The sequence below is a fragment of the Rhodoferax sp. AJA081-3 genome (assembly GCF_017798165.1).
Taxonomy (GTDB): domain Bacteria; phylum Pseudomonadota; class Gammaproteobacteria; order Burkholderiales; family Burkholderiaceae_C; genus Allorhodoferax.
Genome location: NZ_CP059068.1, coordinates 1949341 through 2180026 on the forward strand (window position 1 = coordinate 1949341; position 230686 = coordinate 2180026).

Sequence of the window (230686 nt, forward strand, 5' to 3'; positions counted from 1 at the left end):
CCTACACGGGATACGGCTTGCAAACCTGGCTGATGCCAGGCAACTACCGCCGCTTTGCGCTGTTGGGCATTTATGGCCAAGCGATTTTTGTGGACCCGGAACTCAAACTGGTTATGGTGCACATGGCCGTGGCAAAAGATGCCTCGGGTGACGCCAGCGGCAAGCGCTTGGGCCAAGAACGCGATGCGCTGTTCCGCGGAATAGTTGCGGCCTACGGCAACTGGTAGACAAGGCTTAGGCAGCGCCCTCGCCAGCCAAGTGCTGGTAGGCCTGCGCCGCACTCAAGAAAACCTGCCCCGTCAAATCCTTGCCCAGCAACTTGCTGAGCTTGAGCCGGTCCATGACCGGGCCTTTGACTTCGCACAGGTGCAGCCGGCGTTTTTGCTCGCCCATGTGTTTGTTCAACTCGTTGAGGGCCAGCAGCGCAGTGGTGTCCACCATGTTGACGGCCGACAACACCAGCACCACATCGCGCACACCGGGGCGCACCTGCAGCTCGTGTTCTATGCGCTCGATCACGCCGTCCATGTTGTTGAAGATCAGGTCGGAGTCGATGCGCAGCATCAAGGTGTGCGGCAGGGTCTCCACCGAGTAGCGCTCCTGGTTGCGAAAGTGCTCGGTGCCTGGCATGCGCCCGACGATGGCAATGTGCGGCCGGCTGCTGCGCCAGATCAGCGACGCAAACGACAGCACCACACCCATCAACACACCCTCCTCCACCCCCACTAGCAGCACACCCACCAGGGTGGCCACCAGCGTGGCCGCATCGCTGCGGTCATGGCGCCAGGACTCCACCAGGGTGGACATGTCCATCATGCCCACCACCGCAATCACGATAGTGGCGGCCATGGCCGGCAAGGGAATCAGCGACAACCAGGCATTGGGCACACACAGGGCCATGGCAATCAGCCCGGCCGATACCAGTGTGGCCAACGGTGTATTGGCACCCGCCGCATAGTTGACGGCCGAGCGCGAGATGCTGCCGGTCACCGCAAAACCACCACTGACCGCGCTAGCCAGGTTGGCCGCGCCCAGGCCCAGCAGTTCGCGGTTGGTGTTGATGCGTTCGTTGCGCTTTTGGGCCAGCGCCTGCGCGGCAGACTGCCCGGCCAAGAAAGCCATAAAACCAATCACCAACGACGGCAACAGCAGGCTGCGCCAATGTTCGTGTGACAGGGTCAGCCCCAGTGGCGGCAGGCCAGACGGAATCGCCCCAACCGTTTTCACACCCGTGTGCTCCAGCCCCAGCACCGCCACGGCAACTGTTGCACCCACAATCACAAAAATAGGAACCAGCTTGGGCAACATGTCCGCCATCCAGCCGCCCAGTGGCTTGAGCAGGGGTGGCAAGGCATAACGCCCCAACACCAAGAGCAGCAAGGCCACCAGACCCACCGCTGCGCTGGGCACATGGAGGGTGCCAAACGCCCAGTGGTGTGACAGACCCAACAAGGGCCGCAGCTGCTCCAGCGCAATTACCACGGCCGCCCCGCTGGTGAAACCACTCATGACCGGGCGGCTGAAAAAGCTGGACAAAAAGCCCAGGCGAAACACGCCGCACAAAAACAGAATCAGCCCGACCATCAACGCCAGTTGCTGAGACAACTGCATGTACAGCGCACTGCCCGCGGGCGCCAGGGCCGCAATGGACGTGCCCAACATCAGGGATGTGATGGCCATGGGCCCCACAGACTGCACCATGCTGCTGCCAAACACGGCATAGGCCACTGCCGGCAACAGGCTGGCATACAAACCCGTGACCGGTGGCAAGCCGGCCACCAGTGCATAGGCCATGCCCTGTGGCACCAGCATCAATGCAACGATGACCCCGGCACCGATGTCGCCTGCCAGTAGTTCCTTGCGGTAGTCTTTAAGCCAGTGCATGGGTGCCTGCAACCCTAGGCCTGTGCAGCCGCAGCGGCCAGCCATTTGGCCAGCGCTGTTTTCAGAATCTCCAAGGCCAGGGGTTTGGTCAAGAAGTCATCCATACCCGCGGCGAAACAGCGCTGGCGGTCTTCTTCAAAGGCGTCGGCCGTCAGCGCAATGATGGGGATGCGGCAGCGCCCCTGTGGAGCCTGTAATGCCTCCCATTGGCGTATGCGCTCGGTGGCGGTGTAGCCATCCATCACCGGCATGTGCACATCCATCAACACCAGGTCGGGCTGCGGCATACCCGCTGCGCGCTGGGTGATGGTATCCACCGCCCTTTGCCCATCTCCCACCAGGGTCATCGTCAAACCCAGGCGTGCTGCAAATGTCTGCATCACCATCGCGTTGATGGGGTTGTCTTCGGCCACCAGCAAGTGACCCTGCAGGCTGCCGCCTGTGGTAGGGCCGGCTGCCTTGGGTGGCACAGATTCGCGCGCAGGGCTTGCTGCCATCTGCTGCACCGCCAGCACCTCCATCGGCACACTGAACCAGAAACGTGTGCCCCGACCGGGCTCGCTGGCCACCCCCACCTCGCCACCCATGGCCTGTGCCAAAGTGCGCACCAGCGACAGCCCCAAACCCGTGCCACCAAACTCCCGCGTGACCGAGCTATCGGTCTGTGAAAACGGTTTGAACAACAAGGCCATGTCTTCCTGCGCAATACCAATACCGGTGTCGGTGACCGAAAACTCCAGCCGCGCGCGGCCGTCCACACGGCTGTGCTCTGCACAGGCCATGCGCACACTGCCGCTGGCGGTGAACTTGATGGCATTGCCCACCAGGTTGGACAACATCTGTGCCAGGCGGTGGGCGTCGCCCCGGTAGTGCTGGCCTGCAGGGCCCTGCCAATCACAGTCCAGTTGCAGCCCTTTGGCCTGTGCCGCACCGGAAAACAGATTGCGGGTGTTGCCCAGCAGGGCCGCCACATCAAAGGCCTTGGCCTCCAGCTGCAGCTTGCCAGCCTCTATCTTGGAGAGATCGAGTATGTCGTTCAGCAACTCCAACAGCGTGTGCCCACTCGTCAATATGGTTTGCGCATACTGTATGCGTGCACTCTGCGCCAGGTCTGGCGCCAGCAGCATCTGCGCCATGCCCAGCACCCCATTCATGGGGGTGCGGATCTCATGGCTCATCGTGGCCAGGAAACGGCTTTTGGCGATGTTGGCGGCCTGTGCACTGTCGCGTGCTTCTTTCAGGCTGCGTTCACCGGCGGCCAACTCGGCGGCATGTTTTTGCATGGCCCGAATGGCGCGCCGGCCCTCCAACGCGTGGGCGGCTGCCATGGCCAGGTTGCGGACGATCTCGCGTTGTGTGGCGTTGAGCTGGTGCGGCTGGCGGTCTATCACACACAGGGTGCCCACCCGGCTGCCATCCCCCATCACGATAGGCGCACCGGCGTAGAAGCGGATGTCTGGCACATCCTTCACCAGCGGGTTGTCTGCAAAACGTGCGTCCAGCGTGGCGTCGGGCACCTCAAACAGCTGGTCGTCCAGAATGGCGTGGGAACAAAAGGCGATATCACGCGGTGTTTCAGACACACCGGGCAGGCCCAGGTTGGCCTTGAACCACTGGCGTTCGCTGTCTACCAGGCTGATCAGCGAGATGGGTACTCCGCACACCAGCGATGCCACCTTGATCAGGGCATCGAACTCTTCCTCAGGCCCGGTGTCCAGCACGTCCAAGGCGTGCAGGGTGGCCAGGCGTTCGTGTTCTGTCGCCGGCAGTGCTGCAGATTGCATGGCATAACCATTTCTTATCGGTATACGGAGGCGCGGACAATGTTTGTCACTGTACTCCTTCCATACTCCGGGCGGCAACAGCCTCTTGCAGTATGGCCAGTGCCTGTTCGCTATCAAAGGCGTTCACTGCCGCTTGTAGGGCCACAAAGTGGGACACAAATGCAGCGCGGAACAGCCCAGCGTGCTCTGCCAACAAGCGTTCGGCGTTGCCGTCATCGTTGCTGAGCAAGGTCTCCAGCTGCCGGCACAACTCACCCAACCGCTGGGCATCTGCCGCTGGTGCATCGGCTGCAGTCTCCGCGTCTTGTGGCAAGGCCCGGTTTATGGCTGCAATCTGCACGCCAAGTGCATCTGCCAGGGCGGCCAATAGCGTTGCACGCACCTCGGCACTCGCGCGGCTGCGCAGGGCCTGCTCCATGGCCGCAGCGGCGCGCACCACTTCGGCAGACCCAATATTGCCAGCCAGCCCCTTGAGCGTATGCGCCAGCCGCAATGCCGTGGCCAGGTCTTGCGCCGCCAGGGCCTGGGCGATGGCCTGCGGCACATCGGCCTGTGCATCGGCAAAACCCCGGAGCATGGCCAGGTAACGGTGCTGCTTGCCCATGACGCGGCGCAAACCCGCCGCCTGGTCCAGCCCCTCCACAAATGCGGGCAAGGTTTCTGCTGGAAGGGCTGGCGTGCTGGGCAACAAGGCCGGTCTGTCGGGCACCATCGTGTCAACCCCATTGCGCGGCGCCACCCAGCACAACAATACGCGGAACAGCTCGTCCGGGTCTATGGGCTTGGTCACAAAGTCCACCATGCCAGCGGCCAGGCACTTCTCTTTATCCGAGGCCATGGCGTTGGCAGTCATGGCCACAATGGGCATGGCCGCAACCTGCGGGTTGGCGCGTATGCGGCGCGTGGCCTCCAGGCCATCCATGCCGGGCATCTGCATGTCCATCAACACCACATCGTAGGCCTGGCCTGCGGCACCGGCCGCCAGGGCCATGTCGCAGGCAATGCGGCCATCGTCTGCAATGTCCACCACAAAACCTGCATCGCGCAGCAGCTCGCTGGCCACCTGTTGGTTCAGGGCGTTGTCTTCGGCCAGCAAAATGCGCGCGCCGCGCACCGCCTGCAAAGCCAGGGGCACCAGACTGCCCAGGCTTTCCACATGGGCACCACCCAGCCGGTGCAGGCTGCCGGCCAACAACTCCATCAGGGCATCAAACAGTTTGGATGGGGCCACGGGCTTGCTCAGGGTGGCGCCTATCTGCAGCGCATCTCCCGCGGCCACCACTGCATCCACCTCGTCACCATGGTGGTGGGTCAGCGCCACCAGCTTGGGGGCACGCGCCAGTGGCATGGACCGCAGGCGCCGTGCTGTGGTGGCCCCATCCATGCCAGGCATATGCCAGTCGAGCAACACCACGTCATACGGCTGGCCCGCGGCGTCGGCCCGGGTTATCTCCTGCAAGGCGGCCTCGCCGGTGTCGGCCGTGCTGGCCACAAAACTCATCCAGCTCAGCATTTCAGACAACACCTGGCGGGTGTTCTCCACATCGTCTACCACCAGCACACGGCGCCCGCGCATATCGCTTTGCAGCTCCAGTTGGCGTGTATTGCGGTTGCCCAGCTCCAGGTTCACGGTGAACCAGAAGGTGGAGCCCTTGCCCGGCACACTGGTCACCCCCACCTCGCCACCCATCTGTTGGGCCAGCACCTTGGTGATGGACAGGCCCAGGCCCGTGCCACCATATTTGCGCGTGGTGGACACATCGGCCTGCTGGAAGCTGTGGAACAGGTTGCCAATCTGCTCTTCGGTCAGGCCAATGCCCGTGTCCCGCACCTCAAACCGCAAGACCACGCGCTGCCCGGTCTGCTCTTGCAGGCGCACCAGGATATCGATCTCACCCGCATCGGTGAACTTGAGCGCGTTGCTGGCGTAGTTGATCAGCATCTGGCTCAGGCGCAGTGCGTCGCCCTTGAGCGCATCGGGCACATCGTGGGCCACATCAAACAGCAGCTCCAGGCCCTTGCTCTCGGCCTTGTCGCCCAACAGGTCGGCCACCTTGATCAGCAAGCGCTCCAGGCTGAACTCACCAATCTCCAGCTCCAGCTTGCCCGCCTCTACCTTGGACAGCTCCAGTATGTCGTTGATGATGGCCAGCAGGTGCTGGCTGGATTGTTGGGCCTTGTGCAGGTAGTCGCGCTGGCGCGGTGTCATGTCGGTCTTGAGCGCCAGGTGGCACATGCCGATGATGGCGTTCATGGGGGTGCGGATCTCGTGGCTCATGTTGGCCAGAAAGGCCGACTTGGTGGCCGTGGCCGCCTCGGCCTTTTGCCGGGCCTGGGCCGTGTCGCGCAGGGCGGTGTGCAGCTCCACGTTTTTGGTCTCCACCTCGCCCAGCGCACGGTTCTTTTCTGAGTCAAAAATCCGTGTGTGGATCAGCAGCGTAAACACCAGCCCAATCTGGCAGGCCGCAAAGAAGAAACCCGAATACTGCTTGTTGAACTGCATGGGCAGCTCTATGCCCATCATGCCCACCACACCAAAGACCAGCACACAGGCCGAGTTGACAAACAGCCACCACAGCGTGTTGCGGTTGAAGCCCAGCATCAGGGTGGCCGTAACCGGCCCAAAGGCAAACCAGGGGATGACCGGCGAATACAAGCCGCCCGAAAAGTAGGTGCAGCCCGCCACCGCCACCAGCGTGTTGGTGCACAGGTACACATTGGCCGCCACCGTGTAGTTGCCGCCCTTGGCGATGTAGACCAGGTTGGCCAGCAACAGCAGGCCATTGAGCGACATGATGTACATGCCCGGCCCAAAATCAATCGCCCAGCTGACAAACACATAAAAGGCCGAAAAAAACACCACCGCCCAGTTGAACTGGACCAGCAGCGCCACCTTTTTGTCCGCAGCCAGCAGGCGCTGCGCCTCGGGGTCGGGTCTGGGTGTGCCACGCCGCTCGGGCACACTGGGTTGGTCAGTCATGCAGGTGAACTCCCTTGTGAATTCGCGTTCTTCTTTTATCTGTGTTTTTATCTGTCGCGTGCTGCCGCCTCCCTAGCCTGCAGCACAGGGCGCCATCATCGCCAAATTTGGGGGATTGGGCAATGCGTTTTGCGGGGCCCACCGATGCGGGAATTCGGGCAGGTTAGAATACGCGCCTCTGGAAGCTTGGCCGAGCGGTTTAAGGCACCGGTCTTGAAAACCGGCGAGGATGTGAGTCCTCCGTGAGTTCTTATCTGAACCGAGAATTTGTGCAACTAGTCGGCGAGTCTGAAGCCGCGCGCACATTGGGCCGAGCGCCCTGCATTCCAGTTGCATCTAATGCATTGCCTTTTGGGCGAGTAGCCTGTACCAAGTTGCCGCGGTACAACACATTCAAACTTTTCCGAGACCCAGTTTTTGCTGAGTGTGCCTTTAGCCTTATGCAATATTCGCGCTCAAAAAATCCAAACGGACAGCTCTAAAGTATTTTAGGGTGACCTCGATAAATCAACCGCAGCCATCGCGGTTGTACTGCACCGCTTTTGCGAATCGATGTTCCTGTCACTCTTGAACGCGAAGGCGGGCTTCGCCATCCTTCACGTTTGAAAAGCGTCGCTCCTTGCATCATCTAAATACGCAGGATTTGGCGACATTACTGAGTGACTCTTTGAACGAAACAACCAGTGTTGCCATCCGGAAAGATGTAGAGCTCGGCGACGGTAAAGTCGAATGCCGCGAGGATGAAGTCGGCGCCAAGGCGGTTCTTGATTAGGTTGCGCTTTCCCAGAAATTTGGAGAATGAGGACGCGGCCGTTTTGCCGACGCTCGATGTGGCAAGCTGCTCAACAAGGATTCGGCCGTAAGTTCAGGCTCCTTCGCCCATGGAGACGCAACTACAGTTGGGCGGTTTGGGTTTTGCGCATTCATTTCAGAGCCCGCTTGACGCCAGGAATTGCACTGCAGTTTTGAAGTCGAGGTTCTTCAGATGCATCACCATGTCAATGGCTCCTCCTCCTCCCTTCAGTGCTCTTGTGTCCCAGAACTTGCACCTGTCCGTCAATAGTTCATAGTCAATGCCATCCACAGACGCATGCCATCGAACCGTTTTGTAACTGTCTCTTGGGTGAAATGACAGGTCCACCTTTGCATGTTGTGCGACCACCTGAAGCACTTCACTTGCTTCAAGCCTCCGCCAGTGTCTCAGTTCATCTTCAGCAATAGACCTTGCGCTTTGCATGCCAAACTCCTTTCCTTCGACCAACTATTCAACCTTCATCTCATCGCCTACCCGTGATAGTTTGCCTAGCTATTTTTGGTTTGTGCAAAGCTTCTGCAGAAAGAGATATGAGGGCATTCAGTGCTTGGGAGGACTCCCGCGGGAGCAACGGGGTAGACGGACTACTGCCATTTATAAATGCCAGAACTGTTGATGCAACCGGACTCAAGATTCTGACCCGTGGAATCAAACTGATGCTAGTTGAGCTCTGGCACAAAAAGGCTGTCCTGTTGCCGACCATTTTTCTTCCTCGGTCCAATTTTCAGTATCAACATTTTGAACATGAGATTCTCGATTGGTTGATATCTTTCGACCCTAAGGAACAGGGTGTTGGGAGGCACAGAATGGACACAAAAAGATTGCACTCCCACGGGCCAAGACTACTCTTAACAACTGATTGGACACGCGTTGAGGATGTATCACTCACCGAACTCGCGCAGCTGCACCGCGCCAGCCTTCTTTCCAACAGAGGAGACTATCCCCACGCAATTGCGTGCGCCCAGTTCCCCTGGTCTCTGCTTGCCACTAGCCTTGTAAATTCCTTTCCGGACAGGGTTTCATTTAACCAACGCGACGTTTTGAACTACACCAACTGGATTGCGGTGGCACTGTCACGAAAAAGGGATATCGAAGGAATAGTGTTTTCAGATACGCCACCAAAGCGAATTCAGATTCGTAAGAAAAATCCTAAAGCAGTCGCAAAGGAGAACACGTTTTCGACTGCGGGGCAGAGGCGAAGCCAAGAGCTCAACGACCTGGCCGCTGCTGCCAAGACCCACGCGGCGATGGTACGGTTCCAGCAGCTTTGCGAGCAAATCGGCATGCTGGAAAAGCCGATAGCGCTCGGGCGCCTGCAGGAACGGTCCCTCTTTGTTGGAGACCCTAACGTTTTCATGGTGGAGCACGCCGTCGTAGTCGAGGTACAGAACCAGGCCGCCACGCCCGCGTGAAGTCGCTCTTGCTATGGTGGTGTTGTACATTCAATGTGTCTCTAGCGTGCTTCCATCATCAACAGCAGTTCCCATGTGCGGTCGAAAAAGTCCTGGCAATACACGTTCTCAGGCGGAATCTGCCAAACAACCCCGGCATCGCATACACCACGGTGAGTATTGCTGTCAAAGTACTCAATCCGACCGGACCAAATGCGCTCTAGGCTGTCCAGGCAGCCTTCAAAAAATACAGCGTTTCCAATCCCAATTGCCCGCCATCCGCGGAGCACATGGACAGGGAGAGCGGTTACTGGGGCTTCTTTCACTGCCTGTATTCCATTGAGAGTTTTTTGAGTTCAACTTAGTCGACTGATGGCATCGCGTAATTCCCAAGAACTGAGTGACGTGCATGGCAATCGACGCCCATGGACACGGAACTTACCGGTAAATATGCGTAATGATAGTGTTACTGGAATTACTAGTACTATAGTACCAGTTTAGCAGACGCACAAGCTAAAGAATGGGGGCCAACCAAAACCCCATTTATGACGATAGAAAGCGCATTCGCAAAGCTCTTAGTTGAGCAACGAGCAGTAAGTCAATTTACGCAAGGCGACCTCGCTTTACGGGCTGGGATTGCAGCCAGTTACGTAAGTTTGATGGAGCGCGGAAAACGAAGTCCGACTATTGAGACCATCTTTAAAATCGCGCTCGCCTTTGAATTACAACCAGAAGATTTGGTCAAACGCCTTCGGCTTTATACGAACGAGCAGCCCGCGACCTTAGTCGTAGGCGAGCGGGAACCTTGCGAGCCGGAACGGGTGCCAAATGCACGGACTTTGTTGGCAATTAATGTCCTTCAAAGAAGAAAGAAAATGGGCCTAACTCAGAAGGAATTGGCCGAACTTGCGGGAGTTCAGAGAGCCACGGTGGGCCAGGTTGAACATTCGGTGTACAACGCACCCACTGACCTCATCCAGAAGCTTGCTGAGGCTCTCTCGGTACCAGTTGCACGTCTGTTTGAACCTGCCTGCAAAGGATAGAGCGGAACTCCGACGCGACAGACTGACTTAGTCAGATTCGTCCAACATTAACAATGCCACAGAGTCGCTATGGCGCTTTGTGATGGGGAAAGTGCCCTCGGCGTGGGCTAAAATATAGGTTGGAAGCTTGGCCGAGCGGTTTAAGGCACCGGTCTTGAAAACCGGCGAGGATGTGAGTCCTCCGTGAGTTCGAATCTCACAGCTTCCGAATTAGATGCACAAATGAGCATCTAATATTCCCGTTGGTTTTGCCTGGTAGACACTCAGTCACATCGAACTTGAACTGGATTTCGGTTTAGATAAGGGTTCGAATCTCACAGCTTCCGCCACCGGGGCTTGTTCCTCAAGGGTTTCCGGCCAGTTGGGACCTTCTCCCCACTGTTTTGCTTGACGCGTTGTGACACTCAGTACCACAGCCGTGTCCGCTGAGCCAAATCACGATTACCGTGTTTACACAGGATGGACTGTCACACCAGGCCGCTCAGATTTCGGTGGAAGTCAACACACTACACGAGCCACGCGCCATGCATAAGGCCAACGTAACGGCGATCGCTGAAGTCTATTGAAACATCTAAACGAAAGTCTGCTTCCGCCCCAACCCGAGGTCGCGTCCAGACCCATCGCTGTCCCACACTCTTTGTCAGCACAAAGTGCTCACGATAAGGATATGGCGACAACAAACCTATCGTTTGATGACCATTCCCTGTCCAGTCGGCAATGGCACAACGCGATAGCCCCGTTTATCAAACCATTCATCTTCCGCCAGCTTCTGCGGGCGGTAGACCATAGCCCATTCGTAATCGTCCAGGATAACAATGCCCCCAGGCACCACTCGATCAAACAAGTAATCGAGTGCAGCAACTTCCGCAGGTGCCTGATTTAGGTCTATGTGCAAGTATGCGATACGGTCTGGGCAGTTGCCTTCGAAGGAGTCGGGGATGAGACCCTTGACTATGCGCACTTGCGGGTAGCCCTCGAACTTTCGCTGAACACGTTCATGGAGCTGGTGGCCAACTTCCGGCAATGGAATATTCTCCATTCCTTCCTGGTGTTCAAAGACGTCATAGGCCCAAAATTGCTTGGGAAAGTTCTTTCCTCCAAGATAGTCAACAACTGTCTTCACACCAACGCCCGTGTAGGTACCGCACTCCACAAAATCACCGTCGAGTTGAACACAATGAAAGGCCGACGTTGCCAAGATGTATCGGCGCCACACAATGCCCTTGTCTACGAACGATTCAGCATTTGACTCCCAGGCTTGTACGAACTTCTGGTCATCGAACATCGAATTGTTTCGCCCCCACGTGATGAAGTTATCAGAGGCGTGATAACCGTCGGGCATCATTTCCGTCAAATCCTTCACCGCTTTGGAAAACTCCGTGTACTTCTCTACGCCCCAAAAAACCGGGGAAAAGAAACTCGCGATTCGGTCCAACTGTGGAATAGAGCGCTTAGGCAAGGCTGGGCTGGAGGTTTTACGCCCCTTCTTGTCGGCGTTGAAAAACTTTTTCAGTGAACTAATCATCATTGACTCCGCCGATCAAGGCGCCTGAATTTTTTAGCAAGGACAGCACCACCGTCATTTGCGGTGGCGCTCATGAGAAGGCACTGAGCAAACAGCGCGATGCTGAAACTAAACCCCTTGCGGCTGTGAACAATCAATACTGTATCCGCACTCCAGATTGCTGACCCCCCATCGGGAGCGGTCGGTTGCAAGTAATGAGAATATGCCAACCATCCATTAGTTAGTCGAAGCGATTTCCGACACGAGTGACCGCATGTAGTGTTGTTCGAAAGTAACAACATCGCGCTCCTGCTGCTATCCCAATGATCTACTGCTGGTTGTTCTGCCGCAACCCATGGCTAGTCCGGCGGTCATATTCCGCATCCCGCGCCTGCAGGTTTGAATAGAGCGTGTTGTGGGTCTGGTTGGCCCTGGCGTCCAACTCTGCACACGGCACCACGCCCAGCCCCAGCAAACGCTCTTTGAGCAAGATGGCAAATTCCTTGCCATGCTGGATGTGCCCGTCTTCGTGCAGTTTGAGGCCTTTGTACGATTCGTTCCAGTAGGCCTGGTCTGCAGAGGGTGCGCTGGATTTTTCGGCCCACTCGGGCATCAGAATTTCGCCGCGGATGGTGATGACCAGGTTTTCCAGCGTGCAGCCCTTTCCAGCGGGTTTGGTGTCATACGTCTTGAGCACCTGCCACCGCGCAAAGCCCTGGAACGGGCCTGCCTGCATCATGTTGGCGAATACCTGGTGGTAGCTGTTGCCATGCACGGTGTAGTGCTTCAGGTGCATCTGGAAGTCGAGCTTGCCGCCCGCCCACTTGGCGTCTTTGGTGGCGGCAACTTTTGCACCGCCTTCACACGGTTTGTCGGTGTAGACGCCGGGGCTGCACTGGAAGATTTGCGCATGGCTGGGCAGGCTCAGAAGCGTGAACAACACAAAGGCGAGGAGATGGTGCATAGGGATATAGGGAGAAGTGCAATGTAGGCTTGCAGCACAATCATTTTAGCGAAATTGGCCTCTAGCCCCCGAAGAATATCACTGTATAGCTATCGTTTTCATAGCAAATGTGTTCCGGTAAATTTTCTACCCAAGCCCCGCCCGGCTTTCTATACTGTCTCCATCTAGACACTAACAAGCCCCGCCGCGGTGTGCAGGGGCTGTGAAAGGACTCTTGGCATGGCCTATCCGAATGTTGGCGGCGTCACACGGTGGCAGCGCAGCGCTGTGGCGCTGTTGTGTATGGCGCTGTTCACGCCGCTAGCCTGGGCCAATGTGGACCAGGGCCTGTTGGAAAAGGCCGAGGCACTGCTCAAGGCCAGCCAGTACGAAGAGGCTTATGCCCTGCTGGAGCCGTGGGAGGTAGCCGGTGCCGGTGACCCGGTGTATGACTACCTGCTGGGCACCGCCGCGCTGGAGAGCAACCGCCCCAGCAAGGCCAGCTTTGTCTACGAGCGCATTTTGGCGGTCACGCCAGACTACATCGGTGTGCGGGCCGACATGGGCCGCGCCTACCTGGCGCTGGGCGACTATGGCCGCGCCCGGATCGAGTTTGAATCGGTGTTGTCCATCCAAAACCTGCCGCCCGACCTGCGCAGCGCGGTAGAGCAATATGCCAAGGCGGCCGAGGCGCGTGCGAAAAACAAGCGCACCGTGGCCAGCGCCTATGCCGAAGTGGGTGTGGGTGCCGATAGCAACATTGGCAGCGCAACCGCGTTGACCCAGGTCAACCTGCCATCGGTGGGCCTGTATGTACCCGCACCGCCCACCGGCCAGAAAACACAGGACAACTACAGCACGCTGGGCCTGGGTGGTGAGATCAACCACCAGCTGACCGACCAGTGGGGCCTGTACGCGGGTGCCGACTACCGGGGCCGGGCCTACCAGCAGTTTGCAGATTCTGACTACGCCACGCTGGACGGCAGCCTGGGCCTGAGCTACACCGGCGGAAGTTGGCTGCTGCGCGGTGGCTTGGCGGCCGGGCAATACGTGTTGAACCGGTCACGCCTGCGTGACACGCTGGGTGCCACCCTGGACTGGCGCATGGCGCTGAACAGCCGCAGCCAGTTTTCACTGGGCGCATCGTATGGCGATGCCAAATACCAGTTGCCTATCTACAGCAGCCAGGACACACAAACCACCACGCTGTCTGCGGGCTGGTTGACATCGTTGGGTGACGGCAGCGCGGTGTTCAGCCTGACCGGGGCCTACGGCATGGAGCGCGCGGTGGGCGGGCGTGACGATGGTGACCGCCGCTTTTACGGCCCGCGGCTGACGCTGCAAAAGAGCTTTGCAGAAAAGCTGGGGGCTTATGCATCGCTGGGGGCCATGTATTCCAGATACGCCGGCACCAACAGCCTGTACCTGGTCAGCCGCGAGGAGTCTTTGTATGACATCTCGCTGGGCATGAGCATGACCGTGGGCAAGGGCCTGTCGGTGCGGCCGCAATTCAGCGCCACGCGCAACACCAGCAATGCGGAGCTGTACACCTATGACAAGAACGATTTCTCGGTCAACATCCGCTTGGATTACTGATATGGCCCAACGCCCCATTGCCATGCTCAAGCCCACAAGCTCTGTCCCTTTTGCTGCCGCGCGCCATACCCTGCGGTCCTGGCGCGCCCGCTTTCTGCTGATCGTGGTGTGCCTGCTGGCGCTGGACGCGGCATGGGCGCAAAACAGTGCGGGCGTCGTGATGTCGGTCGCCGGCCAGGCCAAGGCCATTGACCTGCAGGCGCGGGAGCGTGTGCTGGTCAAAGGCGCTGAACTGTTTGCCGGCGACAAGGTGCAGACCGCGGACGCCTCGCTGGTGCAAATGCGCCTGCATGACGGGGGCTACATCTCAGTGCGCCCCAACACGGTCATGGTGCTGGACCGCTTTGAGCATGACCAAAAGGAGCCGGCCAAATCCAACTTCCTGGTGTCGTTGCTGCAGGGCGGGTTTCGCTCCATCACCGGGCTGATAGGGCGCAGCAACCCCAATGGTTACCAAATCCGCACCAGCACGGCCACCATTGGCATCCGCGGGACCGACCACGAGCCAGTGCTGGTGCTGGACACGCCCGAGGCACAGTTGCAGACCCAGGCCCCACCCGGCCTGTACGACAAGGTAAACGATGGGGAGACCTTTATATCCAGCCAAGGCAGCGTGCTGGCGCTGCGGCGCGGTGATGTGGGATTTGTACCGTTGGCGGCCAACGTGCCGCCCCAGGTCTTGCTGAAAATCCCCGAGTTTTACAAGTTGGACCTGAAGACCGACGCCCGCGATGCCAAAGATGGAGCGGGCGCAGACGGCAACCGACGCGCAGGCGCGGGCACGCTGATGCGGCCGTCGGTCGCGGCGCGGCGCGAAGCGCAGGCGGCCGGTGGCGGCAGCGGTACAGCGCCTACCAACCCAAATACTGCCCCCCCAGCGGCTGCGCCCAACACCCCGATCAACCCAACATCACCCATAGCCGCTCCCACCCGACCCGCGCCTGCCGCAACAGGCACAGCTACCGGAACCAATACGGTGTTGACGCCCGAGCAAAAGCGCGCAGTGGTGCAAGCCATCACCCCAACGGCGCCCAGGACCACCACACCAACCCCTGTTGCACCCATTGCGCCAACTGCGCCCACTGCACCGACCGCGCCGCCACCCGCCCCCACGCAGAGATAGTTTCAACCGATTGCTGGAGCCATGCCATGAACCACTTCCTACAGCTCACGGGTTGCACACTTGCGGCCCTTGTACTTGCGAACGGTGTTGCCGCAGAGACCGCGGGCACTGTGTTGTTTGCGCAGCCCGGCACCCAGATCGTGGGCGAAACCGGTGTGGCCCGCGCGGCGGTGAAAGGGGATGTATTGCAAACGGGTGAGCGTTTGGTAACGCCGGCCGGGTCCATCTCCCAGGTGGTGCTGCCCGACGGCAGCCTGATCGGCATGCGCCCGGAATCCGAGCTCAAGATCACACCCGCGCTGGCCGGGTCTGGCAGCAAGGCACCGGTGGTGGGGCTGATCAGCGGCACCGCGCGGGTGATAGGCGCAGAGCTGATGGACAACAAGAAGATATCCAACTTCACACTGCAATCCGGCGCGGCCACGGTCAGCCTCAAGGGGGCAGACCTGGAGTCCGCCGTGGTCAAACCCGATGGCAAGCCCACAGGCCCCGCCGGTGCTCCGGGTGGTGCCGCCGCGCCCGGCAGTTACCAGCGTTTGCTGGTGGGCACGGCCAGTGTGGCGAACGGAAACCAGGTGGCGGCATTGGCACCCCAGCAGGTGAATTTTGTAGGGGGTGCAAACGCCGGGTCGGTGACGCTGGCCACCCCTGCGCAAAACGTGTTCGGCGGCAACCGCAGCAATCCGGCGCCGCAGTCTGGTGCCGGTGCGACGCACGGTGCAACTCCTGGTGGCAGAGGCGCTGCGAATATCAGCCCGGTCAATTCGCTGAACGTTGGCACCCCACCCGGCTTGGCCAGACCCGCTACGGCCATGCCACCGCTGTCTCCGATGGCGCCCAATGTCACCAACACCAGGGTTCCCGTGACAGTGCCAGCCGTCAGGCCCTGCACCCGTTTTATTGGCAAGACCTGCGTGCAGTAGGCTCCGGGCGCACCAAGCGGGGCTAGGTCCAGAGATCCAGCGGTGGGTCGGCCACCACGGCGCGCAGGATGTCGGATCGCGATACAAAACCAATGACACGGCCGTCATCGTCGGCCACCGGCAAACCGGGCAGACCCGAATCCAGCAGCACACGGGCCACACGGCGGATGTCGGCGTCGCTGGAGACGCTGGGCACGGGGGTCCACATCACGTCCACCACGCTTTGCGCCAGCATCTCGGCCCAGGCTTCGGAATGATCATTCGGCCCGGGCAGCCGCTCGGGCCGCAACAGCTCGGCGCGGGTGAAGAGGCCAATCAACAGACCCTGGGCATCCACCACAGGCGCCTGGCCCAGGTTGCCCTGCGCCAGCACCTGCCAGGCCTGCTCTACGGTAGACGTGTCGGCAATGGTGACCACGGCACTGCTCATGACCGCGTCGACACGGGTGAGCGGGTGGCGTGGCAGGCCGGGATTGCGGGTCTGCTCGTAGGCGGCCAGGGCGGTGCGGTGGGCCACGTCCACCGGTGCGGGTGGCGTCTGGGCGGGTAAGAGGTCGGCAAACCGGCTGGGGTTCTGGTCCTGCGGGTCCATGCCAATGGGCGCCACCACAGCGGTGCGGGTGGCCCGGGTGATGGGGCCCACCTGGCGCAGCTCTTCCAGCGTGCCCCTGAAGGTGCGACCAGCTTTGCCGTAGACCGAAAACATGGGCTATTTTTGCAGGAAAAGCGCCTGCAAGTCACTCAGAAAATCGTAACCTTTTACCGTGGGCCGCACGCGGGCAAAGTCCCGTTCGATCAGGCCCTTGCGCTCGGCCTCTTCCAGCGCACTGGCGATGGCGGTCACCGCCAGGCCGGTGCGCTCGGTGAAATCGCGCAGGCCAAAACCGTTGCGCAGACGCAGTGCGTTGAGCATGTATTCAAACGGCAGGTCGGCGCGCGCCACCTCATCGTCTTGTGCCACCGCATTGCCGGCCAGCGCGTGGTCCATGTACAGCCGTGGCTCCCTGAAGCGCACCTGGCGCACCACGCGGTGGGCAAAGCTGAGCTTGGTGTGCGCACCCGCGCCAATGCCCAGGTAATCACCAAACTGCCAGTAGTTGAGGTTGTGTTTGCAACGGTGGCCTTGTTTGGCATAGGCCGACACCTCATACCGCTCCAGCCCCGCCGCGCCGGTCAGGTCGGTGATGTGGTCCAGCATGGCGTAGGCCGTGTCGTCTTCCGGTATCACCGGCGGGAACTTGGCGAAGTAGGTGTTGGGCTCAATCGTCAGGTGGTAGATGGAGATATGGGGCGGCGCGAACGTCAGTGCCAGGGCCATGTCCTCCCCCGCCTGCTCCAGCGTCTGGCCGGGCAGCGCGTACATGATGTCCAGGTTGAAGGTGTCAAACGACTGCGCGGCCTCTTCCACCGCCGCCAGCGCCTGCGCGCGGTCGTGCACACGGCCCAGGGCTTTCAGGTGTGCATCGTTAAAACTCTGCACACCGATGGACAGACGCGTGACACCCGCCTGGCGGAAGGCTCGGAAGCGGTCCTTCTCAAACGTGCCGGGGTTGGCCTCCATCGTGATCTCGCAGTTGGCCTCCAGCTTGAGCCGCGCACGGATGTCGCCCAGCAGCCGGTCAATCGTGGCCGGCGCAAACAGGCTTGGCGTGCCGCCGCCGATAAAGATGCTGTGGATGCTGCGGCCCCAGATCAGCGGCAAGGCGGCTTCCAGGTCGGCAATCACCGCGTCCACATACCGCTGCTCGGGCAGTTCACCACTGCCGGGTTGTTCGTGCGAGTTGAAATCGCAGTAGGGGCACTTCTTCAGGCACCAGGGCAGGTGCACGTACAACGACAGCGGCGGCAGCGCGGCCAGCTGCAGCGTGCCGGGGCGCATGTAGTGCTGGATGTCGTGCACCACAGCCGCATCCTGCGTGGTATTCGCGAGCTTGATCGGAATCACGCCCACACCCCAGGAGCCTGGGCGGCAGAGCGTTTTGCGCAGGTAAAAGGAGGAGACCGCAACGCGGGCGGGGGACACGGAGCAAAACGCTCTGCCGCCCAGGCTCCTGGCGAGCGCAAAGCTGCCGGCATAGTGCTGCTCTTCATGACGCCAGCCAGTGCTCACGAATCAGCGCCGACATGGCTTTGGCCGAACGCCCCCGGTGGCTATGAGCATTCTTCACCTCATTCGGCAACTGCGCAAAGGTCTGCCCAAATTCGGGTATCCACATTACCGGGTCAAAGCCAAAACCATTGCTGCCCAGCCGCTCCCGCGCAATCTCGCCCACCACCCGGCCCACGGCAATCAGCGGCTCAGGGTCGTCCGCACTGCGCACGGCCACCAGCGTGCTGACCATGGCAGCGCGGCGGTTGTCGATGTGGCGCATCTGCTCCAACAGGGCCAGCACATTGTTGTCGTCACTTTTTTCATAGCCGTACTGCGTGGCGTAGTAGGCCGTATCCACCCCCGGCAGTCCACCAAAGGCGTCTACGCACAGGCCAGCGTCATCGGCCAGCGCGGGCAGACCGGTGTGGCGCGCGGCATTGCGCGCCTTGGTCAGCGCGTTCTCCACAAACGTGCGGTAGGGCTCGGGCGCCTCGGGCACACCCAGCTCGCCCTGGGGCACCAGCGTGCAGCCCAGCGGTGTCAGCATGGCCTGCAACTCGGCCAGTTTGCCCTTGTTGTTGGATGCGAGAACGATTTTCATAAAAGTCTTCTAAGCATTTTGAGGCTGTAGCCCCCGATAAATATGACGATATCGCTATTAAATTGATAGTGAACGCTGCTGTAGGTCCATCAGCTCGGTGATGCCCTTTTCGGCTAGGCTCAGCAGTTTGTCCATCTCGGCGCGGGTAAAGGCTACGCCTTCCGCGGTGCCCTGCACTTCGACAAAATGGCCGGCGCCGGTCATCACCACATTCATGTCGGTGTCGCACGCGGAGTCTTCGGTGTATTCCAGGTCCAGCAGCGGTGTGCCCTGCACAATGCCCACGCTGATGGCGGCCACTGCTGCGGTGATGGGTGACTCGGTGATCTTGCCGGCCTTCAGCAAACCATTCACGGCGTCTTGCGCCGCGACAAAGGCGCCGGTGATGGCAGCGGTGCGCGTGCCACCGTCGGCCTGGATCACATCGCAGTCCAACTGGATGGTGCGTTCGCCCAGCTTCTTCAGATCAAACACGGCGCGCATGGAGCGGCCGATCAGGCGTTGGATCTCCTGCGTGCGGCCGCTTTGTTTGCCGCGCGCGGCTTCGCGGTCGCTGCGGGTATGGGTGGCGCGGGGCAACATGCCGTATTCAGCCGTCACCCAACCCTCGCCGCTGCCGCGCTTGTGCGGCGGTACACGTTCTTCGACCGACGCGGTGCACAAGACCTTGGTGTTGCCAAACTCGATCAGCACCGAACCTTCGGCGTGGATGGTGAAGCTGCGGGTGATACGCACGGGGCGCAATTGGTCGGCTGCGCGGGCGCTGGAGCGGGCAAATTCGGTCATAGATATCCCAAAAGAAAACTGTAAAAGCAAAAAACGGCGCAGCAGCTATGCCCGCGCCGTTTGTGGTGGTGAGCGCGGCGGCGGCTACTACGCCTTGCGGGCAGCAGAGCGGCGGATGGCCTCGTTGATCTCGGCGATGGAGCGTTCAATGGCTTCATCGTCCAGATCGTCCACCGTGGAGTCCAGCCAACCGGCCTGCACGGTAGAGGCAAACACGCCGTCGTCAATGGAATCGGTGGAGATGCTGCCGCGGGTGGATTCAAACGAATCGGGCGTCTCCCACTCCATGGCGATCACGGTTACGTTGTCACTGTTGGCGCCGGCCTTGAGCAGTGCGCGCTCCACCAGCTCGGGTGCGGCGGTGCCAACGGGTTTTTGGCCCAATTGGTAGACGATGTCAGCATCTTCCAGGCTGCCCCACAGGCCATCCGAACAGAGAAGGATGCGGTCGCCCTGCTGCAGCTGCACCGGGCCGGTCACATCAAACACGGGTTTGGTCGGCGAGCCCAGGCAGGTGTACAACACGTTGCGGTTGAACTTGTCGGGCAGCGGCACGTCGGGCTTGGCGTCTTGGTGCTGCTCTATATAAGAGTGGTCACGCGTGCGGGCCAGCAGTTCACCATGGCGCACAAAATACAGGCGCGAATCGCCACAGTGCACCCAGTGGGCTGCGCTGCCTTGCACAATACACGCCACCAGTGTGGTGCGGGGCGTGTCCATCAAATGCTTCTCCGCGGCGTAGCGCAGGATCTGGCGGTGGGCGGCCATGATGGCCATGTTGAAGAAGGCCTTGGGGTCCTCGATCTCGGGCTTGGCCTCTTTCTGGTACAGCGCGGAGATGGTTTGCAGCACCATCTGGGCCGCTACTTCACCCTCAGGGTGGCCACCCATGCCGTCGGCCAGCAAAAACAAGCCAGACGCCTTGGTATAGCAATACCCCATGCGGTCTTCGTTCTTCTCGCGGCCGCCCTTGCGGCTGATCTGGAATACAGAGAATTTCATATTGACCTTCGCAGAGCCGCCTCAAGGAGGTCAACGCCCCCGCGGGGGGCAGGGAACGTAGTGAGCGTGGGGGCTGTCATTTCGGTTTGACACCCACGTTAGAGACACCCAACACACTGCGTTTGGTGTCGGTCACCATGGTGTCAAACTGCATGCGCACTTTTTCACCCACGCTCAACTTGGTGTAACGGCGCTCGCCCTCACGGCTCAACTCTTTTTGCAAGGCAAAGACGGATTGCGGCCGGGACAGCGGGTCCAGCGACATGCACCACTCCACCACCTCGATGAGGTTGTCGGAATAGACGCCGCGCAGGCGGGCCAGTGCGACGGCAATGCGGTCCTTCTCCAGGCGCTGCGGTGCTTCGTTGGGCGGAAAGCCCTGCATGCAGGCATAAATACAGGCGCCAATGGCGTAAATGTCGGTCCACGGGCCCATGGAGGCGTCGCGGCGGTACATCTCGGGCGCGGCGAAGCCGGGTGTGTACATGGGGCGGATGAAGTTGCCTTCTTTGCTCAGCACTTCGCGCGCGGCGCCAAAGTCGATCAGCACGGACTTGTTGTCGTCGGTGATGAAGATATTGGCCGGCTTGATGTCCAGGTGCAGCATCTTGTGCTGGTGCACGATGCGCAGACCGCGCAGGATTTCGTCAAACAGGGAGCGGATGGTGGACTCGCGGAACACCTTGCTTTGCTTGAGGTCGCGCGCAGTGACGATGAAGTCCTGCAGGGCGGCGCCCTCCAGGTAGTTCATGACCATATAAACCGTTTCGTTCTCGCGGAAGAAGTTCAGCACACTGACCACCGACGGGTGGGAGATTTGCGCCAGCGAGCGGCCTTCTTCAAAAAAGCTCTTCAAACCCAGGCGGTACAACGACAGTTTTTCGGGCTGGACCTGGGGCAGCAGTTCGCCGGGTGCTCGGGTAGCCAGCGACGAGGGCAGGTATTCCTTGACGGCCACACGCTGGCCATCGGCGTCCAGCGCCAGGTACACCAATCCGAAGCCGCCCGCTGCCACTTTGCGAATGACGCGGTAGCCGCCAATGGTGGTGTCGGGGGGTAGGGGTGCTGGTTTGACCTTCGACATAAATTAAGAGTTACACGCCTGTCTGATCCGTCTGAACCGGGTTATTCTCAGGGCCGTTTCATGAACCGAGAATAAGCAATGCCAGTTTATAGCATGACAGGTTACGCCAGTGCACAGCACAGCACAGGCGCCACCACACCCGACGGCGAGGCCAAAGCCCCTGCCGGACAACTGGGTCTGGAGATACGCTCGGTCAACAGCCGTTTCCTTGACCTGTCGTTCCGCCTGCCCGAAGATTTGCGCCAGTTTGAGCCAGCCTTGCGTGACCTGCTGGTAGGCGCCCTGAAGCGCGGCAAGGTCGAGGTGCGCGCCTCCATCGAGATGCAGGCCGCCAGCACCATAGCCGAACCTTCGCCCCGCATGCTGCAACGCCTGAATGCCGTGCAAGACAACGTCAAGGCCTGGCTGCCCACCGCCACGCCGCTGAGCGTGGCCGATGTGATACGCCTCTCCAGCGCCGAGCAAACCGGCTCATATGACTGGGCCGCTGTGGTGGTGCCCCTGGCCGACAAGGCACTGAAAGCCCTGCTGGATTCACGCAAGCGTGAAGGCGCCCGCCTGTCCACCATGCTGCTGGACCACTTGAGCCAGTTGCGCGCCCTGGCACAACAGGCCGTTCCGCTGATCCCCCAACTTGTGGAGCAAAACCGGCAGAAATTCCTGGCCCGCTGGAAAGAGGCCATGGCGCTGACGGACGGCGCCACCCTGCCCGAGGCGGCGCAGGACCGGGCACTGACCGAGGCCACGGCCTTTGCCATCCGCATCGACGTGGCGGAAGAGATCACGCGGCTGAGCTCTCACCTGGACGAAATCGAACGCCTGATCAACAAAGGCGGCGAGATCGGCAAACGGCTGGACTTTTTGATTCAGGAGCTGCACCGCGAGGCCAACACCATGGGTTCCAAGTCTGCCGCGCTGGAGTTGACCCATATCTCGGTAGATATGAAGGTGCTGATCGAGCAGATGCGCGAGCAGGTTCAGAACATAGAATAGGGCGATCTTCAAACCGCCGCTGCGCCCGTTATGGACTACCCCGGTAATCTTTTTGTCGTCGCCGCCCCCAGTGGGGCTGGAAAATCGAGTCTGGTCAAGGCCCTGCTGGAGCTGGATTCCCACTTGCAGCTGTCGGTGTCGCACACAACGCGGCAGCCACGGGGCCAGGAAAAGCACGGGCGTGACTACTTTTTTGTCTCCGAGCAGGAATTTGACGCCATGGTCGCCGCCAACAGTTTCGTGGAATGGGCCAAGGTCCACGACAACCGCTACGGCACCTCCAAGCGCGCCATCGAAGACCGCATAGCCCAGGGCGCCGACGTGATACTGGAAATCGACTACCAGGGCGCCATCCAGATCAAAAGCATCTTCGCCAATGCCATCTCCATTTTCATCCTGCCACCCAGCTGGGAAGAGCTGCGCTCCCGGCTGGAACGCCGGGGCGAGGATGCGCCCGAAGTGATAGACGTGCGCATGAAAAACGCCGCAATCGAGGTCGCCCAGGCCGGGAAATTCGACTTCGTTATAATCAACGAGCTGTTTGACCGTGCGCTTTTCGATTTGAAGGCCATTGTTCACTCCCAGCGGCTCAAATTTGCAGCGCAGCGTCGTGCCCGAGCCGAAACATTCAAAGCGTTGCTTATCCCCTAGTCTTTCGGAGAACTCCATGGCCCGTATTACTGTAGAAGACTGCCTGGTGCAGATTCCCAACCGTTTCCAATTGGTGCTGGCGGCCACTTACCGCGCCCGCATGCTGAACCAGGGCCACACGCCCAAGATCGAGAGCAAGAACAAGGCTGGTGTGACCGCCCTGCGCGAAATCGCTGCAGGCAAGATCGGCATTGAAATGCTGAAAAAAGTCCCCCTCTGAGCCTTGGCGCTCCCCAAAAAGCACCGCATGCGGTGCTTTTTTTTGGCCTATTGGCGGGTTGGGCCGCCAATGTTTTTAGGGCACGCTACATTTACACCATGGGTACCCCTGTCAAACCACCACCGCGCAAAGACGTTTCCACCGCGGGCGCCAGTGCCGAGTCCGTGCTGGACCCGGCCGTTGCCAACGCTGCAGCCAATGCCGCAGCCGCCAGTTTTGCCGGGCTGGTGTCCAAGCTGGACTACCTATCGCCCGAAGACCTGGAGAAGGTGCGCCAAGCCTACCGTTTTGCCGACGAGGCCCACCTGGGCCAGTTGCGCAACAACGGCGAGCCCTATATCACCCACCCGATTGCCGTGGCCGCCCAGTGCGCAGAGTGGAAGATCGACGCCCAGGCGCTGATGGCGGCCCTGCTGCACGATTCACTGGAAGACTGCGGCGTCACCAAGATCGAGTTGATCGAACGTTTTGGCTCGCCGGTGGCGGAGCTGGTGGATGGCCTAACCAAGCTGGACAAGCTGCAGTTCAACACCCGCGAAGAAAACCAGGCCGAATCTTTCCGCAAGATGCTGCTGGCCATGGCGCGCGATGTACGCGTGATCCTGATCAAGCTGGCCGACCGCTCCCACAATATGCGCACCTTGGGCGACGTGCCGCGCAGCAAGTGGGGTCGCATCGCATCCGAAACGCTGGAAATCTACGCCCCCATCGCCCACCGCCTGGGCCTGAACCAGACCTACCGCGAGCTACAGGACCTGTCGTTCCGTTACCTGAAACCCTGGCGCTACACCACGCTGTCCAAGGCCGTCACCAAGGCCCGCAGCCGCCGACGCGACCTGATCCAGAAGGTGGACAAGGAAGTGGAAGCCGCCTTTGCCGCCGCTGGCATCCAGGTGCGTATTGCGGGACGCGAGAAAACGCTGTACTCCATCTACAAAAAAATGGACAGCAAACACCTGAGCTTTGCCCAGGTGACCGACATCTACGGTTTTAGGGTGATTGTGCCAACCGTTATCGACTGTTACACGGCGTTAGGCGTATTGCACCAGTTGTACAAGCCATTGCCCGGCAAGTTCAAAGACCATATTGCCATTGCCAAGCTCAACGGTTACCAGTCCCTTCACACCACGTTGGTGGGTCCGTCCGGCGTGAATGTGGAGTTCCAGATGCGCACCGAGGCCATGCATGTGGTGGCCGAATCTGGTGTGGCGGCGCATTGGTTGTACAAGGTAAACAACCCGGAAGACGCGCCATCCGACCGACTGGGCACCAAATGGCTGCAATCCCTGCTCGATATTCAGGACGAAACCCGGGACGCTGGCGAGTTCTGGGACCATGTGAAGGTGGACCTTTTCCCCGACGCGGTGTATGTGTTCACACCCAAGAGCCAGATCATGGCCATGCCACGCGGCGCAACCATTGTGGATTTCGCCTACGCCATCCATAGCAACGTCGGTGATCGCACCGTATCTGCACGCATCAATGGCGAACAGGTTCCGTTACGCACCGAACTCAAAAATGGCGACGTTGTCGAAGTATTGACCGAGCCCATGGCCACGCCCAACCCGGCCTGGCTGGGTTTTGTGCGCACGGGGCGTGCCCGCTCCAAGATTCGCCACCACCTGAAGACCATGGCGCACACCGAGTCCGAAGAACTGGGCGAAAAGTTGCTGGTGCAGGCCCTGCGGGCAGAGGGCATAGACCTGTTCCCGGATGCAGAGCTGGACCCCATTTACGAACCGATTTGGGAGAAATTGCTGCGTTTTACCGGCAGCAAGAATCGCCAAGAGTTGTTGACCGATATTGGCCTGGGCAAACGCATCGCCCATATCGTCGCCAAACGCCTGGTGCATTTGCTGGCCGACAGCGGACAAAAACCCGACGCGCTGTTGCTGACACGCGAACGTTTTACCGCCCACGAGTCCACTTCCCAGGGCTCCATCACTCTGGATGGCAGCGAAAACGCTTCCGTGCAATTTGCCACCTGTTGCCGGCCGATACCGGGCGACAGCATCGTCGGTTACCTGGGCCGCGGCGAAGGCCTGGTGGTGCATGTGCACGATTGCCCGGTGGCCAAAAAGCTGTTGTACAAAGACAGCGAGCGGTTTATCAACGTGGACTGGTCCGACGAGCCGGTGCGCTCGTTCGAAACCGGCGTCATGGTCACCGCCAAAAATGGAAAAGGTGTGCTGGCCAAGGTGGCGGCGGCGCTGGCCGCTGCGGAGGCCGACATCGTGCACATCGACATGGGCAGCGAAGGCGCGCAGGAAGATGTGGATTTCCGTTTTGTAATTGGCGTGCGCGACACGGCGCATCTTGCAGTCGTGCTGCGCAACCTGAGCCGCACGGCGTCGGTGATGCGGGCGGAGCGCCGCAAGGTGGCGGTGCCCAATTACGGGGGCTGAGGATCTTTTAACTAACTTCGGGCGCCGGGTAGCTGACCTTCAGGACCTCAATCTCTTCCACCTTGCCAGGCATCACCAGCTTGAGCACGTCACCCGTCTGGGCCTTGAGCAGGGTGCGGGCGATGGGCGAAATCCAACTCACCTCGCCCTGCGCGCTATTGGCCTCGTCAATGCCCATGATGGTCACGGTGCGCTCCTCACCCGATTCGTCCGCATAGGTCACGGTGGCGCCAAAAAAAATCTGGTCGTTGCCGTGGTGGACGGATGGGTTGGTGACTTCGGCAATTTCCAGGCGTTTGGTCAGAAAACGAATACGGCGGTCGATCTCGCGCAGGCGTTTTTTGCCGTACAGGTAGTCGCCATTCTCGGAGCGGTCGCCATTGCTGGCAGCCCAGAACACGGCCTCGACGATTTTGGGACGCTCGTTGTCCATCAGGTCCAGCCACTCGTTGCGCAGCGCGGCGTAGCCTTTGGGGGTGATGTAGTTCTTGCCGCCACCGGGAATGGGGGGCAGTTGCAGATCGTCGTCATCGCCGTCTGCGTTGTTGTCGGACTCTTTGGTGAAAGCCTTGCTCATGGGCAACCCGGTCTGGATATGAAAAAGCCCTAGAACATTGCTGTTCTAGGGCAATCCATTTGGTGCGGCTGGCAGGAATTGAACCCACGACCCCTTGGTTCGTAGCCAAGTACTCTATCCAACTGAGCTACAGCCGCTAAGCAAAAAATTATAGCACAGGTTTTTGGGACCGCTTTTAGGTTTTCAAACCCAACATGGCGCGGGCCTCCTGCGGGCTGGCAATGGCACGGCCTGCGCGCTGGGCGCATTGGGCCAATTCGGCAATCAGGGCGCCATTGCCACTGGCCCGTTCACCATTGGGTAGATAGAAAGTATCTTCCAGGCCGGTGCGTAACATGCCACCCAAGTCTGCCGTCTTCTGGTGCACGGGCCAGATCTCGGACCGGCCTATCAGCGTGGCCTGCCAGACGCTGTTGGGCGCCATCCATTGGGGCAACAGGGCCAGCAGGTCGGCGTCGCAGGGCATGCCAGAGGCCACGCCCATGACAAGGTTGTATTCGGCGCGGCCCATCTCGGGCTTGAGCATGCCGGCCTTGATGTACATGCCCACCGAGCGCACGATGCCCACGTCAAAACATTCGAACTCCGGGTGGGTGCCGCACTCGGCCATCACGTCCAGAAACTGCTGGACCTTGGCGACAGGATTGTCAAACACCATAGGCGGCCAGGCCCACTGGCCATCTTCCTTGATCTTCAAATAATTCAGGCTGCCGGCATTACATGCGGCGATCTCGGGTTTGACGCGACGTATACAGGCCAGAGGACCAGATATGTCCTTGCCAACAACACCCGTCGTCAGGTTGATGATGACGCCGGGGCAGGCTTCGCGGATGGCGCCTGTGACCGAAGCCATGACCTCCGGGTCCCACGACGGCAGATGGCCCATGCCCTCCTCCTGGTTGCGCACATGCACATGCATTACCGAAGCACCGGCGTTGAAGGCGTCGCGCGCTTCGGCCGCCATTTGTGCGGGGGTGACTGGCACCGGGTGCTGCTTGGGGTTGGTCAGCACGCCGGTCAGCGCGCAGGTCAGTATGGCTTTTTCCATTTTTATGTTTCCTTCTTTTGTGTTGGAGCGATGTCCAGTTCCACCAGCAGCGCGCCCGATTCCACCTGCTCACCAGCCTTGGCGTGCACGGCCTGCACCACGCCAGCAGCTTCGGCGCAGAGCCACATTTCCATCTTCATGGCTTCCACACACAGCAGTTGCTGGCCGGCCTGCACCGCGGCGCCCGGCGACACCAGCACCTGGGTAACCTTGCCGGCCACCGGTGAACGGGCCTTGCTGGCGTCCTTGCGTGTATCGGCATCCGGGAAGGGTGAGACCTCGGCGAATACATACGTGTGCCCGTCCAGCGCCAGGTGCAGCGTGGTGCCGGCAAACACGGCAATGGCATTGCGGGTGACGCCGTCCACTGCATAGCGCAACCGGCCCTGCGCAAACTCCAGCCCCTGGGCGTCCTGGGTCGCGCCATCCAAGGTGAGCGCCACGCCACCCTGGCGGTCCGGGCGCACACGGATGCTGCGCACCGGCTCACCGCATTGCAGCTTCAGATCAAAAGCGGCCACGCTGTTGGCGCGCCAACTGTTTCCGGCACGCATCGCCATGGCCATCGCGGCGACGCGCCACACCTCGTCGCCTGGCACCGGCGCCTGCAACAGCGCCTCGCCCTTATCCAACCATTGGTCGATCAATGTGGTTGTCATCTCCGCCTTGCGGAAGGCCGGGTGGTCCACCAGGTCGCTCAGGAAGCGGCCGTTGTTTTTCAAGCCCAGCAAGGGCGTGTTGGCCAGGGCCGCGCGCAGGCGGCGGATGGCATCGTCGCGGTCACGGCCATGGACAATGATCTTGGCAACCATGGGGTCGTAATACGGCGAGACCACACTACCCTGGGCAATGCCGTCATCCACGCGTACACCAGCATGCAGGGCGTTCGCGGGCTGCCACCACAACACGGTGCCGGTTTGCGGCGCAAAGCCGGTGTAGGGGTCTTCTACATACAGGCGGGCCTCGATGGCGTGGCCGGTCAATGTGATGTCGGCCTGCTGGGCGGGTAAGGGTTCTCCCGCCGCCACACGCAATTGCCATTCCACCAGGTCGTAGCCCGTCACCATTTCCGTCACCGGGTGCTCCACCTGCAAGCGGGTGTTCATCTCCAGAAAGTAGTGGTTCAGCTTGTCATCTACGATGAACTCCACCGTGCCCGCACCGCGGTAGCCAACGGCCAGCGCGGCGGCCACGGCATCCTGGCCCATGGCGGCGCGCATGGCGGGTGTGACCACCGGCGACGGCGCTTCTTCAATGACCTTCTGGCGACGGCGCTGGGCCGTGCAGTCGCGCTCGCCCAGGTAAACCGCGTTGCCATGGGCGTCGGCGAAGACCTGAATCTCGATATGGCGGCCGTTGTCGATGAGACGCTCCAGCATCAGCGTGCCGTCGCCAAAGGCGCTGGAGGCTTCGCGGCGTGCGCCTTCAATACCTTGCTGCAATTCAGCTTGGGCGCGCACCAGGCGCATGCCGCGCCCGCCGCCACCGGCCACAGCCTTGACCAGCAACGGGTAACCCAACTTCTCGGCCTCGGCGGTCAACACCGCGTCGCCCTGATCCGCTCCGAGGTAACCCGGTGCGCAGGGCACACCGGCGTCCAACATGCGACGCTTGGCCAGTGCCTTGTCGCCCATGGCTTGAATGGCGCTGGCGGGCGGGCCGATAAAGACCAGATCTGCATCGACGCAGGCCTGTGCAAAGCCCGCGTTTTCGCTCAGGAAGCCATAACCCGGATGCACGGCGTCCGCACCGGTCTTGCGTGCGGCCTCCAGGAGGGTGTCGATACGCAGATAGGACTCGGCCGCCGGCGACGCGCCAATATGTACGGCCTCATCTGCCAGCGCCACATGGGGGGCATTGCGGTCCGCATCGCTGAACACGGCCACCGTGCGATAACCTAGCTTGCGCGCGGTGCGGATGACGCGGCAAGCGATCTCCCCGCGGTTTGCGATCAAAATCTTGCTAAACATCGAACACCTTCCTAAGAGTCTGGGTGGTAGAGCGCTTTGCGTAGGTAAAGGAGGAGCCCGCGCAGCGGGCCGGGGACACGCAGCAAAGCGCTCCGCCGCCCAGACTCCACGCGCAACTCTGTGTGTTGAAACGTCTCATGCTGGTACCCAACTCGGTTTGCGCTTTTGCATAAAGGCGGCGATGCCCTCCAACCCCTCGGGGCCTTTGGCAGCGCGGGAAAAGATGGCTGCGGCAGCTTGGACCAGATCCTGCGGTTCGCGCAGCCGGGCCTGGGCCATCAGCGCCTTGGTGTCAGCCAGTGCGCCGGGTGCGCAGGCCAGGATGTCGGCCAACACTTTGTCCAGCTCCGTTTGCAGATCGGCCGTATCGACCACAGCATGCACCAGCCCCAGGCGCAAGGCAGCGGCCGCATCCAGCCGGCCACCGGTTACCGCAAGGCGTTTGGCCTGCGAATAACCCAGGCGCTCGACCAGAAAAGGCGCGATCTGCGCCGGCACCACGCCCAGCGAGGTCTCGGGCAGCCGGAACTGCGCTGTCTCGCTGGCGATGGCTACATCGGCCACACAGGCCAGGCCAAAACCGCCGCCCATCACCGTGCCTTCCAGCACTGCCACCACGGCCAGTGGTGTCCGCGCATAGGCCACGCAGAGTTCGCCGAATGCGGCGTTGACTTCTGCAATGGGGTCCATTCCATCGGTGGGCGCCTGCAGGGCACGCATGCGGGCACCCGCCATGTCCTTCAAATCGGCCCCGGCGCAGAAATGGCCACCAGCACCGCGCAGCACCACCACACGCACCGCATCGGGCGTGCCGCTGGTGGCTTCCGCGTCGCGCAGCACCTGGCGCAGCTCGGCCACCATCTGCAGCGACATCGCATTGCGTGCGTCTGGGCGGTTTAAGCGAATATGCAGGGTAGCCCCCGTCCGTTCTGATTGAACAGCTACCAAATTCATAGCATTTGTCGCAACTTGCATATTCACGCTTTACCGGGCAGGGTGCCTTCAAACTTGCAGATGATGCCCAGCATGATCTCGTCCGCACCGCCGCCAATCGAGATCAAGCGGCCATCGCGGTAGGACTGGGCGATAGGGTTGTCGGCGGTGAAGCCCATGCCACCCCAATACTGCAAGCAGCTGTCGGCCACCTCGCGGCTCAAACGCCCGGCCTTGAGCTTGGCCATGGAGGCCAGTCGGGTCACATCCTTGCCACCCACGTACTGCTCCACCGCACGGTAGGTCAAGGCGCGTAGGGCTTCCACCTCGGTGCGCAGCTCGGCCAAGCGGAAGTGCACGACCTGGTTGTGCAGGATGGGTTTGCCAAACGTCTGGCGTTGGCGCGTGTATTCAATGGTCTGGTCAATGAGCCGATCCAGCGAACGCAGACAACCGGCCGCGCCATACAGGCGCTCTTCCTGGAACTGCAGCATCTGCAGCATGAAACCCATGCCCTCCTGGCCGATCAGGTTCTTCTGCGGCACACGCACGTTGTCAAAGAAGAGTTGTGCCGTATCGCTGGAGTGCATGCCGATCTTCTCGATCTTCTGGCGCGTCACGCCAGGGCTGTCCAGGCGCACCACGATCATCGATTTATTCTTGTGCGCAGCACCTTCTGACGTGTTGGCCAGCAGGCAGCACCAGTCAGCCTGCATGCCATTGGTAATCCACATCTTGGAGCCGTTGATGATGTAGTCGTCACCATCCTTGCGGGCCGTGGTCTTCAGCGCTGCCACGTCCGAGCCACCACCTGCCTCGCTGACTCCCACACAACCCACCATGTCGCCGGCAATGCTGGGTGCCAGAAACTCATGGCGCAACGCGTCGCTGCCAAAACGAGCCAGTGCGGGTGTGCACATATCCGTCTGCACACCAATGGCCATGGGCACACCGCCGGCACTGCATTCACCCAGCGCCTCGGCCATGACCATGGAGTAGCTGAAGTCCAGCCCCAGGCCACCGAACTCGGTGGGGTATTTGATGCCCAACAGGCCCAGGTCACCCATCTTCTTGAACAACGCGTGGGCGGGGAAGATGCCTGCTGCTTCCCATGCGGGCAGGTTGGGGTTGATTTCTTTCGCAACAAATTTGCGGACCGTGTCGGCGATTTGTTCGTGCTCGGGGGTGAATTTCATGGTGGTGTTCTGGTGTGGGTTTGGGTTTACATGCGGGCAACGCCGAAGGTATTGGGATGCAGCTTGCGCTGCTCGGCCTCGGCCGCCAGCGCCAAACCCAGCCCGAGAATGCGGCGCGTATCACGCGGGTCGATGATGCCGTCGTCCCACAGGCGGGCCGTGCCAAACAGCGCGGCCGACTCCTTGTCCAGCCGCAGGCGCAGGCCGTCGGACATGGCAGCCAGGGCCTCTTCATTGGCCTCCATACCGCTGCGCTCGATCTTGGCGCGGTTGACGATATCCATGACCTTGGCCGCCTGCGCCCCACCCATGACCGCCGTGCGCGCCGTGGGCCAGGCAAATATGAAACGCGGGTCGAATCCGCGACCGCACATGCCGTAGTTGCCAGCGCCGTAAGAGCCACCCAGTACAAAGGTGAACTTGGGCACCCGCGCATTGGCAACCGCCTGGATCATCTTGCTGCCGTGTTTGATGGCGCCGCCCCTCTCCGCCGCCGAACCCACCATATAACCCGTGGTGTTCTGCAAAAAGACCAGCGGTGTGCCACTCTGGTCACACAGCTGGATGAACTGCGCGGCCTTGGTCGAACCCGTGGGTTGTATCGGTCCGTTGTTGCCCAGTATGCCGACCAGGTGGCCCTGCACACGGGCGTGGCCACACACCGTCTCGGCACCGTATTCGGCCTTGAATTCCAGAAAGTCCGAGCCATCGACCAGGCGGGCGATGACTTCGCGCACGTCGTAGGGTTCGCGCTCGTCGGCGGGCACTATGCCCATCAACTCCTGTTCATCAAACAGTGGCTCGGCGAACGCGGCTGCCGCTGGCACCGTGTCCCACCGCAGCTTGTCCATCACTTCGCGTGCCATGGCGATGGCGTGGGCATCGTCTTCACACAGGTATTCACCCAGGCCGGTGACCTGGGCATGGGTTTCGGCGCCGCCCAGTTCGTCTTCCGTGCAGTCTTCGCCAATGGCAGCCTTGACCAGCGGTGGCCCGGCCAGAAAGATATTGGAGCGACCGCGCACCAGAATCACATAGTCCGACAGACCTGGCAAATACGCGCCACCTGCCGTGGACGAACCATGCACCACCGCAATCTGCGGCAGGCCCATGGCCGACATACGCGCCTGGTTGGCAAAGGTGCGTCCACCGTCAATAAAGATCTCGGCTTGGTACATCAGGTTGGCACCACCGCTCTCTACCAGCGAGATCAGGGGCAGTTTGTTCTCTTGTGCAATCTGCTGCACGCGCAGTCCTTTTTTCAGACCCATGGGCGCCACGGTGCCGCCTTTGACGGCGCTGTCGCTGGCGGAAATGATGCAGCGCTTGCCGGCCACCACACCAATACCAACAATGGAGCCACCGCCCATCACCGACTTCTTGCCGTCGTCATCGTGCATGTTCAGCCCGGCCAGGCGGCTGATCTCCAGAAACGGCGTGCCGCGGTCCAGCAGGCGGGCGACCCGCTCCCGTGGCAGCAACTGCCTGCGCTTCTCAAACTTGTCGCGTTTGGATTCGGATTCGGCAATCACCAGCCCCTCCAGGCGCTGGACTTCGGCCAGCAGACCCAACATGCGTTTGGCATTGGCAGCGAAGGCGTCGGAGGTGGGCTTTATCTTGGAACGGATGGCAGGCATTGGCAAAAGTCCTTGCGGTGGTGTCTGGCATTAGACGGCATGGTTACGTTAACGTCAACATAGTGCCGCATAGGTGTTTTCACTGATGTTTAGGTGATACTAGCCAGATACGATGCGATTCCATCACCCTGACCACACAAGGAATCTCTTTTATGAACCTCGAAGCCTGCACCCAAGCCATCCGCACCAAGGTCGGCGCCGACAGCGGCCTGAACGCCACACTCAAGTTTGATTGCGGCGCCGATGGCGTCATTCGTATCGACGGTGCCTCCACCCCCAACACCGTGACCAATGACAACGTGGACAGCGACTGCACCGTGGGCATCACGTTGGAGAACCTGAACGCCCTGCTCAGCGGCGACCTGGAGCCCACCACCGGCTTTATGGCCGGCAAGCTCAAGGTCAGTGGCGACATGGGTGTGGCCATGCGCCTGCAACGCGTGATCTGACCGATGTCCGCAAAGGACGCGCGGGCCTTTGTCGACTCGCACCGCGACGAGGCCACCACCGAACTTTTTGGTATCACCGAGTTGTGCCGCGAGTTCGGCATCACGCTGCGCGCGCTGCGTTTTTACGAAGACAAGGGCCTGCTCGCACCCCGGCGCATCAATGGTGCACGCGTCTACACGCGGCGTGACCGCGCCCGTCTGGCGCTGATCCTGCGGGCCAAGGCGATTGGCTCACCACTCTCCGAGATCAAGCGTTACCTCGACCTGTATGGCCACCAGGGTGAGGGGCGCACCCAGCAGCTGAACTACGTCATCGAGCGCACCGACGCCGAGATTGCCGAGCTAGAGAAGAAACGCGCCCAGATCGACGAGACCCTGGCCGAGCTGCGCGTCATCAACCATTACTCCCGCACCCAGCTGGAAGCCCGCCAGCGCGCCGACGCCAAAAACGGATAGCGCCAAAGCGTTTGGCTGCGGCCGGAAACTGGCTATGATGCCTTGGTGCCGTCCCTGCGCAAAGCCACCCTTCTCTACGCGAGTCAATGAACACCTGGTCCGCCCTTGCCGCTGCCAGCCTGCTCATTGCTTTGGCCATGGCTGCGCTGTATTGGCGTGAACGCCGCACCCGGCAACGCCTGACCGAGGAACGGGACGAACTTGAAAAGCAGCTGCTGACCAAAGGCGGCGGCGATGCACTCACCGGGCTGATGGCCCGTGGCATGTTTGACGCCGCCATGGTCAAAAAAGCACAAGAAGTCGACCGCGGTGGCGGCACCTTCTGCGTGTTGTACGTGGCCCTGGACAATTTTGTGATGCTCAACGATGCCTTCGGCAGTGAGACCGGTGATCGCATGCTCAAAGAAGTGGCGCGACGGCTGACCTTGGCTGACGGTAAAAAGACACGCGCCTGTTACGTGTCGGTTGGCGAGTTTGCGCTTTTTGTTGACGGCGACCACCGCAGTGCCCGCAAGTCTGCGCAGCGTGTCTCCGACGCCTTGACCATACCCTTCACCTTTGATGCCATACGCGCCCAGCTCACCTGCTCCATTGGCGTGGCGGTGTACCCCGAGCATGGCGCCATTGGCAAGCTGCTGGGCAATGCAGCGCTAGCCATGCGCAGTGTCAAGTTCAACGGCGGCAGCGATTTCTGCCTGTACGACCCCAAGATGGGCGTGGAGGTGCGGGAACAGGCCCTGCTGTTCAACGACTTGCGCAGTGCGCTGGAGAAAGGCGAGTTCGAGCTGTACTTCCAGCCCAAGATCGACGCCATCAGCTTGCAGGTTACGGGGGCGGAGGCGCTTCTCCGCTGGCACCACTCCGAACGCGGCCTGATCAGCCCCGTGGTCTTCATCCCCCTGGCCGAGCAGTATGGATTGATTGGCCCCATTGGCGGCTGGGTGATAGAAGAAGCCTGCCGCAAGGCCGCCCGCTGGCGCGAACACGGCCTGCGCATGCGGGTGGCGGTCAATATCTCGGGTTACCAAATGCGCGAAGACGACCTGGTGGAACGCATCACGGCGGCTCTGCAACGCCATGGCATCCAGCCGGACCGGTTCACCTGCGAGATCACCGAATCCGTCGCAATGGAAGACACCAAGGTCACACAGCAGACCTTTGAGAAGATGCGCAACGCTGGCTTCCATGTGTCCATCGACGACTTTGGCACCGGTTACTCCAGCCTGGCCGCGCTGCGCAAGCTGCCCGCCGCCGAGTTAAAAATCGACCGAGCCTTTGTGTCCGACCTGGAAGAAAGCGAAGACGCCCGCTCCATCGCCCAATCCATCGTCAACATGGCCACCGCCCTGAACCTGCGCGTGGTCGCCGAAGGGGTAGAAACGCCCGGGCAGCGCGACCTGCTGGTGGCCATGGGTTGCAACGAGCTCCAGGGCTTCCTGTTTTCCCTGCCCATGCCCGCCTATGAGCTGGAGCGCCTGGCGCTGGACGTGGACAACAAGCCGGACGAGATGGAGTTCCGCAAATCACTTTTCTCCGAAACTTATCTGGGAAAATTACACTGACACCCCCTCCTCCCGTTCGAACCATAAGGCAGTGCCATGAGTTTTTTTGACCGCTTCAGAACCCTGACCAAAAAAGAAGATCCCAGACCCGACTCTGCGTTAGCCAGCCCCATACAAGCCGCCATAGAACGGCGACTGCGCAAACGCAAGAACGCGCGCCAAGGGGCCACGGCTTTGATCATCGACGACTCGCCCACCGTGGTGGCCGCCTTGCGCAAAATCCTGCGTTCTGCGGGTTACATCACCCAGGATGCGGGTGACGCCGAGCAGGGCCTGGCCCTGCTGACCCAGACCAAAGTCGACATCATTTTTCTGGACATTGTGTTGCCCGGCATGAACGGTTTCAGCGCCCTGCGCGCCATCCGCAAAGACCCCGCCACCCAGCAGATCCCCGTCATCATGATCAGCGGCAACGAACACGCCACCGAGCAGTTTTATGCCAACCGCATCGGTGCCGATCTGTTCATGAAGAAACCCTTCTCGCGCTACGAGGTTTTCGCCCATATCGAGATGCTGCTGGATGCCAACCGCGAACTGCGCCGCAAGCCTGTGGGCGCGCCAAGCGCTGCACCAGCCGCTGCTGCGGCAGACGTGCAGGAAGAAATGATCCAGACACTGCCCAGCCCGCGGTCGGCCACATCGTTGGTTATGCCCTCGGGTGGCAACAGCCTGCCCGTGCTGGACGCCCAGACGCAGTGGCCCGAACTGGAAGCCCGCAAACAACTCACCGCCATGGGGCTGCAGTACTTTGACCAGGCCCAGTTTGTGTCCGCCATCCAGCGGGGTGACCAGTTGGCGGTTGCGCTGTTTGTAGCGGGCCAGGGTGTGTCAAAGGATACGGTGGTGGATGGCAAAACGCCGCTGGCGCTGGCACAAGAGTTGGGCAAAGCAGAGGTGATCGATTTGTTGCGCTGACGACCATGCCGTCGTACGATGGCTCGTCCACGACGGGGGGCTTACATGCGACACTTTTACTGGGCACGCGCCATGGCGCTGGCGTGCGGCATCGTCAGTAGCTACAGCCCTGCGCAGGCGGCTGACCCGGGCTTCACCTTCACCACCCTGGCCGGTGCGGCCGGTACCGTCATCAACAGCGTGGATGGCACCGGCAGCACCGCCCAGTTGTACGCCCCGCGCGGCCTGGCAGTTGGCAGCGACGGCACCCTGTACGTGGCCGATAGCGCCAACCACAGCATTCGCAAGGTGACTGCGGCGGGTGTGGTCACCACCTGGTCCGGCACAGCTGGCACCGCAGGCCCTGCAGCTGCAAGCCCGGCACAATTCAACGAACCTTTTGCGGTGGCCCTGGACAGCAGCGGCACGCTGTACGTGGCCGACACCAACAACCACGCCATCCGCAAGATCAGCAGCGCCGGGGTGGTCAGCACCCTGGCTGGGGGCAACGGACCGGGCAGTGCCGACGGCACCGGCAGCGCCGCCAAATTTACCGAGCCCCATGGCGTGGCGCTGGACGCAGCGGGCAGTGTGTACGTAACCGACTACATGAACCACACCGTGCGCAAAGTCACACCGGCAGGTGTAGTCACCACGCTGGCCGGTAGTGCGGGTCAGATCGGCTTTACCAATGGCCAGGGCAGCGCCGCGCGCTTTAAATCCTTGCAAGGCATTGCGGTGGATGGCAGCGGCAATGTGGTGGTGGTGGACGCGGGCAACCGCGCGCTGCGCAAGATCACGCCCGGCGGGCTGGTGAGCACATTAATCGACGGTAGCGGCAGCAGCCTGGTGGGCGAGCCCCGTGGCCTGGCCATAGACGCCGCTGGCAGCCTGTATGTGACCGACTACCGCACCCATGCCGTTTTCAAACTGACAGCGGCCGGCGTGGGGTCCATCCTGGCCGGCACCATTGCCACACCCGGCAGTGGCGACGGCACCACCACCAGCGCGCAGTTCAACGCGCCCAATGGCGTGGCCGTGGACGGCGCTGGCAACGTCTACATCGCCGACACGGCCAACAACACGCTGCGCAAGATCACGGGCGGCAGTGTGGGCACACTCGCAGGCCTGGCCGGGCGCAGCAGCAGCCGCGATGGCGCGGGCGCGGCTGCCCGCTTTGAAGACCCCTATGCCGTTGCCACCGACGGCGCGGGCAATGTGTATGTGGCCGATGCCACCGACCACTCCATCCGCAAGATCGCGCCCGATGGCACCGTGACTACGCTGGCTGGCAAGGCCGGCACGCTGGGCAGTGCCGACGGCGCGGGCGCCGCGGCCCGCTTCCAGAACCCGCAGGGCATTGCGGCAGACAGCGCAGGCAATGTGTTTGTGGCCGACACCGGCAACCGCACCATCCGCAAGATTTCCAGCACCGGCGTGGTCAGCACATTGGCAGGCTCTGCCGGGCAAGGTGGCAGCGCGGACGGCACCGGTGCGTCAGCCCGCTTCAACAGCCCCTTGGGCGTGGCGGTGGACAGTGGTGGCACGGTTTACGTCATCGACTCCGCCGACAACACCGTGCGCAAGATCACGCCGGGCGGGGTGGTCACCACGCTAGCGGGCTCGCCGGGCGGCATAGGTCTGGTCGACGGCACCGGCTCCGCCGCCCGCTTCACCGTGCCCTTTGACTTAACGGTAGATGCCGCAGGCAACCTGTACATCTGCGACCACGGCAACCACGCCATCCGCAAGGTCACGCCTGCCGGAGTTGTGACCACACTCGCGGGCTCGGGCACGGCGGGCAACACCAATAGCAACGGCCGTGCAGCGGCGTTCAAATTTCCATCCGGCATAACGGTGGATAACAGCACGGGCGCCGTGTTTGTGGCCGACACCGACAACCAGGTCATCCGCAAGATTTCTGCCACCGGAGACGTCACCACCGTTGGCGGCGCCGGGACTATTGGCTCTGCCGACGGCGCAGGCACGGCGGCCAGCTTCTACAACCCCAAGGACGTGGCCACCGACCGCAACGGCAACCTGTACGTAGCCGACCGCGCCAACCACACCGTGCGCAAAGGCAGCACGGCGCAGGCCGCTGTCTCCACCGCCACATCCGACTGCCTGTTCAACTGGGCCGAACGCACCTACCCACAATACTTTCCAGCGCCCAGCGCCGCCACGGCCAGCTTCCCGCCCTACTACTACCGCTACTACCCCGGCACCGCCAACTACCTGGCCACCTCTTCCGCCCAGGGACATGTATGGGTGCAGGGGCCGGTGTCGGGCAATACCCTGATGGATGTGGGGGCGGCCAGCAGTTTTGTGGCCCAGGCGGGGTGCCAGTAGGCAGGTCAACCCCTCAAAAAGGCCTGCGGTTCCCGCAATAGCTGCAGACTTCTCTCTAGCGGTACGCGGCGCAGCGTGCGTTGGCCGTGCTCTCGGAATTGCGGTCCAGCGCGGTGTTCATGCAGGCCCAATACCGTTTCTCGCGCTCAGCCCTGCGGTCATCCATCTGGCGTTTGGCCTCGCGCGTGCGCTGCTCCTGCATGGCCAACTGGCGGTCTTGCGCCTCGCGCTGCATTTCCAGCCTTTGGGCATTGTTGATGGCGCGTTGTTCCGATTCGATGCGCTGGCGGTTTTCGGCTTCTAACTGCCTGTCCAGCGCCCGGTTGCCCATCTGAGACGTGCGGTCAATCACATTCGCCGTGTTGTTCACCATGCCCGCCGCCAGCGCCTTTTCGGCTTCGGCGCGAATGGCATCGTTTTCTGCATTCTTCTGGGTCTGCAGAATCTGCGCCTCTATCTCTTTCTTGCGCATGGCACTGGCTTCACGCTCTTTGTAGAAGCCCAGCAGCATGTAACCCACGATACACAGGCAAACTGCCCCCACGATCACCGAGGCCTTGCGCGACTCCCACAGCTGCACGAGAACGGGCTCGCCGACGGACGACAACTCATGACCCCGCGACGGATAACGCGATGTTGGTCCGCCCGCGGTGGCCGCGCTGGAGAAAATCCTGCGGTCATAGGCCTCCCGCGACCTGGAATTGCCCAGACTCTCTCTGGCATATTTGAACTCGGGGGTGGCGAAGGCATCGCCAGACGCTACGCGGGCTTCGTAGCTGGCAATGGCATCGGCCACCTCAGCATCCGTGGCTTCCGGGGTCAGGTCGAGAACGGTGTAGAAGCTTGACTTGCCGCTCTCGCGCAGCATTTTGGACAGATCGCTGCGCAGGCGTATCAGGGCACTGCTGGGCGGCTGGGTGTTGTGGCCACCACGATTGTTGTTGCTGGTTTCGTCACCCGGTACAGGCTCCAGGGCCAGAGTGCCGGCCCCAACATCTGCTCTCTTCAGCTGTGCCAGGCGCAGGCGGATGTACAGGGCTGTCGTTTTGTCCACATCCCCACCGGCTTCGGCCAGCGCACGCGTCCACAAGGCGCGGTCGGTTTTCTTGTGCTCCAACTCATCCGCGATGGCGCTATAGAATTTTTCGTCTGCCATGGCCGCTACCGTGTCTTACTGCCGTTGATGATGAAGAGTGCTCTGGAACACCGACGCGGTACAAACATGCGTGGCCACCAAATGAAATGGTAGGGCGTGAGTGACTTGAACACTCGACCAAAGGATTATGAGTCCTCTGCTCTAACCAACTGAGCTAACGCCCCAAACCAGCGGGTGATTGTAATGGGGTTGCTGGAGGTCAATTTGTGGCGGTGCAACAGTTTGCCCAGCTACCTCAGCAGTATCTCGAATTTGGGGCGTTTGGAAGCAATTGGCCCAGTTCGGCTAGTTCGGTGCGTCGGAGACACCTTCCCCAGCAGCTTGGACTGTTCCCGCTCATGACTGCGGCGGATAAACGCGAGTTGACTCTGATCAAATGTTAAATGCTGTTTTCACATGTGATAGCAGTGACTTCAGAGAACGTTCATTTCCAATAGTGTTATTTTTCGCATCTCTTTGGGAAAGAAATGCTTCGCGTATTCTTTTGAGAAGTGCGAGCTCTTCTGAAGGACTCCAAGACGGCAGGGCCCGCCAATCCTTTGCCCATCGGGTGACAAGGGCTTCAAAAAGTTCATTATTTGCAGCTTGCACCAATGCCGTGCAAACACTGCCTGCCGCTTGCAACTCAGCGTACTGGAGTCTTACTTTTAATGGGTCCTTTGTCCTACTCAGACCCAGCTTGATGGCATTTTTCCCCGCTACGATGTGTCCAGAATGAACAACTGCGTGTCTAAGTTCGCAAAGCTTGTCATATTCTCTGAGCATTAAATCAAGTGTCCCATTGGATCGAATTTGATAATTCACAAAGTTTTTGATTGCCTTGTTAATATTGTCGGCGCTCGAAAATGCGAAAAACTCAAATGCTGACCGGTTCTGCAAATTACCCTCCGACCACAAGAGGGAACCCAACTGAACTTTTTCGTCTGCAGAATGTGCTTGAGCAATCGGACATAAGGTGAGAGTCAATCCCAGAATATCTCGAAAATAGTTCTCAGTCGACGAGATCAAACCGACAAAGAGTAAACCAGCAATTTCTTCACCGTAATTCACGAAGAAGGCTGGATCAATTTTAGTTAACGTCGTACTTGTCGAGCTGTAAAAGTTGTCGATAGCAGACGTCTTTTTGCTCGGAACTCCGACTACCAGCTTGTTGACATCCGGGCACGAGACTCGCCCGACGGACATGCAAACAGAGTTCTGCCAAGTCATTCTACAAATTCCTCAGCTAGCCCGACTATTCGAGCGGCCCAGTATTTCCCTATTCGATCAATGCTTAGCAGTTCGCTATGCTCATGGTCATATAGTATGTCCTTGATTTTTCGAATCGACGATTGCTCCTTTATTTTTTGAAGCCGAATCTTGGTAAGCGGGAGTTCATCGATATCCGCATTCATCAAGGAAAGGTAAGTTGATGGAATAGTGAGCGGCGTACCACATTTGGCACAAAATTTCGCATCTTCGAAAAGACGGGGTGTTTGGCAAACACTGCATGGTGGTAATGACAGTGCAAATGCATGATCAGGTTTAGCCTTTCCAATCAAATTGATCGAGCGTGTTCTCGTAAATTCATGGGCATTTCGCTTTGAAAAAGCTGTGACATAGTCTTGGATGCTAAGCGACTTAGCACCGATTAGCGCATTTGAGTCAATCAATCCAGCATAGTGAAGGGTGTAGATTTGAAATCGCCCCTTTTCACCGCGGCTCACCAACTCATCTTTTGGAATGCAAAGGCCAGCATATTGAAAGAGAGCAAAAACCTTAGACATTTCGTGTGACAAGTCTTCGCTGGATATTGCAATCGAAACGCTCTGCTTATCAGTGCCCTTCTCTTTGTTATATGCCTTCACTAGCCCAATGGCGTTGCTTAGGATCACCTCTCCTGTGGAAATAAAGCTTTTATATACCGGAAGTTTTGCTGACAACGAGGTGAATAGTTTCTTTGTATTTGTGAAATGCTGTTTGATTGCACGAAGAACATCCGTTCTGCTCAGATTAATTTTTTCGAGCTCGCCATTTTTTTCTATCGAAAGCTCCTGAAGCATATTTAGCAGAGTTCGGGGAATACCAAATGATGCGTAACTCAGAAGATCAATGGCTTCTGAATTTGTCAGCGTATTGGCAATTGCTTCAGGAAAGCGCGTCTGTATGAAGGCGTGCATAAAACGGAGATAGGCTTCGCGATCTGGTTTTATCCAAACATCGATCTGTTCTGCGTCATGACCAACATGGAATGAAGACGAGTAATTGGTGACTCCCGGATAGACCGCTGCCTTTGGCGATATGGCTTGAGATTTAATCTGTCGAAAAAAGTCAAAAAAGTCGCGCTGCTGATCGACGGAAAATGCATGTGCTGCATCGTCTAGCAGCAAAACGCATCTATTGCGGTTCAGGCGCTCAATTACTCGATGGATATCCGCCTCAAGCACTGGTACCGATAAAGTTTGCAGATTGACCTTAGAGGCATTTGACATCTCTAACAAAGAGGCGGCCTTGGTAGCATCCTCCCTAGAAATAGACATCTCCAAGTTACTATTCAATCGATCCAGGGTGGCATATATGCCTAGATATAGCTTTAGTATGACCCATTGATTGAACCAATAAGTGCCGTCTGTCCCAGTCTTGTAAATTGGTTCAATTGATAGCGATCTTTTGTAATTTACGTAGACTGGAAATGCTGCATCGGGGTTATGCACCATCGTGTGAAAACCCTTAAGCATTAGCGTTGTTTTGCCACACCCTCTCGGTCCAGATATGAGCTTTGCACCACCCTGTGTCAATTTTTTAATGATGATTTTTTCATCCGGATGTTCCGCATGCCACTGCGTGAAAGAATCATCTGCGAGATACTCCGCTTGTTCTACAAAAACTTGTTCGAATGACATCTTTAGATGGCGGACACGGCCGCAGTGTTTGAGTTGATTTGAGGATATGCCATATGACCGAACATAGTCTCCATGTCCACGATGTAAATTTTTAGGCAACTATACCTGTCGCTAGATGATCTGGGTAGGTTTAGGTTTTCACAGCGCATTAAGTTTATATTGCTCATTCACTTTTTAACCAAAGCAGTTGTCTTTTCAATTCTTACCAGCTTCACAGTCACTACCTATCACTTTTGAGCAGACTAATTCAGAAATACCATGCTTCGCCGATTGCTAGAATCTTCGTGATTCTTTTGAAGCTTGAGCTTTTTCCTTGTACATATTCATGTAGCTCTTTGAGGTCAATATTAAAGCTCCGCGACCCACCTTATTTGCTACTGAAACCACATTTAACTCATTCCCAAACTTGTCTGTCCAAAGAGTGTCAACCGATTCGATTTTGACTCCAAATTTCGTCTCCAGTTTCTCAGCGGAAGTTTTCGGCTTACCCAGCTTTTTAGTAAATCCCTTTACGAAAACCTGAAAAACCTCACTATTTGAGACCAACGATCCTTCACCGCTAGCGAGATCTGTAGTCAGATCATCTTTTCCAAACAAGCAGACTAACTTGACGAGAATATTCTTCTCGTTATATTCATCAGCACACATAACACCATATCCACCAATATCAATCAAACCGAACTTTGTCTTTAGGTCGGAAACTTCTTCCTTTGAAGAGTAGCCTGGATAAATTCCTACGACATCGATCCACCCTGCAGGGGCTTTTTGCGTAGGGATTTGAAATGCCTTTAAATAGGAATTTAAATATTGTCTACTTATCTTGATGACTTCCGCAGTTACACCGCCCCCTAGCAAAATGGCCTTCATTTCCTCAGAGGCTTTTCTATTCGCGCGCCATTCATTGGATCGACTGAATTGTGGTAACTCTGAGATGTAGTCATTGAGGGTGTATACAAGTAATAGCGACTTCAAGCCTTCCGTTTTCTTTCCTTGCAGTATTTTTTCTGCAGAGTCATTTGACACTTTGATTGATACATCTACAAGGGCCTTCGCTCGAAAGGTACTTCTTTGCTCTCCAAATAGAGCAATCCAATCCTCAAGAGATATGCCAACTTCACCCTGCGTGCGCCCCAAACTATTAGATTTTGCCGTTTGTGTGTCTCCAGTAGCTTGCAGTGAGTCCACTCTGTTGTCTGTGGACTTCACAGACTTCACGGGAGATCTCGTCCGACTGTGCGAGCCGGCTTCATCGGCAGAAATCAAACCCAGATTTTCGGCATGTTGGCAAACCGCCCGCAATTCATCGCCTGCTATTGTGTTGGGATATGTTGAGTAAAGACTCATATCCGACCACTGTCCACGCATGGATGTCAGGCAGTTAACTACCAGACTTTCAAGTGGCCCATAAGTCAAAGGCCCCCATCTCGAATCGAAGGCCCTTCCCGTGAATTTGAGGTTTAAACCAACCCGTTCAATAGATTCGATGTCTACTTCGCGATGGTGTAAGAATTTGCGCCCCGTTGTCAGGTTAGTTGACTCGTCGCTATGGACAAGCAACCATGTCGATGCAAATATATTTCCCGAAAATGTCAATATGCAGAAAAGTATCATTGTCCGCACAAATTTCATTAACATCTCAACTCCTTATAACGCACCGACCCTTATGAGAAAGGAGCGCCCCATATACATTATTCGAGTTTCGCACCGCATATGGTGCTGAGTAGCGCCGACCGCTGTTGAAAGAAGACTAAGGTCTATTGGTTCGCGCAACCCTTAATCGCGTAGTTATAACACCCGACTCTGCAAAGCGGGATCAGTTTGCCGTCGACTGAGCTTCGTGTGCCAGCTACTGTGAGCCGATTGCAACGGGTCACACTTATTCATCGCATAAATCATCTAATAAATTATCAAACGAAAGAAGCAATGAATTCAGAAAAATCCAACCGTATCAGCCGTGGCCTCAAAGCAGGCGTGGCAGGCCTCGTGCTGCTATGGCTATCCGGCTGCGCCTCCAGCGTCCAAATGCTCAATGGTGCAAAACTTGACGCCTCCGCCAAAGCTTGCAATGTGACTGTCTATCAAACGCTAAAACTTGCTGAGAAAAATGGGCCTATTGAAGAGGTTTGCATCATCACAGACGACTTGGGTCTACAGTCGATCGACCGTTCGATTCAAGCTAACAAGGCTAACGTCTGCAAGTGTGGTGTAAAACATGCATACGTCCAGTCCGCCAGCGGGAGCGTTCTCACGCAGGTGGTAGTGACCTTGGTAGGTTTCAAATACTTGGAACAAAACACTTCCAAGCCAGCGATTGCAGCCGAGAAGTGAAACCCAACTCCCCCACAGTAAAACTCCCGAATGACATACAGCCCAAATAGCTAAAGACACACGCCCGACTGCAATTTCACCGAAAGCCTGCTCCCATATTTTTTGGGACAGGTTTTTTTTCGTCCATACAAATCAATGCCCTGAAAGAAAACCAATGCCACTACTGACCTTCTTCGTTCTCACCATCGCAGCTATCGCGCTGATCAAACTCGGCGCGCTTGCTGTATGGGCGGGCTTGCTTGCCTTTGCCCTGAAAGTGTCCATCGCAGTCGCCCTGCTTATCGCCGGATGGCTGGGTTGGAAACACTACAAATCCGCTCGGTAGCAGACCGTTGAATTAATGAAACCGACGCCCCCAGCTTTGAAAGCTAGGGGCTTTTTTTTGCTCAATCACAACCAAGGACTCAACATGACCATTTCCCATACTCTCACCAGCGCACATCTCCCACGCGACGTCTACCAACGCCATGACAGGTTTTGGCCCTTGCCCCGCCAGTACCCCACGCTGGAGGTACCGCGTGCTCACCATTAAATCTCTCCTACACGCATCAGCCATCGTCGACGCGGAGATCCGCCGCTTGGTCGAACAGCGACTAACTGACCTCGGAGGCTTGGCCTTCGATGCGAGCGAGCTGGGCTACTTTTTGGTTCTCGAACCGGGAGACACGATGGAGTCAGTGAATGCACAGCTGGGCTTCGATATCTTGGCTAATAGATTCACCGGCACCCGCTTTGATGCTCCTGGCTTCACTCCGTCCTTCGAATTCATCGAAGCTTTTCCGGTTTCTTATGACCTAGTGTTCATTTTGGACGACTCTGGTTTTGGCGTAGAAATTTTCGTGCCCATCACGATTGATCTACCGCACCTGCTGCAGATGTGCAGCCTCCATGCCAGCTTCGCGCCAACTTAGGCCGAGTCGACCCCAGCCCCTTTGTACGCCCCTCTTACCCGGGCCTGCCATTCGCTCCAGGCTTCCCATGGTGGAGCTAGTATTAGAGTATCTTATATGAAGATTACTTATATAAGTTATATTGATTTCATCTTTAACAACATATAAAACAAGGAATTTCCATGTCTGAAAATATTTCTGAGGTTGCGTCAGAGGTTGATCCCATTGAGCCAATCTTTCAAGGCCAATGTCTGTCACTGTCCGAAAGGTCAACGCTGACATTTGCAATTGGCCGCCACGTTAAGGATGCAACCTTACATATACGGCTTCTGAAGAATAGCGGTGGCGGGCGTTTTTTTGACGGTTGGGCGGCGGGCACCGTCATTCAAGATGTCGTGCTGGGGGAGACTGGTCTTACAGCCAAATCCTTTCACATCGTCCAGCCTCAGAGGTCGGTGAACAACTCCTGCTTCCTTATGGCCGTGATTAAAGACCTCGGCCTCATACGCGCCAACGAGCAAAACAGCCGCGTCCACGACCACGTACCAGGCACCACGATGGAGCAACTTGTGTCGGCACTTCTCTCCGAGTCCAAGAACGCTGAGTCAAAGGCTGCGCGCCGCAAAGCAAAGGAGACCTGATTGGTGGCAAGCATTACCGCTGCCCTGATTGCCACCGCTGTGCTTGGAGTCTGTTTCGCCAACACCCGCATTTTCTCCGTGGCGGCAGTAGGTATCCTGACTTTTGTGCACCCCTGGTTAGTCGTCTTGATCTTGGCAGTGACTGCCGCCGCCTTCTATTTCCGTTTCAAAAACCGCAAGTAACTCTTAACCCTAAAGGACTCATCATGTATCTTTTCGACAGCATCAGTTTGGCAGCCCGCAATGCCTTTGAAAACGCCAACGAACTCCCGAGCAGCATGCTTGGCAATATTGTGATCAACGAGGCCTCAAACCGCGCTGGCCTAGATAGCGACCAGATAGGCGTTTGGTTCTGCGACTGAGCGGCCCGCAACTGCCAACGGCCCGTGGCGTCACCATGGGCCGATCTGATACCACCAACGGACCCTGCCCCGCAGCCTCACTACAAGTCGCCGTACTCCGCCGTTGCACAACCGCAACGGCGCTTCAAATAACTTTTTTTGGCCCCATGAGAGGAATGCGAAAGACATCTCGGAAAAAAGTATCACTGGCATATGAATGAAAACTTTGTGGGGATTGAGCGCAATAAGCTCAACAGAAAAGGTTCATTCATATTGAGACTTTCGTAAAGCAAGTAAGTCGATACCTTACGCAGAATACCGTTCCGTCACACGCAGGAAGTGTGTGTCACTGCACCTGAGGACGGACCCAAAACTCCCGTACGTTTCAGTACTCTTGACGAATCGTTTCCGGGTCATGCAAGATGCTTTTGTCGCTGGGCATATACGCCCAGAAGGTTGGATCACCACCTACGGCAGCTCTTTAACAATTTACTGACTTATCAATAAGTGACGAAGTGACGGTTCGAAACTTCTATGGTCTTTTTTCGTCCTGACCAAACGAATCCTAATGAGCGAGCTGCAGCCAATGCCGTTGGCGCAGTCGCAAAACAATGTAGAAACGATTAACAGAAATGACAGCAAGCAATGTGCCTTACATCTCCACCTCTCTCAACAGGGCCTATGTAGAAAATCTGCGCGCCGAGGGCAACGCGAATGGCTATAAGACTCCCGACGACAAATTGCTGAGCTACACCTTGATGGGTGACAGCCTTGTTCCGGAATCCTTCATCCAAAAGGTGAAATCGTATGTTGACGGCGCGGTGTTCACCTTCGGCGAAGTGATTGGCATTGATGACATCTTCGATCCGGAATTTCTGGAATCACTGAATGATTCAGAACGGCGCGTACTGACGCCCGTGATATTGCAATTGGTCGCGCGTGGAGACTTTGGAGTCTGCATCTGGACTGAGCGACTGACCAGGGCAGCGGCAGAAACATTTTCTGAGCGTCAACACAGCTAGCCGAATTCCGAGCGATGCGTGGTGCGCTGAATTGTCTGGCCTTGTTGATCAGTCGATAGTGACAGTACGGTTATTCTGAAAGAGCGCACCGCATCGCCGGGATATTTTTTCATCCAAACGAGAAAAATCAATGGAGATTAACCCCATTGCCCCCGATATGCCTGGCGATTTAGATGGTCGGAAAAGTGAGAATCAGAGTGTAAGTTCAGCGGTTACTAGGGCGGTGCACGATGTGCCGCCGTTTAGGGCCATTTCGGCCAATGAAAGAGAGTTTGATAGTGATAGCCCGGCGGACGTGCGGGAAATTGATGGTGATAGTGCCGCTGCCGGGAAGATGGAAGAGAAAACCGTTTTAGATAGGGCCGTTGCAGATGGCAGCGTGCCGATGGTGGCCAGCGCAACAGGTCCTCCAGATTTGAATGTGCTCGATGCAGTTCCTGAATCTGAACCACAGGTGCTTATCGATGCGAGAAAGTTGAATTGGGATGATGATGGTAGCAAGAACCAGCTATTGAACAAAGGCCTGGATGCTGCCAAAGCAATAGAGTCACCGCCGTTTCCAAATCAACCGAGATATGCGAGCGACGGTCTACCGCCGACCATTGCCAATGTCCAGCACATGCTCGATCAGTATGGAATATCAGCTCGATATAACGTCATAAAGAAAAAACTGGAGATTCGACTGCCGGACAAGGGCGGGACTGCGGACAACGCCGACAACACGGCCATGACCACGATAATGAGTTTGGCAACCCTCAACAGGATGCAGGCAGCTCCGGTACCTGCGATCGTTGAAGTCATAGGTGACCGAAACCCCTACAACCCTGTTGCAAGATGGATCTTGAAGACACCCTGGGATGGCATCAAACGTGTGCAGGCTATCTGCGACACGCTGAGGACGCGTGAGGGGTTCCCAGCGCATTTGAAGATAGTGTTGGTCTACAAGTGGCTGCTGAGTACAGTTGCCGCCGCGCTCCAGCCATCCGGTTTCAAGGGTCGCGGAGTGCTGGTCCTTCAGGGGCCTCAGGGGATTGGCAAAACCTCTTGGGTGATGTCGCTTGTACCCGTACCCAGCCTGCGTGACAAGGTGGTCAAGGTCGATCACCATTTAGACGCAAATAGTAAGGACTCCATCCTGGGGGCCATTACCCACTGGCTCGTTGAAATTGGTGAGCTTGACAGTTCTTTCCGTAAAGACTTTGCGCGTCTTAAAGGTGTTTTGACAAGTGACTCTGACAAGGTGCGCCGACCATATGCGCGAACTGAGTCGGAATATCAGCGGCGTACGGTCTTTGCGGCCACGGTGAATGACGAAAACTTTCTGGTGGATCACACGGGCAATACGCGATGGTGGACCCTCCCGCTGGTGTCGATTGACTTCAATCACGGCATCGACATGCAACAGCTTCTTGCTGAACTGGCTTGGGACTGGGCCAACGGCAAGCAGTGGTGGCTGACCAAGGAAGAGGAAGCCCTACTTGAGTCTTGCAATAGTGACCACCGTACCAACAGCGTCATACGCGACCTCTTGCTGGGCATCATTGACCTGGACAAGAAAAATGCGCCCGGCAACCCCTACAAATCGACCAGCGAATTGTTCGTGATGTTGGGCATTACCAACCCCAAAAACGGGGATTCGAAGGAACTGACTGGAATCCTGCGTGAGCTGCTGGGTGATTCAAAGAAGGTCAAAGGCATACAAAAATGGCGTATCCCCATGCGCAAGGGTGATAAGTTAGGTCGAGACCTGTTAGGGCACAGGGTCGTTCGATAAGCCCGGGTGTTGGTTTCAAGCGCCTGGCTCCTGATGCGCCACCACCTGCCGCCCCCCCGTCTGACGTGGGCCTGCGAAAACGCGTTGGGTTTCATGGGCTTGCGGGAGGGGGTGGGAAGTGGAGGCGGTTATCACCACTCTCTACCTGGGTTTTCAAAATGGATTGCCTTTCATTTTGCGCCCCCCTCCCCCCATCTACGCGGCCAAAACCCACTGCAAGACCGCGTGGTACTCAAACCTATATCCAGCCAAGTGGCTATCTGCAAGGGCATCTCATCAAGTCGATATGCGGCGGGGCCGCTTCATCTTGTTCGTCTAGCTGCACTTCGAAGTGAAACGCAACTTGACGCGCATGTACGTCTACCCCGGTAAGCAATGAAAGCATAAATGACAAGTATCAATACGACAAACCCTGGCGCTGCCCGCTTGACTTCGGCAGCCATGGACAACGACATCACGACCCCACCGACTGGCATGCATCCAGGCATTCGGCTGGACCTTTATAGCAACATCCGATACAGCACGGTTACAGGACCGAAAGGTACAACTCGCGGAATCAGTTACTCACACGGTTTCATGCCAGAGTGGGCTTTTGACCTAGTGTGGAAAAACTGCACCGCGAGTCTTTCCGCCCTCGACCCATACGATTTCCACTCAACGGAGGCCTTGTTCAACAACCCAGCGGTGTGGGACCGCTATTCGAAGAAGACACATAGGCTCTTTGGGCGATGCATGCGCGTCTTTGCGGAGGCCAAGATGCTGCCAATTAGTTGCGTCAATCCTGATATGGCCGGCCGCAGGCTGTACCTAATCCTGTAATTTTTCACCTTGCAGTCACTGACCCGAAAGGGTTGGTGATTGCATTCAAGGAGATACAAAATTCCCGTAATACAAAACTTCCAGGCCTTCATGGCCAATGGCCTTGTGTGCCCGCCCGGCAAGGTCAAAATCGAGTACAGCGTCGCAGACGAGCCCGGTCTGTTTGTGGAATGTCGCGCTTCGTCCACGGCTGTTCCGATGTGGTACCTGCGTTTAAAGAACTCCAGCGGCACCAATGTTTATCGAAAGCTAGGGGCAGTGCGCGAACTGTCTTTGGCGCAGGCTCGCAAACTTGCAAAGCAAACGCGCACTGAGCATCTTGCGGCGCGTTCGCAGGCACCCAAAGCCGATGCGCCAAAATCCGAAATCACCTTGCAGAAGTTCATGACCGACTTCTACATGCCCCATGCACTAACGCACAAGCGTACGGCAGGCAAGGACCTGGGTATGTTTAATCACCGCATTGCGTCGCGCTTCGGGCACGTTGCTATGCATGCGATTTCGCGCCTGGACGTACAGCTTTTCCACAGTGAACTAGTGCAAAAGGTTGGCGTCAGCAAAGCGACGGCGGACCATCACCTAAAGCTCATGCGGCGCATGCTGAATCTAGCAGTACAGTGGGAATTTCTCGAAAAAAATCAGTTGGCACGTATAGCGTGCTTCAACCAAGATACCCAGCTTGAAAACTACCTCGATGCAGATTCAGTTCAGCGTCTGGTCACGGTGTGTAAGTCACACCCGAAAAGAGTGATAGGGTTGCTGTTGATGTTCTTGCTTAGCACTGGCGCGCGCAAAGCCTCAGCCATGCACGCGAAGTGGGAAGACATCGATATTGCCAACCGGGTTTGGCGCATTCCCGCGTCCGACAGCAAATCTAAAAAAGTCGCTACCGTGTTCCTCAATGAAAGCGCAATTTGGGTCCTAAACCAGCTGCAGGTTGAAGGGGTCAAAGGCTATGTCTTTGTTCACGAACGCACCAAAAAACCATACTCGGGGATTGAGAAGACCTGGTACGCCATTCGCAAGTTGGCGTCGATAAGTGAAAAAGTTCGTGTGCATGATTTGCGCCACACGTACGCAAGTATGTTGGTGACGAGCGGGCGCAGCCTGTACGAGGTGCAGAAACTGCTTTCGCACAGTGACCCAAAGGTCACTATGCGCTATGCCCATCTGTCGCCGAAGACCTTGCACGAGGCGGCCAGTGCTGCTTCCGTTTTGGTAGCGTCGAATACCACTCCGGCATTGGCGCCATAGAGGGAAACTTGGGCCGGGTGGGAGTACACCACTTGGCCCACTTTTGCGCTGCCCATAGGTTCGTCACATAGTTCGACACCCTCTATCGCCAATGCGTTGATTCCATTGGGAAAAAGCTATGACGATGGTCACCGAACGGTCGGAAAGGTTCGGAGTTGGGTTCGGTTGGGAAGAGAAAAGCAGCGCCAGAAAACGAAAATTTGTTACGTTTCTTCGGCTTACGACAGGGTGAAAAAGCGTTCGAGAGGTCTTATGAGTCCTCTGCTCTAACCAACTGAGCTAACGCCCCAAACCAGCGGGTGATTGTAGTGGCCCAAAATCGCGGATTCCGTGCCAAAGTGGGTCGAATGCCACATGCTATGTATTTGATAGCTTATCAGGCATATTTGACGGGGGCTAAGGGTCAATTTTGTCCATAAGCATTGCACAATCACTGCTACCCCACCAGGAGTGCCCATGCCAACCTTGCGCGAATCCAGCAGGCCGTACTTCAACGCAAAGCTCGTCTCCCGGCTCGCTACCGTCGCGCTGGTTCTGCTGTTTGTGGTGTTGAGTTGGTCCAAAGATATCAGTGCCATGGCCAATGCGCAGGTGGACGCCGGGCTCAAACGGTCGCTGGTCAGCTTTGCTTCGGCACGGGCGCTCAACGCCATCATCTCCGTCGTACAGGGGACCGAGGTCGTGGTGCAACCCCTGGGTGTGGGCATCACCTTGGCACTGGGGCAGGTGCTGGACCCTATCAATAACCTGGTGGAGCAGTTCTCATCCATCATGCTGACGGCCAGCGTGGCGTTTGGCATCCAAAAGCTGCTGTTGGCCGTCGCGTCCAGCTGGGCGGTGTCTGCTGGGGTGACGATACTGGCCTTGGCGTGGGCCAGCCTTTTCTGGATCAATCGGGCACCCGAATGGCTGTCGCGTCTGCTTGTGGTGGTGGTTTTTCTGCGGCTGGTGATGCCGGTCACCTTGATTGGAAGCGCCTTTATCTTTGAGAAATTTTTGGCATCGGATTACGAGAGCAGTCTGCTGGTGATTGACCAGACGGGCGCGGCGTTGAAAAAACTCAACGGCGGCGCATCAACACCCACACGCCCTGGCCATCCACCCGCCTCGGCCGAGCCAAGTGCCCCTGCCTCCACGGCCAGCAAACCCGCGGCATCGCCTGAAAGGAAGGGGCTGTTCTCGGGCGCCATGGACGCCCTGGGCGGTGCAAAAGATGCGGTAGTAGCAGCCAAAGACAAGCTGTCTGATGCGCTAGATGTATCGGCAGATCGGGCACAGGCCCGGTTCGAGAACATTCAAGCCATGGCCGAGCGAACCGCGGAGCGGATGGTCACCTTGATGGTGGTGTTTCTGATGCAAACCATCGTTGTGCCATGCCTGTTGCTGTTTGGCCTGTACCGATTACTCGGCGGCTTGGTGGGGCCTGCCACTAGCAAAATAATAGCGGCATAGCCTTATTTCACGGGGGCTATAGGCCGATTTGACTCGCAACCACTCCGCCGAGCGGCGGCAGCTGCGTTCTACTTGTTGTGGCTCAGTGCATTGCTGACCAGCTTGGAGGTGATGTCCACAATCTGGATCATGCGGTCGTACGCCATGCGAGTGGGGCCGATGACGCCCAGCGTGCCGACAATCTTGCCGTCCACCTCATACGGGCTAGTGACGATGGACAGGTCTTCAAACGGCACGACCTGGCTTTCACCACCAATAAAGATGCGCACACCTTCGGCCTGGCCGGCCACGTCCATCAGGCGCATCAACTGGGCCTTTTGCTCAAACAGCTCAAAGGCGCGGCGCAGGTTGCCCATGTCGCTGGAGAAGTCGGACACCGACAGCAGGTTGCGTTCGCCGCTGATGATGACCTCGTCCTGCGTCTCACTAATGGCTTCCGAGCTGACAGTGACGGCCGCCTGCATCAGCGTGGCAATCTCGGTGCGCAGCGACTCGACCTCGCCCTTCAGGCGTTCGCGCACGTGCTCCATGTCCAGGCCCACGTAGTGGCTGTTCAGGAAATTGGCAGCCTCCACCAGTTGCGCCTGGGAATAGTCCTGCTCGGTGAAGATGACGCGGTTTTGCACATCGCCGTCGGGCGACACGATGATCACCAGCAGGCGCCGCTCCGACAGGCGCAAAAATTCGATGTGTCGGAAGACCGAGGTGCGCTTGGGCGCAATCACCACCCCCACAAACTGCGATAGATTGGACAACAGGTTGGCCGCGTTGGAGATCACCTTCTGCGGCTGGTCGGGCGCCAGGATGTGGGATCCATACTGGCCGGGCTGCACGGTGAGCATGGTGTCCACAAACATGCGGTAACCGCGCGCCGTGGGGATGCGACCGGCGGATGTGTGCGGGCTGACGATCAGGCCCAGCTCCTCCAGGTCCGACATCACATTGCGTATGGTCGCCGGCGACAGCTCCAGGCCCGAGGCCCGGGACAAGGTGCGGCTGCCAACGGGTTGCCCGTCGGCTATGTAGCGCTCAACCAGAGCTTTCAGCAACAACTTGGAACGATCATCGAGCATTGAGTCATTTTAATGATGTAATTTGCGAATGAAGTCCCAATTCCGCCAGGTCGCCTTGATTGGCAAATTCCAAGCTGTGTCGTCTGGCGCGACGGGCGCGTCCTCGCGGCTGGCGCTGGAGCGTATTGCAGACTTTTTGATGGCCCAGGGCTGCGAGGTGGTGGTGGAGGCCGACACAGCGGCCAATATGGGGCTGAACAACTACACCACGATGGATGTGGCGGCCATCGGCACCTCCTGCGATCTGTGTGTGGTGGTGGGGGGTGACGGCACCATGCTGGGCATTGGCCGCAAGATGGCGCAGTACGGTGTGCCGCTGATCGGCATCAACCAGGGCCGCTTAGGCTTCATTACCGACATTCCGCTGGACAACTTTGACGCCACGCTGCAACCCATGCTGGCAGGCCTGTATGTGGAAGACCACCGCAGCCTGATGCAGGCGCGTGTGATGCGCGGCGGGCAGTGTGTGTTCTCGGCGCTGGCCATGAACGATGTGGTGGTCAACCGCGGAGCTACTGCTGGCATGGTCGAGCTGCGGGTGGAGGTGGACGGCAACTTTGTCGCCAACCAGCGGGCCGACGGCCTGATCATCGCCACGCCCACGGGCTGCACGGCCTATGCGCTGTCGGCCGGTGGGCCTTTGATCCACCCGTCCATCCCCGGCTGGGTGCTGGTGCCTATTGCGCCACACACCTTGTCGAACCGGCCCATCGTGCTGCCCAATGTGTCGGAAGTGGTGATAGAGCTGGTGGCCGGGCGCGATGCCAGTGCCAACTTTGACATGCAGTCGCTGGCCACGCTGATGCACGGCGACCGCATTGTGGTGACACGGTCGCAGTACCAAGTGCGCTTTTTGCACCCCAAGGGCTGGACCTACTTTGACACCCTAAGGCAAAAATTACATTGGAATGAAGGAGTTGCCTGATGAACGCAGCGCAGAACCGCTTCAAGCAAGTGCACGCCCCCTTGGGGGGCAGCGAGGACACAACGTGCCGAGCGTGGGGGCCGTATGGCACTTAAACGCATCGTGCTGCGCGATTTCGTCATCGTCAGCGAGCTGGAATTGGATCTAGAGAGCGGCTTTACGGTGCTGACCGGTGAGACTGGCGCTGGCAAATCCATCCTGATCGACGCCTTGCAATTGGTCACCGGTGCCCGGGCCGACACCGGCGTGATCCGCGAAGGCGCCAGCCGCACCGACGTGAGCGCCGAATTCGACACCCCCGCCAGCGTGCGCGACACGCTGCAAGAGGCCGGGTTTGACAATGACGGCGACACACTGTTGCTGCGCCGCACCGTGGACACGGCGGGCAAAAGCCGCGCATGGATCAATGGCAGCCCGGCCACGGCCCAACAGTTGCGCACGGTGGGTGAGCAGTTGCTCGATATCCATGGCCAACACGCCTGGCAAAGCCTGACCCGCCCGGACGCAGTACGTGGCCTGCTGGATGCCTATGCCAAGCTATCGACCGCCACGCTGACAACACTGTGGCAAGACTGGCGCCAAGCCCAGGCCGCGCTGACCCAGGCCATGGCGGCACAAGACTCCTTGCAGCGTGAACGTGAACGCCTGGCCTGGCAAATTGGCGAGGTTGAAAAACTCAACCCACTACCCGACGAATGGGACGAATTGCAAAGCAGCCACAGCCGCCTAGCCAACGGACAGGCCCTGATGGATGCCGCGCAGACGGCCCTGCAGTTGCTGGAAGACGATGACAACAATGCCATCAGTCTGCTGAACAATGCCCTGCAACAGTTGCAGAGCCAGGCGCATCTGGAAAAGCAATTCACCGATCCGGTGGATGTGCTGGCTTCCAGCCTGGCCCAGGTGGAGGATACAGTGCGCACGCTGCGTGGCTACCTGCGCCACACCGAGCTGGATCCGCAAGGGCTGGCCGAACTGGACGAACGCATGTCGCTGTGGGTGTCTCTGGCGCGGCGCTACAAACGTGCGCCCGAAGAGCTACCCGCACTGCTGGCGACGTGGCGCACCGAGCTGGCACAACTGGATGCCGCCTCTGATCTGGAGGGTTTGCAAAACGCCGAGAAGAAGGCCCATGCCGCCTATCTGACCGAGGCCAAACTGCTCTCAAAGGCGCGGGCCAAAGCGGCACCGCTGCTGGCGCAGTCCATCACCCAGGCCATGCAGGGCCTGGGCATGCAAGGCGGCCAGTTCCAGGTGGTGCTGGAGGCCAGTGCCCAACCCATGCAGAGTGGTCTTGAAGAAGTGGGATTTCTGGCCGCAGGCCATGCGGGCAGCACACCAAGACCGGTGGGCAAGGTAGCGTCCGGTGGCGAGTTGTCGCGTATGGCGCTGGCCATTGCGGTGACCACCAGCCAGCTGGGTACCGCGCAAACGCTGATCTTTGACGAGGTGGATTCCGGCGTGGGCGGTGCGGTGGCCGAGACCGTGGGCCGCCTGATGCGCCAACTGGGCGCAGACCGCCAGGTGCTGGCCGTGACCCACCTGCCCCAGGTGGCGTCCACTGCGGACCACCATTTGGTGGTGGCCAAACAGATGAGCGGCAAGGTGACCTTGAGCACCGTGGCCGCCGTATTGGGCGAGCAGCGTGTCGCAGAAATCGCGCGCATGCTGGGCGGCGAAAAACTCTCCAGCACCACCCTGGCACACGCCAAGGAAATGCTGCAGTCGGGGGCCTGACCCTATGCAGGACGGCGCCCAAGCCATGGAGATGGTGCTGATCACCGGCATGTCGGGCTCCGGCAAATCAGTGGCTCTGCACGCGCTGGAAGACGCTGGTTTTTACTGCGTGGACAACCTGCCGCCGGAGCTGCTGTTGCCCTTTGTAGAACTGGAGCAGCAACACCAGGCGCGGCGCATTGCCATTGCCATGGATGTGCGCAGCGCCACGTCCCTGCCGCTGGTTCCCCATCACCTGGACACCTTGCGCAGCCGTGGCATGCACATCAAGTCCCTGTTTCTGGACTCCGACACCGAAACCCTGGTGCGCCGCTACTCCGAGACGCGTCGCAAGCACCCCCTGTCACAACCCGACCCCGGCAACCGTGCGCAGGATGCCCGCCGCGCTTTGGTGGAGGCCATTGAGCTGGAGCGCACGCTGCTGGCCACCCTGCGCGAGCAGGCCCATGTCATCGACTCCAGCATCATCCGCGCGGCCCAGTTGCAGGGTTATGTCAAAGCGTTGATCTCTGCGCCCACCGGGCAACTGACACTGGTGTTTGAGTCGTTTGCGTTCAAGCGGGGGGTCCCCACCGACGCCGACTATGTATTTGATGTGCGCATGTTGCCCAACCCGCATTACGAAGCCGACCTGCGCGCCTTGACCGGGCGGGACCAACCGGTTGCCGACTTCTTACAGGCACAGGCCGAAGTGCAGCTGATGCTGAACCACATCGCCCACTTTTTGGAAAGCTGGCTGGACGCCCTCGCACGCGACCACCGCAGTTATGTGACGGTGGCCATTGGCTGCACCGGCGGACAGCACCGCTCGGTCTATCTGGTAGAGCGATTGAGCCAGCGCTTCACGCCACAGTGGGTCACTCTGACACGCCACCGGGAACTCGACGCGCGCTAAAACCGGGCCGGGTGATCAGACGCAACGCCCTGCTGCAAAAGCTTGCGAATGGGAGCGGGCAAACCTACATCCGGCCAGGCGTCCGCGCTGACCCAGCGCCCTTCTCCCCAATCCGTCGATCGGTCTGGCACACGCAGTTGCCAGGTGTGCAGGTACAAATCTTTGTGGGTCAACACATGGGTGAAGACGGGCAGCGCTTGCACGCGGTCTTTCAGCGCGGCGGGGACCTGGCTCACCAAGGCATCTTCACTGTCAAACAGTGGCAGGCAGTGCAGCCCCGCCCAGACGCCCGGTGTGGGGCGTTTGTCCAGCCACACGGCACCGTCTTTACTCTGCACCCATAACAACCAGATGGACTGGGAGCTGCGCTTGAGGGTGCGGGTACGCACCGGGTAGCGCTGCGGGTCACCCGCAGCGGCGGCCACACAGTCCTGGTGCACCGGGCACACCAAACAGGCCGGCTTCTTGGGCAGGCAAACGGTGGCACCCACATCCATCATGCCTTGGGTGTAACGCGGCATGGCGGATGTCGCGTCTTTGCCCACGGGCAGCAACTGTGTGGCTGCATCCCATAACGCGCGCACATTCGCGCCCTGTGCCAGATCAGCATCAAAACCCAGCACACGGGTGACAACACGTTTGACGTTTGCATCCAGTATGGCGACCTGCTCACCAAAACACAGCGATGCTATCGCCGCAGCGGTGGACCGGCCTATGCCGGGCAGGGTTTCCAAAACTTCGGCCGTGGACGGGAAGGCACCGCCGTGCAATTCCATAACCTGCTGCGCGCAGCGGTGCAGGTTGCGCGCGCGGCTGTAGTAACCCAGGCCGCTCCACAGGCCCAGTACATCGTCCAGGCTGGCCTGGGCCAGCGAAGCCACATCTGGAAACCGCGCCAGGAAGCGGGCAAAGTAGTCCCGCACGGTGACCACCTGCGTCTGCTGCAGCATGATTTCGGACAGCCAGACGCGGTAGGGGTCTTGTGTGTTTTGCCACGGCAGGTCATTGCGACCATGCGTGGCCTGCCACGCCACCACCCGCCCGGCGAAGGCGCCTTGTGCCACTGCCATCAACTCAGGCCAGGGCGACGTCGACTTCGGTACCGGCGGGCCGGTTGGCGGCAATCAGGTAGTCGGTCAGCTCGATCAGCTTGAGTTCAATCTGGCTCAGCGCGGCTTCCTGCTGGTCCACATCCTGGATGCGGTCCTCCAGACCACCGGCGGCTTGCTGAATACGGTCTATAGCCTCAATGCGGCGGCTGAAGTTGCGGCGGCGCTCGCGCAGTTGTGCGTCCAGTTGGGCCGCGGCCGACTTGCTCCACAGCTCCACATCGCCCAGCGCGGCTTCATGGATGCCACGCAAACGGGTGGAAAGTGCCCGCACCAGGCGGTCGGCAAACTCAGGTTGCGCCAGCTTGAAGGCATTGCCGATACCCAGGTACTGCACGTGGCTGCGTTCCACCATGTTCAGGTCAGTCAGGTACTGCGCCATTTGCGGCTCGGTCGGTGCCTGCAGGGAGAAACCGTGTTCGCCATTGAGCTGGCGGAAGGTGGCGGCCAGCATGGACTGGATCTCGGCACACAGGGCTTGCACCCGTTCCAGATTGGCACGCAGGCGGTCAAAGGTTTCGCCGTAGGCGCGCTTCACGCCCAGCTTGAGACCCTTTTGCAGCAGCGTGGAAGTGAGATTCGCCATCTCCTTTTTCAGCGCAGTGGAGCCCAAAATGCCAAACACTTCGCGCAGCAGCTTCAGGTGCACCGAACGCACCGCATGGATCTTGGCACCACCCAGGTCGAACTCGGCCTGTTCCTGCGAAATACGGGAGCGCATGTGTTTGATGACGGCCGCATTTTTGCCTTGCAGACCCTTGAGTTCCATCATCTGCTCGGTCATGTCGCGCTTGCGGATATTGATGACTCGGGCTGTTTCGGCCCGCAGATCGGTGATACCCGCGGCCATGGCCTCGCCCAGAATACGCTGGCGTTTGCCCATCATGCCGCGGCCCAGTGCGTCTTCCAGCACGGGCAGGCAGCTGCGTTGCAGCAATTCGTCATCCTCGGTGACCTTGGCCACCAGACCCTTTTGGGCCGACACGGCAATCACACGGTCACGGGGTATGTTCAATATTTCAGCAGTGCTGGCTTTTTGCCGTTCAATCTGGGCCTGAATCTGGGCGGGGGTGCTCAGCTTGTCGTCCCACAGCGTGTCGATCTTGTTCAGGACTACCAGCCGCGCATCGGTGTCGCCGGATTCGGCAATCAGGTGCTCACGCCAGATTGAAAGATCAGATTTGGTAACGCCGGTATCAGCACCCAAAATGAACACCACGGCATGGGCCTGCGGGATCAGGCTGACCGTCAGCTCCGGCTCGGCGCCGATGGCGTTCAAGCCCGGTGTGTCCAGAATGACCAGCCCTTGTTTGAGCAAAGGATGGGCGATATTGATCAGGGCATGGCGCCACTTGGGCACTTCGACCATGCCTTGGGCGTCGACCATGGGGTTGTCTTCGGGGGCCTGGTTGTGCCAGAAACCCAGGGCGCGTGCCTCGTCTTGTGTAACCTTACGGGTCTCGGCCACTTTTTCCAAAGCGCCGGCCAACTGTTGCGGATTGTTGACATCCAGGTCGATTCGGGTCCATTTTTCGGGGACCATGCGCCACTCCATCAGCGCCTGGGGCTGCAAACGGGTCTCGATGGGGAGCAGACGCAGGCAGGGCGGCACGTCGGCGTCGTAGCCCATTTCCGTGGGGCACATGGTGGTGCGCCCGGCACTGGCGGGCATGATGCGCCGGCCATACCCGGCGAAAAACACCGCATTGATCATCTCGGATTTGCCGCGCGAAAACTCCGCAACAAAGGCCACCATCACCTTGTCGGAGCGCACCTGTGTGCCCAAGCGGCGCAGGCGTTCTTCAACCGCGGCGTCCAGCAGTTCGTTGTCCTTCATCCACTCGCCAAGCAGCTTCAGGCGCAGCGCAAATTCGCGCCGCCACGTGCCCAGTTGGTCAAATTGATCGTTAAATGAAGTAGTCAAGAGTCCCCCCGTCTAACTGTTCAATATAGCACTGCGCCCCGGCCTGTACCTCAGGGTTTTTGGCACTGGGCGCAGAAAAAGGTGGAGCGCTGGCCCTGGCGCATGGCACGTATGGGGTTTGCGCAGACCTTGCAGGCCAGTCCGGCCCGTGCGTACACCATGGCGTCGAGCTGGAAGTGACCGGCTTCGCCCTGGGCGTTGGAGAAGTCGCGCAGCGTGCTACCCCCCCGCTCCACCGCCCGCGCCAGCACATCGCGTATGGCCTGGTGCAGGCGCGCTGCACGGGGGCGGCTCAGCCGGGAAGCCGGGGTGCTGGGCCGAATGCCCGACAAGAACAGCACCTCCGACGCATAAATATTGCCAACCCCCACCACCACCTCTCCGGCCAGCAGTACCTGTTTGATGGGTGACTTGCGTTTGGCCAGCCCCAGGTGAAAGCGTTTGGCGTCAAAGTCAGCACCCAGCGGCTCCATGCCCAGTTTGCCCAGCAGCTTCTGGGCCACCGGGTCGGCTTCATGGGTGGCGAACACCACGGCACCAAAACGGCGCGGATCGTGCAACCGCAGCACACCCTGGGCGGTGCGCAGCTCAAAATGGTCGTGTTTACCCGCCTCGGGCGGGTTCAGCGTGAACGACAGGCTGCCCGACATGCCCAGGTGCACCAGCAACAAGCCGCGCTCCAGATCCAACAGCAAGTATTTGCCGCGGCGCCGCACGGCCAGCACATGTTGCCCCACCAGGCTGTCGGGGCTGCAGCCCAGGGGCCAGCGCAGGGGTTTTCCCAGTCGCACGCCCTCAATGGCTGCACCAGCGATGCGGTCGGCAAAACTGAGGCGTGTCACTTCGACTTCGGGCAATTCAGGCATGGTGCGTAGGGCTCTATGGGTTGGATTATTATGGTCCGATGTCACGTATCCATCGCCTTTGCGCCCTAGCCCTGGTTGCAACCAGCATCTGCGGCACCGCCCTGGGTGCGCCACCCAAGACCGACGCGCCCAATAACTCCAGCCTGGACGGAGAACTGTTCTACGAATTGCTGGTGAGCGAAATGACGGCGCAGGCGGGTGACCCCGGCTCGGCCTACGCGCTGATGCTGGATGCGGCGCGCAAGTCCAATTCTGCCCGTCTGTACGAGCGCGCCATCGAAATCGCGTACCGCGCCCGCAGTGGTGATGCCGCATTACAGGCCGCCCAGGCCTGGGCGCGCGCACAGCCCTCGTCCAAAGAGGCCAACCGCTACCAGTTCCAGATCCTCCTGGGTCTGAACAAGATCGCAGAAACACAAGAACCCCTCAAGCGTGAGCTGGCGGGTATGACGGCAGCGGAGCGTGCACTGGCCATCAACCTGGTGCCACGGTACTACGCCCGCACCACGGACAAGAAACTGGCCGCCACCGTGGTTGAAAAGGCCCTGGCAGCAGACCTGGGCAACCGCACTACCGGCCCTGCCGCCTGGGCGGCGATTGGCACCATGCGCCTGCAGGCCGACGATGCCGATGGTGCCTTGGATGCAGCCAAAAAGGGCACGGCACTCGACCCCGAATCTGAAGACGTGGTGTTGTTGGCGGTTGCACTGATGGGTGCCAAAGTGCCCGCTGCACAAGCCCTGGTGCGCAAATACCTGGACGGCAAGCCCTCTGCTGAAGTGCGCATGGCCTATGCACGGCATGCCATCAACACCCAGCGCTACGACGAGGCCTACACACAAATGCAGCTGCTGACAGCAGAAAAGCACGACTACGCAGAGGCCTGGCTGCTGCGGGGTTCACTGGAGTTGCAAGACGCAAAACTCTCCCTGGCTGAGTCCTCGCTCAAAACCTATGTGGCACTGAATCCACCCCCCAAGGACACAACCAGCCAAACTGCAACCATGGGTCGCGGCTTGGTGCAGGCCTACCTTCTGCTCTCACAAGCAGCGGAACAGGGCAAACGGCTGGACGAGGCCAAGTCCTATCTGGACCAGATCATTAGCCCCAAGGACGCGCTGCGCATACAGCGGCGCCATGCCGCCATCCTGGTTCGCCAGGGCAAGCTGGACCAGGCCCGCGAAGCCATCCGCAGTGTGCCGGAGCAGCAGGCATCGGATGCACTGGAAAAGATCAACGCCGAAGTGCAACTGCTACGTGACGCACAGCAATACGCCGCTGCCTACGAACTCTTGCGGCAAGCCAGTGCCCAGTACCCGGACGACACCGAACTGGTCTACGACCTGGCCATGATGGCGGAAAAGCTGGGCAAACTCGATGAGATGGAACAGCTGCTGCGCAAGGTGATTGCAAGCAAACCCGACTACCACCACGCTTACAACGCTCTCGGCTACTCGCTGGCAGATCGCAACATCCGGCTGAACGAGGCCCGTCAACTCATCACCCAGGCGCTGACCTTTGCGCCCAACGACCCCTTTATTGTGGACAGCCTGGCCTGGGTGGAATACCGCCTGGGCAACACGGCTGAAGCCATACGCCTGCTGCAAGAAGCTTTTAAGGCGCGGCCCGACGCGGAGATTGCTGCCCACCTGGGCGAGGTCTTGTGGAGCGTGGGCCAGAAGGACCAGGCCAGTGCCATCTGGAAAGAGGGCATCACGCTGAACCCCCAGAACGAGACGCTGCGCGAGACCATGCGGCGCCTGGGCGGTGCACCGTGAGTGCTGGCCTGCGCGGGAGCGCACGCAGCGCTTGGGTGATGGCACTGCTAATAGCTATATTTTTTATAGCAGGTTGTGCAAGTACTACGGGGGCTAGAGGCCAAAATGGTCCAAACGATTCCCTCTGGCAGGGTCGCCTGGCACTCAAGGTGCATAGCACGCCGGTGCAGGCTTTCACGGCAGATTTTGAACTGCAGGGCAATGCCGAAGCCGGCACGTTATCGTTTTTTACGCCCCTGGGAAGCACGGCCGCACGCCTGCAATGGAGCACCGCTGGCGCCCAGCTGCAAACCAGCGGCGAGCCCCAGCACTTTGAATCGCTGGACGCGCTGACGCTACACACCACCGGCGCCACATTGCCCATCCACAGTTTGTTTGCCTGGCTCAAGGGCAATGAGCCCACAACCCCAGGGTGGCAGGTTGACCTGCGCGCATTGGCTGATGGCCGACTCACCGCCCAGCGCCTGGCACCCGAGGTTCCGGCCGATCTGAAAATCATTCTGCAGCGCTGAGCGCCGGATAATCACCGTATGCAGTCGCTCTACGACATACCCGCCCCCGCCAAACTCAACCTGTTCCTGCACATCACGGGTCGCCGTGCAGACGGCTACCACCTGCTGCAATCCGTCTTCATGCTGATTGATTGGTGCGACACCCTGCACTTCGATATCCGTGCCGATGGACAGATCAGCCGCGAGGACCTGACCTGGGCCCTGCCCGCCGACGACCTGGTCGTGCGCGCCGCCAAAGCCTTGCAGCTGGCCACCGGCTGCACGCTGGGCGCACACATTGGCATCGCCAAATCGGTCCCCGCGCAGGCTGGCATGGGCGGTGGCTCTTCGGATGCGGCCTCCACGCTGCTGGCGTTGAACCGTTTGTGGAAGCTCCATCTGTCTGTGGAAACTCTGTCAACGATAGGATTGGCCCTGGGCGCAGATGTGCCGTTTTTCCTCTGCGGCCAACACGCGTGGGTCGAAGGCATCGGTGAAAAAATCACGCCGCTAGAATTGCCGTCCGCGCGTTTTGTGGTGGTCAAACCAGACGCCGGGTTGCAGACCCAGTTAATTTTTTCTGACCCAACGTTGAAGCGCGATTCGGAAACTGCTATAATTTCAGGCTTCGCTGCAAACAGCATTGAGCGTATTTACAAATACGGTCGAAACGACTTGCAGGCCGTTGCCCAGAAGCTGTGCCCCGGTGTGAACCAAGCCCTAGAATGGCTGGAATCGCAGGGTTTGAGTGGTCGGATGACAGGCTCTGGAAGCGCGGTGTTTGCGCAACTGCTGCATGGTATTGACGAGGGTAGCGCGCCGGCCGCGCTGCAAGTCAGGGTCTGCAGCAACATGGATGTTCATCCCCTGGTGGGTTGGGCAACCAGCGATGGGATAAAGAAGGTTTGAATGAAGGTTAAGGGTGGGCAGCTTTTAGCTGTCAACCGGTGTAGGGGAGTCGCCAAGTTGGTTAAGGCACTGGATTTTGATTCCAGCATGCGAAGGTTCGAATCCTTCTTCCCCTGCCAAATCTGTTGCCCGGTACTGATCCGGTCACAGCACGCGCAACGTACAGGCATAAACCCAATTTAATCGCTGGAATCCGTATGCAGGCCTCACCACCCCCAGATTTCATGGTTTTCACCGGCAATGCCAATCCCGGCATGGCTGCTGACATTGCAAAGCACCTAGGCATTTCGCTGGGTGCAGCCACCGTAGGCCGTTTTTCCGATGGTGAAGTCACCGTCGAAATCAACCAGAACGTGCGTGCACGTGATGTGTTTGTGGTGCAGAGCACCTGCGCACCCACCAATGAAAATTTGATGGAACTGCTGATCATGGTGGATGCGCTCAAGCGTGCATCGGCCGAACGCATCAGCGCGGTGATTCCGTATTTCGGTTATGCGCGGCAAGACCGCCGCCCCCGCTCCAGCCGCGTGCCTATCACGGCCAAGGTGGTAGCCAATATGCTGCAGACCGTGGGTGTGGCCCGCGTGTTGACCATGGACTTGCACGCCGACCAGATCCAGGGTTTCTTTGATATCCCGGTGGACAATATTTATGCGTCACCCGTGTTACTGGGGGACCTGCGCCAGAAGAATTACGAAGACCTGATTGTGGTCTCGCCGGACGTTGGTGGTGTGGTGCGTGCCCGTGCGCTGGCCAAGCAGCTGAACTGCGACCTGGCCATCATCGACAAGCGCCGCCCCAAGGCCAATGTGTCTGAAGTGATGCATGTCATCGGCGAGATCGATGGCCGCAACTGCGTCATCATGGACGACATGATTGACACGGCCGGCACACTGGTCAAGGCTGCCGAAGTGCTCAAGGAGCGCGGCGCCAAAAAGGTGTATGCCTATTGCACACACCCCATTTTCTCGGGTCCCGCCATCGAGCGTATTGCCAACGGCAACGCACTCGATGAAGTTGTGGTGACCAACACCATCCCCCTGAGCGCTGCGGCTTCGCAGTGCCAGAAGATTCGCCAGCTCACCGTGGCACCGCTGATCGCCGAAACGATTCAGCGCATTGCCAAGGGTGAGTCGGTCATGAGTTTGTTCTCGGATCAGGAAAATCTTTTTTAGATTTCTACAAAACCTTTTCTAACCGGGACAAAAAGCAGACGCCGCTGCATAGGGCAGCGATCCAGCGTTTTTGTTAAACCGGAGCCCACTGGTCGCGGTGGATTCCTTCAGGAGTAAGTTATGAAATTTGTCGCTTTTGAGCGCGCTAAGCAGGGCACGGGTGCGAGCCGCCGTCTCCGCAATTCGGGTCGCACCCCTGGCATCGTTTACGGTGGAGCCGGTGAGCCGCTGTTGGTCGAACTGGACCACAACGCACTGTGGCACGCAATCAAAAAGGAAGCCTTCCACGCATCCGTGCTCGACATGGAACTGGCTGGCAAGGAAAGCAAGGTTTTGCTGCGTGACGTGCAAATGCACCCCTACAAGCAATTGATCCTGCACATCGACTTCCAGCGCGTCGATGCCAACACCAAGATGCACATGAAGGTGCCATTGCACTTCAAGGGCCAGGAAGAATCCGCTGCTTTCAAGATCGACCATTGCCTGATCACCCACGTGGTCAACGAAGTCAACATCACCTGCTTGCCCGCCGACCTGCCCGAGTTCATCGAAGTGGACCTGAGCGGCTTGAAGAAGGGCACTTCCTTCCACCTGAGCGACGTCAAGTTGCCCAATGGCGTGAAGGCTGTGGTCAAGGGTCGTGAGAATCCCGTCCTGGTGTCCGTGGTGGCGCCTGCGGTTGAAGTTGCTGCCGATCCCGCTGCCGAGGCTCCTGCCGCTGGCAAGGGTGGCAAGGCCGGTGCCAAGGCTCCTGCTGCAAAAGCTCCCGCTGCCAAGAAATAATCGGTTGCCCACGCACTGATTCACAGCGCAAGCTGTTGACGGCCCACTTCGGTGGGCCGTTTTCGTTTGGGTTGGAATCGCCATCGATTTGCCCTACCATCCACGCCAGCTTCCAACACATCTCACGACTCCCGCTCTTCATGATCAAACTGTTTGTCGGCCTTGGCAACCCTGGCCCTGAATACGAAGCCACCCGCCACAATGCCGGATTCTGGTGGATCGATGCCCTGGCACGCGAGCTCAAGGTGAACCTGAGCATGGACAAGTCTTACCACGGCATGCTGGCCCGTACCACCGTGCATGGACAAACGGTGTGGCTGCTGCAACCCCAGACCTTCATGAACCTGTCAGGCAAGTCGGTGGGTGCACTGGCGCGCTTTTTCAAGATCGCGTCCGACGAAATATTGGTCGCCCATGACGAGCTGGACATCGCCCCTGGCCAGGTCAAACTGAAGTTTGGTGGCAGCCACGCCGGGCACAACGGCTTGCGCGATATCCACGCGCAAGTGGGCAGCGGCGACTACTGGCGACTGCGCCTGGGTGTGGGCCACCCCGGGGACAAGGCTGAAGTTGTCAACTGGGTGCTGAAGAAACCGTCGTTGGACCACCGCATTGCCATTGACCAATGTATTGACCGCTCACTCAAGGCCCTGCCGGCGTTTCTGGCCGGTGATATGGGAAAGGCCACCCTGCTGGTCCACACCAGTAAACCACCCCGCGCCCACACACCCCCGGCACCACGCCCCGCGGTCGCGGGCGCCACCGCAAGCCCTGCCGCGCCAACCCCCACCACACCCCTGCCCATCACAGCACAACCGACGCCAGGCACCCCATGAACCGAAGCCTCTCAATTGCTATTATTGTTATAGCTATCTATTCAATATCGACAGGGGCTAGCGGCCAGAATGGCGTATACCGTTGTGGCAACAGCTACAGCCAGAAGCCGTGCACCGATGCCGTGGTGGTTGACGTGCAGGACGCCCGCACCGCGGAGCAAAAGATCCAGGCCGACGCCACGATACGCCGGGACACTGCGACCGCTAACGCCATCGAAAAGGAGCGGCTGGCGCAAGAGGCCCGCCAACGTGCAGCCCAAGCCAAACTGACTGCTGCCGAGAAAAAGCAATCTGCACCTAAACCCCAGAAAACAGCAGACGCATTGGACACAGCAGACACCACGGCCGCCAAAAGCAAGCGCAAGAAAAGCACGTCTGCAAAGCAAAAAGCCACACCAGAAGTCTTCATTGCCAGCGCCCCAACCGACAAAAACAAGCCAGGCGCCCGCCCCGCCAAGCGCCCTTAGCCACTGCAAACAGGCAAGCCAAGCGCAGACGCTTGGTTTATAGTGGTCCGCGTACCAAGCCGCAATGCCGCATCAACTGGCACCCTGCGCTGGCCAACCTCATGACTTGGGTGCATCAATGACAGACGCATTTGACCGGGAAGTATTCGAAGGCCAGGAACTGGTTTTCCAGTGGGGAGACCCCGGCGACTCGGCCTACGTCATCGAAGAAGGCTGTGTGGAGGTATTAACCGGTGTGGGCACGGAGCAAAGGCGCATCGCCATCCTGACCGAAGGCGCCATGTTTGGCGAGGTGGCCCTGCTGGACCGCCAACCCCGCACCGCATCGGTCCGCGCCCTGGTACCTACGCGCCTGATCCGCATCGACCGCAGCCACGTCGAAGAACTGCTGCTGCGTTCGGACTCCGTTATCCAGTACCTGTTGCACCTGCTGCTGGCACGCTTTCGCAGCACCCATGATGCCGCCGGCCTGCAGCAACGGCTGGGCAACCCGGATGCAAACCCTGCAGATGCCGCGACTGCGGCCCTGGACCTGCACAAGGCGGCTGTGCGCACCTTATCGCTGGCGCAGGACCTGTCCGACGCCATCGACCGCCAGCAGCTCGAACTGTTTTACCAGCCCCTGATTGCGTTCGACGGCTTGGCGGTGGTCGGCTTTGAGGCGCTGATACGCTGGCACCACCCCAGCCTGGGTTTGGTCAGCCCGGCCGAATTCATACCCCTGGCCGAGAAAACCGGCCTGATACACCGCATCGGCCAGTGGGTGCTGCAACGCGCCGTGGCCGACTGGTCCGAACTGCGCCCGTTCTGTGTGGACAGTGCACGCCACCAACCCTTCATGAGCATCAATCTGTCGGCCCCCGAACTGGGTGGCGGTGACATTGTGGCTGCGGTGCAAACCTGCCTGAGCGAACATGGTATGGCCCCCCATGAGCTGCGCATCGAGTTGACCGAAACCATCATCATCCAGAACATGGACGATGTGGCGCGGTCCCTGCACCGCCTGCGGGCATTGGGCATAGGCATTGCGCTGGATGATTTTGGGACCGGTTACGCTGGTCTGGACTACCTGCAGTCCCTGCCCTTCACCTGCCTGAAAATTGACAAAACCTTTGTGCAACAGGTCAACCAGTCGGAACGCAGCCTGCACATCATCAAAGCGGCGCTGGAGCTGGCCCGCTCCATTGGCATGAGCACCATTGCCGAAGGTATAGAAGATGCCGAGATCGCCGATCAGTTAAGAGCTCTGGGTTGCAGCCATGCACAGGGCTACCACTATGGCAAACCCATGCCCAAGGACCAAATGGCGGCCTGGACCCTCAAACACCGGGCCGCGCAAATGGCCCATACTGCGGCACTTAAACCTTAGTGCTCAGAGCGGCGTCCTGCTGCAGGCGCCGGTACTTCTGCCACAGGGTTTCTTTGTCTTCTACAAACTCCGGGTTGACCGGGATACAAGACACGGGGCACACCTGCACACACTGCGGCTCTTCGAAGTGCCCTACACATTCGGTGCATTTGTGGGGGTCAATCTCGTAGATCGCGACACCCATGTAGATGGCATCGTTGGGGCATTCGGGTTCGCAGACGTCGCAGTTGATGCATTCGTCGGTAATGAGCAGGGCCATGGTGTGGGTTCAGACCTCGTCCGGCTTGGCAATCAGCACCGGTACCGGGCTGGCGTGCAACACTTCGTTGGACACCGAGCCCAGCATGGCACTGCGCAGTGCACTGTTGCCGCGCGCACCCATCACGATCAAGTCGCAGGCAAATCGCTCGGCAATGTCCACAATGGTGTGGGCCGGGTCACCCTTGGCCACCTCGCACTCATAGACCACACCTGCGGCGTCCAGCAGAGCCTGCGCAGACAGCAGCGTATGCCGACCGGCCTCTTCGCTGACCTTGTTTATCACCTCCGGATCGTGTGCCACCAGCAACTCGTACAAATTGGCGGGCTCCTGCACATTGGCCAACACCGCGTCGGCACGCAGGCCCGCCAAAATCATGCGGATCGCAAAACGCACGGCCTCCAGCGACAACTCCGAACCATCCACAGGCAGCAAGATTTTCATGGGGTTTCCTTGGTGGTTTTCAGGCGTGCTTCAATTTCTGCATCAGGCGGGCAAACACGGTCGGGGCCACAAACTGCGCCACATCACCCTTGAGTGCGGCGATCTCCCGCACCAGCGTACTGGAAATGTACTGGTAACGTGCGTCCGGCGTCAGAAACACCGTTTCCACGTCAGGGGCTAAGGCGCGGTTCATGCCGGCGAGCTGGTTCTCAAAATCAAAGTCCGTCACCGAGCGCACACCCCGCAACATGGCTTTGGCGCCATGGTCCACCGCAAAATCCCGCACCAGGCCGGTAAACGACTCCACCTGCACATTGGGATAGGCCTGCACCACTTCGCGCACCGTGTCCAGCCGCTCTTCCAGGCTGAACAGGGTTTTCTTGTGGTGCGCGGCGGCCACCGCAACGATAACGGTGTCAAACAGGTTGGCGGCGCGGCGGATGAGGTCTTGGTGGCCCAGGGTGATGGGGTCAAAGGTGCCGGGGTAGACGGCGATCACGGGGTTTTGCATCGAAAGCTCCCGGGCCACAGGGCCCAGCTATGGTTGCGATTATGCAGCGGGGGTATCAGCCGGTGCGGCGGTATCCACTGTTGCTGCAGCGGCGCGCAGCACGTGGGCATGCACCGCACCCGCTTTCAGGTGGCGGTACACCACCAGGCCAAAGGGCTCCAGCAGGGCATCGGTCCAGGCCTTGGGGCCTTCCAGGTAGATGGACCCATTCACCGCCAATGCACGGGCTGCGGCGGCCAGGGCGGGCTCATACAGCTCGCCATCAAACGGTGGGTCCAAGAAGATCACGTGGTAACTGGCGGGTGCCAGCTGGCGTAGCGTGGCCACCCCCTCGCCTCGCAGGATGTGCAGCTTTTGCGGGGCGGCGGCTTCAGGCAACTCCAGGGCCAGCAATTGGGCCTGTACACGCTGCAACTGCACCACCAAAGCGCCATCGTGCTCCACCAGCAGCACTTCGGCGGCACCACGCGACGCAGCCTCAAAACCCAGGGCGCCGGTGCCGGCAAAGGCATCCACACAGCGCAGGCCGTGCAGGTCCTGGCCCAGCCAGTTGAACAGGGTTTCGCGCACACGGTCCGGCGTGGGGCGCAGGCCGGGGCGGTCGGCCACCTTGAGTTTGATGCGTTTCCAATGGCCGCCAATCAGGCGGATCTCGCCGGAGGGGCCTTTGTGTACGGGTACGCGGGCGGGCTTTTTGCCGGGCGCTTTGGCACCACCGCTGGCGTTTTTGGAGGGGGACTTGCTGGGTTTCTTCATGTGCCAAGCTTAACCGCCGCCGGGCCGCCCCAAGACGGTTCGGGCCCCCTCGGGGGGCAGCGCAGTACGCGAAGCGACAAACGTGGGGGCTACATTCACGGACTGCAGGGGCAATGCCGCAGTGTCGACCTGGTGCTCCAGGGCGCGCCGCGTCAACCACATGGCAACGTCCTGGGCCGGCAGGGGCTTGGAATACAAATAACCCTGCAACTCGCCACAGCCTGCATCACGCGCCGCCGTGGCCTGGGCCTGGGTCTCCACACCTTCGGCGACCACGTGCAGGTGCAGGGCATCGGCCAGTTGGCAGATGGCACGCACCACGGCTACCGCATCGGGGGACGGCAACGGGTCTATCAGGCCACGGTCTATCTTGACCGTGTGCAGGCGCAGGCTGCGCAACATGTTCAGCGATGAAAAGCCGGTCCCAAAATCGTCCATGGCCACATGCACACCCATGGCGCGCAGTTGCTCCACCTGGGCGGTGGTCTGCTCCAGGTTTTGCACGGCCGAGCTTTCGGTGATTTCCAGCGTCAGCCATTGCGCGGCCACGCCATAGGACTGCAGCGTTTGTGCTACCAGCTGCGGAAAACGGGGGTCCAGCATCTGCAAAGGCGACACATTCACCGCCACCGGCACGCAGTGGCTGAACTGGGCACGCCACCGTGCAATCTGTTCACACGCCTGTTTCAACAGTGCCGTTCCCAAAGCACCGATCAAACCGGTGCGCTCAGCCGCTGCAATGAACTCTACTGGGCTCACCTGGCCCACACCGGGCCGGTTCCAGCGTGCCAGGGCCTCCAGGCTGGTCAGGCGGCCCGTGCGCGCGTCCACCTTGGGTTGGTACATCAGCTGGAATTCGGCACGCTCTATGCCGGCGCGCATGGCCTGCTCCTGCTCCAGTGCATTGCTGGAGCCACGTTCAAACGCCTTTTCAGCCAACTGGTGGGATGTGCCCGGTGTGCGCTTGGCAACATGCATAGCAGCATTGGCCGCGCGCAACAGGGAATCCGCATCCCGCGCGCTGTTGGGGTACAGGGCAATGCCCAGGGAGGCATCCAGAAAAAACTCCTGGCCCGCCACCTGCAGGGGCTTGGCCAGCAGCTGCCGCACCCGTGTCACCAATTCCACGGCCGTATCACTGCTGCCATGCGGTGCGGAGACCAGCGCAAACTCGTCACCCGCCGAACGCATGACCTCACAGTCGGCATCCATGGCCGCGCGCAGTGCCAGTCCCATGGCGCGCAAAACTTCGTCCCCCATGGAATGGCCGTGGGCCTCGTTGAACAGCTTGAAGCGGTCGATGTTCATCAGCACCAGCACAAAACGCGGCAGCGGCTCCTGCGCGGTGCAGCGCTTGCGCAGGCTGGCGATCAGGGAGGCCCGGTTGGGCAGGCCAGTCAGCTCGTCGTGCAGTGCCTGGTGGATCAGCGCTTGGTTGGCCTCGTGGCGGCGCGTCTCGTCCGAAATCAACACCTGCACCGCGGGCGCGCCGTCCCACTCGGTCGGAAAATAATGGAAATTCAGCCATAGAGGCGTACCGTCGGCGCGGTGGCGCAGCGCCTCGTAACCCGCGTCCTGCAATTGGCCGTTTTGCATGTCGGCCAGGATTTTTCCGACCTTGGCCCGTTCGGCCTTGGGTATGGTGCGCGCCACCGTCACCACCCGCAGCTCGGCCAGGCTCTGCACGCCATATATGGCCAGGCAGGCCGGGTTGGCGTAGACGATGCTGCTCTCGCCCAAGCTGATCATGATGCCCTGGTGGGAGCGCTCTGCCAGCCGCTCAAACCGCATCTGCAACTTGCGCGCGGCCAGCGCCCCGCGGTCCAATGCCGCGTAGACCAGCACCAGGCCCAGGATGATGCGCAGCAGTGAACCCAGCGTGGCCAGCAGCTCGGCACCGGCATCCTGGTAGGCCACGTAGATGAACTGGATCAGCCCCAGCATGACCAGCAAGGGCCCCACCAGCTTCTCCGAACTGAACCGGGTGGCACCGGCATTCCACAACCAGTAGCAGCACACTAGACCTAACAGTGTGTTGATGGTCCCCATACTGGCCTGCCCCACCCGCGGACCGCCAAAACCCACGGCAGAGGCAACGATGATGGACAGCACCACCAGAATCAGCCAGGCCGATTGACGCGGCAACGGCCGGTTCGCCAGATGCGCCGTACCCACCAGCAGCAGTGTGGAGTAGGCACCCGCCACGGCGGCCAGCGCAAAATTGCCGACCACCTCGCCGGTGGCCCCACCCTGTACCTTGGCCCAGTAGACCATGGGCACCAGCAGTTGGACCAGGTTGGCCCAGCCGATGTAGCTGGTAAAGGCCTGGGTAGGGTCCCGCCGCCACACCATCACCAAGGCGCAGCCCATGATGAGGCTGACAGCGGCATTGGTGATCAGGGCGTATTGCATCAAAAAGACACGGAAGACAAGTTGTTACATTGTGCAACCAGGCTTGGCGCTTATACCGACACAAACGGGCGGGATTACCCTAGTGTGAAAGCGCTCCCAGGGGGCCTTTGAGCCCGTTTCATAGAATGCAGGCACTCCAAGAAACCAGCACATGTTCAGTTTTTTCAAAAAGAAGCCTCCTCCCGCTCCCCCGGTACCTGCTACACCCGCCCTGGAAGAGCCGTCTGCGCCACCCGCGCCGCCCCCGACTCGCCCATCGTTCACCGCTCCTGCCACCGGTGGTTCGCTGATCGGCAGCGCCCTGGTCACGCCCATCGACATTCCCGAACCCGGCGCCACACCGCCCGAGCGCCAGAAATGGGTGGACAAGCTCAAGTCCAGCCTGGGCAAGACGGCCGGCAGCATCTCCACCGTGTTTGGCGGCTCGCTGATCGACGAGGCCCTGTACGAAAAGCTGGAAGACGCGCTACTGATGGCCGATGCCGGTGTGCCCGCCACGCAGTACCTGTTGACCGAGCTGCGCCGCAAGGTCAACGACAGCGGCGTGACCCACCCGGTGGCGCTGAAAAACATCCTGGTCGCCCTGCTGACCGACCTGCTGCAACCCTTGCAAAAACCACTGGTCATTGGTGAACACAAACCCACCGTCATCATGGTGGCGGGTGTCAATGGGGCCGGCAAGACCACCTCCATCGGCAAACTGACCAAACACCTGTGTGACCACAACGCCAGCGTGTTGCTGGCCGCGGCCGACACCTTCCGCGCCGCGGCACGTGAACAGCTCGGCATATGGGCGGACCGCAACCTGGTGGAGATCGTCAGCCAGGAGGGCGGCGACCCTGCTGCGGTCAGTTTTGATGCCGTCAGCGCTGGTAAGGCCCGTGGCAAGGATGTGGTGCTGATTGACACCGCCGGGCGCCTGCCGACCCAGTTGCACCTGATGGAAGAGCTGAAAAAGATCAAACGGGTGATCCAGAAGGCCGATGGCACAGCACCCCACGAAGTGCTGCTGGTCATCGACGGCAACACGGGCCAGAACGCCTTGACCCAGGTGCGTGCCTTTGACGATGCCCTGAAGCTGACCGGCCTGATCATCACCAAGCTGGACGGCACGGCCAAAGGTGGTGTCATCGCCGCCATTGCGCGCGAACGGCCCATCCCGGTGTACTTCATCGGAGTCGGTGAAAAACTGGAAGAGCTGGAGACCTTCAACGCGCGGGAATTTGCGCAGGCTTTATTGGGGTAGGCCCCAGCCTGGTCTGCCACCGTTGCGGCTATCCTTGGCACACAAAAAAAGGAGCCCTGCGGTGAAAAAAATTCTGGCTGTTGTGTTGGCCTTGGTGGTGGTAGCAGTTGCCTACCTTTTGTTGTGGCCCGTGCCCATCACACCGGCCGCTTTCAATCTGCCCAAGGCACCCGGTTATGTGGGGCCCCATGCCGTCAACACCAAGCTGGCGAATCTGAAGATCATTGACCTCAAGGGCGAGGTGGGCCCCGAGCACATTGCGATTGCCCCCGACGGCAAGCTCTACACCACGGTAGCCAGTGGCAACATCCTGCGCATTAACCCTGACGGTACGGCCCAGGAGGTGTTTGCCAACACCGGCGGCCGTGTGCTGGGTTTTGATTTTGATGCCCAGGGCAACCTGATCGCCGCAGACGCCGTCAAAGGCCTGCTGTCCATCGCGCCCGACCGCAAAATCACGGTGTTGACGGACACTGTTAACGGCGACCCGATACGGTATGCCGACGCGGTGGTGGTGGCCAAGAGTGGCCGCATGTATTTCAGCGACGCATCCAGCCGTTTTGCACCCAAAGACTGGGGCGGCACCTTCGAGGCCAGTGTGCTGGACATCATTGAAGGCGCGTCCACCGGCCGCCTGCTGGAATACGACCCCGCCACCCAGGCCACCCGCGTACTGGCCTACGGCCTGAGTTTTGCCAACGGCGTGGCCTTGAGTACCGACGAACAATCGCTCTTTGTGACCGAGACCGGCAAGTTCCGCCTGTGGAAAATTGCCACCAGCGCCAGCGGCCTCAACGTGGCCCAGCCCAGCCCGCAGGCCACCGTGCTGCTGGACAACCTGCCGGGCTACCCCGACAACCTGATGCGTGGCCTGGACGGCAAGATCTGGATGGGTTTTGCCAAACCCCGCAACCCCACGGCTGACAACATGGCCGACAAGCCGTGGCTGCGCCGCCTGACGCTGCGCCTGCCCCGCGCCTTCTGGCCGGTGCCCAAGTCCTACGGACATGTGGTGGCCTTCACCGAAGACGGCAAGATCGTGGCCGACCTGCAGGACCCGACCGGCGCCTACCCCGAGACCACCGCCATCACCGAAACCAAAGACCGCCTCTACGTCCAGAGCTTGCATGCACATGGACTGGGCTGGTTGCCCAAGCAGTAGGAACACTCCCACCATGCACACCCATCCACACCTTTCCCGCCGGACCTTTATCACCACCACAGCGGTTGGCGTGGCCGCGGCCTCCACAACGGCTTGCCAGAAAGCCAACGCGGGCGACCGCCAACTGGTATTTGCGTCCTTGAAAGACGCCCAACGCGAAATCGACCGCTTGGCCAAAGCAGCGAACCTGCGGTCTGCCACACAATGGTCCTGGCCCCAGACACTGACCCACTGCGCCCAGAGCATCGAATACTCGTTGACGGGGTTCCCCGAATCCAAATCAGCCCTGTTCCAGAACACCGCAGGCACCCTGGCGTTTCAGTTCTTCTACTGGCGTGGTCGCATGAACCATGACCTGGCTGAGCCCATCCCCGGCGCACCCGCGCTGGACACCAGCAACGATGCCGGCTTGGCGATGGCGCGGCTGCAAACCGCCATCGCGGATTTTCACAAACGCAGCACCGCGCTACAGCCCCACTTCGCCTACGGCAGCTTGAACAAGCCCGCCTACGAACACGCCCACGCCATGCACCTGGCCAATCACCTGTCAGCCTTTGACGTGGCGTCATAACTGCCCCTTTAGTCTTTTGCAGGACTGCCGATAGATACAGGGAGTCCTCCCAATAGAAAAAAGGCTTAGTGGTATGACAACATCCCTACTCCAACGACCGACGCCGCAGCTGGAACTCCTGCTGTGGAGCCGTCAATTGCAAAAAGCACGTTTTGACGAGGTGGCCGCCCTGCGCTTCCTCTCCAACGCCATGGTTTCCACGCGAGATGCCAAAACGCGTGAGCTAAGTCCTGTTGGCCGTTACCTGATGGCCCATGAAGGCATTTATGCCCTTTGCCTGGGCACCATCTACCTGCACGGCCTGCTGCCGCGTGAGCAAGAGGGCAGCCGTGCCATGGCCCTGCAGCTGGCGTTTGAACTGCTGGACATGACGGTGGATGACCTGCACAACATGCTGCTGGCCAACCGCCACCTGGAAGCAATCGCCGGCCTGGCAAAGGCCCACGTGGCTGAACACAGCGTACAAGACCTGGTGGCGCTGGGCGACCGCGCACTGGACCAAGCCAGGCTGGTTTACCCAGACTGCTTTTATTAGCCTGACCGGCACCCCGGCCGTGCGCTGCGCGGCCGGGTCCGCCTTCATGGACAATCGAGGGTTTCGCAATTGCCACCGAGCCCTTCGCCATGACCGCACCCACATCTCCGCTCCTGCCCCGCATCGAGCTCGAATCCGCCCCCAACCCCACCGCCGCCGTCATCTGGATGCACGGCCTGGGCGCCGACGGCAATGACTTTGCCAGCCTGGTGCCACAGTTGGATTTGCGCGGCTGCCCACCCATCCGTTTTGTCTTCCCCCACGCGCCCAGCATCCCGGTCACACTGAACGGCGGTTATGTGATGCCTGCCTGGTACGACATCATGGGCCTGGGCCTGGTGGACCGCCAGGACAGCGCCGGTATCGAAAAATCCGAGAAAGACATCACCGCGCTGATCGAAAACGAAGTAGCTCGCGGCATTCCGTACGAGCGCATCGTGCTGGCCGGCTTCAGCCAGGGCTGTGCCATGGCCCTGCACACGGGCCTGCGCCTGCCGCACCGCATTGCCGGCATCATGGCCCTGTCGGGCTACTTGCCGCTGGCCGATCGTTTTGCCAGCGAACGCACGCAGGCCAACGCCAGCACCCCGGTCTTTATGGCCCACGGCACACAGGACCCGGTGGTGGTGCTGGCCCGCGGCGAGGACTCGCGCAACGCCCTAGCTGCCCTGGGCCACCCGGTGCAATGGCACACCTACCCCATGCCGCACAGCGTGCACCCACGCGAGGTGGCCGACATTTCCGCTTTTCTGAAGCAGGTGCTGGGAGCGTCTGCCAGTGCCCAGTAAACCCCTGACGCTGGGCATTGACTTTGGCACTTCGAACTCCGCCGCTGCGCTGATTGGCGCCGATGGGCAGATGCACACGATCGCGCTGGACGGCGCGCGCGCCGAGATGCCCACGGCCCTGTTCTTTGCCAGCGAAACCCATACCGTGCTGTATGGGTCGGACGCCATGCAGGCCTACCTGGCCGGCACCGAAGGCCGCCTGCTGCGCTCGCTGAAAAGCCTGCTGGGCAGCCGCCTGATGGACGAGTACACGGCGGTCAATGGCCAGAGCATGCGTTTCTTTGACATCGTCGTGTTGTTCTTCAAGGAGCTCAAAGCGCCGCTGCGAGGCCAGGTCGGCCAGCCCCTGACCCGCGCCATGCTGGGCCGCCCGGTGCATTTTGTGGATGACGATGCCGACCGCGACGCACTGGCGCAGGAGACCCTCGGCCGCGCGGCCATGGAGGCCGGCTTTACCGACATCGCCTTCCAGCTGGAGCCGATTGCCGCCGCGCTGGACTACGAACAACGTGTGGACCGCGAAACCACGGCCCTGGTGGTGGACATTGGCGGCGGCACGTCCGACTTCACCGTCATCCGCCTGAACCCGACACGCAGCCAGATGCGCGACCGCACGGCCGACATCCTGGCCACCACGGGTGTGCACATCGGCGGCACCGACTTCGACCGCCTACTGGACCTGTCCACCGTGATGCCGCTGCTGGGCTACCGCCACATCGGCACCGGCGGGCGCCCGGTACCCAACAGCGTGTTTTTTGATCTGACCACCTGGCACCTGATCCACCAGGCCTACAGCCGCAAGGCCATGCACTTCGCCAAGGAGCTGTGGACCGATTACACCGACCAGACCCTGCATACCCGCCTGATGGACGCGCTGGAGGGCCAGCACGGCCACCGCATGCTGGCCGGCGTGGAGGCGGCCAAGATCGCATGCTCCATTTCGGGCGAGGACGCCCTGGTCGACCTGGATTTTCTGGGCCACGGCCCCAGCGAACACCTGGGTGCAACGGTCAGTGCGCCGGGCATGGCCGACACGCTGCAACAGGCGCTGACCCAGGTCGTGGAGTGTGCGCAGCTCTGCGTGCAGCGCTCCGGCCTGGCCAGCGTGGACGCCGTCTACCTGACCGGCGGCTCCTCCGCATTGCGTCCGCTGGTGGAGGCGCTGCGGGCCGCCATGCCCAGCGCCACATTGGTAGAAGGCAACCGTTTTGGCGGGGTGGCGGCGGGATTGGGGTATGCCGGGGCGGCTGTAGGTATTTGAGTGCAGCCAAATACTATGAAATATATAGTGGGCCAGCCATATTCCACGGGGGCTAGTGGCCGATTTAGTGTGACAACTCTTCGCGGATCACGCGGCGCAGGTCGGCTTCCAGGTGGCCGGTTTCAATCACCCGGCGCAGCGAGTCGTTGATAAGCGTCTGGTAGCCCCGGTTGCCCGCCAGTGCCTTGAAGTGTTCGATGATGGGTGCGTCCAGCATGATGTTGATGCGCTGCTTGCCAACCCTGGCACGAACTGCCGTTTGCCACTCGGCGCGGTTGACATCGCGGCCCGCCACCCGCAGCTTGGCATTGTCAAAATTCGCCTGCGTCAGTTTGGGTGCGTCGTCGCTCATGTCGTTAGAAGTAACCGGCGTTTTTGTAGAAGAGGTCTGTTTCATCGCTGTCTGCCTTTCGCATGGAAATGATGCGGATGCTGTCGTCCGATTCAACATGAACGATCAGGACGACCAGGTAGTCGAGTAGCCCAATGCCAATCATGCGCTGTTCGCCATAGTTTTCGCGTTGGTCCTCAAATAGAACCAATGGACCACTGAAAACCTTGACGGCATCCGCAAAGTCCAGGCCGTGCTTTTTCAGGTTCGACTGGCGTTTGGGTTCATCCCAGATGAAGTTCATGGCTCAAAATTATACACATGGTAATGTGTATTTCCGGGGTTGTCACCTGTAGTCGTTTGTGCTTCGATTGAAGCGTTTTTGGCTACGTGAACTGGTTCAGTGGCACGTTGTCTTTGACGTACTCGGGAATGCGGGTGCGCCATACCTGGGGTAGTGCAAGTTGTCGTTAGAGAGGATGACACAGCGGCAGTTTTGCGATTTGGCGTATCTGCGGGCCTACTCCTTGCCGATAAGCGGGTTCTTGCTCGCGGCCTTGGCCTCAAAAACCACCAGTGGAAAGCCCCCTTCTTTGCGGGTGAATGCGCATGTTTTGGCTGGGCTAGGCTCATGGCGCCCAGCTGGGACTGGCCATGATGTGCTGGCGCTGTACAGTAAAGCCATCGCCACCATGCCCCAGAACCCTGGCGCGCCTGAGCTGTTTCGCGACATCTTCAAAAATGCTTAGCCGTCCCAGGGATGCTCAGTGGAGCGAATGTGACTCAAATTACTACGTATTTGATAGCTATACATTCATATTACACGGGGGCTAGAGGCCAGTTTGGCTTAAACGTCCTCCGTAAATCACCCCACCCGGCCCATGGATGCAATACATTGCACCCATGCCCACCCCGCCCGCCCCACCCCACTGGTCCGCCCTGCCCAACGCCCCCGCACCCGGAACCGCGTTGTTGTGCCAGCGGGACGCCCTGCCGGACGGCCAGGCCACGCTGTGGGAGTTGGACACGGGTGGTGGGCCGGGCGCGGCCTTCAAGCTGCTTTTGTTGCGCGATGGTCTGGTAGTCACGGCCTTTGTCAACCGCTGTGCCCACTTTGGCGTGCCGCTGGCGGCCAAACAATCTCAGTTGATCTTCACGCCCCGGGTCAGCATCACCTGCAACGTCCACTACATGCGCTACCGCTGGTCTGATGGAGTGTGTGAGGCCGGGGAATGTGCGGGTGAGTCGCTGGTGCCGGTTCCCCTGCACATCGCCGAGGACGGCGCACTCCGTATTGCCACATCCGGCGGGTAATATCGGGGCTCCTGGCGGCTAGCGGTACGCTGGCGGTTCTGTTTTTGCCTGTGCTGGCTGGTCATGCCAGACCAAGACCATACCAGCGCCTCTTGCCAGTGCCACGCACCACCCAGCTTGGAGAAACGGTGCCAAGGCCGGCCCCTGCCCAGCCCCGTGGCTGGCAATTATTTCAAGCCCACGTAGAAAAAACCCTAATACTGGTATTAAATTGGTATGTTAAGATATTCCCACATTCAATCGACACCCCGCCTTGGGGCGTCAAAACAAGTCAAAAGCAGCAATGGTTAAGTATTTGTTGGGTGTAGACGGTGGAGGCACCGGTACCCGCGTTGTGTTAGCCACCCGTAGTGGGACCGTCCTGGCACTGGCCAGTGCGGGGCCGTCTGCGCTGGGGCAAGGCGTGGCCGCGGCCTGGCGCAACATCCTGGCGGCTGTGCACCAGGCGTTCGCGCTGGCCGAGCTGGCGGTACCGGATTGGTCTCAGTGCGCCCTGGGCGCAGGCCTGTCGGGCGTGCACCACCAGCCCTGGTGCGACGCGTTTGTAGCCACCAACCCTGGTTTTGCCCACCTTGCTGTCGAAAACGATGCCTACATCGCCCTGCTGGCCGCCCATAAAGGCTTGCCCGGCGCCATGGTGGCGGCGGGCACCGGCAGCGTAGGCGAGGCCTTGTATGCCGATGGCACACGCCACCAGGTCAGCGGCTGGGGCTTCCCGGTGGGTGACGAGGGCAGCGGCGCCTGGCTGGGCCTGCGCGCCATGTCCCACGCCCAGGAGGTGATGGACCGCCGCCTGCCCGCAGGCCCGCTGGCTACCCAGATCCACCAGTTGTGCGGTAGCCACCGCGATGCCCTGCAGGCCTGGTGTGCCACGGCCGGCCAAAACGAATACGCCCAACTGGCGCCTACGGTGTTTGCATCCGCCGCCAGTGACACCGCTGCCGAAGCCCTGCTGGCGGAGGCCGCCGCCGCCATAGAACGCATGGCCGCCGCGCTGGACCCCCAGGCAGTAATGCCCCTGGCCGTGTGTGGCAGTGTGGGCCGCCAACTTTTGCCGCGACTGGCGGGCGCTACCCGCGCACGCGCCATCGCTTCACCCCAGGACGCCGTACACGGCGCCCTGACGCTTGTCCACCAATCATTGGAATAGTCACCATGACACCAGGCGAAATGCTCACCTTCGACCCAGATCCCCGCGACAGCTCGCCCATCTACATGCAGCTGGCCCGCAAGCTGGCCCAGCTGATACGCGAAGGCCACTACAAGCCCGACGAGGCCTTGCCTTCTGAGCGCCTGTTGGCTGAGACACTGAATGTGTCCCGCGTGACCGCCCGCTCGGCGATTGACCAACTGGTATCACAGGGCCTGATCGTGCGCAGGCGCGGTTCGGGCAACTACATCGCCCCCATGCTGGAGCAGCCGCTGTCGCAGCTGACCAGCTTCTCCGAAGAATTGCTGCGCAGGGGCTACACACCCTCGTCCCGCTGGCTGGAGCGCAAGATCGATGTGGCCATGACGGACGAACAGTTATCGCTGGGCCTGTCCACCGGTGAAAAGGTGGTGCGGCTGGAGCGCCTGCGCCTGGCCGACAACGTGGTCATGGCTTATGAGGTTAGTGTGCTGCCGCAAACCATCATTGCCGACCCCATGCTGGTGGGCAACTCGCTGTACGAATACCTGGACAGCATCCAGCGTACGCCGGTGCGGGCCCTGCAGCACATCCGTGCGCTCAACGCCCAGCCCCGGCTGGCCGAACAGTTAGGCATACCCGATCGCCAGGCCGTGTTGTTCATCACACGTATTGGTTACCTGGAATCGGGCCAGGCGGTGGAGTTGACCCACTCCTACTGTCGCAGCGACTACTACGACTTCGTCGCGGAAATGAGGCGCGAGTGATGCGTTCCGTCGTCGGCAATATCCTGACGCCCTCCGGTTTTGTGCATGGGTCCATCGCCTTCACAGCCGAGGGGCGCATAGACCACATCCACGGCAAGGCGATCAGCGAAGAAGCGGCGCGTGCGTCCGGCGATCCGCTGGTGCTGCCCGGCTTTATCGACCTGCACGTGCACGGCGCCGGTGGCCGCGACATCATGGAAGGTGGCGACGCCGCGGTACGCATCAGCCAGGTGCATGCACAACACGGGACCACGTCCATCCTGGCCACCACCATGACGGCCCCCATGGAAGACCTGGTGTCTGCCATGGGCGCGCTAAGTGGCATTTGCCGTCAGCGCGCACCGGGTGGTGCACGGGTATTGGGTGTGCACCTGGAGGGCCCCTACATCAACGACGGCAAGCTGGGTGCGCAACCCGCGTTTGCGCGGCCGGTGCAGACTGCAGAGCTGAGCCAGCTCAACGCCCTGGCGCCCATACGTGTCATCACCATGGCGCCCGAGGTGCCGGGCAATATGGAGCTGATCGAATCGCTGTGTGATGCCGGCTACCGCGTGCAAATCGGCCACAGCCTGGGCACCTACGATGACGGTGTGCAGGCACTGGCCCGGGGCGCGCGCAGCTTTACGCATTTGTTCAACGCCATGACCGGCCTGCACCACCGCGAGCCCGGCATGGTGGGTGCGGCCCTGGCCCATGCGCAGTATGCGGAGTTCATCCCCGACCTGATCCACGTGCACCCCGGTGCCATCCGCGTGGCCATCCGCTCCATACCCTGCCTGTACTGCGTGACCGACTCCACGGCCGCCACCGGCATGCCCGATGGGGAATACCGCCTGGGCAGCCACCAGGTGTTCAAGTGCCTGGGTGGTGTGCGCCTGGCCGATGGCACGCTGGCCGGTTCCACGCTGACACTGGACCAGGCCCTGCGCAACCTGGTGAACACGCTGGGCCTGTCGATTCTGGACGCATCCAAACGCGTCTCCACCCACGCTGCCGACTACCTGGGTGTGGTCGACCGTGGCCGCCTGGCCGTGGGCGCCTGGGCCGACGTGGTCGTGCTGGACCGCGACCTCGCATTGCAATCCATCTACATTGAAGGGAATCCCGTTGAACACACTGATGCTCTCTGAGGCGCGCGAAGCCGCCCAGGCCGTGGCCCACCAGCTGGCCCACAACGACAAGGAATACTGCGACTTTGGCGCGTTGTTGCGCACACAAAACCCGACCGCTGTGTTGACCGTGGCGCGCGGCAGCTCGGACCATGCGGCGCACTTTTTGGCCTATCTGGTGATGGCCCGCATGGGGCGTCTGGTCACATCCCTGCCCATGTCGCTGGTCACGCTGTACCAGTCGCAAATTGCCTGCAAGGGTCTGGTCTCTCTGGCGTTTTCACAATCCGGCCAAAGCCCGGATCTGGTAGCACCCACACGTTACTTCACCGAAGGCGGCGCCATCACCGCTGCGTTTGTGAACAAGGAAGACTCCCCACTCGCCCAGGCCGCGCAGTGGGTGTTCCCCTTGCACGCCGGCACCGAGGCCAGTGTGGCGGCCACCAAGAGTTACATCGCCCAGTTGGTAGCAGGTGCCCGAATCGTCGCGGCGTGGCAAGACGACTTGGTGCTGCAGTCCGCCCTGTCCGCACTGCCGGGTGTTTTGTCCCGCGCGGCGCACGTGGACTGGTCGGTCGGTGTGGAGGTGCTGCACCACGTGGACCGCCTGTTTGTGATCGGCCGCGGCACCGGTATGCCGGTGGCACTGGAGGCCGCACTCAAATTCAAGGAGACCTGCGGCATACAGGCCGAGGCCTTCTCCAGCGCCGAGGTCAAACACGGCCCCATGGCCTTGATCGAAGAGGGTTATCCACTCCTGGTGTTCGCCCCGCGCGGCCCGGCCCAGGCCGGTTTGCTGGCCCTGGCCGAAGAGATGCGCCTGCGCGGCGCCAAGGTGCTGCTGGCAGCACCCGCAGGCACGCCGGGCGCCAACCTGCCCATCGTGGAAACCGATTCGATTGACCTGGACCCGATCTCGCTGATCCAGAGCTTCTACCCCATGGTGGAACAACTGGCACGCGCCCGCGGCCGCAACCCCGACGAGCCACGTTTCCTGGCCAAGGTCACCAAAACACACTGAGCGCAGAAGCCCACAATCATGCAACACACAAACCTGTACCCCGGGCAACTGGTGATGGTGGACATCGAGGGCACAAGCCTCGATGTATCCACCGCCCACTTCTTGCGCGAGCACCATATCCGCGCGGTATGCCTGTTCCGCAAAAACCTGGGCACGGCGGCCGAGGTGCGCAAGCTCACCGCCGACCTGCGTGAAGTCATGGGCCCACTGGCCCTGATCGGCATTGACCAGGAGGGTGGCTCCGTCATACGTGCCACCTTTTTGCCGCAGGCACCGGCAGCCATGGCGTTGGGCGCCAGTGGTGATCTGGTGCAGGCCCAACACGTGGGCGCGGCCGTGTCGCGCGGCCTGCGCAGCCTGGGCATCAACTGGAATTTTGCGCCGGTGGTGGACGTCAACAACAACCCCGCCAACCCGGTGATTGCCGAACGCAGCTTTTCTGCCGACCCGGTGGCGGTGGCCCGCCTGGCAGGAGCCTGGATGGAAGGCGCCATGTCCGAGGGTGTGGCCTGTTGCATCAAACACTTCCCCGGCCACGGTGACACCCATACCGATTCACACCGCGCCCTGCCCACGGTGGACAAGTCCCTGGCCCAACTGGAAGAGCTGGAGCTGGTGCCGTTTCGTGCGCTGGCCGGCACGGCCCCCGCGGTCATGACAGCCCACATCGTCTATCCCCAGATCGACCCCGAACACCCCGCTACGCTGTCGCGCAAGCTGTTGACCGGTGTGTTGCGCGAGTCCATTGGGTACAGCGGCGTGGTCATCACCGACGCCCTGATGATGAAGGCCGTATACGACCGTTACGGCCATGCCCGCGCCTCGGTACTGACCCTGCAGGCGGGTGCCGACCTGGTGCTGGCACAGGGCGAGCGCGCCGAACAGCTTGCTGCCCTGCAAGCCATAGGTGCTGCTCTGGACAGCGGCGACCTGGACCACACCGCCATGCGCAGTGCTCGCGACAGTGTGGACGCATTGGCCCGGCGCTTCCCGCTGCATACCCGCCCGTACGGCGAGGCACAGCAGGCACAAGACGATGCACTGATGACCACCGCCTGGGCCCGAGGGCTCACCGCGGTGGGCCAGCCCGTAGCACCAGCACGCGCACAGCCGCTGCGGGTGATCGCACAGGCATCAGTAGCCAGCGACGGCGTGTCCGAAGCCGGCCTGCCGCTGGAGCAAGTGCAAGCGTTGTTCTCCGGTTTTGCCAACGTGCAGTACCTACCCGTGGCCACACTGCACGACCTGGATGTGGCCACCCTGCCGCGTGACGGGCGTTGCAATGTGCTGGTCTCCAACCACCACGGCCGTTACGGGGCCTCCAGCACCGCAGCCGGGGTGGACCTGCACCTGGCGATCTGGAACCCCTTCCAGGTGATGGACATCCGCGCACCCGCCATCGTCACCTGGGGTTACGCCGACGGTGCCATGCGCGCGCTCAAGGCCTGGCTGCAGGGCGAGGCCCAAGCGACTGGCACCGCACCGGTTGCACTCACACACGCCTGACTTCCTTCCTTTCCAGACGGGACTTTCCATGACCACAGCCTCCACCGCCCCTGCGCGTTCGCCCATCACCTGGGTTGCCAGCCTGTACTTTGTGCAGGGCATGCAGTTTTTTGTGGTCATGCTGATTGCCGGCCTGATGTTCAAGAACATGGGCGTGGCCAACGACCAGATCGCACGCTGGACCGGCCTCTTGGGCCTGGCCTGGGCCTTCAAGCCGCTGTGGAGTCCGTTTTTGGAAATGGCGCGCAGCAAGAAGCTGATTGTGGTGGCCATGCAGTTCACCGGCGCGGCCGGCCTGGCGCTGATGGCACTGGCCTTGCAGTTGCCCATGTATTTTGCGGCCAGCATCGCGGTGTTTTTTGTGTTGGCCTATGCCTCGGCCACACACGACATTGCGTGCGACGGCCTGTACATGGCCAGCCTGAACGACAAACAACAGGCGGCCTATGCCGGTTGGCAAGGCGCTTTTTTTAATGCGTCCAAGTTTTTGACACTGGGTGGCCTGCTGGTTCTGGCGGGGCATCTGGAAACCCGATTCGGGGTTTTTAACGCCTGGTCTGCGATCTTTGTGCTACTGGCGGTGGTGCTGGCCGCACTGGCCAGCTACAACGCCTGGGCCCTGCCCGGCACCCTGAATACCGACCACGCGGATCTGACGGCAGCCAGCGTGTTGCGCACGCTGTTGGAGGTGGTGAAAGACTTCCTGCAAAAGCCGGGCATCTGGCTGGCCATTCTGTTCATCGTGTTGTTTCGTTTTGCCGAAGGCCAGGTGCAGACCATTGGCCCGCTGTTCCTGATTGAAGCGCGCGACAAGGGAGGCCTGGGGTTGAGCACCGAACAAGTGGGTGGAATCTACGGCACGGTGGGCACGGCCGCCTTCCTGATTGGCAGTATCTTGGGCGGTTACTTCACATCTTGGCTGAGCCTGCGCCGCGCCATGCCCGTGCTGATAGTGGCCATGGCCGTGCCCAATGCCGTGTTTTATTACCTGGCCAGCACCCTGCCCACCGATGTTGTCCACATAGGCGCAGCCGTGGCCATTGAGATGTTTGGCTATGGTTTTGGATTTGTCGGCATGATTTTGTTCATCATGCAGGCCGTGGCGCCCGGTCGCTTCCAGACCGCACATTACGCACTGGGCTCGGGTGTGATGCAACTGGGCTTCATCATCTCCAAGACCATCAGCGGCGATATCCAGATCAGCATGGGTTATGAACACTTTTTCCTGTGGACCATTGCCTGCGGTGTACCGGCACTGGCCTTGATGTTTTTTGTCAAGTTCCCCGCGCCTGAAGCCAAGAGCGATTGAGCCCCGGCATGCACGCCAAGCATTATTTCCGTCTGACAGCATTCGCCGCCTGTGTAGCCACGGCTGCTGCCAGCAGTTCGGCACTGGCGGCGAATGCCCCGGGTTTGTTTTTTGACGATTTCAGCCAAGCCCATGTACAAGCCCTGGGCGCGCAGGGTTGGACGCTGCGGCATGCGGCTGGCCACCCCGGCATTTCGGGTGCCCAGTGGGGCCCAGCCACGGTGGCGCTGGTACCAGACCCCCAGCAAGCGGGCAACCAGTTCCTGCGCCTGCGTGCCAGTACCGACGGCACCCCCCAGGGCACCACCCAGGCCCAGATCTGCCATGCGCGCAAGTATTTTGAAGGCACCTATGCGGCCCGCATCCGCTTTTCAGACGAACCGGTGAGCGGCGAAGACGGTGATGTTGTGGTGCAGACCTTCTACGTGGTCAGCCCGCTGAAACATGACTTCGACCCGGAGTTCAGCGAGGTGGATTGGGAATACCTGCCCAACGGCGGCTGGGGCGACCCCACCACCCGGCTGTACGGCATCACCTGGCAAACCGTGCGCATAGACCCCTGGCAGGCCCACAACCAGGCACACCAGGAAAAACGCTCGGTGGCGGGTTGGCACACCCTGGTCCTGCAGATCCAGGGTGGCAAAACGCGCCACTACCTGGATGGCGTTTTGCTGGCCGAACACGGTGGCAGAAACTACCCCGTGGTGCCCATGTCGATCAATTTCAACCTGTGGTTTTCGCCGGGTGGTCTTTTACCGGTATCAAAATCACCGCGGGTGTATGAACAAGATGTGGACTGGGTTTTACATGCCAAAGACCAGCTGCTGACGCCGTTGCAAGTGGACGCGCAAGTGCAAGCGCTGCGTGCCGGTGGCCACACTGCTATTGACAAAATTGCACCAGGAACACCCGCGCTGGCCAGCACCTGCGACTTCTGACTAACGATGGTTTCAGGGTTTTCACCGAGCGGTCGTATCGCAATTTTTCTTGCAAAAAATCATAATTGGTAGCATAGTGGCATCTTCAATATGTGACATGGTATTGATTTCCTGAGCGATGGGGGCTGCCTGAATCGGGGGCGAACGCAGTCTGTTTGGTGGGCAGGAGGATTGGTTTCTCCTGCCCCCTTTTTTGCCCACCCCGATTCCGTAACACCCCACTCCGACATGGTCACACCACCCCTCTTCCATCATCCCGTCGCCAGACTGTTCCGCACGCTGGCCATCACCGTTCCCTGCTGCATCCTGCTGGCCTGCACATCCGCGCCGCAGCCGCCCGCAGCACAGGCCGCCGCACCCCACAGCCGTTTTGTGTACGGCCCCTACAAACACTTGAACATGGCGGTTGATTCACACCACCCGGCGGCCACCACCCAGGTGCTGGGAACACCCCAGGTAGTGGCCACCACGCCGCAGTCGGTGCTGCTGCCGGGTGTCACGGCACTGACCCTGGCCTTTGCGTCGGGTGAGTGTGGCCAGGAAAAATGGGGCGATCTGGCGGCCCAGGCGGTTGCACAGGCCAATGTCGCCGCGCTCAACCGTGCAGGCCTGCCCTACATCATCTCCACGGGCGGCGAAGGCAACATCTTCACCTGTGGCAGTGATGCGGGCATGGAGCAATTCGTTGCTCGCTACGCATCGCCCATGTTGCTGGGATTCGACTTCGACATCGAGGCCGGCCAGACACCCGCGATGGTCAACAGCCTGCTACAGCGCATCAAGGTGGCCCAACAGCGCCGGCCCCATTTACGCATGAGCTTCACGGTGGCCACCCACGCCGCCAGCGATGCTGGCCAGGCCAGCCTGAACGCCCAGGGCCATCAGGTGCTGGCCGCCATTCGCGCCGTGCAACTCGACCACTACGTCATCAACCTGATGGTGATGAACTACGGCCCGGCCAAACCCGCCAATTGCGTGGTGCGCGAGGGCCGTTGCGACATGGCGGCCTCCGCCGCGCAGGCGGTACAGAACCTGCACAGCCGCTATGGCATACCCAAGGCACAGATTGCAATCACCGCCATGTTGGGCATCAACGACGTGGTGGAGAACGTATTCACCCCGGCCGACGCCATGGCCCTGGCACGTCTGGCCCGGCAAGAACAACTGGGCGGCCTGCATTTCTGGTCACTGGACCGCGATACACCTTGCGCAGGTGGTGCAACCGCCGTATCCCCCACCTGCAGCAGCCTCAATACCCACAGCGCGCTGGCCTTTTCACGGGCGTTTGCCGAGGGGCTGCGCTAAGCTTGGGCACATGCCAGCGCACTCCAACCTACAAACCGTAACGCAGGCAGGCCACACCAGCCTGCAGCTCAACACCCGGCACGGCACCGCCACCGTGGCATTACACGGCGCCCACCTGTTGTCATGGATCCCGACCGGACAACGGGAGGTGTTCTGGTTATCACCAACATCACGCCCGGCGCCTGCGGCCATACGCGGTGGTGTACCCATTTGTTGGCCCTGGTTTGGCAAACAGGGCATGCCGCCGGGGGCCATGCAACACGGGCCGCTGCGCAACCTGCCATGGGAGATCAGCGCCGTACACGCCGACAGTGCCGAGCGGGTCAGCCTCACGCTCACCCCCTGCCGCACTGCGCAAACTGCCGATGCCCTGCTGCAGTTTGCACCCCACCTGCGCGTGGCCCTGCACATCACACTGGGCGAAAACCTGGAGCAGACACTGGAGACCCACAACCACGGCACGCAAGCCTTTGTATTGACACAGGCCCTGCACAGCTATTTCGCGGTGCAGGACGTGACACAGGTGCGCCTGACCGGGCTGGAAGATCTGTGTTTTGAGGACAAGCTGCGGGGCACCACTGGCACGGTGCAACACAGCCCCTTCCAGCTCGACACCGCCTGTGATCGCATCTACCAGCACGCCACAACCAAGCCGTCGCACCACTACACACTGCATGACGACCTGTGGGCGCGGCGCATACACATCCACACCCAGGGCAGCCAGTCGGTGGTGGTATGGAACCCCGGCGCAGACACAGCGCGCAGCATGGTGGATGTGCCCGATGCAGCCTGGAAAGACTTTTTGTGCGTGGAAGCCACCAATGCCGGACAGGACGATGGTGTCACCCTGGCGCCGGGTGGTCTACACCGCCTGACACAAACCCTGTCTGTAGAGCACCGCCCGACGTAGCACGGCTATCATCCCGGCGGTAGTCACCCGCATCCTGTGGGAACGGAAGGCAGCGCATTGAAAGCATCCAAATTTCTCCTTCTGGCGGGCCTGGCTGCAGGGGTTGCCCTTTATTTTGCGTTCGACCTGGGCCGCTACCTGAGCCTGGACTACCTCAAGCGCAGCCAAACCACCCTTGCGCAACTCTATGCCGATGCACCCACAGCGGTGCGCGGCGCCTACTTTGTGCTGTACCTGGGCGTGGCTGCTTTTTCTCTGCCCGGCGCTGCCATTCTGACGCTGGCCGGTGGCGCACTCTTCGGCCTGGGCTGGGGCGTATTGCTCGCCTCGTTTGCCGCCAGCCTGGGGGCCACACTGGCGTTCCTGATGGCACGGTACGTTTTGCGTGACAGCGTACAGGCACGTTTTGGCACCCGCCTGGCCGACATCAACCGCGGCATGGAGCGCGACGGGGCGCTGTACCTGCTGGGTTTGCGCCTGGTGCCGCTGGTACCCTTTTTTGTGATCAATCTGGCCATGGGTCTCACCAACCTGCGGGTCTGGACCTACTACTGGGTCAGCCAGTTGGGCATGCTGGCGGGCACTGTGGTGTATGTACATGCCGGCACCCAACTGGCCCACATCGCGGCGCCCCGGGATGTACTGAGCCCCGGCTTGTTGGGCGCCTTTGTACTGCTGGGCCTCTTTCCCCTGTTGGCACGCCGGCTGCTCGACGCGGTGCAACGCCGCAAGGTCTACGCCCGCTGGAAGGGCCAACGCCCCAAGACGTTTGACCGCAACCTGGTGGTGGTGGGCGCTGGTGCCGCCGGGCTGGTGTCGGCCTATATTGCCGCAGCCACCAAGGCCAAGGTCACCCTGGTAGAGGCGCACAAGATGGGCGGCGACTGCCTGAACTACGGCTGTGTGCCCAGCAAAACCCTGATCCAAAGCGCCCGGCTCGCCCACCAGATGCGCCACGCCGAACACTATGGCCTGCACAACACCACGCCGGCTTTCAGCTTCAAGGCGGTGATGCAGCGCATCCAGCAGGTGGTAGCGGCCATTCAGCCCCACGACAGTGTGGAGCGTTACACCGCGCTGGGTGTGGATGTGGTGCAGGGCCATGCCACCATCACCAGCCCCTGGACCGTGGAAATTGCGCTGGCCCATGGTGGCACGCAAATACTGACCACCCGGAGCATTGTGATTGCCGCGGGTGCCAAGCCCCTGTTGCCGCAACTGCCGGGATTGGAGACCGTGGGTTACGTCACCAGCGATACCCTGTGGGAACGTTTTGCCGAACGGGACGCCCCGCCCCAACGCCTGGTGGTGCTGGGTGGTGGCCCCATCGGTTGTGAGCTGGCACAGGCCTTTGCGCGCCTGGGCTCCGAGGTGACCCAGGTGGAAATGGCAGACCGGGTACTGGTGCGCGAAGACGAGGAGGTGTCGGCCCTGGTTGCGGCTGCGCTGCGTGCCGACGGCGTTCAACTGCTGACGGGGCACAAGGCCCTGCGTTGTGTGCAGACCGATGGCGCCGACGGACCGGTCAAGACGCTGGTCGTAGCGCATGCGGGCACCGAAATACACCTGGCCTTTGACGAACTGCTGTGCGCGGTGGGCCGTGTGGCACGCCTGGACGATTATGGACTGGAAGAACTGGGCATACCCACCGAGCGGACGGTGCAGACCAACGACTACCTGCAAACCATTTACCCCAACATCTATGCAGCGGGTGATGTGGCAGGCCCCTACCAGCTCACCCACGCCGCAGCCCACCAGGCCTGGTACGCAACCGTGAACGCCCTGTTTGGCGACTTCAAGGCGTTCAAGCCCAATTACGCGGCCATTCCCCAGGCCACCTTTATTGACCCCGAGGTCGCACGGGTGGGCATCAACGAACAGGAAGCCCAGGCACAGGCCATCCCCTACGAAGTGACCCGCTTCGACATCGACGACCTGGACCGGCTGATCTGCGACCAGGGTGCCGACCACAAGACCCACGGTTTTGTGAAGGTACTCACCGTGCCAGGCCAAGACCGCATTCTGGGCGCGACCATTGTGGGGCCCCATGCCGCGGAGTTGCTCGCAGAATACGTGCTCGCCATGCAACACGGCCTGGGACTGAACAAGATACTGGGCACGGTGCATACCTACCCCACCCTGGCGGAAGCCAACAAATACGCGGCGGGGGCCTGGCGGCGCGCGCACCAGCCGCAGCGCCTGCTGCTGTGGGTGGGCCGGTTCCACGCCTGGCGGCGGGGGTAGCCATTGGCCGTGAAACAATAGCGGGCATGACTGCTTCTACCAGCCACGCCGCCCCTTCCACAGTCCACGGCACCCAGAAACTGGTGTTGCTGGGTGCCGGGCCTGCCCATCTGCAGGTGCTGGCACAACTGGCGGTGCAGCCCCTGCCACAGACACAGGTGGTACTGGTAACACCCCACCCCAGCCCACTGCTCCCGGGCATGCTTGCCGATTTGGTGGCCGGACACTACACATTGGATGACTGTGCCATCCCGCTGGAACCCTTGGTGCAACGCAGTGGCATCCGCTGGATGGAGAACAGTGCCGTGGCCCTGGACATGGCCCAGCAGACCCTGCAGCTCGACGATGGCAGCACACTGGCCTTTGACTGGTTGTCGGTGAACACCAGCCCTGTCCAGGACCGCGCCAGCATAGAACACACACTGCCCGGTGCACGCGAGCATGCCCTGTTCACACGCCCGGCCGAAGCATTTGCCGCGCTGTGGCCCCGGGTGGTTGCCATGTGTGAAGAGCGCCCTTTGCGCATCGCCGTGGTCGGCGAAGGGCCAGAAGGTGTCGAGCTGGCACTGGCAGCACGCCACCGCCTTCCCACCGCTGCCGTCACCCTGGTGTGTGGCCCCACCGCACCGGGTGCCCTGTACGCGCCCCTGGTGCAGGACCGTCTGCTCCGCCTACTCAAGCAGCGCGGGGTGACGGTGCTGCAGGATGTGGCCAAGTCGCTGCATGACGGCAATGTGCAATTGGGATGTGGCGCAGAGCTGGCCTGCGATGTTCCGATCTTGGCTGCCACCCCCACGCCGCCCCTTTGGTTAGCAGACAGCGGCCTGGCGCTAGACCCAGCGGGATTTCCCGCCGTCGATGTGTACCAGCGCTCCACCAGCCACAGCCGGGTATTTGCCATCGGTGGTGGCGAAGCCCAGACCGCGCACACTAGCGCAACGGCCAATGAACGGGACCTGCATGACGGTGCGGCCCTGGCCCACAACCTGGCCAGCGCCATGGCCGGCACGGCGCTCAAACCCCACCCGACAGCGGGCCCCGCCTGGCGCATTCTGTCCGGCGGCGGCCGGTATGCGGTGGGGAGCTGGCGCGGCTTCAGCGCACAGGGGCGCTGGGTATGGTGGCTCAAAAACTGGAGAGACCGCCGCCTGGTCGCCCGCTGTATGCGGGCCGGTGCGTAACCACCACAACCATGGGGGTAACGGACCGCTGCGTTGACCTATATTAAGAAGCACTTTCCATAAAGCGGTATGGTCGGGCCAATCTGTATCCATTCACCATGTTCAAAACATCCCCGCGCTCTGGTTCCCTGTCCGTCAAGCTGGTCCGTATTGGCGCGTTCCTGTTGGCGCTGGCCCTGTTGTCCATCGGGCTGACGCTGTTCGTTACCTGGAAACTCGAAGGTGGTGCCGCATCGGTCAACGAGGCCGGGCGCATGCGTATGCAAACCTGGCGCATGACCAGCGAAATCCAGGCCCAGGTCGCACTGGACCTGCGGCGTGCCCACATCGAAGAATTCGACCATGCGCTGGCGCTGCTGGAAAGTGGCGACCCATCCCGCCCGCTGTTCGTACCGTGGAACGACCGGGTGCGGGAGCGGTTTGAGGAAGTCAAGGCGCTGTGGACCACCCAAAAGGCGACCCGCCTGTCCGGCGCCGAGGTGCACCCGGACGAATTGATCGCCTCCACCAACGCCATTGTGTCGGCCATCAACGCCCTGGTGGACGCCATCGAACACGAGCTGTCCAAGCTCACTGCCGTGCTCAACCTGTTCCAGTTTCTGATGATGGTGCTGGCTATCTTTGCCGCCGTGGTCATGCTCTACACGGGTTACCTGTATGTCATCAACCCGCTGGAGCAATTGCAGAAGGGCCTGCACCAGGTGGAAGAAGGCAATTTCAAGGCCCGCATCGAGGTCGACAGCAAGGACGAATTTGGCCTGGTGGCACAAGGCTTCAACGGCATGGCCGTGCGCCTGCAGGACATGGTGGACGGTCTGGAGGAACAGGTGCGCACCAAGACCCAGCACATTGAGGCGCAACGCGCGCGCCTGGAAACCCTGTACGACTTCAGCGCCTTCCTGGCACGCGTGAACTCGATAGAAGAGATGTCACGCGGCTTTGCCCAGCGCCTGCGGGTGGTGATGGGTGCAGACGCCGTGACCGTGCGCTGGTCCGACGAGGCCAACCAGCGTTACCTGATGCTGGCGTCCGACTGTTTTCCACACGACATGCTGGAGGAAGAACGCAGCCTGCTGGCCGGGGCCTGTGCCTGCGGCAGCCTGCAACAGGAAGCCCGCACACGGGTCATACCCATACACAGCGACCAGGCCGCGCCCATGCGCCACTGCGCCAAGGCAGGTTACGAAAGCCTGGTGAGTGTGCCCATACGCCTGCAGAGCCGCCTGATCGGCGAGATCGACCTGTTCTACCGCAAGACGGTAGAACTGTCCAAAGACGAAGAGGTGCTGCTGGATGCCCTGGCCAGCCACCTGGCCAGCGCACTGGAGGGGCTGCGTGCCTCGGCCCTGGAGCGCGAAGCCGCGGTCAGTGAAGAGCGTGCCCTGCTGGCCCGCGAACTGCATGACTCCATCGCCCAGTCACTGGCCTTCTTGAAAATACAGGTACAGCTGCTGCGCAGCGCAGCCGACAAGGCGCAGGGCCCGCAAATGCAGGTGGCGCTGGATGAACTGGACGCTGGTTTGAAAGAAAGCATAGGCGACGTGCGTGAGCTGCTGGTGCACTTCCGCACCCGCACCAACACGGACGACATTGAAGGTGCGCTGCAGGAAACCCTGCAGAAATTCCGCCACCAGACCGGCCTGCATACCGAGCTGAAAGTCACCGGCACTGGCCTGCCCCTGCCCTCCGACGTGCAGGTGCAGGTGTTGCATGTGGTGCAAGAGGCCTTGTCGAATGTGCGCAAACATGCCAAGGCCACTCTGGTTGAACTGGTCGTGGAAAAAGACCAGTTTTGGACCTTCACCGTACAGGACAATGGCGTGGGTTTTTCCCCGGAGGCCGTGTACGGCAGCCAGCATGTGGGACAACACATCATGCAGGAGCGTGCCAGGGCCATTGGTGCCACCGTGCGTGTGGTCTCCAGCCCCGGCCAGGGCACCCGTGTGTTATTGCGCCTGCCCGAACACCCGGTGACCACCCCCAACGCTCTCGCCTTGTAGACCTGTTTAAGAACACCATGAGCCTCATCCAATTGCTGGTGGTCGACGACCACAACCTCTTTCGCCGCGGCCTGATCGCCCTGCTCAAGCAAGATGGGCGTTTTGACGTGGTGGGCGAAGCCGGCGACCTGGGCCAGGCCCTGCGCTGTGCAGGCCAGATTCAGCCGGACCTGATCCTGCTGGACAACCACTTGCCCGGCGTGCGCGGTGTGGACGGCATTGGTGCACTCAAACAGGCCTTTGCCAACGCGCGCATCCTCATGCTCACCGTGAGTGAAAACGAGGAAGACCTGGCCACTGCCATGCAGGCCGGTGCCGACGGGTATCTGCTGAAAACCGTGGAGTCCGACCAGCTGTGCCAGGCAATTGTGCGGGTGCTGGCGGGTGAACCGGTGATCAGCCCCGAAATGATGACCAAGTTTGTGGCCGCCTTCCGCACCAAGCCCCAGTCCCCTTCACCGCCCGAAACCCTGGCCCCGCTCACCGCGCCACCCCCCAGCCTGGAGGAGACCCTGTCGGCCCGTGAGCGCGAGATTTTGCTGCTGGTAGCCCATGGCGACAGCAACAAGGTGATCGCCCGCCAGCTCGACATTGCCGAGACCACGGTCAAGGTGCATGTACAGGGCATCCTGCGCAAATTGCAACTCAGCTCCCGGGTGCAGGCGGCCGTATACGCGGCGGCCCACGGCCTGGTTTGATCCAGATCAAGTGAACGCCGGATAGGGCGGCGGCTACTCCTTTAGAACTAGGTCGTTCTCAACCCATCTAGTTCCTCAGAGGGGTACACCCTGTGCCAATGGTGGATGTTCAATCCACCCGCAAACGCCGACAGTTGTTCCATCCCCAAGGAGATGGAATATGGCCTCTGATTTAAGCAACGCAAGAAAAGCCTGGTCGGTACTGATCGTCAGCACACTGGCATTCACGGTGTGCTTCATGGTGTGGATGATGTTTGGCGTGATCGGCATCCCGATCAAGAAACTGCTCAACCTCAACTCCACCGAGTTCGGCCTGCTGATGGCCACTCCGGTGCTCACGGGCTCCCTGATCCGCGTACCACTGGGCATCTGGACCGACCGCTTTGGCGGGCGCATCGTCATGGCCATCCTGATGGCCGTTACCGTACCCGCCATCTGGATGATGGGTTACGCCACCGAATACTGGCACTTCCTGACCATTGGCCTGTTTGTGGGCCTGGCCGGCGGCTCCTTTTCGGTGGGCACACCCTATGTGGCGCGCTGGTTCCCCAAGAACAAACAGGGCACGGCCATGGGCATTTACGGCGCCGGCAACTCGGGTTCTGCGGTCAACAAGTTTGTGGCCCCCGTGATCTTGGTGGCCTTTGGCTGGACCATGGTGCCCCAGGTGTACGCCGCCATCATGCTGGGCACGCTGGTGCTGTTCTGGATGTTCAGCCACAGCGACGCAACCCACCTGGTACCCAACACGGTCAGCTTCCGCGACCAGCTCAAGGCGTTAAAAGACCCCAAGGTCATCAAGTACTGCCAGTACTACAGCATTGTGTTTGGTGGCTACGTGGCGCTGGCCCTGTGGATGGTGCAGTACTACGTGGGCGAGTTTGGCCTGGACATCCGGGTGGCGGCCCTGCTGGCGGCCTGTTTCTCGCTGCCCGGCGGTGTACTGCGCGCCTTTGGCGGCATGTTGTCGGACAAATACGGCGCCCACAGCGTGACATGGTGGGTGTTGTGGGTGAGCTGGATCTGCCTGTTCCTGCTGTCTTACCCCCAGACCGATTTCACGGTGATGACGGTCAATGGCCCCGCCACCTTCCACATCGGCCTGAACGTCTACACCTTCACCGCGCTGATGTTCATCCTGGGCATTGCCTGGGCGTTCGGCAAGGCCAGCGTCTTCAAATACATCAGCGACGACTACTCGCACAACATCGGCGCCATCAGCGGCATCGTGGGTCTGGCCGGCGGCCTGGGCGGATTTGTACTGCCCATCATGTTTGGCGCGCTAATGGACCTCACCGGCATCCGCTCCAGCGCTTTCATGTTGCTCTACGGCGTGGTCTGGGTGTCGTTGATCTGGATGTACTGGACCGAGGTGCGCAAGACCGAGGTCATGGGCCACAACGCCAAGAACTTTTCCTTGCAGAACTAATGACTTTGCGGGACAGACCTTTAGCGCTGTCCCCAACATGAAAGAAGCACCATGAACACCAAACCCAACTCCAGCGCCGACATCGCCGACTGGCGCCCCGAGGATGAAAACTTCTGGGAAGGCACAGGCAAGAAAATTGCCTACCGCAACCTGTGGATCTCCATACCAGCCCTGCTGTGCGGCTTTGCCGTGTGGGGCATGTGGGGCATCATCACCGTGCAGATGCTCAACCTGGGATTCCCCTTTACCCAGGCCGAGCTGTTCACGCTGACCGCTATTGCTGGCATCTCCGGTGCCACCATGCGGATCCCGGCGTCGTTTCTGATCCGTATGGCCGGTGGTCGCAACACCATCTTCCTGACCACGGCCATGCTGCTGGCACCCGCCATTGGCACCGGTGTGGCCCTGCAGCACCCCGAGTGGCCGCTGTGGGTGTTCCAGCTGATGGCGCTGTGGTCGGGTGTGGGCGGCGGCAACTTTGCCAGCTCCATGTCCAACATCAACACCTTCTTCCCCAAACGCCTGCAGGGCACGGCCCTGGGGCTGAATGCGGGCCTGGGCAACTTTGGTGTCACCACCATGCAGATCGTCATTCCGCTGGTCATGACCGTGGGCCTGTTCGGCGCCTTCGGCGGCGAGGCCAAGGCCCTGGTGAAAGACAGTGGCTGGATCTTTGGCAAGATTGCGGCCGGCACCCCCACCTACATCCAGAACGCCGGTTTTGCCTGGGTGCTGTCGCTGGTTCCGCTGTCCATCCTGTGCTGGTGGGGCATGAGCAACCTCAAGACGGTGTCGCCCGCCACGGGCCATCCTCTGGTGGCGTTTGCCAAGATCACCTACCTGTACTCGCTGGCCTTCATCCCCTCGGTTGGCATGTTGTACCTGTACCTGCCTGCGCCTACCGGCCTGGGTCTGCTGAACATGTGGGTGGCCATTCCGCTGGACATCATTGCGGCGCTGGTCGTGATGCGCCTGGCCGCCTTTGGCGCCATGAAAGAAAACGTGGCCAAGCAGTTTGCCATCTTCAGCAACAAACACACCTGGAGCATGACCGCGCTGTATGTGGTCACCTTTGGCAGCTTCATCGGTTTCTCCATGGCCCTGCCGCTGGCCATTACCGTGATTTTTGGTTTTCAGCACATCCCCGATGCCGCCGGTGTGTTGCAACACACGCTCAAAAATCCCAACGCCCCCTCGGCGCTGACCTATGCCTGGATAGGCCCCTTTGTGGGTGCCGCCGTGCGCCCGGTGGGCGGCTGGATCTCGGACAAGGTGGGCGGCTCCATCGTCACCCAGATCATCTCCGCCATCATGGTGGTGGCATCGGCCGCGGTGGGTTATGTGATGTTGCAGGCCTACGGCTCCGCAACACCCGAGCAGCACTTCCCCATGTTCATGGGCCTGTTCATCGTGTTGTTTGCCGCCAGCGGCATTGGCAATGGCTCCACCTTCCGCAGTGTGGGTTTTATCTTTGACCGCCAACAGGCTGGCCCGGTATTGGGCTGGACATCAGCAGTGGCGGCCTATGGTGCCTTTATCGCCCCGGTGCTGATCGGCCAGCAGATCAAGGCGGGCACACCGCAGTACGCCTTTTATGGGTTTGCTGTGTTCTACGCCGTGTGCCTGGTGCTGAACTGGTGGTTCTACCTGCGCGCGGGCGCGGAGATCAAGAACCCCTAAGGCACAGATTTGCTACCAAATGTATAGCACACCAATGATATTTCTCGGGGGCTACAGCCCAATTTACCTCACAACACTTTCCCTAGAGGTCCTCTTATGAGCCATTTTCTTGATCGCCTGAGCCACTTTTCCGCCCCCACGGAAACGTTTTCCGAAGGCCACGGCCTCACCACCGGTGAGGACCGCACCTGGGAAGACGCCTACCGCGACCGCTGGGCCCACGATAAGATCGTGCGCAGCACCCACGGCGTGAACTGCACCGGCAGCTGCTCATGGAAGATTTATGTGAAGGGCGGCATCGTCACCTGGGAAACCCAGCAGACCGACTACCCCCGCACCCGGCCCGACCTGCCCAACCACGAGCCACGCGGCTGCGCTCGCGGCGCCAGCTACAGCTGGTACCTGTACAGCGCCAACCGCGTGAAGTACCCCATGATCCGCGCCCGCCTGCTCAAGCACTGGCGCGCCGCGCTGGCCGTGGCCAAGAGCCCGGTCGATGCCTGGGCCAGCATTGTGGAGAACCCCGCCGCCCGCGAGGAATGGCAAAAACAACGCGGCCTGGGCGGTTTTGTGCGCAGCACCTGGGAGGAGATCAACCAGCTGGTGGCCAGCGCCAACGTCTACACCGCCAAAAAGTACGGCCCGGACCGCATCATCGGTTTCTCGCCCATTCCGGCCATGAGCATGGTGAGCTACGCCGCAGGCAGCCGTTACCTGTCGCTGATTGGCGGCGTGTGTATGAGTTTTTACGACTGGTACTGCGACCTGCCCCCCGCCAGCCCCCAGGTCTGGGGTGAACAGACCGACGTGCCCGAGAGCGCCGACTGGTACAACAGCACCTTCATCATTGCCTGGGGCTCCAACGTGCCACAGACCCGCACGCCCGATGCCCACTTCTTCACCGAGGTGCGATACAAGGGCGCCAAGACGGTGGCCATCACCCCCGACTACGCCGAGATCAGCAAACTGGCCGACCTGTGGATGCACCCCAAACAGGGTACCGACGCCGCCGTGGCCATGGCCATGGGCCACGTCATCCTCAAAGAGTTTTACTTTGATAAACGCAGCGCCTACTTTGACAACTACGTGCGCCGCTATACCGACATGCCCAACCTGGTGCAGCTGGAAGAACGCACCCTGCCCGATGGCCGCAAAGTCATGGTGCCCGGCCGTTACCTGCGCGCCAGCGACTTCAACGGCAAACTCGGCCAGGACAACAACCCCGAGTGGAAAACCGTCGCGCTGGACGACAACGACAAGATGGTGCTGCCCAACGGCTCCATCGGTTTCCGCTGGGGCGCAGCCGACCGGGGCGACGTAGGCAAGTGGAACCTGGAAAACAAAGAAGCCCGGGGCGACACCGACGTCAAGCTCAAGCTGAGCCTGATGGAAGGCAACACCGATGGCAGCGCCGCCGACTACGAGGTGGGTGATGTGGGCTTCCCCTACTTTGGTGGCATAGACACCCCCAACTTCGACGCCAACAAACAAAGCACCGCAGTGGACGATGTGCTGGTGCGCAAGGTGCCGGTGCGCCGCGTCAAGCTGGGCAAGGCCGGTGAAGAACGTTACGCCCTGGTCGCCACCGTGTTCGATTTGACGGTGGCCAACTATGGTGTGGCCCGCGGCCTGGAAGGCGAAAACGCCGCCACCAGTTACGACGACGACACCCCCTACACACCCGCCTGGCAGGAGAAGATCACCGGCGTCAAACGCGACCAGATCATTGCCGTGGCGCGCCAGTTTGCCGACAACGCCGACAAGACCAAGGGCAAAAGCATGGTCATCATCGGTGCGGCCATGAACCACTGGTACCACAGCGACATGAACTACCGCGGCATCATCAATATGCTGATGATGTGTGGCTGCATAGGCCAAAGCGGTGGCGGCTGGGCGCACTATGTGGGCCAGGAAAAACTGCGCCCCCAGACCGGCTGGACCGCGCTGGCTTTTGCGCTGGACTGGGTGCGCCCACCCCGCCAGATGAACAGCACCAGTTTCTTCTACGCCCATACCGACCAATGGCGCTACGAAAAATTGGGTGTGGACGAAATCTTGTCGCCCCTGGCCGACAAGGCCAAGTTTGGCGGCAGCCTGATCGACTACAACGTGCGCGCCGAACGCATGGGCTGGTTGCCCAGTGCGCCGCAGTTGCAGACCAACCCCATGCAGGTGGTGAAAGACGCCCAGGCCAAGGGCCTGGACCCCAAGGACCACGTGGTGCAGTCGCTCAAAGACGGCAGCCTGAAGCTGAGCTGCGAAGACCCCGACAACCCGCTCAACTGGCCGCGCAACATGTTTGTCTGGCGCTCCAACATCCTGGGCTCCAGTGGCAAGGGCCACGAGTACTTTCTGAAGCACCTGCTGGGCACCACCCACGGCGTGCAGGGCAAAGACCTGGGTGCCGAAGAAGCCAAACCCACTGAGGTGAAATGGCACGACAAGGCGCCCGAAGGCAAGCTGGACCTGCTGGTCACGTTGGACTTCCGCATGAGTACCACCTGCCTGTACTCGGACATCGTGTTGCCCACCGCCACCTGGTACGAGAAAAACGACCTCAACACCAGCGACATGCACCCCTTCATCCACCCGCTGAGCACGGCGGTAGACCCCGCCTGGCAGAGCCGCAGCGACTGGGAGATTTACAAAGGATTTGCCAAGGCCTTTAGCGAAGTGTGCGTGGGCCACCTGGGTGTGGAAAAAGAGGTCATGCTCACCCCGCTGATGCACGACACCCCCGCCGAGCTGGCCCAGCCCTTTGGTGTGGCCGAGTGGAGCAAGGGTGAGTGTGAACTCATCCCCGGCAAAACTGCGCCCAGCATCCAGGTGGTGGAGCGCGACTACCCCAACACCTACGCCCGCTTCACCGCCCTGGGTCCCCTGTTGGACAAGGTGGGCAACGGTGGCAAGGGCATTGCCTGGAACACCCAGACCGAAGTGGCCCAGCTCAAGGAGCTCAACGGCAAGGTGCATACCGAAGGTGTGGCCAAGGGCCTGGCCCGTATCGACACCGACATCGATGCCTGCGAGGTGGTGCTGCAGCTCGCCCCCGAGACCAATGGCCACGTGGCCGTGAAGGCCTGGGAGGCGCTCAGCAAGATCACCGGGCGCGACCACACCCACCTGGCCATCCACCGCGAGGACGAGAAGATCCGTTTCCGCGACATCCAGGCCCAGCCACGCAAGATCATCAGCTCGCCCACCTGGAGCGGCATCGAGAGTGAAACCGTGTCGTACAACGCCGGTTACACCAATGTGCATGAGCTGATCCCATGGCGCACCTTGACCGGCCGCCAGCAGTTCTACCTGGACCACCCCTGGATGATCGCCTTTGGCGAGGGGTTGACCAGCTACCGCCCACCGGTGGACCTGAAGACCGTGGGCGACATCATGAACCGCAAGCCCAACGGCAACAAGGAGATCTCGCTCAACTTCATCACACCGCACCAGAAGTGGGGGATTCACTCCACCTACACCGACAACCTGATGATGCTGACGCTGAACCGCGGCGGCCCCGTCATCTGGCTCAGCGAAGACGACGCAAAGGCCGCCGGCATTGTGGACAACGACTGGGTGGAGTTGTTCAACACCAATGGCGCCATTGCGGCCCGTGCGGTGGTAAGCCAGCGCGTGAAGGTGGGCATGGTGATGATGTACCACGCCCAGGAAAAGATCATCAACACACCGGGGGCCGAGATCACTGGCACACGCGGCGGCATCCACAACTCGGTGACCCGCATCGTGACCAAGCCCACCCACATGATCGGCGGTTACGCACAGTTCAGCTACGGCTTCAACTACTACGGAACCATTGGCACCAACCGCGATGAGTTTGTGGTGGTGCGCAAGATGCGCAAGATCGACTGGCTGGACGGCGAAGCCGCTGCCACTGTTCAAGCATAAGGAGAAACACCATGAAAATTCGCGCCCAAATCGCCATGGTGCTGAACCTGGACAAGTGCATCGGTTGCCACACCTGTTCGGTGACCTGCAAAAACGTCTGGACCAGCCGCCCCGGCATGGAATACGCCTGGTTCAACAATGTGGAAACCAAGCCCGGCATCGGTTACCCCAAAGACTGGGAAAACCAGGACCGCTGGAACGGTGGCTGGGTTCGCAAGGCCGATGGATCGATAGAGCCCAAGCAGGGCGGCAAGTGGAAGCTGCTGATGCGCATCTTCTCCAACCCCAACATGCCACAGATCGACGACTACTACGAACCCTTCACCTTCGACTACGACCACCTGCAATCGGCCAAGGAGACCAAGGCACCGCCTACAGCCCGCCCGCGCAGCCTGATCACCGGCAAACGCATGGAGAAGATCGAGTGGGGCCCCAACTGGGAAGAAATCCTGGGTGGCGAGTTTGCCAAGCGCAGCAAAGACGCGAACCTGGCCAACTTCGACCAGATGCAAAAAGACATGATGGGCCAGTTTGAAAACACCTTCATGATGTACCTGCCACGGCTGTGTGAGCACTGCCTCAACCCCGCCTGTGTGGCCAGCTGCCCCAGTGGCTCCATCTACAAACGCGAGGACGATGGCATTGTGCTGATCGACCAGGACAAGTGCCGCGGTTGGCGTATGTGTGTGTCGGGCTGCCCCTACAAAAAAATCTACTACAACTGGAAGAGTGGCAAGGCCGAGAAGTGCATCTTTTGCTACCCCCGCATCGAGGCCGGCCAGCCCACCGTGTGCTCCGAGACCTGCGTGGGCCGCATCCGTTACCTGGGTGTGGTGTTGTACGACGCCGACCGTATTGCCGAGGCCGCCAGTGTCGAGAACGAGAGAGACCTGTACCAGGCGCAGCTGGACATCTTCCTCAACCCCAACGACCCCGAGGTGATCAAACAGGCCCGGATCGACGGCATCCCCGACGCCTGGATGGCCGGTGCCCGCAACAGCCCCGTCTACAAGATGGCCGTGGAGTGGAAGGTGGCCCTGCCCCTGCACCCCGAGTACCGCACGTTGCCCATGGTCTGGTATGTGCCACCGCTCTCACCCATCAACTCGGCGGCCAATGCCGGCCATGTGGGCCTGAATGGCGAGATCCCCGACGTGGGCCAACTGCGCATTCCCGTGCAGTACCTGGCCAACCTGCTCACTGCCGGCGACACCGGCCCCGTGGTGCGTGCACTGGAGCGCATGCTGGCCATGCGCGCCTACCAGCGCAGCAAACACGTGGACAACGTGCAGAACCTGGCGGTGCTTGAGCAGACCGGTTTGAGTGTGGCCGAGGTGGAAGAGATGTACCAGATCATGGCCATTGCCAACTACGAAGACCGCTTTGTGATCCCCACCAGCCACCGCGAGTACGCCGAAAACGCATTTGACCTGCGCGGCGGCTGCGGCTTCTCGTTTGGCAACGGTTGTTCGGACGGCGCCTCGGAGACCAGCCTCTTTGGCGGCACCAAGGCCCGCACCATCCCCATCAAATCGATGCTCTGACCCAGGAGAATGTCATGAAAAACAACCGTTACTCCCTGCGCGCCCTGGCCCTGTTGCTGGGCTACCCCGATGCGGCCCTGCGCGCCAACGCACTGCAGCTGGTCGACGCCATTGACGAAGAAGGCGCACTGCCTGCGGCCCGCCGCGCCGAACTGCGGGCCCTGGCCCAGGAGCTGGTGCGCCAGGACCCCATGGAATCCGAGGCGCGTTTTGTGGACACCTTTGACCGGGGCCGCGCCACATCGCTGCATCTGTTTGAACATGTACACGGCGACTCGCGTGACCGCGGCCCGGCCATGGTGGACCTGGTGCAGACCTATGAAAAGGCAGGCCTGCTGATGGGCCCCGACGAACTGCCCGACCACCTGTGTGTGGTGCTGGAATTTGCCTCCACCCAGCCTCCCGCCGTGGCCAAGGAGTTTTTGGGCGAAATGGCCCACATCCTCAACGCCATCTTCAGCGCGCTGCTGCAACGCGGCAGCCCCTATGCCGCGGCCGTGGCGGCCGTGCTGGAGCTGACGGGCGAAAGGGTACAGGCCGTACCTATAGTGGCCGATGAGGCGCTGGACGAAGCCTGGGCCGAGCCCGAAGCCTTTGGCGGCTGCAGCACCAAAGGCCAGGCAAAACCCGGCGAAGCACAACCCATTCACATCGTTCGCAAAAGTGCACCTGCACAAGGAGTGGCCGTATGAACGCCCTGCAAAACTTTGTCTTCGGGATTTATCCCTACATCTGCCTGAGCGTCTTCCTGCTGGGCAGCCTGTTGCGGTTTGACCGCGACCAATACACCTGGAAGAGTGACTCGTCGCAGTTGCTGCGCACCGGCCAGTTGCGCTGGGGCAGCAACCTGTTCCATGTGGGCATTTTGTTTCTGTTCTTTGGCCACAGCTTTGGCATGCTGACGCCCCACTTTTTGTACGAACCCTTCATCACCGCGGGCGCCAAACAGCTGGTAGCCATGGTGTCGGGTGGCTTGTTCGGCCTGCTGGGCTTTATCGGGGTGAGCCTGCTGCTGCACCGCCGCCTGGGCGATGAACGCATCCGCATCAACAGCAAACCCAGCGACATCATGCTGCTGGTGCTGCTGTGGCTGCAGTTTGCCCTGGGTCTGGCCACCATACCGCTGTCGGCCCAGCACCTGGATGGCGGCATGATGCTGAACTTGGCCGATTGGGCCCAGCGCATCGTCACCTTCCGCTCCGGCGCCCCTGAACTGTTGGCGGATGCGGGTTGGGTGTTCAAGGCCCACATGTTCTTGGGCATGAGCATTTTCCTGGTCTTCCCCTTCACCCGCCTGGTCCATGTGTGGAGTGGTTTTGCCACACTGGCCTATGTGGTGCGCCCCTACCAGCTGGTGCGCAGCCGCCGGGTGGGCATGACGCCCACCGAGCCCCTGAGCCAGCGCAAATCGACCTAAACCGCAAGGACACACCACCATGAGCGAACACGCCACTTCAAGCTGCGGCAGCAGCACCTGCCAGTGCGCTGGTGCGGCCACCACCATTCCCAGCATCAACGGCATCCAGTTGCACACCGCCGACGAACAGCCCGACAGCTTTGCGCTGCGCGAGCTGGCTTACACCGAGCTGCTGCGCCAACAAGCGGTACACCTGAGCCTGCTGCCCCGCCACACCAGCCTGGTTGCGCCCACGCTGGATGAAGCCCAGCGCCAGGTAATCGAGGCCATGGTGGAAGCGGCGGCCACCAGCCCCGTGCCCACCGAAGAAGAGTGCAGGCGTTACTTCGACGCCAACGCACACACCTTTGTCGTGGGCCGTGCACTGCATGTGCGCCATATCCTGTTTGCAGTGACCCCTGGCGTGAACGTGCAGGCGCTGACGGTACACGCCGAAAAAGCCCTGCTGAGCCTGCTGGGCAAAGACGTGCCCGCCGAACGGTTTGCCCAGGTGGCGGCCGAAATGTCCAATTGCCCCACCAGCACCCAGGGCGGCGACCTGGGCTGGATTGGACCGGACGACTGCGCACCCGAGCTGGCCAAGGAGCTGTTCGACCTGAAACATGCGCAATCGGGCACCGGCATTCACCCGCGCCTGATTCACTCGCGCTTTGGTTTTCACATCATCGATGTGCTGGAGCGCCGCCCCGGCATTCAAAAGACCTATGACGCGGTGCACGAACGCATCAAAGCCCAGTTGACCCTGCAGTCACGGGCCAAAGCCATGCACCAGTACATGAGTCTGTTGGTGGGCGAGGCGCTGGTGGAAGGCATCACGCTGGAGGGGGCTGATTCGCCCCTGGTGCAATGACACCCGCTGCAGCAGACCAGCCCCGGGGGGATGAGCTGCTGCATCGCCTGCAGCGTTTCCACTCGGACTACTTTCCGCTGCACCAACAGCGTTTCCAGGATTTGGTCACCGATGGCCAGCACCCCAAGACCCTGTTCATAGGTTGCTCGGATTCGCGCCTGGTGCCCTACCTGCTGACCGGTGCAGGGCCGGGTGAACTGTTCATCGTGCGCAATGTGGGGGCCTTTATCCCCCCCTATGACGGGTCGTATGGTTTGCACGGCACCACGGCGGCCATTGAATACGCGGTGCTCACGCTGCATGTGGAGCGCATCATTGTGTGTGGCCACAGCCACTGTGGCGCCATCCGCGCGGCCTACGACGGCGCACCCGATGAAGCCCGTGCGCTCAAGGCCTGGCTCAAGTTAGCGCAAGATGCCCTGCTGCCCGTGCAGGCTGGCCCCGAAGCCCTGGCCCGTACCGAGCAGCGCAGTGTGGTGCTGCAGCTGGAGCGGCTGATGGACTACCCCATGGTGCGCCGCGAAGTGGAGGCCGGGCGGCTGACATTACACGGCTGGCACTACGTGATTGAAGACGGCGAGATCCACGTGTTTGATGCCCAGCGTGCCGACTTTGTGCCCGCTTCCAAGGCGTCCAACAGTGGCACCGGGCCTTACCAGCCCTATGTGGAACACGACGGACAGGTATTCTCGGTACCGGCGGAAGAGCTGTGACACGCCGTGGGCATGAACAATTAAGACAATCCCCAAAAAGGCCAGACCATGATTTCCAACTTTGACGACTTGCTGCAGGCCGCACGCGCCCAGCCCTCACCCCAGCGCCTGCTGCTGGTATTTACCGGCGCCGAATTGCCGGCAGATGCCGACGCAGAACAGCGCGCCCGCTTCGAGGCCGGAGAAGGCGGCGCACTGGTGCCCTTGATGTGTGTGGACAAACGCCCCGACGAGCTGGCCTCGTTTGCCCAGCTGTGTACCGAGGCCGATGGCATGCAAAGCGGTTGGCGGGTGGTGTTGGCCGGTGCTTTGTCGGGCCCGCCGGGCGAGCCACCCAGTGACACATCAGTAGACCAGGCCTTTGAGCGCCTGCTGGGCCTGATACAGGCCGGCCAGATGGACCAGGTGCTCGCGCAAACCCTGGCCTTCACCCGCGATGGCGCAGCCGTTTCGCTGCAGGCCTGACCTTCAGCACCATCCTGCCATGTTTGTGCCGTCTGAACCAGGCCAGCAAAGGGTCGTTGCCAGCTGGGAGCAGCCTTTTGACATGCTGCGGGCCTGCCACGACCGTGTACACCGCATGCTCACCCTGCTGGGCAAGCTGCAGGCCCATGTGGTGGTGCACGGCGTAGACGCCCAGGCCAGGCAGGCGGCAAGGGACGTGATGCGTTATTTTGACCAGGCCGCGCCGCTGCACCACCAGGACGAGGAGTTGCATATCTTCCCGGCCGCCCACCGCAGTGGCAACCCGGACGCCATAGCAGCTGTCATACGGCTGGGCGTAGAACACCAGACCATGGAGGCCGACTGGCGCCATTTGCGTGCCGAGCTGCAGGCCCTGCTAGCCGAGGAAACATCCCAACCCCTGCCCCTGGCTTGGCAGACGGACCAACTGGTGCAAGCCTTCTGCGCGCGGTATGCGGAGCACATCCGCATCGAAGAGCAGCTGGTGTACCCCTGTGTGGAACGCCTCCTGACGCCAGACGACGCCCAAACGATGGGTTCCGAGATGGCCGCACGGCGGGGCGCTGGGCTTCGCCCCCCGGCGTTTTAAGTGCGGAATGCCATTCAACATTCACTTGTATGAGATCGTAAGTCATTGATTTACATCAAACTGAAAAATAAGTTGCCAATGGACATTTCCCAGTTGTGCCACTAAACATTCACTTTTTCCGATTTCGTGCCACTAAACATCCAACTTTTCAGATACGCCGATTGAGGGACCGTACTTTCACTTGGCAAGCGAACGCCTCAATGAGACTTGTGTTGCTGAGTACATTCAATACGTCGAAGCCACTCAAAAAAAACGGCCCTCGCCATACTGACTGTTTATACAGTATGGCAGAGCAAAATAGCTTCTGGGCGTATTCCGATCTAGCTGACCACCCGCGCCGGAAATTGTTGACCAGCTCTGAGCCAATTTCCGGTGATGACCAGCGATTGGTGGTTGGAATTCCTGCAGCTTCCGCTAACTAAGTTCATATTGAATGCTTGAACTAAGTCCCCGTATCGCGAAGCGACACGGGGAGTGAAAGAGCGTCACCCAGTGTGGTCTTATCTCGAAAAATGCGATTCTTCAGAGCGACCGCGAAGTAATGACACCAGACAATTGCGCCCCGCATAGGACCAGTTTCGACCCTTAGACGAGTTCCGCGTACAGCCGTTTTCGAAAGCGGACGGCCAGTGCCGTATATTCAACAACACAAAGCAGACATTCGCATGGACACGCTCATGACATATGCGCTTCTTGGCTGCGTATCTCCTTTAGCTTATCCATGTAGGCTGAATTCTTGTTTGGAGGGATGTCCGGGTTGTGCAGTACTGCAAGCGAACGCATGGACTTTCGATCCGCGTCAACAAAGGCATTGATCAGCGACTCGGCGTCGTCCGACCCGGTTCCCAGGGCTTCCAGGGAATAGCGGCCCGCGCGTACAGCGCTGTCAAACGTTTCTCTTACGATGTCATCGCAGCCGGCACTGAAAAGGTCATAAACATGAATCCGATCGTAAGCGCGCGCAACGACATGTAGATCCGGACGCAGCCGCTTGGCGTGCTTGACGATCGCTAGCACGCGCTCGCGATCATCGATGGCAACGACGAGCAAGCGTGCATTCGCCAACCCCGCCGCATCCAATAAATCCGGCCGTGCACCGTCTCCGTAGAACGCCTTCACCCCGATTGTCGTCATGGTGTCGATCATCTCTGCGTTGACATCAAGCACTACGGTTTCGTAGCCTTTGATGCGTAGAATTCGATTGACGATTTGTCCAAATCGCCCGATGCCAACGATGATCGCAACACCTTGAACATCGATTTCATCCGCCTTTCTGGCCTGCGATCTGACCATCCTGACCAGGATGATTCGATCGAACACGATGAAGAGAATTGGTGTCAGAAGCATGGATAGCGCCACGGCGAGAAGCAGTGGCTTGGCAACGGACTCCGGCATGACCGCGTTCTGGGTCGCAAAGGCAAGCAATACGAAAGCAAATTCCCCAATTTGAGCCAAGCCCAGTGAGAACAGCCACCGATCAGAACCGCCAAGACGGAATACCGTACCGATGCACCAGAGCACACCGACTTTCACGCATACGAATGCAAGTGTGATGCCGGCGACGATGGACCCATTGGCGAACAGATAGGAAAAATCGATACCCGCGCCAACGGTCATAAAGAACAACCCGAGCAGTAGGCCCTTGAATGGCTCAATGTCGCTTTCGAGTTCGTGACGGTATTCGCTGTTGGCAAGCACTACGCCAGCGAGAAAGGTCCCAAGTGCTGGCGACAGCCCAACCATCACCATCAGCAGCGCGATACCAATCACCAAGAGCAAAGCCGCACCGGTGAATACTTCGCGCAATCGTGCCGACGCGATGAAACGAAAAAGGGGCTTGGAAAGGTAGTTGCCGCCTACGATGATGAACCCAACAGCCAGAATGGTGGCGAGTGTATTCATCCAAACGGGCAGCCCAGCCAGCAGGCTGGCAACCTGTGGAGAATGCGTGGCTCCGTGTATAGCAGGTGAAAATTCTTGACTTGCCAGAAGCGGCAGAAGGGCCAGAACAGGGATGACCGAGATATCCTGGAACAATAGAACGACGAAGCTGGCTTCGCCACCATCACTTTTCAATAGCCCTTTTTCACCCAGGCTTTGCAGCACGATGGCCGTCGACGATCCCGTTGCGATCAATCCGATAGCCACACCCATTTTCCAGTCCAGGCCGACGAGGATCGCTCCCAGACAGACGGCCAATGTGGTCAACAGCAGTTGCAAGCCACCGAGCCCGACCAGCCGGTGTCGCAAGGCCCACAGCTTCCGCGGTTCCAGCTCCAAGCCAACCAGGAAGAGCATCATCACAACACCAAATTCGGCAAACTCCTGCAGCCTATGGGTTTCTATGCCGAGCAGAGAAATAAGCGGTGCGATGCAGATGCCCGCGATGAGGTAGCCCAGCACGGAACCCAGGCCAAATCGCTTGGCCAGTGGCACCGAAATGACGCCAGCGGTAAGAAAAATGAAGGCATAAAGGAGGGTACTGTTCACGTGTCAGCCTTCGATCATCTGCTCAACTCTGCACCACGTACATTCATCTCAAAATTCCTGTCGTGTCGGGCGGAAGAGGATTTCATTGATGTCCACTGCGTCCGGCTGGCTCATGGCAAAAAGCGCGCAGCGCGCGAAGCTGTCTGCCGGGATGGCGTTGTGCGCATAAAACGCCTGCATGGCCTGCGCCATGCCCTCGGCCTTGGTGGATGCCGGAAGTTCGGTGTCCACCGCGCCGGGCGACAGAAGCGTGGATCGGATGTTGTAGGGCTTGACCTCCTTGCGCAGCCCTTCGGAGATGGCACGCACTGCGAACTTGCTGGCGCTGTACACCACGCCGCCCGCGCTCACCACGTGACCGGCCACCGACGAGACATTGATGAACTGTCCGCTCTTTTGCGCCTTCATGTAGGGCAGCGCGGCGGCAATGCCATAGAGCACGCCCTTGATGTTGACGTCGATGGTCTGGTCCCATTCGTCCACGCGCAACATCTCCAATGGCGAGAGCGGCATCACCCCGGCGTTGTTGAGCATCACGTCAATGCGCCCGTGCGTCGCTATGGCGCGTGCCACTAGCGCGTGTACTTGCGCGTAGTCGGTGACATCGGTTTGTACGAAACTCTCGGCACCCAGGCCGAGTTCCTTCGCCAGCGCCTGCAGGCGGTCCAGGCGCCGTGCGCCCAGAATGACCTTTGCGCCCGCCCGCACCAGATGCCGGGCGGTCTCCGCGCCCAAACCGCTGCTGCCGCCGGTGATGACGACGACCTTGTTTTCGATTCCATGTGTCATGCTTATTTCTCTCTTGATGTTGGATCACAAACCCAGCAGGCGCTCGGCGTTGCCGTGGGCAATCAGGGCCTTGTCTGCTCTGCTGACGGGCAGGCGCTCTATAAAGGCGCGGGCGCCGTCCAGGCTCTGGTAGGGGTAGTCGATGGAGTACAGGATGCGGTCTGCCCCCATCAGCGAATAAATGAATTGGAAGTGTGGCAGCGTGAGCATGCCGCTGGGCGATACGTACACATGCTCGCGGTAGGTCTGCACGATGGGGCGTTGGAGGCCGGAGGCTTCCAGCGGAATGGAGTCTTCCAACCGCTGCAGGAAGAAGGGCACCATCTCGCCCCAATGACCGCTGATGACCTGCAGTCTGGGATAGCGATCGAACACGCCTGCCAACAGCATACGCACAACCTGAATACCGGCCTCGTTATGCCAACCCCAGGCGAACATCGCAAGCCGCGCACCCAGTTCGCGCTCGAAGCCGCCGTAGTACGGCGCTTGCACTGCCGACAGCGGCAGACCGGGGTGGACGTACAGCGGCACTTTCAACGTGTCGAAGGCAGCGAGGATGGGCGCGTAGCGCGCGTCATCGAGGAAGGTGTCGCCGGGACGGCCATTGATGAGCGCGCCTTTGAGACCCAGCTCATTGACCGCACGCTCCAGCTCCCGCGCCGCTGCCTCGGGAGCTTGCCAGGGCAGCGTAGCAAACCCCGCGAAGCGCGTAGGGTTAGCCTGCGCCGCTTGAGCCAGCTTGTCGTTCGCAGCGCGGGTCAGATCAATAGCATGCGCGGCGGGCAGCAACTGAGGGTACCCGCCGTGGGACAGCACCTGCATGGTGATGCCTGCTGTGTCCATGTCGGCCACGCGTGAAGAGCCCATTTCCAAGGCTTTACGGGCAGATTCCCTGGGCGCAATGACGTGCGGACGAGTGGTATCAGCCACACGATGACCATCCACCACTCGACTGCCCCAGTCTGGCAGGTAGGGCGCTTCAGCGCGGACGAGGCCCTGTGTGGCCCCACCGATGGCGGGGTCGAGCACGTGCTCTTCGACGCAGATCAGTTTCACCTTGTTGCTCTTCGCGTTTCAGTGGCGATCAGGCAAACAGGGCGTCGCGCAACGCTTCGCCCAAGCGCGCGGCAGACTGCGGGTTCTGTCCGGTGATGAGTCGGCCATCGACGACCACGTTGTTGGCCCAATTGGCTGCGGTCTGGTGCTGCGCACCGCGCTCAACCAGCGTCGACTCCAACAGGAAAGGCACCACGTGGGTGGACTGCACTTCTTCTTCCTCGCCATTGGTAAAGGCGGCCAACCGTTTGCCCGTTACCAGCAGGCTGCCGTCAGCACGGCGCGCATTGACCAGGGCCGCCGGGCCGTGGCACACTGCAGAGACAATGCCACCAGCCGCATCGATCTCGCGGATGGCTTTTTGCACGGCAGGACTGTCGGGGAAGTCCCACATCGTGCCGTGACCGCCCGCAAAGAAGATAGCCGAATAGCGCGAAGGGTCCACGTCGTCCAGGCGCAGTGTATGGGCGATGGCGTGGCGGAAATCGGCATCGGCCCAATAGTGGGCGATGACGGGGTCTTTCATGTCCTCCAACCCATCCAGTGGTGCGTCACCACCCAGGATGGAGGCGAACTCCACGCGAATGCCGGCCGCATGCAATTTTTCCAGCGGGTGGGTGACTTCGGCCAGGTTGTAGCCGGTGGGGATGCCGGTCGCTCCCTTCACAGCGTTGCTGGTGACGACGAAGAGGACGGGTTTGAGTTCAGAGGCTTGCTGGGTCATGGTCTAGGTTCTTGTTGTATAGCGAAGATAAAAATTGCGTTTAAGACTAAAGCTTGCCGAAGAAGGAAGCGAGTTTTGGCACTACCTGATCCAGGTATTCAGGGACGTCATACAGGTCGATGTGCGTGGCCCCATCAAGACAAATAGCTCTTTCGGCCCGTTGGAAAGTGCATAGGCCTGGTCGCTGAAGATCTTCGTGTCGGCAATGCTTCCCACGACGAGGAGCAAGGGTTGGGTCAGCAGACCCGGGATCAGGGGGAAGACCGAGAAGGCCAGCATCTTGTCCATGCTGCTCATCGGAAACAGACCCGGTGCGTTCGGATGCTGACCACGCGGCGTGTGGTAGTAGTCGTGCCCTTCGCGCATCATGGTTGGCGTGTTCTCATTGATGTCTTCGAGGCGTACTGGAACCGTCGGGAGTAAGACGGGTTTTTCTCCACGCGCTTCGGCCGTGCGCTGACTGGCCGCCGCTTCCAGCGTCTTGATCAGCTCGGCGGTTGGAATCGGCTGGCCAAACATGCTCCTGGCCGCCTCGCCCATCGGCGTCGCGCTGACCCCAGCCACTGCCTTGAAGCGGCGCTCGGTCTGCGCTACGGAGAGTGCATATCCGCCGCCGGCACAGATGCCGAAAACGCCCATGCGGGTGTCGTCCACATACGGCAATGTCGTGAGAAAGTCTGCCGCACAACGCGCATCTTCCACCCGGATCGTGGGGTCTTCGAGCAGGCGCGGCTCACCGCCGCTCTCTCCCTGGTGGGTCGAGTCATACACGACGACAACGAAGCCCAGCGCTGCGAGCCGCTTCGCATAAAGCCCGATGGTTTGCTCCTTCACGCCTCCCATGGGATGAATCCCGACGAGAGCGGGATATTTTTTGTCTTCTCGGAAGCCGTCCGGAAGGTGCAAGTGCGCCGAAATTCGTATGGCTTTGTTCGTGAATGCAACAGGCTGGATCATGGAGAATTTTTCCTGTGTGGCTAGGAGAGAGGGATGCCGGAGCGGGCCCTGGATATCAGGCGTTGCCAGATGCAAACAGCATTTCCCAGTTCAAGAAAGGCCCCAGCGGGATGACATCCCAATCAATAAGCCCGGCCTTGGCTAATGGGAATTCACGCAAGGCGGTCCTGGCGGCTTCTACCGACTCGGCCTCGGCAAGGATGGCGACGCCGGGGCGGTCCTGACGGAAATAGATGTCGCGCACGATGCCACTTTTGTAGAGTTGCCATCCGTGCCGAGCTTCGTCCAGCATGTGCGGTTGGTATTGATCCAGGCTGGCGCCGGGTTGGGGGATGTCGAGGCAAAGCAGTTTCATGGTGCGGTTCCTTGGTAGAAATGGATCAAATGGGTTGGAGTGGGTGCAAGCCCTCGGTCATGCGCTCGACCTGTCGGGCGGTTTTTTGGGGGGCTCCGTCGACCGAGGAGTTACCGTCCATGCCGGGAGCAAGTACCCGGCGGTTTGTCGCCTCACATTCCCGTCGCAACCCGGTGGCGGTATGTTATGGTAGAAATGTAGGATCTAATGTAGATATATATTCCAATGATTAGAGATCTAAATTCACCAATGACTGCAACCAATGCCACTCCAGAGCGCCAAGAGCGGCTGGATGGCGTCACCGTGTTCGTGGAAGTTGTGCGCCTGGGGGGCTTCGCGCGCGCGGCCGAGCACCTGGACCTGACACGCTCGGCCGTGGGCAAAGCGATGGCGCGGCTGGAGGCTCGCCTAGCCGCGCGCTTGTTTCACCGCACCACGCGCGTACAGAGCCTCACCGACGATGGCCAGATCTACTATGAGCACTGCCTGCGCGCGCTGTCGGAACTACAGGCCGCTGAGGCGCAAATGCAGTCGGGCCGGCACGCAGTGGGCGGGCGGCTGCGTGTCACGATGCCGGTGTTGTTTGGTCGCCATTGCGTCGCGCCCATTTTGCTGAACCTGGCGCAGCAGCATCCGTCGCTGGATCTGTACCTGAGCTTCAGCGACCGCCCGGTAGACGTGCTGGCCGAGGGCTTCGATCTCGCCATTCGCAGTGGTGTACTCGGGGCCGAGAGCGCAGGCCTGCGGGCGCGCAAGCTGGTGGTGCAACGTAAGCAGGTGTGTGCCTCGCCGGCCTACCTGGCTGCACAGGGGCGACCGCAGAGCACCGCCGAACTGGCAACGCACAGCATCCTGCTCTACCGGCGTGCCGACCGCATCAATGTCTGGCAGTTGCCAGACGCGACCGGCCGCATCGTCGACATGCCACTGACCTCACGCCTGCAGCTTGACGATTTGGAGGCCATTGCAGACGCGGCCACAGCCGGCTTGGGTCTCGCGTGGCTGCCTGAATGGCTGGTGCGTGACCGCCTGCGCACGGGGAAACTGGTCAGCGTACTGGACGACCAGCCCGGCGCGGCGAGGGACTGTTATGCGCTGTGGCCCAGCACGCCCCACATGCCGCTGCGCCTGCGGCTGGCGGTGGACGCGCTGGTTGAACACTTTGCCGAAGGGGGTGAATGAAATCGCCCACCATGAGCCGCAGTGAGTTGCCACGTGCAGCGATTTGCGCTATAAACCGTTCCGTCGAAAGAGCGCAGGCCGGATGGTAGCCCGGTCACCACCCCACACAGGGCGGCAGCTTTCCTAACAAGGTATCCACGACACCTGCACCGGCTTGCCGGGCGTATAGGTGTGCCGTGGAATCCTTGTATTTTCATCGGCACACCTTCTTTTTTTCAACCCAGAAGGACAGTCGATATGAACCTGACAACCAACACCATTCTCATTACGGGCGGAGCCGCCGGCATCGGCTTTGCGCTAGCGCGGCAACTTTGCGAACGCGGCAATCGCGTCATCATCTGCGGACGCAGCGAAGAGGCGCTGCTAAAAGCACAGGCAAAGGTGCCGGCCTTGATCACCCGCATCTGCAACATCACGGATGCCGCAAGCCGCCAGGCTATGGTGGACTGGCTGAACACCGCATACCCCGACCTCAATGTGATGGTCAACAATGCGGGGGTTCAATACCGCCGGATGTTCAAGGAAGGCGGCGCGCTGGAGCATCTCGAACAGGAAGTGGCAACCAATTTCACAGCACCGGTTCAGCTTATCGGTGCGCTCCTGCCTCTGCTGATTCGACAGCCCAAGGCCGTGATCGTCAATGTCAGTTCGGGACTGGCATTCGCGCCGATGGCTGACATCCCTGTCTACTGCGCGACCAAGGCGGCCATGCATTCCTTTACCCTCACGTTGCGCCACCAGCTTAAAGCGACGGGTGTCAGGGTCGTGGAGATGGCGCCACCCATCGTTGATACCGGACTGGGCGGCGGGGACCGCAGTGGTGGCACGACCGACCAGCACATGATGACTCCGGAAGACTTTGCCACCCAAGCGCTTGCCCAGTTGGAGAACGATCAGGACGAAGTGATGGTCGGCTTGGCTGCGGGCGCGCGCAAGATGGGCGAGGCCTTGTTCGAGCGAATGAACGGCACCTGACCAGTACCCAGACCGGTCGCCACAGGGGAAGGATAGAAGGTATGCGATGACACATATACCTTCTTCTACGCATATTGCGACAGAATCGGAAAAGCTGCGTCCCAGATCCTGTTTCAGTTCTTTGATGGTCCGTAACAACGGCGACGGTCCGACCATCAACTCAGTGGCTGACAGCGGACATTGACCACCGACCGCACCGGGCCCGTTGCCGGCTGCTGGGCTGCGCATTTTTCGTCAGGCTGATACCTTGTAAATCACACATAGGAGTCAATTTTCCTGGCTACGCGCTTGCGGACTGTCAATTGCGAGATACCAACGATGGATGCACGTGCCAGCTCCCCGGCTTGCAGCACTCCGTCCGTGTTTCGAACGACATTCAGTAAGAGTTGTACATCGGACGAAAAGTTGCTGATATAGGCCTGTAGCGAGTGCGCGCGGCGGCGCTTGTCAGATCGCTGCAAGCCTCGGCTCACCGACTCATTGAAGTCTTTCAGCAAGGCAGACAAAGCGGCTCCTGGGTCAGGTATGCACCCTCGCGCGAGATGAAAGTCTTGGGCGGCGACAACAGAGGCGAACGCGCGGTCGAAGCAGTCAGCAGCAAAGAGCGGCTCGCTCTCATGAAGGACACGGAACAACCGGTAAGTGGCCTGTTGATCGCCGAGGTAGCGGTCGATGGCCACAACGTCGGCGAACAGACCGATGTCGCGTGTGCCGTCGAGCAGCGCCGCTTGGCCGCGATCACGCACTGCTGTGAGCGCTTTGAGCGCCGCAGGGTATTGCTCACCGAGCTCCACCCAGAACGACAAGGCAAAAGAACGACGCACACCCCGCAAGGCTGGCTCTTCTGAGAGAGCGTTTTCGTGGATCCATTCAAACTCGGCAAGCGCTTCCGCGAAGTGGCCTTCCAGCGTGAGTTCTCTTGCCTTTTGTAGACGGTCGCTAGCGTTCATTTGTGCTCAACGTTACCCGATGACGCACCGCTATGTCGCGCGTTTCAAACGTCTCTCACCGAAGGCTTGGTCCTGGACGCCCAAGTTGCGGAACAAGACCTATGTAAATCATCGCCACCATAACGACCCGACAAGCCCTGTCCTACGACGAGCAACTGCAGTGCGAGGTGCCGCCCAAGCCAAAGTACTCATCCCGCTTCTTGGTGTAATACAGGGCGGCGAGCTCTGGCGACTGTTCGCTGTAGGGGTCTGCCAGCAAGGCGTGCAGGTGCCGCACCTGCGTGAAGTCTCCAGCGTCCGTGGCGCTGCGGTAGGCCTCCACCAGCATCCACTCCCTTGGGATGTACTTGGGGTTGACAAGCTTCATGGCCACCGACACCTCCAAGGGATCACGCCCGTCTTGCGCCAAGGCGGCGTGCCACTTCTGCAGCCACGTGGTCCAGCGGGCCTCCGTGCCTGCCGGGTCTTGGCCATAAGCCGCACGGCTTGCGTAGAAGCTGGGACGCAAGTCCGCCACCTCCTGGGGTAGGCTGGAAAGCTCCCGCCAGAAGATCGTGTAGTCCACCGGGGTTTGTGCCATGAGGGTGTGCAACTCGGCAAACAGTTCCGCACGAAATTCGATCAGGCCCATTTTTTGGGCCCACATGGCATGCAGCGTGCTCGCCATGCGGTCCGGTAGCGCCTGCACCACCGCGTCCAATTCCTCCATGGCGCGGGTGTCCTGTCCCAGCAAGGGGACCAAAGCGGTGCAGAACATCCTGAAATTGACTACTGCGGCCATGGGCTGGTTCATAAACGCGAAATGTTCCCCGCCACCAATCCACATTTGAAACGCAGGGTCATAGGCTTCCATGAAGCCGAAGGGGCCGTAGTCCAGCGTTCGCCCCCCCAGTGCACAGTTGTCGCTGTTGAAGTTGCCTTGGCAGTACCCCACCCGAATCCAATGGGCCACCAAATGCGACAAGCGCACGCCAAACTCACGTGCCATGGCGACGACTTTGTCCGCTAGCGTCACCTCGGGGCCGTGCAGGCTGGCGGCCAAGTCTGGATATTCGCGGTCGAGTGCATGCTGAAAGATCGCCTCCAGCTCGGCCAGCGCACGCGGGTGCGCGTTATGCCTGGCCCGCCGGCCAAACAATTCGACTTGACCGACCCGTAAGAAGGAGGGGGCCGCACGGGTAGTGATGGCCGCCGGCTCGTCCACCATGCGGTCAGGCTCCTCGGTTTTTGCACCCGGTGAATACCAAGGGCGTCTGACCGTTTCACTGCCCGAGACAAAGAGGCACAGCGCCCGCGCGCTTGGCACTCCCAGCGCCGCCATAGCTTCCGAGGCCAAAAACTCACGGATGCTGGAGCGCAGCACAGCACGGCCGTCACCACCGCGGCAATACGGGGTGGTGCCGCCGCCTTTGAGCTGGAACTCCCAAGGCTGTCCGTCGGCGAGCAGTACCTCCAGCACCGAAATGGCGCGTCCGTCGCCGTATCCATTGCCGGTTCTGAAAGGGCAGTTGTTCACCATTTCCTGCCCGTAAATGCTGAGTGCGTAGCCGGTCGCCCAGCCGCTGGAGCGCACCGTGGGGGACACCCCGGCGGCGTTGGCTGCCTCTACGACTGGGTCCAGATCACCCGTGAAGAACTGCATAAAAGCCGGATCACTGGCCACCTCGTCTGCCAACCCCAAGGCCTCAAAGAAGGCTGGGCTGTGAATGACGTAGCGAGGGGCTGGCAGCGACGTCGGGCGCACCTCAACGTAATGACCGGACTTGACCTGGCGTGCGGTCTTGTTGGGCGTATTGCGGGCCTGCTCTGGGTCCGGGACGAGATTTCGCAGCAAGGCGGGGTGCGCCCGTTGCATCAGGTCGGTGAAGGAGAGCGGGTGGGTGCTATTCATACAAGGGGTGGGTCCCAGTCCCTGAGGGTTTCTGAGCAAGGACGATTGTCTTCCAGAAAGCGGCCATGGGCCAATGACCGCACATGGCCCGTTGGCGACAGGAATGCAATCGCCATATGGATCCGAGTCTTTGGAAGAGCGGGCAACTTTCGGCTACAAGTTAGGTCTCATTTGCTCCCTTGTTGGCCCCTATGCCTAGTAAGCGAAACAGAACCGTCGCGCCAACTGTCGCTGCAATAATTGCACCCAACCATGCAATTGCCGGAAATGCGAAGGGATCAAGACTTGTCACCGAATCCTTCGATGTTTCCAACAAAACGACTGAGCCATTGACGGCGGCATGTAGAGCAATGCATGGAACCAGAGAGCTCGACCGTTCGTAGAGCCATCCAAGGAGCAGGCCAAGCAAAAATGCCAATAGGAACTGGTAGATGTTAAGGTGCGCCGCACCAAAGTAGAGTGCCGAGAAACCAATGGCAACTCCCCGCGGATACTGCTCAAGGAAGGACCTCAAAAGAATGCCGCGGAACAGCATTTCCTCCACTATTGGGGCGATAACGCATGTCGCAACTACTGCGGGCAATGTGGCGGCAAGCATATTGGAGAATGCTTGCTGTTCCCAGGCTGATACAGGAAACACGGCTTCAAGGCTGTCGATCAGCACTAAGTCCAATAACACTGTGAGTGGTATCAGAAGAAGCACGGGCGGGACCAAGAAAACTGAGGTCAAAAGCAACGAGTTATGGCTCGGGTGCACCAGGTCGCGATGACTCATTCCTCGAACGTGCATTACAGCAGTGATAAGTATCCCGTTTGCCAGCAGCATGACGAGCACTTGGCCTTGCTCGTCCGTAATGTCGAGAGACCTACGAATGTCATAGAGGGCGGCGCCAAGAAGGTACTGAAGAAGAAAACCAGACAACAGCAGAAGTGCGGCCTGTGATGCGGAAGGGAATGTTGTTTTTTCGAGGGGCATGTATGACGGGATCTTGGTAAGGCCGAATCTCAGGGAACAGCCGCGACCAAAGGCTTCCCCAGTCACGCAAGTCTACTGCCTGATAGTGGTCATTAGCGAAGGTCCGCAGTTGGCCCGAACCTGCAGTCGGTTCCAGTTTAGGTTTGTAGGATGCCCGCCCGCGCAGGCATGCCAAGGGCGCCACGATCACCCATGAAGGGTGGGCGTCGTACAAGCCTCGAAGGAGGAAACCGCGGCGAGTGCCAATACTGGTTGAGGCCGCTACAAGACTATGGCGATTGGATGCGAAACAGTGCAGCTGGAACCAGAAACGGCGACCCCCACTGCACGCGCACCAGGTTCAGATCGACGAATCGGCGGGTGAGAAACAGGATACTGCGGTGTGAATGAAGACCCTTCAGATCACTTTTGCACCGTGTGGCAACACCTATCCCCACCAACTGCGCTGAATGCATAGTCAGCCTGCAATAGGTGCTCTTTGGGCAGTGCGTCATAGTGACACCCGCTTTGGCGGTGGCGCGCGAATGGCGTGCCCCCGCACCAAGGTCTCGAGGACGAGCATTGCCGCGCCACAGTGGGCGCAAACAAAGGTCGGGCGAACCCCATCGACTTCAGTTTCAGTGCCGACCTCAGAGGCTTCGGTGATGACCGCTGGCGCAACGCCGAGCAACTCCCGAGCGCGGGCGAGCTTCTCTGTGCGCCCATGGTTGGCGATCAATCCAAAGTGGCGGATGCGGTGAAACCCGCCGGGCAGCACATGCAACAAGAAACGGCGCATGAACTCATCGGCACTCAAGGTCATTGTCTTGTGGCGTGGTCTGTCCGGCTCGCCCTTGTCCCGGTAGTCCTTCCAACGGAAGGTTACCCCACGCTCGTCCATTGTCAGCAAGCGGGAGTTGGCAATCGCCACCCGGTGCGTATAACGCGACAGATAGGCCAGCACGGCCTCAGGCCCGGCAAACGGACGCTTGGCGTAGACAACCCATTCGCATTGGCGCAGTGGCGCCAGCCACTTCGCAAAGGCCTTTGGATCAGCCAGGCCTGCATGGTCACCAAAGAACTGCAACTTGCCGTCATGGTGCGCCTCCTCCAGTGATTCAAGAAACCGCCGGCGAAACAAACGCGAGAGCACCCGCACCGACAGGAAGAAGCCCGGCTTGCAGGATACCCACCGCTTGCCATCGAGCGAGATTCCACCGCCTGGGACGATGCCGTGCACATGCGGGTGATGCGTCAGTGCCGAGCCCCAGGTGTGCAGCACTAACGTCACTCCCACCTGTGCGCCCAAGTGCTTGGGGTCGGCGGCAATGGTGATCAGCGTTTCAGCCGCGATCTCAAACAACAAGCCATAGACCACCGCCTTGTTGTAGTACGCAATATCGCTGATAGGTGCTGGCAGCGTGAAGACCACGTGGTAGTAGTCCACCGGTAGCAGATCAGCTTGTCTGGCTTCCAACCAGCGCTTGGCGGCATTAGCCTGGCACTTCGGGCAATGGCGATTGCGACACGAGTTGTAGGACACCTGATCCTGCTGGCAGTCCGGACAGCGCAAAACGTGTCCCCCCAGTGCCGCCGTGCGGCACTGTTCAATGGCTGACATGGCCTTGAGCTGGCCCAGGCTCAGGTGTGAGCGTTGCGCCGCTCTAAAGGCTGGCCCATGGGCGCGGAAGATGTCCGCGACCTCCAGGGCACTGTGGCCCATGGCGGTGGCCTATGCTGCTTGTAGCGTTTCCAGAGGAGACAGCACTTCGCGCAGGATGTCGGTGGCCACCTGGACATACTTGGAGGTGGTTTCCAGCTTCTTGTGGCCCAGCATGACCTGGATCACGCGGATGTCGACCTTCTGTTCCAGTAGATGTGTGGCAAAGCTGTGGCGCAAGGTATGCATGGATACGCGCTTGTCGATGTGGGCCAGTGTTGCGGCTTCGTGGATGGCGCGGTTGAGTTGCCTGGCCGTCAACGCTTCGATGGGGTCGCGCCCCGGAAACAGCCAACCGCCGTCAAGCATCTTGCCCTGGGCCCGTGCCACGCGCCACCAGACCCGTAGGCGCTCCAGCAATATGGGCGAGAGCATGGCATAGCGGTCCTTGCTGCCTTTGCCTTGTTCCACGCGCAGCGTCATGCGCTCGCTGTCGATGTCCGTTACTTTGAGCGCCACCACTTCGCTGACACGCAATCCGGTGCCGTAGGCCACCGATAGCGCGGTCTGGTGCTTGATGTGGCCGACCGCGCCCAGCAGTCTGGCCACTTCCTCGCGGCTCAGGACCGTCGGTAGTTTCTGAGGCACTCGAACCGACTGCATCCTGGCCATCACGTCGGGGCGGCCCAGCGTGACGTCAAAGAAGAACGTCAGTCCGGTGATGGTGGCGTTGAGCGTGATGGGGAGGTGCCGGCATCGACCATGTGCAACTGGAACCGGCGCAGGTCTTCGGCGCTGGCGGTGTCGGGGGACTGCTTGGTAAACGCCGCAAGTTTGGAGACGGCGCGGATGTAGGCGGCCTGGGTCTTGGGTGCGAGTTGGCGCAGGCGCATGTCTTCGAGCATGCGTAGGCGCAAGGGTGAGACCGGGTGGTTGGGTGATTGCATGGCTGTGCTCCTGTTGTGAAACGAGGCCAATTGCCTCAGTTCACAACATAGGTATGCACAGGTCCTCAGCGCAAACTACATGCGCTGGCGTGGGGACTACCGCGGGAGCGGTTTAGTCCAACTCGCTTGTTTCGACTACCGGACCGGGCCAGTTGCAGACATTGGCCAATGACTGCTTTCTAGCAGGCTATAGGTATCGTCCAGGCAACCATCCTAAATGGGAGACCTTAGGTCCAGTTCGAAGCGGGAATGGTCACATTGCCTGGAGGACTATTGAGCTACTATGCGACCCACGATCGGGCAGGCCATTTTCAAGCAAACAGAGTATGACAAACGAATTCTCACAACCTCAAACGATAAGAAGAGCTGCACTATGCCTTTGGATCTCCACCGCCCTCACTCTTGTTGTTACGGCTGCACAAGTGCTGAATTTGGTACCTATTGAAGGCGCTACGCTAGGCATGACGACCGCGATTGGGGTGTTAACCGCAGGACTCTTAGCGTTAATTGCGATATTGATTAACGCACGTCGCAATTGGGGGCGCTGGTTGTTTGCCGTTATTTTTATCCTGGGAACCCTGAGCGCCATAGCTTTGATATTCACTTCACCCCATGTGTTTCTTGGATTACCTAAGCTACTTCAAGCCAACATGGTTTCTCAGATCGCGCTCCAGACGGCCGCCCTTTTCCTGATGTTCAGTAGTAAATCGCAACAGTGGTTTGGAACTAAGAGGTCGTAGACGCCTAGTAAGTCGAGTAATTGCGATGTCTCTCCGCGAAGTGATGCTTTACCTTCGGGCCAAGTGCTAGTAAATCGCTTTGTTCCCACAAAGTGCAAGATATGAGATGGTCTCCGCCGGCATGTCAGCCTTTCCTACGAGCATGTCCCATCTGGTAGCTCCTAGAGCCTATGAAGCACTTCCTGCTCTCTCTCATACTTCTTCCATTGCCCGCATGGTCCGCAACACCCATGAAGACTGACGTTCTCGGAAACCCGATCCTCGATCAATACAGTGAAGAGGGGTTTATCGACTGTGTTTTCCGTATTTCGGAGCGCTCGGAGACCCCGACTCACTATCGACTCCGACTAGAAGCGTCCTATGCTGATGAGATCGTAGGACTGGCTGTCGTCGTCGTCAAAAACGTTCACGGTGGCTTCGACTCCGAAATGAACCTCAAAAAGGCGAACGTTTATCGGCAGGGGGTAGCCTTCCAACGAACTGGCCCAGAAAGTGATCGATGGACTTCACCCGCTTCCGTAGACATAAATCAACTTCCAGTTCGAAGTTGCTCGAATGCCAGCGGGCTCAGTTGGTCTAGGTGACTGTGCCTGCGGACTCGATTGTAAAAACCTTCAATGTAATCAAACACGTCAGACTTGGCGTCCTGCCTGGTGGCATAGATGTGGCGCTTGATGCGTTCGGGCCTGGCGGGACTGGTTCAAAACCAATAGGCTGCAATTTGCCATGTGGCCTGTTGGTGGGGTAGAGCCGCGTCGCTGCCTTGATCGATGGGTAGATCATCAGCTAGAACACATTCAATGGCCGTCAATTAGCAAATCTGATGCGGCAACGCGATATTTGCGTGATTTTGTTCTCGCCAACCGGGATGGGCTTTCAATCATGGCCGGCGCCTCAGGCGATAAAGCTGATGAGCCTATATCGATCCAAGAGCTTGTAGAGATTTTCTTTGCGGTTCGTGATGGGCGTTTCCCAGCTGTAGCCGAGGTACAAGCCGCAGTAGCAGATGCCTTTGGCCTATAGCGCTTTTCGAGTAGTGGTCACGAACTGATCACTTTTATGGCAAAAGTGAATGTTCAATGGCAAAGAAGTGAAAGTCCAGTGTCATTCCGCATTAAGGTCTCTGGCCCCCCCCGGTCTTGAAACTTCTTCAAATACCCTTATCATTAGCACTCGTCGGTATTGAGTGCTAACACCACCCTTGGCCGCAAGTTAATGAGCACCAACTTCTCGTAGTTGGCGCACGTTTGAGTTTGTAATTGTTTCAAAACCAGGAGATTCCCCATGAAACTGCGTCCTTTGGCAGACCGCGTGATTGTTAAACGCGTCGAAAACGAAACCAAGACTGCTTCCGGCATCGTTATCCCTGACAGCGCTGCAGAAAAGCCTGATCAAGGTGAAGTCTTGGCCGTTGGCCCAGGCAAGAAGAACGACAAGGGTGATCTGATTGCCATGAACGTCAAGGTCGGTGACCGTGTTCTGTTCGGCAAGTACAGCGGCCAGACCGTCAAGGTCGCTGGCGACGAGCTGTTGGTCATGAAAGAAGACGACCTGTTCGCGGTTGTCGAATCCAAGTAACTATCAAATTTATAGCTAGACCCGTAGTGTTTACGGGGGCTAGCGGTTTATTTCACTAATCAGGAGTCCATCATGGCAGCAAAAGACGTAATTTTCGGCGGCGAAGCCCGCGCACGCATGGTTGAAGGCGTGAACATTTTGGCCAACGCGGTCAAAGTGACCCTGGGCCCCAAGGGCCGTAACGTGGTTCTGGAGCGCTCGTTCGGCGCCCCCACCGTGACCAAGGACGGTGTGTCCGTGGCCAAGGAAATCGAACTCAAAGACAAGCTGCAAAACATGGGTGCGCAGATGGTCAAGGAAGTTGCTTCCAAGACATCCGACATCGCTGGCGACGGCACCACCACCGCTACCGTGCTGGCGCAAGCCATCGTGCGCGAAGGCATGAAGTACGTAGCCGCAGGCATGAACCCCATGGACCTGAAGCGCGGTATCGACAAGGCTGTGACAGCCCTGGTCGCCGAGCTGAAGAAGGCTTCCAAAGCCACCACCACTTCCAAAGAAATCGCGCAAGTTGGCTCCATCTCTGCCAACAGCGACGAGACCATCGGCAAGATCATCGCTGACGCCATGGACAAAGTCGGTAAGGAAGGCGTGATCACTGTGGAAGACGGCAAGTCCCTCGACTCCGAGCTGGAAGTCGTTGAAGGCATGCAGTTTGACCGCGGCTACCTGTCCCCTTACTTCATCAACAACCCAGAAAAGCAAGCCGCTTTGCTGGACAACCCGTTTGTGCTGTTGTTCGACAAGAAGATCAGCAACATCCGTGACCTGCTGCCTACCCTGGAACAAGTCGCCAAGGCTGGCCGTCCTTTGTTGATCATTGCTGAAGATGTCGATGGCGAAGCCCTGGCAACTTTGGTGGTCAACACCCTGCGCGGCATCCTGAAGGTTGTGGCTGTCAAGGCTCCAGGCTTTGGTGACCGTCGCAAGGCCATGCTGGAAGACATCGCCATCCTGACCGGTGGCAAGGTCATCGCTGAAGAAATCGGCCTGTCGCTGGAAAAAGTGACGCTGGCTGACCTGGGTTCTGCCAAGCGCATCGAAGTCAGCAAGGAAAACACCATCATCATCGACGGTGCTGGTGCTGCTGCCGACATCGAAGCCCGCGTCAAGCAAATCCGCGTGCAGATCGAAGAAGCCACTTCCGACTACGACCGTGAAAAGCTGCAAGAGCGCGTGGCCAAGCTGGCTGGCGGTGTTGCCGTGATCAAGGTTGGCGCTGCCACCGAAGTCGAAATGAAGGAAAAGAAAGCCCGTGTGGAAGACGCACTGCACGCTACCCGCGCTGCCGTGGAAGAAGGCATTGTGGCTGGTGGCGGTGTTGCACTGTTGCGCGCCAAGCAAACTGCTGGCGCCATCAAGGGTGACAACGCCGACCAGGAAGCCGGTATCAAGCTGGTGCTGCGCGCCATCGAAGCGCCCCTGCGCGAGATCGTGTACAACGCTGGCGGCGAAGCGTCGGTCGTGGTGAACGCTGTGTTGGCCGGCAAGGGCAACTACGGCTTCAACGCTGCCAACGACACCTATGGCGACATGATCGAAATGGGTATCCTGGACCCCACCAAGGTGACACGTACAGCCCTGCAAAACGCAGCGTCTGTCGCATCGCTGATGTTGACAACCGAGTGCATGGTTGCAGAAGCTCCTAAGGAAGAAGCGGCTGGCGGCATGGGCGGCGGTGACATGGGTGGTATGGGCGGAATGGGTGGTATGGGCGGCATGGGCATGTAATCTGCTCCTTGCCTGGCGACCTACAGCGTCGTTGTTTGGGCTTGCCGTACCTGTAGGTACTGTCAGCGCCCAAACGCCTAGCTGTAGATCACCATGCTGCGTCGAGGTGCGTTATTGCGCGCCTCTGCACACAACAAAAAACCCGCCGGGTGCGAACCGGGCGGGTTTTTTGTTGTCTGATTACTATTGATTTAATAGCTACTCAGGTCCATTTCACGGGGGCTAGAGCGCTATTTTGCTTACAAGCACCCGGTAGGGAGCCTATAGATACCCGAACCGGGCCGCTACATGGGTTTGCAGCTGCGGGGCCGATTCGAACTGCACCGCGTGCCAGCCCTGGCCCTGGGCTGCCAGCACATTGGCCAGCAGGTCGTCGATGAACAGGGTGTGGGTGGGCTCAAGGGCGTAGCGGGATTGCAGCAGCTGGTAGATCGTCGGGTCGGGTTTGATGTGCAGCACATCGCTGGAGAAAATGCCACCGTCAAACCACTGCAGAAACGCATGGCGCCTCTCCAGCGCGCGGGCGTAGGGCCTGGGCATGTTGGACAGGAAATACAGACGCAGTGCGGGGTGCTGGTCGCGCAGACTGTGCAAACGCTCCAGCAGCGCCACGGTTTCGGGTATGGGTTGCAGGCGCTCGCCGATGTGGGCCACCAGTTCGTGCAACACCGCAGCGTCCAGGTCCAGCCGCTCGGACGTGCGGCCGACCAGCGCATCCATCTCCAGCGTGCCCTGGTCAAAGCTGTTCCAGTCCGCGTGGGCAAACATCGCGTGTGCCAGTTCGGCAGCCGCCTCGGGTGTGCCGGCGCGTTCTGGAAAGGTCTGGGCCATCAAGTCAGCGGGCTTCCAGGTGAACAACACGGCGCCAAAATCAAATACAAAATTCATGCGGTAGTTTTCTCCAGGGTTTGTTGGTGTTGGCGCTTGATACCCCGTGCCAGCGCTGCTTTCAACCCGGCCGGTTGGGACTGCACGATTCGCACCTCAGGCGTGTCGTGCCAGGCCGCACAGTCGGTGATGGCCTGTGCCACGGCCTGCACCTGGTCGTCGCGCCACTTGCAGCCCGGCTGGGCATACAGGGCTTTGACCTCAAAGATACCCTCGGCACGGTGCGCCTTAGCGTCCAGCCGGCCAATCAGTTCACCGCGGCACAGGATGGGCAGTACAAAGTAGCCGTGGATACGTTTGGCCTCGGGCGTGTAACACTCCAGCCGGTAGTCAAAACCAAACAGGGCCGAGCCACGCTCACGGTCCCACACCACGGGGTCAAAGGGTGACAACAGGGTAGTGTGTGTGGCCTCCAGTTGGCCTTTGGCAGCCTTCTTCAGCAGAGTCTGGTTATCACGGTGTACATAGGCCGGTGCATCCCAGCCCTCTACGGCCACACGCAGAACACGGCCCGCGTCCACCAGTGCATCCAGGTCAGAGTCCCTCAAGCGCGGTTTGATGCGAAAGTAGTCGTTGATCCAGCGCGCCTGCGTGATGCCGAGCGCGGCGATGGAGCGCTCGATAAACTGGTCGTGGATCTGCTGCGCGTCCAACGCGGCGGCAGCGGCCTCCAGCGCCAGGGCGGCAGGGGCGACCCGTTCACTCAGGTCGTAGACGCGGTGGAAATTGTCGCGCCGGGTCACCATCAGCTCACCGCTGGCAAACAAGGCCTCCAGCCAGCGTTTCTCGTCCTTCCAGCCCCACCAGGCACCGCCCTGCCCTTCGGTGCGTTCAAAGTCGGAGGATTTCACCGGGCCCTTGTCGCGGATGTGGGCCAGCAGCCTGTCCAGGTGGGGGCGGTGGGATGTGTGTGTCTTCTGGGCATTTGCAAGCCCCCAATGGCTGCGCGCGCTGCGGTTGTAGGTGCGGTGCAGCAGCAGGTCGTCCGCCGGCGCAAAACAGGCTTCATGCGCCCAGGTCTCGAAGATGTGGCCCGCAGCTAGCGTATCTTCCAGCCAGTTGCGTGGGTAATGCCCCAGGCGCGAAAACAGCACCAGGTAGGGGCTGCGGGCGACCACATGGATGGTGTCGATCTGCAGCAGGCCCATGCGTTGGATGGCGCCGCGTACAGCCGCACGCGTGGCTGCCTTCGATGGCGGTGCCAGCAGGCCCTGCGCCGCCAGGTGCAGGGCGCGGGCTTGGTGCACGGAAAGACGGGGCATCGTCATGTTGGAGCAAAGTCTCAAGAAGTGGGGGCGCAGCGCGAGAGGTATGCCAGCGGGCTCATGGTGCCAAACGCGCGCAAATCGCCCGCCAGCATACCCCTCGCACTGCTCGGGTAACGCGAAAACTTTGTGCCACCCAACGACGTGGGCTTCCAGTCCGTGCGCCAGCAGGCCGACAGGCTGACTGCGGCGGGCGATTTGTGCGCGTTTGGCACCATGAGCCCGCCGCAGTCAGCCTGTTGGCCGCCGCATCCGTAGAAATGGCGCAACGCGAAAGACTCAAGCCCGCAGCAAGCCCAACAAACCTGCCGTGGAACCATCCAAGCCAGAAGCTTCGCCACTCAACAACCTAGCCTCCACGTCCTTGGCCAAGACCTTGCCCAGCTCCACGCCCCACTGGTCAAAACTGTTAATACCCCAGATGGAGCCGCTGACAAACACACGGTGCTCCTGCAAGGCAATCAGAGCACCCAACGTGGTCGGTGTGAGTTCATCCAACAACAAGAAGGTGCTGGGGCGGTTACCAGAAAAATTCTTGTGCCCACCCGTGGGCGTTATGCCCCCACGCGCGTCCACTGCGTGTGACTTGCTGCCCCCCAAGGGGGCTACGTCGCCTTGGGACGGCCCGGCGGCGTCGTGCTTGCCCACCATCAGCGCCTGCGCCTGCGCCAGCACATTCGCCAGCAGCAATGTCTGGTGGCCTTCTAACGCGTGCCTGGCTTTTTTCACCGCCACAAACTCCACCGGCACCACATCGGTCCCCTGGTGCAGCATCTGAAAGTAGGCGTGTTGTCCGTTGGTACCGGGCTCTCCCCATAGCGCGGGTGAGGTGGCAAACGGCAGGGCCTCGCCCGCGGCGTCCACGCGTTTGCCATTGCTCTCCATCTCCAGCTGCTGCAGGTAAGCGGGATAACGTTTCAGCGCGCTGTGGTACGGCGCAATGCTGCGGCTGGTAAAGCCATGGAAGTTGCGGTACCAGACATCCAGCAGGCCCAGGCGCACCGGCAGGTTGCTCTCCAGCGGCGCGGTGCGAAAGTGTTCGTCCATGTCGTGTGCACCGGCCAAAAAGGCTTTGAAACCCTGAGGCCCGATCGCCATCGCCAGCGGCAGGCCTATGGCCGACCACAACGAATACCGTCCGCCGACCCAGTCCCAAAAACCAAAGGTGGTGCTGATGCCAAAGGCCTTAGCAGCCTCCACATTGGTCGTCAGCGCCGCAAAGTGCCGCGCCGTGTCCGTGCCACCCTGCGCCGCAAACCAGGCCTTGGCCGAGCGCGCGTTGGTCATGGTCTCTATGGTGGTGAAGGTCTTGCTGGCAATCAGAAACAGTGTGCTCTCGGGCTTGAGTTTCTTCAGCACCGCGTCCAGCTCGTGACCATCCACGTTGGATACGAAGTGGAAGCGCTTGCCGGGTATCGCAAACGCATCCAGTGCCAGCACCGCCATTTGTGGGCCCAGGTCGGAGCCGCCAATGCCGATGTTGACCACATCGGTAATGGCTGCGTCGTCGCGCACGGTTTGGGCGTAGGCCAGCATGGCGTCCAGCGTGGTGTGCACCTGGCTCAGCTCTTTAGCTACATTTTCTATAGCATAACCGTTATATCCAACGGGGGCTAGGGGCGGAAAGCGCAAAAGCCAATGCATCACCGCACGGCTCTCCGTGTTGTTAATGGCCGCGCCGGCAAACATCGCGTCGCGGTGTGCCTCCACACCGCATTCGCGCGCCAGGTTCAGCAACAGGGTTTCGGTATCCGCATCCCAAAGGTTCTTGGACAGATCCGCAAACACATGGGGCGCGGACTGGCTGAAGCGCGCAAAACGTTCGGCGTCGCTGGCAAAAGCCTGGCGCAAATCCATCCCGGCGGCGCCGTTGGCAAACGCGGCTTGGAGTGCACCCCAGGCGGCGGTGCGGTCACAACGAACACGGGTCATGGCGTCACGCAGCCAGCATCAGCTGTTCGAGCTTGACGGCGTCCACACAGAAAGCGCGAATGCCTTCAGCCAGTTTTTCAGTGGCCATGGCGTCTTCGTTCAGGGCGTAGCGGAAACCGGCTTCGTCATATTGCACAGGCTGCAGGTCCAACTGATGGGCACGGTTGGCGTCCAGTGCTTTTTCCAGCGGAGCCTCCGTGGCGGCCAGAGTGGCCAACAGGTCAGGGCTGATGGTCAGCAGGTCACATCCTGCCAGCGCCGTGATTTGGCCCACGTTGCGAAAGCTCGCACCCATGACCTCGGTGGTGATGCCGAACTTCTTGTAGTAGTTGTAGATCTGGGTGACGGACAACACGCCAGGGTCGTTGGCACCGGCGCGTTCAGTCTCCACCCAGGCGGCACCGGCAGACTTCTTGTACCAGTCGTAAATGCGGCCGACAAACGGGGAAATCAGTTGCACCTTGGCTTGGCCGCAGGCTACGGCCTGGCAGAACGAAAACAACAAAGTGAGGTTGGTGTGAATACCCTTGCGCTCCAGCTGCTGGGCGGCTTGAATGCCTTCCCAAGTGGCGGCTACCTTGATCAACACACGGTCCACCGGAATGCTTTGTGCCTGGTACAACTCGATCAGGCGCTCGCCACGCGCCACGGTGGCACTGGTGTCAAAACTCAGGCGGGCATCGACCTCGGTGGATACACGCCCGGGGATGATGGAGAGGATCTCGCAACCAAAACGCACCAGCAGTCGGTCCATGGTTTCATCCAACGGGCGGTCACGGAACTGTGCCACTGTGTCCTTGAGCAATGGCCCGTAATCGGGCTTCTGCACCGCCTTGAGGATCAGCGAAGGATTGGTCGTTGCGTCCTGCGGCTGGAAGGCGCTGAGTTGCTTGAAGTCGCCGGTGTCGGCTACGACCGTGGTGAATTGTTTGAGTGCGTCGAGTTGATTCATGGTTGAATTATCCGTGAAACAAAGTTACATTACCGTGTCTTCTTTCATGTAACTCCAAAATTTTCTCTATGAGCTTTGATCTTGTCTTGTTCGGTGGCACGGGTGATTTGGCCTGGCGCAAACTCATGCCCGCGCTGTTTCAGGCCTTTCGCCACGGCTCTCTGCCCGAGGGCGGACGCATCATCGGCGTAGGGCGGGACGACCTGAGTGGCGAGCAGTACCGGTCGCTGATCCAGGCGCGATTTGACAAGGTCGACCTGGCCAAACGGCCCAGCGCAGAAGAGTTTGCGCGTTTTGCCGCCCTGTTGGACTTTGTCCGCATGGACCTGTCCAAGCCCGAGGATTACATCCACCTGGCTAACGCACTGCAGTCCCGCAATGCGGATACTGTGGTCATGTACCTGGCCACCGCGCCCAGTCTGTTCACCACGGTCTGTGAACAGCTGGCGGCCGCCAAACTCAACACGCCCCACACGCGTATCGTGCTGGAGAAACCCCTGGGGCACGACCTGGCCTCCAACCGCGCCATCAACCACACGGTGCGCCGGTTTTTTGACGAGAAGCAGGTCTTTCGCATCGACCACTACCTGGGCAAGCCCGCGGTACAAAATCTGTTTGCGCTGCGTTTTGGCAACGCCCTGTTTGAGCCCCTGTGGCGCCGTGAGCACATTGCCAACATCCAGATCACCATCTCTGAAGACCTGGGTGTGGAGAAACGCGGCGCGTTTTACGAGACCACCGGCGCGCTGCGTGACATGGTGCAGAACCACGCCTTGCAACTGCTGTGTGCCATTGGCATGGAGCCACCCATCAACTCCCACGCCGATGCCATCCGCGACGAAAAGCTCAAGGTGCTGCGTTCACTCAAGCCCTGGACACAGGAGTCTTTGACACAAGACGTGGTGCGCGGCCAGTACGCCAGCGGCAGCATCGATGGCGCCAAGGTGCCCGGTTACCGCGAAGAACTAGGCGTCAACCCGCAGAGCAATACCGAAACTTTTGTCGCACTGCGTACCGAAATCGCCAACTGGCGCTGGGCCGGTGTGCCGTTTTACATCCGCACCGGCAAGCGCCTGACGGGCCGTGATGCCCACATCGTGGTCAACTTCCGGCCCACGCCGCATGCGATTTTTAACTCCCAGATTGGGGTTGCCAATCGCCTGGTCATCAACCTGCAGCCCAAGGATGGCTTGGAACTGCATCTACTGGCGCAAGGACAAAACAACCGCCAGGCCAAGGCCGGTGCAGCGCAAGCCCTGGTGCCAGTTCAACTGGACCTGGACTTTGACAAACGTTTTGGCTCCGAGCGTGTAGGCGCCTACGAGCGCTTGCTGTTGGACGTGATCGACGACCGCCTGAACCTGTTTGTGCGCAGCGATGAACAAGAGGAGGCATGGCGCTGGGTGGAGCCCATCATGAACCACTGGACCAATGATGCCCAGGGCCCGCGCATGTATGCTGCCGGTAGCTGGGGGCCGAGTGCATCCAGCGCGATGATTGCCCGTGACGGTTATTGCTGGTCTGAAGAAAGCTAAAAGTATGTATTTGAAACCCACACACAAGGTCGGCTTGCCATGCTAGACCGTATTCAGGCTGCCCTTCCCTCTCTGGCCCCTGCGGAGCAACGTGTGGGAAAACTCTGCCTGGCAGACCCGCGCATGTTTGCCAAGCTGCCGGTCAGCGTGCTGGCCGACCGCTCACACGTCAGCAAACCCACTGTGGTGCGGTTTTGCCGCAGCGTGGGTTATGACGGGCTTGCCGACTTCAAGCGCAAACTGGCAGGCACGGTTAACGAGGGGGTGCCGTTTATCCACCGCAGTGTGGACACCGATGACAAAACCTCGGACGTGATGGTCAAGGTCATCGACAACACGGTGGCCGCCTTCCTGAAATACCGCAACGAGGCCAGCACCCTCGCGCTGGACAAGGCCATAGCCGCCTTGCTGCTGGCCTACCAGGACAAACACCGCATCCTGTTTTTCGGTGTGGGTAATTCGGGCGTGGTGGCCCAGGACGCGCACCACAAGTTTTTCCGCCTGGGTGTCAACACGGTTTCCTACAGTGACGGGCACATGCAGGTCATGAGTGCATCGGCGTTGGAGCCGGGGGATTGTGTGGTCGTCATCAGCAACTCCGGTCGCACCCGGGACTTGATGGACGCCTGCGACATCGCGCGCAAAAACGGCGCTACCACCATTGTGATCACCGCCAGCGGTTCACCCTTGGCCAGCGCGGGGCATATCCACCTCAGCGCCGACCATCCGGAGAGCTTTGACAAGTACAGCCCCATGGTCTCGCGCCTCTTGCACCTGATGATCATCGACATCCTGGCCACCTGCATGGCACTGCGCATTGGTGGAGCGACGCTGCAACCCCTGCTGCGCGAAATGAAGAGCAATTTGCGCAGCAAACGCTACACCTGAAACGACACCAAGAATGCAAAAACCCCGCTACGTTGCCGTAGCGGGGTTTTTGACTTGAAACCCTTAACTGGCTTACGCCAGCGTCAGATTAGAAGTTGTGGCGAACGCCAATGCCGTATGTCTTGGACTGAACAGCAGTCTTCTTGACAGCGGTGCCGGACTTGCCGTCATCGTAGTAAGCGCCGTACACAGTTGTACGCTTGCTCAGGCTGTAACCAGCGTAAGCCAACCAGTTGGTGTCGTCATAGCCGGTGTCTTGAGCGACGTCAACTGTGAACTTCCATGGGCCCATAGGCAAAGAAGCACCCAAAGACCAACCTTGCGATTGACCAACTGCGTCTTGGAAGGAAGCTGCAACGATGAACGAACCGAAGTTGTAGTTTGCGCCCAGAGCGTAGTTGCCGTCAGAAGCGTTGCTCAGCTTGTTGTAGGACAGAGCAGCAGCCAGAGGGCCAGCAGCGTAGATCACATTGGCGTCAACTTTGCTCACGTTTTGGTTAGGAGCAACAGCCAGGTCCAACTCGGTCACATAACCGACAGTAGCGGACAGACCACCCATCTTAGGTGTGGTGTAGCTGAATTCGCTGCTGTTGCGCGAACCGGCACCGGCGAAAGCAAACTGGTTGCCAACGGCTGTGAAGTTAGCAGCGCCAGTCAGTTCCCATGTGGCCACGCCGAAGAACGATGGGGACAGTGTACGGCCAGCCTTCAGGCGACCGAATCCGCCGTCCAGAGCCATGTATGCGTAACGGCCGTCAGATGTACCAGTAGCGCCGGTTTCGTAGTTGATGTTTTGTTCGAACTGAGCTGTCAGCTTCATGCCGCCGCCCAGATCTTCAACAGCGCGGATGCCCCAACGGCTGTTACCGTCGTTCAAAGTGCCATTGCCGGACATCGAAGCGTCGCTACGAGCACCAGCCATGTCGGTTGCGGACAAGGACAGGTCAGCAACACCGTACAAAGTAACTTGCGCCATGGAGGCGGTCGAAGCGGCCAAAACGGCCAAAGCGATGAGGGTTTTTTTCATTTCGGGTTTCTCAAAAAGGTTAAACAGCGGGCTCAGGTCCTACGGGATCAGAACCCCGGGCCAACCTCCTAGTTCAGGAAGTTGGATGTATTACACCAGACCCATGCCGGTTTGGCAAAGCATTGACCTTAAAAAGTCGGTAAAAACCCGAAATCCACAGGCTTCCGTTGCAGGGGTGCAACAATTTGTTTCCCCCGTACGACACCCTCAATCGCGCTAGACTGGCGCACTGATCTTTTTTCGGAGTGTCCCCATGGATTCGCTGCTAAACGCCGCAGATTCCGCCCTGCGCACGCTGTTTGCGAAGCCACATGCCGCGCAGCCCTGCCCTACGCTGGCGGAGCAGGCCACACAGCTCGACGCCTCGCAAAGCCGAGCATCCGCAGCGCTGATGCGGGTTAACCATGTGGGCGAGGTGTGTGCCCAAGCGTTATACACAGCCCAGGCCCTGACGACACGCAACCCCACCCTGCGCGCCCATTTCACCCAGGCTTGCATCGAAGAAACCGACCATTTGGCCTGGACCGCCCAGCGCCTGGACGAATTAAATGCCAGGCCTTCTCTGTTGAATCCGCTCTGGTATGCCGGCGCGTTTGGGCTCGGGCTTTTAGCGGGTCGTTTGGGTGACAGGGTCAGCCTGGGCTTCGTTGTAGAAACTGAAATTCAAGTTGGTGCTCACTTGCAAAGTCACTTAGACCAGCTGCCAGTGGATGATCATGCCTCACGTGCCATCGTTTCCCAGATGCGGGACGACGAATTGCGGCATGCCCACGCCGCCCAAGATGCCGGCGCCATGGAGTTGCCGCAGCCGGTTAAAGACATGATGCGCGCCGCCGCCAAGGTCATGACCACCGTGGCGCACCACGTTTAAGCGTCTAAAAGCTCAAAACTGGTCGTAATTTCGGCCATCTTCGCCAACATAATGCTGGCGGAGCAATACTTTTCATGGCTCAGGGCAATCGCCCGTTCGACCGCAACCGCTGGTATCGCCTTTCCGGTCACCGTGAAATGCATGTGGATTTTGGTGAACACCTTGGGCTCGGTCTGCGCGCGTTCTGCCGTCAGCTTGACGGTACAGCCCTGCACCGCATGGCGGCCGCGTTTCAAGATCAGCACCACGTCATACGCCGTGCAGCCGCCGGTTCCGGCCAATACCGTTTCCATCGGACGGGGCGCCAGGTTTTGGCCGCCGTTCTCCGGCTTATCAGCATCGGGGGCGCCGTCCATCACCAGCGTATGGCCGCTGCCGGTTTCGGCTACAAAACCCATCGCAGAGCGTGTGCTCAAGCCCCCGGTCCAACTGACTGTGCATTCCATGTTCTTGCTCCTTAGCGTTCGTGGCATGCCGCATCCGCGGCCAAACTGGCGATTATCATGCGTCAACACTTGCCCCTCTGCCATGACGACCCAACAGCCACACCATCTGACGCCTGACGACTACCTGAAGAAAATCCTGACCGCCCGTGTCTACGATGTAGCCACAGAATCGGCGCTGGAACCTGCCAAGCAATTGGGCAAACGCTTGCACAACACCGTGCTGCTCAAACGTGAAGACCAGCAGCCGGTGCGCAGTTTCAAATTGCGGGGCGCCTACAACAAGATGGCCCATCTCAGCGCAGAACAGTTGGCCAAAGGTGTAATTTGCGCCTCTGCCGGGAACCACGCCCAAGGTGTGGCACTCAGCGCACACAAACTAGGCGCGCGGGCCGTCATCGTGATGCCGACCACCACACCCCAGGTCAAGGTAGACGCCGTGCGCGGCTTCGGTGGCGAAGTGGTGCTGCATGGCGACAGCTACTCGGACGCTTATGCCCATTCGTTAGCCTTGCAGAAGAAGCAGGGGCTGACCTTCGTCCACCCGTTTGACGACCCCGATGTGATTGCCGGCCAGGGCACGATTGCGATGGAAATCCTGCGCCAGGTGCAAACCTTGCACAAACCATTGGATGCCGTTTTTGTGGCCATCGGCGGCGGCGGATTGGTATCGGGCGTGGCCAACTACATCAAGGCTGTGGACCCGCGTATCAAGGTCATTGGTGTGCAAACCAGCGACTCCGACGCCATGCTGCAATCGGTTACCGCAAAACAGCGGGTTACCCTGGACGATGTTGGCCTGTTTGCCGATGGTACCGCCGTAAAACTGGTGGGTGAAGAAACTTTCCGGATTGCCAGCGGCCTGGTTGATGAATACATCGTGGTGGACACCGACGCGGTGTGCGCCGCCATCAAGGACATCTTTATCGACACCCGCAGCATTGTTGAGCCCTCAGGCGCGATGGCTGTCGCGGCGGTCAAACAATACGTCGCCACAAACAAAACCAAGGGTGAGACCTATGCCGCCATTTTGTGCGGCGCCAACATGAATTTCGACCGCCTGCGTTTTGTAGCGGAGCGGGCGGAAGTAGGTGAAGAACGCGAGGCGCTCTTTGCCGTCACCATTCCCGAAGAACGCGGCAGCTTCAAACGCTTTTGTGAACTGATCGGCGAACTGCCCGGCGGCCCACGCAACGTGACCGAATTCAACTACCGCATCAGCGATTCCGCAAAAGCCCACGTATTTGTAGGCCTGACCACGCAGGGCAAGGGTGAATCGGGCAAGGTGGCACTCAACTTCACCAAACACGGTTTCCAGACACTGGACCTGACCCATGACGAGCTGGCCAAGGAACACATCCGCCACATGGTCGGCGGCCACTCTGCATTGGCAGATAACGAGCGCTTGTTGCGCTTTGTATTCCCCGAACGCCCAGGTGCACTGATGAAGTTTCTGAGCCTGATGCGACCCGGCTGGAACATCAGCCTGTTCCACTACCGCAACCAGGGTGCAGATTACGGGCGCATCCTGGTGGGCCTGCAGGTACCCAAGACCGACGACAAGGCCTTTGCCAAGTTCCTGCAAACCCTGGACTTTCCGTACGTAGAAGAGACCCACAATCCGGTCTACCGCATGTTCCTGCAAAGCTGATATGGGAATATCTCTGGACGGCAAACTGGTGGTGGCGATATCGAGCCGCGCACTGTTCGACTTTGAAGAAGAGAACCAGGTCTTCGAGCAAAACGACGACACGGCCTACATGCGTTTGCAGTTGGAGCGTTTGGACATCCCGGCCAAACCCGGCGTGGCGTTTTCGCTGGTGCAGAAACTTTTGGCCTTCAATGACACGGCGTCGCAAAAGGTTGAGGTTGTCATTCTGTCGCGAAACGACCCCGTCAGCGGTCTGCGTGTCATGAAGTCGGCCGCGCACTATGCGCTGCCCATCATTCGTTGTTCATTCACGCGGGGCGAACCTCCGTGGCGCTACCTCAAGCCTCTGCATGCCAATCTGTTTCTGAGCACCCACCTCAGCGATGTACGCGCAGCCCTGGCCGCTGGTGTGCCGGCCGCGCAGGTGTACCCGCTGTCAGCACATGCCAGTGTCGCCCACCCCCATGAAGTGCGGATCGCGTTTGACGGCGACGCCGTGCTGTTCAGCGATGAAGCGGAAAGGGTGTACCAGGACCAAGGCTTGAATGCATTCCAACAGCACGAAATGGACAAAGTGGCCCTGCCCCTTCCAGACGGCCCTTTCAAGCCCCTACTGGTCGCCTTGCATGCACTTCAACAAGCCGCCACGCCACACATGCGCATTCGTACCGCGCTGGTCACCGCCCGCAGTGCCCCGGCCCACGAACGCGCCATCCGCACGTTGATGAACTGGAATATTGCGGTGGATGAGGCCATGTTCCTGGGCGGCCTGGACAAAGGCGAGTTTCTGCGCGAGTTCGAGCCCGACTTCTTTTTTGACGACCAGACCGGGCACATCGAATCTGCAGCCCGGCACGTTCCGTCGGGCCATGTTGCCAGTGGCGTGCGCAACGGTTAAGCGCGCGAAAATCCGGCAAACCCTTTGGCCCGCAGCACACAGGCAGGACATTCACCGCAGCCATAGCCCCAAACGTGCCGGTGCGCGCGGTCACCCAGGTAACACGAGTGGGTGTGTTCCACAATCAGATCCACCAATGGCTGACCACCCAAGTCATGCGCCATGGTCCATGTAGCGGCCTTGTCGATCCACATCAAAGGCGTCTCGATCAGGAATCGTTTGTCCATGCCCAGTGACAGCGCCAACTGCATGGCTTTCATGGTGTCGTCCCGGCAATCCGGGTAGCCCGAAAAATCGGTCTCACACACCCCGGTCACGATGACCTGCAAGTCGCGCCGGTAGGCCACGGCCGCAGCCAGGGTCATGAACAACAGGTTGCGTCCTGGCACAAAGGTGTTCGGCAAGCCCGTGCTTTCCATGCGGAAAGCCGTATCACGCGTGAGAGAGGTTTCGCTGACTGCGCCCAACACCGCCAGGTCCAGCATGTGGTCTTCTCCCAGTTTGTGGGCCCACTGCGGAAACTGCGCGCGTATTTCACGCAACACCACCATGCGCGCCTCCAGCTCTACGCTGTGGCGCTGGCGGTAGTCAAAAGCAATGGTTTCAACGCGTTCGTAACGTTGCAGGGCGTGGGCCAGACAGGTCGTGGAGTCCTGGCCGCCAGAAAATAGGACAAGGGCGCTGGTGTGCATAGCCCCAATGTTAAAACACCGCACCGCCTGACCCCACTATGGCGGTCAGAGGCGCTCGTTCTTCTTGATGGTGTTGTGGTCGTAGACCAGCACTTCTTTGGCAAGGTTGCCCGGCATATCTGACGGGGCGGCAGGAACCGGCGGATTCATCTGGTTGTTCACCTGCTCCAGCTGCACTGCGCTGGCACTGGCCGTCCAGAGGTTTTTGATGTGGTCCATCAACAGCTGGTACATGGGCTTGGGCGGTGGGTCTTCTACCTTTTCAGTCGCGGGCCGGTGAATGGTCCAGTCCTTTGGCGCGGTGGCGGCTTCCGAGCCCGGTCGGCCAGGGTCCGAAACGCTGGCGTATACCGATTCATTTTCACTCGACTTGAGTGCGGGGTTCACCATGTCCACCACACTGGGCACAGGCTCCAGGGTGGGGCGTGCAGTCACCGAAGGGTTGACCGGCGCAACCGGTATTACCCTGTTTGCCCCGGCCGAGACCATGTCGGCGCCGCTGGGGCGCTGACTTGGTGATCGATCAATGGTAGGCAACTGCATTTTGGTTTGGGCTCTGGGCCCCTCCACTTACTTTTCTTCGTAGACGTAAGTTTCTTAACGGCAGATTTAGAGGGTTATTTAGGGCTATTTTTAAAAATATTTGCAAATAAACGAAAAAAGCATAAAAAAAGGCCCCAAATTCGCACCGAACTGGTGCAGGTCGGGTTTCAGCTTCACTTTCCAGCGCTGTACACCCCCACAAACCGGTCCAGGATGGCCGCATGGTCCTCAAACAACTGGTCTTCCAGACCGGCCAGGCTGTCCAGGGGAATCCACTTGGCCTCCAGCGCGTCATCGGCCCCCTTGATTTCTGGCAAGCGGACGGCGCCCAGGTCAAAGTAGAAGGCGTTGGTTATCAGGCGTCCCCGTGCACTGCGCAGCGGGTGGTCAAACACCTGGCTGGCCTTCAAGGCATGGCGCATGGTGGAATCCAGGGTCTTGAAACCGGTCTCTTCGTACAACTCGCGCAGCGCAGCTGTATAAAAGCGCTCCCCTTTGTCGACAAAGCCCCCCGGCAGCGCCCACTGCCCATGGCCTACATCACCGCCACGGCGGATCAGCAATACGTGCCCGTTGGCGACCAGGACGGCATCGGCCGTCAGGTACACATCGGCCGACCACTTCTTGCGATACTGCACCACCGTGTTGTGCTCCAGCACCCGCTGTGCATACACCGGCAGACGCGACCAGGCCTGCAGATACGCCAGCACTCCTGCGCACACATGCGGGCGCAACACGGCCAGGCGCGCGTCGGGGTCGGACCCTTCAAAAAACACATTGCGCAGGGAGGTGGCGTCAATATCGAACTCCTGCAGCACCGCCTGCCACACCCAGGTTGGGAAATGGTCCAGGTAATAACTGGTGTGGTCCTTTTTAAAACCCACCAAGGTCACCGGACCTGAGCCGCCCGTGAGCTGCTGGACGCCGGCACGCACTGCAGTGTTCCAGCGGTCGTCGTCAAAATAATCACGCACGGACAGAAACTTCACCCGGCCAACGGCGTCTGGTGGCAGTGTGGCCTGGATCATGGCCTGGCGCTCCTCCCAGTTGAAGGGGTTGCGCACATCGCGCGAACGGAATGCCGAGCCGATGACCACAATCACCTGCGCCGCAGCCGCCAGCGCGGCCTTGAGCAGGGTTTTATGGCCCTTATGGAAGAGCTGCCAACGTCCGACAATGATGGCCGTGCCCGGTGGTGGTGGGCTGGCAGGGGTGTTTTGCATGGTGCTGTGCCTTCTCTATAGGGATATCGGTCTACGCGTATTGGACTGCAGCAATGGGCACCTGGCGGCCGCTGCCAAAGGCCTTGCCCCGCACCCGCAGAACCGGCGGTGCCTGGCGGCGTTTGTATTCGTTGCGGGCAATCATCTTCTGGATACGAACGATCAATGCCATGCCCTCCGGCACAGCACGCAGTTCGGCCATCTTGGCATCGGCATGTTCACGTTCCGCATGTGCCAGGCGGTCGCCTTCAATAAGATGCTTGAGGATTTCATCCAGCACGTCATACGGCGGCAAACTGTCCGTGTCCTTTTGCCCCGGGGCCAGCTCCGCAGACGGTGGCTTATCGATGATGGCCGCGGGTATCAGCTCCCACCCCGCGGTGGTGTTGATGTGCCGGCACAGCGCAAAAATCTCGGTCTTGTACAAATCACCAATCAGGCCCAGCCCCCCATTGGTGTCGCCGTATAAGGTGCAATAACCTACCGACACCTCGCTTTTGTTGCCGGTGGTCAGCAGCAGGTGGCCAAAGCGGTTGGAAAACTCCATCAGTGTGGTGCCCCGCACGCGGGCTTGCAAATTCTCCAGCGGCAAGCCTTGCAGGGTTTCACCAAAGGATGCGGCATAGGTTTCTTCGAAGGCCGAGACGATGGATTTGATCGGATGTTCGATCAGGCGGATACCCAGGTTGCGGCACAACACCACCGAATCCGACACACTGCCCTCGCTGGAGAATTTGGACGGCATCGTGATACCCACCACGTTTGCGGCGCCCAGTGCCTCCACCGCCAAGACCAGCGTCAGCGCCGAATCGATACCACCAGACGAGCCCACCACCGCTTGCGTGAACCCGCAGCGCCGCGCATAGTCCTTCAGCCCCAGCACGATTTGTTGTCGGTAAAACTCCATGGTGGGCAAGCCCGCCTTTGGCACCGTCGGCAAGGCCGCGCCATCATGCTGGACGAAGACCCGGCCGACCGGATCAAAACTGAGGGTTGTCACATCTTCTGCAAAACGCCTGGCCTCATAAACCACCACACCCTGGGCATCTACCGCGAACGACGCTCCGTCGTACACCAACTGGTCGTGCCCGCCAATCTGGTTCACATACAACAAGGGCAGCCTGTGCCGGGCGCAGGCCGCACCGAACACCGTGTGGCGCTGTTCGCGTTTGCCGATATTGCTGGGGCTTGCGTTGATGGACACCACCAGATCCGGTGCGGCGTCGGCCAAACGCTGGAACGGGTTGACGACGTAGTCCTGCCCATCGTCATTCCAGCCATCCTCGCAAATCATCAACCCGATCTGCACATCCCCCACGCGCAGCACACGTGTCACGTCCGGGCCGGGCTCAAAATGGCGGCGTTCATCAAAGATGTTGTAGGTGGGCAGCAATTGCTTGGCGTATTGCAACACTTGCTCGCCGTTCTTCAACACCAGCAGGGCGTTGTAAAAAGGCTTACCGATGCCCGCACGGCGCACGGGCGCACCCACCACCCAATAGAGCTTGGGTGTTTCGCGTGTCGCCAACAGCAGCTGGGCCAGGCCTGCTTCCACACGTGCCTGGAAACTGGCGTCGTCCAGCAGGTCGCCCGGGTAGTAGGCGGTCAGGCTCATCTCGGGGAACACCACAATGTCTGCGGCCTCGTCACGCGCCTGGCGTGCGGCCTGCAGCATCAGAGCGATGTTGCCGGTGATGTCTCCGATGGTCGGGTTGATTTGGGCACTGGTGATGCGCAGCATGATGGTGTGTCCTCGTTGTTCCGTTGCGGCTTAGCCATTCATGTGGAAAACCTGGCGCAGGTAGGCCAGGAAGGTCTGGTCATCACACAGCGTCTTGCCCGGAGAGTCGGACAACTTGGCCGTGGGCTGGCCATTGCAACTGACCAGTTTCATCACAATGTTCAGCGGCTGGTTCCCGGTGTCGTTGCTGAGGTTGGTGCCAATGCCAAAGCCGGTTTGCACGCGGTCGGCAAAGTGGCGGTGCAGGCTGATCGCGGCGGGCACGTCCAGCCCGTCGGAAAACACCAGGCGCTTGGAATGGGCATCCAGTTTCAGTTTGGCGTAATGCGCCAGGGCTTTTTCGCCCCACACCACCGGGTCGCCGCTGTCGTGGCGCAGGCCGTCAAACAGCTTGGCAAAGTACAGGTCAAAGTCGGCCAGGAAGGCGTCCATGCCCACCACATCGGTCAGCGCCACGCCCAGGTCGCCCCGGTACTCCTGCACCCATGATTCCAGCGCCGCCGTTTGAAACCCCTTGAGCTGCACACCCACCGCCTGGAAGGTTTGCAGGTATTCGTGTGCCATGGTGCCAATGGGCACCAGGCCCAGCTTCTTGGCCAGGTAGACGTTGGACGTACCCTTGAACACCTGCGGCACCTCACGCGCCAATGTGCTGGTCACCTCTTCCTGCCAGGCACCGGAGAAACGCCGGCGCACGCCAAAATCAAAAAACTCAAACGGGTGGCGGCGGTTTTCTCCGTTGTTGGCGTAGTCGCGCAACAGCACGATCTTGGCCTGCAGGCGTTTGCGCGCCTCGGCCAACGCCGCATCGTGGGCAGTGCCCTGCGCCAGGCGGCGGAAGTACAGCTCGTTGACGATGGCCAACACATAGATCTCGAAGCCCATCACATGGACCTGCGGCCCCTTGGCAACGATGTGCAAGGTATCGCCGTGGGTACTGACGGTGATGAAGCGACGCTGGAACTGGAACAGCCGCAGAAAGTCGATGTAGTCCGACGACAGGTAACGCAGCGCGCCCAAGTAGGCCAATTCGTCTTCGGTGAAGCGCAAGACGCACAGGGCGTCCAACTGCGCATTCACGTCTACTGCCAACTCGGCCAACGGAAAGGCCGGCGTGTTTCGGCATACAAAACTGTATTCGGCCTGGTTGGTGGGCATGGAATGCAACATGGGCTGCTGCATGGTGAACTTGTACAGGTCCGTCTCCAGCAGGCTGTTTATCACCGGCTGGAACATCTCGGGCTGGGCAGTCATGTCGGTCACTCCTGAAAACGATTGGTGGTGCTGCGGGGGTTGGCTGTACGGTAGCAAGGGTTTGTTTTTGCATCCTTGGAAGGCAGTGTAGCTTAGTTAGTTGCGCAATGCAATTAACTAAGCTACGCAGAGCATCCACCTGGGAGCAGTCCTGGCCCGCCACACACTGCGCTGTGCAGCACACTCTTTAAGCCAAATTGGCCTATAGCCCCCGTATTCATTGACTATGTCACTACACTTTTTATAGTGAATCGTCGCTAAAGGCACGGCGCGATGCCTGGCTCAGGGCCGCTCGCCGGTGCCATTGGCCGCCTTGCAGCGCGCTATGTCGCACGCGGTGGGCAGGGTTGAGCGGTACTCCACGCCTGGCGTTAGCTTGCCGCCACCGCGGATGCTGCAGGTCTGGCCTTTGCCATCGTTGTAATACGACGTCACGTCCACACAGCGCCGTGAATGGGCCATCACACCAAAGAAGTGGCCCATCTCGTGCGAGACCACCATTTGCAGCGTTTCCCGTGCGTCGTGCTGGGGGTTGACCTTGCGCAGCAGCGCAAACATGGCGGGGTTCAGCGACAGGGTCTTTTGGCTCAGGTTCGCCAGCCCCATATTGCCGGCGCTGCCGGCTTCGCTCCACACCACGCGCACCATGCCAGCCGCGCCAGCGTGTGCCGTAGCAGATGGTGTCAGCGTAACCTGCGCCGCCACCCCGCAGGGTGACCATGCCTTGGCGGCCGTTCGCACCGCCAACAACACAGTGGCCGCATCAAACCATGCGGGTGCACCTTCTGGTTCCAGCACAAAGTTCAGCGCTGCGGCCGCCGCCGGGCGGTCGCGTCCGTCACCCCAGGTCTGCAACTCGCCGGGTAGGCACTGCGCGATTTCCTGCTCGCGAAGCGACGCGGAGGGCGACGCGCCGGCGCTTAACGACAGCACGGCGGACAAGAGCAACGTGGCTCCCTTTGATAGTTTCAAGGTGTAGCTCTCAACTAGGGTTGTGGCGCAACCGGGTCAAGCAAGCAGCGCCGCCAACTCGGTGAGGTTGGCCACGACGTGGTGGGGTTGTTGCTCCGTGTGGCTCCAGGCGTGCGCTTCACGGTTGACCCAAACGGTCTGCATGCCGGCCCCCAGGGCGCCCAACACGTCCAGCGCGGCGTCATCCCCCACATGCAGCACATGGGCCGCTGGCACACCCACCTTATCGGCCGCCGCGTGGAAGATGCGGGCATCGGGTTTGGCAATACCAAAGTCGCTGGCGCTGAGGCTGTGTGTGAAAAATTGCCCCAGCCCCACGCGGGAGACATGGGCGTTGCCATTGGATACGGCCACCAGCGGAAAACGTGCAGACAGTGCTGCCAAGGCGGGCAATACGTCGTCAAACAACTCCACCCGCATACGCTCGGCAAAAAACACCTCAAAGGCGGGCTCGGCCAGGCTGGTGTCTTCCTGCGCACGCTGCAGTGCAGTGCGGATGGACTCGCGGCGGATGGCGCTGAGGTCATGGCCAAAATGCGGATAGTTTTGCACCACATGTTCGCGCACCGCCAGGCGCGCTTCTTTGTCAGCAAACACCGCCGCGGCACCAGGCGCACGCTCGGCCAGCCAGGCCGCCAACGCATGCTCGGCCCGCGTGATGGTCGGCCAAATAGGCCACAAGGTGTCGTCCAAGTCCAGCGTGATGGCTTTGATGCGGGAGAGATCCAAAGTCGTCATGGCAGCTCCCGCCCGCGTGCACTCTGGTACAGCGCATACCACTGCCCACGGGTCAGGGCCACGCGTCCCGCGTCGGCACACGCACGGATGCGCTCCGGGTTGGCCGTGCCGATGACCGGCTGGATGCGCGCCGGGTGCTTGAGCAGCCAGGCCAGCACAATGCTCTCGCGGGAGACCCCATGTGCACCGGCCAGTTGTTGCACCAGCTGCGCGGTGGCAACCACCGAAGGTGGCGCATCCTGCGGCGCCCCACCGCTGTACCAGCCCTTGCCGAGTGCACCCCAGGCCTGCAATGCAATGCCCTGGCTCTCGCAGTACTGCAGCGTGTCGCCCCACACCAGGGATGGCTGACCCTGCGCATCGTTGAAGCAGGTGTCAGCATCCAGCCAATCGGTTTTGAGCAGACTCATCTCCAGCTGGTTGGCCACCAGTGGCGTCTCCAGCGCAGTGACCAGCTGGCGCAACTGGCCGGCGTGCATATTGGACACGCCCAGCTGGCGCACCTTGCCCGCGGCAAAGAGCGTGCGCCAGGCTTCGTTGATTTCATCCGGCTCCATCAGCGGGTCGGGCCGGTGCAGCATCAGCACGTCGATGTAATCCGTGTTCAGGCGTTGCAGGCTGGCATGCACGGATTCAATGATGTGCTCGGCTGACAGGTCGTAGCGCTTGGGGCCATCCGCATCCTTGAAGCGTATGCCGCATTTGGTCTGCAGCTGCATACGCTGGCGCAGGCCGGGCTGCTGCTTGAACAGCGCACCAAAACATTGCTCGGCCTTGCCCAGGGTGTAGATGTTGGCGTGGTCAAACAGCGTGATGCCGATGTCCAACGCGGCTTCGACTGCGGCTTGCGCTTGGGATACATCTGCGGCCTGCAGCGGGTGGTTGTTCCAGCCACCGCCCAGGCCCATGCAGCCGTAGATGAGGCGGGAGTGGGTGGGCAAATTGTGTGTGGGGGATGTGGTCATGGGTTGGGGCACCTGTAGCTTGCCCAAAGTATCGCACCCTGTTGCGTGCGGCGCAGCCCACACATTTCTAGCGAACTGCGGCAATTTTTCACGCTTGGCGCGCTTACTGCATGCGGCTGTCACACAGCGGGTACTGTTGCCCCACTAAACTGCCCTTTTCAACTTTTTCTTGAACGGACCCGCGCCATGGATACCGCAAAAATCACCACCTGGGTAGACCAGGCACAGCCCATTCTGGTCGCCTTCGGGCTCAAGGCCCTGGGCGCCATTGCCGTGTTTGTGGTGGGCCGCTGGCTCATCAGTTTGGCCACCAGCCTGGTCGGCGCGGGCATGACGCGCCACAAGTTGGACCCCACGGTGCAGCGTTACCTGGTGAGCTTTATCACCGTGGCATTGAACATCATCCTGGTCGTGGCCATCCTGGGCTACTTTGGGGTGGAAACCACGTCATTTGCCGCCCTGGTAGCCGGCGCCGGTGTGGCCATTGGCGCGGCCTGGAGCGGTTTGTTGGGCAACTTCGCATCGGGCATCTTCCTGCTGGTGTTGCGCCCCTACCAAGTGGGCGACTATGTGGGGGTGGCTGGCATTGAAGGCACCGTGCTGGAGTTGGGCCTGTTTGGCACCACCATCAACACGCCCGACAACGTCAAAACCATTGTGGGCAACGGCAAGATCATGGGCAGCGACATCAAGAACTTCTCGGCCAACCCGCACCGCCGGGTGGAGCTGGTGGCCCAACTGGCGGGAAGTGCGGATGCACACAAGGCCATCGCGCTGCTGAAGGAGTCGGTGTCCAAGGTGGCCAACATCGCCAAGTCGCCCGCCGTGGATGTGGAGATTCTGGAGTTCAACGAGTTCGGTCCCAAACTCGCCGTGCGCCCCTACTGCCACACCGACCACTACTGGCAGGTGTACTTCGACACCAACAAGGCCATTGCCGACACCTTGGGCGCGGCGGGCTTCCCGGTGGCAACCCGCCCAGTCAAGATTTACCCCGTTTAACAAGGAGAAGGCAACATGGGAATATTCGATGCAGTGATGGGTGCCGTCAGCGGGCACGTTCAGCAAAATGGCGGCCTGGGCGAAGTCTTGGGTGGCCTGCTGGCCAACAATTCCGAGCTGGGTGGACTGAGCGGCCTGGTGGACAAGTTCCAACAGAACGGCATGGGCGACATCGTTGGCTCGTGGATCGGCACAGGCCAAAACCTGCCCATATCGGCCGACCAGATTGCCAGCGCATTGGGCAGCGGCCCACTGGCCAATATTGCCAACCAGTTGGGTCTGGACCCGGCCCAGGTATCGGGCCAGCTGGCGCAGATGTTGCCCGGCATCATCGACCAGCTCACCCCCAACGGCACCCTGCCGCAGGGTGGGCTGGGTCAGCCTGCCGACCTGATGGGCATGCTGGGCGGTCTGCTCAAGGGTTAGGCCAGGCGGAAAACGGCCACGGCCTGTACCAGCTCTTGTGCGCGGGTTTTCAGGTTGTCGGCTGCCGCCGCGCTTTGCTCCACCAGCGCGGCATTTTGTTGAGTGGCATGGTCCATTTGTGCCACCACTTTGCTGACCACCGCAACGCCCTGGCTTTGCGCCTTACTCGCCGCACTGATCTCCCCGACCAGGGTGCTGACACCCTGGATGGCAGCCACCACTTCCTGCATGGTGGCGCCCGCACGGTCCACCAGGGCCGACCCCTGCTCCACCCGCTCCACGCTGGTCGCGATAAGGCCCTTGATTTCGCGCGCCGCACTGGCACTGCGCTGGGCCAGGCTTCGGACTTCGGTGGCAACCACAGCAAAGCCGCGCCCCTGATCACCTGCACGGGCCGCCTCAACCGCCGCATTCAGCGCCAGGATATTGGTCTGAAACGCAATGCCATCAATCACACCAACAATGTCTGCAATACGGCGTGAGCTGTCGTTGATACCCTGCATGGTGCTGACCACATCCGCCACCACCGAGCCACCCCGAATCGCCACCGTGCAGGCGCTTTGGGCCAGTTCATTGGCCTCGCCCGCACCTTCGGCATTGCGGTCAACGGTGCTGCCCAGTTCATCCATGGAGGATGCCGTTTGCTGCAGGGCCGATGCCTGGCTCTCGGTGCGGTTGCTCAGGTCGGCATTGCCTGCGGCAATTTCGCTGCCTGCCATGGCCACACTCTCTGCATTGGCGCGCACGGCAGACACCGTCTGCGCCAGGCTCTGTTGCATATTGCGCAGCGCATCCAGCAGATTGCCCAAGGGGCCGCGGTCATAGGGAATGGCATTGGCCAGTTCACCCTCGGTGATTCGGTTGGCGATGTCCGTTGCCAGCGCCAGGGGGCCGGTAAGAACTTTGAAGATCCACATGGCCAACGCGGCGCATAACACCAGCGCCACCAAACACAGCCCCATGACCATGGCGCGGACCCAGCTGGCCTCTTGTTGCAGGCGGCCTGACTCCGCTTGCGCAGCACCTGATTGCAGATCAATCTGCTTGGTCATTGCGGCGACCAGTGCGGAGCCAACCGGTGTGGTGTGCTGGCTGCGCCAGGCCTTGGCCTCGTCGTTCTGCCCGGCTATGCGCATCTCAAACCACTTGGGCCTGACCTTCTCGTAACGTGCAAAACCTTCCCGCAAGGTTTGCAGGCCCTCCCGTTCTGTAGCCGAAAGCGACTGACCGGCGTAAGCGGTCAAAGCCTGGTCGATCGTGGCGAAGTGTTTGGCTTCGGCCTGCGCCAGCTTTGCCGTGCCTTCAGCATTCGCGGACATGGCTTGCGAGATGGCGTAGCGCAGTTCCCAGAGCGCACTGTTGGCCGTGAGCAGGTGGCCGGCACGGAGGGTGCCGTCGGTCAGGGACTGGTAGTTGCCCTGGGTGCGGAAGGTGAAGGTTGCCGCCACAACGGACACCAGGGCCACAAAAACAAATATGGCGCCGAAGGCAGCCAGCAACCTGGCGTTGAGTGAATTTTTCATGTGTCGCCGTCCCTGAAAGAACCAAAACATCTGCATGGTCCCCCGGCAAGGTCTTGGGCGCCTCACACACAGGGATGCGAATTCACAACGACGGAGTAACTATGTCTGATTTCCCAGGGTCTCGCAACTGGCAATAAAACGCCCACCTACACGGACAAGCTGCGGCGCAGGTCCGCACCACTGAGCCGCTGGCCCGCACGGTGGGTTTGCAGCATCTTTAACAACTGGGCGTTGGCGGGTGCGGCCGTGCCGTGCTGTTGCGCCAGCCGCACCACGGCGCCGCACAGGTCGTCGATCTCGGTGGTGCGGCCCTTTTGCACATCGTCCCACATGGAGGAGCGCGCGGACGGGTCTATGCGCAGCATGCGCGCCGCTACCAGCTTGAACAAAAAGTCCGGCAGGCGCAGTACCTTAGGCAACAGACGCGGCGGCGCGCTGGCGACCTTGGCCGGTGTGATGCCAGCCGCGTCCATCGCACGCAGGGCTTCGGTCTGCAGCGCTGACAGCACCACACGGTAGTTGCGGTCCATCAGCTCGTCGCGCAGCGGCAAGTCCGACAGTGCGTTGACCGGGTTGTTCAGGTTCAGCAGCAGCTTGCCCCATTGCACCGACTGCATATCGGGCACCACCACCATGGGCAGGCCGGCAGCATCGCAACAGGCAACCACCTCGGCGCTCTGCTTGGATGCGCCTATCTGCAAATATCCAGTGGTGGCGCGGTGCACCTTGGCGGGGCTGGACAAGACCACGTTGTAAGGCACCATGCCAGCCACCACCTCCAAGTGCGGCGCGGCGTCACGGATACGCTGCACGTTGTCAACACCGTTTTGCAGGGAGATGACCAGTGTGCCCGCGCCAAACGCGGCACCGATTTCGGCAGCGGCCTGGGCGGTTGCACCACCTTTTACACACAACAACACCACGGCTGCGCCACTAAGGTCCACATCGGCTACCGACACCGCAAACCGCAATCGGTCCGCCGGCACATGGGCGCTGAAGCCGTCCATGTCGGACACCGTCAAGCCGTGGATGGCAATCTCACCCAGGATGGCGGGCCTACCGACCAAGCTGACCCGCTGCCCGCTGGCGGCAAGCCGCCCGCCGACATAACAGCCAATGGCGCCAGCGCCTACTACGATGAAATGCATAGACCCTCACTCGGTAAAAGAACAACACCACGCATGCAAGCCACACAGATTGCTACTATAACCATAGCAATACCAATAGATAACACGGGGGCTAGCTGCCAGTTTTACCACAATGCATCAAGCAACCAGCAACTAAACCACCTTCGTATCCAATCTCACTCTGGCCCACTGTTAGCATGCCCCCATGTCCCAACGCATCGCAATCATCGGCAGTGGCATGGCAGGCTTGGCGGCCTCGTGGTTCCTGGGTGAGCACCACCACGTCACACTGTTGGAGCGCCAGCCGCGCCTGGGCATTGGCGCACACAGTGTGCAGGCGCCGGGCGGCGTAGTGGATGTGCCACTGCGTGTCATCTACCCTGGTTATTACCCCGAACTGTTTGCGCTGCTGGCGCAGACCGGTGTGCCGGTCGAGCCGCTGGACGCATCCATCGGCTTTTCTGATCTGGGGGGTGCAAGTTACTTCCGCTACAGCAATATCCATGCGCTGGGCAAAAGCCTGCCTTGGGTGACACCCGCCACCTGGCTGCGCAGCGCACCACGGCACATCCTGTTCGACCTGGGCCGGTTTTTGTGGGAAGCGCCCAAGGCCCTCGTGGCGGGCGCTTTGCACGACCGCACCATTGGTGACTACCTGGACCTGCAGAAGTATTCCCACGATTTCACCGACCGCTTTTTGGTCCCCGCCTTTGCCGGCATCAACACGGTGAGCTGCCAGGAGGTGCGCAACTACCCCGCCGAGCTGATTGCGCAGTACTTCAACCGCGACTTCATTGTCTCCAGCGTCTACCGCGCCGTAGGGGGTGCGGCGGCCATTGCGCAGGCGCTGTCGGCACGGGTGGCGCAGTTGCGCCTGGGCGCGTGTATACGCAGTGTGCACCGGCATGCGCAGCACGTCGTCATCACCCTGGAGGACGGCAGCACCGAGCACTTTGGCGCCGTGGTCTTTGCCACACAAGCCAACCAGGTGGCGGCCATGCTGCATGACGCAAGCCCCGAAGAACGGGCTGTACTGCAGGCCGTGCGTTACGGCGGCGTGCGCGTGGTCATGCACCACTATGCGCGCCTGATGCCCGGTGACCCCAAGGACTGGAGCCCGGTCAACTACGTGGTGTCACCCGACCATGACAGGCCCATGGTCAGTATCTGGGTCAACCGCCTGCTGCCCGCCTACCAGGACGCGCGACCCCTGTTCCAGACCATCAACCCCATGCTGGAACCAGCGGCGGAACTGGTGCTGCAAGACTGCCAGCTGCAGCGCCCCATCGTGGACCTGGCCACACAGGCCAACTTGCAGCAGCTGGACACACTGCATGCGCAGCCGGGGCGGCGTGTGTTCTTCTGCGGCTCGTACGCCGCACAGGGCATCCCGCTGCTGGAGAGTGCGGTGGCATCGGCACTGCATGTTGCGCAGGCTATAACGCAGGCGGATGGCTTCACGCGCTGACCTGCACTCGGTCAGGCCCTCTCGCTCGACAACATCGCTTCCTCAAAAGCACTGGGCCGCTTCTGGCTAAACATCAGGGTCAATATGCGGCTGCAGCGGGTCATGGCCACGTACATCAGGTTGCGCTCGTCGTCCAGTGTGCCGCCATCATCCGCCGGGAACTCCCCCCGCGCGATGAATGGAATGGTCACCCGCTCAAACTCCAGACCCTTGACCGAGGGGATGTCGGTGAGGATGAGAGAGTTCTTGCGCGCCTTGGCATCCCCTAACTTCTCGTAGGAGAGATCCAGCTCATTGATGTGGCGAAAGAAGGCGGCAGCGCTGTCAAAAATCATAGCGGCCTGTTTCAAACCATCCAGGTGCGCCACGGCGTCTGCACACCGCTGGCGTTCCACCCAATGGTGGGCGGCAAGACCCGGCATGTCCAGCGCTTGCAGCATGGCATCCAGCATGGTGTCACCCGTGTGGGTTGCGGCCACGGCCATGGCGGCCTCCAGGCGACGGCGTATGGCGGGATCCGCCTTGGCGATCACTTGCCTTTTGAGGAACGTGCCCCACAAGCTTTGGTCGTGCAGGATCTCCTTGACGGCGGCATGGAGGCGTTCGTCCTGGGACTCTGCTTCGCTCTCGGCATAGTCAAACTGCACACCCGCAAGATCCACAAGCGCCTGCACCATGCGATGGCGGGCGCGGTGGCTCGTGACCAACTCAAACTCTGGACGGGATGCCGCAAGCAACGCCCTGACCATCAACACCTCCGGGCGGTGCAAGTAGGTGGGAAAGGGGTAGGTGCGGTAAGGTATTTTCTGCTCCAGCAGAAAATTCTCAATCAACACCGACTGGTGCGGATGGCGCAGCAAGACGACAAACTGGCCCATCGCCCCGCCGTGGCGCTGCCAGGCGGCCGCGTCTTCAACAATTTTCTGCGCACACTCCAATGGCGCTGCATAGAAAAACGGATGAACCTCGGTCTCGTGTTTGGCAAACGAAGCGTAAGGTTTGGCAGCCAGATTGCCGGCCAATTCCGCCAGGCGCACCGCAAACCGGTACGAGCCGGGCAGGTGCATCACCGTGGTGGCACGCCCGGTTTCCCGCGCAAAGTAGGCAGCATCCATGAACTTGGGCTCCGCGCCCGCCTTTTGGTGCAAGACCTGGTCAGGGTCTCCCACCCCACAGAAGACGGCATTTGTGTTGCTCTCCAACAGGCGGCGAAGCAGGGTGAACATCGCCGCGTTCATATCGTGGAACTCATCAACACACAACAAGTGCAGACCGCCTGGCCATTTGGAGAACAGGTTTTGGGGCATTTCCACCGACATGTCGCCCAAGGTGCTGGCCAGATCGTAGGTGGCATCCCCCGGCGCGCGGAACAACGGTGGCTCTTCTTCTGACGGCCTGCGCAAACGCTCCAAGCGCTCCAGGACCTTGAGGACCGTGTAGTCCTCACCTGCGTTGTCGGCAAGCTGGCGGTCAACACGTTCGCCCAACCACCGCGCTTCAGGCAGCACCATCTTGCCCTTGATACGCAAGCTCTGATGGATAAGCTGCTCATAAAACCCGCCGCCCTCGTCGCTGGGGACCTGCAGGTGGTGGTCGCCCCGCTGCTCGGCGCGTGTGCGCACTTCATCCATGCATTGCGCAATGTAACCCTTGAGTTCCTCGGGGGTCTTGACCGTCCTGGCGCGGCTGCCCTCCGGCTCCTGCAGCATGTAAACCGCGAATTCGTCAAAGGTGTTGATCCAGAGCTCTTTGACAACCTCGGCTGGAACACCGATTTTTTCCAACGCGCGCCTGAATGCCAACCCCGCTACCTCGGTGTAGGTCAAGGTCAGGATTTTCTTGGGCCAATACCGCCCCGTTTTGCGCCGCTGTTGCTCCAGAACCTCTGCAACCTTGAGCGCGAGGCTGGTGGTCTTGGCGGCCCCGGCGTTGGCGTCCACGATGATCGACGGGCTGTTGCTGGTTTGCAGCTCCACCTGCTGCCGCGAGGGCGTGATGTTTTGCGGGTGGAAAAGCGGTGGTGACGTCATTGCGACCCTGTTTTTGGAATGCGCCACATCTTAAGCGGATGTGCGGGGCCATCCCGCCACATTTAATTCACGCTTTTTGAATCCAACGGCCAGGCCGCTGCGTATTCACCTCTGAGCACCTTCCCGCTCCCGTTCATGTCATTCAAGGAGATACCCATGCAGTTCAAATTTGGCAACGTCGCAAAGGCGTGTTTGTTGTTGGTTACCGCCAGTGCGGCGATGGCGGCCAGCCACCGCGAAGCCCCGTTTATCACCACCAGCCCCAAGGTCGATGGCACGGACTTCTATATGTTCCGCAGCTACGAAGGCGTCAGCGCCACGGGCACCGGTGGCCGCAGTGACTACGTCACGATGATCGCCAACTACCAGCCGCTGCAGGGCCCCTACGGCGGCCCCAATTACTTCTCGATGGACCCCAACGCCTTGTACGAGATCCACCTGGATAACAACGGCGACGCCAAGGAAGACATTACCTTCCAGTTCCGCTTCACCAACAAGCTCAACAGCGTGGCCTTACCCATAGGTAGCGCCAACGTTGCCATCCCGCTGATACAGGCCGGTGCCGTCAGCAACCTGACCGACGCGAACCTGAACCTGAACGAAACCTACACCGTGGCCATGGTGCGCGGGGACCGCCGCAAGGGTACGTCTCAGTCCGTTGCCAAGACCAATGGTGCTTCTACCTTTGAGAAGCCGGTGGACTACATCGGCACCAAAACACTGGGAGATGCCACCGCCTATGAGGCCTATGCCCAGAAACACGTCCATGCAGTCAAGGTACCCGGCTGCCCTGCTGGCAAAGACACCGGTTATGTATTTGTAGGCCAGCGCCAGGAAGGTTTTGCCGTCAACCTGGGCACGGTGTTTGATCTGGTCAACGCTCCCGCGTCGTTCCTGCTGGACCCCGCTAACAAAGACGCGGCCGGCCAGGGCGGCAAACACTACATCCAGAAGAACAACGTGACCTCCATCGCGTTGGAAGTGCACAAGGATTGCCTGACCGCTGGCAGCGACCCCGTCATTGGCGGCTGGACCACGGCCAGCATGCGCCAGACACGCCTGCTCAACGGCAAACCCGCATCCGGCCATCAGACCAGCGAGAAGGCGGGCGGCGCCTGGGTGCAGGTCTCGCGCCTGGGCAACCCGTTGGTCAACGAACTGGTGATTGGCCTGCCAGACAAAGACAAGTTCAATGCTTCCAAGCCACAAGACGACACCCAGTTCCTGACCTATGTAACCAACCCCACGCTGCCTGCGCTGTTGGGCGTGGTGTTGTCGGGCAGTGCCACTGCACTGGCACCTACCAACCTGCCCCGCACCGACCTGGCTACCGTGTTCTTGACCGGTATCACCGGCGTGAACAAGCCCACATCTGCAACCCCGTCTGAAGTGCTGCGCCTGAACACCGCAATTGCCCCCGTGCAGTTTGCCGACCAGAACCGCCTGGGCGTGGCCGGTGAAGTGCTGCGTGTCGGTGGTACCGCCAACCTGGCCACGGCCAAGGATCTGGCTGGCTTCCCCAATGGTCGTCGTCCCAAGGATGACGTGGTCGACATCGCACTGGTGGCTGTATTGGGTGGCCTGTGCGTCATCAACGGTGACAACAACTCGCTGGCTCTGAACGGTGTGCCAGGCGTGCCATCGCTCACATCGGCGTGCAAGGCTTCCAGCGTACCGCTGGGTGGTACATCCGCCAATATCCACGACGGCGTGGACCAGGCCACCGTGCCCTTCCTGAACCGCTTCCCTTACCTCAACACCCCCAATGCCGGCTCTGCCGCCAACTAACCCCCACCACGTGAGGAACACACCATGCACAAAACTTTGATGAACACCCGTTGGTTGGCGGTAGTCAGTGCCACAACACTGCTGGCCGCCTGCGGTGGCGGCGGCGGTGGCACAACAACCCCCGCCGGCCCCACGCTGGTGGTAGGAACCGATGTGCCAGTTACCGTGGAGCATAGCGCCACGGGTGTAGTGGCTTTTGCTAAGACACAACTGGCAGCTACCAGTGAAACCAGTGACCCACTGGTGCTGGGCGACGCCAAGTTGGCCACTGACGATGCATCTGAGCCGGCCGACATCTAAGGCCGCGTCCATGCTGCGCAGCGTTGCGCTGCTGGGCTGCCTGTGGGGTCCAGCGGCGCAATGTGTGCAGGCACACGAGTTCTGGTTGACGCCCATCGCCTCACCGCAGGCGGTGGGCACAACGGTGAATCTCCGTCTGGAAGTGGGCGAATTTTTTACCGGCGAGGCAGCCGGTTTTTCCATTCCCACAACACGCGCACTGCGCCATTACCGCGCTGGGCAGCCCGCCCAAGAACTGCGGCCCTTTTTGCCAGCCGAGGCACCCGAGGCAGAGGTTGCTCTGGCGCTGGATACACCCGGCACCCACCTGCTGGCCTATGACAGCACGCCCCAATACATCACGCTGGAAGCCAACACGTTTCACGCGTATTTGCACGACGAAGGACTGGATTTTGTGAAGACCCAGAGAGAGCAGGCGGGCACCGCCAACTCACCCGCGCGCGAACGTTACCGCCGCCACATCAAGACGCTGATCGAGGTTGGCCCCAATCCCCAGGCCGTGCAGGCCCTGGACCCCACCTACGCCGTGCATGCAGGCCAGCGCCTGGAGCTGACGCCGGCGCGCAACCCGCTGGCACTGGCACCGGGGGACGCATTGCCCATCACAATACTGTTCGATAACCAACCCCTGGCAGGTGCACTGGTCAAGGCCTGGCACAAACACAACGGCCAGTTGGTGATGATCCGCGCCACTACATCGGCACAGGGCGAGGTCACATTCAACCTGCCCTATGCCGGTGACTGGATGGTGAGCGTGGTGCACATGACCCCGGCGGTCGATGGTGATGAAGAAGGTGTGGACTGGGACAGCTTCTGGGGCAACCTGACATTCCACGTGCCCAGCAGATCACTTCAAAAGTGATAGCAATTCAGGTATATGCGACGGGGGCTAGAGGCCACAAATGAAGAAGGGCACCAGGTTTCCCTGGTGCCCTCAAACCGACCCACAGTTTGATTCAGCCAACTGGGTCGCAGCGTCCGCTGGTTAAAGCGGTAGTCTTTGCTACAGCGTTGTTAGTGCAACTGTGCTTGACTTTCTTGGCTGTCAGCAGCCCGACATAAGTACCGGGCATGCACTTACAACGCAGACTTGCCCATGCAGTTGACCGTGTTTACTTTTGTTTACCAGGCGCTATGTTCGCTGGCGAACCGACCCTGCGTTCCATCCCAGATAAGGTTCATATGGGGTCGCATGCTTGCGAGTACAGCATGTACGATGCTATACATTAGATAGCGCAATCGTTATATTATTCGCGGGCTAGAGGCCACTTTTGCCAACACTCTCCGGGGTAAGGACCAGCGCCTGTGCATAATCCCGCCATGACTATATGGACTGATCCCCATGCGTGGCAATGGCTTGGCAAGGCCTTCGCCGCCAACTTTGTACGCGAGGGCTTGTACTACCTGCTCGCCGCGCTGCTGCTCTGGCTGGTGGTACACAAGTGGCTGCACAAACGTCTGGCGCACCGCGTGATTGCAGGCTGGCCCACCAGCGCTGACATGCGGCGCGAGATGGTGTATTCGTTCTCCACACTGCTCATCTTCTCGGCCCAGGGCCTGGTGGTGTTTGCCAGCGTCTTGCGTGGCGACATGGTCATCTACTTCAAGCCCGGCCAGTATGGCTACTGGTGGCTGGCGCTCAGCCTGCCTGCCATGCTGCTGTGGCATGACTTCTATTTCTACTGGACCCACCGCCTGCTGCACAGCCGCTGGCTGTTTCGCCGCGTGCACGGCGTCCACCACCGCTCACGCAACCCGTCGCCCTGGGCGGCGTATGCGTTCCACCCCTTGGAGGCCTTCATCAACAGCCTGGTGACCCCCCTGGCGTTGATGGTGGTGCCACTGCATGGGCTGGTGTTGCTGGTCTTCACCTTCCACCAGATCGTGCGCAATGCCCATGGGCATTTGTCCATTGAAACCATGCCGCGCGGCTTTGCCCGGCATTGGCTGGGTGGGCGCTTCACCACGACGACACACCACCACCTGCACCACGAAACCGCGCAGGGTAACTATGGGCTGTGGTTTACGTGGTGGGACCGGTGGATGGGGACCGAGCGGGAGGATTACCACGCGCGGTTTGAGAAGGTGACGCAGGCACACGCAGCACGCACCTGACCACTGGGGTCAACGGGGTTCGACCTGCACCATGTAGTCGGTGGAGCGCGCGGTCTTCATGCCGCGGGCTTGCATCTCTGCCACAAAGTCAACACCCAGTTGTTCAAAGCCTCCCACACTGTTGCAGCAATCGGTCAGCAGCACCAGCTTGGCAATGTTGTCCTCGCCAAAGTTGTTGGCAATGTCGCGCACGGTGTTGGCCACACAGTGCGACAGCGCCTCGCCGGCAACGATGACCACGTCTGCGTCGGACAGCGTGTGGATCAAGCGGCTGTTGAGCAAGGTGTCGGGGTCCGACGGGTCTGGCACTTCGGCCTGCACGGCGGAGTAGTGTTCGGTAAAGGGGTTGGTGCCCTTGGTCACGTAGTCCACCACATCCAGCTTTCTGCGTGCCCATGCGTCCAGCGATTGCGCCACGGCGGTGTGTATGTTGTGGCCCCAGTGGCCGATCAGGCAGTGCTCGGGCCACACCACCAGCGCATAACGCTGGGCCGACTCCAGTTGCTCCACGTACTGGCGGCTGCGCTCTTGCAACCGCACATCACGCGCGCGCCACAGGCCTGCTGCAAGGTCTTTGGACGTGATGACGGTAAACGGCGCGGGCGACTGGCCCTTGTCATTGGTCCACCAGGTGGGGTGGGCAATGTCGATGGGGTTGTGCGAGTCCAGCGTGACGTGGATGCCAGACAGTGTGTCGCCCACGCGGTCTATAAAGGCAGCCAGGCGCTGCATGTCCTGGTCGGCACCCGTGACCGGCAAGGCCGGCGCGGGATGGGCGCCCCGCGAAATATCGCAAAAGTCGTTTTGCGGATCGATGACGAGCAGGCGGACGTTGGTGGATGCCTTCATGGAGATGGTCCTCTTGGTGTGTCTACGGCTTCAGTATAATCATGTTATTTACATTTTGCAACTAACTAAATTCACCAATGAAATTCTCAGGTTAATCGCTAGAATGAAAAAACCATGCCAAACCCCGAAACCGACTGGACCATCATTGTCACTGTAGACGTGGTGCTGTTTGCACTGCACGACAAACAGCTGCATGTGGTGCTCAGCCGTCGCCCCAACGAGCCCTTTGCCGGCCAATGGGCATTACCCGGCGGTTATGTACACCAACAAGAAGACACCGACAGTCTGGCCGCTGCGCTGCGTGTGCTGCGTACCAAGACCGGCATAGCTCCGCCCTACCTGGAGCAGCTGTACAGCTTTGCCGATGGCGCGCGTGACCCACGGGGATGGTCAGTCAGCCTTAGCTACTTTGCACTGGTAGACCATGCGGTGCTGGCCAACGCACAGACTGCGGCACCGGGCCTTGGGTTTGATCTGGTGGATGTGAACGCCGTGCCACGCCTGTCGTTCGACCACAACCGTATTTTTGAGACTGCACTCAAACGTCTGCGCGACAAGAGTGCATATTCCACGCTGCCCTGTTACCTGTTGCCAGAGCAGTTCACCTTCGCCCAGGTGCACGAGACCTATGAACACGTGATGGGCGTGGCGCTGGACAAGAGTGCCTTCCGCCGCAAGCTGACTGAGATGGACGTGCTGGAAGAATGCAAAGGCCAGCGCGTGGGCGGCGCACACCGGCCGGCGCAGTTGTTCAAGGTGAAGGCGGATGTGGCGAACCGGCTGCGGCTGCTGGAACGACCGCTGGCCTAATATGCAGGCGCTTTTACACGTCATCACAGAACTATTGAAAGGCAGAACAGCATGAAAAAATCTACAGCCAGCCTCGCCCAGTGCGTCATATTGCTTGCAATCTGCTTGCCATCGGCGAACGCGCAAGGTGTCGAGAAGTCATTCGCCGCTTTCACATCCTGTACTGGCAGCTTCTTCAAGGCCATGGAGGCGGAAGCCGTTGCATGGCGCGCACATACCGGCATCGCCAGCAATGCAGGTGTGAGCTGGATCAAGACCGCAGACCGCAGTGCAACGAGTGGCAATGTGGCTGAGCTCAAAGGCAAGCCCGTTGTCGCAGGTGTGACGCTAACGCACTATCTGGATGAGTCCTCGAATTTAGGGGCAGGCGGCCTTTACTATTACTGGGGTTTCAAAGCAGAAGGCACTGTTGAAAGAGTCGCTGAACAGCTCAAGCCACTCATCTTTCACAGCAGCAGGCTGCGCAAAGACAAGGATGTCTTCGTACGCACGGAGGTGAAGGCATCTGATGGCCGGTGGACTGCAGTGGCCACACAAAGTGGTAGCGCACCGGGCTTCCTGTCGACCGAACGGGCTTTCCTGATTGAACCCGATGCGGATATACCGAATACTGTGAAGGTGCTCTGCTCCCTACAAGGGGATATCACAGCTGAAGTTCTGCTAAGCACTCGCCCCGACATTTCTTCCAGCGACCATCCAAAGCGATTGAATCCGAATCTCTTTGAAGAAACTGCCCCAAATGACCAGGCCCAAAACGCCATACTGGCAGCCATTGCCGGAAAACCAGACTGGAAACCAAAATTTAAACGCGTGACCTATGACACGACGTACAAGTTAGTAGAAATCGTCAGTAGTGAAGATGGGCTGGTGAACGTGAAAGAGAGCTATTCGCGCTTCAAAGTGCAGCGTCAAATGGCAGCTGGACTGCTACAGCTCAAATCAAGAATGAATACGAACCAAGCGGTGAATGTGACCGATCAACTGACTGTTGAATTGCCACCCAATTTTGATATCAGCCAAACGCTCAAGTTCAAGCAAACCAGCAACTACCAACCTCTTGCCATCGATAGTCAGCCGATGACATATGGTCTGACATGCGAAGTCAATTCAACGATCAGCGCATCAAAAATATTTGCCTCGTTAGTCGGCGATGCCGTGCTATTCAACTGTATTGATGACGAAAGCAAAAAGAGCGATGGAAAGGCATTTCTGAGAGATTTGGGAATCTTCATCGAATACACACCGGAAACCCTCACACTGCTTCTAACTACGGTTCCAGCCAAGCCAAAGTACCGTCGATTTGATGTTGAGCGCTAAGGCTGCCTTCGGGCTATCAATTTGTAGTTTGGCCAAAATTTAGCCACGACTTTTTCTTGCACTCAGGAATTTCTTCCTTTGGCACTGGAACGCGCAACTCGGGGTCGGTATCGTCGAATATCTCTTGGTTGCAGTATCCAATATATTTCCCACCGGTAAACGTAACACTAAGTTCAATCGTGTATTTTTTTCCGTTCTCAGGTGTGAAACGATGGTTAAAGGGTCCACACGACCCTCCCGCCACATAAGCACTGCTTCGAATTTGAACTGGGCTCGATCCGGGGACGTAACGAGTTAACGCCGTATCGATAGGAACGTATTTTTGGAGGGCCCTCTTGGGGAGTGTCAGAATTTCTGTGTGTGAGGCGGTTTCAGAAATCAGCTGATGGGTAAATTTTATTCAAACTAAGGCCCCTGCCAGGCCGCCGGAGGCCCCCCCCGGTAGAACCCTGAGTGGCAGGGTTCAGCTCCTTCATTTTGCACCCCCGTGAGTGGGCTGCGTGAACCTGTCGCCGTAGAGGATGGCAAACTGGTTCATGGCTGATTTCCAGTGGTTAGCCGCACGTCCCCAATCCTCGGTAATGTTGCGCAGTGCCAGCCAGATCAGCTTGGTGGCCGCATCGTCACTGGGGAAGTGTCCTCTGACTTGATGATCTTGCGCAGTCTGGCATTTACGCTCTCAATGGCATTGGTCGTGTAGATCACACGGCGTACCTCGGGCGGGAACGCAAAGAAGGGAATCACTCTGTCCCAAGCCCTGCGCCAGGCTCCCACCACGGTGGGGAACTTCTGGCCCCAGGGACCTGCCTCAAATGCATCGAGTTCAGCCTGTGCTGCCTCTGCGCTCACCGCCGTGTAGATGGGTTTGATGGCCGCAGCCAGCGCCTTGCGATCCTTCCAACTGGCAAAGTCCAGGCTGTTGCGTATCAGGTGCACGATGCACGTTTGCAGTGTCGTGGCCGGGAACACCGCGCCCAGGGCCTCTGGCATGCCTTTGAGCCCGTCGGTGACGGCAATCAGGATATCCTGCACACCTCGGGTCTTCAAATCGTTGAACACTTTCATCCAGAATTTGGCCCCTTCGGTGTTCTCGACCCAGATCCCCAGGATGTCGCGGCTGCCATCGGCCAGCACGCCCAGGGCCAAGTACACGGCCTTGGAGCGCACCACCCCGTCCTCACGAATCTTGACGCGCAGCGCATCGAAGAACACCACCGGGTACATGGATTCCAATGGGCGGCTCTGCCAGGCTGTCACCTCGCTCATGACTTCGTCAGTCACGCGGCTGATGAGGTCGGGCGATACATCGACCGAGTACATCTCGCTCAAAAACGCCTGTATCTCGCGCACGGTCATGCCACGCGCGTACATGGCGATGATCTTGTCGTCAAAGCCGGTGAAACGGCGCTCGTGTTTGCCGATGAGTTGGGGTTCGAACGTGCCTTCCCGGTCGCGCGGGACGTCAATGCGCAGGGCTCCTGCATCGGTCAGTACCGTCTTAGCGCTTTTGCCGTTGCGGTGGTTTGCAGGCGCTCCCTCGGGTTTGGCCTTGCCCGGCGCGTAGCCCAGGTGATGGCTCATTTCTCCAGCCAGTGCCCGCTCCAGCACGGCCTTTTTGAACTGGTCAAACAGTCCCTGGACTTGACCGGCTGTCATGGGGCCGGTCACCAGTTGGTCCAGCAACTCGGCTGGGATTTGAAGTTGTGTTGCGTTGTCCGCCACCGTGGCGCTCTTTGTCTTGCTTGGCATTCATGCTCCTTGTTGACATGTTATGCCTCGCACACAAAATTTCTGACAGGCTCCCCTCTTGCCAAAAATAGAATCCTTGTACTTTTCATTCCACTCTTCGACCTTTTTCTGCCGCTCAGCCTCGTCCTCAGGTGACAACTTGCTGACGGTCCCGATGCGATCAAAACTCCCACATTGCTTGCTTGCATCCGACTTGTCAAAATAAACCGTTGCCGCTCCGGTGTTGGTCGCAAAGTTGAGCTCAGCCACTGCTTTCATATCACTTGGCTCGCCTTTCGCGTTGAGCCGCATGGCATGCGCGATTTTCATCTGAAGGAACATTTCGTCCAACCAAACCATATAGTTGGGATGGATAGAGCGTACTCCGTTAGTTTCGGTGTAGTTCAGATTCTTGCTCGTGACGTATGCCGTCTTAAATCCCGCATGGTCGTAAGTGAAAACGACAGACACATAGTGGTTATTGCCCTTGTTAAATTCAAGCTGCAGGGACCCAGGGCTGTCGGATTCAACCTTATAGCTCAGCTCTTTGTATTTCCCAGCGCCTGCCAGTATGTAGTCGCGAATTTGCTCCGCGGTACGCGATGACTGTTCTTCGAACGTGTAGCTCTTTTCCACGAGGGGTGCAGATCTAGCTGCCCAAGCACCGCTCATCCCGAACAGTAGGCAGACCAGCGCAATGGCTGTTGAGACATTAATTTTCATAGCTGAGCGTATTCATTTGCACGCCTGGTTGGCAAGCAATCATACATTTACAAAGCCCTATCGCTTGAGCCAACGATGGCATCGGCGACTTCCCCATGCACACCCACACATACTCTACCTGCACGGCTTTCGCTCGTCGCCCGGATCCCCCAAAGCACGCCTCACCTCTGCTGCGGTGGCGGAGCGTATTCCGCGCATCAAATGGCTCTGCCCCACCTTACTTGCAGCTCCCAAGCAAGCGATGCAGAGCCGCAGACCGACCGCCGAGTTGTTCAAGGTGAAGGCGGATGTGGCAAACCGCCTGAGGCTGTTGGAACGGCCGCTGGGCACGCCGGCTTTGAACTGACGGCTAGAATCAAACACAGACTACCGACGTTTGGTTCGGAACGTCACAACTACCCCAATTTTGTATGCCGCCCAATGCCACAAGCGCGGGGCGTTCACTGTGGGCGCTATGGCGCCCGAAGTGGCTTGCGCTCCCTGCCAACGACCTGCTGCGTGACGCCACGTACCGGCGTCTTTGGCTGTCTATTTTGATCAGCTCCTTTGGTGGCCAGATCACCATGCTGGCCCTGCCCATGACGGCGGCGGTGTTGCTCCACGCAACGCCGTCGCAGATGGGCATTCTCACGGCGATGGAGTTGCTGCCTTTTGTTCTGTTGTCCTTGCCAGCCGGGGTTTGGCTCGACCGGGTGCGCAAGCTGCCGGTCTATGTGGTGGGCGAGGGCCTGATAGCAGTGGTGCTGGCCAGTGTGCCGTTGGCCTGGTATTTCGACCTGCTGAACATGCAGTTCATGTACATCGTGGCCTTTGCCATCGGTTGTGTTTTTGTGACGGCCGGCACGGCCGCACAGATCGTACTGACACAGGTGGTGCCCCGCGAGCGCCTGGTCGAAGCCCACGCAAAAAATGCCCTGGCTTCGTCGGGTGCTGACGTTGCTGGTCCGGGCGTTGCCGGGGCCTTGATCAAGCTGGTGGGTGCGCCGTTTGCACTGCTGGCAGACGCCGTGTTGCTGGCCTTTAGCGTGTTCATCTTGCGCGGTCTGAAGGTGACCGAGAACCGCATCAACAACGAGGCAACCCACTTTTGGCGCGACCTGAAAGACGGCCTGCGCTTTGTAGCCAGCCAGCCCCTGTTGGTGTCACTTGCGGTATCCGTAGGGGCTTGGCAGTTCTTTCACCAGTGTGCGATGGTGGTGCAGATTCTGTACGCCACGCGCGAGCTGGGCTTGAATGAAAACCAGGTGGGCCTGTGTTACGTGGGCTTGGGCGTTGGCACTGTCTTGGCCAGCATTTTCGGCAACCGCATTTCGCGCCGCATCGGCCCCGGCCCTTGCCTGGTGCTGGGGTTTTCCGTCTGTGGCGTCGGCTGGCTGCAACTTGCACTGGTGCCCACAGGCGTGTGGGGGATTGTTTCGTTTGTAGGGATGCTGATGTGTTTTGGCATGGGCGCGGTACTCCTGTTCATCAACTTTCTGGCCTTGCGCCAAGCCGTCACCCCCGAACCCCTTTTGGGCCGCATGACCAGCACCATGCGCTGGCTGATCCTGATCCCGGCGGGGCCGGGTGCCCTTGCGGGTGGCTACGTGGGAGAGCACCTGGGGCTTCGCTACGCAATGGGTATTGGCGGCATAGGCGCACTGCTGTTGGCCGGCTGGGCGTGGAACCACGACAGCATTCGGCAGATCCGCAGCTTGCCAGAGCCCAGTACAGCGTCCGCATGAAGGCGATGCACACCACCCACCTGCTGTACCTGCACGGGTTTCGCTCGTCGCCCGCGTCCACCAAAGCGCGTATGACCGCTGCTGCGGTGGCAGAACGTTTCCCGCACATGACCTGGCTGTGCCCCGCTCTGCCCGCGTCGCCCCAACAGGCCATGGAAGAGGTACTGCGGGCAACCGCAGATTGGCCGTTGACGACCACAGCCGTCATCGGTTCTTCGTTAGGCGGGTTTTATGCAACGTGGCTGGCCGAACGCTGGGGCTGCCGGGCGGTGTTGTTAAACCCCGCCGTGCGCCCCGCACGCGACCTGGCCGCACACCTGGGTGACCAGACGGTATGGCACGACCCCGATCAGCACTTTGTGTTTGAAGCCGCCTACGTGGACGAGCTGGTGGCGCAAGAGATTGCGCAGATCAGCCGACCGGAACGTTACTTTGCGGTGATTGCCAAGGGGGATGAGGTGCTGGACTGGCGCGAGATGACGGGCCACTACGCGGGCGCCACCATCAAGCTGCTGCCGGGTGGCGACCACGCGCTGAGCGACTACGACCAGCACCTGGGTGCGGTGCTGGATTTTCTGGCCTAGCGTTCGCCGCGTTTGCTCTCAAAGCGCGGCTCCCAGTAGTTCTCATGGTGGTTGTTGCGGTGGTCACGGTGATCACGGTCTCCGCGATGGTCGCGCCGGTTGTCATGACGGTTGTCATATCGATTGTCCTGGCGGTTGTCGGATCGGTGTCCGCCGTCATGGCGGTAGTGGCCTGGGTGATGGTTATCCCACCAACGGTTGTTTTGCTCCACCCGCACAAAGTGCACCGGTTGGCCGCACGCGCGGTATCGGCCACAGTAGCGACCCCAATCACTGTATTCCTGTGGTGCAACGTGCAGGTAAATGGGCGCAGCACCGTAGACCGGGCGCCCAACAATGACGGGCTGCACATTCATCACCGGTGGTGGCACATTGTTGCCAATGGATATCTGCCCAAACACACCTGGGGCAAAGGCGCCGCCAACGGTGACATTGCTGTAGACCTGCGCGTGTGCGGCGCCCGCCACACCTGCCGCCAGCACTACAACTGCAATCAGGGACTTGGTATTCAACATGGTGGATTACTCTCACTCATCAAACGACGGTCGTATAGGCTCCGACCCTCTTGAGCGAGCCCGGTTTGCACCAGGGCTTGATCCTACAACGCCAGCCAAGCCGCGGTGTTGACGGCCTTTACCTTTGTTTACCGCTCACCAACGTGTTGTTACGTACAGGCAAAGCTGCCCCCTGTGTCAATGTCGCGCAACATCGGGCTTGCTGTTGTCCCCAACTACTGGGTTCGGAAACGGTGCGAAGCAAGCACCCAACACAGAAGGAATAGACGCCGCCATCACCACCAGGAAGAAGGTCTGAAAACCCATGTGGTCGGCCAGAAAACCACTGGCCATTTGTGTGGGAATCAGCACCAGATTCATGATGGCCGTGCAGTAGGCATAGTGCGTCATGTGGTATTTGCCGGGCGATATCTGCTGCATCATGTACAGCATGTTTGCCACAAAGCCGAAGGCGTAACCGGCCTTCTCAATCGTCACCAAGGTGGCGATGACGGGCAAGGAAACCGGTGCGTCGGGCGACACCATACAGCTCAAAATGTAGAAGGTGATGTGCGGCAGATTGAGGCACAGCGCCATGAACACCAGGGTCTTGCGGGTGAGGCCAAACTTTCCTGCAAATATGCCACCCAGCAAACCAAAGGCCAGGCTGACCACGGTGCTGATGAAGCCGTCGATAAGCGCCTTGTCTTCCAACAGGTGCGGGCAGGCCGCGCTGATTGCGCTGGTGGCACACATGCCCAGCCCGCCGTTGGTCACGCTGCCCTGCATGAACAGTGGCGCCTCCAGCAATAGAAAACCCTCACCCAGGCGAAACAAAAACACAAACATCAGCATGCCCAGCAGATGGGGCTTCTGGATAAAGTCCAGAAACTGGTCCTTGAAGGTGCCGACCACGGCCGCGGTGTTGGCGGGGCGCTCTGGCACCGAACCGGGTGGGAGCACAAAGTAGTGGTAGGCCGCCAGTAGCGCCATGGCCCCCATGCTCACAGCCAAAGCCATGGCCCATGCGCTCCTTGCATCCATGCCGCTTTTTTGCAGATAACCGGCAGCACCCACCACCACCGCAGTGGCAAAAATACGGCCGGCATTCCAGAATGCGCCCTGCAGCCCCATGAACTTGCCTTGCGCCCCTTTGTCCAGCGAGGTGATGTACACCCCGTCTATGCAGATATCCTGGGTGGCGGAGGCAAAGGCCAGCAACCACAGCAGCAAAATCCCCACTACAAAATAATTGGTTAAAGCCAGTGACGTGGCCCACAGGCCGAGCAAACCCGCCATCACCAGTTGCATGGCAATGACCCAAAAACGCTTGGTCTTGAACATGTCCAGGAAACCGGCATAGAGCGGCTTCAACGACCACATGATCCCTATACTGGCTGTGGATGCGGTGATCTCACTGTCGCTATGGCCCAAATCCTTGAACATGGTCCCGGCAACCCATATCACCATGGCGAAGGGGATGCCCTCCGCCAGGTAAGCACTGGGAACCCAGGAGAATGCGGAGCGTTTGTTCTTGGTGGCTTGGGTCATAGATTTTTCAGGCGCTGACGCGATTTGAACCCCACAATAAAGTCGCGGTACCAGTGCGCACTGTCCTTGGCCAAGCGCTCTTGCGTGGAGTAGTCCACATGGAACAGGCCAAACCGTTTGGTATAGCCCGAGTTCCATTCAAAGTTGTCAAACAGGCTCCAGTAAAAGTAACCGCGTACATCCACGCCCAATTCAACAGCCAGTGCCAGCGCGCGCAGATGCTCTCTCAGGTAGTGGATCCGCTCCACATCGGGCACACGACCGTTTATGACCTGGTCGGCATTGGCCATGCCATTCTCGGTGATGAAGATGGGCGGGGGTGAATACTCACGGCTGATGCGCACCAGGTGCTGGGTCAGCGCCTTGGGGTAAATCTCCCACCCCATGTCGGTAAAGCCCTGTTTGCCGGGCGCTGCCTTGGGTGGCTGTTGGGTGCTGATGAAACTGCGTGTGTAGAAGTTGACACCCAGAAAGTCCAACGGCTGGTGGATCAGGGCCAGGTCTTCGGGTGTAACCGTGGGCGCATCCGTGCCCAGATGCTCCAGGATGTCGGCCGGGTAGCTGCCGCGAAAAATCGGGTCCATGTACCAGCGGACGTTCAGGCCGTCATCAATACGGGCAGCCCGGCGGTCGGCCTCTACGGCCTCCGCAGCGAAGGCTGGGGTGTGGTTCAGCACCACGCCCAATGGCGTCTTGCACACTTCGCGCATGGCTTGGATGGCGGCGCCATGCGCCATCATCAAATGGTGGGAAACCTGGGCCGCTGTCGCGCGGCTGGTCTGGCCAGGCGCGAATTGTGCGGTCTCGTAACCCAAGGTGGCCACACACCAGGGCTCGTTCAGCGTGGCGATGCTGGCCAGGCGACTGCCAAAGCGGCGTGCCACTTCGCGGGCATAGTCTGCAAACAGGGGCACGATGGCGGGCGACGTCCAGCCACCCATGCCTTCGTGCAGGGCCAAGGGCAGATCCCAGTGGTACAGCGTGGCGTGGGGGCGTATGCCAGCCGCCAGCAAGGCATCGATCAGGCGGTCGTAAAACGCAAAGCCAGCTTCGTTCCAGGGGCCTTGCCCTGCAGCTTGCACACGTGGCCAGGCAATAGAGAAGCGGTAGGCATCCAGACCCAGGCCTTTCATCAGGGCCACATCACTCTCAAAGCGGTGGTAGTGGTCACAAGCGACATCAATATTGCTTCCGTCATTGATGCGACCCGGCTCTGCGCAAAAGCGGTCCCAAATCGACGGGCCTTTGCCGTCTACCGCCGCAGCACCCTCGATCTGGGCTGCGCTGGTGGCCGAGCCCCACTGGAAGTCTGGGCGCAAACAGCGAGACAGTTCGATCAATGATGGGGATATGGATTCACTCAAATTCATGGAGACAGTCAGTTAGATGGTGGGTTGTACACAGGCATAAAAAAGGGTGCCGCCGCGCATGTGGTGGCGACACCCAACCGATCCGCCCCGAATCGGAACCCCATTGAAAACTGTGGGCGCCCGCCGCACACACTCGCGACGGGTAAATTGGCTGAACCGGGTTTAGAAGTTGTAGCCCACGTTGATGCCGATGGTGCGGGGCGGCTTGTACTGCGCCACGGCCAGATCAATGGTTGGCCCACCGGCCGCACTGGTTTTGATGTTGGCGTTTTCAACATTGCGGATGTAGGCATCGGCGTACCAAGACTTGCCCGAGTTGTAACGCAGACCCAGGTCGGTGCGTGTGTAGGCCGCTTGTTTGTCGAGCTCACCGTAGTTGAAAACACTCAACCAGCTGTCGGTCTCGTAGTGCAGGCTGATGCGCGGAATCAGCGTGGCGCCGTCACCCATGCGGAAGGTGTGCTCATACTGAATCGTGGCCGCAAAACTCGGCGCGTGGGGCATGCGATTGCCAGTTACGTCCAGGCATCCATTGCCGATATTGACCAATTTGCAAGGACCGGGCAGGTTGTAGTCATTGCTCAGGCCAATCAGCTTGCCCAGTTTGGTTTGGGTAAACGCCAGCGTGGCTTGAATCCGATCGTCCGGCGTCAGCTTGGCAGACAACTCACTCTCAAAACCAGAGACCGTCGCGCCTTCGGCGTTGTCGGTCAGGAAGGAGCGTGTGCCATCCGCATTCAACACGGGTGCGGAGAACTGAAAATCCTTAAAGTCTGCGTAATAGATCGCGTTGTTGAACTTGACCCTACCCCCCAGGAAGCTTTGTTTGGTACCGACTTCGTAGTTCGTCAAAGTCTCTGGCTTGTAGGTGGCGCCACCGTCTTGCACGCTACCGGATTTAAAGCCGGTGGACACACTGGCATAGACCATCATGTCCTTGCTGACGTCGTAGTTCGCTCGGGCCAACCAGGTCACCTTGCTATTGCTGTACTTGCCGTCATTGCAGCAGCCGTCGTTGAAGCCAGAACCGGGCAGCGCAGGGTTCAGACCCGGATCAATGGGACGACCAGGCACATTGGGGTCATAGGCCCAACCATGGCCACGGCCGCCGATGTTTGCACGCTCGTCCGAGGTGTAGCGCAAACCACCCGTCAGGTGCAAAGCATCGCTGAGGTTGGCGGTGACCTGCCCGAATACCGCTGCCGATTTGACCGTCTGTTTGGGTTGGATGAAAGAGCCCTGCCATCCCACAGTGCCTTGCTGTGTGCCGTTCATGATGGGAATGTCAAAGCGGATGCTATTGTCTTCGGCGGCGTAATAGGTTCCCAAGATCCAATCCACGTCGCGCTTGCCCGTGGACTGCAGACTGAGCTCATGGCTGTAGTTGGTGTAGGTGGACCAGTTGGTGCGGTCTTCCTGGTAGCTGCCACCGGTGTTGAAGCTGGTGGGCACGTTGAGCCCGCGGTCCTGGTCAAAGGTGCTGGAGCCGGTAAAGCGGGAGTAGCCGGCTGTATAGGCCAGATTCATGCCGCCCAGGTCGTAGTCCAGACGGCTGCGCACGGTATCCACGTCTCGCTTGAGATACGGCGCCGTGTCGATCAGCGCAGACCACTGGCTCTGGCCCGTGCGGGGCACTTGCATCAGGTCCATGCTGGGCGCGCCGCGGTCGGCAAACTTCTCGTACGAGATATTCCACGACAAGGCGTTCGAGGGCTTGAACATGAAGCTGACGCGTGCTGCACTTTGGTTTTGCGCGTTGTACTTCTGGCCGCCTTGTGTGAACAGGTTGTAGTTGATGGGCTGAAAGTTCGCCAGTGTGCCGCCACCGGCCAGGTAGGCCGCCTGTTGCTGTGCCACGGAATAACGGGTGGGGGCCTGGTAATCCACATATCCATCGTGTGCTTCGTGGACCACGGCCACACGCATAGCAGCCGTTTCACCCAATGGCACGTTGAAGTTGGCACGCCCACTGATCTGGTTGTAGCTGCCCAGCCCGCCTTGCACGCTACCAAACTGCTCTTTGAGCACCGGCTTGGCGGTCTGCATATTGACTGCACCCACGGTGGAGTTGCGCCCCCACAGCGTGCCCTGGGGTCCGCGCAAGACTTCGATCGAGTCCATGTCAAACAGCAGAGCGGCGGCACCCTCGGCGCGCGGTGAATACACACCGTCCACAAAAATGGCGATCTCGGGATCGGCGTATTCGGTCTTGGCGCTGTCATTGCCAACGCCGCGCAGTGTCATGGTGATGACGCCGTGGTCGCCCTGGGTTGTGCCCTGAAAGCTGGGCACCAGCGCCGACAGGTCTTGCACGGTTTGCACACGGTGTTTGTCCAGTTCCGCCGCGCTGATGGATGTCACCGCAATGGGAGTTGTCTGCAGGGTTGAAAGGCGTTTGGTCGCGGTGACAACCACCTCGGGCAACGCAACATCGTTGCCATCGGCCTTGGCCTGGGCATACACCGAACCGGTGCCAGCCAGTAGCGTGAAGATGGCAAGTTGAATGGGGGACGCTAAACCTTTTCGTAACCTGAATGCTGGACTTTTCACGTTTGTCTCCTGTCTGTGTTTGATGTTATCTGCGCACGCCGACACGCTGCTGTGGTGTCGGAGTGGCTGGATAATGCACAATTTAGACAGCGCTGTCAATTTAAATGACAACGCTGTCTATTTTTTCTGGCTGTGTCGTGTTTTGCCACCGAAAACCTCCGGGTTAACCCTGTGGTTTTTGCAGGCATCCAGCCCTACCGTTCATCCATTTCAGAAGGAAGACTCCGTGAAACCTGTTCAGAATGTACTTATCGTTGGGGGCGGAACGGCCGGTTGGTTGACCGCTGCATTTATGGCCCGCACACTCGGAAGCGGGTCGGGTTCTGGCGTCCATATCACGGTGGTCGAGTCCAGCGAGATTGGCATCATCGGCGTGGGAGAAGGCACGTTTCCGTCCATACGCGGCACGCTGGCAGCCATCGGTATTGACGAGGCACGCTTCATACGCGAATGCAATGCCACATTCAAACAAGGCATCCAATTTGTGGACTGGGTGCGCGCCCCAGGCACGCCGGGCAGCAACCACTATTTCCACCCGTTCAGCCTGCCCAGCCAGCGCGCCGGCGGCCCGGACTTGCTGCCGTATTGGCTGTTGGGTGCAGACGAAAATGGTGCAGCATTTGCACAGGCATCCACCATGCAAAAACGTGTGGCCGATGCATCACACGGACCCAAGCGCACGGGTGACGGCGACTATCTTGGGCCTCTCAACTACGCCTACCATTTCGACGCGGGGCGCTTTGCAACGCTGTTGGCCACCCATGCCAAGTCTCTGGGCGTTGCCCACAAAGTGGCAACCGTCGACACGGTGGAGTTGGCAGAAGACGGCGCCATCTCCGGTGTGGTGACACGCGAGTGCGGCACCCTGACCGCCGATCTCTACATCGACTGCACGGGCTTCCAAGCGGCCCTGATTGGCAAGGCATTGGGCTCACCGTTTCGCAGCCTCAACGACGTGTTGTTTGTGGACACTGCCCTGGCCATGCAGGTACCGTATGCCACTGCCGATGCGGCTATACCCTCGTACACCATTTCCACCGCACACGCGGCTGGCTGGACGTGGGACATTGGCTTGCAACAACGGCGCGGCATAGGTTACGTGTACAGCAGCCGCTACACGGACGATGTGCGCGCGGAGCAGGTGTTGCGCGCCTACATTGGGCCCGCCAGCGATGCGTTGACACCCCGCAAGCTGAAACTCAATGTGGGCTACCGCGATATGCAGTGGGTCAAAAATTGTGTGGCGGTGGGCCTGTCGGGCGGTTTTCTGGAGCCCTTGGAATCGTCCGGCATTGGCCTGATCGAGACCGCGGCCTACCTGGTCAGTTACCTCTTCCCGCGTGATGGCAACATGGTGCCCGTGGCCAAGTTGTTCAACGAGATGATGCGTGCACGGTATGAACGCATTGTCGATTTCGTCAAGATGCACTACTGCCTGACCCAGCGCACCGACTCCCAGTTTTGGATAGACAACGCCGATACACGCACCATCCCCAGCACGCTGCAGGAGAAACTGGCCATGTGGCGCTGCCGCCCACCGCACCGCCTGGACTTTGTGGTTGATCTGGAGATGTACCCGCCGTCCAGCTGGCAGTATGTTTTGTATGGCATGGAGTTCAATACCGATCTGGGCCCCAGCCGCGCCGCCTACCCGCGCATGGACGAGGCTCGGCAGGAATTCGCGATGATCCAGAAGATGGGCCTGCGCGCGCTGGCCGACCTGCCCACACACCGCGCGCTGGTCAGCAACCTGTGTGCCCGCCTGGCCTGATCAGCGCCGCTTGCCTTGGGCGCCTGTGTTGGCCTTGAGCGAACTGGTGGAATCCCGAACCACCAGCTCGTGTGGCAACACGCGGTGCAAGTCGTCTTCGGCCAGCTCGGGGGCATCGCTGCGGTTGGACGTTATCAGCATCTCGACCGCTACCCGCGCCATTGCGTTCTTGGGCTGGCGCACGGTGGTCAGCGGGGGCCACACCAGGCTTGCCGCTGGCGAGTCATCAAAGCCCGCAATCGACAGATCACCAGGGACCGCCAGCCCCAGGCGCTGTGCAGCAGCCAGCACACCCAAGGCCATGTCATCGTTGCCCGCAAACACCGCCGTGGGGCGGACACGGCGGCTCAGCAGCTTATGGGCAGCCTCCACACCGGACGCGAACACAAAGTCGCCCTGGCAGACAAAGTCCTGCTCCACGGGGATGCGGTGCGCCTTCATGGCACGCAGGTAGCCCTGGTAGCGCAGGGCTGATGCGGCTTGGTCTGCAGGCCCTTTGATAAAAGCAATACGTTCGTGGCCGAGGCTGATCAGCAGATTGGTGATCTCTTCGGCCGCATGGGCATCGTCCATGCGCACGCTGGCCACGCCTTTGACATCGCGTGCGGGCGACAGCAGCACATATGGGGTCTGGTTGTCCCGCAGGGCCTTCAACACCTTGGGGTTGTCACACAGCGGGGGCGTCAGAATCATGCCGTCGGGCTGCAGTGCGCTGACCATACGCGCCACTTGCTGGGCCAGGTCGGGCGCGTCGTTGTGCAAGGACTCCACCACCAGGTGGTAGCCGGCTTCGCGGCAGCGCAATGTGGCGCCCTGCTGCACATCACCCACGAAGGCCGCGCTGGGGTCGTAATACAGCAAGCCGATCAGGAAGGAGCGGGCCCCGGCCAGGCTGCGGGCCGACAACTTGGGCCGGTACTTCAGCTCGGCCACCACCTTGAGCACGTGTTCACGTGTCAGCGGGTGGACGCCGGATTCTTGGTTGATGACACGCGACACCGTCTTGATCGACACACCCGATCGGTCTGCCACATCGTTGATCGTCGCGGCGGCGCCCGCCTTTGCCAAGCTTGCCATCTACAGACCTGTGCCAGCCAAGTTGGAGCGCTCGGCCACTGCAGCGGCATGCGGGGAAAGTAGGTAAATGGGCGAAAGGATGTGCGGCACAGAAGACCTCGCTAACGGGAAAAACGGCGACGAAAGGGTACGCCGTTTGAGTATCGCACGGTGCCGCCGCGGGTCAGGCTCCACCCAGCATACGAACGGGCACCGATGCGGCATACGCCGGTCTGTCGCCAAGCTTGAAGACGGACATCACATCCACCAGCGCCTTGGCTTGCACACGCAGGCTGCTGGCTGCTGCAGCCATCTCTTCCACCAAGGCCGCATTTTGCTGGGTTGCCTGGTCCATTTGCGTCACTGCCGTGTCCATCTGGGCCACGCCCGATGCCTGCTCGCTGCTGGCCGAGCTGATCTCACCCATGATGCTGGTGACACGCTGGATGGAGCTGACAACATCGGTCATGGTGCTGCCAGCCTTGTCCACCAGAAGGGTGCCTTGTTCGACCCGCTCCACACTGGTGTTGATCAGGGATTTGATTTCTTTGGCGGCCTCGGCCGAACGCCCCGCCAAGGCCCGCACCTCGGACGCCACCACCGCAAACCCGCGCCCCTGGTCCCCCGCGCGCGCCGCTTCCACCGCAGCGTTCAAGGCCAGGATATTGGTCTGGAAGGCAATGCCATCGATCACACTGATGATGGCCGATATCTTTTGCGAGGACTCGTTGATGCCCTTCATGGTCGCCACCACCTGGCCCACCACCTCGCCGCCCTGTATGGCGACGGAGGAAGCATTGGAAGCCAACTGGTTGGCCTGGCGTGCGTTGTCGGCGTTTTGCTGCACGGTGGAGCTGAGTTCGGCCATGGAAGCCGCGGTCTGCTGCAAGGCCGCCGCTTGCCGCTCGGTGCGTATGGACAAATCGTTATTGCCCTGGGCAATCTCGGCACTGGCGGTGGACACGCCCTCTGCATTGCCCCGCACCTCGCCCACAATGTGCGACAGGTTGTCCCGCATGGCCAGCAGGGCATTCATCAACTGTGCAGCCTCGTCCTTGCCGTCGGGATAAATGCCCACCGACAAATCGCCCTGCATGATGGCCTGCGCCGACGAGACCGAACTGCCTATCGGGCCCGTGATGGAGCGGGTGGTGAAGAAGGCCAGACACACGCCAATGGCGGCAGCCGCCAATGCGCCCATGCTCAGCATCCACTGGCCGGTGCGCGCCACGGCATTGGTTTCGGCCTGGCTCTGCGCCAGGCGTTCGTCCATGTGGTTGTCCAGCGCCTGTAGCCCGCGCAGGTAGTTTTCGGCCAACGGCCGCAAGGTGGTGGACAGGGCACCGGCCACATCTTCACCCGCCAACTTCTTCTTCATCAGTTCGCTGCGCGGACCACGGTACAACTCACGCAACTTGCCGATGTCGGCAAACAGCGCTTTGCCGCGTGTATCTTGTATCAGAGGTTCAAGCCGCTTTTGTGTATCGCTGATGGTCTTGGACGTGGCGTCCATCTGCTTTTGCAGGGCCTGCATGTGGGCCGTATCGCTGGACTGCAACAGGGCCTCGGTGCGCACCCAGTTCAGATTGATATCTGCACTCCACTTCTGGGCCAAGGCATTGCGCTGCAATTCCACGGTAGCCAGGTTGTTGGTCGCTTCATTGAGAATGCCCAGCCGCCACGCCCCTATCACCGAGATCAGCGCGGTAACCATCAATACCAGACCAAAGGCAAAGCCCAGACGGGCACCAATTTTCAGTTGCTGCAGTGACATGGCTTTCTCCTTCAGGTTGGGGTAGGTGATGGATTCACACACCCATGGGCAAGCACTATTTGACGGCCGGGCTCAGCTTGGCCAACGCCGCATTCAACTTCGCAATGGTTTCGTCACCCACACGTTTGCTGCACAGAATGTGGCGGGTGCCGCCCTCCCGGATATCGGAGAACGACAGCACCTTCAGACCCTCGCCTGCACGCTCCACTTCTGCAACCAAGACCTCGGCTTCTTCCTGGGGCGAAAACATGAAGTCCACCCGGCCGGAGGCAACCATGCGCGCCAGGGTGGCCTGTTCGGTGGTCACTGTTTGCACCTGCGCCTTGGCTTTTGCCATGGTTTCGACAACATCACGCCCGTAGGTCAGCCCCATCTTCATGACAACCCGTACCGCCGGGTCCGCCACGATGCCTGCCAACGACTTTTGGGCAGGCTGAAACTGCTTGCGGGCGATGGCCACGGTCGGCTTGTCGCGGTACAAGGGGGCTGTAAAGGTGCCAAAGTGCTCGCGTTCGGGGGTCTTGTACCAGCCCACGCCACAGTCCAGACCGGCACCGTTTTCAATCACCACGAGTTGGCGCCTGGCAGGGGTCTGCTGCCAGCGGTAACGCACGCCGGCCGCTTCAAAGGCGGCTTTGGCGGGGTCTGCCGTCAGGCCGCTGATCTGTCCATCAGCACCCAACACCATATACGGAGGGCGCACATAAAAGTGCAGGTCGATCACGTCCTGCGCATGTACTGCACCCGCTGCCGCCAGGACTACGCCAAACACCACACGCATCAAGAGCCTCCAAGCACTTTGTACTTCTTGTGCCCGCCATCCTCCTCCTCCACGGGGCGCATGTCAATGTTGCTGCGGCTCAACCCTCCGGCAGAACACTATTAAATTAATAGCTATAGAGGTATATTTGACGGGGGCTAGAGGTCAATTTCATCAAATACCCTCCAGGGTAGAGGGCCTTACTCGACCGTGACGCTTTTTGCCAAATTGCGCGGCTTGTCTACATCGGTACCCCGCGCACAGGCTGCGTGGTAGGCCAGCAGTTGCAGCGGCACGACGTGCAGCAGCGGCGACAACTCGCCATAGTGCTCGGGCATGCGGATCACGTGCATACCCTCGCCGCTCTCGATGCGGGTATCGGCATCTGCCAGCACATACAACACACCTCCGCGGGCGCGCACCTCGTGAAGATTGCTCTTGAGTTTTTCCAGCAGCGCGTCGTTGGGGGCAACGGTGACCACCGGCATCTCGCTGGTGACCAGCGCCAGTGGGCCGTGTTTGAGTTCACCGGCCGCATAAGCCTCGGCATGGATGTAGGTGATCTCCTTGAGTTTGAGTGCGCCCTCCATCGCAATGGGGTAGTGCAGACCACGGCCCAGGAACAGCGCGTTTTCTTTCTGCGCAAAGTCTTCCGACCAGCTGATGATTTGTGGTTCCAGCGCCAGCACGGCCTGTAGCGCAGCGGGCAGGTGGCGCATGGCCTTGAGATGGCGTTGCTCTTCGCTTTCGGACAGGCGGCCCTTGGCTTGCGTCAGGGCCAGCGTCAGCAGGAACAGGCCAGCCAATTGGGTCGTGAACGCCTTGGTCGACGCAACCCCGATCTCAACCCCGGCGCGTGTGACATAGGCCAGACTGCATTCGCGCACCATGGCGCTGGTGGCCACGTTGCAGATGGTCAGTGTGTGGTGCATGCCCAGGCTTTGGGCGTGGCGCAGCGCGGCCAATGTGTCGGCGGTCTCGCCCGATTGGGTTATGGTGACCACCAGCGTCTTGGGGTTGGGCACGGACTCGCGGTAGCGGTATTCACTGGCCACCTCCACCTGGGTGGGCACCTTGGCAATGCTCTCCAGCCAATACTTGGCCGTGCAGCCGCTGTAATAACTGGTGCCGCAGGCCAGAATCAGCACGGAATCGATCTCTGCAAACACGCGGGCCGCGTTGGCACCGGGCTTGTGGTTCATCTGCAGGTCAAACAGCTCAGGGACTATGCCCTCCACACCTTCCAGTGTGTCTGCAATGGCGCGGGGCTGTTCAAAAATCTCTTTCTGCATGTAATGACGGTACGGACCCAGCTCGGCGGCGCCGCTGTGGGCCAGCACCGTCTTGACCGGGCGCTGCGCCGGGGCGACCGCTTTGCGGGTCTTGTCGATCAGCCAGTATTTGCCCAGTTGTACATCCACCATGTCGCCTTCGTCCAGGTAGACGATCTGGTCGGTCACACCGGCCAGTGCCATCGCGTCGCTGGCCAAAAAGTGCTCTTGCCCGTCTTTGCCCACGCCCAGAATCAGCGGAGAGCCGGCGCGTGCACCGACCAGGCGGTGCGGCTCGTCCTTGCAGAACACGGCGATGGCGTAGGCACCGTGCAGTTGGCTGACCGCCGCCTGCACGGCCTCGAACAGGTCGCCGTCGTACAGGCTGTCCACCAGGTGGGCGATGACTTCGGTGTCGGTTTGGCTGACAAACACATAAGCCTTGGCCTTGAGCGCGGCGCGCAGTTCGTCGTGGTTTTCGATGATGCCGTTGTGCACCAGCGCGATGCGGCCCGGGCGCTGGTGGGCGTCAAGACCCGCGCCATGGCTGAAATGGGGGTGGGCATTGCTGACCGACGGTGCACCGTGGGTGGCCCAGCGGGTGTGGGCAATGCCCAGGTTGCCAGTCACCCCGGCGCTGCCAGCCCCGGGTGCGACCTGGGCTGCCAATTCGGCCACGCGCGACGTACTGCGGGCCCGGCGCAGACCAGACTGCTCGGCGTCTTGCGCATACACCGCCACACCACAGGAGTCATACCCCCGGTATTCCAGACGCTCCAGGCCCTGCACCAGCACAGGAACGATATTGCGGGTTGATACCGCGCCGACGATGCCACACATATTCGTACTCCCCATAAAAACCAAAGATGGCGAATGGTAGTGGTACGTTATAAAAATTAATCTTCATATTTTTCGCAAGTATGGAAGATAATTCCACTAACTTGCGGAATTGAAATTTACTTCTGATTTATTGATATTTATGAAATCTATCGATCTGGATGCCATCGACACCCAACTCTTGGCGCAGCTGCAGCGTGACGCCAGCCTGAGCAACCAGGCGCTGGCCGAGCGGGTTCACATTTCGCCACCAACCTGCCTGCGCCGCGTCAAACGCCTGCGGGATGCAGGCCTGATAGAGCGCCAGATCGCAGTCCTGAACCCCGAAAAGCTGAGCGCCACCATAGGCTTTGGCCTGACCGCCATTGTGGAAATCACGCTGGACCGCCAGGGCGCAGATGCCCTGGAGCAGTTTGAAGCGCGGGTAGCCGATGCCTCCGCAGTGCAGCAGTGTTACCGCGTCTCCCCTGGGCCGGACTTTGTGCTGGTGGTGCATGCCGCCAACATGCCGGCCTACCAGGCGTTGACGCAGCAGTTATTCACCAGCGATGCGAATGTGCGCAACGTCAAGGCTTTCTTCAGCATCAAGCGCAGCAAGTTTGGGGCGGAGTTGCCGCTGGCTTGAGTGCCGAGCGCGACGGCAAGTTCCCTTACACTGATCTTCAGCATGTCCAACACCCCACGCGCACCACGGCCCCGACACACGCTATAGCGCCCCGGCACCAAATCCCGTGACACAGTCCCACGACGCCCTTGCTTCCGCAGATTCCAACCTGATGGCTGCGTGGGCCAGCTTCGACGAAGGCAAGCTGGAAGAGGCCATCCAGCTCACGCGCCAATCGCTTGAACACGCCTCCGAAGATCGGCCGCATGCCTATGCGGCCCTCGGGTGGTTTCTTCTGTCAGCGGGGTCAACCGAAGAGGCGCTAGCGCTTCTGGCGTCGTCGGTGGGGCGTTATCCCGAGCACGCTCCCTTGCACTGGTATCTTGGCTTGGTACACCAAAAGGAATACCGCCTGGAGGATGCCTTCCAAGCACTCATGGCTGCAGTTGCCTTTGATCCGAATCTGGACGAAGCGGCAGTGTCCTTGGCCTGGGTGCTGGGTGATATGCATCGATTTGAAGAAGCGGAGCACTACGCCAGGCATGCGTTGTCCATCAAAACCCAACCGGAGCGACTGGCACAACTGGGATGGTTTTTACTGGCACAAGACAAGTGGGAGGCTGCAGCAGCAACACTCGCGCAAGCCCTGACACAGCAGCCGCAAAGCGCGGAGACGCGCTGCCATCTGGCAACCGCGCTACAGCGTCTGGGCAGGGCCGCCGAGGCACTGCAAGTGCTGTCCGACGGTTTGACGCTCTCAGCCGTAACCCCAGCTCTGTTGCGCCAACATATTCAACTGTTGCTGGACCTTAATCGCAGTGACGAGGCCAGTGCGTCTGTTGCGCGCTTGTTGGCACTGGCCCCCGGGGAGGGAATCAGCCACACCCTGGCCGCCGTGGCGCTGGAGCGCAATGGCGATTTGCTGGCGGCAGCAGACCACGCAGAACAAGCCGTTGCCTGCGACGACCAATCTGCAGACGCCTGGCGTGCCCTAGCCCAGGTGCGCACCCGGCAGCAACGCCTGCCCGAAGCTGCGCAGGCACTGCAGGCTGTGCTGGCCCTGGACTCCCACAACACCGGCGAAACCCAGCAAAAGCTGGGCTGGATATGCATCACGGAACGTCGCTTTGAGGACGCTATAACGGCCTTCACAGCTGCCGTGGCGAGCAATGCCAGCGACCCATCGGCGTGGTACGGGCTGGCCCGAGCCCAACACGCCGCAAAGAAGGTCGCCGATGCACTGGCAGCCATTCAGAGCGCACGGCATCTGCTAGAAGGCTGGCTGGAAGCGCAGGTGTTGCACGGCCAGATACTGATCGACCAAGGGCCTGCGGGCTGGGAAGAGGCGGTATCGCAGCTCACGGACGCTCTCGCACTGCAACCGGAAAGTACAGAGACCCGCTGCCACCTGGCGACCGTATTGCAGCATCTTGCAAGAAATACGGAGGCGCACAAGGTCCTATCCGACGGACTGGAGTTCGCCCCCGGGTCCGGTGAGTTGCTACGCCAATTGGCCGACCTCCTGCTTGCGCAGCATCACACCCAGGACGCGCGCACGGTGTGCCGCCAACTGCTCAAACAACAGCCCCAGGAAGGGATGAACTGGTACCGGTTGTCCTTGGTGTTCGTACAGTTGCAGCGGCCTGGCCTTGCCCTGCGCGCACTTGCCCGTGCCCGCCGCCTGGCAACTGGGTTGCCTGAGCCCTGGTTGCAAACCGGCTGGCTGTCACTGGAAGCGGGCGATATGCCCGCAGCACTGGACGCGGTTGAGCGCTTGTTAGAACTCGCGCCCGAGAAAGTGACGAGCAATATTCTCGCCGCCACCGTGCTGGAACGCAGCGGTCGTATCAAGGCCGCTTCGGAGCATGCCGAAAAAGCCGTGGTACTTGACGCACGGTCTGGGGCTGCCTGGCGTGTACTCGCCCAGGTGCGCTTGCGACAGAGCCGACTGACCGACGCCCGGGCTGCGCTGCAAACAGCACTAGCACTTGAGCCGGAAGACACCAATGGCACCTACCGACAACTGGGCTGGGTTTGTGTCGCCGACAGTCACTACGCAGACGCCGTAACCGCGTTTCAGTGCGCGGTGCAGAACGATGCCAAAGATGCAGCATCATGGTATGGGCTTGCCGAAGCCCATCGCGCCGCACATCAATTTGAGGAAGCGCTCCGGGCCATACACAAAGCATTAAAACTGCGCCGCGATTGGCCAGACGCTGTTCAACTGCGCCGACGCACCCTGGGAGAGCAGATCGCCGATTCGATGGCGCGCGGTCTGCTGAACTTCCGCACTGCCACAGAACACGCGCGCCACCTACAACCGGATCCAGCAGACGCTCTGCCAGGCGATACTCCCGGTGCCCAATATGAATACGCTCTGTGCAGTTTTTCCACACAGAGCCATTTGCCCCTGCTGAGAACCTTGACGGCTTCAGCGCGCAGGCATTTCTCGGGCAAGATTTACCTGTTACTCATTGACTCTGATGACGCTACGCTGATTCCTGAGGGCGCTATTCCGGTGCGATTGGGCGATGTGATCGCACCGGCGGCATGGGATGAAATGGTCCAGCGCTATAACATCCTGGAACTGTGCTGCACGCTAAAACCATTCCTGATGCGTTATGTGGCCCGTGCTACAGGATGCCCTGTGGTTTATCTGGATGCTGACACCTACCTTCTGGGTTCGTTGAGCCCCTCACTTCCGCAGAAGCGCGACTTTTCCGTTTTCCTCACCCCCCATCTTCTGATGCCGTTTACAGCAGAACGCCTTGTGGAAGAACTAGGCACCATGCGCATCGGCGTCTATAACGCCGGTATGGTCGGTGTTGGTACCGGCAGCGACGCGCTTGGTTTTCTGGACTGGTGGGCCGACCGGGTCAGTCGTTATGCCTACGACGCGCCGGAGCATGGCGCTTTCACCGACCAAAAATGGCTAGACCTGGTGCCGTCCTTTTTCCGCGAAGTGCAGACGAGTCGCGATTGGGGGTTGAATGTCGGCTACTGGCGCGTGCGCTCGGAGCAGGACTTTACAGAAGACAGTGCAGGCCGGTTGACGTTCTGCGGGGCCCTGGTTCGATTGCTGCATTTGAGCCGGTTCAATCCCGATAAGCCAGACATGCTGACATCTTCTCTGCCACACGTGCAAACCACTGACTCTGCGCTGGGCAGATTCTTGCGCAGGTATGCCCTTGAGGTCATTCAGAATAGGCAGTGAGCATACGCAGAATATGAAAAAAATCTACATCTCTGGCTGTGGCGGCATGTTGGGGGAGGCCTTTTACGAAGTGTTTGGCGCCGGTAACCTGCTGAAGTGCACCGACATCGACGTCAATGCCCCCTGGCTCACCTACCTGGACATCCGTGATCTGGATGCCTATAGAAAAGATGTGGCGGACTTTTCGCCCGACTACCTGTTCCATCTGGGCGCCTGCACGGACATGGAGTACTGCGAGAGGAATCCCGAGAACGCGTGGCGAACCAATGCCATGGCGGCGGAGAATGCCGCGTATATTGCCAACGAACTTGGCATTCCCCTGCTCTACATCGGCACGGCTGGCATCTTCGACGGTCACAAGCAACTATTTGACGACTGGGACACACCCAACCCCCTGAGCTGTTACGCACGCTCCAAGTACGCCGGTGAGCTGTTCGTGCGCGAACACGTACGCCAGCATCTGGTGTGCCGTGGCGGCTGGATGATGGGCGGTGGCCCGGCCAAGGACAAAAAATTCGTTCAGAAAATCATGCGCCAGTTGGCGCAGGGTAAAAAGGAACTGTCGATCGTCAACGACAAGTTTGGCTCACCAACCTATACGCATGACTTTGCCCATAACGTCAAGGTCTTGCTGGAGACGGAGTATTGGGGCGTCTACAACATGGCCTGCGACGGATTGACCAGCAGGGTCGAGGTGGCCCGCGCCATACTGGAACTCCGAGGTTTGCAAGACCGGGTCGCTATCTCCGAGGTCCCTTCAAGCCATTTTCGCGAAGAGTATTTCGCCGAGCGCCCCCCTTCTGAATGCCTGGTCAATGCCAAGCTCAAGCTGCGCCAACTCAACACCATGCGCCACTGGAAAGTGGCACTAAAAGCCTATTTGGACGATTACTATCCGCAGGCTTGATCGCCAACCTTGGGTTTGAGGGGTAGACCTGCTATATTGCAATTGCACTGGACAAAACCGCCATATTGGGAGCAAGCTCAGCCCGGCGTCGCGGCAATTCTTTCCGGAATCAAGACCATGATTGACAAAAAGACACCCATTTTGGCTACACGCCTCGTGCCGATTGCGTTATGTCTCTCGACAATCACGGCGCCAGCGTTTTCACAAAGCACTCCCCTGCCCACCGCTCAGGAAGTGGAACAAGCTTTCCAGGAAGTCATCGGCAAGGCAGCGTCCATAGAGGCGCGCACCAAATACGCCAGCCTGCTGGTCCGCTCCGGAAACTTTGAAGGTGGCATAGCGGCCTTGGAAGGCCTACTGATTGCGCCTGATGCACCGGCCAGTATCCGTGTTGAATTGGGTGTGCTGTATTTCCGGCTGGGGTCGTACGCAATCTCCGAAACCTACCTGCGTGCGGCCATTGACGACCCGCGTTTGGACCCACCGCAAAAACGCCAGGCGGAGTCGCTGCTGCGCGAAGTTGTGCGGCGCAACCAGCGGTCACAGTTGTCGGGCAGCCTGATGCTGGGTGTGCGCACGCAAAGCAATCCTACGGCGGCATCGGACAACGACCCGGTGTACTACCAAGGCAATCCGATTGCACGCGGCAAAGACGCCGGCCCCAAGTCTGATACCGATGTCCACCTATGGGGCACGCTGGACCATGTGTTCGATTTGGATCAGCAAAACGAAGCCTCCATCGTCACTTCCCTTGTGATGTTTGCCAACCACTACAACTCGGTCAGCAGCTACAGCAACGAAGCTGGATCAACCAAGCCGTCAGACCTCGCGCTGATTGCCGGGAGCACAGGTCTACGGTTCAAGCCCATGCGACTTACTGCACCAGCGCTGAGCATCCGTCCGCATCTGGTGTTTGGCAGCGCGTCCGCCAACGGCAACTCCTACTTTACCGCGGGTGGATGGGGCATAGATGGGGACTTCCGTCCATCCGAGACCCTGTTGCTGGGTGGCAGCTACGAAAACGGCCGCCTTGTATTTTCCGCACGCAGTGACATCGCCAACTCTCAAGTCCTGGGAGGTTCTCGCCAAAGCCTGAAGATGTACGCCACCGTCGAGACGAGCACCAACCAGTTTTTGAGCGCCGAGCTGGGATATGTGGACTTCGATGGCAATGCGCCTTACACCGCGTTTAAAGGACCCCAGGCAAAGATCGGATACACGCTGACCTACCCCGCTCCCATTTCGTCAAGCGGCCTCCCGTGGACAACTACACTTTCCGTCCATACCCAGCAGCGGGACTACCGCGGGGCTGACGCCACGGTTGATGCGCGCACGGTTCGCAAGGACACCGAATGGCGCTGGTCGATGATGAACGTGATGCCCGTCACACGCGCCGTTTCCGTGCAACTGCAGTTGGACCACACCAATATCCCTTCCAATATTCCAAACTACACCCATACCAACACCGCTGGTACCCTGGGTGTGATCTGGAAGTACTGACCCCAGGCAGGAGAACGTTATGCCCCCACCACCACCGCCTCCCCTAGACATCAATGACTGGTGGCTGGCTGCCGCAGCGGCAGCCGCGACCGGTATGTTGCCACCCACGGCCAGTGCCGCCACGCCCACTACCGGGCAAGTGGGCATTACCTCTGCCGCGCGGCCCGGTGTGCTGTCCGTCAGCAACGAACGTGTGGTCTACATCGGCAATGCCGTCTCATTTGGCGAACGCTTCAGAACCGACAGCACGGGGGTGATCCACATCTTGTTCATGGACCGTTCATCCATGACACTAGGCCCCAACTCGGAGCTGGTCATTGACGAGTTTGTCTTTCGCCCGGAGGCCCAACAGGGCAATATTGCGGTCAATTTACTCAAAGGCTCACTGCGGGCAGTCGGTGGATTCGTCAGTAAATTCATCACTCCGCTGGGCAGGAGCGCTGCACAGATACGCACACCCACGGCCACGATCGGCATTCGCGGCGGCATCACGCTGGTGGAAGCGCAAGCCGACTCCACACGCGGTGTGTTCCTGTTCGGCGAGCATATGCAGGTTGCCCGCACCGGTGCCCAAATACTCCACACGGTCACCCGCCCGGGATTTTCCGTAACGGTCACTGGCAGTAGCGTAGGGGACCCCATGCGTTTGCCAGCAACTGACATGGCTAATCTGGTCAATCAGTTCGAATCCCGGCAGACCACGCCCCAAGGCAGCCCCGGCAACTTGATGAGCACCAATGACCGGCCGGCTGGGTTGAATTCTCCCAATTCGTCCCTCGCGCCGGATCGCGCAAAGTACGTGACCTCAGACCTTGGCACCCACAACCCCGCCAATACCTTGCGCGATCTGCTGGGCAGTGCGCCAACACAGGTTCAGTCCTGATTCCCCGACTCCATGCGGGTACTTTTCGCGTCGGTCTATCCCCATCTTCCCGAAGTCATTGGTGGACTGCAAACCACCACCGATGACCTGTGCACCGCGCTGATCGGTATGGGCGCGCAGGTTGCCGTGCTCTGCGGCCTGCGCGAGCATGCCGTACCAGGTTCCTCGACCCGGTCGCAATGTGACGAACAGCTGGGTTACCCGGTGTTCCGCGTGGCCAATCCCATCCAAGATCTTGCATTAGTGGCAGCCAGCTGGGGCCCTTCCATCATCGTGGTACAAAGCGGTACGACCCTGCTGCCCATGGTGGTCAGCGCGCTGGAAACCGGTAAGGCCACCGCGGTGTACCTGCACAACGTGGAGACCCACCAACTGGGTGGTACGCTGGTACCCGACCCGACCGTTCTGTACCTTAGCAACTCGGAATTCACCGCGCAACGCTGGCGAGTGTTGTGTGGCATCAACAGCGTCGTTGTACCGCCACTGGTCCTGCCAGAGCGCTATTTCGTCAACAACACCCAGGGCGACCGCGTGCTGTTTGTCAACCCGACGCCCATCAAGGGTGTGGAGATCATGTTTGCGTTGGCTGCGGCTTGCCCGGACATTCCCTTCCTGGTGTCTGAGAGCTGGGGTCTGGATCCGCAATGGCGCGCCTACTGCCTGCAACGCGCTTCCAACTTGCCCAATATTGAATGGTGCACGCCCACATTGGACATGCGCACTGTGTATGTCCGTGCCCGCACCTTGCTGATGCCCAGCCTATGGGAAGAGTCTTATGGCCGCACCGTGGTAGAGGCACAGATCAACGGCATCCCGGTAGTCGCCAGCACCCGCGGAGCCCTGCCTTACACAATGGGGCTTGGGGGCATTCTGGTGGATGCACATGCACCCATCAGTGATTGGGTGCAAGCACTGCGCTTGGCCTATATGCCCTCACCCGCGTTCGACCAACTCCGCGAGCGCGCGCGGCACCAGGCTTTCCAAACCGCGGCTTCGCCCGTGATATTGGGGCGTTTTGTGACAGCTTTGGCGGGCCATACGGGCGCTACTCCCCACACAACCGCCCCCAGACCGCGCTAGGCGCGTGGAATCAGCAGCAGGACCGTGCTGCCGCCATCTTGTACCCCGTGGATGGAAACTGTTGCACCAAAACGATCCAACATCCTGCGGACTAGCACCAGGCCCATGCCAATACCCTCAAATTGCTTGCTGCTGTGCAAGCGGCCAAACACCTTGAACAACTGGTCTTGCAGCGCGGGGTTGTAGCCCACCCCGTTGTCCCGCACCTGCAGCGCCACGCAGGCGCTGGACGCCTCAACTGCGGTGTCCACTTCGATCACCGCCGGTTGTCGCTGCGCGGAGAATTTGACAGCATTGCCCAGGACCTGGGACAAGGCCTGGCGCAACAGCGCTGCATCGGCCTGCACCAGGGGTAGATCATCGGCAATGCGCCACTCAATGGTGCGCTCTGGATGTTGTGCAGCCAGCTCGCCGCACACCGCCGGTATTAATTCTTGCAAGCAAACCGGGCCCACATCCAGCGGCGCTGACCCCACACGCGACAGCGCCGCCAACCCATCCAGCAACACACCCATGTGCCGCGCCGAATCGGTAATGGTCGCCAAAAACTCTTTCACTTCGCCACTGAGCTGCGGCCCCGCATCCTCCTGCACCAGTTGTGCGTACGACAGAATGTGGCGTAGCGGTGCACGCAGGTCGTGCGAGACCGCATACGTGAAATGCTGCATCTCCGCACGCACGGCATCCAATTCAGCCTGCAGAGCGGTGATACGGGCGTCGGTATCGGGTGGTGTGGTGGCCATCGTCTTCAGACCAGTAGGTATCAGGCCTTGGGCGCCTTTTGCGGGCGCGACCAGTTGGCAATGCTGACCTGCCTGCCACGCGCCACACTCAGGGCGCCAGCGGGGGTGTCTTTGGTGAGTGTTGAGCCACCGCCCACCGTGCCGCCTGCTCCCAGCGTGATGGGGGCCACCAGCACACAGTTGCTGCCCACATGGACATCAGCCTCGATGGTGGTGCGGTGTTTGTTGGCGCCGTCGTAGTTGGCGGTGATGCTGCCCGCGCCAAAGTTGACCCGTTCGCCCACCGTGGCGTCGCCCAGGTAGGCCAGGTGGTTGGCCTTGGCCCCCTTGGCCAGGGTGGCGTTTTTCACTTCCACAAAATTGCCAATGTGCACCTCGGCGCCCAGGCGTGCACCGGGTCGCAGCCGGGCAAAGGGACCTACCAGTGCACCTGCACCCACGGTCACACCCAGGGCCTCGCCATCAATATGGGTGAAGGGGTGTATGACGGCACCGGCCTCAATGATGGCATTGGCGATCACGCAGTTGGCACCGATGGATACACCTTCTCCCAGGTTGACCTGGCCCTCAAAGACACAGTTCACATCGATGCTGACGCCATGGGCACAGAATAAGTCGCCCCGCACATCAAAACGCGCCGGGTCGGCCAGGCGCACGCCATCTTCCATCAGGCGGTGTGCTTCGCGCAACTGGAAGGCCCGCTCCAGCTCGGCCAGTTGCACTGGGCTGTTGACACCCGCCACCTGCACCGCATCGTTGATCTTGTGTGCCACCACGGCCACACCATCGGCTACGGCAAACTTCACGATATCGGTCAGGTAATACTCACCCTGGGCATTTTTATTGTCGAGGCGGGCCAGCCAGCGCTTGAGCTGCGCCGCCGGCACGGCCATGATGCCGCTGTAAATTTCGGTGATGGCCAGTTGTGCTGCCGAGGCATCCTTGTGCTCCACAATGGCCTGCACCACACCATCGGCCCTGCGCACGATGCGGCCATAACCGCTGGGGTTGCCCATCTCCAGTGTCAGCAACGCCAAATGCGTCCCCGCGCAGGCGGCCAGCAGGTGCAGTAACGTAGCCGGCTGGGTCAGGGGCACATCGCCCGACAGAATCAGCACCACCCCATCATCGGCCAGCACGGGCACCGCCTGCTGTACGGCATGGCCTGTACCAAGCTGGGGCTCCTGGCGCACATAACTTATGGAAAACTGGGCTGTAGCCCCCGTGTATGCTGAACATGCTGCTTCAACTTCCATAGCACCATGGCCGGTCACAACAACCGCACGGCGGGCCTGCAAGGCCTGCGCGGTATCCATCACATGGCCCAACAGGGGGCGCCCCGCCAAGGGATGCAAGACCTTGGGCAATGGGCTCTTCATGCGTGTGCCTTTGCCGGCCGCCATAATGACCACATCAATGGCCTGCTGTTCCAACACGGTGTTTTCTTGAGCCTGGATTTCGGAAGTCAAAGCATGTCCCTTTCAATACCTTCGCTTATGGCACGTGTATCCACACGTTCAGCAAGCATTATCGGTGCGCTGCTGATCGCCACGCTGTTGGTTGGATGCAGCGCCGTGCGCCTGGGCTACAACAGTGCCCCCACCCTGGCCTACTGGTGGCTGGACAGCTATTTCGACTTTGACGGTGAACAAAGCCTGCGCATTCGGGCCGACCTGCAGGCCGTGCAGGACTGGCACCGCAAGGAAGAGTTGCCCCTGCTGATACAGACGCTCAAAGAGCTGCAGGCCATGGCGCCCAAACCGGTCACGCCTGCACAGGTGTGCAACACCGTAGCCAGCTTGCAAACCCGCGTGCAGGTCACGCTGGAGCGGGTGGCCCCGTCGATTGGTGCCATTGCGCCCGGTCTGCAGGCAAGCCAGATCGAACAGGTATCCCGCGAGTTCGACAAGCGCAACAAGAAATGGCGCGAGCAGTGGCTGGAAGGAACAAGCACTGAGCGCGCCGAGCGGCGGGTAGAGCAGATCGTGGACCGCGCAGAATCCCTGTACGGAAGCTTGGAGCCGGCACAAATGGCCATCATCAAAAACCACGTCCAGACCTCCAGCTTTGACGGCCCCCGCAACTACCGGGAAATGCTGCGCCGCCATGAAGACGCTTTGCAGGTGCTGACCACCCTGCGCACCAGCAAACCCACCGCTGCGCAGGCCACCGCCGCCATCCGCGGCCTGCTGGAGCGCACACTCAAAGCGCCCGACCCTGCCTACCGCCAATACATCGACCGTCTGACGCTGGAGAGCTGCACCGCCACGGCCGCCCTGCACAACATCATCACCAGCAGCCAGCGCACACACCTGGTACAAGCCCTGCAGGACTATGAAGCCGATGCCCGCGCGCTGGCCGCACAAGGCGCGCAAGCCCCTACCAGCCAAGCTGCATCCTCCCCGCTCTAGACAACCCCCATGGCCAACGCCCGATCCGAATTTGCACAGTACTGCTGCGAACTGCTGTCCACAGTGGGCCCCTGCGCTGCCAAACGCATGTTTGGGGGCTGGGGCATCAGCACCGATGGACTGACGATTGCCATCATTGCCGACCTGGGTTCGGGCGAAAAGCTCTGGCTCAAGGCCAGCGATGCCAACCGTACCCAATGGGAGGCCGCGGGCTGCGAGCGCTTCACCTATGCCTCCACCAAGGACGGCGAGACCGTGTCGCGCGGCATGAACTACTACAGCGCCCCCGAAGAGGCCATGGACGCCACCCATGCCATGGCGCCCTGGGCGCGTTTGGCCCTGGAAGCAGCCGTCAGCGCCAAGGCCAGCAAACCCGTGCGCAAGACTGCAAAAACCGCCGCCCCCAAACCGGCGAGGACAACCAAGCCTCCGCGACCCTAGCAATCCCCAGCCATCACACCGGCCACACCACCCCGTGGTTGTTGAGGATGGCGTCCAGCGGCACGTCGTGCGGCTCGGGCTCGAAGTCCTCCACAAAACCGACCCCAAAACCCAGCCCCACCGTAAAGGGCTTGGGCTGCAGCGCCGCCATCATGCGGTCGTAGAAGCCCCCGCCGTACCCCAGCCGGTAACCGCCCGGCCCATACCCCACACAGGGTGCAAACAGCAGCGTGGGGGTGATGACCTCGGTATCTTTGGGTTTGGGGATGCCGTAGGCATCTTCTTCCATGGGGCAGCCCGGGTACCAGGCGTGGAAGGTCATGGTCTTGTGTTCCTTGTTGACCACGGGCAGGCCGATGCGGCGCAGCTGGGGCTGGTCCAGTAGCTCGCCGTCTTCCTTCCAGCGGTGCAAGGCCGGTAGCGGATCAAACTCGCCCTTGATGGGCCAGTAGGCGCCGATGATGGTGTCGGGCCGGCCCACCAGCCAGATGCGCATGACCTGCTGCAACAGGTCGGCCTGCTCCAGCCGGTCGGGCAGGTTCAGGCGCAGTTCAAGCAGGTGTTTGCGCAGGGCTTTCTTGGCCGCTGCTTTTGAATCTTCTGAGTTGTCCATAATCTCCACATGCAGTTTTCAGCCATTCTGACATCGATAGCCCTTCTGGGTGCTACCACGGTGTCCACCTTCGCCCCAGCATACGCCCAGAACCGTGACATCTCGCGCGCCGATAGCACCTTGATGGACATGGCCCAATCCTACAAAAGCCGGGACCGCAAGCGCCTGATCGCCCTGCTGCCCCAGGTGCGCGGCCATGTGCTGGAGCCCTGGGCCGCCTATTGGGACCTCTCGGCCCGGCTCGACGAGGCCGGCCCTACCGAGATACAGGAATTCTTCAGCCGTTTCAGCGGCAGCTACCAGGAAGACCGCCTGCGCGCCGAGCTGTTGCTGCACTATGGCCGCAACCGCGACTGGGTGGCCTTCAACCGCGAATACCCCTTGTACCGCATGAACGACGACAAGTCGGTGCGCTGTTACGCCCTGCTGGCCGAACACCTGAGCAGTGGTGTGGACAACACGGCCCAGGTCAAAGACGCCTGGCTAGGCCTCAAAGAGGCCGACGATGGCTGCGCCAGCGCCGCCGAACAGTTGCTCAAGGACCACACAACAACTGCGGCCATGGTCTGGCAGCGCGCGCGTTTGGGCATGGAAAACGATCGCCTGCGGGTGGTCACCCAGGCCGTGGGCATCGTCAGCCCTGGTTCGCTCTCCAAACTCAATGCCATCTACACCAACCCCGGCAAGTACCTCAACGACAAACTCACCGCCTTCCAGCCCAAGACACGCGAACTCGTGTCGCTGGCCCTGATACGCCTGGCCACGCAAGACCCTGAAGAAGCCGCCGCCGAGATCAACAAGCTGCGCTGGAAGACGCAGCTCACCGACGAAGAGCGCAGTTGGGTCTGGGGTGTCATTGGCAAACGCGCTGCGCAACGGCTGTCCAACGGTGCAGCCGACTACTTTGCCAATGGCAACGCCGCCGCCATGCACGAAGACCACCTGGCCTGGCAGGTGCGCGCTGCACTGCGCCTGGGCCGCTGGCAACAGGTGTTGAACGCCATCACCGCCATGCCCGAGGCCCAGCGCAACGACCCGACCTGGGTCTACTGGCGTGCCCGCGCCCTGCTGCAGCAAACGCAAACAGAGGGCGCCCGCGGCCAGGCACAACAACTGTTTGAAAGCATTGCCAGCTCACGCGGTTTCTACGAACAACTGGCGCAGGAAGAGCTGGGCCAACGCATCAGCACACCCACGAAACCCGCACCGCTGACGGCCGAAGAAAAAGAAGCCGCCCGCCTGAACCCGGGCCTGAACCGCGCGCTGTATGCCATCAACATGGGCCTGCGCGCCGAGGGTGTGCGCGAGTGGAACTACAGCACCAACCTGCATGTACGCGGCGGCATGGATGACCGCGCCCTGCTGGCTGCGGCCGACATGGCCTGCCGTTTCGAGGTGTGGGACCGTTGCATCAACACCAGCGAACGCACGCGCCAGACCATAGACGCCGAACAACGCTTCCCCATGCCTTTCAAGGCCGCCGTGGTGGCGCGGTCCAGCCAGATTGGCCTGGACCCCGCCTACGTGTACGGCCTGATCCGCCAAGAAAGCCGCTTCATCATGGACGCCAAGTCCCACGTGGGCGCCTCGGGCCTGATGCAGGTCATGCCCGCCACCGCCAAATGGACCGCCAAGAAGATCGGCCTGACCAACTTCCAGCCCCACCAGATCAACGACCGCGACACCAACATCGCCATCGGCACCGGTTACCTGAAACTGGTGCTGGACAGCTTTGACGGCTCCATGCCCCTGGCCGCCGCCGCCTACAACGCCGGCCCGGGCCGCCCCCGCAGCTGGCGCGGACAGACCGGCGCCCCGGTGATGGACGCCGCCATCTGGGCCGAAAACGTGCCCTTCAACGAAACCCGCGACTACGTCAAAAAGGTGCTGGCCAACACCACCAACTACGCCGCGCTAATCACCGGACAACCCCAGTCACTGAAGGCACGCCTCGGCAGAATAGGCCCCAAGGACGCCAACACGGTAGACACCGGCCTGGACCTTCCCTAAACCTCATCCGTACTCCCCATGCTGAAACTCTTTATTGGCAACAAAAACTACTCCTCCTGGTCCATGCGCCCCTGGGTGCTGCTGACCCAGGTCGGCATCCCGTTTGAAGAAGTCATGGTGCGTTTTGACTCGTTTGATGCCGGCTCCACGTTCAAACAACAGCTGCAGGGCGCGACCCCCACCGGCAAGGTGCCGTTGCTGCAGGACGGCGACCTGGCCGTGTGGGACACACTGGCCATAGCCGAATATGTGGCTGAGCAATACCCAGACAAACAACTCTGGCCAGCCGACAAGGCAGCCCGTGCCCGCGCGCGCAGCATCTGCGCCGAGATGCACAGCGGCTTCACCGCGCTGCGCGGCAACTGCCCCATGAACATTGAGGCCGAACTGGCGAACACCGGTGCGCTGATCTGGCGCGACAAAGCCGCCGTACGTGCCGATGTGCAGCGCCTGGTGGCCATGTGGACCGAACTGCTGACCCAACACGGCGGCCCCATGTTGTTTGGCAGCCGCTTCACCATTGCCGACGCCTACTTCGCCCCGGTGTGTATGCGGCTCAAGACCTATGCACTGCCGGTGCCCGCTGCCATCACCGCCTATGTGGACCGTGTCTGCGCCCTGCCCGGCGTGCAAGCCTGGATCACACAAGCATTGGCCGAAAAGGACTTTCTGGACTTCGAAGAGCCGTACAGGCTCAAGGCCTGAGCGCGGTATGAAAACCTACCTGGTCGGTGGCGCGGTACGCGACGCACTGATGGGCCTGCCCGTTCAGGACCGCGACTGGGTGGTGGTGGGCGCCACGCCGCAGATGTTGCTGGACCAGGGTTACCTGCAGGTGGGCCAGGACTTTCCGGTGTTTCTGCACCCACAGACCAAGGAAGAGTACGCACTGGCCCGCACCGAGCGCAACACCGCCCCCGGCTACCGCGGCTTTGCGGTCTACGCCGCGCCCGATGTGACGCTGGAAGAGGATCTGGCGCGGCGCGACCTCACTATCAATTCAATAGCTATACCCTCAGAATTGGCGGGGGCTACAGGCCAATTTTCCATAAATGATTCCGTGGTGGACCCCTATGGCGGGCGCCAGGACATAACCCACAAGGTCCTGCGCCATGTGACCCCCGCCTTCCGCGAGGACCCGGTGCGCATCCTGCGCCTGGCACGTTTTGCGGCCCGCTTCACCGACTTCACCGTGGCGCCCGAAACCCAAGCCCTGCTGCGCGACATGGTGGACAGCGGTGACGTGGACCACCTGGTAGCCGAGCGGGTGTGGCAGGAGTTGTCCCGCGGGTTGATGGAGAGCAAACCCTCGCGCATGTTTGCTGTGCTGCGCAACTGCGGCGCGCTGACCCGCCTGCTGCCGGAAGTAGACACCGGTGAGACGGTCATGTGTGTGGTCGACCTGGCGGCCCGGCAACAGGCGCCGCTGGCCGTGCGTTTTGCCTGCCTGGTGCATGGCCTGGGTTCCGCGCCCGCCAGCTTGCAGATGCTCAAGGCCATGTGCCAGCGCCTGCGGGTACCGGTGGAGTGCAAGGAACTAGCCGAGGTGGTGGCACGGGAGCACGGCGCCATCCACGCCAGCACAACCCTGGACGCCGGTGGCCTCGTGGCCCTGCTGGAACGCTGCGACGCCTTTCGCAAACCTGGGCGCATGGCAGAGATTCTGCTGGCCTGCAGCTGCATCACACGCGGCCAGCCGGGCCAGCAGGATGCGCCCTATCCGCAAGCGCCCCGCCTGGCTGCGGCCCTGCAGTGTGCACAATCGGTTGCTACTGATTTAGTAGCTACTGAAGCCCAAGCGGCAGGGGCTACAGGCCAAAAGATTGGTGAATGGATTCAGCGTGCGCGTATCGACGCAGTAGCCAACGGCCTCCAGGAGGCTGGGCGGTAGAGCGTTTTGCGCAGGTAAAAGGAGGAGCCCGCAAAGCGGGCGGGGGACACGGAGCAAAACGCTCTGCCGCCCAGCCTCCGGGTCAGCACACACTATGCAGGCAGGTGCGCACGCGTCCAGCGCACGATATCTGCCGCGCCCATGGCGCCAGCTTGCCGCGCCACTTCCCGCCCGCCGACAAACAGCGCCAGCGTGGGAATGCTGCGAATATTGAAACGCGCACCCAGGTTCTGCACCGCCTCGGTATCCACCTTGGCCACTCGCACAAAGGGCTCCAGCTGCGCGGCCGCCTGCTCATAGGCGGGTGCCATCTGGCGGCAGGGGCCACACCAGGGCGCCCAGAAGTCCACCAGCACGGGGATCTGGTTGCGCGCAATGTGGCGGTCAAACGCGGCCTCATCCAGCGCCGTGGAATGCGCCACAAACAGCGGCTTGTGGCAGCTGCCGCAGTCAGGCGCATTCGTCTGATCCGCGGTCTTTACGCGGTTGGTGGTGTGGCAGTGCGGGCACACGATATGTAGCGCTTCGGTCATGGTGGGTGGTAACTCCTTACCCTACCGACATGGACGCACAGCCGTCAAATACAAGACCAGTAATCGCATACCTGCGATGTTTTTGAGCAGGGTGCTGCCGATAATGCAACTCAATGGCGATAGAATATAGTGCAACTTGGTTGCGTTATATCCCGCCCCGCTCACCCCACCATGGCCTCCAAAACTGCGCCCAAGCCACCTGCTGACCCCATCGACGTATTGCTGTCCGCCCACGGATTGCGGCGCACCGAGGTCGCCCGCCGGGTGCTGGGCTGGTTGCTGGCCCACCCGGACACCAGTTACACCCACGCACAGTTGCAGGCAGCACTGGCCGATGACCAAACGGCGGCGCTGGACCGTGTCACCCTGTACCGGCTGATTGACCGGCTCACCCAGGTGGGCTTGCTGCTGTGCCGGGTGGACAACCAGCGGGTGCGCCGCTACCAGGCCATGCCGGCCAGCGTGCACGCCATTCCCCACTTTGAATGCCAGAGCTGCCACCGCGACAGCCCCTTGAGCGGCGCCCTCAAGGCCAATGCCGACGATCTGGAGCGCGCAGCGCAAACCGCACTGGACGCCTTGCAGGCGCTGGGTTACCAAGGCCTGCATATCGATTTGGCCGTGCACGGCGTGTGTGCTGACTGCGCCAGCACCAGCACCCATGCCCCTAGCGCCCCTAACCCGGCGGCACCGGGCGCTGCCGCATGATTTGCACCCGGTCGCTGCGCTTCGCCTACCCGGGCGGTGTCACGCTGGTATTTCCCGACGTGGACGTGGCCCAAGGTGAGGTGTTGTTGCTCAGCGGCCCATCGGGTTGCGGTAAATCAACCTGGCTGGCCTTGGTAGCAGCCCTGGTACGGCCCACAGCAGGCGATCTCACGGTGGCGGGGCAGACACTAGGCGCTATTAAATCCGTAGCGGCAGATGCATGGCGGGCGAGGGCTATAGGCCTTTTACCCCAAAGGCTTCATTTGAGCGCCGCACTCAGCGTCTACCAGAACCTGGCCATCGCGCAATGGGCTGCGGGCCAGCCGGAGGACGCAGCGCGTATCCACGCCGCCTTGCAGGCGCTGGGCGTACAAGACCTGGCCCAACGCAAGCCGGGCCAACTGTCTGGTGGCCAGGCCCAGCGCGTGGCACTGGCGCGCGCCGTGCTGCTGCAACCCCGGGTCATTTTGGCGGACGAGCCCACGGCCAGCCTGGACGACGCCGCAGCAGCAGATGCCGTGGGCCTGCTGCTGGCAACGGCCAAGGCCCAAGGCGCCACCCTGGTGATAGCCACCCACGATGCACGCGTGGCACGGCTGATTCCATCGGATGCCAATGGTCAAATCGGCTTCCAGCCCCTGAATTTACTGGGTAGTACGCTATGAAAACAATAGCGTTTGCCTGGCGCTACCTGTGGGCTCGGCCCCTGGGTGCCGCGCTCAATGTGCTGTTGCTGGGCCTGGGTTTGGCGTCCATCACGTTTTTGCTGCTGGTGGGCCACCAGCTCAACCAGGCGTTTGCGCGCGACCTGGCCGGCATTGACGTGGTGGTGGGCGCCAAGGGCAGCCCCATGCAGCTGATTTTGAGCGGTGTGTTGCATGTCGACGTGCCGCCCGGCAATGTGCCGCTGCAAGCGGTGCAGGCGCTGGCCAAAAACCCGCTGGTGGCCCAACTCATCCCCATCAGCCTGGGCGACAGTTTCCAGGGTTTTCGTATTGTGGGCAGCTCACATGACTACCCCGCGCTGTATGCCGCCACGCTGGCGCAAGGCCGCCTATGGGATGCGCCCATGCAAGTGGTGCTGGGTGCCACCGCGGCCGCCAAGCTGGGTGCAGGCCTGGGCCAAAGCTTTAAGGGCAGCCACGGACTGGGCGGCGGGGGCCACGTCCACGGCGACAGTGCCTACACCGTGGTGGGCATTCTGGCGCCCAGTGGCAGCGTGCTGGACCGGCTGATACTGACCGACACCGCCTCGGTGTGGCAAACACACGAAGACTCCACCGCGCTGGACGCAGAAGACCGCCGGGTGATGGAAGAAGAACGCGAAGTAACCATGGCCCTGGTGCGCTACACCACGCCGCTGGCCGCCGTCAGTTTTCCCCGGTTTGTGAACACCCGCACCGAGATGCAGGCGGCTGCGCCCGCCGTGGAGATAACCCGCATGCTGAGCCTGCTGGGCCTGGGCACCGACGTGTTGCGCGCCTTTGCCGGCGTGCTGTTGCTGACGGCAGGCCTGAGTGTGTTTATTGCGCTGTGGAGCGCGGTGCGCGAGCGCCGGGGCGACCTGGCACTGCTGCGCATGCTGGGCGCACCGCCGTCCAAGGTGGCGGCACTGCTGCTGTGTGAGGCGCTGTGGCTGGGCCTGTTGGCCAGCGTACTGGGCATGTTGCTGGGCCAGGGCTTTGCGGCCGCGCTGGGCTGGTTCTTGCAACTCGACAACAGCCTGCTGATTGGCGGCATGGTCTGGCCACCGGCACTGGCTGTAGTGCCGGTGCTGGCCCTGGCCGTATCCCTGGGCGCCGCACTGTTGCCGGCGCTGGGCGCCTACCGGACCAGCGTGCTGGAACTATTACAAGGCCGGTAGCCCTACCACACCCTCAATCCAAGGAACCCATATGAAAAAAGCACTTCTAGCCCTCGTCGCCATTATCGCTAGCGCTACCATTTGCATAGCATCCCCCGCCCACGACGACAAAGCAGCCAAAGAAGACATCGCCCGCCACCGCGCCATCGCCGCCGCCCACGAAGCGGCCGCCAAATGCCTGGAGGCTGGCAAGAAAGAAGAGGTCTGCCACAAGGAACTATTGGCGGCCTGCAAGGGGATTGCCATCGGCAAGTATTGCGGCATGAAACACACACACTGAGGGCGAGACGTTAAAGACCGCACGGTACAACGCGTACCCGCCTGAACATGTCCCGCACCGCCACCACCATCGTTCCACAGAAGCGTTTGCGCCTGCGCGGCGCCGCTGTGGCCGCGCTGCTGGCACTTGCGCTGGTCTGTGCGCAAAGCCTGGGGTTATGGCACCGCCTGGTGCACCCGGGGCCGAGCCAACTGGCGGGTCTGAATGCGGCGCAGGCAACCGGGACCGACACGGCACCCGCGCACGGCCTGTTGGCCCATCTCTTCTCCCAACACGCAGGCGAACCCGACTGCCAGTTTTTTGACCACGCCAGCCTTGGCGATGCCATGGGTGCAGCAAGCACAGCCGCCGTGGCCCTGGTTTTGGTGCCGCTGTTATTGGCGGCAGGCCGCGGGGGTTTCACCGCCCGTTGGCATGCGCTGTTCCAGGCGCGTGCGCCCCCTTCCGTCCGCTGAATCCCTTTTGCCTTTTTAGTCTCCCGCTGCCGTAGTGGCCCGCGGGAGCGTGTGCATTTTTTTTCAGATTCAACGGACTCCCCATGACAAGCCTTTCCATTCGCGCCGCCACCGTGCGTGCTTTCCCCCGCCACCCCCTGAGCCTGGCCATCGTCGCAGCCCTGACGAGCCTGGGCGCCACCAGCGCAGCCGCGCAATCCGCACCGCGCACAGAAGCCGCATTGCCCGCCGTCACCATCACCGGCAACCCGCTGGGCGCTACCGATTTAATAGCACCAACCGAAAGCTACTCGGGGGCTACCCTGCTTTTACGCTCCAAGAGCACGCTGGGTGAGACGCTGGACGGCACACCCGGCGTCAGCAGCAGCTACTTTGGCCCCAATGCCAGCCGCCCCATCATCCGCGGGCTCGATGGCGACCGGGTGCGTATCCTGCAAAACAGCGGCGCCAGCGTGGATGCCTCGGGCCTCAGCAATGACCACGCCGTGCCCTCCGACCCCATTTCCATGGAACGTATCGAAGTGCTGCGTGGTCCCGGCGCGCTGATGTACGGTGGCAGCGCCGTGGGCGGTGTTGTGAATGTCATCGACAACCGCATCCCGCAGGAGCGCCAGTTTGACGCCAAAGGAGGTATCTCCGGCAAACTGAACCTGGAGGGCAGCAGTGGCGACGCGGCACGCTCGGCCGCAGCACTGCTGGAGACCGGCACTGACCGCTTCACCCTGCACGCGGATGCCTTCACCCGCCGATCGGGCGATGTGTCCGTGCCCATTGCACTGGCCTGCGAGAAACCCGGCACGCCGACGGTTGCCAACGCCATTTGCAACTCCAGTGCACAAACCCAGGGTGGCGCCCTGGGCGGCAGTGTGTTCTTGGGCCACAGCCGCCTGGGTGCGTCGGTCAGCAGTTATTCCTCGGACTACGGCACGGTGGCAGAAGACGAAGTGACCATCGGCATGCGCTCCAACCGCGTGGCGCTGGAATGGGACGTGGACCAAATGCCCGGCTGGATCCAAAGCGTCAAGGTACGCGCCAGCCAGACCGACTACCAGCACACTGAATACGAGGGTGCAGAGCCGGGCACGGTGTTCAAGAACACGGGCAACGATCTGCGCATCACCGCGCGCCACGCCAAACTGGGCGCCTGGCAGGGTGTGCTGGGCTTGCAGAGCGAAACCGGAAAATTCTCCGCCGATGGCACCGAGGCCTTTGCACCCCACAGCCACACCACACAACACGCGGTGTTTGCCTTTGAGGAATTGCCACTCGACTGGGGCCGCTTCAGCCTGGGCGCACGGCTGGAATCAATACACGTGGAATCGACCGGCAACCCGCAGGTGGAGCGTTTTGTGCCCGCCAGCCGCAGCTTCCAGCCGCGCAGCCTGGCCCTGGGCGCTCTATGGAATGCGGCCCCTGGATGGCAACTGACATCCAACATCGCCTACACAGAACGCGCCCCCAAAGACTACGAACTGTTTGCCGACGGCCCCCACATCGCCACCCACGCCTATGAGGTGGGCGACAGCCATGCCGTGCTGGAGCAGTCCACCAATATGGACGTTGGCGCTCAGTGGAAACAGGGTGCCCACAGCTTCAAGCTCAGTGCGTTTGTGAACCAGTTCAACAACTACCTGTCGCAGCAGGCCACCGGTGTGCTGCGCGATACCGAGGGCAACGGCGCGGGTGGTATTGGGGTGACGGACGACGGTACCGGAATGTCGGTCGAATCGGGCGGCACAGCCGAGATACTGCCGGAGTATGTCTACAGCCAAGTGCCCGCCCGCTTCACCGGCATCGAGGCCAATGGCAAGCTGCGCCTGCTCGACGCGGGGCAGACGCTGGACCTGGAGCTGCGCGCGGACTGGGTGCGTGCCACCAACACCACCACCGGTGAATGGCTGCCCCGCATCGCGCCGGTGCGCCTGGGCGCTGCGTTGGTGTGGGCACAAGGCCCATGGAGCGCCCGGCTGGACGCCAACCACAGCCAGGCCCAGACCAACGGACCAGCGGGTCAATTGGCCAGCCAGTCTTACACACTGGTCAATGCCGCGTTCAGCTACCGCCAGCAGATGGGTACCAATACGGCCCTGTGGTTCGCCCGCCTGGACAATGCCAACGATGTGCTGGCCTACTCGGCCACCTCTATCCTGACGCAAAGTGCGCCAGGCAAAGCACCACTACCGGGACGCAGCGTGAAGGTCGGTTTGCAGTTGGCGTTTTAGAAGCAGCCCCCCAATCCACAACCATCAAGCAGTGGAGTGGGGGTGGGCACCAAAGTGAGGTAAAGGAGGAGCCCGAAGGGCGGGGGACACGAACGGCGGTGCCCACCCTCGCTCCGCTGCGGGCGCGCAGCGGAAACGCTACTCCTTACAACCGGTGCGTACGGTCGCCCCGGCTAAAACCCATGGCGTCCCAGTAGCTGCCCACTGTCAAGCCGATCACTTTGAAAAACTCACCCATCTCATGCTCCAGGATCAGTTTTTGCCCCGCCACCCGGTCGGCCAGTGACGCGGCCTGCATGGCATCCACCAGGCCGCAGTTCATCAAGAAATGCGCCTGGCTGGTGTAGCCCAGAACCTCCAGCCCCGCGTCCTGCGCTGCCACCGCAATGCCGGTGAAGTTGACATGGGCCGTGATGTCTTTCTCGCCCACCAGCACCAAGGGGTCTCCGTCGGCCTGGTGCGCGCGGTGGCACATCACCGTGCCCATGTGGCGCTGCTCATGGTAATACTCGTGCTCGGGAAAACCGTAGTCCAGCAGAAAGATGGCGCCAGCTTTCAAACGGTCCGCCAGCGTGCGCACAAAGGCCTCGCCTTGCTTGTGGATCTCGGTCACGTAATCGTGTTCCCCTGGCACATCTTCGGGCGGGCGCAACTCGGTGAGTCGGTCCTGCCATGCAAAACATGCGCGGTCGGCATCCCACACCACACCACGCTCGTGCCACACACCTTGCATGCGCGCCAGCAATTTGACGGGCATGGCGTCCAGCACTTCGTTGCCCACCACCACGCCTTGCATCTGCGCAGGCAAAGCATCCACCCACTGCACCCGGCCCGCGTGGGCCTGCAGCGTGGCCTGCTGCCGCTCCTTCAAAGGCTGCGACAAATCCACAATCGTGTAGCGGCGCAGCGGCACACCCAGGGCATCGAGGGCGTCCAGAATCTGCAAGGCCAAGGCGCCGGTGCCGGCGCCAAACTCCCACACCTCATCGGTACCCGTGACCTGCAAGGCCTGCGCAATCTGGCGGGCAACTGCCTGGCCAAACAGCGGTGTCATCTCGGGTGCGGTCACAAAATCGCTGCCCGCGCCCTTCACCTCGCCCGCCGCGTCGCGCAGGCCTTGTGGCAGGACGCCAAACACGGTGGCCCCGCGGCTGTAATAACCCAGGCCGGGGGCATACAGGGCCTGCTCCATGAAGGTGTCAAAACCGATCCAGCCGCCCTGGGTATGCAGCATCTGGCGCAGGTGCACCTGCATGGCGTCAGCCAGCGATTCGCTGGCAATGGGGGTTGTGTTGGCAATAGGGGGCGTGGAAGGTGTGGGCGTCATAAGCCCCGGAATTGTCGCCGAAGGGCGCTGCCCTCAGCGCCGCAGGGCCAGTGCCGAACGTGTGCCGGCGCCCTGGGTGCCCTGCTCCAGTTTGAAGCCCGCCACCACTGTCACCAGGTCCTGCGCCTGGCTCTTGAGGCTGCTGGCGGCGGCCGCCATTTCCTCCACCAGCGCGGCGTTTTGTTGGGTGGTCTGGTCCATCAGGGTGACGGCCTCTCCCACCTGTTCAACACCCAACGCCTGTTCGTTACTCGCCACGCTGATCTCACCCATGATGTCAGTCACGCGTTTGATACTGGCCACCACTTCGGTCATGGTGGCACCGGCCTGGTCGGCCAGCGTGGTGCCGTGTTCCACACGCTCTACGCTGGCGTTGATCAGGGTCTTGATTTCTTTCGCCGCCGCAGCGCTGCGCCCAGCCAAGGATCGCACCTCGCTGGCCACCACCGCAAAACCACGGCCCTGCTCACCGGCACGGGCCGCCTCCACCGCGGCATTCAGCGCCAGGATATTCGTCTGAAAGGCGATGCCATCAATCACGCTGATGATGTCTGAAATCTTGCGGCTGGACTCGTTGATGCCCTTCATGGTCTGCACCACTTCGCCCACCACGTTGCCACCTTCCACCGCAATGGTGGAGGCACTTTGCGCCAACTGGTTGGCATGGCGGGCACTGTCGGCATTTTGTTTCACGGTGGAGCCCAGCTCTTCCATGGAGGCGGCGGTCTCTTCCAGCGAACTGGCTTGCTGCTCGGTGCGGGCCGAGAGGTCGTTGTTGCCCTGCGCAATCTCGGCACTGGCAACGGCCAGGCTCTCCGAGCCCTGCCGCACCGACCGCACCACACCCAGCAGATTGCCCTGCATATGCTCCATGGCGTGCAGCAGCTGTGCAATTTCGTCCTTGCCTTCGGCTTGTATCTGCTGGGAGAGATCACCCCGCGCGACGGCATCAACCACCCGCACGGCGCGGTCCAGTCCTTCGCGGATGCTGCTGGAAATCACCCAGGCAATGCCGCCAATGATCAGCGCAGCCAACACCAGGGTTGCCGCACCTTGCAGGGCATAGGCCAAAAACTCGGCATGCAATTCGTCCATGTACAGACCAGAGCCAATGATCCAGCCCCAGGGCGCAAAGCCCTGCACATAAGACACTTTTTCCTCCGGCTGCGTGCTGCCAGGCTTGGGCCACGGGTAAGACACCAGGCCGGCCTTTTCACTGCGGACCTTTTTGACAAAGGTCTCCAACAGCGCAGAGCCATCACCACTGTCCGCGCCCTTGCCATTGAGCTCGGGCTTGATGGGGTGCATCACAAACTTGGCGGGCGACTCCATGTCGCTGATGAAAAAGTATTCGTCCTTGCCGTAGCGCATCTGCGCAAGCGCCTGCTTGGCCAGGCTCTGCGCTTCTTCACGCGGCATCTTGCCGGACGTCTCCAACTGGTGCGCCCAGGCCAGCACACCGGCCGCGGTTTCCACGGTCATGCGCACCTGGGTTTCGCGGCCACTGCGGTCGTGGTTGCGCACGTCCAGCATGGTGTAAACCGCCACGGTGATCAAGCCCAATACGCTGACAACGGTCAGCAGTACCAGCTTGGACAACAGGGGGAGTTGGTTCAAAAAACGCTTCATCACGGGCTCCGATCACCATACACAAGAACAAGTCACAGGTACCGATTTTCCGGTCGCTATCGCGTGGCGGGCATGGCGATGGGCTCTGCGGAGCGTCCCATTGCAGCTTCTCTTGACACAGATCAAACGCGCGGTGCTACTGTTGCAAAACAGGCACGCCCAACCGGGCCGACGTTGACAGCCGGCAGACAGCTACAGACAATTGCGCCTTCATCTGCAGTGGCTCCGCGCCACATGGCAAACGTTCTCAACCCACACGCGAAGGAGTGCTTCCATGATTGTTCATACACCCACCCCCCTCGTGCTGGCCGCCTGAGATGCTTGAGTTCGCCCACTTGATCTGCGTTACATCCTGAACTAAACCACAACGCTGGTCTTCGCCCTGTTGCACAGGGCATGTGTCTTCTCTGTCTTTGTCGGGCCGCCCGCTGGTCCTGCCTATTCCATTTTTAATTTGGCCCTGTCGCCGCTTGTGGCGTGTCGTATCGGCACGTCTGGCGCTGGGTCACACAAAGACACAGACACCATCATGAACATCGAATTTTCTTTTGAGACACTGCGCCGCCTAGGGCTGACTCCCGCCATGGCGCAAAGCCTGGCCACTGCGGATGTGGCCAACAACACCAGCATCCCCCTGGATGCAACACCACCCCAGTGGATGCGCGTAGCCGCCGTGCACCGCGAGACGGTGGAAGTGCACGACGGCACCGTGCAATGCTCGGCCCGCTGTGCCGCACGGCTGACCCGGGAGCTCATCGACGAGGGCAGTGCCCTGGCCGTTGGCGACTGGGTGTTGTGCACGCTGGACGAACACCAGCAGCTGTGGGTGAGCACCCGTGTGCAGCCGCTGAACCAGATCGTGCGGCGCGATGCAGACGGCAGCCGCCACACCGTGGTCAGCAACGTGGATACCGCACTGCTGGTCATGGGCATGGACCTGGACTTCAACCTGCAGCGGCTGGAGCGTTATCTGGCACTGGTGGGTAGCAGCGGCGTGTTGCCCGTGGTTGTGCTCACCAAGGCCGACATCGCAGAACACGCGGCGCCCGGCAGCGTGCAACAGCGCATGCAGGCCGTGCGCGGCCGCGTAGGCCAGCACGTGGATGTGGTGGCAGTGGATGGGCGCAGTGCGGATGCACAAGCCGCATTACTGCCCTACCTGTCCGCAGGCCAGACCCTGGTGTTGCTGGGTTCGTCCGGCGCGGGCAAAAGCACGCTGACCAATAGCTTGCTGGGCAGCGCCACGCAGGACACGGGCGCGGTGCGCGAGCACGACAGCCGCGGCAAACACACGACCACCGCACGGTCCCTGCACCTGCTACCCACCGGCGCCTGTGTTATCGACACACCCGGCGTGCGTACCCTGCGGCCCGATGTGGACGGCCACACGCTAGGCCAATTGTTTGAAGACATCAGCACACTGGCCCACACCTGCCGCTTCCGCGACTGCCGGCACCAGGACGAACCGGGTTGTGCGGTGCGGGCACAGGTGAGCCCGGAGCGATTGAAAAACTACCAGAAGTTGCTGCGCGAGAGCCGCCGCGACACCATGGGTGTGCTGGAACGCCAGCGCCAGTTGGCGCAGTGGAAAGCCAGAGGCCGCGCAGGCCGCCAGCGACTGGAGTCGAAGCGCGCGGGGCCGGTCAGTTAGACCGGCGTGTTAGTCAGCCGCCGGGTCATCCAGCCCTAGGGTCTTGACCCCGGCGTCGCTGTCGAATTCGCTGAAGTTCCAGAGGCCATTCTGCTGGACCACATGCTCGGGTACCGGGCGTTCACCCGGCAGGGTGCCGGCCAGGGCCTGGCGCATGCTGTCGATCCAGATGGGCATGGCCACTGTGGAGCCGAACTCGCGGCCGCCCAGGGACTTGGGTTCGTCATAACCCATCCACGCGACCGACACAATGCCGTTGGCGTAACCAGCAAACCAGCCATCGACTGCATCCGTGGTGGTGCCGGTTTTGCCGGCCAGGTCCTGGCGCGCCAGTCGTTGGCTGGCCGCCGCTGCCGTGCCGGAGCGGGCCACTTCGCGCAGCATGCTGTCGGTGACAAAGGCATTGCGTTCGTCGATGGCGCGGGCCTCTTCTGCAGGTACCAATGTGCGGTCTGATTCAAACAGCACTTTGCCGCGCGCATCGCTGACACGCTGCACCAGCCAGGGCTTCACCAGGTAGCCGCCATTGGCAAATACGCCGTAGGCGCTGGCCAGCTGCACCGGTGTCACCGAGCCCGTGCCCAGCGCCAACGTCAGGTTGTCGGGGTGTTTGTCGGCGTCAAAACCAAATCGGGGCAAATACTCCAACGCATAGGGCACACCGATGGCCCTGAGTATGCGTACCGACACCACGTTCTTGGACTGGGCCAACGCGTCCTGCATGCGGATGGGGCCGTCGTATTTGCCGTCGTCATTGCGCGGGTCCCACTTCAGGCTCTCGGTGGTGGTGGCCGACAACTGCACGTCGTTGATGATGGTGGCGGGTGCAAACCCCCGCTCCAGTGCGGCCGAATACACAAAAGGCTTGATGGCTGAGCCGGGCTGGCGCCAGGCGCTGGTGGCGTGGTTGAAGTTCTTGCGCCGGAAATCGAAGCCCCCCACCAGCGCGCGGTAGCCACCACTCTGCGCGTTGAGCGAAACATAGGCTGCCTCCACGTCGGGCATCTGCGACATGACCCACTTCTGTTTGGCGTTTTGCGTTACCCGTACCAGTGCACCCGGGCGCAGGCGCAAGGCCTTGTTGGCGTTGGCTTGCAGGGCCGCTGCGGCAAAACCCAATTCGCTGCCACTGATCTGGACCACCTCTCCGGAAGCAAGCTCGGCCTTCAGCGACCTGGCCGCCACCTCGGTCACCACGGCGGGCAACAGGCCTTCACTGGCCGGGTGTTTTTGCAGCAGCGCGTCGATGGCGTCGTCACGCGCGTCTTCGTCTTGCGGCAGGTCGACAAAGGCCTCCGGGCCGCGGTAGCCATGGCGCTGGTCATAGGCCAGCACGTTGCGCCGCACCGATTCATAGGCCGCCAGTTGTTCAGCGTTGTCGATCGTGGTTACCACCTTGAGGCCCATGGTGTAGGCGGCCTCCTGGTATTGGGCCACCATGCTCTGGCGCACCATCTCGGCCACATAGGCACCATGGGCACCCACGGTCGGGCTGGTGTTGGTGGGTGTGGCCTCGACACTGGCCTTGTCAAATTGGGCCTGGTTGATATGGCCCAGACGCAGCATGTTTTTCAACACCATCATCTGCCGCTTCTTGGCACGCGCCGGGTTGACCACCGGGTTGTGGCGGGACGGGTTCTGCGGCAGGCCGGCCAGCATGGCGCTTTGGGCCAGGCTCAACTCAGCCAAGGATTTGCCATAGTAGGTGCGCGCCGCGCTAGAGAAGCCGTAGCTGCGCTGGCCCAGGTAGATCTGGTTCATGTACAGCTCCAGAATCTTGTCCTTGGAGAGCGCATCTTCGATGCGGTAGGACAGCAGTGCCTCCTTGAGCTTGCGTTGCAAGGTCCTGTCCTGGTTCAGAAAAAAGGTGCGCGCCACCTGCATGGTGATGGTGGAGCCACCCTGTTGCACACCACCGGTCAGGTCCGACACCACCGCACGTGCCAGCCCCCGAAAGTCCAGGCCGCTGTGGCTGTAAAAACGCTCGTCTTCTATCGCCAGCAGGGCGTCTTTCAATGTCTTGGGGGTGTCTTCGATGGACACAAAATCACGCCGCTCTTGACCAAACTCGCCAATCAGCACGTTGTCGGCAGTGTAGATGCGCAGCGGCATCTTGGGCCGGTAGTCCGTCACCGCTTCCAGCGTGGGCAGGCCCGGCGCCAGTACCAGCAATGTGTAGCCCACGAGCAGGACGACGGCCAACACCACCAGGGCAGCAAAACCGATCATCCATTGCACGAGTGGCTTGTCTTGGATAGAAAACATAAAGGAGGGGGGATGGGTAATAGAGACACCGCGCCGTATGCAGCGCTTGGCGGGCGTATTGTGGCCGAGGAATGGGCGGGTCGTTAAAATCGGTGGTTCTGCCACCCCACGCCCCGGCTTTCCCCATGCACCCCATTTCACCACCCCGCACGTCGGTGCCCACCGTTTTGGTCACGGGTGCGGCCAAACGCCTGGGCCGCGATATTGCGCTGGCATTGGCGGCGGCAGGCTGGCGGGTGGCCGTGCACTACCGAGGCTCACTGGAAGATGCTACGAAAACAGTAGCTGATTGTTCAGCATTGACGGGGGGTTCCGCCGCTTTTCATGCAGACCTGTCGGATGAATCGGCCGTCCGGGGCCTGCTCCCCACCGTGATCCAGTCCCTGGGCCATGTAGATGCCGTGGTCAACAGCGCATCCACCTTTGAACACGACACCAGCGCCAGCTTCAGCTTTGCGGCTCTGGAAAAACATATGCGCAGTAACGCTGGCGCGCCTATTTTGCTGGCCCAGGCCCTGCACGCGCACATCGCAGAACGTGGGGAATTCCCCGCCGGGCCGCACCAAGGGGCATTAGCCCCCACGGGGGGCAGCGACCCGCGCAGCGGCGGAGCGTGGGGGCGTGGCGTGGTCATCAACTTGCTGGACCAGAAGTTGTGGAATCAGAATCCTGATTTCATGAGCTACACGCTGTCCAAAGCCGCTTTAGAAGCCGCCAACACCATGCTGGCCATGTCCCTGAGCCCGCTGGTGCGGGTGGTCGGTGTGGCACCCGGCCTCACTTTGACCAGCCATATGCTCAGCGACGACAAGTTCCAGGCCTTGCACAAATTGTCACCATTGGGCCGGTCATCCACCCCCCAGGACGTGGCGGCCGCCGTACTGTTTGCGCTGCAGAACCAATCCATCACCGGCACCACGCTGCTTGTAGACGGTGGCCAGCACCTGATGCGCTTTGAGCGCGATTTTTCCCTGATGTGAAAGCCACACAAACTATGCAACACACCACGGGAAACCAGACCCTGACCCTGACCGGCCTGCGTTTTGACGCCAATCTGGGCATTCTGGAGTCCGAAAAAATCGCGCCCCAGCCCATCCAGGTGGATGCGGAGTTGAGCCTGGGCGCCCAGCCCCTGCTGCCGCACGATGACGACATCCACCACGTGCTGGACTACCGCAAGGTGCGCCAAATCATCATCAACGAATGCACGGCCGAACACGTGAACCTGCTGGAGACCCTGATCGGCAAGCTGGCCCACCGCCTGATGCAATTGCCCGGCGTGCTGGGCGTGCGCGTCAAGATCGCCAAACTGGAGATTTTTGACGATTGCGAAGTGGCGATACGGGTCGAAGCGGGGCAGTGGTAAGCACCCTCGCTTGGTAGCCAGGGTGGGGCCTAACGCAGCACCGAAATGCTGACTGACGTACAATATGTACAACTTAGTACGTCACAATCCCCTGTTCATGAATAACAAACTCACCCTGCGCATGGACGAGTCCCTGATCGCCAGCGCCAAAGACTATGCGGCTGCCAATGGCAGTTCGGTCTCGCAGATGGTGGCCAACTACTTCGCCGCGCTCACGCAAACGCAAGTTGCCGCAGGCACTCCGGGCGAAGCCAAACCGCGCACCAGCCGCCAAAAACCGACCACGACTGCAGGCCCGGTTACCCGCAGCCTGGTGGGTATCCTCAAACCGCCAGCCGGACAAAAGCCGGTTGCAGAGGATGACTACCGCGCCTATCTGGAGCGCAAACACCTAGGCAGCGGTTCGGAGCAGCGGTCGTGATTCTGATCGACACCAATGTGATACTGGACCTGCTGCTGGAGCGGCCTGAACACGTGGCTGCTGCCCGCCAGGTGAGCGACAAGGTGGAGTCTGGTGAGCTGCACGCGATGCTGTGCGCCACCACCGTCACCACCATCGACTACCTGGCGCGCAAACAATTGGGCACGGATGGCGCCAAAGCCGCCGTGCATGCCCTGCTCAGCCTGTATGACATTGCGGCCGTCACCCGCAGCACGCTGCAGCTGGCGCTGGATGCCGATATGCCCGATTTTGAAGACGCCGTGCTGGCCCATGCCGCCCACCAGGCCGGTGCCCACGCCATCATCACCCGCAATCTGCGGGACTTTGCCAAGAGCCCGGTCCGGGCCTACACCCCCATCCAATATCTGGCCTTGCAAGCCACCTAACTAACTTGACAGAGCCACTTGTATGAACGCCATGAACGAATCCATTGCCTGGGTCGCCCCAGAAGAAGAAGCCGCACCCGTCAAGCGCGAGCGCAGCGCCGAGGAACGCGCCGCCCACGAGACCCACAAGCTGGAAAAGCGCCTGTGCCGCCAGGTGGGCCAGGCCATCATCGATTTCAACATGATTGAAGAAGGCGACCGCATCATGGTGTGTATGTCCGGCGGCAAGGACAGCTACGGCATGCTCGACATCCTGCTGAAGATGCAGCAGCGCGCACCCATCAGCTTCGAAATCGTGGCCGTCAACCTGGACCAGAAGCAGCCCGGCTTCCCCGAGCACATCCTGCCCGAGTACCTGAAAAGCCTGGGCGTGGAGTACCACATCGAGACGCAGGACACCTACTCCATCGTCAAGCGCAACATCCCCGAAGGCAAGACCATGTGCAGCCTATGCAGCCGGCTGCGCCGGGGCATCTTGTACAACGTGGCACGCAAGCTCAAGTGCAACAAACTCGCACTGGGCCACCACCGCGACGACATGTTGCAGACCTTCTTTTTGAACATGTTCTTCGGCGGCAAGCTCAAGGGCATGCCACCCAAGCTCAACAGCGACAACGGCGAATTCATCGTCATACGCCCGCTGGCCTATGTGGCAGAGAAGGACCTGATCCGCTGGGCCGAGCACCGCCAGTTCCCCATCATCCCCTGCACGCTGTGCGGCAGCCAGCAGAACCTGCAGCGCGTACAGATCGGCAAGATGCTGCGCGAGTGGGAAAAGCAGTACCCCGGCCGCGCCGAGACCATGTTCACAGCGCTTCAAAACGTGGTGCCCTCGCACCTGATGGACCACACCAAACACGACTTCAAGGCCATCAAAGCCACCGGCATCCCAGACGCCGATGGCGACACCGCCTTTGACCAGGAAGAGCCTGTTGCACCCAAGCTGTCGGGCCTGCCCGGCCTGTCGGTGGTGATGGGTTGAACACCGCACTGATGACCGGCGCGACCCGCATCATTGCCATACGCCACGGCGAGACCGCCTGGAATGTCGAGACTCGGCTCCAGGGCCATCTGGACATCGGTCTGAATGTACGCGGCCAATGGCAGGCCGCCCGCGCCGCCGAGGCCCTGGCCGACGAAGACATTGCCGCCATCTACAGCAGCGACCTCTCGCGCGCCAGCGCCACCGCGCAGGCGATTGCTGACAAATCCAGCCGGCTGGGTGCACGGCAATTGCGGCTGAACAACGGCCTGCGTGAACGTGGTTTTGGCATTTTTGAAGGCCAGACCTACGCGCAGATAGCCTCCGACTGGCCAGAAGAATCGAAACGCTGGCGCCAGCGTGACCCCCACTTTGCGCCGCATGGCGGCGAAACGCTGACCCAGCTGCGCGACCGCATCGCCGCCACCGTCAACACACTGGCCAGCCAGCATGTGGGGGAACAGATCGTGCTGGTGGCACATGGCGGCGTCATGGATGCGCTGTACCGCCTGGCCACACGGCAAACCATTGAATCCCCCCGCACCTGGGACCTGGGCAATGCTGCCATCAACCGCCTGCTGTGGACGCCCGACGGCCTGAGCCTGGTGGGCTGGTCTGACACCCGACACCTGGAAGACGCCGAAACACTCGACGAGACAAGCACTTAGAATTACCCCCACGCTCCACCGCTGCGCGGGTCGCTGCCCCCCCGAGGGGGCCTTCGCGCCTAGGGGCGGCCCGGCGGCGCTCAACAACAAGGATCGATCCCATGCAAACCAAAGCCGCCGTCGCCTGGAAATCCGGCCAGCCACTGACCATAGAAACCGTGGATCTGCAAGGCCCCAGGTTCGGCGAGGTGTTGGTGGAGATCAAGGCCTCGGGCATCTGCCATACCGACTACTACACGCTGAGCGGCGCGGACCCCGAGGGTATCTTCCCGGCCATCCTGGGCCACGAAGGCGCAGGCATTGTGGTGGATGTAGGCCCCGGTGTGACCACGCTGAAGAAGGGTGACCATGTCATCCCGCTGTACACGCCGGAATGCCGCACCTGCAAGTTTTGCCTTTCGCGCAAGACCAATCTGTGCCAGCTGATCCGCGGCACACAAGGTAAGGGCCTGATGCCCGACGCCACCAGCCGCTTCAGCCTGAATGGCGACCCGATTTTTCACTACATGGGCACCAGCACCTTCAGCAACCACACCGTGGTACCCGAGATTGCGCTGGCCAAGATCCGCAGCGACGCGCCGTTTGACAAGGTTTGTTACATCGGCTGCGGCGTCACCACCGGCATTGGTGCCGTGATCTTTACCGCCAAGGTGGAAGCCGGTGCCAACGCCGTGGTGTTTGGTCTGGGCGGTATTGGCCTGAACGTGATCCAGGGCCTGAAGATGGTGGGCGCCGACAAGATCATTGGCATCGATTTGAACCCGGCACGCGAAGCCATGGCGCGCCAGTTTGGCATGACGCACTTTTTGAACCCCAAGGACATCGAAGCGGCCGGTGGCAACATCGTCGACGCCATCGTGCAACTGACCGATGGCGGTGCCGACTACAGCTTTGAATGTATAGGCAACACCAAGGTCATGCGCCAGGCGCTGGAGTGCACACACAAGGGCTGGGGCCGCAGCATCATCATTGGTGTGGCCGAAGCCGGTGCCGAGATCAGCACCCGGCCGTTCCAGCTGGTGACCGGTCGCAAGTGGGAAGGCTCGGCCTTTGGTGGCGCGCGGGGCCGCACCGATGTGCCCAAGATCGTGGACTGGTACATGGACGGCAAGATCAATATCGACAGCCTGATCACCCACACCATGCCGCTGGAAGATATCAACAAGGGCTTTGACTTGATGAAAAGCGGCGAGTCGATCCGCGGTGTTGTGCTGTTCTGATGGCCGACGGTTTGCTACTGCTGAGTGAACACGCCTCATTTGGCGGTGTGCAGCGCTTCTACCAGCACGACTCCGCTGCCATTGGCCTGCCCATGCGCTTCTCGGTTTACCTGCCGCCGCAGGCCACCAGCCAATCAGTCCCTGCACTCATGTACCTGGCCGGGCTGACCTGCACCGAAGAAACCTTTATGGCCAAGGCAGGCGCGCAGCGTGTAGCGGCCGAACTGGGCCTGGCCCTGATTGCGCCCGACACAAGCCCGCGCGGTGCAGGCATTGCGGGTGAAGCCGATAGCTGGGACTTTGGGCTTGGCGCGGGCTTTTACCTCAACGCCACGCAGGCGCCGTGGTCGGCGCACTACCGCATGGAAAGTTATCTGTTGCACGATCTGCTGCCGCTGATTAGTGAAGCCTTGCCCATCGACACACAACGCCTGGGGATCACTGGCCACTCCATGGGCGGGCACGGTGCGCTGACGCTGGCCCTGCGCCACCCAGGACGCTTCCAATCCTTGTCCGCCTTTGCCCCTATCTGTGCGCCCAGCCAGTGCCCTTGGGGCCAGAAGGCATTCACCGGCTATCTGGGCGATGCGCCGGAGGCCTGGGCGCAGCACGATGCTTCGGCGTTAATGGGTTTGCGCAGCAGTGCGTTGTTTGCACAGGGCATCCTCATCGACCAGGGCCTGGGCGACAAGTTTCTGGACACCCAATTGCATCCACACCTGTTCGAGAACGCCTGCGCAAAGGCAAACCAGCCGCTGACACTGCGCCGCCACGCGGGTTACGACCACGGTTACTACTTCATCAGCACCTTCATGGAAGACCACCTGCGCCACCATGCCGTAGCGCTGGGCATTGGCGGCGTGGCGGCTGGCGGTTAATAAACCGCTGTCGGCTGGGACAGGCCCTGCAGCTTCTTGCTCAGCAGCGCCACACTGGGGCCCTGGTTGTTGATGGCGCGCATCGTCGCCAATTGTTTGTTCGCCGCATCCAACTGACCATGGCGGCTGTAGGCAAGGCCCAGGTAGAAATGGATCTCTTCAAACCCGGTGGTCAACTTTTCGGCACGCTCCAGTGCCGCAATGGCGTCGCGCCATTGGCCACTCTCCACGGCCTTGACGCCTTTGCCCAGCCAGTAGTAGGGGTCTTCGTGCTGGCGCTGGGCCAGCTGGTCGGCATACAACTGCGCCTCGGCCGTGCGGCCCTGTGCCGCCAACACCCTTTGCATGGCCGCCAGCTGGGCATAACTGGGTTCACCCAGGGCCATGGCCTGGCGCAAGAGTTTTTCAGCGCCCTGGTAGTGACCGGTGCGCGCATACAGCTGGGCCAAGTTGTTGAACGCTGGTGCGTAGTCCGGTGCCAGCGCCAGGGCCGCGCGGTAGTAGGCGTAGGCATGGTTGTAGTTGCGTTGCAGCAGGTACTCGGTGGCCCGGTTGTTATAAAAGCGCGCCATGATGGCCTCTTCTGACAGGCGCATGCCGGGGCGCAGTGAGCCGCCCTGGGGTTCAAAGTCGATCACAAAACTGCCTGCGCCATAGGTGCTGCCGTTCACCGACACATCCACCTTGTTGCGCACAAACAGGTTCACATGGCCGTTGATCAGATCGAAGCCCTCGCGCCGGTCCATCACTACCGGGACGGACACCTCTTGCATGCGGGCTTCGATACCCAAAAACTTGGCCGCGGTGTAAGCCAGAATGGTCAGCGACAGGCAGTCGCCCCGCTTCTCGCGCCAGGTTTGTGCTGCCCCAGTGGTGTGGCCTGCGGTATAGGCCAGGCGGATGCCGTTGGGGCCGTACAGGCGCGAGAGCAGGATGTCCATGCGTTTCTCGGTGCTGAAGCCTATGCGGTCATCCGACTTCAGGTCGCGCACCAGGGTCTCGTCCAGCCCGAAAAGCGTTTCACGGGTTTCGGTGACCAACGCGGGGTTGTACTGGAAAGCCTGGTCCTGCCACACATCCGCAGGCAACGAACCCGCCACACGTTGGGTGGCACAGCCGCCCAAGGCCAGCACACAGGCCACAACAACACAGACTTTAGACAAGCGCATGGCACACCTCGCACAGTTTTTCATGGGACGCACTGAGCACAGTATGGTGCGAAAACCTTAGGATTTCCATAGGGTTGGTCCGGATTTAACGAAGCGCTTGCTCGGCGAAAATACAGCCATGAGCAAAGTTATTGTTTTCGCCACTCCCGTCTTCCTGTTACTGATTGCGCTAGAGCTTCTGTGGAGCCGCAGACAGAGTAGCCGCACCGCCGGGCAAACGCCCTACCGGCTGAACGACGCCATCAACAGCATCAGCCTGGGCATGCTGAGCCAGCTCACCGGTGTGCTGAGCAAGCTGTTCAGCATTGGCATCTATGTGCTGGTGTTCAACGCGCTGGCGCTGTACCCCGATATGTCCTTCTGGACGACCTGGTATGGCGTGCTGCTGGCCCTGGTGTTCTATGACTTTTGTTACTACTGGCTGCACCGTGCGGGCCATGTGGTGGCGCTGTTTTGGGCCGCACACGTGGTGCACCACCAGAGCCAGCACTACAACCTGACCACCGCCCTGCGCCAGACCTCTACCGGTTTCCTGTTTGGCTGGGTTTTTTACATCCCCATGGCATTGGCGGGTGTACCACCGGAAGTCTTTGGTGCCGTGGCGCTGATCGACCTGCTCTACCAGTTCTGGGTGCACACCGAGCAGGTGGGCAAGCTGGGCTGGTTTGACCGCGTGTTCTGCTCACCCAGCAACCACCGTGTGCACCACGCGGTAAATGACCCGTATATCGACAAAAACTACGGCGGCATCCTGATCCTGTGGGACCGCCTGTTTGGCACCTTCCGCGAAGAGACCGAGCCCTGCGTCTACGGCACGCGCGGCCTGCTGAACAGCTGGGACCCGCTGTGGGCCAATGTGGATACCTACGCGTCCTTGGCCAAGGACTCTTGGCGAACGCTCAACTGGAGCGACAAGATCAAGCTTTGGTTCAAGCCACCCGGCTGGCAGAGTGCCGAGATGGCGCGCACCAACCCTAAACCGCCGTTTACCCTGGCGTCGGTGACGCTCTACAACCCGCCACTGAGCACCCCACAGCAGTGGTTTGCAGGCCTGCAGTTTCTGCTGGCCATGGCCGCCGTGCTGGCCTTCTTGTGGCATGTGGACACGATGTCTTTCACCAACAGCGCGATCTGGTGCGCAGCCATTGCCGCGGGCCTGTGGGCCAATGGCCACTTCATGCAGGGCAAGCTGCACATGCTGGAGGTGCTGGCGGTACAGAGTGGCGCCCTGGCCACTGTGGCCGCACTGGGCCTGATGGACGGCTATATGGTGTTCAAACCCTTGACCATGCTGATTGCTATTGCTTTTGTAGCTACAAGAGCAAGAAGTATCGGGGCTACAGGCCAATTTGACATATTGCTTATGGTGGCCCTGGTGTTTTCGCTGATAGGCGATGTGTTTTTGATGCTGCCGGGCAACTACTTCATCCCCGGCCTGGCGTCTTTCCTGGTGGCCCACATCTTCTATATCGCGTTGTTCCGCCAGGGCCAAACATGGTTCCCCAGCAAAAAGGCCTTGGTGTCAGTGCTGGCGGTGGGCGTGGTTATGTACGGCATCGTCTGGGGCGGCCTGGGTGACCCGGTGCTGAAGGCGGCCGTCGCCGCCTATGTGGGCGTCATCTCGCTGATGGCGGCCCAGGCCATAGGCCGCGCCACCGTTCAAGGCAGCCAAGACGCCGGTGCCGGCTGGGTGGCGCTGGGCGCCTGTGTGTTCATGGTCAGTGACTCGCTGATCGCCATCAACAAGTTTGTGACGCCGGTGGCGCTGTCATCGCTGTGGATTCTGGCGACCTACTATGCGGCGCAACTGTTGATCGTGCACAACGCGCGGATGCCAAAGTATTGAAGGCAATAAGGAGCCTAGTGCGCTGGCACCGCTCCCGGCGCTGACGCATCCTCAGCCATGATGCAGCGGTTGCGGCCGGTCTGTTTGGCCTTGTAGAGGGCTGCGTCGGAGCGACCCAAGGCACTTTCGATGCTTTCACCCACGCCAACCAGACTCACCCCCATGCTCACCGTGACCGGGTGACAGCCTTCGATCGGCGTTTTCTCAATAGCCAGACGTATAGCCTCCGCCAAGGCAAAACCTTGGGTGGCATCGGTGTTGGGCGCCACCACCAAAAACTCCTCCCCACCCCAACGCACCAGTAAATCGGACGCACGCAACATGCCCTTGGCAACACGCGTCATTTCCTTGAGCACGTGGTCTCCCATCTCATGGCCATAGCTGTCGTTGATTTTCTTGAACTTGTCCACGTCCACCATGATGAGGGTGAACGGTAGGCCCTCACGCTGAGTGCGCTCGTACTCTCTGCTCATGAATTCATTGGCACTGCGCCGGTTGGCTGCGCCAGTGAGGGTGTCGGTCATGGCCATATCGCGCAATTGGCGCATGAGGTCGGCTTTTTCGTAGTTCCAATCAATGATGCTCAGACCGAAACTTGCCAGAGTCCCCAGCTCTGCCATCACCTCCAGCCACTCGCGCGGGAAATTGCGGCGGCGGTCCAGCATCAAGCACAAAGCGCCCAACGTATTGGCGGCCTCATCAAACATGATGGACTCCGCCAAAATGGGCGTGCCCACGATGGTGCGCACACCCATCGCATGGAAGAACCGATTTTCTTTCAGCCCACCTATTTTGGCGAGCGAATCCGCAATGACAAATTCGCCCTGAATGAGGGCAGGAAGCACGCCCAGCGTGTTGCCTCGCACAGACTGCAGCATGTTCTCGCAGCCTTGCAAAAAATTGGCGCGCTCTTCGTCATCGCGGGACATGCAGGCATCAAGCTGCATGACATCGCTCGCATCTTTGTGCAAAAACGCCACCCCCACAATACCCGGGCACTTGCGTAACTCATGGCACATCAAAAACGACAGCTCATTCACGTCCTTAATGCCCATCAGCGCTTGCTGCAATTTAGAGCGCACCAGCAGCAGCACTTTGAGCTCGCGCTCCACTTGCAACTGACTCTCAGACTTGCGTTTGTCTGACAGGTAGTAATTGACACCGCGCAGCTCGCACCGCGTTTGCAAGTGCTCGCCATGGGTGTTGTAGGTTGCCACACCGTTGAGCGAAACGTCCAAAATAGAACCATCCTTGCGGCACAGCTGACACACCACCGTGTCGGTGCTGGGATTGCTGCTGGTGGTCACGAGTGCCTCTTGTACGGCTTGCCGACTCTCGGGCTGTACGTAGCCTTCAAATGGGGTGCCTATGACCTCGTCGATGGTGTAGCCCATGGTCTCCAGCCAGGCGGTATTGAGGTCAACAATGTCGCCACGGTCATCCAAGCGCTGTGTCATGTCAAACGCATCGGCTTTGCGTGCCATGTCTTCCAAGCGGCGTGTCAACTCCGCAGAAAGGTAGGGGCTTAGACAGTAGTGCTTCAGGCCATACGGCATCAAGTCCAAAAGCCAGGCAGCAGCGCTGGCCGGGCACAAAGCCAGCGTCTCCATGCCGACGCGGCTACCAATCAACTCACCCAAGGCCCGCACATGCTCTGAGCGCGCAAAACTCTCTAAATCGAGAACCAGCAGATCGATGGGTTTTTGCCGAAGCAGGTTGGCAGCATCGTCCGTGGTGGTGACGAAATGTCGCCGTCCCATGTGGGTTTTGCATTCAGCTTCGAACTGCTTGCTGCGCTCCGGGTCGGTGCCAACAAACAGCACTTCGCGGGCATGTTTTTGATCTTTGTTTTGTATGGTCACTGTGTATTCACCCATTGGCGGTTCTCTTAAGAACGCACGGATCAAAGATTCAACCAAGTCAAGGACAGTATGGCACGGGTTGGAAAAATCCAAATGCTGCTGGCCGAGGGAAACATCACGCTCGGCGAACGGGCGACAAGATCAGGCTCTGGTCCAAGCCCCCCGCTGAGGGTGCCGCGATTATTGACCGTGCACAACGCACGCAAAGCCTAACTATCTGCTGTGAACTTGTAATGCTGCCTTGAGCCTGCGCACCTCGCGCTGCAAATCCAGAATCAACGCGGCGGCTTGCAGGTCCACACCAAAATCCCGCTCCAGGCGGCGCGCCTCCAGAGCGCTTTGCAAATCTCCGCTGCCAAAACACCACGCCTGTGGCGGACCGGATGCGGCGGGCACCTCGACAATGCCTGCCTCCACCAGTTGCACCACCCACTCCAGCGTGGCGCCGCAGGCGTAGGCCAGCTCCTGGGCCACAAGGGGCTGGTCCTGGCTGATGGCGCATATGGCATTTGCGTCCACAAACACCGTAGCGCGGGTATAGCTGGTGGACATGCTCACACCCCTCCTTCCACACCCAGGTGGCGCCTGGGGTTAAACGGCGCAGCCTGCGCCAATTGTTCATACGCCTTACGGGCGGCCTCGGTGTCTGCCGGCGGCAGAGCAATGTCCAGCAGCAGGTACAAATGCCCGGGCGGTTTGCCCGGCAACCCGCGCTCCTTCAAACGCAATTTGAGGCCGCTGCGGGCATTCGGTGGAATACTCACCTCAACCACACCACCACTGGGGGTGGGCACCTGTACCTGGGCGCCCAAGGCGGCCTCGGTGGGTGTAACGGGCAGGGTCATGTACAGGTCGTTGCCCTCTATGCGGTAGAGCTTGTGTGGCGCGATGCGCACCTCCAGATAGAGGTCGCCCGCCGGCTCACCGCCGTGGCCGGGCATGCCGTGGCCAGTCAGCCGCACAAACTGGCCCGGGTGCACACCCGCGGGGATTTTGACCGTCAGTGTGCGGTTGACGAAATGGGGTTGGCCCTGGGCATCGGTCTCCAGCGCACGCAGGGCGATGTCGCGCTGCGCACCGTGGATGGCGTCTTCCACCGAGATCTCGATGGCCGCATGGTGGTCTTCACCCCGCGCACGGTAGTTGCCACTGGCGGCGCCACGCTGGGCACCCTTGCCAAACACGGAAGAGAAGAATTCACTGAACTGGGCATGGTCGGCTGGGCCCTGGCCTGCACGGTTGTGGAACTCGAACCCCTCATCCCAGCCGGGCGGTGGTTGAAAGCCGCCACCCTGACCCGCGGCACCGGCACCGGCACGGGCCACGCGATCAGCCAGCGCGTCGTATGCGGCGCGTTTTTCCTTGTCGCGCAACACATCGTTGGCCTCGTTGATATCGCGCATGCGCACCTGGGCGTCTGCCTCTTTGCTGACGTCGGGGTGGTACTTGCGTGCGAGCTTGCGGTATGCCTTGCGCACTTCCTCATCAGAAGCGCCACGCTCCAAGCCCAGGGTCGCGTAGTAGTCCTTGAATTCCATGCTGCCAGTATGGGCAGCATTTCATAGACAAGGGGTGACAAAGATCAAGGTCTGTGCAAACAGGCACCTACTTCAAGGCCGTGTATCCAGCTTCCGTTTGCACCAGGATAGGCTCTCCTCCGTGCTGACGAAAAAGTATGCGGCCCCAAACATGGCTAGCTCCAATGCGTAGAGCATTTGCGGTACACCGAAACCATACTCAAACACTTCCCACCCTACAAAGGCGAGCAAAACAGCCCCTACAAGCATGAGCGTTGGCTTGATATTTTTGCCCTTTGTCAGGTCCCAAATGATCCAAGCCACCACCAAAGCCCAGATCAAATTGGTCCCCAATATGAGTGGATTATCGAAGCTGATTTCTTGGATTGCATGACCGTCAAAATAGACGGCAAGGAGTGTAGATACACACGAGATCACGAGTGCAATGACCGCTTTTTTAATGTCGAATGGCAATGGAAGTTCTCCCTGGGCTTGGTTTGTAAGGTTTGTATGGGTTATTTGGCATTGGTCCCGCGCACCCACTTCGAACCGGTCTACTGCACCAGGCAGGAGCGACGTTTCTCACGCTGCAGCTCGGTAGGCTCGGGCGTTTTACCGGGGTCTCCCGAGAAGTGCTCCAGCAGACAATTTTCGCCTACGAAGGAGTACCGAAAGATGTGCAACTTGCCCGCCACCGGCACAAACGAGTAATCGCCCGAACACGTCAGCGTGGCCACTGGCACATGGAGTTTGGAAGAGAGGAAAAACCAGCTGCGCTGTCCCGCTGGAATAAGAAACTTCGTTTTGCTCGGGCTGTTGATGGTCGTTCGCTCGCCACAATAACCATCCTGGCCCACATTGAACAACTCCGCGTCGCCCACGATGGCGACCATCGCACGGTCAGCGGGAATGGGCGTTTGTGCGTGCGCCAGGCGGGGCAACAGGGTAGCGGCGAGGGCGAGGGTGAGTGTGGCGGGTGTATTCATGAGAGGGTGATCGTAAAACAAAGACAATGCACACCGTTGCAAGCCATACCCCCATGCCCGAACCATTGATTCCGATCAACCCAGACGAGATCGACTTCTCCGCCATACGTGCGCAGGGTTCCGGGGGGCAAAACGTCAACAAGGTGTCGACCGCCATCCACCTGCGCTACTCCATCCCTGCATCGTCGCTGCCGGATGCCATCAAGGAACGGCTGCTGGCCCTGAGCGACCAGCGCATCACGGCCGACGGTGTGGTGGTCATCAAGGCGCAGACCACGCGCAGCCAGGAGCAGAACAAGGCCGATGCCATAGAGCGCCTGCAAGCCCTGGTGGACAGCGTGGCCGTGTTACCCAAGCGCCGCAAGGCGACCAAGCCCACCAGAAGCTCACAGCGCAAGCGGCTGGAGGGCAAGGCTGTGCGAGGAGACGTGAAGAAGCTGCGGGGGCGGGTGTCGAGCGGGGACTAGTCTGGCCTAGCCAGGGCTTGCAAACCAGAACCGCACCAGCCCCAGGCTCAACGCAAACAGATACCCATAGGCAAACTTGTCGATGCGCAGCACCGCCTGGCCATGGCTCGCGCGCCAGGCGCCCAAGGCGGCCATGCACAGGCCCGCCAAGATGGGGGACAGGGCGGCATTTGCCACCCGCAGGTTCTTGCTGGCCACCAGGTAGTCGGGGAACACCAGCAGGCTCAAGCCACCCGCGATGGCACCAAACACCAGGTAACCCAGTGCTGCCAGCCACGGGTTGGGCTTGCGGCGCACAGACCCGGCCAGCGAATGGAAACCCATGTTGACCAGCAGTTCACCCAGCACCTGCAGCAGCAATTCACCAAAGATGCTGAACACAAACTCAAAGATGGCTTCAATCATTGACTTGCTATCGTTTGTAGAGCACTTCAGGCTTATTACACGGGGGCTACAGGCCGATTTTTCATACGCTCACTCGGCAAACAGCGCACCCTCCGGCGGGTTGCGCGGCGCAACCCCCAGGTGCCGGTACGCCGCCAGCGTGGCAATGCGCCCGCGTGGTGTGCGTTGCAAGTAGCCCTGCTGGATCAGGTAGGGCTCAATAACGTCTTCAATCGTTTCGCGCTCTTCACCAATGCTGGCGGCAATATTGTCCAGCCCCACCGGGCCGCCGTCGAAGCGGTGGATCACGGCCTCCAGCAACTTGCGGTCCATCACGTCAAAGCCTTGCGGGTCCACGTCCAGCATGGCCAGCGCGCGATTGGCAATATCCAGCGTGATGTGGCCGCTGCCCTTCACGTCCGCATAGTCGCGCACGCGGCGCAGCAGGCGGTTGGCAATGCGCGGAGTGCCGCGCGAGCGGCGGGCGATCTCGAAGCCACCGTCGGCATCCATGGGCGCATTCAGCAACCCCGCACTGCGTTTGACGATACGCGCCAGTTCCTCGGGCGTATAAAACTCCAGCCGGGCCACGATGCCAAAGCGGTCGCGCAGCGGGTTGGTCAGCATGCCGGCGCGGGTGGTTGCGCCCACCAGGGTAAAGGGCTGCAGGTCCAGCTTGATGGAGCGGGCAGCGGGGCCTTCGCCAATCATGATGTCGATCTTGTAGTCTTCCAGCGCGGGGTACAAGATTTCTTCGACCACCGGGGAGAGTCGGTGGATCTCATCGATGAACAACACATCGTTCTTTTCAAGGTTGGTCAAGAGCGCGGCCAGGTCCTTGGGCTTTTCCAGCACCGGACCGCTGGTCTGGCGCAGGTTCACGCCCAGTTCGGCCGCGACGATGTGGGAGAGCGTGGTCTTGCCCAGGCCGGGCGGGCCAAACAGCAGCACATGGTCCAGCGCCTCGCCACGCATCTTGGCGGCGCTGATGAAGATCTCCAACTGCTCGCGGATCTTGGCCTGGCCCACGTACTCGTCCAGCAGCTTGGGGCGCAGTGCGCGCTCGATGGCCTCTTCCTGGGGTGAAGTAGGAGCGGCTGACACCATGCGTTTGGATGGCGGGGCGGCGAAATCGTCGGTCTGGATGCTCACGGGGCGGGTACGGGTTAGGGCAAGGGGCGGGTAGGCGCCCACTATAGCGCGCAGCAGGCGCCAGCCGCGGCCGCCATTCAAGTTGCACACGCTTTGGGTCGATACGGTGGCATGAGCCCATTTCCCGCTTCACCTTCCCCCCTGCCCGCCCTGCGCACCCTATGCCTTGCGCTGGGGCTTGCACTGGGCGCCAACGCCTGGGCGGCCGACCCCGCCACTGCTGCACCCGCACCAGCGGCATCCCGCGCCCCGGCCGCCACGCCATCGGCGCCGGCTCCAGCCAAAGCTGCGTCCAAGGAAGGCCGTGATACGGCAAGCAAAACCACACCGGTAGAAAGCCTGCCCACCAACAGCGGATCGGCCATGGCCGAGAAGATACGGGCTGCGCTGTCCGGCACGGCCATCGTCAGCAAGAAGATGACGGTCACGGTAGAAGACAACCCCAAACCTCCACCCCGCACAGCCACACCAACACCCCCCGCAGCCCGCACACTGGCCACCCAGCGCTACCAGCAGGCCCGCGCCGCTGCAGTCGCCGGTCACGCCGCCGCCCCAGCCGCGGGCGACAAAGCCCATGGCGGCGAGGCCCACTGGGCCTATGAGGGTGACACCGGCCCGCAAGCATGGGGCAAGCTCAAACCCGACTTCAACACCTGCGCCATCGGCAAACGCCAGTCGCCCATCAACATTGAAAACGGCAACACCCTGCAGGGCCCGGCCGAGCCGGTGCAGTTTGCCTACACGCCCAGCAATGGCACCGTCGTCAACAACGGCCACACCATCCAGGTGGACGTGCAGGGCGAAAACACCATCACCGTGCGCGGATCGACCTACCGGCTGCTGCAGTTCCACTTCCACACGCCGTCCGAAGAACAGATCAACTCCAAACGCTTCCCCATGGTGGCCCACCTGGTGCACAAGAACAACGAAGGCCAACTGGCCGTGGTCGCGGTGCTGCTGGACGAGGGCGCGGCCAGCCCCTTCATCGACAAGGTCTGGACCTATATGCCGCTGGATGCCAACGACCGCGTACGCATGCCGCAGGGCTTGCTGAACTTGGCCGAGCTGCTGCCCACCGACCAGCGGTATTACCAGTTCATGGGTTCACTGACCACACCACCCTGCTCCGAGGGCGTGTTGTGGATGGTTATGAAGCAGCCGGTCACTATCAGCCGGGGGCAGTACCGGTTGTTTACGCAGCTTTATCCGAACAATGCACGGCCGGTCCAGGCGGTGAATGGGCGGGTCGTGCGGGAGGCGTTGTGAGCCTGTAGGTTTGTAAGCGTTGTGCGTTGGCGGGGCCGCTGGGCTGGGTATCCCTTCTCTGGCCCGCGCTCGTGGGCGGCCGTTTTGGTTTCTTTAGGGTTTTTGCGTCAACGTGTTGATTGGAACGCCTGCTCTGAGGCAACCACGAATGGGGCCGACGAAGGGACACCCAACCCACCGACCTTACGGTGCGTGGTGTAGCGCGCTACAACAAACATAGCGTCATGATTTTATTCCACAGGGGCTACAGGTCATTTTCTTCAAACTCGCGTCGCCAACACTTCACCCCAAAGGCGGGTGGTGTGGCGGGCGGGCGCAGGCCGCACTCGCGGTTGCTGCAGAACTGGCGCGCCCAACACAGCCTTAACGCAATAACCGCGACAAACCCCACAAGGCCTCCCGCGAAGCGAGCCAGAGAACGCCTGCCACGCCACCCGCCGAGCGCAGTCCTTCCGTGCGCCACTGTGAAACGCCCCACAAAAGCAGAGCGCACCGCCATTCAGCGCGCCAGAGCCTTGAGCGCCAGCTTGATCCCGTCACTAACCCCCACATCCGCGGGCAAAGCCTTCAGCGCAGCCGCAGCTTCCTTGTCGCTATACCCCAGCGCCAACAGCGCCTGCAGGATGTCAGCCTGCGCATCGTTGATCAACGTGGCACTGGCGCCAATGTCGGCACCCAGCTTGCCCTTCAGTTCCAGCAACAGGCGCTCGGCCGTCTTCTTGCCAATGCCCGGAACCTTGATCAAGCGACCCGCCTCTTGCAGCGTCACCGCCTGCGACAACTCACCCACGTTCATGCCGGACAACACCGACAAGGCGGTGCGCGGACCAACACCGGAAATCTTGATCAGCTCCCGAAACGCCGCACGCTCCTCTGCCGACTGAAAGCCATACAAAATCTGCGCGTCCTCCCGCACCACAAAGTGCGTCAGCAGCGACACTTTTTCGCCGCTGGTCGGCAGGTTGTAAAACGTGCTCATGGGCACCTGCACCTCGTAACCCACGCCGCCGCAGTCCACCAATACCTGGGGCGGGTTTTTGTCGCTGAGAATGCCTGTCAGTTTGCCGATCATCGTGTGCCCTGGGTAGTTTGCGCTTTGTTGCCTATGATGGAGGACTTTTTCAGGCCTCTTCTCATCTCTATCTGACCGGAATTATCAGCTTGATCCTCCGCCACACTTTCAAACCGTTGAACAACAACCGCCTGTCTCACCTGTGCGGCCCGACCGACGAACATCTGCGCACAATAGAAGTGGCGCTGGACATTCGCATCGCGCACCGGCACGAGCAGTTCAAGATCGAAGGCCCCAAGGCCAAGGCCGAACGTGGCATGGACCTGATCCAGGCGCTGTACGAGCTGGCGGCCAAACCCATCAGCGCGGCCACGGTGCAGCTGATGCTGTCGGGTGATGGTTCTGCAGACGAAAGCGATGGCCCCAGCCTGGCCACCCGCCGCGCCGACCTCAAACCCCGCAGCAAGAACCAGGCACTGTACCTGGACAATATTGCCGAGCACGACATCACCTTTGGCATCGGCCCTGCCGGCACCGGCAAGACCTACCTGGCCGTGGCGGCTGCGGTGGACGCGCTGCAGCGCAGCGCGGTGCAGCGCATCATCCTGACCCGGCCGGCCGTGGAAGCGGGCGAGCGCCTGGGCTTTTTGCCCGGCGATCTGAACCAGAAGGTGGACCCGTATCTGCGCCCGCTGTACGACGCGTTGTACGACCTGATGGGCTACGACCAGGTACACAAGGCGTTTGAGAAGCAGCAGCTGGAAATCGCGCCGCTGGGCTTTATGCGCGGGCGCACGCTGAACAATGCCTTCGTCATCCTGGACGAGGCGCAAAACACCACGCCCGAGCAGATGAAGATGTTTCTGACACGCATAGGTTTTGGTGCCAAAGCGGTGATTACCGGCGATGTGAGCCAAATCGACCTGCCCAAGACCCAGCTCAGCGGACTGGTCGATGCCGAACGTGTGCTGCGCCGGGTCAGTGGCATTGCCATCACCCACCTGACCAGTGCCGACATCGTGCGCCACCCGCTGGTGGCCCGCGTGGTGGATGCCTATGACGCGGCGCGGCTGAGCGAGCTGCCGTCGATAGCCATCCCCGACGAAGAGCCGGAGCTACCCCGCGTGGGCCTGCCCAAGCTGCGCACACCCAGCCGCCGCTCCCTCACCAAACCTTAAAACCTTTCACAACCCGCCACCATGCTGCCCGAACTCACACTCTCCTTGCAATTCAGTGGCGTCGCCAAACCCGACAAACACCGCGCCGCCCTGCCCCGCCACGCCGTCAAAAAGTGGATTCGCCATGCGCTGCAGAGCGATGCCGAAATTACGGTGCGCATCGTGGACGCCGAGGAGGGCCAGAC

Annotated in this window: 208 protein-coding genes, 5 tRNA genes and 3 pseudogenes (2 of these 216 running past the window's edge); 125 read left to right on the top strand and 91 right to left on the bottom strand. The window is 60.5% G+C overall.

Going from position 1 to position 230686, the window contains the following annotated elements; genetic code table 11:
• Positions 1–227: the 3' portion of a serine hydrolase gene (locus HZ993_RS09080; RefSeq protein ID WP_209397264.1), read on the top strand. The gene continues 1021 nt to the left of window position 1, outside the view; the window shows 227 of its 1248 coding nt (coding positions 1022–1248); its start codon lies off the left edge, out of view; the stop codon is at positions 225–227.
• A gap of 7 nt (positions 228–234) precedes the next feature.
• On the opposite strand, the gene HZ993_RS09085 is transcribed toward HZ993_RS09080, so the two are convergent.
• Genes HZ993_RS09085 through HZ993_RS09095 form a run of 3 tightly spaced genes read right to left on the bottom strand, consistent with a single transcriptional unit; the run spans position 235 to position 6648 of the window.
• Positions 235–1884, bottom strand: coding sequence for a SulP family inorganic anion transporter (locus HZ993_RS09085; RefSeq protein WP_209397266.1), 1650 nt, complete (start codon positions 1882–1884; stop codon positions 235–237).
• Positions 1885–1898: 14 nt separating this feature from the next.
• Entirely contained in the window at positions 1899–3668 is a 1770-nt protein-coding gene (locus HZ993_RS09090; protein ID WP_209397268.1) for a GAF domain-containing hybrid sensor histidine kinase/response regulator, read from the bottom strand.
• A gap of 46 nt (positions 3669–3714) precedes the next feature.
• Positions 3715–6648 carry a response regulator gene (locus HZ993_RS09095; RefSeq protein WP_209397270.1) on the bottom strand — a complete coding sequence of 978 codons (2934 nt, stop codon included), beginning with the start codon at positions 6646–6648 and terminating at the stop codon, positions 3715–3717.
• Positions 6649–6836: 188 nt separating this feature from the next.
• Between HZ993_RS09095 and HZ993_RS09100 the strand changes: the two genes are divergently transcribed.
• Positions 6837–6907, top strand: a tRNA-Ser gene (locus HZ993_RS09100).
• 669 nt (positions 6908–7576) lie between these two features.
• On the opposite strand, the gene HZ993_RS09105 is transcribed toward HZ993_RS09100, so the two are convergent.
• A complete protein-coding gene (locus HZ993_RS09105; protein WP_209397272.1) occupies positions 7577–7885 on the bottom strand; it encodes a hypothetical protein in 309 nt (102 codons plus the stop codon).
• Positions 7886–8502: 617 nt separating this feature from the next.
• Between HZ993_RS09105 and HZ993_RS09110 the strand changes: the two genes are divergently transcribed.
• From HZ993_RS09110 to HZ993_RS09125, 3 genes are all read left to right on the top strand, one after another.
• Positions 8503–8874 carry a hypothetical protein gene (locus HZ993_RS09110; RefSeq protein WP_209397274.1) on the top strand — a complete coding sequence of 124 codons (372 nt, stop codon included), beginning with the start codon at positions 8503–8505 and terminating at the stop codon, positions 8872–8874.
• 524 nt (positions 8875–9398) lie between these two features.
• Positions 9399–9896: a helix-turn-helix domain-containing protein gene (locus HZ993_RS24355; protein ID WP_245213888.1), complete on the top strand. Its 498-nt coding sequence runs from the start codon at positions 9399–9401 to the stop codon at positions 9894–9896.
• 121 nt (positions 9897–10017) lie between these two features.
• Positions 10018–10104: transfer RNA gene (locus HZ993_RS09125), tRNA-Ser, on the top strand.
• Positions 10105–10578: 474 nt separating this feature from the next.
• On the opposite strand, the gene HZ993_RS09130 is transcribed toward HZ993_RS09125, so the two are convergent.
• Both HZ993_RS09130 and HZ993_RS09135 read right to left on the bottom strand, forming a co-directional pair.
• Entirely contained in the window at positions 10579–11421 is an 843-nt protein-coding gene (locus HZ993_RS09130; protein WP_245213889.1) for a TylF/MycF/NovP-related O-methyltransferase, read from the bottom strand.
• Between the two features lie 307 nt (positions 11422–11728).
• Positions 11729–12364, bottom strand: coding sequence for a DUF922 domain-containing protein (locus tag HZ993_RS09135; protein WP_209397276.1), 636 nt, complete (start codon positions 12362–12364; stop codon positions 11729–11731).
• Between the two features lie 219 nt (positions 12365–12583).
• On the opposite strand from HZ993_RS09135, the gene HZ993_RS09140 reads away from it, so the two are divergent.
• Genes HZ993_RS09140 through HZ993_RS09150 form a run of 3 tightly spaced genes read left to right on the top strand, consistent with a single transcriptional unit; the run spans position 12584 to position 15985 of the window.
• Positions 12584–13939 carry a tetratricopeptide repeat protein gene (locus HZ993_RS09140; RefSeq protein ID WP_209397277.1) on the top strand — a complete coding sequence of 452 codons (1356 nt, stop codon included), beginning with the start codon at positions 12584–12586 and terminating at the stop codon, positions 13937–13939.
• A 1-nt stretch (position 13940) separates the two neighbouring features.
• Positions 13941–15062, top strand: coding sequence for a FecR domain-containing protein (locus HZ993_RS09145; protein ID WP_209397278.1), 1122 nt, complete (start codon positions 13941–13943; stop codon positions 15060–15062).
• 26 nt (positions 15063–15088) lie between these two features.
• A complete protein-coding gene (locus tag HZ993_RS09150) occupies positions 15089–15985 on the top strand; it encodes a FecR domain-containing protein (RefSeq protein WP_209397279.1) in 897 nt (298 codons plus the stop codon).
• Between the two features lie 22 nt (positions 15986–16007).
• Here HZ993_RS09150 and HZ993_RS09155 read toward each other — a convergent pair whose 3' ends face one another.
• The 6 genes from HZ993_RS09155 to HZ993_RS09180 all read right to left on the bottom strand — a co-directional run bounded on the left by HZ993_RS09155 (position 16008) and on the right by HZ993_RS09180 (position 21550).
• Positions 16008–16691 (bottom strand): HPP family protein, encoded by a 684-nt coding sequence (locus HZ993_RS09155; RefSeq protein WP_209397280.1) that lies wholly within the window; start codon positions 16689–16691, stop codon positions 16008–16010.
• A 3-nt stretch (positions 16692–16694) separates the two neighbouring features.
• On the bottom strand, positions 16695–17864 hold the full coding sequence (gene hemW / locus HZ993_RS09160; RefSeq protein ID WP_245213971.1) for a radical SAM family heme chaperone HemW: 1170 nt from the start codon (positions 17862–17864) through the stop codon (positions 16695–16697).
• A gap of 208 nt (positions 17865–18072) precedes the next feature.
• Complete coding sequence (rdgB, locus tag HZ993_RS09165; RefSeq protein WP_209397281.1) at positions 18073–18678, bottom strand: RdgB/HAM1 family non-canonical purine NTP pyrophosphatase; 606 nt, start codon at positions 18676–18678, stop codon at positions 18073–18075.
• A 57-nt stretch (positions 18679–18735) separates the two neighbouring features.
• Positions 18736–19464 (bottom strand): ribonuclease PH, encoded by a 729-nt coding sequence (gene rph / locus HZ993_RS09170; RefSeq protein WP_209397283.1) that lies wholly within the window; start codon positions 19462–19464, stop codon positions 18736–18738.
• Positions 19465–19551: 87 nt separating this feature from the next.
• Positions 19552–20466 carry a PP2C family serine/threonine-protein phosphatase gene (locus HZ993_RS09175; protein ID WP_209397284.1) on the bottom strand — a complete coding sequence of 305 codons (915 nt, stop codon included), beginning with the start codon at positions 20464–20466 and terminating at the stop codon, positions 19552–19554.
• A gap of 76 nt (positions 20467–20542) precedes the next feature.
• Positions 20543–21550, bottom strand: coding sequence for a serine/threonine-protein kinase (locus tag HZ993_RS09180; RefSeq protein ID WP_209397286.1), 1008 nt, complete (start codon positions 21548–21550; stop codon positions 20543–20545).
• A gap of 78 nt (positions 21551–21628) precedes the next feature.
• On the opposite strand from HZ993_RS09180, the gene HZ993_RS09185 reads away from it, so the two are divergent.
• The 4 genes from HZ993_RS09185 to HZ993_RS09200 all read left to right on the top strand — a co-directional run bounded on the left by HZ993_RS09185 (position 21629) and on the right by HZ993_RS09200 (position 25819).
• A complete protein-coding gene (locus HZ993_RS09185; RefSeq protein ID WP_209397288.1) occupies positions 21629–22543 on the top strand; it encodes a YicC/YloC family endoribonuclease in 915 nt (304 codons plus the stop codon).
• A gap of 30 nt (positions 22544–22573) precedes the next feature.
• Positions 22574–23194, top strand: coding sequence for a guanylate kinase (gene gmk / locus HZ993_RS09190; protein ID WP_209397290.1), 621 nt, complete (start codon positions 22574–22576; stop codon positions 23192–23194).
• Positions 23195–23210: 16 nt separating this feature from the next.
• Positions 23211–23414 (top strand): DNA-directed RNA polymerase subunit omega, encoded by a 204-nt coding sequence (gene rpoZ / locus HZ993_RS09195; RefSeq protein ID WP_209397292.1) that lies wholly within the window; start codon positions 23211–23213, stop codon positions 23412–23414.
• Positions 23415–23512: 98 nt separating this feature from the next.
• Entirely contained in the window at positions 23513–25819 is a 2307-nt protein-coding gene (locus HZ993_RS09200; RefSeq protein WP_209397294.1) for a bifunctional (p)ppGpp synthetase/guanosine-3',5'-bis(diphosphate) 3'-pyrophosphohydrolase, read from the top strand.
• Between the two features lie 7 nt (positions 25820–25826).
• Here the strand turns inward: HZ993_RS09200 and greB are convergent, their stop codons facing one another.
• The 7 genes from greB to HZ993_RS09235 all read right to left on the bottom strand — a co-directional run bounded on the left by greB (position 25827) and on the right by HZ993_RS09235 (position 33180).
• Positions 25827–26396 (bottom strand): transcription elongation factor GreB, encoded by a 570-nt coding sequence (gene greB, locus HZ993_RS09205; RefSeq protein WP_209397296.1) that lies wholly within the window; start codon positions 26394–26396, stop codon positions 25827–25829.
• Positions 26397–26456: 60 nt separating this feature from the next.
• A tRNA-Arg gene (locus tag HZ993_RS09210) sits at positions 26457–26533 on the bottom strand.
• Positions 26534–26571: 38 nt separating this feature from the next.
• Complete coding sequence (locus HZ993_RS09215) at positions 26572–27444, bottom strand: 3-keto-5-aminohexanoate cleavage protein (protein WP_209397298.1); 873 nt, start codon at positions 27442–27444, stop codon at positions 26572–26574.
• Between the two features lie 2 nt (positions 27445–27446).
• Complete coding sequence (locus HZ993_RS09220; RefSeq protein WP_209397300.1) at positions 27447–29414, bottom strand: acetyl/propionyl/methylcrotonyl-CoA carboxylase subunit alpha; 1968 nt, start codon at positions 29412–29414, stop codon at positions 27447–27449.
• A 135-nt stretch (positions 29415–29549) separates the two neighbouring features.
• Positions 29550–30389 carry an enoyl-CoA hydratase/isomerase family protein gene (locus tag HZ993_RS09225; protein WP_256440973.1) on the bottom strand — a complete coding sequence of 280 codons (840 nt, stop codon included), beginning with the start codon at positions 30387–30389 and terminating at the stop codon, positions 29550–29552.
• Between the two features lie 2 nt (positions 30390–30391).
• Positions 30392–31543 (bottom strand): acyl-CoA dehydrogenase family protein, encoded by a 1152-nt coding sequence (locus tag HZ993_RS09230; RefSeq protein WP_209397304.1) that lies wholly within the window; start codon positions 31541–31543, stop codon positions 30392–30394.
• A 26-nt stretch (positions 31544–31569) separates the two neighbouring features.
• Positions 31570–33180, bottom strand: coding sequence for an acyl-CoA carboxylase subunit beta (locus HZ993_RS09235; RefSeq protein WP_209397306.1), 1611 nt, complete (start codon positions 33178–33180; stop codon positions 31570–31572).
• A 152-nt stretch (positions 33181–33332) separates the two neighbouring features.
• Between HZ993_RS09235 and HZ993_RS09240 the strand changes: the two genes are divergently transcribed.
• The 5 genes from HZ993_RS09240 (at position 33333) to HZ993_RS09260 (ending at position 38890) form a co-directional block, all read left to right on the top strand.
• Positions 33333–33629, top strand: coding sequence for an SCP2 sterol-binding domain-containing protein (locus tag HZ993_RS09240; RefSeq protein ID WP_209397308.1), 297 nt, complete (start codon positions 33333–33335; stop codon positions 33627–33629).
• Between the two features lie 3 nt (positions 33630–33632).
• Positions 33633–34085, top strand: coding sequence for a MerR family DNA-binding transcriptional regulator (locus tag HZ993_RS09245; RefSeq protein ID WP_209397310.1), 453 nt, complete (start codon positions 33633–33635; stop codon positions 34083–34085).
• An 86-nt stretch (positions 34086–34171) separates the two neighbouring features.
• The gene (locus HZ993_RS09250) at positions 34172–35647 is read left to right on the top strand and encodes a bifunctional diguanylate cyclase/phosphodiesterase (RefSeq protein WP_209397312.1); all 1476 of its coding nucleotides are present in this window, start codon (positions 34172–34174) and stop codon (positions 35645–35647) included.
• Between the two features lie 36 nt (positions 35648–35683).
• A complete protein-coding gene (locus tag HZ993_RS09255; protein WP_209397314.1) occupies positions 35684–36562 on the top strand; it encodes a PleD family two-component system response regulator in 879 nt (292 codons plus the stop codon).
• Between the two features lie 45 nt (positions 36563–36607).
• Entirely contained in the window at positions 36608–38890 is a 2283-nt protein-coding gene (locus HZ993_RS09260) for an NHL repeat-containing protein (protein WP_209397316.1), read from the top strand.
• Positions 38891–38945: 55 nt separating this feature from the next.
• Here HZ993_RS09260 and HZ993_RS09265 read toward each other — a convergent pair whose 3' ends face one another.
• The 5 genes from HZ993_RS09265 to HZ993_RS09285 all read right to left on the bottom strand — a co-directional run bounded on the left by HZ993_RS09265 (position 38946) and on the right by HZ993_RS09285 (position 44113).
• Positions 38946–40046 carry a hypothetical protein gene (locus HZ993_RS09265; protein ID WP_209397318.1) on the bottom strand — a complete coding sequence of 367 codons (1101 nt, stop codon included), beginning with the start codon at positions 40044–40046 and terminating at the stop codon, positions 38946–38948.
• 87 nt (positions 40047–40133) lie between these two features.
• Positions 40134–40210: transfer RNA gene (locus tag HZ993_RS09270), tRNA-Ile, on the bottom strand.
• Positions 40211–40418: 208 nt separating this feature from the next.
• On the bottom strand, positions 40419–41255 hold the full coding sequence (locus HZ993_RS09275; protein WP_209397319.1) for a hypothetical protein: 837 nt from the start codon (positions 41253–41255) through the stop codon (positions 40419–40421).
• The gene (locus HZ993_RS09280; RefSeq protein WP_209397320.1) at positions 41252–42928 is read right to left on the bottom strand and encodes a hypothetical protein; all 1677 of its coding nucleotides are present in this window, start codon (positions 42926–42928) and stop codon (positions 41252–41254) included. The genes HZ993_RS09275 and HZ993_RS09280 overlap by 4 nt, the downstream gene beginning before the upstream one ends.
• 273 nt (positions 42929–43201) lie before the next feature.
• Complete coding sequence (locus tag HZ993_RS09285) at positions 43202–44113, bottom strand: hypothetical protein (protein ID WP_209397321.1); 912 nt, start codon at positions 44111–44113, stop codon at positions 43202–43204.
• A 738-nt stretch (positions 44114–44851) separates the two neighbouring features.
• Between HZ993_RS09285 and HZ993_RS09290 the strand changes: the two genes are divergently transcribed.
• The 10 genes from HZ993_RS09290 (at position 44852) to HZ993_RS09335 (ending at position 53449) form a co-directional block, all read left to right on the top strand.
• Positions 44852–45256, top strand: coding sequence for a hypothetical protein (locus tag HZ993_RS09290; protein WP_209397322.1), 405 nt, complete (start codon positions 44852–44854; stop codon positions 45254–45256).
• Between the two features lie 154 nt (positions 45257–45410).
• Entirely contained in the window at positions 45411–45581 is a 171-nt protein-coding gene (locus HZ993_RS09295; protein WP_209397323.1) for a hypothetical protein, read from the top strand.
• Between the two features lie 193 nt (positions 45582–45774).
• Complete coding sequence (locus HZ993_RS09300; RefSeq protein ID WP_209397324.1) at positions 45775–46167, top strand: hypothetical protein; 393 nt, start codon at positions 45775–45777, stop codon at positions 46165–46167.
• 161 nt (positions 46168–46328) lie between these two features.
• Positions 46329–46787, top strand: a complete 459-nt coding sequence (locus HZ993_RS09305) for a hypothetical protein (protein WP_209397325.1) — start codon at positions 46329–46331, stop codon at positions 46785–46787.
• A gap of 3 nt (positions 46788–46790) precedes the next feature.
• Entirely contained in the window at positions 46791–46970 is a 180-nt protein-coding gene (locus HZ993_RS09310; RefSeq protein WP_209397326.1) for a hypothetical protein, read from the top strand.
• Between the two features lie 23 nt (positions 46971–46993).
• Complete coding sequence (locus HZ993_RS09315) at positions 46994–47149, top strand: hypothetical protein (RefSeq protein WP_209397328.1); 156 nt, start codon at positions 46994–46996, stop codon at positions 47147–47149.
• Between the two features lie 611 nt (positions 47150–47760).
• A complete protein-coding gene (locus HZ993_RS09320; protein ID WP_209397330.1) occupies positions 47761–48150 on the top strand; it encodes a hypothetical protein in 390 nt (129 codons plus the stop codon).
• A gap of 130 nt (positions 48151–48280) precedes the next feature.
• Positions 48281–49924 (top strand): VapE domain-containing protein, encoded by a 1644-nt coding sequence (locus HZ993_RS09325; protein WP_209397332.1) that lies wholly within the window; start codon positions 48281–48283, stop codon positions 49922–49924.
• 909 nt (positions 49925–50833) lie between these two features.
• A complete protein-coding gene (locus HZ993_RS09330) occupies positions 50834–51997 on the top strand; it encodes a tyrosine-type recombinase/integrase (RefSeq protein ID WP_209397334.1) in 1164 nt (387 codons plus the stop codon).
• 456 nt (positions 51998–52453) lie between these two features.
• Positions 52454–53449: a hypothetical protein gene (locus HZ993_RS09335; protein ID WP_209397336.1), complete on the top strand. Its 996-nt coding sequence runs from the start codon at positions 52454–52456 to the stop codon at positions 53447–53449.
• 68 nt (positions 53450–53517) lie between these two features.
• On the opposite strand, the gene hrcA is transcribed toward HZ993_RS09335, so the two are convergent.
• Positions 53518–54522, bottom strand: a complete 1005-nt coding sequence (gene hrcA / locus HZ993_RS09340; RefSeq protein ID WP_209397338.1) for a heat-inducible transcriptional repressor HrcA — start codon at positions 54520–54522, stop codon at positions 53518–53520.
• A gap of 28 nt (positions 54523–54550) precedes the next feature.
• On the opposite strand from hrcA, the gene HZ993_RS09345 reads away from it, so the two are divergent.
• The 3 genes from HZ993_RS09345 (at position 54551) to rapZ (ending at position 58079) form a co-directional block, all read left to right on the top strand.
• Entirely contained in the window at positions 54551–55447 is an 897-nt protein-coding gene (locus HZ993_RS09345; RefSeq protein ID WP_209397340.1) for an NAD kinase, read from the top strand.
• An 84-nt stretch (positions 55448–55531) separates the two neighbouring features.
• Entirely contained in the window at positions 55532–57184 is a 1653-nt protein-coding gene (recN, locus tag HZ993_RS09350; RefSeq protein WP_209397342.1) for a DNA repair protein RecN, read from the top strand.
• 4 nt (positions 57185–57188) lie between these two features.
• Complete coding sequence (gene rapZ / locus HZ993_RS09355; RefSeq protein ID WP_245213891.1) at positions 57189–58079, top strand: RNase adapter RapZ; 891 nt, start codon at positions 57189–57191, stop codon at positions 58077–58079.
• On the opposite strand, the gene mutY is transcribed toward rapZ, so the two are convergent.
• Genes mutY through mutM form a run of 3 tightly spaced genes read right to left on the bottom strand, consistent with a single transcriptional unit; the run spans position 58076 to position 61978 of the window.
• Positions 58076–59149, bottom strand: coding sequence for an A/G-specific adenine glycosylase (gene mutY, locus HZ993_RS09360; protein WP_209397344.1), 1074 nt, complete (start codon positions 59147–59149; stop codon positions 58076–58078). The two genes, rapZ and mutY, sit on opposite strands and share 4 nt — an antisense overlap.
• A gap of 4 nt (positions 59150–59153) precedes the next feature.
• Positions 59154–61112 (bottom strand): dynamin family protein, encoded by a 1959-nt coding sequence (locus HZ993_RS09365; protein ID WP_209397346.1) that lies wholly within the window; start codon positions 61110–61112, stop codon positions 59154–59156.
• Positions 61113–61162: 50 nt separating this feature from the next.
• Positions 61163–61978 (bottom strand): bifunctional DNA-formamidopyrimidine glycosylase/DNA-(apurinic or apyrimidinic site) lyase, encoded by an 816-nt coding sequence (mutM, locus tag HZ993_RS09370; protein WP_209397348.1) that lies wholly within the window; start codon positions 61976–61978, stop codon positions 61163–61165.
• A gap of 38 nt (positions 61979–62016) precedes the next feature.
• Here mutM and HZ993_RS09375 point away from each other — a divergent pair, with 38 nt between their 5' ends.
• The 9 genes from HZ993_RS09375 to HZ993_RS09415 all read left to right on the top strand — a co-directional run bounded on the left by HZ993_RS09375 (position 62017) and on the right by HZ993_RS09415 (position 69786).
• Entirely contained in the window at positions 62017–63756 is a 1740-nt protein-coding gene (locus tag HZ993_RS09375; protein WP_209397350.1) for a tetratricopeptide repeat protein, read from the top strand.
• Between the two features lie 38 nt (positions 63757–63794).
• Positions 63795–64268 carry an outer membrane lipoprotein LolB gene (locus tag HZ993_RS09380; RefSeq protein WP_256440974.1) on the top strand — a complete coding sequence of 158 codons (474 nt, stop codon included), beginning with the start codon at positions 63795–63797 and terminating at the stop codon, positions 64266–64268.
• 18 nt (positions 64269–64286) lie between these two features.
• Entirely contained in the window at positions 64287–65156 is an 870-nt protein-coding gene (gene ispE / locus HZ993_RS09385; protein ID WP_209397354.1) for a 4-(cytidine 5'-diphospho)-2-C-methyl-D-erythritol kinase, read from the top strand.
• Between the two features lie 42 nt (positions 65157–65198).
• Positions 65199–65275, top strand: a tRNA-Gln gene (locus tag HZ993_RS09390).
• A gap of 78 nt (positions 65276–65353) precedes the next feature.
• Entirely contained in the window at positions 65354–66331 is a 978-nt protein-coding gene (locus HZ993_RS09395; protein WP_209397356.1) for a ribose-phosphate pyrophosphokinase, read from the top strand.
• A 120-nt stretch (positions 66332–66451) separates the two neighbouring features.
• Positions 66452–67114, top strand: a complete 663-nt coding sequence (locus tag HZ993_RS09400; RefSeq protein ID WP_209397358.1) for a 50S ribosomal protein L25/general stress protein Ctc — start codon at positions 66452–66454, stop codon at positions 67112–67114.
• A gap of 140 nt (positions 67115–67254) precedes the next feature.
• Complete coding sequence (pth, locus tag HZ993_RS09405; RefSeq protein ID WP_209397360.1) at positions 67255–67950, top strand: aminoacyl-tRNA hydrolase; 696 nt, start codon at positions 67255–67257, stop codon at positions 67948–67950.
• Positions 67947–68417, top strand: a complete 471-nt coding sequence (locus HZ993_RS09410) for a hypothetical protein (protein WP_209397362.1) — start codon at positions 67947–67949, stop codon at positions 68415–68417. The genes pth and HZ993_RS09410 overlap by 4 nt, the downstream gene beginning before the upstream one ends.
• Positions 68418–68535: 118 nt before the next feature.
• On the top strand, positions 68536–69786 hold the full coding sequence (locus HZ993_RS09415) for an EAL domain-containing protein (protein ID WP_209397364.1): 1251 nt from the start codon (positions 68536–68538) through the stop codon (positions 69784–69786).
• Here the strand turns inward: HZ993_RS09415 and HZ993_RS09420 are convergent.
• Genes HZ993_RS09420 through HZ993_RS09440 form a run of 5 tightly spaced genes read right to left on the bottom strand, consistent with a single transcriptional unit; the run spans position 69776 to position 74168 of the window.
• The gene (locus tag HZ993_RS09420; protein WP_209397366.1) at positions 69776–70045 is read right to left on the bottom strand and encodes a YfhL family 4Fe-4S dicluster ferredoxin; all 270 of its coding nucleotides are present in this window, start codon (positions 70043–70045) and stop codon (positions 69776–69778) included. The two genes, HZ993_RS09415 and HZ993_RS09420, sit on opposite strands and share 11 nt — an antisense overlap.
• A 9-nt stretch (positions 70046–70054) precedes the next feature.
• Positions 70055–70489 (bottom strand): universal stress protein, encoded by a 435-nt coding sequence (locus HZ993_RS09425; protein ID WP_209397368.1) that lies wholly within the window; start codon positions 70487–70489, stop codon positions 70055–70057.
• A gap of 19 nt (positions 70490–70508) precedes the next feature.
• Positions 70509–71000, bottom strand: a complete 492-nt coding sequence (coaD, locus tag HZ993_RS09430) for a pantetheine-phosphate adenylyltransferase (RefSeq protein ID WP_209397370.1) — start codon at positions 70998–71000, stop codon at positions 70509–70511.
• A gap of 39 nt (positions 71001–71039) precedes the next feature.
• Entirely contained in the window at positions 71040–71756 is a 717-nt protein-coding gene (gene rsmD / locus HZ993_RS09435; protein WP_209397372.1) for a 16S rRNA (guanine(966)-N(2))-methyltransferase RsmD, read from the bottom strand.
• 9 nt (positions 71757–71765) lie between these two features.
• Entirely contained in the window at positions 71766–74168 is a 2403-nt protein-coding gene (locus tag HZ993_RS09440) for a bifunctional diguanylate cyclase/phosphodiesterase (RefSeq protein ID WP_209397374.1), read from the bottom strand.
• 151 nt (positions 74169–74319) lie between these two features.
• Here HZ993_RS09440 and ftsY point away from each other — a divergent pair, with 151 nt between their 5' ends.
• The 6 genes from ftsY to HZ993_RS09470 all read left to right on the top strand — a co-directional run bounded on the left by ftsY (position 74320) and on the right by HZ993_RS09470 (position 79731).
• Positions 74320–75414: a signal recognition particle-docking protein FtsY gene (gene ftsY / locus HZ993_RS09445; protein ID WP_209397376.1), complete on the top strand. Its 1095-nt coding sequence runs from the start codon at positions 74320–74322 to the stop codon at positions 75412–75414.
• Positions 75415–75475: 61 nt separating this feature from the next.
• Positions 75476–76576, top strand: a complete 1101-nt coding sequence (locus tag HZ993_RS09450; protein WP_245213892.1) for an SMP-30/gluconolactonase/LRE family protein — start codon at positions 75476–75478, stop codon at positions 76574–76576.
• A 13-nt stretch (positions 76577–76589) separates the two neighbouring features.
• Positions 76590–77147: a DUF1569 domain-containing protein gene (locus HZ993_RS09455; protein ID WP_245213893.1), complete on the top strand. Its 558-nt coding sequence runs from the start codon at positions 76590–76592 to the stop codon at positions 77145–77147.
• 73 nt (positions 77148–77220) lie between these two features.
• On the top strand, positions 77221–77682 hold the full coding sequence (locus HZ993_RS09460) for a hypothetical protein (protein WP_209397378.1): 462 nt from the start codon (positions 77221–77223) through the stop codon (positions 77680–77682).
• Positions 77683–77771: 89 nt separating this feature from the next.
• The gene (locus HZ993_RS09465) at positions 77772–78470 is read left to right on the top strand and encodes an alpha/beta hydrolase (protein ID WP_209397380.1); all 699 of its coding nucleotides are present in this window, start codon (positions 77772–77774) and stop codon (positions 78468–78470) included.
• Entirely contained in the window at positions 78460–79731 is a 1272-nt protein-coding gene (locus tag HZ993_RS09470; RefSeq protein ID WP_371816976.1) for an Hsp70 family protein, read from the top strand. The genes HZ993_RS09465 and HZ993_RS09470 overlap by 11 nt, the downstream gene beginning before the upstream one ends.
• A 64-nt stretch (positions 79732–79795) precedes the next feature.
• Here the strand turns inward: HZ993_RS09470 and HZ993_RS09475 are convergent, their stop codons facing one another.
• Positions 79796–80083, bottom strand: a complete 288-nt coding sequence (locus tag HZ993_RS09475) for a BrnA antitoxin family protein (protein WP_209397383.1) — start codon at positions 80081–80083, stop codon at positions 79796–79798.
• 4 nt (positions 80084–80087) lie between these two features.
• Entirely contained in the window at positions 80088–80366 is a 279-nt protein-coding gene (locus HZ993_RS09480) for a BrnT family toxin (protein WP_209397385.1), read from the bottom strand.
• A 599-nt stretch (positions 80367–80965) separates the two neighbouring features.
• Between HZ993_RS09480 and HZ993_RS09485 the strand changes: the two genes are divergently transcribed.
• The 24 genes from HZ993_RS09485 to HZ993_RS09600 all read left to right on the top strand — a co-directional run bounded on the left by HZ993_RS09485 (position 80966) and on the right by HZ993_RS09600 (position 110083).
• Positions 80966–81376 (top strand): Rieske 2Fe-2S domain-containing protein, encoded by a 411-nt coding sequence (locus HZ993_RS09485; protein WP_209397387.1) that lies wholly within the window; start codon positions 80966–80968, stop codon positions 81374–81376.
• 283 nt (positions 81377–81659) lie between these two features.
• On the top strand, positions 81660–82526 hold the full coding sequence (locus HZ993_RS09490; protein WP_256440975.1) for a BadF/BadG/BcrA/BcrD ATPase family protein: 867 nt from the start codon (positions 81660–81662) through the stop codon (positions 82524–82526).
• Between the two features lie 5 nt (positions 82527–82531).
• Positions 82532–83272, top strand: a complete 741-nt coding sequence (locus tag HZ993_RS09495; protein ID WP_245213894.1) for a GntR family transcriptional regulator — start codon at positions 82532–82534, stop codon at positions 83270–83272.
• Complete coding sequence (gene nagA, locus HZ993_RS09500) at positions 83269–84402, top strand: N-acetylglucosamine-6-phosphate deacetylase (RefSeq protein WP_209397391.1); 1134 nt, start codon at positions 83269–83271, stop codon at positions 84400–84402. Before HZ993_RS09495 ends, nagA begins: the two co-directional genes overlap by 4 nt.
• Positions 84392–85402 carry an SIS domain-containing protein gene (locus HZ993_RS09505; RefSeq protein ID WP_209398381.1) on the top strand — a complete coding sequence of 337 codons (1011 nt, stop codon included), beginning with the start codon at positions 84392–84394 and terminating at the stop codon, positions 85400–85402. Before nagA ends, HZ993_RS09505 begins: the two co-directional genes overlap by 11 nt.
• Before the next feature lie 18 nt (positions 85403–85420).
• On the top strand, positions 85421–86908 hold the full coding sequence (gene nagZ / locus HZ993_RS09510; protein WP_245213895.1) for a beta-N-acetylhexosaminidase: 1488 nt from the start codon (positions 85421–85423) through the stop codon (positions 86906–86908).
• Positions 86909–86936: 28 nt separating this feature from the next.
• Positions 86937–88217 (top strand): MFS transporter, encoded by a 1281-nt coding sequence (locus tag HZ993_RS09515; protein ID WP_209397393.1) that lies wholly within the window; start codon positions 86937–86939, stop codon positions 88215–88217.
• An 8-nt stretch (positions 88218–88225) separates the two neighbouring features.
• Positions 88226–89155 (top strand): glycoside hydrolase family 16 protein, encoded by a 930-nt coding sequence (locus tag HZ993_RS09520; protein ID WP_209397395.1) that lies wholly within the window; start codon positions 88226–88228, stop codon positions 89153–89155.
• Between the two features lie 228 nt (positions 89156–89383).
• Entirely contained in the window at positions 89384–90460 is a 1077-nt protein-coding gene (locus HZ993_RS09525; protein WP_209397397.1) for a glycosyl hydrolase, read from the top strand.
• A gap of 10 nt (positions 90461–90470) precedes the next feature.
• Entirely contained in the window at positions 90471–91370 is a 900-nt protein-coding gene (locus HZ993_RS09530; RefSeq protein ID WP_209397399.1) for a D-hexose-6-phosphate mutarotase, read from the top strand.
• Between the two features lie 57 nt (positions 91371–91427).
• Complete coding sequence (locus HZ993_RS09535) at positions 91428–93614, top strand: FAD-dependent oxidoreductase (RefSeq protein ID WP_209397401.1); 2187 nt, start codon at positions 91428–91430, stop codon at positions 93612–93614.
• A gap of 26 nt (positions 93615–93640) precedes the next feature.
• Positions 93641–94795, top strand: a complete 1155-nt coding sequence (locus HZ993_RS09540; RefSeq protein ID WP_209397403.1) for an FAD-dependent oxidoreductase — start codon at positions 93641–93643, stop codon at positions 94793–94795.
• Positions 94796–94893: 98 nt separating this feature from the next.
• The gene (locus HZ993_RS09545; protein ID WP_209397405.1) at positions 94894–96795 is read left to right on the top strand and encodes a type IV pili methyl-accepting chemotaxis transducer N-terminal domain-containing protein; all 1902 of its coding nucleotides are present in this window, start codon (positions 94894–94896) and stop codon (positions 96793–96795) included.
• 17 nt (positions 96796–96812) lie between these two features.
• Positions 96813–97493 carry a response regulator gene (locus tag HZ993_RS09550; protein WP_209397407.1) on the top strand — a complete coding sequence of 227 codons (681 nt, stop codon included), beginning with the start codon at positions 96813–96815 and terminating at the stop codon, positions 97491–97493.
• Positions 97494–97653: 160 nt separating this feature from the next.
• On the top strand, positions 97654–98922 hold the full coding sequence (locus HZ993_RS09555; RefSeq protein WP_209397409.1) for a nitrate/nitrite transporter: 1269 nt from the start codon (positions 97654–97656) through the stop codon (positions 98920–98922).
• Between the two features lie 51 nt (positions 98923–98973).
• The gene (locus tag HZ993_RS09560) at positions 98974–100602 is read left to right on the top strand and encodes an MFS transporter (RefSeq protein ID WP_209397411.1); all 1629 of its coding nucleotides are present in this window, start codon (positions 98974–98976) and stop codon (positions 100600–100602) included.
• A gap of 96 nt (positions 100603–100698) precedes the next feature.
• The gene (locus tag HZ993_RS09565; protein ID WP_209397413.1) at positions 100699–104505 is read left to right on the top strand and encodes a nitrate reductase subunit alpha; all 3807 of its coding nucleotides are present in this window, start codon (positions 100699–100701) and stop codon (positions 104503–104505) included.
• Positions 104506–104516: 11 nt separating this feature from the next.
• Positions 104517–106049: a nitrate reductase subunit beta gene (narH, locus tag HZ993_RS09570; protein ID WP_209397415.1), complete on the top strand. Its 1533-nt coding sequence runs from the start codon at positions 104517–104519 to the stop codon at positions 106047–106049.
• A gap of 14 nt (positions 106050–106063) precedes the next feature.
• Positions 106064–106741, top strand: coding sequence for a nitrate reductase molybdenum cofactor assembly chaperone (narJ, locus tag HZ993_RS09575; protein ID WP_209397417.1), 678 nt, complete (start codon positions 106064–106066; stop codon positions 106739–106741).
• On the top strand, positions 106738–107466 hold the full coding sequence (narI, locus tag HZ993_RS09580; RefSeq protein WP_209397419.1) for a respiratory nitrate reductase subunit gamma: 729 nt from the start codon (positions 106738–106740) through the stop codon (positions 107464–107466). The genes narJ and narI overlap by 4 nt, the downstream gene beginning before the upstream one ends.
• Positions 107467–107485: 19 nt before the next feature.
• The gene (locus tag HZ993_RS09585; RefSeq protein ID WP_209397421.1) at positions 107486–108316 is read left to right on the top strand and encodes a peptidylprolyl isomerase; all 831 of its coding nucleotides are present in this window, start codon (positions 107486–107488) and stop codon (positions 108314–108316) included.
• A complete protein-coding gene (locus tag HZ993_RS09590) occupies positions 108313–109029 on the top strand; it encodes a carbonic anhydrase (RefSeq protein ID WP_209397423.1) in 717 nt (238 codons plus the stop codon). Before HZ993_RS09585 ends, HZ993_RS09590 begins: the two co-directional genes overlap by 4 nt.
• A gap of 48 nt (positions 109030–109077) precedes the next feature.
• The gene (locus tag HZ993_RS09595; RefSeq protein ID WP_209397425.1) at positions 109078–109494 is read left to right on the top strand and encodes a ribonucleotide reductase subunit alpha; all 417 of its coding nucleotides are present in this window, start codon (positions 109078–109080) and stop codon (positions 109492–109494) included.
• A gap of 19 nt (positions 109495–109513) precedes the next feature.
• Entirely contained in the window at positions 109514–110083 is a 570-nt protein-coding gene (locus HZ993_RS09600) for a hemerythrin domain-containing protein (protein ID WP_209397427.1), read from the top strand.
• A 675-nt stretch (positions 110084–110758) separates the two neighbouring features.
• Here HZ993_RS09600 and HZ993_RS09605 read toward each other — a convergent pair.
• The 6 genes from HZ993_RS09605 to HZ993_RS09630 form a co-directional block, all read right to left on the bottom strand.
• Positions 110759–112573: a cation:proton antiporter gene (locus HZ993_RS09605; protein WP_209397429.1), complete on the bottom strand. Its 1815-nt coding sequence runs from the start codon at positions 112571–112573 to the stop codon at positions 110759–110761.
• Positions 112574–112621: 48 nt separating this feature from the next.
• A complete protein-coding gene (locus HZ993_RS09610) occupies positions 112622–113362 on the bottom strand; it encodes an SDR family oxidoreductase (RefSeq protein ID WP_209397431.1) in 741 nt (246 codons plus the stop codon).
• A gap of 24 nt (positions 113363–113386) precedes the next feature.
• On the bottom strand, positions 113387–114229 hold the full coding sequence (locus HZ993_RS09615; protein WP_245213896.1) for an amidohydrolase family protein: 843 nt from the start codon (positions 114227–114229) through the stop codon (positions 113387–113389).
• Positions 114230–114446: 217 nt separating this feature from the next.
• Positions 114447–115142, bottom strand: a complete 696-nt coding sequence (locus tag HZ993_RS09620) for a type 1 glutamine amidotransferase domain-containing protein (protein ID WP_209397435.1) — start codon at positions 115140–115142, stop codon at positions 114447–114449.
• An 81-nt stretch (positions 115143–115223) separates the two neighbouring features.
• Positions 115224–116099 (bottom strand): alpha/beta hydrolase, encoded by an 876-nt coding sequence (locus HZ993_RS09625; protein ID WP_209397437.1) that lies wholly within the window; start codon positions 116097–116099, stop codon positions 115224–115226.
• A gap of 55 nt (positions 116100–116154) precedes the next feature.
• A complete protein-coding gene (locus HZ993_RS09630) occupies positions 116155–116454 on the bottom strand; it encodes a superoxide dismutase (RefSeq protein ID WP_209397439.1) in 300 nt (99 codons plus the stop codon).
• Positions 116455–116703: 249 nt separating this feature from the next.
• On the opposite strand from HZ993_RS09630, the gene HZ993_RS09635 reads away from it, so the two are divergent.
• Positions 116704–117636, top strand: coding sequence for a LysR family transcriptional regulator (locus HZ993_RS09635; protein WP_209397441.1), 933 nt, complete (start codon positions 116704–116706; stop codon positions 117634–117636).
• Positions 117637–117873: 237 nt separating this feature from the next.
• Positions 117874–118611 (top strand): SDR family oxidoreductase, encoded by a 738-nt coding sequence (locus HZ993_RS09640; protein ID WP_209397442.1) that lies wholly within the window; start codon positions 117874–117876, stop codon positions 118609–118611.
• A 254-nt stretch (positions 118612–118865) separates the two neighbouring features.
• Here HZ993_RS09640 and HZ993_RS09645 read toward each other — a convergent pair whose 3' ends face one another.
• The 5 genes and pseudogenes from HZ993_RS09645 to HZ993_RS09665 all read right to left on the bottom strand — a co-directional run bounded on the left by HZ993_RS09645 (position 118866) and on the right by HZ993_RS09665 (position 125014).
• Positions 118866–119561, bottom strand: a complete 696-nt coding sequence (locus tag HZ993_RS09645) for a hypothetical protein (RefSeq protein WP_209397444.1) — start codon at positions 119559–119561, stop codon at positions 118866–118868.
• Between the two features lie 142 nt (positions 119562–119703).
• Positions 119704–121452 carry a YdiU family protein gene (locus tag HZ993_RS09650; protein WP_209397446.1) on the bottom strand — a complete coding sequence of 583 codons (1749 nt, stop codon included), beginning with the start codon at positions 121450–121452 and terminating at the stop codon, positions 119704–119706.
• Between the two features lie 160 nt (positions 121453–121612).
• A complete protein-coding gene (locus tag HZ993_RS09655; RefSeq protein ID WP_209397448.1) occupies positions 121613–122428 on the bottom strand; it encodes a CPBP family intramembrane glutamic endopeptidase in 816 nt (271 codons plus the stop codon).
• Between the two features lie 490 nt (positions 122429–122918).
• Positions 122919–124130, bottom strand: coding sequence for an IS91 family transposase (locus HZ993_RS09660; protein ID WP_209397450.1), 1212 nt, complete (start codon positions 124128–124130; stop codon positions 122919–122921).
• A 9-nt stretch (positions 124131–124139) separates the two neighbouring features.
• Positions 124140–125014: pseudogene (locus HZ993_RS09665) on the bottom strand (tyrosine-type recombinase/integrase).
• Positions 125015–125340: 326 nt separating this feature from the next.
• Between HZ993_RS09665 and HZ993_RS09670 the strand changes: the two are divergent.
• Positions 125341–125754 carry a hypothetical protein gene (locus HZ993_RS09670; RefSeq protein ID WP_209397452.1) on the top strand — a complete coding sequence of 138 codons (414 nt, stop codon included), beginning with the start codon at positions 125341–125343 and terminating at the stop codon, positions 125752–125754.
• Positions 125755–126283: 529 nt separating this feature from the next.
• On the opposite strand, the pseudogene HZ993_RS09675 reads toward HZ993_RS09670, so the two are convergent.
• A pseudogene (locus tag HZ993_RS09675) lies at positions 126284–126436 on the bottom strand (IS3 family transposase); the annotation flags it as partial.
• A 44-nt stretch (positions 126437–126480) separates the two neighbouring features.
• On the opposite strand from HZ993_RS09675, the gene HZ993_RS09680 reads away from it, so the two are divergent.
• The 3 genes from HZ993_RS09680 (at position 126481) to groL (ending at position 129063) form a co-directional block, all read left to right on the top strand.
• Entirely contained in the window at positions 126481–126777 is a 297-nt protein-coding gene (locus tag HZ993_RS09680) for a hypothetical protein (RefSeq protein ID WP_209397454.1), read from the top strand.
• Positions 126778–127038: 261 nt separating this feature from the next.
• Positions 127039–127332, top strand: a complete 294-nt coding sequence (locus HZ993_RS09685; RefSeq protein WP_209397456.1) for a co-chaperone GroES — start codon at positions 127039–127041, stop codon at positions 127330–127332.
• 72 nt (positions 127333–127404) lie between these two features.
• Positions 127405–129063, top strand: coding sequence for a chaperonin GroEL (gene groL / locus HZ993_RS09690; protein WP_209397458.1), 1659 nt, complete (start codon positions 127405–127407; stop codon positions 129061–129063).
• Between the two features lie 261 nt (positions 129064–129324).
• Here the strand turns inward: groL and HZ993_RS09695 are convergent, their stop codons facing one another.
• From HZ993_RS09695 to tal, 4 genes are all read right to left on the bottom strand, one after another.
• Complete coding sequence (locus HZ993_RS09695; protein WP_209397460.1) at positions 129325–129951, bottom strand: HAD family phosphatase; 627 nt, start codon at positions 129949–129951, stop codon at positions 129325–129327.
• Positions 129948–131213 (bottom strand): winged helix-turn-helix domain-containing protein, encoded by a 1266-nt coding sequence (locus HZ993_RS09700; protein ID WP_371816977.1) that lies wholly within the window; start codon positions 131211–131213, stop codon positions 129948–129950. The genes HZ993_RS09695 and HZ993_RS09700 overlap by 4 nt, the downstream gene beginning before the upstream one ends.
• A 282-nt stretch (positions 131214–131495) precedes the next feature.
• Positions 131496–133148, bottom strand: coding sequence for a glucose-6-phosphate isomerase (gene pgi / locus HZ993_RS09705; RefSeq protein WP_209397464.1), 1653 nt, complete (start codon positions 133146–133148; stop codon positions 131496–131498).
• 4 nt (positions 133149–133152) lie between these two features.
• Complete coding sequence (tal, locus tag HZ993_RS09710) at positions 133153–134100, bottom strand: transaldolase (protein ID WP_209397466.1); 948 nt, start codon at positions 134098–134100, stop codon at positions 133153–133155.
• A 68-nt stretch (positions 134101–134168) separates the two neighbouring features.
• Here tal and zwf point away from each other — a divergent pair, with 68 nt between their 5' ends.
• Positions 134169–135635 (top strand): glucose-6-phosphate dehydrogenase, encoded by a 1467-nt coding sequence (gene zwf, locus HZ993_RS09715; protein WP_209397468.1) that lies wholly within the window; start codon positions 134169–134171, stop codon positions 135633–135635.
• 39 nt (positions 135636–135674) lie between these two features.
• A complete protein-coding gene (locus HZ993_RS09720) occupies positions 135675–136523 on the top strand; it encodes a MurR/RpiR family transcriptional regulator (protein ID WP_209397470.1) in 849 nt (282 codons plus the stop codon).
• Positions 136524–136611: 88 nt separating this feature from the next.
• Here the strand turns inward: HZ993_RS09720 and HZ993_RS09725 are convergent, their stop codons facing one another.
• Positions 136612–137550 (bottom strand): porin, encoded by a 939-nt coding sequence (locus tag HZ993_RS09725; protein WP_209397472.1) that lies wholly within the window; start codon positions 137548–137550, stop codon positions 136612–136614.
• A 253-nt stretch (positions 137551–137803) separates the two neighbouring features.
• Between HZ993_RS09725 and coq7 the strand changes: the two genes are divergently transcribed.
• A complete protein-coding gene (gene coq7 / locus HZ993_RS09730) occupies positions 137804–138421 on the top strand; it encodes a 2-polyprenyl-3-methyl-6-methoxy-1,4-benzoquinone monooxygenase (protein ID WP_209397474.1) in 618 nt (205 codons plus the stop codon).
• On the opposite strand, the gene HZ993_RS09735 is transcribed toward coq7, so the two are convergent.
• On the bottom strand, positions 138418–138867 hold the full coding sequence (locus HZ993_RS09735) for an OsmC family protein (protein WP_209397476.1): 450 nt from the start codon (positions 138865–138867) through the stop codon (positions 138418–138420). The two genes, coq7 and HZ993_RS09735, sit on opposite strands and share 4 nt — an antisense overlap.
• 82 nt (positions 138868–138949) lie before the next feature.
• Here HZ993_RS09735 and ilvA point away from each other — a divergent pair, with 82 nt between their 5' ends.
• Together ilvA and HZ993_RS09745 are read left to right on the top strand one after the other, a co-directional pair.
• On the top strand, positions 138950–140515 hold the full coding sequence (ilvA, locus tag HZ993_RS09740) for a threonine ammonia-lyase, biosynthetic (RefSeq protein WP_209397478.1): 1566 nt from the start codon (positions 138950–138952) through the stop codon (positions 140513–140515).
• A gap of 1 nt (position 140516) precedes the next feature.
• A complete protein-coding gene (locus HZ993_RS09745) occupies positions 140517–141413 on the top strand; it encodes a 5'-nucleotidase (protein ID WP_209397480.1) in 897 nt (298 codons plus the stop codon).
• Here HZ993_RS09745 and queC read toward each other — a convergent pair.
• Together queC and HZ993_RS09755 are read right to left on the bottom strand one after the other, a co-directional pair.
• Positions 141410–142105: a 7-cyano-7-deazaguanine synthase QueC gene (gene queC, locus HZ993_RS09750; protein ID WP_209397482.1), complete on the bottom strand. Its 696-nt coding sequence runs from the start codon at positions 142103–142105 to the stop codon at positions 141410–141412. The two genes, HZ993_RS09745 and queC, sit on opposite strands and share 4 nt — an antisense overlap.
• 45 nt (positions 142106–142150) lie before the next feature.
• Complete coding sequence (locus HZ993_RS09755; protein WP_209397484.1) at positions 142151–142495, bottom strand: hypothetical protein; 345 nt, start codon at positions 142493–142495, stop codon at positions 142151–142153.
• Between HZ993_RS09755 and HZ993_RS24750 the strand changes: the two genes are divergently transcribed.
• Positions 142494–142616 (top strand): hypothetical protein, encoded by a 123-nt coding sequence (locus HZ993_RS24750; protein WP_256440976.1) that lies wholly within the window; start codon positions 142494–142496, stop codon positions 142614–142616. The two genes, HZ993_RS09755 and HZ993_RS24750, sit on opposite strands and share 2 nt — an antisense overlap.
• A gap of 205 nt (positions 142617–142821) precedes the next feature.
• Here HZ993_RS24750 and HZ993_RS09760 read toward each other — a convergent pair whose 3' ends face one another.
• From HZ993_RS09760 to HZ993_RS09785, 6 genes are all read right to left on the bottom strand, one after another.
• Positions 142822–143871: an NUDIX domain-containing protein gene (locus HZ993_RS09760; RefSeq protein WP_209397486.1), complete on the bottom strand. Its 1050-nt coding sequence runs from the start codon at positions 143869–143871 to the stop codon at positions 142822–142824.
• A gap of 31 nt (positions 143872–143902) precedes the next feature.
• A complete protein-coding gene (locus tag HZ993_RS09765; protein ID WP_209397488.1) occupies positions 143903–145612 on the bottom strand; it encodes an NAD+ synthase in 1710 nt (569 codons plus the stop codon).
• Between the two features lie 30 nt (positions 145613–145642).
• Positions 145643–146866: a nicotinate phosphoribosyltransferase gene (pncB, locus tag HZ993_RS09770; protein ID WP_245213897.1), complete on the bottom strand. Its 1224-nt coding sequence runs from the start codon at positions 146864–146866 to the stop codon at positions 145643–145645.
• 282 nt (positions 146867–147148) lie between these two features.
• The gene (locus tag HZ993_RS09775) at positions 147149–147838 is read right to left on the bottom strand and encodes a hypothetical protein (RefSeq protein WP_209397490.1); all 690 of its coding nucleotides are present in this window, start codon (positions 147836–147838) and stop codon (positions 147149–147151) included.
• Positions 147839–147874: 36 nt separating this feature from the next.
• On the bottom strand, positions 147875–148576 hold the full coding sequence (locus tag HZ993_RS09780; protein ID WP_209397492.1) for an HAD family hydrolase: 702 nt from the start codon (positions 148574–148576) through the stop codon (positions 147875–147877).
• On the bottom strand, positions 148573–149541 hold the full coding sequence (locus HZ993_RS09785) for an aldo/keto reductase family oxidoreductase (protein WP_209397494.1): 969 nt from the start codon (positions 149539–149541) through the stop codon (positions 148573–148575). The genes HZ993_RS09780 and HZ993_RS09785 overlap by 4 nt, the downstream gene beginning before the upstream one ends.
• Positions 149542–149727: 186 nt before the next feature.
• On the opposite strand from HZ993_RS09785, the gene HZ993_RS09790 reads away from it, so the two are divergent.
• Both HZ993_RS09790 and HZ993_RS09795 read left to right on the top strand, forming a co-directional pair.
• On the top strand, positions 149728–150543 hold the full coding sequence (locus HZ993_RS09790) for a mechanosensitive ion channel family protein (RefSeq protein WP_209397496.1): 816 nt from the start codon (positions 149728–149730) through the stop codon (positions 150541–150543).
• 15 nt (positions 150544–150558) lie between these two features.
• Complete coding sequence (locus tag HZ993_RS09795; RefSeq protein ID WP_209397498.1) at positions 150559–150969, top strand: YidB family protein; 411 nt, start codon at positions 150559–150561, stop codon at positions 150967–150969.
• On the opposite strand, the gene HZ993_RS24850 is transcribed toward HZ993_RS09795, so the two are convergent.
• Together HZ993_RS24850 and HZ993_RS09805 are read right to left on the bottom strand one after the other, a co-directional pair.
• Entirely contained in the window at positions 150966–152492 is a 1527-nt protein-coding gene (locus HZ993_RS24850) for a methyl-accepting chemotaxis protein (RefSeq protein ID WP_305847095.1), read from the bottom strand. The two genes, HZ993_RS09795 and HZ993_RS24850, sit on opposite strands and share 4 nt — an antisense overlap.
• 146 nt (positions 152493–152638) lie before the next feature.
• Positions 152639–153640, bottom strand: coding sequence for a 2-dehydropantoate 2-reductase (locus tag HZ993_RS09805; protein ID WP_209397500.1), 1002 nt, complete (start codon positions 153638–153640; stop codon positions 152639–152641).
• Positions 153641–153824: 184 nt separating this feature from the next.
• On the opposite strand from HZ993_RS09805, the gene HZ993_RS09810 reads away from it, so the two are divergent.
• On the top strand, positions 153825–155087 hold the full coding sequence (locus HZ993_RS09810) for an FAD-dependent oxidoreductase (RefSeq protein WP_209397502.1): 1263 nt from the start codon (positions 153825–153827) through the stop codon (positions 155085–155087).
• 11 nt (positions 155088–155098) lie between these two features.
• Here HZ993_RS09810 and HZ993_RS09815 read toward each other — a convergent pair whose 3' ends face one another.
• Positions 155099–157117, bottom strand: a complete 2019-nt coding sequence (locus HZ993_RS09815) for a UvrD-helicase domain-containing protein (RefSeq protein ID WP_209397504.1) — start codon at positions 157115–157117, stop codon at positions 155099–155101.
• Positions 157118–157273: 156 nt separating this feature from the next.
• Here HZ993_RS09815 and HZ993_RS09820 point away from each other — a divergent pair, with 156 nt between their 5' ends.
• The 4 genes from HZ993_RS09820 (at position 157274) to HZ993_RS09835 (ending at position 161320) form a co-directional block, all read left to right on the top strand.
• Positions 157274–158905, top strand: coding sequence for a DUF4331 domain-containing protein (locus HZ993_RS09820; RefSeq protein ID WP_209397506.1), 1632 nt, complete (start codon positions 157274–157276; stop codon positions 158903–158905).
• A 24-nt stretch (positions 158906–158929) separates the two neighbouring features.
• Positions 158930–159205: a hypothetical protein gene (locus HZ993_RS09825; protein WP_209397508.1), complete on the top strand. Its 276-nt coding sequence runs from the start codon at positions 158930–158932 to the stop codon at positions 159203–159205.
• A gap of 10 nt (positions 159206–159215) precedes the next feature.
• Positions 159216–160067: a DUF4198 domain-containing protein gene (locus HZ993_RS09830; protein ID WP_209397510.1), complete on the top strand. Its 852-nt coding sequence runs from the start codon at positions 159216–159218 to the stop codon at positions 160065–160067.
• Between the two features lie 458 nt (positions 160068–160525).
• Positions 160526–161320: a sterol desaturase family protein gene (locus HZ993_RS09835; protein WP_209397512.1), complete on the top strand. Its 795-nt coding sequence runs from the start codon at positions 160526–160528 to the stop codon at positions 161318–161320.
• A gap of 9 nt (positions 161321–161329) precedes the next feature.
• Here the strand turns inward: HZ993_RS09835 and HZ993_RS09840 are convergent, their stop codons facing one another.
• On the bottom strand, positions 161330–162169 hold the full coding sequence (locus HZ993_RS09840) for an isochorismatase family protein (RefSeq protein WP_209397514.1): 840 nt from the start codon (positions 162167–162169) through the stop codon (positions 161330–161332).
• 114 nt (positions 162170–162283) lie between these two features.
• Here HZ993_RS09840 and HZ993_RS09845 point away from each other — a divergent pair, with 114 nt between their 5' ends.
• Together HZ993_RS09845 and HZ993_RS09850 are read left to right on the top strand one after the other, a co-directional pair.
• Complete coding sequence (locus HZ993_RS09845) at positions 162284–162979, top strand: NUDIX domain-containing protein (RefSeq protein WP_209397516.1); 696 nt, start codon at positions 162284–162286, stop codon at positions 162977–162979.
• A 51-nt stretch (positions 162980–163030) separates the two neighbouring features.
• Positions 163031–164296 carry a hypothetical protein gene (locus tag HZ993_RS09850; RefSeq protein WP_209397518.1) on the top strand — a complete coding sequence of 422 codons (1266 nt, stop codon included), beginning with the start codon at positions 163031–163033 and terminating at the stop codon, positions 164294–164296.
• Positions 164297–164768: 472 nt separating this feature from the next.
• Here HZ993_RS09850 and HZ993_RS09855 read toward each other — a convergent pair.
• Positions 164769–166045 (bottom strand): annotated as a pseudogene (locus HZ993_RS09855) (IS256 family transposase).
• Positions 166046–166747 (bottom strand): hypothetical protein, encoded by a 702-nt coding sequence (locus tag HZ993_RS09860; RefSeq protein ID WP_209397520.1) that lies wholly within the window; start codon positions 166745–166747, stop codon positions 166046–166048.
• Here HZ993_RS09860 and HZ993_RS09865 point away from each other — a divergent pair.
• The 3 genes from HZ993_RS09865 (at position 166722) to HZ993_RS09875 (ending at position 169055) form a co-directional block, all read left to right on the top strand.
• Positions 166722–167093: a YqiA/YcfP family alpha/beta fold hydrolase gene (locus HZ993_RS09865; protein WP_209397521.1), complete on the top strand. Its 372-nt coding sequence runs from the start codon at positions 166722–166724 to the stop codon at positions 167091–167093. The genes HZ993_RS09860 and HZ993_RS09865 overlap by 26 nt on opposite strands.
• Positions 167094–167157: 64 nt before the next feature.
• The gene (locus HZ993_RS09870; protein WP_209397523.1) at positions 167158–168471 is read left to right on the top strand and encodes an MFS transporter; all 1314 of its coding nucleotides are present in this window, start codon (positions 167158–167160) and stop codon (positions 168469–168471) included.
• A 5-nt stretch (positions 168472–168476) separates the two neighbouring features.
• Positions 168477–169055 (top strand): YqiA/YcfP family alpha/beta fold hydrolase, encoded by a 579-nt coding sequence (locus tag HZ993_RS09875; RefSeq protein WP_209397525.1) that lies wholly within the window; start codon positions 168477–168479, stop codon positions 169053–169055.
• Here HZ993_RS09875 and HZ993_RS09880 read toward each other — a convergent pair.
• The 4 genes from HZ993_RS09880 to HZ993_RS09895 all read right to left on the bottom strand — a co-directional run bounded on the left by HZ993_RS09880 (position 169052) and on the right by HZ993_RS09895 (position 175020).
• Complete coding sequence (locus HZ993_RS09880; protein ID WP_209397527.1) at positions 169052–169570, bottom strand: hypothetical protein; 519 nt, start codon at positions 169568–169570, stop codon at positions 169052–169054. The two genes, HZ993_RS09875 and HZ993_RS09880, sit on opposite strands and share 4 nt — an antisense overlap.
• A 177-nt stretch (positions 169571–169747) precedes the next feature.
• A complete protein-coding gene (locus tag HZ993_RS09885) occupies positions 169748–171100 on the bottom strand; it encodes a hypothetical protein (protein WP_209397529.1) in 1353 nt (450 codons plus the stop codon).
• The gene (locus tag HZ993_RS09890) at positions 171097–172470 is read right to left on the bottom strand and encodes a GH1 family beta-glucosidase (protein WP_209397530.1); all 1374 of its coding nucleotides are present in this window, start codon (positions 172468–172470) and stop codon (positions 171097–171099) included. The genes HZ993_RS09885 and HZ993_RS09890 overlap by 4 nt, the downstream gene beginning before the upstream one ends.
• A gap of 162 nt (positions 172471–172632) precedes the next feature.
• Positions 172633–175020 carry a TonB-dependent receptor gene (locus tag HZ993_RS09895; RefSeq protein ID WP_209397532.1) on the bottom strand — a complete coding sequence of 796 codons (2388 nt, stop codon included), beginning with the start codon at positions 175018–175020 and terminating at the stop codon, positions 172633–172635.
• Between the two features lie 226 nt (positions 175021–175246).
• Here HZ993_RS09895 and HZ993_RS09900 point away from each other — a divergent pair, with 226 nt between their 5' ends.
• Positions 175247–176791 (top strand): tryptophan halogenase family protein, encoded by a 1545-nt coding sequence (locus tag HZ993_RS09900; protein WP_245213898.1) that lies wholly within the window; start codon positions 175247–175249, stop codon positions 176789–176791.
• Here the strand turns inward: HZ993_RS09900 and HZ993_RS09905 are convergent, their stop codons facing one another.
• The 4 genes from HZ993_RS09905 to glmS all read right to left on the bottom strand — a co-directional run bounded on the left by HZ993_RS09905 (position 176792) and on the right by glmS (position 182492).
• Positions 176792–177868, bottom strand: a complete 1077-nt coding sequence (locus HZ993_RS09905; protein ID WP_209397536.1) for a LacI family DNA-binding transcriptional regulator — start codon at positions 177866–177868, stop codon at positions 176792–176794.
• 163 nt (positions 177869–178031) lie between these two features.
• Entirely contained in the window at positions 178032–179621 is a 1590-nt protein-coding gene (locus HZ993_RS24855; protein WP_209397538.1) for a methyl-accepting chemotaxis protein, read from the bottom strand.
• 55 nt (positions 179622–179676) lie between these two features.
• Positions 179677–180402, bottom strand: a complete 726-nt coding sequence (locus HZ993_RS09915; RefSeq protein WP_209397540.1) for an ABC transporter substrate-binding protein — start codon at positions 180400–180402, stop codon at positions 179677–179679.
• Positions 180403–180581: 179 nt separating this feature from the next.
• Positions 180582–182492, bottom strand: coding sequence for a glutamine--fructose-6-phosphate transaminase (isomerizing) (gene glmS / locus HZ993_RS09920; protein WP_209397542.1), 1911 nt, complete (start codon positions 182490–182492; stop codon positions 180582–180584).
• A 139-nt stretch (positions 182493–182631) separates the two neighbouring features.
• On the opposite strand from glmS, the gene HZ993_RS09925 reads away from it, so the two are divergent.
• From HZ993_RS09925 to HZ993_RS09950, 6 genes are all read left to right on the top strand, one after another.
• Entirely contained in the window at positions 182632–183114 is a 483-nt protein-coding gene (locus HZ993_RS09925) for an Lrp/AsnC family transcriptional regulator (protein WP_209397544.1), read from the top strand.
• A 151-nt stretch (positions 183115–183265) separates the two neighbouring features.
• The gene (locus tag HZ993_RS09930; RefSeq protein ID WP_209397546.1) at positions 183266–186307 is read left to right on the top strand and encodes a tetratricopeptide repeat protein; all 3042 of its coding nucleotides are present in this window, start codon (positions 183266–183268) and stop codon (positions 186305–186307) included.
• Between the two features lie 13 nt (positions 186308–186320).
• Positions 186321–187214 carry an NAD(P)-dependent oxidoreductase gene (locus HZ993_RS09935; protein ID WP_209397548.1) on the top strand — a complete coding sequence of 298 codons (894 nt, stop codon included), beginning with the start codon at positions 186321–186323 and terminating at the stop codon, positions 187212–187214.
• Positions 187215–187331: 117 nt separating this feature from the next.
• A complete protein-coding gene (locus HZ993_RS09940) occupies positions 187332–188714 on the top strand; it encodes a lipopolysaccharide assembly protein LapB (RefSeq protein WP_209397550.1) in 1383 nt (460 codons plus the stop codon).
• Between the two features lie 19 nt (positions 188715–188733).
• Positions 188734–189597: a FecR domain-containing protein gene (locus tag HZ993_RS09945; protein ID WP_209397552.1), complete on the top strand. Its 864-nt coding sequence runs from the start codon at positions 188734–188736 to the stop codon at positions 189595–189597.
• A 12-nt stretch (positions 189598–189609) separates the two neighbouring features.
• A complete protein-coding gene (locus HZ993_RS09950; protein WP_209397553.1) occupies positions 189610–190677 on the top strand; it encodes a glycosyltransferase in 1068 nt (355 codons plus the stop codon).
• Here HZ993_RS09950 and HZ993_RS09955 read toward each other — a convergent pair.
• Both HZ993_RS09955 and glmU read right to left on the bottom strand, forming a co-directional pair.
• On the bottom strand, positions 190674–191420 hold the full coding sequence (locus tag HZ993_RS09955; RefSeq protein ID WP_209397554.1) for an ATP-binding protein: 747 nt from the start codon (positions 191418–191420) through the stop codon (positions 190674–190676). The two genes, HZ993_RS09950 and HZ993_RS09955, sit on opposite strands and share 4 nt — an antisense overlap.
• Before the next feature lie 20 nt (positions 191421–191440).
• Complete coding sequence (gene glmU / locus HZ993_RS09960) at positions 191441–192823, bottom strand: bifunctional UDP-N-acetylglucosamine diphosphorylase/glucosamine-1-phosphate N-acetyltransferase GlmU (RefSeq protein ID WP_209398391.1); 1383 nt, start codon at positions 192821–192823, stop codon at positions 191441–191443.
• A 69-nt stretch (positions 192824–192892) separates the two neighbouring features.
• On the opposite strand from glmU, the gene HZ993_RS09965 reads away from it, so the two are divergent.
• Complete coding sequence (locus tag HZ993_RS09965) at positions 192893–193831, top strand: DUF6279 family lipoprotein (protein ID WP_209397555.1); 939 nt, start codon at positions 192893–192895, stop codon at positions 193829–193831.
• Positions 193832–193840: 9 nt separating this feature from the next.
• Complete coding sequence (locus tag HZ993_RS09970; protein WP_209397556.1) at positions 193841–194272, top strand: TfoX/Sxy family protein; 432 nt, start codon at positions 193841–193843, stop codon at positions 194270–194272.
• A gap of 13 nt (positions 194273–194285) precedes the next feature.
• Here HZ993_RS09970 and HZ993_RS09975 read toward each other — a convergent pair whose 3' ends face one another.
• Positions 194286–194885: a 5-formyltetrahydrofolate cyclo-ligase gene (locus HZ993_RS09975; RefSeq protein WP_209397557.1), complete on the bottom strand. Its 600-nt coding sequence runs from the start codon at positions 194883–194885 to the stop codon at positions 194286–194288.
• A gap of 9 nt (positions 194886–194894) precedes the next feature.
• Here HZ993_RS09975 and HZ993_RS09980 point away from each other — a divergent pair, with 9 nt between their 5' ends.
• Genes HZ993_RS09980 through HZ993_RS09990 form a run of 3 tightly spaced genes read left to right on the top strand, consistent with a single transcriptional unit; the run spans position 194895 to position 198786 of the window.
• Entirely contained in the window at positions 194895–196895 is a 2001-nt protein-coding gene (locus HZ993_RS09980) for a lytic transglycosylase domain-containing protein (protein WP_209397558.1), read from the top strand.
• 18 nt (positions 196896–196913) lie between these two features.
• On the top strand, positions 196914–197600 hold the full coding sequence (locus HZ993_RS09985; RefSeq protein ID WP_209397559.1) for a glutathione S-transferase family protein: 687 nt from the start codon (positions 196914–196916) through the stop codon (positions 197598–197600).
• 7 nt (positions 197601–197607) lie between these two features.
• Entirely contained in the window at positions 197608–198786 is a 1179-nt protein-coding gene (locus HZ993_RS09990; RefSeq protein WP_209397561.1) for a multifunctional CCA addition/repair protein, read from the top strand.
• 92 nt (positions 198787–198878) lie between these two features.
• Here HZ993_RS09990 and trxC read toward each other — a convergent pair whose 3' ends face one another.
• A complete protein-coding gene (trxC, locus tag HZ993_RS09995; protein WP_209397563.1) occupies positions 198879–199319 on the bottom strand; it encodes a thioredoxin TrxC in 441 nt (146 codons plus the stop codon).
• A 171-nt stretch (positions 199320–199490) separates the two neighbouring features.
• Here trxC and HZ993_RS10000 point away from each other — a divergent pair, with 171 nt between their 5' ends.
• The 6 genes from HZ993_RS10000 to HZ993_RS10025 all read left to right on the top strand — a co-directional run bounded on the left by HZ993_RS10000 (position 199491) and on the right by HZ993_RS10025 (position 204848).
• Positions 199491–200027, top strand: a complete 537-nt coding sequence (locus HZ993_RS10000) for a Fur family transcriptional regulator (RefSeq protein WP_209397565.1) — start codon at positions 199491–199493, stop codon at positions 200025–200027.
• Positions 200024–200692 (top strand): ABC transporter ATP-binding protein, encoded by a 669-nt coding sequence (locus tag HZ993_RS10005; RefSeq protein ID WP_209397567.1) that lies wholly within the window; start codon positions 200024–200026, stop codon positions 200690–200692. Before HZ993_RS10000 ends, HZ993_RS10005 begins: the two co-directional genes overlap by 4 nt.
• Positions 200689–201891: an ABC transporter permease gene (locus HZ993_RS10010; protein WP_209397569.1), complete on the top strand. Its 1203-nt coding sequence runs from the start codon at positions 200689–200691 to the stop codon at positions 201889–201891. Before HZ993_RS10005 ends, HZ993_RS10010 begins: the two co-directional genes overlap by 4 nt.
• A gap of 31 nt (positions 201892–201922) precedes the next feature.
• The gene (locus tag HZ993_RS10015) at positions 201923–202171 is read left to right on the top strand and encodes a hypothetical protein (RefSeq protein WP_209397571.1); all 249 of its coding nucleotides are present in this window, start codon (positions 201923–201925) and stop codon (positions 202169–202171) included.
• A 47-nt stretch (positions 202172–202218) separates the two neighbouring features.
• The gene (locus HZ993_RS10020) at positions 202219–202626 is read left to right on the top strand and encodes a hypothetical protein (RefSeq protein ID WP_209397573.1); all 408 of its coding nucleotides are present in this window, start codon (positions 202219–202221) and stop codon (positions 202624–202626) included.
• A gap of 83 nt (positions 202627–202709) precedes the next feature.
• Positions 202710–204848 carry a TonB-dependent receptor gene (locus tag HZ993_RS10025; protein ID WP_209397575.1) on the top strand — a complete coding sequence of 713 codons (2139 nt, stop codon included), beginning with the start codon at positions 202710–202712 and terminating at the stop codon, positions 204846–204848.
• Between the two features lie 145 nt (positions 204849–204993).
• On the opposite strand, the gene HZ993_RS10030 is transcribed toward HZ993_RS10025, so the two are convergent.
• Both HZ993_RS10030 and HZ993_RS24860 read right to left on the bottom strand, forming a co-directional pair.
• Positions 204994–206175 carry a class I SAM-dependent methyltransferase gene (locus tag HZ993_RS10030; protein WP_371816978.1) on the bottom strand — a complete coding sequence of 394 codons (1182 nt, stop codon included), beginning with the start codon at positions 206173–206175 and terminating at the stop codon, positions 204994–204996.
• 33 nt (positions 206176–206208) lie between these two features.
• Positions 206209–207792 (bottom strand): methyl-accepting chemotaxis protein, encoded by a 1584-nt coding sequence (locus HZ993_RS24860; protein ID WP_209397577.1) that lies wholly within the window; start codon positions 207790–207792, stop codon positions 206209–206211.
• A gap of 541 nt (positions 207793–208333) precedes the next feature.
• Between HZ993_RS24860 and rsgA the strand changes: the two genes are divergently transcribed.
• Positions 208334–209455 carry a ribosome small subunit-dependent GTPase A gene (rsgA, locus tag HZ993_RS10040; RefSeq protein ID WP_209397579.1) on the top strand — a complete coding sequence of 374 codons (1122 nt, stop codon included), beginning with the start codon at positions 208334–208336 and terminating at the stop codon, positions 209453–209455.
• Between the two features lie 9 nt (positions 209456–209464).
• Here the strand turns inward: rsgA and HZ993_RS10045 are convergent, their stop codons facing one another.
• A complete protein-coding gene (locus HZ993_RS10045; protein ID WP_209397581.1) occupies positions 209465–211720 on the bottom strand; it encodes a penicillin-binding protein 1A in 2256 nt (751 codons plus the stop codon).
• A gap of 125 nt (positions 211721–211845) precedes the next feature.
• Between HZ993_RS10045 and HZ993_RS10050 the strand changes: the two genes are divergently transcribed.
• The 8 genes from HZ993_RS10050 (at position 211846) to fghA (ending at position 217662) form a co-directional block, all read left to right on the top strand.
• Positions 211846–212700 carry an SDR family oxidoreductase gene (locus tag HZ993_RS10050; protein ID WP_209397583.1) on the top strand — a complete coding sequence of 285 codons (855 nt, stop codon included), beginning with the start codon at positions 211846–211848 and terminating at the stop codon, positions 212698–212700.
• A 14-nt stretch (positions 212701–212714) separates the two neighbouring features.
• Positions 212715–213086 carry a dihydroneopterin aldolase gene (locus HZ993_RS10055; protein ID WP_209397585.1) on the top strand — a complete coding sequence of 124 codons (372 nt, stop codon included), beginning with the start codon at positions 212715–212717 and terminating at the stop codon, positions 213084–213086.
• A 97-nt stretch (positions 213087–213183) separates the two neighbouring features.
• Entirely contained in the window at positions 213184–213507 is a 324-nt protein-coding gene (locus HZ993_RS10060; RefSeq protein WP_209397587.1) for a DUF6364 family protein, read from the top strand.
• The gene (locus HZ993_RS10065; protein ID WP_209397589.1) at positions 213504–213914 is read left to right on the top strand and encodes a PIN domain-containing protein; all 411 of its coding nucleotides are present in this window, start codon (positions 213504–213506) and stop codon (positions 213912–213914) included. Before HZ993_RS10060 ends, HZ993_RS10065 begins: the two co-directional genes overlap by 4 nt.
• Positions 213915–213936: 22 nt before the next feature.
• Positions 213937–214896, top strand: coding sequence for a tRNA 2-thiocytidine(32) synthetase TtcA (ttcA, locus tag HZ993_RS10070; RefSeq protein WP_209397591.1), 960 nt, complete (start codon positions 213937–213939; stop codon positions 214894–214896).
• Positions 214897–214907: 11 nt separating this feature from the next.
• Entirely contained in the window at positions 214908–215564 is a 657-nt protein-coding gene (locus tag HZ993_RS10075; protein WP_209398395.1) for a histidine phosphatase family protein, read from the top strand.
• A gap of 101 nt (positions 215565–215665) precedes the next feature.
• Positions 215666–216784, top strand: a complete 1119-nt coding sequence (locus HZ993_RS10080; RefSeq protein WP_209397593.1) for an S-(hydroxymethyl)glutathione dehydrogenase/class III alcohol dehydrogenase — start codon at positions 215666–215668, stop codon at positions 216782–216784.
• Positions 216784–217662, top strand: coding sequence for an S-formylglutathione hydrolase (fghA, locus tag HZ993_RS10085; RefSeq protein ID WP_209397595.1), 879 nt, complete (start codon positions 216784–216786; stop codon positions 217660–217662). Before HZ993_RS10080 ends, fghA begins: the two co-directional genes overlap by 1 nt.
• Here fghA and HZ993_RS10090 read toward each other — a convergent pair.
• Complete coding sequence (locus HZ993_RS10090) at positions 217659–218831, bottom strand: tetratricopeptide repeat protein (protein WP_209397597.1); 1173 nt, start codon at positions 218829–218831, stop codon at positions 217659–217661. The genes fghA and HZ993_RS10090 overlap by 4 nt on opposite strands.
• 118 nt (positions 218832–218949) lie before the next feature.
• Here HZ993_RS10090 and HZ993_RS10095 point away from each other — a divergent pair, with 118 nt between their 5' ends.
• Positions 218950–220677 (top strand): lysoplasmalogenase family protein, encoded by a 1728-nt coding sequence (locus HZ993_RS10095; RefSeq protein ID WP_209397599.1) that lies wholly within the window; start codon positions 218950–218952, stop codon positions 220675–220677.
• A gap of 14 nt (positions 220678–220691) precedes the next feature.
• On the opposite strand, the gene HZ993_RS10100 is transcribed toward HZ993_RS10095, so the two are convergent.
• The 5 genes from HZ993_RS10100 to HZ993_RS10120 all read right to left on the bottom strand — a co-directional run bounded on the left by HZ993_RS10100 (position 220692) and on the right by HZ993_RS10120 (position 225042).
• On the bottom strand, positions 220692–222554 hold the full coding sequence (locus HZ993_RS10100) for a GGDEF domain-containing protein (RefSeq protein WP_209397601.1): 1863 nt from the start codon (positions 222552–222554) through the stop codon (positions 220692–220694).
• Between the two features lie 198 nt (positions 222555–222752).
• The gene (locus HZ993_RS10105) at positions 222753–223091 is read right to left on the bottom strand and encodes a chaperone modulator CbpM (protein WP_209397603.1); all 339 of its coding nucleotides are present in this window, start codon (positions 223089–223091) and stop codon (positions 222753–222755) included.
• Positions 223092–223093: 2 nt separating this feature from the next.
• Entirely contained in the window at positions 223094–224077 is a 984-nt protein-coding gene (locus HZ993_RS10110; protein ID WP_209397605.1) for a DnaJ C-terminal domain-containing protein, read from the bottom strand.
• Between the two features lie 72 nt (positions 224078–224149).
• Entirely contained in the window at positions 224150–224530 is a 381-nt protein-coding gene (locus tag HZ993_RS10115; RefSeq protein WP_209397607.1) for a hypothetical protein, read from the bottom strand.
• A gap of 80 nt (positions 224531–224610) precedes the next feature.
• The gene (locus HZ993_RS10120; RefSeq protein ID WP_209397609.1) at positions 224611–225042 is read right to left on the bottom strand and encodes a hypothetical protein; all 432 of its coding nucleotides are present in this window, start codon (positions 225040–225042) and stop codon (positions 224611–224613) included.
• A gap of 53 nt (positions 225043–225095) precedes the next feature.
• On the opposite strand from HZ993_RS10120, the gene arfB reads away from it, so the two are divergent.
• A complete protein-coding gene (arfB, locus tag HZ993_RS10125; protein ID WP_209397611.1) occupies positions 225096–225509 on the top strand; it encodes an alternative ribosome rescue aminoacyl-tRNA hydrolase ArfB in 414 nt (137 codons plus the stop codon).
• 6 nt (positions 225510–225515) lie between these two features.
• On the opposite strand, the gene HZ993_RS10130 is transcribed toward arfB, so the two are convergent.
• Positions 225516–225914, bottom strand: a complete 399-nt coding sequence (locus HZ993_RS10130; protein WP_245213899.1) for a hypothetical protein — start codon at positions 225912–225914, stop codon at positions 225516–225518.
• A gap of 69 nt (positions 225915–225983) precedes the next feature.
• Positions 225984–227045: a Holliday junction branch migration DNA helicase RuvB gene (ruvB, locus tag HZ993_RS10135; RefSeq protein WP_209397612.1), complete on the bottom strand. Its 1062-nt coding sequence runs from the start codon at positions 227043–227045 to the stop codon at positions 225984–225986.
• Between the two features lie 111 nt (positions 227046–227156).
• Between ruvB and HZ993_RS10140 the strand changes: the two genes are divergently transcribed.
• The gene (locus HZ993_RS10140; protein WP_245213900.1) at positions 227157–228311 is read left to right on the top strand and encodes a carbonic anhydrase; all 1155 of its coding nucleotides are present in this window, start codon (positions 227157–227159) and stop codon (positions 228309–228311) included.
• 499 nt (positions 228312–228810) lie between these two features.
• Here HZ993_RS10140 and ruvA read toward each other — a convergent pair whose 3' ends face one another.
• The gene (ruvA, locus tag HZ993_RS10145) at positions 228811–229383 is read right to left on the bottom strand and encodes a Holliday junction branch migration protein RuvA (protein ID WP_209397613.1); all 573 of its coding nucleotides are present in this window, start codon (positions 229381–229383) and stop codon (positions 228811–228813) included.
• A gap of 89 nt (positions 229384–229472) precedes the next feature.
• On the opposite strand from ruvA, the gene HZ993_RS10150 reads away from it, so the two are divergent.
• Together HZ993_RS10150 and ybeY are read left to right on the top strand one after the other, a co-directional pair.
• Entirely contained in the window at positions 229473–230501 is a 1029-nt protein-coding gene (locus HZ993_RS10150; protein ID WP_209397614.1) for a PhoH family protein, read from the top strand.
• Between the two features lie 21 nt (positions 230502–230522).
• Positions 230523–230686: the 5' portion of an rRNA maturation RNase YbeY gene (gene ybeY / locus HZ993_RS10155; RefSeq protein ID WP_209397615.1), read on the top strand. 283 nt of this gene lie beyond the right edge of the window; only the first 164 of its 447 coding nucleotides appear in the window; it begins with the start codon at positions 230523–230525; the stop codon falls past the right edge of the window.

What these genes read in the sequence shown, in the direction of transcription:
- HZ993_RS09085 (WP_209397266.1), bottom strand. Translation starts at nt 1,884, where the DNA reads ATGCACTGGCTTAAAGACTACCGCAAGGAACTACTGGCAGGCGACATC.
- HZ993_RS09090 (WP_209397268.1), bottom strand. Translation starts at nt 3,668, where the DNA reads ATGCAATCTGCAGCACTGCCGGCGACAGAACACGAACGCCTGGCCACC.
- HZ993_RS09095 (WP_209397270.1), bottom strand. Translation starts at nt 6,648, where the DNA reads ATGACTGACCAACCCAGTGTGCCCGAGCGGCGTGGCACACCCAGACCC.
- HZ993_RS09105 (WP_209397272.1), bottom strand. Translation starts at nt 7,885, where the DNA reads ATGCAAAGCGCAAGGTCTATTGCTGAAGATGAACTGAGACACTGGCGG.
- HZ993_RS24355 (WP_245213888.1), top strand. Translation starts at nt 9,399, where the DNA reads ATGACGATAGAAAGCGCATTCGCAAAGCTCTTAGTTGAGCAACGAGCA.
- HZ993_RS09130 (WP_245213889.1), bottom strand. Translation starts at nt 11,421, where the DNA reads ATGATTAGTTCACTGAAAAAGTTTTTCAACGCCGACAAGAAGGGGCGT.
- HZ993_RS09135 (WP_209397276.1), bottom strand. Translation starts at nt 12,364, where the DNA reads ATGCACCATCTCCTCGCCTTTGTGTTGTTCACGCTTCTGAGCCTGCCC.
- HZ993_RS09140 (WP_209397277.1), top strand. Translation starts at nt 12,584, where the DNA reads ATGGCCTATCCGAATGTTGGCGGCGTCACACGGTGGCAGCGCAGCGCT.
- HZ993_RS09145 (WP_209397278.1), top strand. Translation starts at nt 13,941, where the DNA reads ATGGCCCAACGCCCCATTGCCATGCTCAAGCCCACAAGCTCTGTCCCT.
- HZ993_RS09150 (WP_209397279.1), top strand. Translation starts at nt 15,089, where the DNA reads ATGAACCACTTCCTACAGCTCACGGGTTGCACACTTGCGGCCCTTGTA.
- HZ993_RS09155 (WP_209397280.1), bottom strand. Translation starts at nt 16,691, where the DNA reads ATGTTTTCGGTCTACGGCAAAGCTGGTCGCACCTTCAGGGGCACGCTG.
- hemW (WP_245213971.1), bottom strand. Translation starts at nt 17,864, where the DNA reads ATGCGCCCCGGCACGCTGCAGCTGGCCGCGCTGCCGCCGCTGTCGTTG.
- rdgB (WP_209397281.1), bottom strand. Translation starts at nt 18,678, where the DNA reads ATGAAAATCGTTCTCGCATCCAACAACAAGGGCAAACTGGCCGAGTTG.
- rph (WP_209397283.1), bottom strand. Translation starts at nt 19,464, where the DNA reads ATGACCGAATTTGCCCGCTCCAGCGCCCGCGCAGCCGACCAATTGCGC.
- HZ993_RS09175 (WP_209397284.1), bottom strand. Translation starts at nt 20,466, where the DNA reads ATGAAATTCTCTGTATTCCAGATCAGCCGCAAGGGCGGCCGCGAGAAG.
- HZ993_RS09180 (WP_209397286.1), bottom strand. Translation starts at nt 21,550, where the DNA reads ATGTCGAAGGTCAAACCAGCACCCCTACCCCCCGACACCACCATTGGC.
- HZ993_RS09185 (WP_209397288.1), top strand. Translation starts at nt 21,629, where the DNA reads ATGCCAGTTTATAGCATGACAGGTTACGCCAGTGCACAGCACAGCACA.
- gmk (WP_209397290.1), top strand. Translation starts at nt 22,574, where the DNA reads ATGGACTACCCCGGTAATCTTTTTGTCGTCGCCGCCCCCAGTGGGGCT.
- rpoZ (WP_209397292.1), top strand. Translation starts at nt 23,211, where the DNA reads ATGGCCCGTATTACTGTAGAAGACTGCCTGGTGCAGATTCCCAACCGT.
- HZ993_RS09200 (WP_209397294.1), top strand. Translation starts at nt 23,513, where the DNA reads ATGGGTACCCCTGTCAAACCACCACCGCGCAAAGACGTTTCCACCGCG.
- greB (WP_209397296.1), bottom strand. Translation starts at nt 26,396, where the DNA reads ATGAGCAAGGCTTTCACCAAAGAGTCCGACAACAACGCAGACGGCGAT.
- HZ993_RS09215 (WP_209397298.1), bottom strand. Translation starts at nt 27,444, where the DNA reads ATGGAAAAAGCCATACTGACCTGCGCGCTGACCGGCGTGCTGACCAAC.
- HZ993_RS09220 (WP_209397300.1), bottom strand. Translation starts at nt 29,414, where the DNA reads ATGTTTAGCAAGATTTTGATCGCAAACCGCGGGGAGATCGCTTGCCGC.
- HZ993_RS09225 (WP_256440973.1), bottom strand. Translation starts at nt 30,389, where the DNA reads ATGCAAGTTGCGACAAATGCTATGAATTTGGTAGCTGTTCAATCAGAA.
- HZ993_RS09230 (WP_209397304.1), bottom strand. Translation starts at nt 31,543, where the DNA reads ATGAAATTCACCCCCGAGCACGAACAAATCGCCGACACGGTCCGCAAA.
- HZ993_RS09235 (WP_209397306.1), bottom strand. Translation starts at nt 33,180, where the DNA reads ATGCCTGCCATCCGTTCCAAGATAAAGCCCACCTCCGACGCCTTCGCT.
- HZ993_RS09240 (WP_209397308.1), top strand. Translation starts at nt 33,333, where the DNA reads ATGAACCTCGAAGCCTGCACCCAAGCCATCCGCACCAAGGTCGGCGCC.
- HZ993_RS09245 (WP_209397310.1), top strand. Translation starts at nt 33,633, where the DNA reads ATGTCCGCAAAGGACGCGCGGGCCTTTGTCGACTCGCACCGCGACGAG.
- HZ993_RS09250 (WP_209397312.1), top strand. Translation starts at nt 34,172, where the DNA reads ATGAACACCTGGTCCGCCCTTGCCGCTGCCAGCCTGCTCATTGCTTTG.
- HZ993_RS09255 (WP_209397314.1), top strand. Translation starts at nt 35,684, where the DNA reads ATGAGTTTTTTTGACCGCTTCAGAACCCTGACCAAAAAAGAAGATCCC.
- HZ993_RS09260 (WP_209397316.1), top strand. Translation starts at nt 36,608, where the DNA reads ATGCGACACTTTTACTGGGCACGCGCCATGGCGCTGGCGTGCGGCATC.
- HZ993_RS09265 (WP_209397318.1), bottom strand. Translation starts at nt 40,046, where the DNA reads ATGGCAGACGAAAAATTCTATAGCGCCATCGCGGATGAGTTGGAGCAC.
- HZ993_RS09275 (WP_209397319.1), bottom strand. Translation starts at nt 41,255, where the DNA reads ATGACTTGGCAGAACTCTGTTTGCATGTCCGTCGGGCGAGTCTCGTGC.
- HZ993_RS09280 (WP_209397320.1), bottom strand. Translation starts at nt 42,928, where the DNA reads ATGTCATTCGAACAAGTTTTTGTAGAACAAGCGGAGTATCTCGCAGAT.
- HZ993_RS09290 (WP_209397322.1), top strand. Translation starts at nt 44,852, where the DNA reads ATGAATTCAGAAAAATCCAACCGTATCAGCCGTGGCCTCAAAGCAGGC.
- HZ993_RS09295 (WP_209397323.1), top strand. Translation starts at nt 45,411, where the DNA reads ATGCCACTACTGACCTTCTTCGTTCTCACCATCGCAGCTATCGCGCTG.
- HZ993_RS09305 (WP_209397325.1), top strand. Translation starts at nt 46,329, where the DNA reads ATGTCTGAAAATATTTCTGAGGTTGCGTCAGAGGTTGATCCCATTGAG.
- HZ993_RS09315 (WP_209397328.1), top strand. Translation starts at nt 46,994, where the DNA reads ATGTATCTTTTCGACAGCATCAGTTTGGCAGCCCGCAATGCCTTTGAA.
- HZ993_RS09320 (WP_209397330.1), top strand. Translation starts at nt 47,761, where the DNA reads ATGACAGCAAGCAATGTGCCTTACATCTCCACCTCTCTCAACAGGGCC.
- HZ993_RS09325 (WP_209397332.1), top strand. Translation starts at nt 48,281, where the DNA reads ATGGAGATTAACCCCATTGCCCCCGATATGCCTGGCGATTTAGATGGT.
- HZ993_RS09330 (WP_209397334.1), top strand. Translation starts at nt 50,834, where the DNA reads ATGGCCAATGGCCTTGTGTGCCCGCCCGGCAAGGTCAAAATCGAGTAC.
- HZ993_RS09335 (WP_209397336.1), top strand. Translation starts at nt 52,454, where the DNA reads ATGCCAACCTTGCGCGAATCCAGCAGGCCGTACTTCAACGCAAAGCTC.
- hrcA (WP_209397338.1), bottom strand. Translation starts at nt 54,522, where the DNA reads ATGCTCGATGATCGTTCCAAGTTGTTGCTGAAAGCTCTGGTTGAGCGC.
- HZ993_RS09345 (WP_209397340.1), top strand. Translation starts at nt 54,551, where the DNA reads ATGAAGTCCCAATTCCGCCAGGTCGCCTTGATTGGCAAATTCCAAGCT.
- recN (WP_209397342.1), top strand. Translation starts at nt 55,532, where the DNA reads ATGGCACTTAAACGCATCGTGCTGCGCGATTTCGTCATCGTCAGCGAG.
- rapZ (WP_245213891.1), top strand. Translation starts at nt 57,189, where the DNA reads ATGCAGGACGGCGCCCAAGCCATGGAGATGGTGCTGATCACCGGCATG.
- mutY (WP_209397344.1), bottom strand. Translation starts at nt 59,149, where the DNA reads ATGGCAGTGGCACAAGGCGCCTTCGCCGGGCGGGTGGTGGCGTGGCAG.
- mutM (WP_209397348.1), bottom strand. Translation starts at nt 61,978, where the DNA reads ATGCCTGAATTGCCCGAAGTCGAAGTGACACGCCTCAGTTTTGCCGAC.
- HZ993_RS09375 (WP_209397350.1), top strand. Translation starts at nt 62,017, where the DNA reads ATGTCACGTATCCATCGCCTTTGCGCCCTAGCCCTGGTTGCAACCAGC.
- HZ993_RS09380 (WP_256440974.1), top strand. Translation starts at nt 63,795, where the DNA reads ATGGCACTGCTAATAGCTATATTTTTTATAGCAGGTTGTGCAAGTACT.
- ispE (WP_209397354.1), top strand. Translation starts at nt 64,287, where the DNA reads ATGCAGTCGCTCTACGACATACCCGCCCCCGCCAAACTCAACCTGTTC.
- HZ993_RS09395 (WP_209397356.1), top strand. Translation starts at nt 65,354, where the DNA reads ATGCAGGCCTCACCACCCCCAGATTTCATGGTTTTCACCGGCAATGCC.
- HZ993_RS09400 (WP_209397358.1), top strand. Translation starts at nt 66,452, where the DNA reads ATGAAATTTGTCGCTTTTGAGCGCGCTAAGCAGGGCACGGGTGCGAGC.
- pth (WP_209397360.1), top strand. Translation starts at nt 67,255, where the DNA reads ATGATCAAACTGTTTGTCGGCCTTGGCAACCCTGGCCCTGAATACGAA.
- HZ993_RS09410 (WP_209397362.1), top strand. Translation starts at nt 67,947, where the DNA reads ATGAACCGAAGCCTCTCAATTGCTATTATTGTTATAGCTATCTATTCA.
- HZ993_RS09415 (WP_209397364.1), top strand. Translation starts at nt 68,536, where the DNA reads ATGACAGACGCATTTGACCGGGAAGTATTCGAAGGCCAGGAACTGGTT.
- HZ993_RS09420 (WP_209397366.1), bottom strand. Translation starts at nt 70,045, where the DNA reads ATGGCCCTGCTCATTACCGACGAATGCATCAACTGCGACGTCTGCGAA.
- HZ993_RS09425 (WP_209397368.1), bottom strand. Translation starts at nt 70,489, where the DNA reads ATGAAAATCTTGCTGCCTGTGGATGGTTCGGAGTTGTCGCTGGAGGCC.
- coaD (WP_209397370.1), bottom strand. Translation starts at nt 71,000, where the DNA reads ATGCAAAACCCCGTGATCGCCGTCTACCCCGGCACCTTTGACCCCATC.
- rsmD (WP_209397372.1), bottom strand. Translation starts at nt 71,756, where the DNA reads ATGAAGAAACCCAGCAAGTCCCCCTCCAAAAACGCCAGCGGTGGTGCC.
- HZ993_RS09440 (WP_209397374.1), bottom strand. Translation starts at nt 74,168, where the DNA reads ATGCAATACGCCCTGATCACCAATGCCGCTGTCAGCCTCATCATGGGC.
- ftsY (WP_209397376.1), top strand. Translation starts at nt 74,320, where the DNA reads ATGTTCAGTTTTTTCAAAAAGAAGCCTCCTCCCGCTCCCCCGGTACCT.
- HZ993_RS09455 (WP_245213893.1), top strand. Translation starts at nt 76,590, where the DNA reads ATGCACACCCATCCACACCTTTCCCGCCGGACCTTTATCACCACCACA.
- HZ993_RS09460 (WP_209397378.1), top strand. Translation starts at nt 77,221, where the DNA reads ATGACAACATCCCTACTCCAACGACCGACGCCGCAGCTGGAACTCCTG.
- HZ993_RS09465 (WP_209397380.1), top strand. Translation starts at nt 77,772, where the DNA reads ATGACCGCACCCACATCTCCGCTCCTGCCCCGCATCGAGCTCGAATCC.
- HZ993_RS09475 (WP_209397383.1), bottom strand. Translation starts at nt 80,083, where the DNA reads ATGAGCGACGACGCACCCAAACTGACGCAGGCGAATTTTGACAATGCC.
- HZ993_RS09480 (WP_209397385.1), bottom strand. Translation starts at nt 80,366, where the DNA reads ATGAACTTCATCTGGGATGAACCCAAACGCCAGTCGAACCTGAAAAAG.
- HZ993_RS09485 (WP_209397387.1), top strand. Translation starts at nt 80,966, where the DNA reads ATGCCCACCCCGCCCGCCCCACCCCACTGGTCCGCCCTGCCCAACGCC.
- HZ993_RS09490 (WP_256440975.1), top strand. Translation starts at nt 81,660, where the DNA reads ATGGTTAAGTATTTGTTGGGTGTAGACGGTGGAGGCACCGGTACCCGC.
- HZ993_RS09495 (WP_245213894.1), top strand. Translation starts at nt 82,532, where the DNA reads ATGACACCAGGCGAAATGCTCACCTTCGACCCAGATCCCCGCGACAGC.
- HZ993_RS09505 (WP_209398381.1), top strand. Translation starts at nt 84,392, where the DNA reads ATGCTCTCTGAGGCGCGCGAAGCCGCCCAGGCCGTGGCCCACCAGCTG.
- nagZ (WP_245213895.1), top strand. Translation starts at nt 85,421, where the DNA reads ATGCAACACACAAACCTGTACCCCGGGCAACTGGTGATGGTGGACATC.
- HZ993_RS09515 (WP_209397393.1), top strand. Translation starts at nt 86,937, where the DNA reads ATGACCACAGCCTCCACCGCCCCTGCGCGTTCGCCCATCACCTGGGTT.
- HZ993_RS09520 (WP_209397395.1), top strand. Translation starts at nt 88,226, where the DNA reads ATGCACGCCAAGCATTATTTCCGTCTGACAGCATTCGCCGCCTGTGTA.
- HZ993_RS09525 (WP_209397397.1), top strand. Translation starts at nt 89,384, where the DNA reads ATGGTCACACCACCCCTCTTCCATCATCCCGTCGCCAGACTGTTCCGC.
- HZ993_RS09530 (WP_209397399.1), top strand. Translation starts at nt 90,471, where the DNA reads ATGCCAGCGCACTCCAACCTACAAACCGTAACGCAGGCAGGCCACACC.
- HZ993_RS09540 (WP_209397403.1), top strand. Translation starts at nt 93,641, where the DNA reads ATGACTGCTTCTACCAGCCACGCCGCCCCTTCCACAGTCCACGGCACC.
- HZ993_RS09545 (WP_209397405.1), top strand. Translation starts at nt 94,894, where the DNA reads ATGTTCAAAACATCCCCGCGCTCTGGTTCCCTGTCCGTCAAGCTGGTC.
- HZ993_RS09550 (WP_209397407.1), top strand. Translation starts at nt 96,813, where the DNA reads ATGAGCCTCATCCAATTGCTGGTGGTCGACGACCACAACCTCTTTCGC.
- HZ993_RS09555 (WP_209397409.1), top strand. Translation starts at nt 97,654, where the DNA reads ATGGCCTCTGATTTAAGCAACGCAAGAAAAGCCTGGTCGGTACTGATC.
- HZ993_RS09560 (WP_209397411.1), top strand. Translation starts at nt 98,974, where the DNA reads ATGAACACCAAACCCAACTCCAGCGCCGACATCGCCGACTGGCGCCCC.
- HZ993_RS09565 (WP_209397413.1), top strand. Translation starts at nt 100,699, where the DNA reads ATGAGCCATTTTCTTGATCGCCTGAGCCACTTTTCCGCCCCCACGGAA.
- narH (WP_209397415.1), top strand. Translation starts at nt 104,517, where the DNA reads ATGAAAATTCGCGCCCAAATCGCCATGGTGCTGAACCTGGACAAGTGC.
- narJ (WP_209397417.1), top strand. Translation starts at nt 106,064, where the DNA reads ATGAAAAACAACCGTTACTCCCTGCGCGCCCTGGCCCTGTTGCTGGGC.
- narI (WP_209397419.1), top strand. Translation starts at nt 106,738, where the DNA reads ATGAACGCCCTGCAAAACTTTGTCTTCGGGATTTATCCCTACATCTGC.
- HZ993_RS09585 (WP_209397421.1), top strand. Translation starts at nt 107,486, where the DNA reads ATGAGCGAACACGCCACTTCAAGCTGCGGCAGCAGCACCTGCCAGTGC.
- HZ993_RS09590 (WP_209397423.1), top strand. Translation starts at nt 108,313, where the DNA reads ATGACACCCGCTGCAGCAGACCAGCCCCGGGGGGATGAGCTGCTGCAT.
- HZ993_RS09595 (WP_209397425.1), top strand. Translation starts at nt 109,078, where the DNA reads ATGATTTCCAACTTTGACGACTTGCTGCAGGCCGCACGCGCCCAGCCC.
- HZ993_RS09600 (WP_209397427.1), top strand. Translation starts at nt 109,514, where the DNA reads ATGTTTGTGCCGTCTGAACCAGGCCAGCAAAGGGTCGTTGCCAGCTGG.
- HZ993_RS09610 (WP_209397431.1), bottom strand. Translation starts at nt 113,362, where the DNA reads ATGACACATGGAATCGAAAACAAGGTCGTCGTCATCACCGGCGGCAGC.
- HZ993_RS09615 (WP_245213896.1), bottom strand. Translation starts at nt 114,229, where the DNA reads ATGGGCTCTTCACGCGTGGCCGACATGGACACAGCAGGCATCACCATG.
- HZ993_RS09620 (WP_209397435.1), bottom strand. Translation starts at nt 115,142, where the DNA reads ATGACCCAGCAAGCCTCTGAACTCAAACCCGTCCTCTTCGTCGTCACC.
- HZ993_RS09625 (WP_209397437.1), bottom strand. Translation starts at nt 116,099, where the DNA reads ATGATCCAGCCTGTTGCATTCACGAACAAAGCCATACGAATTTCGGCG.
- HZ993_RS09630 (WP_209397439.1), bottom strand. Translation starts at nt 116,454, where the DNA reads ATGAAACTGCTTTGCCTCGACATCCCCCAACCCGGCGCCAGCCTGGAT.
- HZ993_RS09635 (WP_209397441.1), top strand. Translation starts at nt 116,704, where the DNA reads ATGACTGCAACCAATGCCACTCCAGAGCGCCAAGAGCGGCTGGATGGC.
- HZ993_RS09640 (WP_209397442.1), top strand. Translation starts at nt 117,874, where the DNA reads ATGAACCTGACAACCAACACCATTCTCATTACGGGCGGAGCCGCCGGC.
- HZ993_RS09645 (WP_209397444.1), bottom strand. Translation starts at nt 119,561, where the DNA reads ATGAACGCTAGCGACCGTCTACAAAAGGCAAGAGAACTCACGCTGGAA.
- HZ993_RS09650 (WP_209397446.1), bottom strand. Translation starts at nt 121,452, where the DNA reads ATGAATAGCACCCACCCGCTCTCCTTCACCGACCTGATGCAACGGGCG.
- HZ993_RS09655 (WP_209397448.1), bottom strand. Translation starts at nt 122,428, where the DNA reads ATGCCCCTCGAAAAAACAACATTCCCTTCCGCATCACAGGCCGCACTT.
- HZ993_RS09660 (WP_209397450.1), bottom strand. Translation starts at nt 124,130, where the DNA reads ATGGGCCACAGTGCCCTGGAGGTCGCGGACATCTTCCGCGCCCATGGG.
- HZ993_RS09670 (WP_209397452.1), top strand. Translation starts at nt 125,341, where the DNA reads ATGACAAACGAATTCTCACAACCTCAAACGATAAGAAGAGCTGCACTA.
- HZ993_RS09680 (WP_209397454.1), top strand. Translation starts at nt 126,481, where the DNA reads ATGTGGCCTGTTGGTGGGGTAGAGCCGCGTCGCTGCCTTGATCGATGG.
- HZ993_RS09685 (WP_209397456.1), top strand. Translation starts at nt 127,039, where the DNA reads ATGAAACTGCGTCCTTTGGCAGACCGCGTGATTGTTAAACGCGTCGAA.
- groL (WP_209397458.1), top strand. Translation starts at nt 127,405, where the DNA reads ATGGCAGCAAAAGACGTAATTTTCGGCGGCGAAGCCCGCGCACGCATG.
- HZ993_RS09695 (WP_209397460.1), bottom strand. Translation starts at nt 129,951, where the DNA reads ATGAATTTTGTATTTGATTTTGGCGCCGTGTTGTTCACCTGGAAGCCC.
- HZ993_RS09700 (WP_371816977.1), bottom strand. Translation starts at nt 131,213, where the DNA reads ATGCCCCGTCTTTCCGTGCACCAAGCCCGCGCCCTGCACCTGGCGGCG.
- pgi (WP_209397464.1), bottom strand. Translation starts at nt 133,148, where the DNA reads ATGACCCGTGTTCGTTGTGACCGCACCGCCGCCTGGGGTGCACTCCAA.
- tal (WP_209397466.1), bottom strand. Translation starts at nt 134,100, where the DNA reads ATGAATCAACTCGACGCACTCAAACAATTCACCACGGTCGTAGCCGAC.
- zwf (WP_209397468.1), top strand. Translation starts at nt 134,169, where the DNA reads ATGAGCTTTGATCTTGTCTTGTTCGGTGGCACGGGTGATTTGGCCTGG.
- HZ993_RS09720 (WP_209397470.1), top strand. Translation starts at nt 135,675, where the DNA reads ATGCTAGACCGTATTCAGGCTGCCCTTCCCTCTCTGGCCCCTGCGGAG.
- HZ993_RS09725 (WP_209397472.1), bottom strand. Translation starts at nt 137,550, where the DNA reads ATGAAAAAAACCCTCATCGCTTTGGCCGTTTTGGCCGCTTCGACCGCC.
- coq7 (WP_209397474.1), top strand. Translation starts at nt 137,804, where the DNA reads ATGGATTCGCTGCTAAACGCCGCAGATTCCGCCCTGCGCACGCTGTTT.
- HZ993_RS09735 (WP_209397476.1), bottom strand. Translation starts at nt 138,867, where the DNA reads ATGGAATGCACAGTCAGTTGGACCGGGGGCTTGAGCACACGCTCTGCG.
- ilvA (WP_209397478.1), top strand. Translation starts at nt 138,950, where the DNA reads ATGACGACCCAACAGCCACACCATCTGACGCCTGACGACTACCTGAAG.
- HZ993_RS09745 (WP_209397480.1), top strand. Translation starts at nt 140,517, where the DNA reads ATGGGAATATCTCTGGACGGCAAACTGGTGGTGGCGATATCGAGCCGC.
- queC (WP_209397482.1), bottom strand. Translation starts at nt 142,105, where the DNA reads ATGCACACCAGCGCCCTTGTCCTATTTTCTGGCGGCCAGGACTCCACG.
- HZ993_RS24750 (WP_256440976.1), top strand. Translation starts at nt 142,494, where the DNA reads ATGTCCACCACACTGGGCACAGGCTCCAGGGTGGGGCGTGCAGTCACC.
- HZ993_RS09755 (WP_209397484.1), bottom strand. Translation starts at nt 142,495, where the DNA reads ATGGTGAACCCCGCACTCAAGTCGAGTGAAAATGAATCGGTATACGCC.
- HZ993_RS09760 (WP_209397486.1), bottom strand. Translation starts at nt 143,871, where the DNA reads ATGCAAAACACCCCTGCCAGCCCACCACCACCGGGCACGGCCATCATT.
- HZ993_RS09765 (WP_209397488.1), bottom strand. Translation starts at nt 145,612, where the DNA reads ATGCTGCGCATCACCAGTGCCCAAATCAACCCGACCATCGGAGACATC.
- pncB (WP_245213897.1), bottom strand. Translation starts at nt 146,866, where the DNA reads ATGACTGCCCAGCCCGAGATGTTCCAGCCGGTGATAAACAGCCTGCTG.
- HZ993_RS09780 (WP_209397492.1), bottom strand. Translation starts at nt 148,576, where the DNA reads ATGACGACTTTGGATCTCTCCCGCATCAAAGCCATCACGCTGGACTTG.
- HZ993_RS09785 (WP_209397494.1), bottom strand. Translation starts at nt 149,541, where the DNA reads ATGACCACATCCCCCACACACAATTTGCCCACCCACTCCCGCCTCATC.
- HZ993_RS09790 (WP_209397496.1), top strand. Translation starts at nt 149,728, where the DNA reads ATGGATACCGCAAAAATCACCACCTGGGTAGACCAGGCACAGCCCATT.
- HZ993_RS09795 (WP_209397498.1), top strand. Translation starts at nt 150,559, where the DNA reads ATGGGAATATTCGATGCAGTGATGGGTGCCGTCAGCGGGCACGTTCAG.
- HZ993_RS24850 (WP_305847095.1), bottom strand. Translation starts at nt 152,492, where the DNA reads ATGAAAAATTCACTCAACGCCAGGTTGCTGGCTGCCTTCGGCGCCATA.
- HZ993_RS09805 (WP_209397500.1), bottom strand. Translation starts at nt 153,640, where the DNA reads ATGCATTTCATCGTAGTAGGCGCTGGCGCCATTGGCTGTTATGTCGGC.
- HZ993_RS09810 (WP_209397502.1), top strand. Translation starts at nt 153,825, where the DNA reads ATGTCCCAACGCATCGCAATCATCGGCAGTGGCATGGCAGGCTTGGCG.
- HZ993_RS09815 (WP_209397504.1), bottom strand. Translation starts at nt 157,117, where the DNA reads ATGACGTCACCACCGCTTTTCCACCCGCAAAACATCACGCCCTCGCGG.
- HZ993_RS09820 (WP_209397506.1), top strand. Translation starts at nt 157,274, where the DNA reads ATGCAGTTCAAATTTGGCAACGTCGCAAAGGCGTGTTTGTTGTTGGTT.
- HZ993_RS09825 (WP_209397508.1), top strand. Translation starts at nt 158,930, where the DNA reads ATGCACAAAACTTTGATGAACACCCGTTGGTTGGCGGTAGTCAGTGCC.
- HZ993_RS09830 (WP_209397510.1), top strand. Translation starts at nt 159,216, where the DNA reads ATGCTGCGCAGCGTTGCGCTGCTGGGCTGCCTGTGGGGTCCAGCGGCG.
- HZ993_RS09835 (WP_209397512.1), top strand. Translation starts at nt 160,526, where the DNA reads ATGACTATATGGACTGATCCCCATGCGTGGCAATGGCTTGGCAAGGCC.
- HZ993_RS09840 (WP_209397514.1), bottom strand. Translation starts at nt 162,169, where the DNA reads ATGAAGGCATCCACCAACGTCCGCCTGCTCGTCATCGATCCGCAAAAC.
- HZ993_RS09845 (WP_209397516.1), top strand. Translation starts at nt 162,284, where the DNA reads ATGCCAAACCCCGAAACCGACTGGACCATCATTGTCACTGTAGACGTG.
- HZ993_RS09850 (WP_209397518.1), top strand. Translation starts at nt 163,031, where the DNA reads ATGAAAAAATCTACAGCCAGCCTCGCCCAGTGCGTCATATTGCTTGCA.
- HZ993_RS09865 (WP_209397521.1), top strand. Translation starts at nt 166,722, where the DNA reads ATGGCTGTTGAGACATTAATTTTCATAGCTGAGCGTATTCATTTGCAC.
- HZ993_RS09860 (WP_209397520.1), bottom strand. Translation starts at nt 166,747, where the DNA reads ATGAAAATTAATGTCTCAACAGCCATTGCGCTGGTCTGCCTACTGTTC.
- HZ993_RS09870 (WP_209397523.1), top strand. Translation starts at nt 167,158, where the DNA reads ATGCCGCCCAATGCCACAAGCGCGGGGCGTTCACTGTGGGCGCTATGG.
- HZ993_RS09875 (WP_209397525.1), top strand. Translation starts at nt 168,477, where the DNA reads ATGCACACCACCCACCTGCTGTACCTGCACGGGTTTCGCTCGTCGCCC.
- HZ993_RS09880 (WP_209397527.1), bottom strand. Translation starts at nt 169,570, where the DNA reads ATGTTGAATACCAAGTCCCTGATTGCAGTTGTAGTGCTGGCGGCAGGT.
- HZ993_RS09885 (WP_209397529.1), bottom strand. Translation starts at nt 171,100, where the DNA reads ATGACCCAAGCCACCAAGAACAAACGCTCCGCATTCTCCTGGGTTCCC.
- HZ993_RS09890 (WP_209397530.1), bottom strand. Translation starts at nt 172,470, where the DNA reads ATGAATTTGAGTGAATCCATATCCCCATCATTGATCGAACTGTCTCGC.
- HZ993_RS09905 (WP_209397536.1), bottom strand. Translation starts at nt 177,868, where the DNA reads ATGGCAAGCTTGGCAAAGGCGGGCGCCGCCGCGACGATCAACGATGTG.
- HZ993_RS24855 (WP_209397538.1), bottom strand. Translation starts at nt 179,621, where the DNA reads ATGTCACTGCAGCAACTGAAAATTGGTGCCCGTCTGGGCTTTGCCTTT.
- HZ993_RS09915 (WP_209397540.1), bottom strand. Translation starts at nt 180,402, where the DNA reads ATGCGTGTGGTGTTTGGCGTAGTCCTGGCGGCAGCGGGTGCAGTACAT.
- glmS (WP_209397542.1), bottom strand. Translation starts at nt 182,492, where the DNA reads ATGTGTGGCATCGTCGGCGCGGTATCAACCCGCAATATCGTTCCTGTG.
- HZ993_RS09925 (WP_209397544.1), top strand. Translation starts at nt 182,632, where the DNA reads ATGAAATCTATCGATCTGGATGCCATCGACACCCAACTCTTGGCGCAG.
- HZ993_RS09930 (WP_209397546.1), top strand. Translation starts at nt 183,266, where the DNA reads ATGGCTGCGTGGGCCAGCTTCGACGAAGGCAAGCTGGAAGAGGCCATC.
- HZ993_RS09935 (WP_209397548.1), top strand. Translation starts at nt 186,321, where the DNA reads ATGAAAAAAATCTACATCTCTGGCTGTGGCGGCATGTTGGGGGAGGCC.
- HZ993_RS09940 (WP_209397550.1), top strand. Translation starts at nt 187,332, where the DNA reads ATGATTGACAAAAAGACACCCATTTTGGCTACACGCCTCGTGCCGATT.
- HZ993_RS09945 (WP_209397552.1), top strand. Translation starts at nt 188,734, where the DNA reads ATGCCCCCACCACCACCGCCTCCCCTAGACATCAATGACTGGTGGCTG.
- HZ993_RS09950 (WP_209397553.1), top strand. Translation starts at nt 189,610, where the DNA reads ATGCGGGTACTTTTCGCGTCGGTCTATCCCCATCTTCCCGAAGTCATT.
- HZ993_RS09955 (WP_209397554.1), bottom strand. Translation starts at nt 191,420, where the DNA reads ATGGCCACCACACCACCCGATACCGACGCCCGTATCACCGCTCTGCAG.
- glmU (WP_209398391.1), bottom strand. Translation starts at nt 192,823, where the DNA reads ATGGCGGCCGGCAAAGGCACACGCATGAAGAGCCCATTGCCCAAGGTC.
- HZ993_RS09965 (WP_209397555.1), top strand. Translation starts at nt 192,893, where the DNA reads ATGTCCCTTTCAATACCTTCGCTTATGGCACGTGTATCCACACGTTCA.
- HZ993_RS09970 (WP_209397556.1), top strand. Translation starts at nt 193,841, where the DNA reads ATGGCCAACGCCCGATCCGAATTTGCACAGTACTGCTGCGAACTGCTG.
- HZ993_RS09975 (WP_209397557.1), bottom strand. Translation starts at nt 194,885, where the DNA reads ATGGACAACTCAGAAGATTCAAAAGCAGCGGCCAAGAAAGCCCTGCGC.
- HZ993_RS09980 (WP_209397558.1), top strand. Translation starts at nt 194,895, where the DNA reads ATGCAGTTTTCAGCCATTCTGACATCGATAGCCCTTCTGGGTGCTACC.
- HZ993_RS09985 (WP_209397559.1), top strand. Translation starts at nt 196,914, where the DNA reads ATGCTGAAACTCTTTATTGGCAACAAAAACTACTCCTCCTGGTCCATG.
- HZ993_RS09990 (WP_209397561.1), top strand. Translation starts at nt 197,608, where the DNA reads ATGAAAACCTACCTGGTCGGTGGCGCGGTACGCGACGCACTGATGGGC.
- trxC (WP_209397563.1), bottom strand. Translation starts at nt 199,319, where the DNA reads ATGACCGAAGCGCTACATATCGTGTGCCCGCACTGCCACACCACCAAC.
- HZ993_RS10000 (WP_209397565.1), top strand. Translation starts at nt 199,491, where the DNA reads ATGGCCTCCAAAACTGCGCCCAAGCCACCTGCTGACCCCATCGACGTA.
- HZ993_RS10005 (WP_209397567.1), top strand. Translation starts at nt 200,024, where the DNA reads ATGATTTGCACCCGGTCGCTGCGCTTCGCCTACCCGGGCGGTGTCACG.
- HZ993_RS10010 (WP_209397569.1), top strand. Translation starts at nt 200,689, where the DNA reads ATGAAAACAATAGCGTTTGCCTGGCGCTACCTGTGGGCTCGGCCCCTG.
- HZ993_RS10015 (WP_209397571.1), top strand. Translation starts at nt 201,923, where the DNA reads ATGAAAAAAGCACTTCTAGCCCTCGTCGCCATTATCGCTAGCGCTACC.
- HZ993_RS10020 (WP_209397573.1), top strand. Translation starts at nt 202,219, where the DNA reads ATGTCCCGCACCGCCACCACCATCGTTCCACAGAAGCGTTTGCGCCTG.
- HZ993_RS10025 (WP_209397575.1), top strand. Translation starts at nt 202,710, where the DNA reads ATGACAAGCCTTTCCATTCGCGCCGCCACCGTGCGTGCTTTCCCCCGC.
- HZ993_RS10030 (WP_371816978.1), bottom strand. Translation starts at nt 206,175, where the DNA reads ATGACGCCCACACCTTCCACGCCCCCTATTGCCAACACAACCCCCATT.
- rsgA (WP_209397579.1), top strand. Translation starts at nt 208,334, where the DNA reads ATGAACATCGAATTTTCTTTTGAGACACTGCGCCGCCTAGGGCTGACT.
- HZ993_RS10045 (WP_209397581.1), bottom strand. Translation starts at nt 211,720, where the DNA reads ATGTTTTCTATCCAAGACAAGCCACTCGTGCAATGGATGATCGGTTTT.
- HZ993_RS10050 (WP_209397583.1), top strand. Translation starts at nt 211,846, where the DNA reads ATGCACCCCATTTCACCACCCCGCACGTCGGTGCCCACCGTTTTGGTC.
- HZ993_RS10055 (WP_209397585.1), top strand. Translation starts at nt 212,715, where the DNA reads ATGCAACACACCACGGGAAACCAGACCCTGACCCTGACCGGCCTGCGT.
- HZ993_RS10060 (WP_209397587.1), top strand. Translation starts at nt 213,184, where the DNA reads ATGAATAACAAACTCACCCTGCGCATGGACGAGTCCCTGATCGCCAGC.
- ttcA (WP_209397591.1), top strand. Translation starts at nt 213,937, where the DNA reads ATGAACGCCATGAACGAATCCATTGCCTGGGTCGCCCCAGAAGAAGAA.
- HZ993_RS10075 (WP_209398395.1), top strand. Translation starts at nt 214,908, where the DNA reads ATGACCGGCGCGACCCGCATCATTGCCATACGCCACGGCGAGACCGCC.
- HZ993_RS10080 (WP_209397593.1), top strand. Translation starts at nt 215,666, where the DNA reads ATGCAAACCAAAGCCGCCGTCGCCTGGAAATCCGGCCAGCCACTGACC.
- fghA (WP_209397595.1), top strand. Translation starts at nt 216,784, where the DNA reads ATGGCCGACGGTTTGCTACTGCTGAGTGAACACGCCTCATTTGGCGGT.
- HZ993_RS10090 (WP_209397597.1), bottom strand. Translation starts at nt 218,831, where the DNA reads ATGCGCTTGTCTAAAGTCTGTGTTGTTGTGGCCTGTGTGCTGGCCTTG.
- HZ993_RS10095 (WP_209397599.1), top strand. Translation starts at nt 218,950, where the DNA reads ATGAGCAAAGTTATTGTTTTCGCCACTCCCGTCTTCCTGTTACTGATT.
- HZ993_RS10100 (WP_209397601.1), bottom strand. Translation starts at nt 222,554, where the DNA reads ATGGGTGAATACACAGTGACCATACAAAACAAAGATCAAAAACATGCC.
- HZ993_RS10105 (WP_209397603.1), bottom strand. Translation starts at nt 223,091, where the DNA reads ATGTCCACCAGCTATACCCGCGCTACGGTGTTTGTGGACGCAAATGCC.
- HZ993_RS10110 (WP_209397605.1), bottom strand. Translation starts at nt 224,077, where the DNA reads ATGGAATTCAAGGACTACTACGCGACCCTGGGCTTGGAGCGTGGCGCT.
- HZ993_RS10120 (WP_209397609.1), bottom strand. Translation starts at nt 225,042, where the DNA reads ATGAATACACCCGCCACACTCACCCTCGCCCTCGCCGCTACCCTGTTG.
- arfB (WP_209397611.1), top strand. Translation starts at nt 225,096, where the DNA reads ATGCCCGAACCATTGATTCCGATCAACCCAGACGAGATCGACTTCTCC.
- HZ993_RS10130 (WP_245213899.1), bottom strand. Translation starts at nt 225,914, where the DNA reads ATGATTGAAGCCATCTTTGAGTTTGTGTTCAGCATCTTTGGTGAATTG.
- HZ993_RS10140 (WP_245213900.1), top strand. Translation starts at nt 227,157, where the DNA reads ATGAGCCCATTTCCCGCTTCACCTTCCCCCCTGCCCGCCCTGCGCACC.
- ruvA (WP_209397613.1), bottom strand. Translation starts at nt 229,383, where the DNA reads ATGATCGGCAAACTGACAGGCATTCTCAGCGACAAAAACCCGCCCCAG.